Below are 230686 nucleotides of genomic sequence, written 5' to 3'. Positions count from 1 at the left end.
GCCGGCTACCTCTCTTGGTGCATGCATGAGGGAGCAACGCTGAAACAAGCGCTTGAGCGGGGGCTCAAGGACCTCGATGGCTTCTACACTTTCGTGGTGGGGACCGAAACGGGCTTTGCCGTGCTGCGCGATCCTATCGCATGCAAGCCCGCCGTGATGGCTGAAACCGGCGACTATGTGGCATTTGGCTCAGAGTATCGCGCGCTCGCTGCACTGCCGGGCATCGAAACAGCGAGAGTGTTCGAGCCGGAGCCGGCTAAAGTTTATGTCTGGGAACGCTGAGCATGCCGACGTACGATCTTTCGACGTCCGCGCTCCGCGACTTCAATGCGAAGCTTCACGCATTGCCGCGAGATACCAATGAGACGCACTGGGCAGTTTCGAACCCCGGCGGAAAGCATTCCGTCGCCTGCGGTCTGGATAAGCCTATCACGGTCCAGATCGCCGGGCACGTCGGCTACTACTGCGCCGGTATGAATGATCTCGCGACCGTCATCGTGGAGGGCAATGCAGGCGTTGGCGTCGCCGAAAACATGATGTCCGGAACCGTTCACGTAAAAGGTGATGCAAGCCAAGCTGCAGGCGCGACGGGACGAGGCGGTTTGCTCGTGATCGACGGAAACGCTTCGGCCCGCTGCGGCATTTCCATGAAGGGCATAGACATCGTCGTCAAAGGCTCGATCGGGCCGATGAGCGCTTTCATGGCACAGGCGGGAAATCTCGTGGTCCTGGGGGACGCCGGCGAGGCCTTGGGAGATTCGATCTACGAAGCCCGGCTGTTCGTGCGTGGAAAAGTCGTCAGTCTCGGAACCGATTGCATCGAGAAAGAGATGGGAGCGGACGATCGGGCGATCCTCTCCGGTGTGCTGGCCAAGGCGGATCTCGCCCTGTCGGTCGAGGATTTCAAGCTCTTCGGCTCCGCCCGGCGTCTCTATCATTTTCATGTCGATAACGTCGACTCCTACTGATCGGCCATTCATGAGCAAACCAGATAGCCAGCCCCGTCACGGAACGTTGCCCCGCTTTTCAGCCACGTTCGATCCACATTCGATCGCTGAGATCCAGCGCGCCGCATCGACCGGAATCTACGACATCCGAGGAGGAGGCGCGAAACGCAAGCTGCCGCATTTCGACGACCTTCTCTTTCTCGGGGCCTCGATATCCAGATATCCGCTGGAAGGCTATCGCGAGCGGTGCGGGACGAATGTCGTGCTCGGTGCTCGCTTTGCAAAGAAGCCGATCGAATTGAAGATCCCGGTAACCATCGCCGGTATGAGCTTCGGCGCACTCTCGGGGCGGGCAAAGGAAGCGCTCGGCCGAGGTGCTTCCGCTGTTGGCACCTCCACCACGACCGGAGACGGTGGAATGACTCCTGAGGAGAGGACCCATTCGTCCACGCTCGTGTATCAGTATCTGCCGTCACGCTACGGGATGAATCCGGAGGATCTACGCAAGGCCGACGCTATCGAGATCGTCATCGGGCAGGGTGCCAAGCCGGGCGGAGGCGGAATGCTTCTCGGCCAGAAGATCTCTCCTCGCGTTGCGAAGATGCGCAATTTGCCGGAGGGGATCGATCAGCGGTCGGCCTGTCGGCACCCTGACTGGACTGGTCCGGACGATCTTGAGATCAAGATAGAGGAACTGCGGGAAATAACGGATTGGGAGAAGCCCATCTACGTCAAGGTGGGCGCGAGCCGTCCGTACTACGACACTGCACTTGCGATAAAGTCCGGTGCAGACGTTGTCGTTCTGGATGGGATGCAGGGCGGTACGGCTGCGACCCAGGAGGTTTTCATCGAGAATGTGGGGTTGCCCATCCTTGCGGCCATCAGGCCGGCGGTTCAGGCGCTCCAGGATCTCGGTATGCACCGCAAAGTGCAGCTCATAGTATCCGGAGGCATTCGCACCGGGGCTGATGTCGCTAAGGCGCTTGCACTTGGTGCCGATGCGGTCGCGATCGGTACCGCCGCGCTAATCGCACTCGGGGACAACGATCCGCGGTTTGAGGCCGAGTACCGCAAACTCGGAACAACCGCGGGCGCCTATGACGATTGGCATGAAGGCCGCGATCCCGCCGGGATCACAACACAGGATCCCGTGCTGGCTGCGCGGCTCGATCCCGTGATCGCAGGGCGTCGCCTTTCCAACTATCTCTCGGTTCTGACGCTCGAGTGCCAGACCATAGCCCGGGCCTGTGGCAAGAGCCATGTCCACAATCTGGAGCCGGAGGACCTCGTTGCGCTGACCGTCGAGGCGGCGGCGATGGCTGGGGTGCCACTCGCCGGCACGAACTGGATACCTGGCACGTCGGGCTATTGAATTCCAATTGTGGGCGCGTAGGTGAGGAAAAAATGTTGGATCTGACGGCGATTGCCAAGGAACGCGGTATTAAGAACTTTCTAATCGCGTACACCGATCTGTTCGGAACGCTGCGGGCCAAGCTCGTGCCCTCTGCTGCAATAGCCCAAATGGTAAAGGCGGGCGCCGGGTTTGCTGGCTTTGCAACATGGATGGACATGTCGCCGGCTGATCCCGACGTGCTGGCGAAGCCAGACCCCACGAGCCTGATCCAGCTCCCCTGGAAGCCTGAGGTAGGTTGGCTGGCTGCTGACCTGTGGATGAACGGCAAGCCCGTCGAGCAGGCGCCCCGGAATACGTTGAAACGCCTGATCGCAAGAGCTGCAGCGAAAGGAATACAGCTCAAGAGCGGCGTTGAATGCGAATTCTTCCTTGTCACCCCTGACGGACGCGAAGTCGGGGACGGCGCAGATCGACAAATCAAGCCGTGCTATGATCAGTCGGCGCTAATGCGCCGTTACGACGTGATCAGTGAAATCAGCGAGTGCATGCTGACGCTCGGCTGGAAGCCTTATCAAAGTGATCACGAGGACGCCAACGGACAGTTCGAGATGAACTGGGATTTTGACGACGCGTTGATCACGGCAGACCGGCACGCCTTCTTCAAGTACATGGCCAAGTCGATTGCCGAGAAACACGGTCTTCGGGCGACCTTCATGCCGAAGCCCTTCGCGCACCTCACGGGCAACGGCTGTCACGTCCATGTGTCCCTGTGGGATGGAAAGCGGAATCTCGTCGAGGATGACGCCGGCGAACTGGGTGTGTCCGCGCTGGGTTACAATTTTATTGGCGGCATCATCAATTCCGCCGATGCGATGGCCGCAATTCTGAATCCGACCGTGAATTCCTACAAGCGCATCAATGCGCCCCGCACCATTTCGGGCGCGACATGGTCGCCCAACTCGGTCACGTATACCGGGAACAACCGCACCCACATGATCCGTATTCCCGAGTCTGGTAGGTTCGAGCTTCGGTTGCCTGACGGTGCCGCCAATCCCTACGCGATGCAGGCAGCAATCCTCGCGGCAGGGTTGGACGGCATCGAGGCAAGGCGCGACCCCGGCAAGCGCCTCGACATCAACATGTATACTGATGGGCACACCGTCAGCGACGTTAAGCGGCTTCCACTCAATCTGCTTGATGCGATTAGAGCTTTGGAACAGTCCGAGGTCATGGCTGAAGGCCTTGGTGAGTTTGTGCCGGCATACCTTAAGCTGAAGAAGATTGAGTGGAACGACTACGCCAGGCATCTTACTGAGTGGGAACGCGACACGACGATGGATTGCTAGTCATCTATCGGCCAGCGATGCCTGAAGCTTCGGTTGGCACCATATCACACCATCGTTAGCTACCCTTCTGTTCCAATACTGCGACCCTCGCGGCTTGCGTCAAGTCGCGCGGGGGTTTTCTGCGCTGTGGAAAATGTCGCGCCGTATTTCCTAAGTCGGGTCGGGAGGGCGCCGACGTCCTTGACTCATCAAACGTTCGGCGAATCTAACAGAACCCAACGAAATATCGCTTGCCCACACAAGGGTGGCCTCCGCGAGTGGAGTTAGACGCACAATCAGGTGAAGAATGCTGTTTCACCCGATCATCCTAATTCCGGTCCACGCCAGAAGGGCAATGAAAAGCGACGATGCGGCGCCAAGTGCCAGTGGCCTCATTCCCCTCTGCCGAAGTGCGCGAAGGTCTGTACACATGCCGAGTGCAGCCACAGCAGCAGCCAGCATGATTGGCGTAGCGCTTGCAGAAACTTGGACTACCCATCTCGGTATTATTCCCGTGCTCCCCACCGCGACCAAGAGCAGGAAGCCGAAGGCGAACCAAGGTGTTGGCGCTCTCACGGTCAGGCCGCCCCTTTGGGCAGCGGAATGTCGAGCCCACCAGCCGAGCCCAATCACGGCCGGCGCAAGCAACACGACGCGGGCAAGCTTCGAGACCGTGCCGGCTTCTGCTGCCGCAGGACCGGCCGAAGCGGCTGCGCCAACCGCCTGGATTACTTCATGTACCGACAAGCCGGCCCATAGCCCGAATGCGCGTGGTTCTAGATTGAGAGTCGGGGCCAGCAATGGAAATACAATCATGGAAATGGTACCGAACAACGTGACGGCTGCCAGTGAATAGGACACGTCCTCGTCCGTGCCATCAATAACCTGGTTTGCGGCAACGACCGCACTCGCCCCGCATATCGCCGTTCCAGACGCGATCAAAGCGGCAAGCCTGGGTTCGACGCCCAGCCAATGACCCGCGACCAAGGTCGCGCCCATTGTCAAGAAGACTACGGCTACCGCGAGAACGAGCGCGGCGGGCCCGATCGAACCAAGCTGACCGAGCGTAACCTGAAGGCCTAGCAGAACGATCGCGGCGCGCAGAACGGGTCGAACGGTAAATGCAATGCCGGGCTTAAGAACCTGGTGTTCTCCCATCGAGACGCGCACCGCCAAGCCGAGCGCGAGAGCGACAACTACCGGGTTCAAGGCGTCCAACCCCGACAGGTCCCGGATTTGGCGAGCGAGAAGTGCAATCGCCGTTGCGATAGCAAAGCCAGGTATCAGGCGCCTGACGCGTCCGATTCGGTTAGGCGCTTCCTGAATGTGTACGTCTTGCATGCTCGCCCCTGTCTGTGGGGCTTGACATACACTAGAAAAGTAAATTTAGTAAAGTAGCTTTTGTAAATAGCGAGGACATTATGGATCAGTACGCTCAGCGGCAAATGCACCTCTGCGGACTCTTAATTGCCGGCCCCGTGGTTCACAGCCATGCATTGTGGCGGAATCCACGGAGTGAACCGGGCTTCCTCTCGATGAAATACTATGCCGACATCGCTCGAACGTTGGAGCGAGGGAAGTTCGACCTGCTGTTCTTTGCAGATCGCCTCGGAATCGCGGATCGGTTCGGCGCTGGCCTTGAGCTGGGTATCCGTTTTGGAGATCAGGATGCGACGAGGATGGACCCCATTCCCTTGATGGGGGCCTTAGCGGCGGTCACGGACCGAATCGGACTCGGCGCAACCCGTTCGACGACATACGACATGCCTTATCATGTCGCTCGCGCCTTCAGGACGATCGACCACATTTCGGCAGGGCGGGCCGCATGGAATGTCGTCACATCAATGAACGATGGCGAGGCGATGAACTTCGGCATGGACGCTCATATGCCCCACGACAAGCGGTATGACCGTGCGGACGAATTCATGGAGGTAACGACTAAACTCTGGGACAGCTGGGAGGAGGGCGCCCTGGTTCTCGACAAGGTCGGCGGAATCTACGCGGATCCCAGCAAGGTCCACTACGTCAACCATGTAGGTGAATATTTCAAGTCCAGGGGACCTCTCAATATCCCCTCAAGTCCCCAGGGCAGACCCGTCATCATCCAAGCTGGGTCATCCGGTCGCGGCAAGATTTTTGCAGCAAAATGGGCGGACGTCATCTTCAATGTCTCGCCTAACGTGGCGGTGATGAAGCGGTTTACTTCCGATATCCGAGAAGAGCTTCAGTCAATCGGACGTTCGCCGCATTGCTGCAAAGTCCTCACGGCCGTCATGCCCTTCGTAGCCGAGACATCATCGGAAGCGTCCGAGAAGAAGGAGCAACACAATAGCCTCGTGCACCCGATGGTAGGTCTCTCCACGTTATCGGGTCATGCGAACGTTGACTTGTCGGACTACGAGCTCGATGCGCCCGTTCAGAAGATCGAGAGTACTGGTAGCAAAGGTAACATCGCGGCAGTTACCCAAATGGCCAAAGACAAGAGCCTGACACTCAAGGATATCGGGCGCATTTACGGACAAAGCGTAATGGTTCCTCAAATTTGCGGATCGGCGTCGCAGGTGACCGAAGAACTTACGGAGATGTTTCGCGAAAGTGGCGCAGACGGCTTCGTCATATCTCCCGCCTTCCTTCCGGATACTTTTAATGATTTCGTCGATTTGGTGGTGCCGGCGCTTCAGACGAGAGGACTTTTTCGTCGCGAATACAGTGGAAGCACGTTGCGGGAGCATATCAACGACGATGCCGCACTGTCGAGGTCAGTCGCCTAGGCCCGCGAAATAGAGCGATGGAGAGGGGACAGATGTCGAAGAACGTTGAAGCAGCAGCGGCGATTCCAAACGAAGAGTTCAAGCGGGCGATGCGGAAATTCGCAGCGAGCGTGAACGTGATCACGACCTTGGACGGTGATAAGAAAAACGGAATGACCGCGACCGCAGTGTGCAGCGTTTCTGCGGATCCTCCATCTCTTCTAATCATCATCAACAAGGATAATCGATCGCACCCTATCATTCAGAGAACGAAGGCATTCACGGTGAATATTCTTGCGGCAGGCCAGGAACGTCTCGCTGCCCACTTTGCGTCGCGGCCCATGGAGCCGTTCGACAACGTGCCGCATGTTCTGGGGAGCAATGGGTGCCCCTCAATCGAGGGTGCCGAAGCCCATCTCGAATGCGTCGTTTCCAATCAGTTCGACTCCGGAAGTCACACGATCTTCATCGGCAAAATCGTTGCAACAAGCCTGACGGAGGGGGCCCCATTACTCTATCACGACGGCAACTATCGAAGCCTTGAGAGCAGTCGGGCTGCGTAGACGATACTGAACGCCCACGGGGCTTGCTCCGATCGCGGTTCGTTTAGCGGCAAATGCATCAAATCAATGCGTCGCTGCCCCAAAAATCGAGCAGCAGTTACGTTGACCAAAAATATAGAACCTGCTTTCATAAAGCAACTTTTGTAAAGGCGGAAATTCGATGAGGCTCATCCAGGGATCTCGGGCGACAACGATGAAGGCGATCGCCGGCGGGCCGTCGGAGCCGGACCTCGGTGCAGCCGAGAAGCTTGTTGATTTGAGCGGAGTAGCGAAATTCTTCGGCCAAGGAGAAACAGGCCAGCTCGCAGTCGACAATATCGACTTCTCTGTGAAGAGGGGCGAGTTTCTTTCGATAATCGGACCCTCCGGTTGCGGAAAGACCACCATTCTCCAGATGATCGCAGGATTCGTCGAACCTACCAGAGGCATCGTGTCTTACAAGGGTACGCCCGTTACGGGGCCGCATCCCGAGCGAATGGTCGTATTTCAGGAATATGGCCTTTTCCCTTGGATGACTGTTCGGGACAATATCGCGTTCGGGCTGGAGGCACGGGGCCTGCCGCGACAGCAGAGAGAAAGTATCGCCGCCAAGTATATCGAGCTAGTGCAACTTAATGGCTTTGAGAAGAGGTATCCGCACGAAATCTCCGGCGGAATGAAGCAGAGGGTCGGAATAGCAAGAGCTTTGGCTCTAGGGCCAGAAATTGTCCTCATGGACGAGCCGTTCGGCGCTCTCGATAGCTTAACCCGGGATGTCCTCCAGGAAGAGATACTCAGGATTCGCGACGTAACCGGTCAAACGTTCGTTCTGATCACACACAATATCGACGAAGCCGTGCTTCTGAGCGATGTCGTGCTGGTGATGTCGTTTCGCCCCGGCCGGGTCAAGGAGATCGTGAAGATAGAGTTGCCTCGCCCGCGCACATTCGAGATGCGTCACAGTAGCGAGCAATTCGCGCACTATCGGGAACGACTTGCAACCACTCTTCGCGATGAAGCAAAGCAAGCCATTCGGAGTCAACCGTGAGCGACAATCTTGCAATCGACGACATAGGCAAGCAATCGACCTCTCAAGGTGCACTGCTTCGGAGCGTCGGATGGCTTGCTTCGAATTCTGATAGAATTCTGGTGTTTGGTGGCCTCTTGCTCGCTTGGGAGGCTGCCGTTAGGTTCGGGCTTGCAAGCGGACAGCTAACGCCGCCGCCGAGCGCGATCATACGCGCGCTTCGGGAGATGGCCGTATCCGGGCAGCTCTGGGGTGACCTTGCGGCCAGTCTCCTGCGAGTGACCGTCGGCTTCACTCTTGCTTCCGTCGTCGGTATCCTCTTGGGGATCATTTGCTCTCAATGGAGAATGGCGTCGCGCATAGTTGTGCCGGCCGTCGAGCTTCTCCGACCGATCTCTGTTATTGCGTGGATACCGCTGGCGATATTGTGGTTTGGATTGGGGGACAAACCCGCCTGGTTCTTGATTTTCCTCGGTTCATTCTTCCCGATCTTTACCAACACGTATCTCGGAGCGCAGTCGCTCGAACCGGTTTTCCGAAACGTCGCTAGATGTGTAGGCGCGAGTCGATTGCTCTTCGTCAGACGCGTTTTGCTCCCATCGCTGGTGCCGTACATCGTTGCCGGGATGCGGGTCGGACTAGGGGTCGGTTGGATGTGTGTTATCGCAGCCGAACTGATCGCAGCCCAGTCTGGCCTTGGCTACATGATTCAGATTGCGCGTACCTTGCTCGATACTGAGCGCGTAATCGCCGGGATGGTAGTCATCGGCATTGCTGGCTTCTCCATGAATGCGGTGATGATGATGGCGGAGCGGCGATACATGCGTTGGAAGCCCCGGTAAATCCCCCTTGGACCCACCCACATCAAAAGGAGCTTGCGATGAGACGTCGAGATTTCCTCAAGTCTGCGGCAACTGCGGGCATGCTATCGGGCTTCGCTCCGCTCCGCGCGATCGCGCAGGGTGAAGGAGTGATGAATATGAAGATAGGCTACCACTATTGGTCCCCTGGAGCGCTGCCCTTCGAAGTCCTCAAGAATACGAACATTCTCGACATCATGAATGTGAAGGCGGAGTTTCCCGTATTCTCGACGGGAGGTCCGCTTGCAGAAGCGGCAGTAGGCGGATCGTCAGATACCCTCGTAGGCGGCGATGTAACCGTTCTGCGCGGTACGTCACGCCGCAAGGGTTCCAAGGTCATTATGCGCGCCAACGATTGGCGATGGGCAATCGTCGCGCAGCCCGACCTGTCGGCTAAGTCGCTTGCAGATCTCAAGGGCAGAAAGCTGGGAGGATCCTTCGTTGGTGGCTCATACATTGGCGCACTGAAGAGTATCGAAGCGGCGGGGCTCAATCCAAACAAGGATGTATCACTCGTCAATCTGGATCTGCCCGAGGCGGTGGCGGCTCTCCAGCAGAAGATAATCGATGCCGCCGTCATTTGGGATCCCGCCCTCGAACGCATCCTCGCGCAGGGTGTCGGAAAGGTGCTGTACATGTCGACGCCGGCACAGGCACTTGGATGGCAGGCAGTCACCGACAGGTTCCTTGATCGCAATGGCGAAGAGGGAGCCGTACGGTACTGCAAGGCATGGATCGCAGCGACGTGGTGGGCCTCGAACAATTCGGAAAAGGCCGTCCAGTGGCTTGCCCAAGCGTCACGCGTCGATGCTTCAATCATCAAGGCTACGCAGAGCGCGGATCGTTACCTCCGTGCGCCAGTCACGAACGTGAAAACGCTGGATTTCCGGCTCGACCAGTCCGACGTCAAGTACGCACAGCTAATTATCGACTTTCTGTACGATCAGAAGCTCGCCGGAGATCGGTTGGACGTGGCGCCTCTCGTTGAGATGTCATACATGGAGAAGGCCATGCGGGACGTGCAGGCCGGCAATCATCCTTCGCTCATCGATATCAAGACAAAGGCCTGACCTAGGGGGAGGCCTGAGCTATGGCCAGGAACGCGTCTCTTTGGCGCGTTCCTGTTGCAGACAAGCGTTCCATGGGTCTGCCCCAGGGAGCCTTACGGTCATTGCCTGCCTATCGTGTTCCGGGTCATCTATTCGAGTACCGGGGCCCGGAGATCTTAGAATTTACCGAACTAAATCATCGATAAAATGCAAAACGTGCTTGGCATCGAGTTGTGCGCGATGTTAGTCCTGGAGCATGCCTACAAACATGCTGCGCGGGACCACAGTGGCCAAGAAGACATCGCCCAATTTAGGAAAATCAGATAGCGCCGCCGCTAGGAAAGTAAAGAGGCCGGCCGCGGAGAAGCTCTTGACGAATGTACCACTATCAAACTTGAAGCAAGAGCGAACGGTTAACATCCGGCAGCTTCTAATTCGAAGCCATCGAGCGCTAATCAAGAGGATTGCTGATCGTCTGAACAGTAAGGGATTCACCGACATACGGCCTATGCACCTGGCTCTTTTTTCCAACCTCGACTTCGAAGGGACCCGTATAAGCGATCTCTCTGACCGCGCCGGGATGACCATCCAGGGCATGGGCCAAATCATAACGGAGATGGAGCAGCAAGGTTACGTCACGCGCACGAATGACAAGCATGACGGACGGGTGCGTATCGTGAAATTCACCAAGCTGGGTTGGAAGATGATGCTCGACAGCATCGAAAATCTTAGGAACATAGAAGCGGAATACGAGAAGCTGCTGCATCCAGGGGCAATGGATCAATTGAAAATTGCCCTGCAAACCATCGCAGACAGCGAGTAATGACCCGGCTATTTCGCACGCGGGCCGAGCGCCTCGATAATCCTGATCTTCAGCGGCGAGTTTAGCGCTGACCTTACCAGCACCAACATATCCTGGGCGGTGGTGTCAGGCCGGGTAAGTCCCCGAATGGTTGCTATGGCACTCAGGTCGGCCTTTAACAGTTGTGTAAGGCGAGCGCATTCCGCCTCAATCGATGCGACCTCATCCTGGCGGTTCAGAAGTCCGATTGATACCGCCTCCTCCGCACCAACGACCCGGCCGCTAAAGAGAAGGTCTTGTGCAAGGTCTGAACCGATTCGTTCCGACAGCCGGCGCGTCCCCAAGACCAACCCGAATTGCGGACCAGGAAAACGAAAGCGCGCGGCGGAGCCACCAATCCTGAAATCGCATGCACAAACAAGGTCGGCCCCGGCCCCATATGCCGGGCCCTGCACGAAGCAGGCTGTAGCAAACGGGGCATGCCAGATATCTTGCAAAAGCAATTCGATCTTCAAAAACAGGACGGTAAGGTCTCCCTCGGTCGCGTTCGGAACCACGGACAGGTCGAAGCCGGAGCAAAACGCTGAACCGACTCCAGTGAAAACCAGCAGACGGCAGCTCTCGCGACGACTTCGCGCAACGGCCTCCGTGAGCAAGTCGACAAGCTGATGGTCGAGCGAATTAGCTCTTTCAGGTCGGGCTATCTCCAAGAAAACGGTTTCACCGCTTCTCTTGATATTCAGTGGCTGGTCCACATCAAGTCCAGAAATTCACGGACGGTTTGCGCCCGTCCCATATTGCGCAAGGTGTCGCATTTTATCATACCGACGGACCATTTCGTCTCGATCCTTTCTTGGTATTTTTGAAAGTGCGATATCCAAAGAACGGGTTTGACTTCACTCTCGTGGTTCGGGCAACTCCTGCTTGGTTGCTTCACTCCGGGTCAGCCATGACGCGATTGTGCGCTCCGCCGACCCCCGCAAGAGAGCGGAAAAGCCATGCCTAGGCCACTTGAGGGGATCACGGTCCTTGATTTGACCAGAGTGCTCTCAGGACCGTTCTGTACGCTTGTACTGGCACAACTCGGTGCACGCGTGATCAAGGTCGAGGCACCCGACGGCGATGAATCGCGAAGGTTTGGCCCGTTCGACGGCGATTCTTCCGGCTACTTTGCTTCGGTAAACCGTGGAAAGCAGTCCGTCGTTCTCGATCTGAAGAGGCCCCGAGACAAGCAGAAATTCCTCAAACTCTTGCAGACCACGGACATACTGGTCGAGAATTTTCGGCCAGGTGTCATGGACCGCCTGGGCCTCGCCTGGAAAACCCTCTCGCAAGCTAATCCCCGGCTTGTCTACGTTGCCATATCGGGCTTCGGGCAGACAGGGCCTCAGTCGAATGAACCTGCCTACGATCTCGTCATTCAGGCATTGGGTGGACTGATGAGCATTACCGGGGAACCCGGAACGCGCGGGACGAAGGCTGGCGTGCCGATCGGAGACATAGCGGCCGGCCTGTATGGAGCGGTGGCGGCGCTCGGCGGCCTGGCATACAGGGCGGCGCATGGCGAAGGATGCTTTGCGGATATCTCGATGCTCGATTGTCAGGTCGCGCTACTTGAGAACGCGATCATGCGGCGAGCCGTTACCGGCCGCGAGCCGAAGCCAGAGGGAAACAGACACCCCTCGATTGCGCCTTTTGGCGCCTTCTTGGCTGCGGACGGACCCGTCGTCATCTCCGCCGCGAACAATGAGACATTCCTGCGTCTCTGCACCGTGCTTCGCTCAAGCGCGCTACGGACAGATCAAGACTATTCAACACCGGAATTGCGTTTGGAGAACCGCGAGAACCTCACCGCGGAAATCGAAAGCCTACTGGCTGTCGCATCGGTATCAGAATGGATCAAAAGGCTGAACGCTGAGCGCGTGCCTTGCGGACGAATCAATGGAATATCGGATCTTCTCGATCACCCTCAGTTACAGGCCCGCCACATGTTTACCCCGACAACTATTGGCACTGGGACCTACCTACTGGCCGGCAATCCAATCAAGTTGTCTATTGCGGAAGAAGAACAGCTATCTCCGGCGCCTGATTTGGATCAACACGGTCCGTCGATCTTCGACCAAGATACGTGATCGCGGACTGCGGCCGTATCTTGGGAACAAAAGAACATCAATTTCACAACGTTTCGAGCTCTAGCCGGCGGCTTCATCTGGCCACGCATGACTTCCACCCTCTTGCAGTCCGGGCCAGAAATGGATGAGGTTTTCTCATTAGTGAGTCCGTGAAATAATCCTGACGCTGCGCTGCACGACAGCGAATGCTCAGGTTTTGTTGATCGACACGCCGCCATCGACCAACATTGCGCTGCCGGTGACGAAGGTCGCTGCATCGGACGCCAAGAACAATGCCGCGCGTGCCTGCTCCTCCGGTTCGGCAATCCGCTTCAGAGCGTGCATGTTGCGCACGAAAGCCTTCATTTCTTCGGTATTGGCCATCGCGTCAGCCGCGGCCGTCTGGGTCCCACCCGGTAGCAGAGCGTTCACGCGAATCCCATGCGGCCCGTACTCGACCGCAAGAGCCTTCATCAGGCCGATCTGGCCGGCCTTGCTGGCTGCGTACGTGGCGGCGCCCGGCATCGCGGCGGTGTAGCCGACGAACGAGCTGACGAAGATCAGCGATCCGGCGCCACGCGCGAGCATCGCGGGAATCTGATACTTGGCGCCAAGAAATGAGCTAGTCAGATTGGTCGCTATCGTCTCGTCCCAGGCTTCGCGGGTCACATCTGGCGTTGGCGCCATCGGGCCGATCGCCCCGGCATTGTTGACCGCGATGTCGAGCCCGCCGAAGCGCGATTTGGCTTCATCTACGAGACTACGCACGAAAGGTTCATTGCATACATCGCCTGCCAGCGCGCGAGCGATACCGCCGGCGGCCTCGATCTCCTGAACCAGGCCGTCGAGCAAATCCCGACGTCGCGCTGTGACCACGACGCGTGCTCCTTCGGCCGCAAAAAGCGTAGCGATAGCGCGCCCAATCCCCGAGCTCGCTCCGGTAATGATTGCGACCTTGCCATCCAGCGCCATTCTTGAGGTCTTCATTTGGATTCTCCCCTTATTCGCGAGCCACAATGTGTCGAGATCGCCGGGGCTATCCACCCGATATCCGATAAGACGCGATTGTTTTCAGAACAACGCGTGACGGGAAGCAGCGCTAAATTGAACGGCGTCGGCCGATCACCGCTGGTTTGAGAGGAGTTGATTTCGGCAGCAAGCTGCGAATTGACCAAGCCGATCACTGGAGATTGCTCAGTTCGCGAAGAGGCAGTCACGGAATATCCGCCTTTGGGAGAGCAGCCGGCGGAACATGTGTGAATGTGCCGGCCTCGGCAGTTCAACCCCGAACTGTTCAAAGGAAAGTCGAACGTTGAGCGGAGGCGGGCATGCTCCGACGAAATGCCGGCTTCCCGTTTGGAGCAGCCAGCCTAAAACACACTCGATTTGAGCCTAAGGGCAAAAAACGCGCCCTCAGAAATCAAGGCAAACGCGTTCGCTCGGCGAGCGCCGATTCCATTCTTCGCGTGCATTCGAAAACTTCGAAGAAGTCCTCCACAAAAACTAATTTGTTGAACCTATTTCGCACATGTAGGGTTTAAAAACAACCAAATTGACTTTACTATATTTTTGGGGGTCCTGGATGGACATGATTTCAAGGTTTGCTGCAGTCGCCCTTGTCGTTCTGTCTGGCGTATGGCCAGGGCAGGCCTGCGCGGAGAAGGCCACCAATTCCTTGAACGTAGCATGGGCGACCGAGCTCAATACGCTGGACCGCTACTTCAACGTTACGCCGGAAATCAACATCGTACAGAACCTCGTGTTCGACACGTTAATCTACCGCGATCCGGCCTCACTTCAGTTGCAGCCCCTTCTTGCCCTGTCCTGGACGTGGGCCGACCGAGTGACGCTGGATATGAAATTGAGGGAGGGGGTCGTTTTTCAGAACGGCGACGCCTTCAGTGCAGACGACGTCGTGTACACGCTGAAGTGGCTTGCCGACGAAGGCAACGTCATTCCGACACGGAACAACGTCAGTTGGCTCGCCGGAGCCGAGAAGACCGGGCCTTTGTCCGTTCGAATACATCTTAAGCGGCCGTTTCCTGCAGCTCTGGAGTATCTTTCGGGCCCCATTCCAATCTATCCGGCCGCGTACCACGCTAAGGTTGGCGTGAAGGTCTTCGGAGAGCAGCCGATCGGGACCGGGCCGTTCAAGGTTTCGGCGGTCAACCCGGGCCGCACCATTACGTTCGAACGAAATGATTCATACTGGTCAGGCTCTCCGAAGGGAAAACCTACAATTCAGCGTATCAATCAACGTACTATTCCCGACGTCAATACGCAGATCGCGGAGCTCCTCTCGGGACGAATTGACTGGATGTGGCGCGTTCCTGAGGACCAAGCAGCAAAGCTGGGGGCCGTTCCAAATCTTCAAGTGCAAACCAACGAAAGCCTTCGGCTCGGTTTCCTGCTGTTGGATGCGGCGTCGAGGACCCCGAATTCACCGTTCAAGAAGCGGGAAGTGCGTGAGGCGGTTGCAATGGCCATTGACCGTGCATCGATGGCCAAGAATCTTGCTGGCCCAGGCGCGCGGGTCCTGAACTCACTCTGCTATCCCCTCCAGTTCGGATGCACCGAGGACGGGGTTAAGCAAATCGCTTACGACGTGGAAGGTGCCAGGAAGTTGCTCACATCGGCGGGATACCCGGACGGCTTTGATATCGATCTCTATGCTTTCAGCTTTCGCTCGTACTCGGAAGCGGTCGTGACTTATCTGAGAGCGGTCGGCATACGCGCGAACCTACGCTTTATGCAGTTTCCCGCCTTACTGCAAAAATTGCAGGCTGGAGAAACCGTCTTCGTTCACATGAACTGGGGGTCCTACGGGGTTGCCGACGTCTCCGCGATCGTGAGCGAGTTCTTCAAGGGCGGACCGTCGGATTACGCTAGGAACGACGAGATACGCACTTATCTCGAACTTGCTGACTCTTCGATCGTTCCGGACGAACGGAAGCGGGCCTACCGGCTGGCGTTCGAGCTGATCGCGAAAGAAACGTACGTGGTGCCGATGTTCAGCTACGTCAATCTCTTCGCGCTTTCAAAGGACCTCGATCTTCCACCGCAAAAGGACGAGTACGCTCACCTTTACCGCGCAAGCTGGAAATGATGGCACCGGTGTCATTGTTTCCGATGATGGAGAAATATATTGGGCGCTTACCTAGTAAAGAGATTGGGCTTGGCGCTGCTCGTCGGACTTACCGTCTCAGCCATCGCGTTCTTTCTCCTGAATCTAGCGGGAGATCCGGTTCGGTCTCTGGCTGGCGAGGGCGCCTCCCAGGAAACAGTCGCAGCACTCAGGGCGAAGTATGGGTTGGATCGGCCCCTGGTTGTCCAATACCTGGCTTGGGTTACCCGCGCGGCACAGGGCGACTTCGGGGAGTCCATCTACTTCTCCACGTCCGTTGGGACCATCCTAGCCAAGAGGATTCCCATCACTGCCGCGCTCGGCTTCCTCTCCCTCTGCTTCGCGTTGGCTTTGGCAATCCCGCTCGGCCTCGTCGCGGCATTCAGGCCAAATTCAAAGTTGGACAAGGCGGCACTTTCCGTCGCCCTGTTCGGGCAGGCGATGCCCAATTTCTGGTTCTCACTCCTGCTCATCATCGTCTTCGGGCTCAAGTTGGGCGTCTTGCCGATCTCCGGGAGCGACACCCCCGCGCATTTCGTGCTGCCTGCGATCGCTCTCGGGTACTATTCCGCGCCGGCCTTCATGCGACTGATTAGAGCGGAAATGATCGATGTGCTCGATTCGGATTACATCAGGACTGCACGAGCAAAAGGGCTCTCGGAGGCGCGGGTCGTTTTGAGGCACGCGCTATCGAATGCGGTGATACCAGTCGTTTCCCTCGCGGCGGTGCAGTTCGGGTTTATGCTGGGTGGTTCGGTCGTAATTGAAACCATTTTCGCGATCGAGGGTCTCGGAGCGCTTGCGTGGGAATCGATCAGCCGAGGTGACTTTCCCGTCGTCCAGGCCACGGTATTCATCATATCGATCTTTTACGTGCTGCTCGCGCTGCTCGCCGACGTAATGAACGCTGCGATTGATCCCCGTCTGCGTCGTGCTTAAGCGGGTGGAGCGATAGGCATGCAAGCAAAATCCATGGCGGAACTTAACGTCTTCGTCGCAGAGACCCCTGCCGCCGCGTTGCGGCGACGGGTTCTCTCGCATTCAGGTCTCATGCTTGGCGTGGCCGTCGTGGGCATAGTCGTCATCCTCGCGCTTTTCGCACCGTTGCTCACCTCGCAAGACCCCTATGTCCAAAACCTGTCGGCCCGCCTTCTGAGTCCGGTTTGGCAGACAGACGGCAGTTGGGCACATCCCCTGGGTACCGACAAGTTCGGGCGGGACTACCTTGCGCGCATGATATATGGCGCCCGGATATCGCTCCTCATCGGCGTAGCGACCATGGTTATCTCCGGGACCATAGGCACGTCCATGGGGCTGTTGGCGGGCTTCTTCGGTGGAAGGATCGACGCCCTTGTCGTGTACCTCGTCACGGTCCGGCTCAGTATGCCTGTCGTCCTCGTCGCGCTGGCCGTCGTGTCGCTCGTCGGAAGCTCGCTCTTCGTCATCGTCACGGTGTTAGGGTTCCTGCTGTGGGATCGATTTGCGGTGGTTGTGCGTACGGTTACGCAAAGAACTTGCACGCAGGACTACATCGTCGCCGCGCGCGCAGTTGGCGCGTCAAACTTCCGAGTCATAGTTCAGGAGGTTTTGCCAAATGTCCTGAATCCGGTCGTCGTGGTTGCGACACTCGAAATGGCAAATGCCATTCTCCTCGAGGCGGCCCTGTCATTTCTCGGCCTTGGCGTTCAGCCGCCCCTTCCGTCCTGGGGGCTCATGATAGCGGAGGCGCGCGAGTTCATTTTTTTCAGCCCCTGGATGATCGCAGTGCCGGGCTCCGCTCTGTTCCTGTTCGTGCTCGGCATAAATTTGTTGGGCGACGGTCTCCGTGATGTCGTCGGACCGGAGACACGCAATTGACGATCGTTCTCGAAATCGCGGGACTTAGTGTATCGATCGCGAAGCCCGGTCATCTGTTGATGCCGGTGCGCGACGTGTCGTTGAGAGTCGAAGCTGGCAAGACAGTATGCATCGTCGGCGAATCCGGCTCGGGCAAATCGATGACTGCCTTCGCGGCGACAGCCCTCCTGCCGCGCGCGGCCAAGAGGGCTGCTCGTTCGATCCGCATCTGTGGAGAGGAAACCAAGGATTACGGCAAGGCCGGCATGTCGCACATCCTGGGTTCGAAGGTAGGCTTCATCTTTCAGGATCCGATGACTTCGCTGAATCCGGTGCTCACGATCGGTGAGCAGCTAACCGAGGTTTTCGTATCGCACGGGAAGGGCAGTGCGGAGGAGGCGCGAAGGCGGGCGCTCGGTCTGCTGGATCGAGTAGGAATTCCTTCGCCTGACCTGCGGTTCCGGCAGTATCCGCATCAGCTTTCGGGTGGCCTCCGCCAAAGGACCATAATCGCGATGGCGCTGATGTGCTCGCCCGCGTTGCTGCTGGCTGACGAGCCGACGACCGCTCTGGACGTGACGACGCAGGCGCAGATTCTTGCGCTGCTCAAGGAATTGCAAGACGAGATGGGGATGGCAATCGTCCTGATCACCCACGATCTGGGTGTGGTGTCTGCGACGGCAGACGAGGTGTACGTCATGTACGCGGGCCAGGTTGTCGAACACGGCCCCTTGGAACAACTCCTCCATCAAGCGGCCCATCCGTACTATGCGGAATTGCTTTCGTGCATCCCGGTGCCCGGAAAAACGGCGCGGGGAACAAGGCTGCCATTTATCCGTGGAGTTGTTCCTCTTGTCACATCGGACTTCGAGGGCTGTGCGTTTCGAGACAGATGCGACTACGCCCGGATGGCGTGCCGATCGAATTCTCTACCGCTCAATGAAATAGCCCCCGGTCACTACCTTCGCTGCCTTGTTCCAGTGGTTGAACGCAGCGCAAGCGACCGGAATTCCGGGCAGATGAACCGAAGGTGAGTATGTCTGACATAGCAATATCCGTGACGCATGTTTCCAAAAGCTTCAGCTCAGGAGGTGTTTTCTCTTCCGCGCGCCCCGTCGAGGTGCTCCGGGACCTCTCGCTTGACGTGATGCGAGGTGAGGTCCTTGGCGTCGTGGGAGAGTCAGGCTGCGGCAAGTCGACGTTGACGAAAATCATGTTGGGGCTCGAGGGAGTGACAAGCGGCCAAGTGCTTGTCCGAGGTGAACCGATGGGTGATTGCGAACGCCGCGATCTCGCGCGGTTTGTGCAGCCGGTCTTTCAGGATCCGTACTCGTCGCTCAACCCGCGGAACACTATCGCGCAGATCATAGGCAGACCTCTCGCTGTTCATGGCATTGGAACGCGGGCAGATCGCTTGCGTGAAGTCGAATCCATCATGGGAAAGGTCGGGCTTCCGAAGCGCTTTTCAAGCAGCTATCCGAGCCAGCTCTCAGGTGGGCAGAGACAGCGCGTTGCAATCGCACGTGCGCTAATTCTCCGTCCGGAAGTGGTCATCTGTGACGAGCCGACTTCCGCGCTCGATGTTTCCGTACAGTCGCAGATACTCAACTTGCTGATGGATCTGCGGGACGACTTCAATCTCACGCTTGTTTTCGTCAGCCATAATCTGGCTGTCGTCGAGCACCTGGCAACGCGGATTGCGGTGATGTACCTGGGTGAGGTGGTCGAAGTTGGAGAAACTGGCGAAGTCTTCGACAGGCCACAACACCCATACACCAAGCTGCTTTTGGGCTCCGTCCCTGCCGCCTCGGGACTGACCAGGATCTCCCGCGTCTTCGGTCAGGCAAGCATAAATCCAAAGGTGGGCCAGGATGGCTGTCGTTTCGCCCCTCGCTGCCCAGACCTAATGGCCGTGTGTACTCAGAAGCGCCCAGCTCTTCTTCCCGGCGGCATGTCCTGGGTCGCCTGCCATGTTGTACAAGAGCGGAGCAAAAATTGACGCCACTTTGCGATCTGTCAGCAACGCAACTTCGAAGGCTAATTGGCCGCAAGGCGATATCGCCGGTGGAAGTGTTCCATGCGTGCCGCGACAGGATAGCGGCGTCCAATCCGCGCGTTAACGCCATTCCTACCCTGATCCTCGACCAGGCCGAGACGGCGGCCCTGGAGGCGGAAGCACAGGTCATGCGCGGAGCGCCTCTTGGTCTGCTTCATGGATTGCCCGCAGCCGTCAAAGACCTCTCGGCAACGGCAGGTATTCGAACGACTTACGGGTCACGGGTGTTCTCGGATCATTTACCGGTCGTGGATGACGCGGTCGTTGCCGCGATCAAGGCCGCCGGTGCGGTAATCGTCGGGAAGAGCAACACTCCCGAATTCGGAGCGGGCGCGAACACGACGAACGTTCTGTTCGGACCGACACAGAACCCCTATGCGCCAGGAAGAATTGTTGGTGGTTCGAGCGGCGGCGCCGCCGCGGCGCTGGCGACCGGGATGGTTCCGGTAGCTAACGGATCGGACCGGGGGGGAAGTCTTCGAATTCCCGCTTCCTTCTGCGGGGTGGTCGGATTTCGTCCTTCGCCCGGCATGGTCTCGAACGAAGCCCGGGTGATGGGTTGGCTTCCTCTCTGCGTGGACGGACCCATGGGCCGCACGGTCGCGGATACCGCGTTGCTTTTCGAGGTCCTGCGCTCCGCATCGAGTTCGGACCCTCTCGCCCGTCTTTCGGCGCCGACGGTCAAGCGCGCTGGAGATATCTCAAGCCTCAAGGTGGCATTCAGCGAGGACCTCGGCTTTGCGCCGGTCGACCGCGTGGTGAGGGACCGGTTCAGGAAGTGCGTGTCTCTCTTCGGTCACGCCTTCGCGCGCTGCGAGGAAGTCACGCCCGATCTGGGTGAAGCGGATGAAGTCTTCGAGGTACTTCGTGCCCTCGATTTTGTCGCGAGCTACGAAGACCACTATCGTGAAAATAAAACTCTCTTGGAACGAAACGTCATCGTCAATGTAGAGCAAGGCCTCGAAATGAGTTTGGCGCAGGTCGCTCGCGCCACACGTCGACAGACGGACCTCTATCGCAGGATGGAAGCGTTCTTCTCCGAGTGCGACCTACTCATCTGCCCGACCGTTTCGGTGCTCCCGTTCCCGGTCGAACAGAATCATCCCGAGACTGTCGAAGGGACCGAGTTAAGCAGTTACTTCCACTGGTTCGCGCTTACCTACGGCTTGACGTTGACCGCGCTTCCTGTCGTTTCGCTTCCTTGTGGCATGATCAATGGAACGCCATTCGGCATTCAGATCGTGTCGAGGCTCGGCTCAGACCTCTCGCTGCTTGAATGGGCCGGACAACTCGAAGCCATGTTCGCGGCCACGCCCGAACTGTTGACGCCGCCGCCGCAACTCGTCGACCGTCCCGCTGCCGCGCTGGCCGACTAAGCAGACCGAATATCAAACGAGCAAGTGGGAGCAACGAAATGTATCAGAAGACGGTGATGTCAGGAGACATCGAAGCGATCGCCTTGGAAATTCCTGGCGTCAAGATTCGAACGCTTCACACTGACGAAGCTTCCGGAGCAACGACCGTGATGACCCATATCGAGGCGGGCGCGTCAATCCCGCAGCATTGGCACACCCATGCTGACGAGACCGTCTTCGTGGTTTCAGGAGATTTCGTCGAACAGGGCACCAGTTACGGGCCAGGGGCGTTTTTTGTCGGGAAAGCCGGGACCTCGCATGGCCCTCACGAATCTCGATCGGGTTGCACGGTGTTGACCACGTTCTCGGCTCCCCTCGATTTCCAGATGGGTGACCCGAATGACCAACAAGCATAACGGCGAGCGCCGCTCACGGCCGAGCATTGAAGTGAAGGACATAACAGAAGGGCTTCAACAGATGAAAACGCTTGTCACCGGGGTGATTGGAGCGGACACGCACATCGTCGGAAATCGGATAATGAGCATGGCACTCGAAGAAGCCGGGTTCAAGGTTGTAGCCCTTGGAGCACTCACACCGGCGCCGGATTTCATCAAGGCCGCGGTCGAGACGAAGGCGGATGCGATCCTGGTCTCCTCCCTGTACGGTCAGGGGGAGCTCGACTGCCGTGGTTTTCGTGATCTCTGTGTCGAAGGTGGGATAGGCGATGTCCTTCTGTATGTAGGTGGCAACATCGTCGTCGGAAAGCAGCCTTGGGCCGAGGTCGAGCAGCGCTTTGTCGATATGGGTTTTGACCGGGCCTTTCCCCCCGGCACTCGCCCCGACGCGATAGTCGAGATTCTCAATCGCGATTTTGAGGCGAGAGCCGAAGGCTTACGGATTGCCGCGGCGTGACTAAGGAGCGCATTGCGCTGTTGATAGATTTCGGCAGCACCTACACCAAACTGCGGGCGGTGGATTTGCAGTCGTCTAGAATCGTGGGCAGCAGCCAGGGTCCGTCCACGGTCGATACCGATGTAACAATCGGAATGAGAACTGCGATGCGTGACCTGGAGAGAGTCATGGGTAGGCTTCCCGAGTTCGAAGTGAGGCTCGCTTCTTCAAGTGCCGCGGGCGGCCTACGCATGGTCACGGTCGGGCTCATCCGTGAACTGACCGCAGAGGCTGCGCGGCAGGCCGCGCTTGGAGCCGGGGCAAAGCTGGTTGGCCACTTCCACGGAAAGCTCAATCGTTCGGATGTCGAGAGAATTCGGGGCATCGCGCCAGACATCGTTCTCCTGGCTGGGGGAACCGACGGGGGAAACGAGGAAGTAATCGCATTCAATGCGAGAGCGCTCGCAGCAGCAGATTTGCAATGCCCCGTTATTTCGGTCGGAAACAGATCAGCCGCAGATGACATTGAACAAGCGTTCCGATCGAGAGGAGGGCAGGTGGTGATAGCGGGAAATGTAATGCCCGAGTTCGGAGTGCTCGACGTGGAACCGGCGAGAGCCGCAATCCGATCCGTGTTCATGGACCGGATCGTTCACGCGAAGGGCATCGATCGCGCAGCGGCACATTTCGACGAGTTGCTGATGCCGACGCCGGCTGCCGTTCTCGATGGTGCACGACTAATTTCTGAGGGACCACCCGGTCGTGGCGGGCTCGGTGATCTGATGATCGTTGACCTCGGCGGCGCAACGACGGATATGCACTCCCTCTGCAGCGGTGCACCATCGAGCGGCGATGTGGTTGTTCTCGGCCTTCCGGAACCGTTCGCAAAACGGACCGTCGAAGGCGATCTCGGCATGAGGATTAACGCGCGAACGGTCGTCGAGACGGTTGGTGTCGACGAGTTTTCGAGAGCAACGGGGCTACCCGCGGATTCGGTTGGCGTCATGCTCGATGCAATCGAGCGGGACGTCGAAAGGCTGCCCTGTGATGAAGACGAGCGGATCATGGATCGGGAGTTGGCACGGGTAGCAGTCGAGATATCGGCGCGCAGGCACGCGGGCAGGCGCGATACGGTATACGGCCCACACGGGCCGATGTCCGTCCAAAAAGGGAAGGATCTGTCCGGCGTGTGTACGGTCATCGGGACTGGCGGTGCAATTGTCCATGCACCAGATCCGCTGAGGGTACTCCAGCCGATCCTCGCTAACGAAGCGGATCCGAATTCGCTTCGGCCGACTGCTCCCGCCTTTTTCCTTGATAGTTCGTACGCTCTTTACGCCGTTGGACTTCTTGCCCAGTACGACAGGTCAGCTGCTTTCGATCTGGCAGTCAATCATCTCACTCCAGTCGGCTAGGACGAACAATGCTCCAGACATCTTCGAACAAGGCTCGTCCGCTATCGCAGGACCAAATTCCGGTCGACGAATTCAAGAAAGAGAGAGCGGCAAATCTGGCGAGATGGGAGACGGGCGCCGGTGTGGACCTCGAAAAGGCCGTAGAGCGACATTCCGGACTACCCAAGCACAAGCAACTCGCCTCGGTAATGCGGAAGGCGGTCGCGGACGGCCGTTGCCTGACCCAGCCTCGAGGAGGGGTAGGGACCCTCGAAGAGCACTGTCAGCTTGTGCGCTCGCTATCTGAAGACGGCATGGCAGATATCGTCCCGACGACGACGGATAGCTACACCCGAAACGAGCACTGGCATCAGGCAGCCAAGGGCATCGAGGCATCGAAGATCGCCAACAGATCGATGCTCAATGGTTTTCCAATCGTCAACTATGGCGTCGATAGCTGCAGTGAAATAATTGATAGCATTGAGTGTCCCGCCATCGTGTTATCGGGGACGGCAATGCCCAGGCTGACTTCCGAAATCGCAATCGCCGCGGGTTTCACGGGCTATCTGGGGTCGGCGATCGCCTATACGGTCTCGTATACGAAGGAAGTCTCGATCGAGGAAGGAATCCGCAATTACCAATATCTCGATCGGCTGGTCGCGCTGTACGCCGAACGGGGTATCGAGCTTCACCGTCGTCAGCCGGGATTCTTGACGGGAACGACGGTCCCGCCGTCCATAGCAATCGCGGTGTGCGTGCTGGATGCGTTGCTGGCTGCTGGACAAGGTGTCCGCCATTACGGCTTGGAGCTTGGTCAGACGCTAAACCTGATCCAGGACGCTGCCTCGATCGACGCGTGTAAGGAAATCTGCCAACACTACCTGGCGGCGGCAGGCTACCATGACGTATTCACTCCGATGATTTCGCTCCACTGGATGGGTGCGTGGCCGGAGGACGAAGCCCAGGCGGCAGCCCTGGTCGTATATGGAGGCACGGTTGCCGCAGTAGCCGGCGCTTCCGTGGTCGTCACCAAGACGACGCATGAGGCAATCGGAATTCCGACCACCAAGGCCAATTCCGAAGGCCTGCGTATGACCAGGATGGCGATATATCTTGCTCAAAGCATCAGGCTGAAAGGCCAACCAGAGTACGAGCGCGAGAAGGACTTCATCAGGCGGGAAGTACAGGCGATTGTCGACAAGGCGCTGGAAATGGGAGACGGCGATGCCGCACTCGCCGCCGTGAGGGCGATCGAGGCCGGCGTGCTCGATATTCCTTGGTCCCCCAACCGCTTTGTGAAAAGCAGGGTTGTGCCGGCAAGAGACATAGATGGCTATTTGAGGATCGTTGATCCCGCGGGCATGCCCTATCCGAAGGACATCCTTGAGTTTCACAAGGAGAGGCTCACCATGCAAGCCGAGCGGACCGGCGAGAAATTTGGCGTGGATCTATCGATCAAGAGCGTCTTCGAGATGAGCGAAACGCTGCAGACGCTGATGCCGGCATTGCACATGCGGGACTGCTGAACGTCTGGCGCAGGAAACGCGTCGCGAAGCCCAATGAGGCGATCATGAACATTCGGGCACTAAGATCTATCGTTGCTATTGCGGACCACGGGAGTTTTGCCGCGGCTTCCGAGGTTGTTCACCTATCGCAGTCCGCACTCAGCACGCAGATGAAGCAAATGGAGGATTCGCTCGGCCGCGAACTCTTCGATAGGACCCGCCGCCCTCCCTCGCTCAACGCCTACGGATTGGCCATTGTCGAGAGAGCAAGAAAGATCCTCTTTCTCTATCGTCAGATGTTCGAGCTATTGGAAAAAGATGGTGAGCTCAGCGGCACCATGACGCTCGGCGTAATACCGACCTGGACCACCGGAATATTGCCTAGGGCATTGACAATTCTTAGGCAGCAACATCCGACGTTCGGTGTGCACATCGTACAGGCCCTCTCGGGTGAACTCTATATAAAACTGGAGCGGGGGGAAATTGACGCTGCGATCATCGCTGAGCCCTCCGACCATCGGGAAAATCTCGCGTGGCACAGGCTCGCCGAAGAACCATTCATGCTCGTCGCGCCCCTCAGGACCCCCGGCGAGGATTGTGCGGACATTCTCCGCAGGGAGCCCTACATTCGGTACACCCGCAGCGCGTGGGCCGGCCAGCGGATCGAAACAGCATTGATAACTCAAGGGATCGCGGTCAACGCCGTGATGGAGCTTGACACTCTCGAAGCCATCAACGCCATGGTCCGGGAAGGACTTGGTGTTTCCATCGTTCCGCGGAGAACAGGTGTCGACTTTGCGAATGATTTACGATGGCTTCCCTTCGGAGGGGCACCGATTTCCAGGCAAGTGGGGCTATTGGAGCGCATACCGAATCCAAGAGACCGGATGGTTGCCACTCTGATCGAGGTGCTTCAGCTTTCAATATCGGCGAGCGGTCATCGGTTTCTGGCGAAGCAAATTATCGCGGACGAGAAAATCGCTGCACCGGATCAGATCACTTCCTCGGATTTGTCGCTTATCTCCCCGTAACGCCGCAGCGTCGCCGGCCGCGTGCCAGCATAGATGCGCTCTATCCCTGGCGCGATCTTCTGGTTTTCGCGCTCGAAAAGACTGTTGCCGTCGAGGTCGCTCTCGACCAAAAATGGGCCAAACCGTTCGACGTCCAGCACCCAGACCGCCTGCGCGAGGCCGAGTTCCTCCATCCAGTGCACTCCTGCCACCCGTTTGATTCCACGACCAAGAAGCGCACCGGTTCCGTAACCTACCGTCGTCAAGTAGACCGCGTTGTTAGGGCAGAACTGCTCCTTGTAGACCTGCGACGTCATGCCTCCCTTGCCGATTATGATGTTGCATCCAGAAAGTTTGAACCAGCCGTCGAGCCATTTTGCGAAACGAAAGGATGCGGTCGCGGTTACCGCGCCGACATTGAACTTTCCGTTCTCATCGACCGATGCGGCCGGCGAACAATGAAAGTTTGCTGTTCCAAGTTCAGAGCGCGATGCGGGCATGCCGAAGCCGTCGGCAATTGCCCGCTGATAGACGCCTTCGCGGGCGGTGAAGACACGGCCCGTAAGATACACCACGGTCCCAATTTCAAGCTCCCGCAATTGTGCGGTCGTTGGGGGCAGTGTGATTAGCGCAGTCTTGAGTTGCGACATTTTGTCTACTCCGCTGCCGTTGCCATGGCGGGAGCCCATTCCACCGTCGAACGGCGCATATAATCCGTGAACCAGAGGGGATCCGTCCGATGCTCGATGCGTCCATCACTATGAATCCGAGCGCAGGCGCGGCGCGATGACAGGCAGAACATGTGGACGCTCATCGGCATTCCGCCCGTATGACAATAGCCAACCTCGATGTGGGCATCCACGACCATCGAAGAGCCGATGAAACCCATTGCTCCCATGCCAATGCTGTTTCCTATCGATTTCAGTTCGTCTTCGAGCGCCGCTATCTTTTCATCCGGATGCCGTGAATTCACTGTCCGCAAGCAAGAAGCTTGCTTGCCGAGGGTCATGCATGCATCCTTTGATCCTCCAAGGCCGATTCCTACGATCGCGGGTTGACAGGCAAGCCCGCGTTTTCCGAAACCGATTAGGGTGTCCAGATAGAAGCGCCTGATGCCTTCGATTCCGTCGCCGGGGAACAACATGCGGTAGTCAGATCCGAACAGCCCTCCCTTATGAACCGTGACGAGGTCTATCCAATCAGCGTCGGGATGGAATGCATAATCGATTTCTGGCGCGCCGATCCCGCAATTGTTGTTGTGATCGGTCCTCCACAACGGATGAACCCGATTTGGACGCAGGGGCACATCCTGGGTCGCCGCGGCGGTAGCGCGCCGCAACGCCGCTTCAAGCGCGACCGGACCGCCGTCGATGCAGGCCTCGTTGCCCATCTTGACATACCAGCGCGGCACACCCGTGTCTCCGCACATGGCCCGCCTGTCTTCCTTCGCGGCTTCGTAGTTTTCGAGCATCGCCTGGATAACGAAAGCGGAAAGCTGGCCGGTCTCGATGTCGGCACACCTGCGCAAGCCATCGAGATAGTCGTCCGGGATCTCGATCGCTGCCTTCGCCATGAGTTGACGGGCCGTGCTTTCAAGGCTCGCGATGCTTATCATTTAACTGGTTCCATGCTGGGAGTAGCGAGTTCCGATTGAAGCAAAGTGTGACCCGGCCGAACGCGGGTAAACCTGACGGGTTCGTCGGAAATGGATAGGCTTCCGTCGGTCGCACGGACTACAGTGTAGCGCGACGTATCGAGATCGCCCGGTTCGGGGTAGTCCGACCTGAAATGGGCACCGCGGGAGTTTTGGCGTTTTTGAGCCGCCATGATGATTGCACCGCTGGTCTCGCACAGCGAACGAAGATTCAGCCAATCGTGCCAGGTTAGGTTGAAGTTCCGAGCGTCTTGAGAGATTCCGGTCTCGAGAAGTTCAGACCCGATCTCGGCTACTTTCTGGGCGCCTCGCTTCAATCCTGACTCGTCGCGTATAACCCCCACGTCTTCCCACATTGCATCGAGAAGACGTTCTCTTAGAGCATTGATGTCTCCCGTCGGTTTCAGGAACGGATGGAGCGCTCTGGATACTTCGGCGCGTATGCAGTCCTCGTTGGGTGGCCGATAACTGTCAAGTCGCGAGACCATAGAATCGCCGGCAATTCCGCCGAATACTGTCGAGTTGGCCACGCCGTTTCCGCCGAGGCGATTTGCGCCATGCATTCCGCTCGCGTCCTCGCCGGCAACGAACAATCCCGGGAGTTCGGTGCTCGTGTCCGTCTTACAGATGACACCACCCATAAAGTAGTGGGCCGTCGGAACTACTTCGACGAGCCCGCCAGGGAGGTCGAAGCCGCAGTCACGACACCGGTCAACCATTCCCTTGAATTTTCTTGCGACCTCGGTCGGGCCCAGATGACTCATCTTGATAAAGACGCCTCCGGAAGGAGATGTGCGTCCGAACTTCATCTCTGAATATATGGATCTGCTGACAACGTCTCTGGTGGCGCGTTCGAGTTTTGGATCGTAACGCCCCATGAATCGCTCCATAGAGCCGTTCAGGAGGTGCCCGCCGGCGCCGCGCAACCCCTCTTCGAGCACGGTTCCGGTCATGCGTGTGTCGGGTCCGGCGAGCAGGCCTGTGGGATGGAATTGAACCATTTCCATATCGCGCAGTGGAAGGCCGGCCCGCAGGGCCATGGCAAGTCCGTCCATGCTCTTGTCACCGGAGGGGGTGTGATAGCGGTACATTGTAGGTCCGCCGCCGGTGGCGAGTAAGACAGCCCGCGCCTGGATGAAATGGAAATCCCCGTTAGCAATGTTCACGAGCAGGACGCCGGAAATTGATTGCCCGTTCGCTGCCGGAACCAGTGCAAGAGCTCGATGTTCTTCCAGCCGTTTTACTCCGGGCTTGGCCCAAACCTGCTCCATCAGACGGTTGATGATCTCGATTCCCGTCAGGTCGCCCTTGTGTACGGTCCGGTCAAAAGTTTGCCCGGCAAAAGCTTTGCCGTGCAGCGTGCCGTCTGCGTTCCGGTCGAAAAAGCAACCGATCTCATTCTCGAGTTCGCGAACCCTTTCCACTGCCTTTTCGACGAGGGTCCATGCAAGGTCCTGGTCCGGCAACCACTTGCCGCCCTCGATCGTGTCCATGAAATGCCGTTCGATCGAATCGCCGGGATTGAGGGCGACGTTGTAGCCACCCTGAACCATGCGGGTGCATCCGCACTTTCCGACAAGACCCTTAGTGACGACGGTGACGTCGAGGCGGGGACCTCCCGAATGGGCGTGCAGGGCCGCGAAAAGGCCGGCGCCGCCAGAGCCGAGGATGAGAATGTCAGTCTTGGATCGCTCCAACATACGGTTGCCCTAGATTGCTCCGATCAGGAAGATGAACGCCGCCACGGCTGATACAATGCCCGCTGCCCACGCTGCTGCCTTCTGCCCGTCTCGCCACGGCAGATTTTCGACCAACAGCAACCGCATCCCGCCAAGCAAATGAACGATTAGCAGGAAGACAAGTCCTCCTTCTGCGAGCTTCACTGTCGGTAAGTCAGTCCACCTAATGAATCCTTCGAGTCTCCGCTCGTCGTCGAGGGCCAAACCCAGCGCGAGGAAATGCAAAGGTAAGAAAAGCGAAAGCCCTACCCCGGAAAGCCGGTGGATCATTGCGGCTATCCAAAGCACTTCGCTCTGTCGGACGAAGAGATTCATCTCATGATTACCGCAGCAACCGCGCGCAAACCGGCAAACGTCAGCAGCACGACGATAATGACGGAAAGCCAATTTGCGGACGAAACCGAACTCCTAAGCCATTCTATGATGACTGTCCTCATTCCGATCCCGGCATGGACGGATGCCGCGACGACGAATGTGCCGTAGAAAATGGCCCAAGTGACGCTTCCCCGGGTGCGGGAGAGAATATCCTCGGCCGAGAGACCCTTTCGGGTTGCGTAAAATATTACGGCCAGGTGGACGACGATCAGCGGGGCCATCAGCATTGCTGTTGCGCGTTGAGCTAGATACAGCTTGACGCCCGTCATTTCAGGTCACCCTTGATGTACGCAACCGAAGACAAAAGCTTCAGACCAGCGATTGATGCGGTGGGATTGAGACCCTGCGGGCAGTGCTGCTGGCACGATTGATGTGAATGACAGGAGTGACAGCCGCCGGCTTCCGATACCGCGCGAATCCGCTCCTTATTACCGCTGTCGCGCACATCGTTTGCGAGCGTCCAGGCGCGATTGAGCGCGGCGGGACCCAAGAAATTTTCGATCCGGCCGACAGTGTCGCATGAGGCGTAGCAAACGCCGCAGTTTATGCATTCGATTCCGGCGTCTGCGGCCATGCGCTTTGCGGTATCAGGCGGCAAGGCTTGCACTGCGTCATCGCGGGTGAGGGTGGGTGCGAAGATGCCTTTTGCCTTCTGCCATTTTTCAAAGAATGGCCTCATATCGACGACCAAGTCCTTGATGACGGGCAGGTGCGTGAGGGGAGCTAGTGTCAGCCTTCCGGACTTTGCTACCTTCGAGACGTGCGTCCTGCACGTCCAGCGAGCGCGGCCGTTCACCGTCATGGCGCAGGAGCCGCACATTCCTACACGGCAAGCGAAGCGATAGGATAGCGATGGATCGGAGTAGCGCTGTATCCATGTAACGACGTCGAGGACCGTTTGATTGTCGCGCTGCGGCACCTTGTAGGTCTGAAAGGCGGACCCCGACTGTCCACGCTTGATTTCAACTGTCAGATCTTTGTCTGAACTGTTCATTTAAGTGCATCCACGCGCAGCCGATCGCTCGCCGGAACGCTACCAGCCGAAGTGCCGCGGCCATAACGAATTGAATTGAAGATTAGCTTCTGCTTTCCGGTGTGGATCTCATGTCGCCAGTTGCCACCTGAGCGTCGTTCGAGCTCGACAAAAGATCCTTTAGTTCCTGGAAAAAGAACCGCTCGGCACCCTCTCGGTAGGTTTGACATGCGTCACCGCAGGCCGAGTTGCGGTCCGCTGCGGCGCTTACGGCTGGTCACCGCTCCCGAGATGGTCAACACGCAGAATGGGCAGGCAGAGAATCCCATTAGTTCCTTTTTACTGCATATCTTCTTCAATTATTTCAAGTTTTCCGGATGGAGAGAATCGGAATACTTATGTCCGCGTACTTGCTCGGGGCCCTTCGAAGGCGAAGCAGGGGACGAAGGCTCCTGCAGCGCAGAGCGCTTCGAATCCAACTGGCGACGGATGCTGCTGGCCGAAGCTCGGAGTTCTGGCCGGACGTCGAACCCGTTCGCATCGGCCGATGGAACTTTAACCAAAACTCAAACAGGCCCGATCCGGGCTTCAGGATCAACGACTTATGCTAATTGGAAGCCAAGTTGCCAGAAAGCCTTCCAAGCGCGGGACAAGTTTTTCGAATTTTAAGCTGCGTACCAAAATTGGGTTTGGCTTTGGTGTCGTGCTTCTCATTTCGCTGCTCAGTACAGCGGGCGCTCACTTCGGTTTCGAGCGCGTATTGGATAGCTCACTGGCCTATCGCTCGGCCGTCCTTCAATCGGATACACTGCGCGATGTTGAGACGGATCTCACTTCCTTCGCCTTGCTCGTGAGGTATTTTCTAAGGACCGGTGTCCCCGAGGACGAAGCCTCGGCGGTAGCGGCCGAGCGTCAGCTAAGAAATTCGATCAAGCACGCGTCCGAAACCATGAAGAATACCGCCCGGTTTTCAGAGGTGGACACGATCTCAAAGCAGTTTGATGAATTTGAGAAGCTATTCAGACGCGCAGCTAATCTAAAGGCAGAGAATCGGAAGATTGAAAAGGAAGAATTGTCCAAGGTCACGAGTACTTTTAAGTACAAGCTGGAAGACATCGTCGATGGAGTGACACGGGAAGGGGATGCGTCGAATATCGCCTCCACAAGGGAGTATGCAGCACAGGCTGGTAGTGTGATTGAACTGGTAACCGGCTTTTTGGCGCAGCCTTCAAACGCATCATCAAATACGGCTATCGCTCGCCTCAAGCTTCTAAAGGCCGGATTCGAGTCCCTCAAGGTGAGGGATGCGAATCTTGCCCAAAATCTCACTCAGGCCGTTGAATTGTTGGGTGATTGCACGCGCATATTTGCACGTATCAAGTCCAACGTCAGCTCTTTTGATGAAGCGGTACTCCAGATGTCGGCGGCGGCCGACAAGATCGGCGAACTTGCACGCAGCGCGAAGGAAGGCGCGGTAGCGGAGCAACGAATCGTCGCATCGACGGCGGACGATGTTCTCTCGAGGTCCGGATGGCTCGTGATGGTGCTGGGAATCGTCGGACTCACCGCCGGAGCAATTGTGAGCATTCTGCTCAGTCGCAGCATCTCGGCGCCGATCACGATGATGCGTCTTGCGCTTCAGGATCTGGCTGCCGGAAAATTCGATATCCAATTGCCCCGGTCCGGCAAAAATGACGAGATCGGAGGGATGTCAGATGCCATAGAAGGCTTTAAGCGAACGGCGATAGCTAGAGCTGAACAACAGGCCCGCGAGCAACAAGAATCGCAGATTACGAACGAGAACGAGCGCAAGAAAGCGATGCTTGGCTTTGCAGGGGAGTTCGAGCTTGCGGTAGGGGGAATCGTTTCAAATGTTTCGTCCTCGGCGAAGAATCTCGAGAATTCTGCTTCGACGCTGATGCGTGTCGCGCACGCGGCCAAGGAGCGGTCAGGACAGGCTGTCAACGCTTCCGAAAAATCCGCCGTCAACATGCAGGCCGTGGCCTCCGCGACCGAACAGTTATCGAACTCGGTTCATGAAATCAGCCGTCAGGCGCGGGAATCCGGGGACATTGCTTCACATGCAGTGAGTCAGGCGCGCGCGACCGATGAGAAGATCACCGAATTGCAGAACGCGGCCGGGCAGATCGGCGACGTCATCAAGCTGATCACAGGAATTGCGGAGCAAACGGACCTCCTGGCTCTCAACGCCACCATCGAGGCGGCACGGGCAGGCGAGGCGGGCCGAGGGTTCGCCGTCGTAGCGGCAGAGGTAAAGAACCTCGCTGGCCAGACGTCCAAGGCGACGGGTGACATAACGTCTCGAATTGGACTGATACAGAGAGCAACGCGCGACTCAGTCCTATCAATTGGCGAAATAGGCGTCACGATCGATAGCATTTCGACCATTAATTCGACCATTGCCTCGTCCGTTGACCAACAGAGTTCGGCGACAAGCGAAATATCCCGCAATGTGCAGGGGGCAGCGAACGCGATTCAGCATATTGCCAATGACATGGGTGCACTCGAGAGAGATGCGACAGAAGCTAGAACTGCCTCAGAGCAGGTGCTGAAATCGGCGGCACAACTCGCGGAGGAAAGCGGCCTGCTCCGAGAAAAGCTGGAATCGTTCCTGGCGACAATTCGGGCGGCATAAGCCCGGTGCGACTGAGCGGGACACAGCAGAGGGAGCAGAGCTATCTTGTTCACTTTAACTGTACCTCTTCTACGATTATTTCCGCTGTTGCGAGCCGATAATTCGGAATAACCCCTCTTCAGCAAGTGCAAGTCACCCACTGCACCCAGATAGTTGAGGCCGAATACCAGATGCGTTCAATCGGACATTTCATCGGCGGCAAAGAGGTCAAGGGCACGTCGGGCCGCACGGCTGACGTTTTCGAGCCGATGACCGGCGACGTCCAGGCCAAGGTGGCGCTGGCCTCCAAGGCCGAGCTTCGCGCTGCGGTGGAGAACGCCAGGGACGCGCAGGTCGAGTGGGCCAACACCAACCCGCAGCGCCGCGCCCGCGTGATGATGAAATTCCTCGAACTGGCGCAGCGCGACTACGACAAGCTCGCCGATTGCATGGCGCGTGAACACGGCAAGACCGTTCCCGACGCCAAGGGCGATATCCAGCGCGGCCTCGAAGTGGTCGAGTTCGCCTGCGGCATTCCGCATTTGATGAAGGGCGAATACACCGAAGGCGCCGGCCCCGGCATCGACATCTATTCGATGCGGCAACCGCTCGGCGTGGTCGCCGGCATCACCCCGTTCAACTTCCCGGCGATGATTCCGATGTGGAAGTTTGCGCCGGCGATCGCCTGCGGCAATGCGTTCATCCTGAAGCCGTCGGAGCGCGATCCCGGCGTGCCGATGATGCTCGCTGAGCTGATGATCGAAGCGGGCCTGCCGGCCGGCATCCTCAACGTCGTCAACGGCGACAAGGAAGCGGTCGACGCCATCCTCGACGATCCCGATATCAAGGCGGTCGGTTTCGTCGGCTCCTCGCCGATCGCGCAATATATCTACGAGCGCGCAGCCGCGACCGGCAAACGCGCGCAGTGTTTCGGAGGCGCCAAGAACCATGCCGTGATTATGCCCGACGCCGACATGGACCAGACCGTCGATGCGTTGATCGGCGCCGGCTACGGCTCGGCCGGCGAGCGCTGCATGGCGATCTCGGTCGCGGTGCCCGTCGGCAAGACCACCGCCGACCGGCTGATGGAAAAGCTGATCCCGCGCGTGGAATCTCTCAAGATCGGCACCTCGATCGATCCGTCCGCCGATTACGGCCCGCTGGTGACGAAGGAGGCGCTCAACCGCGTCAGGAACTATGTCGACATCGGCATCAAGGAAGGCGCCACGCTTGCCGTCGACGGCCGCGGCTTCAAGATGCAGGGCTACGAGAACGGCTTTTATCTCGGCGGTTCGCTGTTCGACAACGTCACCAAGGACATGCGGATCTACAAGGAAGAAATCTTTGGCCCGGTGCTCTCGGTGGTGCGCGCGCATGACTACAAGGAGGCGCTGGCGCTGCCGTCCGAGCATGATTACGGCAACGGCGTTGCCATCTTCACCCGCGACGGCGACGCCGCGCGCGACTTCGCGGCCAAGGTCAATGTCGGCATGGTCGGCATCAACGTGCCGATCCCGGTGCCGATCGCCTATTACACCTTCGGCGGCTGGAAGAAGTCCGGCTTCGGCGATCTCAACCAGCACGGCCCGGATTCGGTCCGCTTCTACACCAAGACCAAGACCAAGACCAAGACCAAGACCAAGACCAAGACCAAGACCATCACCTCGCGCTGGCCGTCCGGCGTCAAGGAAGGCGCGGAGTTCTCGATCCCGACGATGAATTGAAAACGAAGCATTGGATATCTGAAGTGACCTTAAAATGCCAGTAATCGATTTCCGCATTCGTCCTCCCTTCAAGGGATTTCTCCGAACATCCATGTATGCAGGAGACGAACGACGCGATCGAATCACGCGATCCATTGGTCTTGTCCCGTCGGCGGCGGCCCAGCAGAAATCCGTCCCGCTGCTTCTTGCCGAGATGGACGAGGCGGGCGTTGACGTCGGAGTCGTCGTCGGCCGTAACTCGGGTGCGCTTGGCTTTGTCTCTAATGACGAGGTGAAGGAATTTTGTGACGCGTTTCCGGGTCGATTCATTGGAATAGCTTCGATTGATCCATCAAACCGTAGAAATGCAATTGCGGAAATGAACGCTACGCGGGCCTTAGGATTCAAAGCATTCAATCTGGAGCCTGGTGGCTCAGTCCCGCCTATGCATACAGATGACCGGCGGCTCTATCCGATCTATGCGCATTGCGAGGACTTGGGGGTGCCGTTGGTCTTGATGACTGGCGGTAACGCTGGTCCTGACTTGAGCTTTACTTCGCCGGAGCGCCTGGATCGCGTTCTCGCGGACTTCCCCGATCTGCGTATCGTTTCGGCCCATGGGAACTGGCCATGGGTGCACCAAATTCTCCACGTCGCACTTCGTCGACCCAACCTATTTCTTTCTCCCGACTACCTCCTGTCAAACATGCCGGGCATGGTCGACTATGCGACCGCTGCGGATACTTGGCTGACCGATAGGTTGATCTACGCGAGCGCGTTTCCTTTCGCTCCGGTGAAGCAATACCTTGCATGGTTTCGTACGCTACCTCTGAGACCGGCCAGCCTTGAGCGTATTTTGTACCTTAACGCGGCGGAGCTGCTTGGGATGCCCGCGATCGCGGGTAAGACGGCTTTTGCGCGGACGTCGGTAGCTACGGATGAGCGTCCCTCTCCCTCCTCCCGAGGGATCTACTGACTGGCCCGGGCGAGAAAGCCCGGGCCGTCCTTTTTGGCGGTGGCGCTCACGATGCAGTTTCCAGGAACAACGGAGTTCGATGCCCATTGAAGGCCTGATGAGCAGAGGATCAATCTTGCGCAATAGCCATAATGGTCGCGGCAGGCTTGTCGGAGCATTGCGCGGAGTTGCGATCGTCGGAAACTCCGCCACCTTCGCTGCAGCAACTGGGCCATGCCCATCGTGAATTGGGACAGTAAACCCTAGGCGGATTCCGAATTCTGAAGCCTCGTTCAGAAACAGTTGCTGCGCCAAGGCGATATGGGTCGACGAAAGATCCGAACCCCAGCTGAATGGTTCGGGGTTCTGTAAAGCTCGCATGATGATTGGATCTACGTGTTCATAGCGGTTCCGCAGATAATGCGCGACCCAATGAGTTGGATATGTCGAGATTATGAGCGGTTCTTTGCTAAGTCGGTGCGGCAACGCGAGGTATTCAAAGCAAGATAAATCGAAGCTCGCTTGCGTTGGTCGCCATCGTTTCAGCGAACGCAACAGCATCTCCAGCGGTTGAAAGTAGATCAATGAATTTCTGAAATATGTGGTGCATCGTTCCTCGCGCAAAAAGGGATGCGTTCCTTGCCAGTGTCACGCGATCCCGGATCCCGCCGCATCTCGCGTGGCGCTATTCAAATATTCCTGCTGTGCATGTTAGCCGGTGTAGGGACGGCAGTCGGTGCCGCGGCTGCCAAAAGGCGGCGATGCTCAGCAGAGATTCGGGACGCAGATAGAAGGTTGGAGTCCGCCGCGGCGGCTGCGCTCGTGCGAACTTGACTTTCCCGGCGCGCAAGCTGAGGGATCTTTGACTTGATCTTATTAGCAATGCCGAGTCAGAGAATCGAGTTCTGTTGGGTGTCGAGTTCGCGCCCAAACCACTTGATTCTTGGATCGAGCCGCTTCGATCGTAGTACGTTAAGCGCGCTGCACCACACGTCCTGCTGGATGAACGCAGGTCTCCGTTTTCACTCCGTGGAATAGGTATAGTCCGCGGATTAAGTACATCAGATCGACGTTCACAGCTATCATTCGGCGTTATACGTCAAATAGTGCAGATCGATTTTGAATCACGAGTCTTCTGTCGCAATGTCGTCGTAATCGGCATTCCGCGGCCTATCGCAAATCTGAGGAGTTTTAGATGACTGATATTATTGCGGCCGAAGTCAATCGCCCGACGCGTGACGACGCCGCGAAAATTCGTAATGAGCGTTCCAAGATTATTTTCGCAAGTGGTATCGGGACGGCGGTTGAGTTCTTTGATTTTGGGATCTACGGCTACTTAGCGAAGCCGATCGCCGACCGCTTCTTTCCAAGTTCGAGCCCGCTCGCCAGCTTGCTTGCTGCTTTCGCGGTATTCGCTATTGCGTTTTTTGCACGTCCTGCTGGCGGGATTCTCTTCGGCCACATTGGGGACCGCGCTGGTCGTAAGACCGCTATGGTGTGGTCGATAGCTTTGATGGCCGGAAGCACTTTTGCGATCGGAGTGCTGCCCGACTATCTCTCAATTGGCGTTCTCGCTCCGGCGCTTCTGGTGCTCCTAAGGCTACTTCAGGGGCTGGCCGCTGGGGGAGAGATAGGTGGTGCTGCAACGATGCTCGCAGAGTTCAGTGACGACAAGAACCGGGGCTTGTTTACCAGTGCGGCGCCCGTAGGTGGGATAGTCGGCTTGCTGCTCGCGTCGATTATTATTCTGACTATGAATGCCTTCTTTCTGCCGCCGGCAATGTCGGAGTGGGCGTGGCGCATACCGTTCATTGTAGCGCTGCCTACTGGTTTGATCGGATTCTACATTAGAACGCGGTTGCACGATACGCCGGTATTCGAATCTAAAGTGGCTCAGGTCAAGCCGAAGAAAATTCCGTTGGTAGAGGTGCTGTCAGAAAATCGTGGCACGGTGTTGAAATCAGTCGGCGTCGCCGCCATGGCGTTTGCGGTATATTATCTGGTTTTCGTTTATGTAGCGACTTACCTGCAAACCCAAGGAGCGTTCACACGGACGGAGGCAACCTATTCCACAATCGCCGCGCTGTGCACTGCGGCGGTGACGATACCACTTTTTGGATGGCTGTCGGACCGAATCGGGAGGAGGGCCGTCATAGGTATTTCCGCTTTGTGCTTCTTGCTGCTCACCATTCCACTGTTTGGATTCATGAGCGGGGCTAGCTTCAAATTAGCAATTGCAGCACACGTGCTGTTGAGTCTGTTTGTCGCGATTACAAGCGGTCCTCTGTGGACCACTCTCGCGGAAATGTATCCAGCCAGGATCCGCTATAGCGGAGTCGGCATCGCGTACAACGTCACCGTCGCGCTAACGGGAGGCACCGCCCCCTACATCGCAACGTGGTTGGTTGGAGAGACCGGCAATCCAATCTCTCCATCTTACTATATTATGGCGATGGCGGCTGTCACGCTGATAGCGGTTACGTCCTTGTCCGAAACCGCTCGAAAGCCTTTGCTTCAATAGGCGATTTCATCCCGGATGCAACTGGGACTTGAAGTCTTTCGACTTTGATGCCACCGAGTCCGCAATTGCTGCGAGCCGATCACGTAGCCACATATGAGCAGGATTTGCGTGATTCCGCGCGTGCCAAGCGAGCAGTAGCGTAAATTCCTGGGCTTCCATGGGTGGTTCGATGATATCGAGGCGATCGGAAAATTGCCGAGCAAACATTGAAGGAAGCACGCAGACATAGTCTGTTTGAGTCAGTATCAACGGCACGGCACTGTAGGTCTGTACCGACACGGCAACGTTGCGAGAACAGCCTCTTCGATTTAACTGTTCATCGATGAATCCTTCGAATGAACCTCCGGTGTTCGAGACGAGGACATGTCTTAGTTTACAATAAGAATCCAGGCTGAATGCCCCTGTGCCGCGAGGATGTCCCTTGCGTTGAACGACGACATAGCGGTCCTGAAACAACGGCTTCGCTTTCATCGACTCCGGCACAAGTCGTGCTGTGCCGATGAGCACATCGACTTCGCCGTTCTCCAATTGGTTCGCAATGAGTTCTTGTCTTGGATTGCGGAACGAGACCCGGACGCCTGGTCCGGCGCCCTGAGCCAATTCGGCAATGAGATTGAGACCAAGCATCACGAGGGCATTGTCGCTGGTCGCAACGGAAAACGTACGCTGTGCTGTCAGAGGATCAAAAGATGGGCGTTCATTGAGTATGGTTTCCATCTCTTTCAGAGCAAGAAAGAGCGGGGCCTTCAGCTCCAGCGCGCGCGTTGTGAGCGTCATTCCTCGCCCGCCTTCGGCGGGCAATAAAAGGGGATCTCCAAAGAGCTCACGTAGTCGTGCCAATTGCGCTGATACCGCCGGTTGGCTGATATTGAGCCTCGCGGCGGCGCGAGTGACATTCGCTTCCTCTAGTAGCGCATTCAGGGACACCAGAAGCGTAAGATCAGAACCGCGAATATTCAGCATGCTATGGGTTGTCGCTTCCGCTGGTTGAACGGTGGATTGTTGGCGCCCCTGCCTCTGAGCAACCAGACGGTGAACCCGGTCCTTTTCGCTCATCTCTGCTTGGCGAGCGCGACATGTACATTCCGCCATGGATTTCAGGAATCGGTATCAACACAGATTATGCGTCGCATAGTGACAACTGATTTCCATCGGGGTCCGCCTGTCGCTACACAGAATTATCAAGTCAAATCTAGCATAAAGAGATCATGACGCACATTGAAAAGCTGGCTCTCGCAAAGAGCTTTCATGCTTCGTTGGCGGGGCGCGACTGGGCCACCCTTCGATCGCTTCTTGATGATCGTGCCGAATGGAAGGTGCCGGGGGACAGTCTCGTATCCGGGCATGTTGTCGGCGCTGAGGCGATCATTACGCGGCTCCAGGAGATCGGGGCGTACGGAGTAAAATTTACCCTCGAGCATATCCTGATCAGCGCCGAAAATGTTGCGCTTGCGTTGCACAATACTGCTCGCAGGGACGCGTTGAGTTTGGATGTTCATCTGGCCACAGTCTGCTTCGTCCGGGAGCACAAAATCGCTTCTATCGAGACCTTCACGTCCGATGTCGAGCAGGTAAATGCATTCTTTGCTTGAGCGAAGCCGACCATAGTCTAGCGAGGTCAGAGATGTCCGAGAGTTCGCGGTGGATTAGTGTTGAGACTGAAGACGGCAATATGGAGGGCTACCTTGCCTTGCCCCCGGCGGGTGTTGGTCCGGGAATTGTGCTGCTCCAGGAAATATTCGGTGTGAACCGGCACATCAGAGCCATCGCAGATCAATATGCGTCGGCGGGCTTCGTGGTCTTGGCGCCCGATATTTTCTGGCGGTCGCAACGGCGACTTGATCTTGGATACTCCGCCGCGGAGTTGGAGGAGGGGCTTTCCTTTTGGCGCGTCGCGGACGTTGGCAGGGCCGTCAGTGACGTTGGTGCAGCGGCCAGAGCGCTGCGGGATATGCGCGAGACGACAGGTAAGTTGGCAGCAGTTGGCTATTGCTTTGGAGGTCGGCTCGCGTATCTGGCGTCAGCCGAGGGGCATCTTGATGCCGCAGTGTCGTACTACGGCGGGGGAATTCAGAATCAGCTGGACGTCGCGACAAATATTCATGTGCCTATTCTGTTTCATTACGCTGATCACGACGAGCAGATTCCGATGACCTCTGTCGATGAGGTCAAGAAAAGCTTCGGCGGACGCGCTCTGGCCAAGTTCTTTATCTACCCCGAGACGCACCATGGCTTCAATTGTTGGGAGCGGGAAACCTTTCAGCAAAAGGCTTCCGCGCTCGCTCTTGGGCGGACGCTCGTCTTTCTCGCAGCAGAAGTCTGAGTGATGAGTTATCGTATCTTAGTCGCTGGCTTTCAGCACGAGACCAACACGTTCGGTCCGTCAAAGGCTGACTGGTCCTATTTTGAAAACGGCGAGATGTTTCCGGCGTTCTCGCGTGGCTCGGAGATGCTCGCGCGGCATCGGGGGCGGGCTCTTCCCATTTCGGGGTTCATTGAGGCGGCGCTCGCGCGGGAGTGGAGATTGCTTCCTTCCTGCTGGGCAGGTGGAGGCGCATCCGCACAGATCCGTCAGCCCGTTTACGACAGGATTACCGGGGTGATTCTGGAGGATGTCGCCAGAGCGGTGCGCTCAGGACTCGACGGGGTTTATCTCGATCTGCACGGGGCGGCGGTCACGGAGGAGATCGACGATCCGGAGGGCGATCTACTCGATCGGATTCGTGCGCTGGTCGGCCCGAAGATTCCGATCGTGGCGAGCCTGGACTTGCATGCAAACGTCAGTGAGGAAATGCTCTGGGCCGCCGACGCGCTGGTGTGTTACCGGACGTACCCACATATCGATATGCACGAAACCGGACTGCGGGCCGCAAATCTCATGTTGCGGCTGCTGAAGATACCTGGGCGAGACCCAAAGCAAACCATCCGCGTGCCTTTTCTAATTCCGGTGAACTTGCAGGATACAACAAGCGATCCGGCTTCGTCGGTCTATAAGCTGTTGGGGCAGCTGGAACGGGAACATGACGTAACCCTGAATTTCGCCATGGGATTTCCGGCAGCGGATATCCCAGCGTGTGGCCCGCGAGTTTGGGGATACGGGGCGTCGGCAAAAGCCGCGGTTGAGCGGCTGTTCGAATATATCGAGGCCCCGCGATCGAGATGGCGTCTTGGTTTGCTTGCTCCGAACGACGCGGTCCTTGAAGCATTGCGGCTCTCTGAGTCTGCGTCGGGACCCATTGTGATCGCCGACACACAGGACAATCCCGGTGCGGGTGGCGATAGCAATACTACGGGGATGCTGAGGGCTCTGATCAGTGAGAAAGCCGGCTTGCGCTACCCTTCGGGAATTGCGTTAGGATTGCTGTACGATCCGCAGGCCGCACAAGCCGCTCATAAAGCCGGCGTCGGCGCGCAGCTCGACCTTGTTCTGGGAGCAGCCGTTCCGACCTATACGGGTGGAAAGAGCGATGCCCCTTTGCCTGTAAGATGCACCGTACGGTCACTCGGCGACGGAAAGGTCGAGCTGAAAGGACCCATGAGTATGGGGGGGCTGGTCACGCTCGGGCGTTGTGCGTGCCTGGAGGTCTCTGGTGTGCTTGTATTGGTTTCCAGTGGCAAGATGCAGTTGCTTGACAGGGAGATCTACCGTCACCTTGGTGTCAGGCCCGAGGACATGAAGATATTGGTCAACAAGAGTTCGGTGCATTTCCGAGCCGATTTTGCTCCAATCGCCAGCGCAATACTGGTCGCCCAAGCAAAGGGACCGTTCGCTGCGAATCCCGCGGATTTTGCCTGGACCAAGCTGCCGGCACAGGTCGCCAGAGAACCCTGACGGCACGCGCTCGATCCAGCCTTGCAAAGTTGCGGCATGTGCAGGGATCCACGCGTGATTCCGACACGGACTCGCAGGCTACCGGTTGAAAGTGCGGCTTCTTGATCGCGAAATTGCGCACCAGGCGTCGCCGGCACGCGGGTAGGTCACTTAATCATCATGATATGACGAACATGTCAGAGCCGGGAGGTTATCGTGGATCATCGTAATGTTGATCGATTGAAGACCGATGTGCTCGTCGTCGGCGGCGGCGCCGCAGGGGTCACAGCCGCCATCACAGCCGCACGCGAGGGCCTCGATGTTACGCTCATTGAGCGATATGGTTTCTGCGGAGGTGGTGCTGTCGCCGGCCTGTCCAGCACCGTCTGCGGGCTTTACGAAGCCACGGAAGACAGGACGCGGCCGCCCAAGCAGATCGTATTTGGCTTCGCAGACGAATTCTGCCGAATGCTCGAAGTGAAAGGCGGCCTTGCGGATCCGGTAGTCTATGGCAAGACTTGGACCCGTGTGCATGATCCCTTGATTTGGCGGGAGGTCGCCGACGGGCTGCTACGCGAGGCGGGTGTCCGTACCATCTTTCACGCCGTCGCCAACGGCGTGAACATCGACGGCGATAATGTCGAAGGCCTCAGCATTTGGACAAAACAAGGTCCGATCGATGCCCGTGCAAAGATTGTGATCGACGCTAGTGGCGATGCCGATGTCGTTGCTATGGCCGGGTTTCCAAATTTTGTGGGTGACAACGGCAGGGTGCAAAATCCAACCATGATTTTTCGATTGATGGGAGTCAACGTCGAAAGATTTGTGAACACATATGGCCCTGATACCATCATGCCTGAGCAAGTCTCGGCGATGATCAAGGCAAAACACAATACGGGCGATTACAAGCTACCCCGCAGCAAAGTGTGGCTGTTCACGACTACGCGTCCAAACGAACTTCTGTGTAATTGCACGCGAATTATTGGTTCGGATGGTCGCGAACTCAATACGCTGTCCTGGAGGGATTTCACGGAAGCAGAGATCGAGGGTCGATTGCAGACGCGTGAATACGCCCGCTTCTTTCGCGACAATCTGATCGGATGCGAAAATGCATTCATCAATGATACGGGAGTGCAAGTCGGGGTACGCCAGACCAGGCAGGTCGCCGGTGTGAAGCGGCTCATGAACGCTGATGTGGTGCGAGGCACGAAGGTTTCCGATGGAATAGCGATTTCACCTTGGCCGATCGAATTGCACGCGGGCGAAAGGCCGCGGGTCGAATGGCTGCTGAACGATTTCTATGAAATTCCTTATGGTTGCTTCGTTCCGCAGCGAGGCGAGGGTCTTCTGGTTGCGGGTCGCTGCCTATCTGCCGAGCATGAAGCCGTGGCTTCAGCGCGGGTAACGGCTCAGTGCTTTTCATATGGGCACGCGATCGGTCACGCCGCGGTCATAGCGATTAAAGAGAAAATCGCGCCACGTCGGATTGATGGGAGAGATGTGAGGGCGCTGCTCAACGCAAATGGCGCCAATCTCGGATAGAAAGCGGGAGGGATATTTAATCGCGCATCAAATGGTCGCCATCAGCGAATGTCAGTATCGGTGGTTGTGGGTCTGGGATTTGCACCTTCCTCGCGCCCGATTCGAATGTTCTGAGACCATGGGGCTCGCTATCGCCATTCTGACAAAGAGAAATTCCGTAACGATCTCAATGAGCCAAAACCGCTGAAAACGTCAGAACGGCCTTTGAAAACATTACAGCATTTCCCGACTTCCAAGCTGACGACGCGACAGGTCTCAGAACTCGAACGGGAGAGGCAAAGATATGATCGGTTTCGCTCTCTTTGATACCTGGTGGAGCGGGGAGCTTTACGCCCACAAAAAAGGTCTGGCATAAGTTCGAGGTTGGGTCGTTTCGGCTTGCCGTGCTCGATAGGATGATTACGTCCTTAGCGGACGAGTGTGGGCTGGCGTGATATGCCATTCCGGGCTGACACGGACGAAGGCGGTTTCCATCTCGGCGCCTTGCTGAGCGAGGCCTGCAGAGTTCCGCGGCACAGTAGGATTCTTGCAGCGCGGGTATACGCTTGACAGTTCCAATGTGGGGCAAGCGGTAAGCGCCGCTTGCCCCTTTACCTCGCTCGACGGCTAGGTAAAACCGTTACGGGGGGCCCTCAGAACCTCACCCGTAAGCCCGACAACGCCGTGATGTTGTTGGTGTAGCCATTGGCGCTGCCCGATGTCGAAGAATGCGCTAAGCCGCCAGCATCATCAGAGTACGCCAACGCTGCATAGACATCGAGGTGCTTGTTGAAGGCGTAATCGACGAGGCCGGTGATCATGCTGGCACTACCTGCGCAGGCAAATGCGTTCACGGAGCAGCCGCCCGTGCCGTTGGAAAGGTTTTGCTCGGTAAACGAATTCTGCGTGAGGCGGTACCAGGCCGCTGCGAAAGACCACGGCCCGGTCTCATATCTCGCGCCGAAGAAATAGGTTTGCAAGGTTCGCGTGCTCGTAAAATTGAGACCTTCGAGCGTGAGCATATAGCCGCCGATCGTCGTGCCCGAGCTCATGCCGATGCCGGGTCCAGCACCGTTCATATCGGTATGAACATAGCCGCCAGAGACTGTAAGCTTGGAACCGGTGTTATCTTTGGGGCCGTTGCCGAATTCGAAGACGTACTTACCGAGCAGACCGTAGGTTTCGTTGTTCGACAGATAGTACTCCATCTGATTGACATTGGTCGAACCGGCTAAGGGGTTGCCCCCTTGAAGGTTGACCGCACCCTTTTCGTATTCGTAATAGCCTTCAACCGAGAAGTTCTTGTAAGTCGCACCAGCGCTGCCCGCGTACCCGGTACCATGAAGGGACGTGCCATCGCCGCCGTCGGTGTACATCGCCGCGGCATGAATCGGCCCGAACTCATAGCCATACTTTATAGAGTTGTCCCAACGCGCCGTTTCGGTGCTGCCCGCACCAGCTCCCGCCGCACCCGCCCAGCCAAACATCGACAAAGCGATAGAGCTCTTTTGCGGATCGAACGCGCCGAGCGCTTCAGTGGGAAGCGTCAGCTGGCGTCCGATCTTTAGAATACCGTAAGCCGAATTGCTCAATCCTGCATAGTATTCACCGTTGATGGCTTGACCGCAACGGCTGCCATCACCCAAGGCTGCGACAGCCCCTTTGTTCAGCACGGCATTTACGCCCTGAACCAAACTCTTGCATGCGTCGGCAAGTTCGCCGGAGAGTGGGTTGTATCCGGTGTCCAGATTGGCGATGGCCGTCCAGCCCAAACCGATAGACTTCTCATACTTCAAACCAATGCTCGAGACGGACAGAGCGTTTTCGGTCAGAGCAGAGGTGGAACGCGCTCGGCTGGGCCCCGTCGCGGGAAGCGTGTTGCCAACGATGTTGTACATTTCCCCTGAATACAGCGAGCTGCTGACGCCAAGACCGTGGCTTTGGTAGCCATAGCCAACGTCAACCACTCCGTAGACAGTGAAGCCGGCGTAAGTCAGTGTGTCAGGCAAGTCAGGTAGCGGGTTTTTGAAGTAGCCGGTACCAAGATCCGCCGCTTCTGCGGACACGGCGAAGCCGCAAAGCGCGATAACAGAAATAACAGACCTCATCATTCCGATCCCCCAAGTTTACTGATTGCCAAAACAACAAGCGACGCGCCGCCTCGCGTTTGGAAGACGTTGAAATCCCGTCAACCGAACCATGCCTGGGTCAGCACGAATATCGTCACTTCAGCGCGGACTATGATGCAGATTGGCGCCGGGCTATTGGTGGAAATTGAAACCCGGCCGAATGCCGTTAAGATCGCGCCCTCGTTGAAGCCCGCTCAGGAAGGGTTTGCGGATGCTCGCGCGGACCGATGAAACGGTGCTTTGCGATTATGGAAGCACGCGGCGATCGCTTGCCTTGAGCCGGGTGCTACTCGCTCGGCTGGCAGAGGAAGATCTCGTTACAGGGGCAGACCGGACTGAGCAAACAGCTTCAAGAGCGGCAAAAAATCTGCAATTTCGGTTCCTGCTGCATCCGGGTGGCACTGTTTTCGTCGACGATCCTTGCTGCTTCATTTTTCTGGCGCTGCTGCAAGCTTATCGGGTCAAGATCGTTGGACGGGGCCTGACGTCTTCGTCTTCGAACAAGACCTCATCACCGCGCATCCTCGTTTCTAACGTCACGAACTGTGAACGGCGCAGAACCAAACTGCTTCAACGAAGGGCGCCAATCACTTGTGGCACATAAGAGGGGTCGTGTTTGGGTGAGGGCCCAATCGGCGCCGGTCGTCAGCCGGGACGAGCCGTCTTTGTCGGGCCACCTCCTGAAAATAGATGAGATCGTTCCAAGCGAAAATGATGAGCCAAGAGATCCAGGCAATCGGACTCGGCCGATGCCGGCGCGCGCCTTCTTGCCATTCTGGGGGAAGGTCGTGGCAAATGACAGCCCTCCAGTGCTTGGCTTGAACGCCCAGGTTGCGGACTCCTCACCTGATGGACAGCAGGGCCTGCAGGCCCTTCACAACGACCTGGTACAGACGCCGATGATGCCAGCGGACGACGCCCGGTCTGGGCGGTGTGCAATTATTGCCAATACGCAGCCACCGTCTGCCGCTTCTCCTGCGGAAAAAAGCCGCGCCGAAAGCCGGTAGGAGGAGGACCGACATGAAATCCTGGATCGCTGCGCTTTTGTTCCTCGTCGGCGTGCACGGTTTGGCGGCGGCCGAAAATGTCATCCGTATCGGCGTTCTCACGGATATGTCCGGCGCGTATTCCTCCTTTTCAGGGCCGGGCTCGGTGACCGCCGCCACGATGGCGGTTGCCGACTTCGGCGGCAGCGTGCTCGGCCGGCCGATCGAAGTCGTCAGTGCCGACCACCAGAACAAGCCGGATGTCGCTGCGGCGATCGCCAATCGTTGGATCGACACCGAAGGCGTGACCGCGATCGTCGATGTTCCGCTGTCCGGCGCCGCGCTCGCCGTTCAGGAAATCACGCGCAACAAGAAGCGGATCGCTATCTATTCCACCGGCATCACCTCGGATCCGACCGGTCGGCAATGCTCGCCGACCGGATTTCAGTGGACCTACGATAGCTATTCGATGGTGAAGAGCATTGCGGAAGGCGTGGTCCGTTCGGGCGGCGACAAGTGGTTCGTGCTGGTTGTTGACAACGCCGCGGGTTACGCACTCGAACGTGATGTGCGCAGGTTCGTTCCCGCCGCCGGCGGAATGGTGATTGGAAGTGTGCGTCATCCGCTCGGCTCGCCCGATCTTGCATCCTTTTTGCTGCAGGCACAGAACTCGGGTGCCAACGTCATTGCCTTCGCAAATGCCGGTCAGGATCTGCTCAACGGCATCAAACAGGCGAAGGAGTTCGGGCTCAAGGGAAAGCTCGTTCCCCTGGTGCTGTTCAATACCGAAATTCATGCGCTCGGATTGTCGAACGCACAGGGCATGAGCTTCATCCTTACCAATGATTGGAACAGGGATGAGCAGACACGGGCATGGGCGGAGCGCTTCTTTGCGGTCAGGAAGGCGATGCCGAGCATGACCCAGGCCGGTGTGTATTCCGGCGTATTGCACTATTTGAAAGCCGTCAACGAGGCCGAGACGCTTGAAGCTGACCAGGTGGCGCGCAGGATGCGCGAGCTTCCAGTCAACGATATCTTTGTGCGCGGTGGCATCGCGCGGGCCGACGGATCCATGGTCCATGACATGCTGCTGGCGCGCGTCAAGGCGCCCGCCGAGTCGAGGGGGGATTGGGACCAGTATGAGGTGATCGGCACGATCCCCGGCGAGGCGGCCTATCGCCCGCTTTCCGAGAGCGAGTGTCCGGCGACATCAGGCTCGCGATAAGGTTCGCCTCAGCTGCGCGCGGCGCGGGCGAATTGCAACGGGGTGAGGCCGTAGCTTCTTTTGAAGTGATGTGTCAGCGAGCTCTGATCGTAGAAGCCGGCGGCGACCGCGGCATCGCCAATGGGCGATCCCGTCGCGAGATAGCACCGAGCGGCGTCGAGCCGCAATTGCAGGACATAAGCATGCGGCGTCATGCCGATGGTCCGCTTGAACAGCCTGATGACCTGAAACTGCGAAAGTTCGAGTATGTCGCCCAGGTTCGCGAGAGAGATCGGCTTCGCCAGTCGAGCCCGGATGTAGTCGATCGCCCTTCCAATGCGCACGCGGTCGTGCGGTACTGTTTCGATCCGCAGCCCGCCGCTGCCGTGACGCTTGAACAGTACCCCGAAGCTTGTAACGAGGAGCTCGCGCTGCAGCAGCGGATCAGTTTGGCCGTCGAACGCGTGATGCAGCGCGTGCAGATTTGCGGCCAGTTCCGGATCTGCAATCCAGTTGCGGGTGAAATAGGGGATACGATCGGTTCCGAGCGCGTGCGCAAGCTCGTCGAGCGCACTCTGTTCAAGGTAAAGCGACCGGTAGCGCCAATGACGGCTTGCACCCATCCATCCCGCATGAGGTTCGGACGGGTTGAAGACCAATAGCGCTGATGTATCGGCATTGTCGACGACGCCGCGGCTCTGGATCACCGACCCACCGGTTTCGGTGATGGCGATCACGAGTTCTTCATGGCGGTGGGGGGCGAACTCCTGCGTCTGAAAATCAGCATGCATCAGGCTCAGGCCGGGCGAGCAGGGGTCATTCCAGAAGCGAGCCAGGTTCCTCAAATCGCGCCGCGGCATGCCGGTCTCCGTCAGTTTGCCCTTCCTACATGGAACTATCGTTTCTGCCGCGGCTCGCGCCCACGACGTTGCCCGCGCGATCCTGACGTCGCCTGCGTCGGCCGGCGCGCGAGGCCTTGCAGGACAGCGTCGATCAGGTGCTTCTTGAACTTGCGATCGAGCTGCCGCTCTCCCAGCAGAAGGCGAAACCAGACCGCGCCGGAAATCAGGTCGCTTGCAAGCTCGGAGTCGATCAAGGCATCGATTTCGCGTCTTGCGAGTGCGCGCGCAAAGATGGAGCCGATGATGGCGCGACGTGGCACGACATAGGTCTCTCGCAGCTGATCCGCCAATTCCGGCACCGTCTGCGCTTCCGCGATGAGGCCGGACAGGATATTGCCGGCAGGCGTATTGCAATAGAGCTCCGACAGCCGGGTCAGAAGCGCTTCCAGATCGTGGTCAAGGCTACCGGTGTCGTCAGCAACGAGGTCGGCGGGTACCAGCTCGCGATAAACCTCGATGAACAGTGCGGCCCTGTTTGGCCACCAGCGGTAGATGGTTTGCTTTCCGACTTTGGCTTGCTCGGCAATCCGTTCGATCGACGCATTGGCATAGCCTTGTCGTCCGGCCAAATCGGCCGCCGCCTCCAATATGGCGGCGTGCGAATGGGCGGACCGGCGCGGACTATCGGCCGCAGGGTGAGACAGCAGTGACATGGCTTCATATCTATACGAGACGATACGTCTCGTCTAGCCTGTCTCCCATGCGGCGCTTGCGACGCCCAACCGGATTGGCCGCCGGCGGGCACGCCCCTGGACCAGGGCGGTGCTCCCTATCTCCATCACACAGTGAACGAACAGAACCCGCCGTCGACCAGCAGGTTCTGGCCCGTGATGTAGGATGCGCGGCTGCTGCACACGAACGCACATGCCGCGCCGAATTCTTCGGGAAGCCCACCTCGGCCGGCCGGGACCTTTGGCGATCAGATGGTCTGCGGTCTCGCCGAGTTCCTTGATGCGCCCGGTCATGATGGTTCCTGGCAATAGATTGTTGATGGTGACGTTGCGTTTCGCGATCTGGCGGGCCACGCCTGCGACGTAGCCCGTCAACGCCGTTCGCGTTGCGGTCGACAGCTCAAGGCCCTCGACGGGCGTGCGAACCGTCAACGAGGTGATGTTGACGATCCGGCCGAACCCGTTTGTTATCATGCCATCGTCGGTTGCTGCGAGATCGCAGGTGATGAATCCCGGGCCGAACGCCGACCTCCCTTTCGATCCAGCCTGCTGCGTTCTCCAACGCGGCACGTCGCCGCGACAACAAGGTGACGTGTGCACCCTCCTGAGCGAGCGCCATCGCACATGCATAGCCGAGCCCTTGCGACGCACCGCAAATCAACGCCTTGCGGCCGGCGAGGCCCAGGTCCATCAACATTTCCCGCGTTTCCAAAGCAGGATGATCAAGAGGCCTGCGTGTGTATCGTTGGAATTTGCACGGGCCGCAGGGGAGAAGCTCTCGCTCCACGTTCAGGTTCGCGCTGAAATCGCAACTTTCCACAATATCGGGTGTCGCCCTTACGGTATGGGTCGCGTTGCCTGACGCCATGGGGCGGCATACCGACGGACGTGGAATGGTGTTTTCCTGCGATGCTTTCGACTCTCACGAGGAAGTCGTTTTCGTTTCTGATCCGGCTTGCGGACTGCGCGCGATCATCGCGCTCCATAGTACGGTCCTGGGTCCTGCGATCGGCGGCTGCCGCATACTGCCATATGCCGACGAAGGGAGCGCATTGCGCGACGTGCTGCGGCTGTCGCGTGGCATGGCGTATAAGGCGGCCGCGGCCGATGTGCCATTCGGCGGTGGCAAGGCGGTTGTTATTGCAGGCCCGACTACACAGAAGTCCCCGGAGCTGCTGCATGCGCTGGGCCGCTTCATCGACGGGCTGGGCGGCCGCTATCTGACGGGCGAGGACGTCGGCACCACCGCGGCCGATATGGTGGAGATCAGGCGCTCGACCCCTCACGTGATGGGGCTGCCGAAGGAAAGCGGAGGCAGCGGCGATCCGTCACCGCGTACGGCGTTCGGCTGCTTTGTCGGCATCGAGGCGAGCGCCAATCACGTCTGGGGCAAGAAAGACGTGCGGGGTCGGCGCGTGCTGGTGCAGGGGCTCGGCAACGTCGGCTTCAACCTGTGCGGCCTGCTCGCGGACGCCGGCGCGAGTCTGCTGGTGTCGGATATCAAGCGCGATGTTGTCGAGAAATGTGTAGCCATGTTCGACGCGACGCCGGTCGATCCCGAGGCCGTGATCGACACGCCGGCCGACATCTACGCTCCCTGCGCGCTCGGCGGGGTGATCAACGATCGGACGATCGAATGCTTGCAGGTAAAGATCGTTGCCGGCGGTGCGAACAATCAACTCGAGAGCCCGCATCACGGCGATGCGCTGCGTGCCAGAGGCATTCTCTATGCGCCGGACTATGTGATCAACGGCGGTGGCATGATCCAGCTCGCGATGGAACGCCTGCATCGCGATCACGAGGAGACCGAGCGGCGTGTCCGGAACATCGGCGATACGCTTGCGGCGATCTATCGCAAGGCGGAAGTGCAGAGTGTTGCGACCAACGTCGCCGCCGACTGGCTGGCGGAGGAGAGGCTGAAGTCGCGTCCCATCGCCATGAGGGCGAGAGCATGAGTGCGCGGTCAATTCTGAGCGATCTGGTGGCGTTTGACACGTCGACACAGAACTCGAACCTGTCGCTTGTTCACTACGTTGCGAACATGCTCGACCGGCCCGGCTGCACGATCCGCCTGTCGTACGACGACAGCGGGACCAAGGCGAACCTGATCTGTGCGATGGGGCCCGTAGCCGAAGGCGGCATTCTCCTTTCGGGTCATTCCGACGTTGTCGGCGTCGATGGGCAGGCCTGGAGCAGCGATCCGTTCGTCTTGCGCGAGGCCGAAGACCGCCTGTACGGCCGCGGCACGTGCGACATGAAGGCCTTCATTGCCTGCTGTCTGGAGCAGATGGTGGAGCTGCTGCCGGACCGCTTGCATCGCCCGCTCTATCTGGCGCTCTCGTACGACGAAGAGCTTGGCTGCGTCGGCGTTCCCCGCCTGATCGCTGACCTTCAGCAGCACTTTCCGCTGCCCTCGCTGGCGATCGTGGGAGAGCCGACGCAGATGAAAGTCGTGAGTATCCACAAAGGAGCATTCGTGATGCGTACCTCGTTCCGCGGTCGGGCCGCGCATTCGAGCAACCCGCCCGCCGGCCTCAATGCCATCGACTATGCGCATCGCTTCCTGTCGTTTCTGTTCGACATGGCCGCCGAACTGAAGGAGCTGCGCAGCAATTCGGGCGTCGAGCCGCCTTACACCACCTTGAATGTCGGGACGATTCAGGGGGGCACTTCGCTGAACACGGTCGCGCCGAATTGCACGCTGGCGTGGGAGTTCAGGCCGATTCCCGAGGTCGATGGTCATGCGGTCTGCTGTCGCGTGGCGCGGTTTGTTGACGACCTTCGTCGGGAGATGAAAGCGGCTGTCCCCGATGCCGATGTCATCAGCGAACGGCTCGGGACTGCCTTTCCGCTTCGCTGGCAGCCGAACGCTCCCGCGGAAGCTCTGATCGAAAGGCTGACGGGCGCCGCCATCGTCCCGATCTCGGTGCCATTCGGAACAGATGCCGGGCATTTTCACGCTGCCGGGATTCCGACTGTGATCATGGGCCCAGGTTCGATCGAACAGGCGCATCAGCCGGACGAGTGGATCGCCGTGCGCGAACTGCAAGCGGCGAGCCAATTTCTTGCGCGCGTCGCCAACAGCGCGGCAGAGGCAAACCGGAGTTGAAGATGAGCACGTATCAAGAGGTGATGCCTTCCACGGTTGCAGGAACCGGAGCGACCCGGCGAAAAGCCATGGTCGCTGCGGTGATCGGCAATACGCTCGAATGGTACGATTTCGTGGTCTATGCATTTCTGGCGGGCACGATCGCAAAGCTGTTCTTTCCCGCAGGCAATGACACGGCTTCGCTTTTGCTTACGCTCGCGACCTTCGGCGTCGGCTTCGTCATGCGACCGTTCGGGGCGGTGGTGCTCGGGAGCCTGGCGGACCGCGCGGGCCGCAAATCGGCTTTGCTGATCACTATCGTGCTAATGGGATTGGGCACGGCGATGATAGGTTTCGCTCCCACCTATGCGACGGCCGGCTGGGTAGCGCCGCTCGTAGTCGTCGCGGCCAGATTGATTCAGGGATTTTCCGCCGGCGGCGAATTGGGCAGCGCGACCTCGTTCATGATGGAACACTCGCCGCCCGACCGGCGCGGTCTCGGCGCCAGTTGGCAGCAGGCAAGCCAGGCGGCCACGCTGGTGGTGGGCTCGCTCGTGGGCGCGGCGGTCACTGGGTTGATGCCGGTGCAAGCTCTGGAAGCCTGGGGTTGGCGCGTGCCGTTTTTGGCCGGCCTTCTCATCGTGCCGATCGGTCTCTACATTCGCAGCCAAGTGGAGGAGAGCGCCGAATTCGTAGAGCTCGGAACCGCGCGTGAGCAAAGTCCGCTGAAACAGGTGCTTGCCAGCCAAGGCAGGCAGCTCATCGCCGGGCTGGGGCTGGTGATCGTCTGGACGGTGTGCACCTATTTCTTCTTGATCTACATGCCGACTTACGCAACGCGGCAACTGGGGTTGGCGCAGTCCGCTTCCCTCGCTGCCAACAGTGTTGGACTTCTTGTGCTGATGGTGCTCGCGCCGGTATTCGGCCATCTGTCGGACCGTGTCGGGCGCAAACCGCTGTTGCTGGGCGCCGCGGCCGCAATCTCAATCCTGGCCTATCCTTTGATCGCAGCGCTTACGTACGCACCCGGCATCGGAACGTTGGTTATCGTGCAGTCCAGCATGGCGGTACTGATTGCGGCATTCACCGGGCCCGCGCCGGCCGCGCTTGGCGAGCTGTATCCTACCCGCGTTCGCTCGACCGGAATGTCGCTGGCCTACAACGGCGCGGTCACGATCTTCGGCGGGTTTGCGCCGTTCATCGCGACATGGTTGATCGCGAAGACGGGCAACAACCTCGCGCCCGCCTTCTACGTTGTCGCCGCGGCTCTTGTGAGCTTGATTGCACTGCTCTTCATGAGGGAAACGGCTTTTGTGGCGACGACCTCGTCGAGGTCCAATTCGATCTAGCCGCTAATTGTGCGGGTTTCTCCCCAGACTGACCCGGCCTGCGCCGCCGGGTTCTCCTCTGCCTCGACTTGATCGCGCGTTGGGCGGGTGCAAGGGCGCTCTGCGTCTAGGTTCCTGGCGCCAATCCGATGAGGCCGATCTTCACGCGACGGTTATGACGTCCCTTGTTATCGATCTTGAGCACGCGCACCAGGCGCGAGCGACCGGTAGAAGCAAGGTGTATCCCGCCGCAGGCCTGGCGGTCGAGTCCTGCGATCTCGACAATGCGAATCTTTCCGTCCAAGGTCGGCGGCGGGGCGACGCTTCGGGTCCTGATCAGACCGGGCATATCGATCGCATCATCCATCGGAACGTAACTGTCGCCGACTGAAAGGTCTTGTCTGATCGCGTCGTTGATCGGCGCGTCGAGCATACGGAGCCGCTCGTTGTCGGCATCGGGTAGGTCAAAGTCCATCCGCGCCGTCCCATCCGGGTTCATCTGAACCCCCGTCACCAGCGCGCCATTGAACTGTTGGTAGACGAACGCGTTCAGGAGATGGGTGTCGGTGTGAAGTTCACGCATCATCTGGCGGAAGTGCGGATCTACGGCCGCTTCGACCGTGCCCCGAAGTTCAACGTTTTCGGCGAGGACAACCCATATCCGCCCCCCATGGGGCTCGAAGCCCGTGACGGCAACCTCGCCTCCATTCCAGAAGATCATGCCCTTGTCCGGCAGTTGTCCGCCGCCGCCCGGAAAGAACGGCGATTGAGCCAGCATCACGCGACCTGCGTCGGCGTTCACGACCTCTGTCTCGAGCGTCAGGGTTTCCGGTTGCAGGTGGTAGAAGAGCCGCGACATGCGATCAGCACCTTGAGACTGTTTCCTTGCGCCCTATCTCGGCTTCAATTTGTCCCCGGTATTGGAGAAAATTGTGGCCTGTCGTGCTCAGCCTCCGCAACTGATACTCCAGAGTCTTCCCCACTAGGACGACTCGCAATTTCTACCAATACGCGCGTGCGCTGATCCTCTAGTCGAAAGTCAACGGGGGAGGGGATCTGTCGATGCTCACGGAAGCACAACGTCAGGCGTGCGCAATAGTGCGCCAGTTCGCATAGTTCGAGGGAGTGCAATAGAGTGATCGCGCGGCTGTGGCGCGGACGCGCCGACGCAGAAAGCGCTCCAGATTACATCAGGCATGTCGCCGAAACTGTGTTTCCGTCGCTGCAGAAGATGCCGGGACATCGTGGTGCGCGACTCCTGCGCCGCCTAATCGGCGATCAGGTCGAGTTTCTCGCCGTTACCCTCTGGGATTCGCCCGATGACATCAGGCAATTCGCCGGAGCCGATATCGATGTTGCCAAGATCGAGCCTCGTGCCGTGGAACTTCTTTCGGACTACGACCGGTTCGCCCAGCATTTTGAGGTTGCGCATGTCGCGGCTGCCCCCGAGCGCTGACAGAAAGACGCATTCCACCTTTGCACATACGCGGGGGACGGATGGACAAGGAGTCAAATTATGCAGTTTCTGGTGCTGGCTTACGATGGCAGGGACGACCGGGCGAAAGCGCACCGCGCGGCGGTACGGCCAGCTCACTTCGCGACCATCAAGCCGATGGTTGAACGGGGCGAATTGCGCGCCGCTGGCGCGATTCTCGATGATGCCGGGGATATGATCGGATCGGTCGTGTTCGCCGAATTTCCAAGCCGGGCCGATCTCGACGCCTGGCTTGCGAGGGAGCCCTATGTCAAAGAGCGGGTTTGGCAACAGATCGAGATCAAGCCGTTTCGGTTGGCGGTTCTCGACGGCAATGTTACGCCTTAAGTGCACTGCGTTTGTCGCGTCGTTTTCTGGTCGGTGGTGACATCCGGCCGGTGAACTGTCGGAACGGCTTTTGAAACCATTGCGAAAAATCGAAGGCTTGCAATCTGAATACGCGTGGGTACCGCACCCGGGTTTCGGCGCACCAAGACCCGCGATCCGCACAAGTCTTCAATTGGTTAGAACCTGGCGTGCGCATGACGTGTGGACCGGGAGACCAAGAAAGATCTATTGAAGGGAGCGCCTCTACTCCCTGAGGTGAAGCTGGACGAAGGTCGCGCCGGCCGCAGCGACAAGGCCAAGCGCGGCGGCAAAAATGGTCGCGCCGGTGGCGAGCCCCGCAAAGTCGATCAGATAGCCCGTCAGCACGGGAAGCAGACCGGCGGGGATGTATCCGCCAAAGTTCATGACCGCGTTCGCCTCTGCGCGGCGCTCCGCCGGAACGTGCAGGCCGATCAACGAAAGACCGCCGAGCTGGCCAAGACCTTGGCCCGCGCCGGCGAGCAAGGCGGCGAGGATCAACAGACCCGCCAGCGACGCGTCGACCGCAACCGCGATGCTGATCATGGACATGACGGTTGCGGCCGCACCGATCAGCATGATCGTTCGAATGGGAAGCCGCCTGAGCGCGAACTGAACGCCTGTTGCCGTCAAGAACATGGCGCAGGCCGTTCCTCCCGAGATAAGAGGGCTAGTGACATGAAGCAGCTTTGAAAGCAGCGATGGTCCGAGCGACAGCACGAAGGAGGTTGCGGTGATGCCGGGGCCGAAGATCGCGACGCCGAATGCGACTTGCCGGCGATTTGCGCGCGGAACGTTCGGCATGCGCAGCCGCCAGCCATCGCCGGAGTTGCGATCGAGCCGCTTTTGCGGCAGCGCAAGCACCAGAAGGCCGGTGCACGCCAACACCATCAGCTCCGCGGTAAAGATCAATACGACAGGCTCCGCGAGCTGAACTGCAACCGAACCCGCAAACAGAGGGCCAAGGCCGGCGCCGAGCACCATCGCGACTGACGCGATCAGTGATGCCAGCCGGCGACGATTCGGGCCGCCGTGATCGACGACGGAGGCCATGCCTGCCGACACCACGACGCCGACCGCGACGCCCGACAGGAAGCGGGCGACGAGCAGGGCGCCGACTGTCGTCGCGGTCGCGAATAGCACACATGCCAGCATTGCGGCAGCCAAGCCGGGCATCAAAACCGGCTTTCGGCCATAGCGGTCGGAAAGCTGACCGGCCAGCGACAGCGTCACCAGTAGACCCAAAATGTAGGCCGCAAAGATGACCGTCAGTGTGCCTGATGAAAAGCCGATCGTCCGCTGCCAATAGATATAGAGCGGCGTCGCTGAATTCGACAGGACGAACACTGCGGTGACCACCCAGGCCGAGCTCCACATGCGCCATGGGCGCGGCTCGCTGCGTGACGTGTTTGAAGGGCGTCCAATATCGCACGTGGTCATACTAATCTCCTGTACGAGTTTTGTCGTACATATCATAGTTCGACAAGTCTCGTACAGGGGTGTAAGACACCGCTCATATCGGTTCGTCAAAACTGCATAGGATGCGCAGCCGTGGATGATCTTCCCGAGCCTCTGCCCGAACCTGTCGCCAAGGAGATGCGGCTGGAGACGATCATGGGCGCGCTCTCCGATCCGATCCGCCTGGCGATCGTACGCAAGCTTCTGCTGGAATCGGAGGCTTATGATCACACGTGCAGCTGGTTTGGCTTTGACAGGCCAAAATCTTCGTTGACGCACCATTTCAAGGCGCTGCGCGAAGCCGGTCTGATCCGGCAACGACAATACGGCCTCGAGCGGCGCAGCCGTCTACGCATGGAAGATCTGAACCGGTGCTTTCCCGGTCTTTTGGATCTGGTTCGAAACTGGAAGGCGCTGGCGCCCGACGAGGCCAATACGCGGCAGAAGGCCAGCGCGAAGAAGAGCAGTGGGGGCAGATCAGAGCGTGCGCCTTCGAATTAGCATTCAGGGCGTGAACGGGTTGCGCCGCGAAGCAAAAGATCAACCAAGCGCCTCGCGCTTTCTTCCAGATTGACGCTTTTGTCCGCCTGTAAAACCCCCATCATTGCCCAGAGAAAATCGGACGGGACGATGTCCTCTCGCAAGTCCCCGCTCTCGATCGCTCGTTCGATCAGCTGTTGCATTGTGCCGTGGATGATCACCCTTGCACTCGTATAGGCGGCTTCGTTCAATGCCGATGCGATGATCTGCTTTTCGACCACATGATCCACTAGCGCCATCATCCAGCCCCGCAGCGCTTCCATGGGGGACTTAGAGGCTGCGAGCTCTTTCCCAAGTTCACCAAGCCGTTCCACCTCGCGGCGATAGACTCCCGCAATGAGCGCTTCCCGCGTCGGATAGTGCCGATAGAGGGTCGCGGACCCTACGCCCGACTGTTTAGCGATATCGTCCAAACTCGCCCCGGCGCCATCGCGAGCAAACGCCCGGCGTGCTGCTTCAAGCAAGCGCTCGCGATTGCGCACGGCATCCGCGCGCAACTTGGGCGGGTTTCTGGAAGTCACTGACAGAATAGCCTCTTGCAAACGGGGATATCCCCGTTTAGGAAAACGGGGACATCCCCGGATACTGATCGAGTTACCTCTTGAGGTCAATTCGCGTCGCCGAGTTGGTTGATCGCGTCGTCCCGTTCTCGCAAGCGAAGGATTGATACCATGGGTGGCAAGGTTTTTACGCTGGAAGGCAAGCGTGTTGCCGTTATCGGCGGCGCAAGCGGCATAGGCTTCGCGGTTGCCACGCTGGCTCATGAGCTCGGCGCCGACGTCATTATCGGCTCACGCCGGCAGGACGGTATTGATGCGGCACTGTCGGCGCTTCCAGGCGCGACCGGGGCTGTCGTGAATCTGGCCGACGAGGCAAGCGTGGCGGCGTTCTTTGCCACACTGTCGTCGCTCGACCATCTGGCAGTCACGGCTGGGGACTGGGGTACGATGAGCCCAAGGTCGACGACCGAGATCGATCTTACGGCGGCTCGCGCCACGCTGGACGTACGGTTCTGGGGAGCATTCGCTGCCGCGAAGCACGGTAGTCCGACGATATCAGCCGGCGGTTCGATTACGCTGACATCCGGCATGTTGACCAAGCGTCCACAGAAGGGCTTCCCGCTCGCGACCGCCATGGGCGGTGCGGTGGAGGGGCTGGTCGCGGCGCTCGCTGTCGATATTGCGCCTGTCCGTGTCAACGCCGTGTCTCCCGGACTGACATTGACGAACGTCGTCAAGGACATGCCGACCGAATATGTTGAGATGGCGGTTTCGCATCTGCCCGTTCGCCGCGCCGCAGATCCCACCGAAGCTGCTCAGGCCTACATTTATTCAATGCTCAGCACCTACGTCACGGGGCAAGTCCTGCCCGTCGATGGCGGCGGCAGCGTGGTCTGATCCGGTAGTTGCAAGATAGGCCAGCGCTCGGAAGCCTGATTGGTGGTCGTATCGACGAGGCGCTCGTCGTGGCGCATTGGGATTGAAGTGCTGCGGCTCGGCACCTTGGAGCGGATCGATCTCCAGCTTCTTCTTGACCTTGGCGCCGCGCGTCTCGGCCGCCACGACAAGGAATTGAAACCGGAGACGAGGTGGTCAGGCAAACGCGATAGCCTGAACTATTGCATTGCTGAAGGAGCCTTCCGATGCCTCAATCGCTCAACAATCAGGTTGAAGGCAGAAGAGTTCTGCCGGTGATTGGGATAGTAGAGGTGGAACCCGGCGAACGGTTGACACCAGTCTTCAAGCACGCGGCACAGTGAGCCGTCAGCAAGGTGGGGCGCCGCACTGCTTTCCAGAACAAAGGCGATCCCATGTCCCTTCAACGCAGCCTTGATCAGTAAATTAGCATCATTAAACACAAGCTGGCCTTGAGGACGCGCTTTGACGCCTAGTCCATCCTTGTTGAACTCCCAAGCATAAATTGCGCCTGTTGCGGATCGGCGATAACCGATGCTGGCGTGGCGTGCCAAATCATGAGGGGTTTTCGGGACGCCGCGCTTCTCCAGGTAATCCGGTGACGCCACTGCTGCCATACACAGATCAGGACCGATCGGAACCGCGATCATATCCCTGGCAAGTTCTTCTCCGATCCTGACCCCCGCGTCGAAGCGTTCGCTGACAATGTCGGTATGACGGCCCGATATGGTCAGTTCCACGTTTATCGCGGGGTGTTGCGACACGATATCGTGGATCGCGGGCCAAAGGATCGTGTGAGCAGCCCGCTCTGGTGTGAGAATTCTAATCGTCCCGCCAATCGTGTTGCGCATCGATGTGACGGCTGCAAGCCTCTCTGACACTTCGTCCAGTGCCGGGCGCAGTGTCTCGATCAGCTGGCGGCCAGCCTCGGTGGGCGCGACGCTTCTGGTGGTTCGATCGAGAAGTCTGATATCGAGTCGGGTTTCGAGCCGACGCATAGCCTGGCTAAGGGCCGATTGGGACATGCCGAGCCTGACGGCCGCGCGGGTGAAGCTGCCTTCCTCCGCGACGACAAGTAGATTCATGATGTCTCCGAGGTCTTCCCGCTTCATCGCCCGGTCCCTGCTTATTCATAACAAATGATAATAACGGCATGCCGCATTATCCATCTAATCGCTGAGTTCTGCTGCGAATATGTTGAGGACGATCCGATTTCCAGAACGGCCATCGCGTTCAGAAGCGACGGTTGGGGAACCAGTCTTCGCCGCTTTGAAATGTGGAGTAGCGCATGAAAAGAAGAAGCCTTTTGAGCCTTGCGGCTGCCCTCTCGCTGGCTGCCGGCGTCGCGATGGCGCGCAAAGCGGCGGCGGCATCGGGACGAACCTTCGTCCTAGTCCATGGTGCATTTCACGGCGGTTGGTGCTGGAGCCCGGTCGCGGACATCATCCGAGCGCAAGGCAATCGGGTCTTTGCGCCGACATTCACTGGTGTTGGCGAACGCGCGCATCTCCTCAATCCGACGATCGATCTGAATACACTGATCGACGACGTCACCGGTGTCATCGTGGCTGAGGAGCTCCACGACATCGTTCTGGTTGGCCACAGTTTCGGTGGTTACGTGATCAGCGGTGTGGCCGACCGGATGGCCGACCGTATCAGCGCCATGGTCTACCTCGATGCCCCGATGGGATCGAACGGCGTGTCGGTCTTTGGCGAGGCGCCAGCAGACGTTCGTAAGGCTCGAATGGATGCTGCGATCGATGTGAACGGCACACGGGCTATCGCGCCGCCATCCTCCAAAAATTTCGGGCTATCCGACCCCGCTCAGATCGCCTGGGTCGACCGCCGTATGACCCCGATGCCGCTCAAGGCTTATGATACTCCGTTGGTCTTGAAGGGGCCCCCTGGTGGCAATCTTCCAAAGCAGTTTATTCGCTGCACGACGCCTGCACTTCCGAATATCGAGGCATCCGCTCGTTATGCCAAGGAACATGGCTGGAAGTATTCCGAACTCCCGACCGGCCACGACGCCATGGTCTCGATGCCCAAGGAAGTGGCGGCGAAGTTGATGGCATCGTAACCGTCGCATTTTCTCGGTCATGACCGTGTGAGCGATTTTTTTGCTGAAAGTCATCCCCCTCCAACATTCATAAGCGTGGAATGTACGACAATATGAAAACTGTACTTGCAAGACGAGATTTGCTCCGAACGGGCCTTGCCGCGTCCATGCTGGCCGTCGCACCCACGATGGTGCCGGCGCAAGGCAAAGCCAGCGGCGATAGGGTGACGGCACGTGGAGGAGCGCGGATCGACTACAACGACGTGCAGGTCCTTTTCGCAGACCTTCAAGTCTCGCTGGTTGCGGGCAGCAAGACAGTCTCTCCCGAAGTCCTGGGCCGCTCCGCTGCGGCACTTGCAAAAGTCGCAACTGTCCTCAAGCTTCCAATGCTGTTCAGTGTGGTGCCGGAGCGCAAGGGAGAGCCCATCTTGATACCGGAGCTTCTGCCTTACGCGACGCAGGCCAATACCCTGAAGCGGACATTGACAGGTCCGTTCATGGACAAGGCGACGGTTTCAGCGCTCGCATCCAATAGGCGCAAGACGCTTGTCATTGCGGGATTTGCCGCCGAGGTGGTCGTTTTGCAGACGGTGTTGGACGCTGTTGCTGCGGGTCACAAGGTCCAATACGTCGTCGATGCAATTGGAGGACTGTCTCAACGGACGGAAGCTACGGCACTGCGCCAGGCAGAGCTTGCCGGAGCGATCCCGACGTCAGTCGTCAGTCTGACAACACGAATGACGCCTGACATCTTCCACTCGCCCGGTTCCGAAGCGTTCTCTGCCATTGTGCCTTTGTTATAGCGCTGTTGTGTCGATCGCGGTCTGAACGTCATCACCGGCGGCAGCCACTCCGTGAGAGCTGGTGCAGGAAGAGATAATGGCGCGGAGCTACGGCTTCTTTTCGCGCGCTATGGCCCGCCATAAAGGGCGGCAGGAGCTCGCCACCCCCACTTGGTCGGTCGGCATCGATCTATTTGTGTGTGAAGGTGGCCGGCCTCTTCTCGAGAAAGGCGCGGATGCCCTCCAGAGCATCGGGACCGGCGGCCACCCGCGACGCAACGTCGGATTCGACCGCAAGCCCGGCAACTGTCACGGTGGGACTGGATGCATTCACACATGCCCGGATCCCATCGATGGCGGGCTGGCTATACCGGGTTATCGAGCGCAAGAAAGTCAGAGCCTGATCCGCAAGAGGTTCATCAGAATCCGCCACGCGCGTGATTAGCCCGATGGCGAGCGCCTCGGCTGCGTCGATCGATCGTCCTGTGAGCATCAGATCTAACGCGCGAGAGGGGCCAACGAGAGCTGGCAATAACTGTGTCCCACCGTAGGCTGGGAGGGCACCGAGCTTGATTTCGGGTAACGACATCCGCGCATGCCGGGCAGCCAGCCGGAACGTGCAAGACATCGCGAGTTCGAGGCCGCCACCGAAGGCAAGGCCGTTGAGCGCGGCAACGCTCAGGATCGGCGCCTTGGACAGCCGGTAGAACAATTGGGTTGTCGTGCGCCCTTTGCTCCCGATCGCTTCGGCGGACAAGCCCGCGAGTTCCGATAGATCGGTCCCGGCCGAAAAAGCCCGATCGCCTTCTCCGATGATGATCAAGAAGCGCCCGCGCTGCTTCTCGAGCCGGTCAAGGCAGTCAGCGAGGCCTTGAAGCATCTGAACCGTCAGAGCGTTCAAGCGCGCGGGTCGCAACAGTCGAAATACCGCACCGTCGTCGTACCAATCGATGGAATAGTGGCCAGGGATATTCATCTCGCTCATCAGGACTGCTGCTCGCATTCAATGGGGATAGCTTGACCTGTTGGGCTCGACAGTCGCCGGTCAAAAGCCGCGCATTGTCACGTACTCGGCAGGATCAGCGCGATCGGCCCGGAGCGAATTGATTGGATGCTCTGAGGCTTCATAGCCGAGAGCCATGCCACAGAAGATCATAAGATTGGTCGGCAGTTCGATGAATTCCGCGATGGTCTTGTGCCAGGCGGCCCAGGCTTCCTGCGGACAAGAGCTAAGCCCATTTTCCACGGCGAGAAGCATGATCGACTGCATGTACATGCCAAGGTCGGCCCACTGTCCGGGCTGCATCTGGCGATCGATGGCGAAGAAAAGGCCGACGGGAGCCCCAAAGAATTCGTAGTTCTTGGCGAGTTGTTGGAGGCGTCGGGGCTTCTCGTCGCGCGGAATGCCGAGCGTCCGGTAGAGGTCCTCCCCATTCTGGAACCGCCTGCTTCTGTAAGGTTCGGTCAATCCCGGCGGGTAGATGTTATACTCCGTCCCTTCTCCCATAGGGGTGACCTCCATGCGCGCGGCGATCAGCGCCTTGAAACGTGCCAGTTCGTCGCCTGCCAGAGCCCAGACATGCCATGGTTGTACGTTTCCACCGGACGGCGCCCGCCCCGCTGCAACCAGAATTGTCTCAAGCAAATCCCGCGCGACGGGCTTCTTCAAGAACGCCCGGACAGATCTGCGAGACTTCAACGCATCGGCAACAGTCATATAAAGATCCTGGATTGGAGCAATATTCTGCAAGAACTCAGTCGAGCTAGACCTTCCTCTTGCTCGCACCGAGTGCGTGCTTGTGACCTCGGACCTATCCGGAAGCCCGTCTCGACCGACCAGCAATCGCAACTCCGCGACGTCGGGCGTCAGCATGCGGTCGATGGAGCGCGTTCCGAAGCCCTGGATGAATTCTAAACCTAATTCGAATTAGAAATCAACCGCGCAGGCGGGTCGAGCCTCCCCGGGGCAGGCTTCCGCAGGTCCTGCGGCGCAGGAAAATACTGAGCGGCATGACAGCGGTCTTAGCGGTGAGCAACGGTGACGGCCGTGGCGAATGCTGATAGGGTCTGCTGCATCACTCTCAAAAGGGGCTCTAGAGCAGGTGGATACGCGATCCAGCATCGAATCAAGGCCGCGCAGCGAGCGGAAGCGGCGGCAAATTCTGGATGCAGCTGCGGCTGTTATCGCGGAACGCGGCTATGCCCATGCGGTTCTGAATGAAATCGCTGCGCGCGCCAAGACTCATGCCGGCAGTTTGTATTATCACTTCGACTCGAGAGAAGAACTGGTCGAAGAAGTGCTGAGGAAGGGCGTCGAGATGACGTTTGGTCGCGCGCAAGAAGTCGTCGCGGCTCTTCCTCGATCGTCGACGCCTCGACAGCGCCTTGAGGCTGCCATCCGGTCACACCTGCTCCTGATGCTGGCCGAAAGCAACTACGCTCGGGCTACCGCGAGATTGATAGGACAAGTTTCGCAAGAAACGACCGAGCGGATCAAGGTCGAATACAATCGATATGGCAAATTCCTTGATAAGCTCATCAAGGCAGCGATGAAATCCGGCGAACTAGATCCTGGAATCGACCCGGGGGCTTACCGGCTTTTGATTTATAGCGCCGTCAACGCTGCGCCCGAATGGTTTCGTCCGAACGGCCGGTTGTCCGCGGAGCAACTGGCCGACTTCTTCGTAAAGATGGTCATGGACGGTGTCAGTGCGTCGAAACGAGGTAGGGGTGCAGTCCGCGGGCGCACGAAGAATTGAGTTGATGGCGGCGCGTTTCCCTAAAGAGCAGTTGCCGCGTGTCTGAAAGTGACGGTCCGACTTGAGGAGCAGTCGATAGCAGCCCCTCGCATGCCAGCGAACGCTTTGAGTTCGACTTCAACGTCGGCGGTGTGGCTGTCAGGCTACCGGGTGACGCCGGGAAGCAAGCGCCTGCCGCTTCCGGCTGAACAAGGTGTCGGCGTTTCGGTCAGGTTCGTCCCATTTGTTTGCAGGCCTAGCGGCGGATGACCCGCCGATGTTTCCCACGTCAAACTGCGTATCACGAGGTTCATGGGACAGCAGATTCGCTGCCCGTCTTCGTGTCTCGCTTTCCATAATCTGTTGACCTGTTCGACGTCGGGACGTCCGACGCCGTTCCAAAAATCCGTTTTCTAAATTAAATTAGATTTCGAGGTGGGCTCGGATTGACATCTAAAATGAATTAGAATAATTCCCGACTTAAGAAGAGTCGCAAAAATCGTGAGGAAACCATCGACGTTTGCGCTCTCTGACGTGGCGGCTGTCGAGATGGCTAGGTGCCGGCTGTGTCGATTCGCTCTCATCACCTCAGGAGATTGCCGATGCTGTACTATCCGGAATTCGCGCCTCGATTTCCGAAAGAGCAGTGGACGGTGTCCGCTGTGTTGCAACATCAAGCGGCTCGCATCGGCGATCGTCCCTTCTTGCAATGGACAACGAACCAGCCCGCGCTGACATTTTCTGACGTCAACTCACGCGTCAACCGCCTGGCCCGCGGTCTTCAGAGACTTGGCATAGGCAAGGGCGACCGCGTCATTCTCTTCCTTCCGAACTGCCTTGAGTACGTGCTTCTGTGGTTCGCGGCCAACAAGATCGGCGCGGTCGAAGTCGCGATCAATCCGGACTATCGCGGCACTTTCTTCGAGCATCAGGTCAACGTTTGCCGCGCGGAGACGATTGTTGCTCCCGTCGATGCATTGGAATTCATTCAACGAAGCGCGCCACGGCTGTCGTATCTGAGGAGAATTGTGGCGTGGACTGATGATTCCATCATCCCAAAACCCGCAGCTAGCGGCGGTTCGCTCGAGGTTCACGACCTTTCGGAGCTCAATTCCGACCACTCCAGCGATCCTGACGTCGACGTGAGTCCCCGCGACCTCGGAGCAATTCTCTATACATCGGGAACGACCGGGCTTTCGAAGGGTGTGTTGATGCCGCATGCTCAGATGTATTTGTTTGCTGAGCTGGATGCGCAACTGGTCAAGCTCTCAAAGGATGATGTCTATTCCACGAGCTTTCCGTTCTTCCACGGCAATGCGCAGTTTCTGACGATATATCCCTGTCTGATCTATGGCGCTCGATGCGTTCTCTTCAGAAAGTTCAGTGCGACGGACTGGCTTCGGCGGGTGATCGACAGTCAGTCAACGATCGTGAACTCGGTTGGCGTCACACTGCCGTTCATCATGGCGCAGCCGCCGACAGCGAGCGATCGCAAGCACAATCTCCGTTGCATGTTCGCTGCACCGACGCCCCACGATATGATGGGGCGGTTCAAGCAAAGATTTGGCGAGATGGAGGTCGTGGAGGCGTTCGGACAAACCGAGATCTGCATGCCGATGTTGGCCCCATACGGCATCCACCGTCCAAAGGGTGCATGTGGCGTACAGGTGAAACAATGGTTCGACGTCAAGCTTGTCGATCCGGAAACGGACTTGCCGGTGAGGACCGGCGAAATCGGCGAGCTCGTGGTGAGATCAAGGGAGCCTTGGACCCTTAACCAAGGATACGTAAGCATGCCCGAGAAGACTGCCGAGGCGTTCCGAAATCAATGGTTTCATACCGGGGATGCCCTCAAACAGGACGAGCAGGGCTGGTTCTATTTCGTAGACCGCATCAAAGACGCTCTGAGGCGACGAGGCGAAAACATTTCGTCATTCGAAGTCGAGGAACAGATTCGGGAGCATCCCGCGATTGAGGATGTGGCGGTGATTGGTGTGCCTGCGGACGAGGAGGCCGGAGAAGACGAGGTCAAGGCGTGCATCATTCTGAAGCGTGATCACTGCCTGGAGCCCGAGGCGCTGATCGAGTGGTGTAACGGTCGTCTGCCAAGCTTTGCAATTCCGCGCTATCTGCAATTCTACACCGAGTTTCCCAAAACCCCGTCAGAACGCGTTCAGAAAGTCAAATTGCGCGAAGGCGTCGCAAGAGTAGGGGAGTGGGATCGGCTCAAGCAGTCGCAATATACCCAGGTTATGAGCGGCGCCAGCATCAGAGGAGGCTCGCGTTGAGCTTGGTCTGGTCAAAGACCAGCCAGCGGCAAGAGCAGAACATGAATGGACTTTCTCGACCGAATATGGGGAGCGCGCGTCGCGGTGCTGGAAAAGCGGACAGGACGGTCCTCGATGATCTGGCCGTCTCTGACCAAAGCCCGAGCGAGTAACGAGGAAGGGTTCTGAGATGTCCATCTGACGAAATGCATCATCGATCGGCTTTGGCGAAGGCTCGTGCGGGGCCCGCCGAGAGGAAACGAAGGAGGCCATAATGCGCTCTGTAAATCGGAAGACGCCGTCCCTATCGGTTGCGCTGGTTCTGCTTGCAGCAAGCGTTGGCTCCGTGTCTGCGCAAAAGAAGTATGATGTCGGAGCAAGCGACACTGAGATCAAGATCGGTCAATTGAGCCCCTATAGCGGTCCTGCTTCGGCCTACGCCGTAATCGGAAAAACGGAAGAGGCCTACTTTAAGAAGATCAATGACGATGGCGGAATTAATGGCCGCAAGATCAATTTCATCACCTACGACGATGGGTACAGCCCGCCGAAGGCTATCGAGCAGGTCCGAAAGCTTGTCGAGGCCGATGAAGTGCTCCTTACCTTTCAGCTGGTGGGGACGCCTTCCAATGCGGCCGTGCAAAAGTATCTGAATCAGAAGAAGGTACCGCATCTCTTTGTCGCCAGCGGCGCAACGCGATGGAACGATCGGCAGCACTTCCCGTGGACCATGGGCTGGCAGCCTAGCTACCAAAGCGAGGCAAGAATCTACGCAAAATACATATTGAGGACGAAGCCGGATGCGCGGATCGCGGTTCTTTATCAAAATGACGATTTTGGAAAGGACTACCTCAAAGGCTTGAAAGACGGTCTTGGGGAAAAAGTGTCGCTTATCGTTGCCGAAGCGAGCTACGAGACATCGCAGCCGACGGTCGAGTCTCAGATCGTAAAGTTCAAGTCGGAGAATGCGGACGTCTTTGTGGATGTGGCGACGCCCAAATTCGCGGCGCAGGCCATCCGTAAGGTCGCCGAGCTGGGCTGGAAGCCGCTTCATATTCTGCCGAACAATTCGACCTCGATCGGGAGCGTCATGAAGCCCGCGGGTCTCGAAAACGGTCAGGACATCATCTCGGTCGTCTACCTGAAGGACCCTGTGGATCCGCAATGGAAAGATGATGCCGGCATGAAGGCCTACCTCAACTTTCTAGCAAAGTATATGCCAGGAGCGGATAGGTCGGACAACATGCAAATCTATGCGTACAGCGCCGCGCAGACGCTCGCTTACGTCTTGACGCAGTGTGGCGACGATCTCACGCGCGAGAACGTGATGAAACAGGCAGCGAGCATCAAGGATCTTCAGCTGCAAGGATTGCTGCCGGGAATTCTCGTCAACACCAGCGCCACGGATTTCGAACCAATCGAGCAGCTGCAGCTCATGAAGTTCAAGGGGGAACGCTGGGAATTGCTCGATCAAGTCCTGAGCGGAAAGTCAGATTGAGGATATCCGCGAAATTGAGCGGTTCCCAGAGATGTCGATCTCAATCAATAGGTATCGAAATGCCCGTCGAACGGGACTGTTGAAAGAAGCAAAGATGACGAAGAAGGGACGAGCTCCGTTCGAGGTTGCCATTATTGGTGCCGGCGCCTCCGGCATTGCGATGGCGGCAAATTTGAAGCGAGCAGGGATAGCCTTCACGATCTTCGAGCGTGCCGACGATGTGGGAGGGACCTGGCGTGACAACACCTATCCTGGCCTGACTTGCGACGTTCCTTCGCACCTTTACCGGTACTCGTTTGCGCCGAACGCCGAATGGAGCCGCGAGTATTCGCCTGCTGCGGAGATTCACGCCTATTTTCGGGGGGTGGCGGAACAGCTCGGCATTATCGAACAAGTCCGGTTCTCGAGCGAAGTCACGAAGGCCGAGTTTGTCGGCGATGGAATGTGGCGGATTGCGACCGTACGAGGCGACGAAGGCCTGTTCAATGTCGTCGTCGCGGCGACCGGCGTGTTGCACAAGCCTGTGCTACCGGAAATCGAAGGGCGTGACAGCTTTGCCGGAGTAGCCTTCCATAGTTCGAAATGGGACCATACCATCCCGCTCGCCGGCAAGCGTGTCGGCATTATCGGCACGGGATCGACTGCTACACAGATTTTGCCCGCTATCGTCGGTGAAGTGGCATCAGTGTCACTGTTCCAGCGGACGCCACAGTGGATCGTCAACGTTCCGAACAACCCGTTTCCTGAAGAAAAGAAGACAGCGTTTCGGACGGAACCGCGGAAGATGGCGGAGCTTTACCAGAATCTCAACAACCTGTTCAATCAGAGGTTCGCGGCGTCTCTGGTCGGAGAGAACGATGCTGGCCTTGCCGAGATGGCGCGGCTGTGCCGGCAGAATCTTGAAGAGAATGTGCAGGATCCGGATCTTCGCCGACGATTGACGCCATCCTATCAGGCTGGATGTAAGCGTCTGATCGTTTCGGACAAGTTCTATCCGGCGATACAGCAACCGAACGCCCACTTGGTCGATACTCCGATCACGCGAATCGAGGCCGTCGGGGTTCGGACGAGCGATGGCGTCCTGCATCAGCTTGATGCGCTTGTCTACGCGACCGGTTTCGATCCGTTCGCCTTCTTCCGCCCGGCGGTGATCATCGGTCGAGATGGAATCAGCCTCAACCAGCGCTGGAAGGATTCGTGCCGGGCATATCGCTCGGTTGCCGTGTCAGGGTGCCCCAATCTGTTCTTCGTCGGCGGGCCGAACAGTCCGATCGGCAACTTCTCGTTCCTGCGCACAGCCGAGGTTCAGATCGGCTATGCGATGGAACTCATCAAGCAGTTGGCCGATGGGACTTATCGTGAGGTCGAGCCGACTGAAGAAGCGACCGACACATTCAACGCCGAGGTCGAAGAGGCAATCAAGCATACGGTTTGGGTAACCGGGGGATGCAAGAGTTGGTACTTCGACAAGCAGGGCAAGGTCGTCTCATGGCCCTGGTCATACGCGCGTTTTGAAGCCGATCTGAAGCAACCTCGTATCGAGGAGTTCAGGGTAATCTGAAGATCGAACCTCGGAGGGATCCGGTACAGCAGCGGCTGCGCCGCGTCGGGAATCATCCCGCATAATCTGCGTCGGTGACTTTTTCCATCCAGTCGACATTTTTCCCATCGAGAGCCTCAACTATTGCGATGTGGGACATTGCCGTGGTGGCGGTCGCGCCGTGCCAGTGTTTTTCGCCGGGAGCGAACCAGACCACATCGCCGGGGTGGATCTCCTCTTTCGGGTCGCCCTCGACCTGCACCCATCCGCAGCCAGACATCACAATCAGAGTCTGGCCTAGCGGATGCGTGTGCCAGGCTGTGCGAGCACCCGGCTCGAATGTGACCGTCGCGCCTACAATCCGCGCGGGAGCGGTACCTTGAAACCGCGTATCTGTCCGCACGGAGCCGGTGAAATATTCGGCGGGGCCTTTGCTGGACGGCTGTAAACCGACGCGCGAAATCTGCATAGTGACTTTCCTCTCCTGCGCCATAATCCCTCTCGTCGCAGCGACTGCGGCAAGGCCCCCGGCGGCAGCAACCATGTGTCTCCGAGTAATCATCATTCATCCATGCGTCTTGTCGCCGGCGCAACGAGTCCCGCTACTTTCAATTCGGTGCAAGTCTCTGGTTGAGTACCGCTGGCGCCAAACTTAATGCGCGGCATAACATGAAACCAGATGTTGTTATTCGCATGCGGTTGTGAAGGGCGCTCACGAATAGTGCGCAGTGGCGCACCCCAGGGGCGCGTTCCAGCGCTAGGTTAACACGAACTCAAGATCTCGCTCAGAAATTGGGGGAGGCGGTTACACGATCGCCGTCTTACCGTGCCCGGGACCGTGAGGAAGCCGCGCGGTGTTGGCTGGCTGGCTGGCTGCCGCGCCACGCTCGACGTCAACCTGAACGCGTGCGATCCACAAGCAGCGCATGACATAGCGCAATCGCTCGACCCCTGTCCATTGGTGCTGAGCGACTTGCAAGAACGCTGTCGATCCCGCCTCACAACATCATCTGGTTGGCAGCCGTTTTCGCTATGGTTTGGTTCGGTCGCGCACCGCTGTGGCCGGCGCGGCTCAAGCCGATATCGTGGACTGAACTAGACCCGAATGAGACTCGACGCTGAGCAGTGCGATCACGCAAGGAGGGTTGGATTGATGAGCCAGAGACACAACCGCATCCAGTATCGGAGGTCTAATCTCCGGGGTTTCCAGGCCATATCATTTTACGAGACGGAGGCGCATTCCTTTTGGAGCGAATAATTTGCCCGGCTAGATCGCGCTGTCTTTTGTTCTGCCATCCGCCTGCCGTCCCGCGAACGCTTAACAGGAGAACGCCCATGTCGAACACACCCACGCCGAGCCTGGAAGACGTCCGCTCGGTCTCCCCAGCTCTCGAACGTTACATGGCTGAATCGTTGCTGGGCGAGGTTTGGTCGCGTCCCGACTTGTCTCCGCGCGATCGCAGCATCGCTACCTTGGCTGTCCTGGTTGCACGCAATCAGATGGTGGAGATGCCCTCCCAACTCAACAGAGCCCTCGATAACGCGGTCACGCCGGCGGAAATCTCGGAGATCATCACGCATCTGGCGTTCTACTCCGGCTGGGGCAACGCGTTGTCGGCTGTGAGCGTCGCGAAGACCGTCTTCGCTGGTCGAGGCGTGACTGTTGAGCAACTGCCGACCGCCGCACCGAAGCTCCTACCGATCGATCAGGAGGCCGAGGCCAAGCGCGAAGCCACTGCCCAACAAATCTCCGGCGCCGTCGCCCCTGGTGTCGTGGACTATACGCGGGACCTGCTATTCAAGGATCTGTGGCTGCGTCCAGACCTGGCGCCGCGCGACCGCAGTCTCATCACTGTCAGCGGCCTGATCGCTGCGGGTCAAGTCGTTCAGATCACCTACCACCTGAACCGCGCGATGGACAACGGCTTAACCCGTGCACAGGTGTCCGAATTGCTCACTCATCTTGCTTTCTACACGGGTTGGCCCAACGTCTTCTCGGCGATCCCCGTCGTAAAGGCGGTGTTCGAGAGCCGCTAGAAGACCAACGGACATTCTTTGGTTGGGTGGCTAGGCCCTTCGTCCAGTTTTCCCGGGGCGCCGGAACTTCACCTCGGTTCGGTCCGAAACCTCCGACGCGGAGTCTTGCGGACCACCGTGTGAAGGACTTGCCGCTCGGTAACGAAGGGCCTCAGTCAGGATCTTGAACGCTGGCGTATGTTGGCGTCGGCTTGGGTAGTAAAGGTGATAGCCAGCGAAGGGCGTGCTCCAATCGGATAGGACCGGCACCAATCGCCCTTCAACGATGTCAGCCTTTGCGAATTCCTCAGAGAGGCAGGCCACGCCCAAGCCGTCGACGGCCGCTTGGCGCATCTGGATAATGCTGTTTAGGATCAACTGTCCCTCAACCCGCATCCGGAATTCGCGACCAGCCTTCTCGAATTCCCAGGCATAGAGGCCGCCTTGTGTCGGTAGCCGTATGTTGATGCAGTTGTGCGCCATCAGCTCTTGCGGGGTATTGGGCTTCGAATGCAGCGCCCAGTAGGCCGGTGAGGCCATAGCCAACATGCGCATATCAGGCGCGATCGGTACAGCAATCATGTCCTTAGCCACAACTTCGCCGATCCGTACGCCGGCATCGTACCGTTCGGCGACGATGTCGATCAGACCATTCTCGGTCACAATCTCGACGTTGATGTCAGGATAGTTCGGCAGGATCTTCTGCATTGCCGGGAGGAGTAACGTTGTGACGGCATGCTCGTCTGCGCTGATGCGAACATGGCCCGCTGGCTTCTCTCTCAGATCGCTCAGCGCGGCGATCTCAGCGTCGATTTCGTCGAACCTGGGCCCAATGCTGCGGAGGAGACGTTCGCCCGCTTCGGTTGGCGTGACGCTCCGTGTGGTTCTGGAAAGGAGCCGGACGCCCAACCGCTCTTCCAACTGACGCATGATGTGGCTTAAGGCCGATGGCGACACGCGAAGTCGGGCGGCGGCACGAGTGAAACTCCCCTCACGCGCCACTGCAAGAAAAGCCACTAGATCGTTGGCATCCGTTCGTTCCATTCCTGAGCCCTAATCACAAGTGCATGAGAATAATAGCACGCAATCGCATGGAGTTGCGAGCGCCAAAGTCACGCGAGTAGGACCCAATCCATTGGTAGAAAGCGTGAAATCTTGAACGTGTGTTCGTCGATCGCGCGGTCCCTCGGAGCCTCATTGAGCTCATCCTGTTCGGCGCATTCCAAGTTGCGCAACGCCCTATACACGCGAAATGCTTTTCCGCGATCGCGCGCGGACTTTCGGCATTTTTTGGCTCAGAACATGTAAGCCGGCAGTCGAGAAGCCTAGCGCCAGCCACTGGTGGACGCAGTTGCAGGCCATCCCGATTGCTGACCCCGCCTCACAAGTTCATGCGCATAATGCCCACTAATGGCATTTCCGAGCATCCATTAGATTATTTGGTGATCCAATCGCTCGCAGTCGAGGTCCTTCGAGCCTCGCGATCGATCAATAACTAGCCCCTGCCTGATTGGGGCGCTTAAAGGAGATTCAAGCATGCAAAAGCGCACACTCGGAAAAGGCGGCCTTGAGGTTTCGGCCCTCGGCCTAGGCTGCATGGGTCTGACCTTCGGCTATGGTCCTGCCACCGAAACCGCCGAAGCCGTCAACCTCATCCGCGCCGCCTTCGAGCGCGGCGTGACTTTCTTCGACACGGCCGAAGCCTATGGCGCCCTGAATGAAGAAATGGTCGGCGAGGCCATAGCCCCTTTCCGTGACAAGGTGGTGATCGGCACCAAGTTTGGGTTCAAGGATGGTAGCCCAGCGGCGGGTCTCGACAGCCGCCCGGAACGAATCCGTCTGGTGGCCGAGCAATCGCTGAAACGTCTCCAGACCGATGTCATCGACCTGTTCTACCAGCATCGCGTCGATCCCAACGTGCCGATCGAGGACGTCGCTGGCGCGGTCAAGGACCTGATCGCTGAAGGTAAGGTCAAGTATTTCGGCATGTCAGAAGCCGGCGTACAGATGATCCGCCGCGCTCACGCCGTGCAGCCGCTCGCCGCTTTGCAGAGCGAATATTCGATGTTCACGCGTGAGCCAGAAATAGAAATCCTTCCGATGCTGGAGGAACTGGGTATTGGCTTTGTTTGCTTCAGCCCGCTCGGCAAGGGCTTCCTAACCGGCAAGATCGACACCAGCACGACCTTCAAGGAAGGCGATATCCGCAACACGCTGCCACGCTTCCAGGATGAGGCAAAGGAAGCCAATGCGAAGCTTGTCGCTTTGATCGGTAACATCGCCTCGCGCAAGAACGCCACGCCGGCACAGGTCGCGCTGGCCTGGCTACTGACCCAGAAGCCGTGGATCGTGCCGATCCCGGGCACCACTAAACTCCACCGTCTGGAGGAGAATGTCGGCGGCGCCAAGGTCGAGCTTACCGCGGACGATCTGCGTGAGCTGGGCGACTTGCTGGCCAAGCAGCCGGTCCAAGGTGAACGGTATACCGCCCAGATGATGAAGACCATCAACCGCTGACCAAGCAGCAGATCGCCGACTACGCCGATCGAGTCTCCGGCGAGATACCAGTAGGGCGTGTCGGAACGGCGGAAAATGTCGGCGATGCCTTGGTGTTCCTGGCGTCCAACGCCAGCCGCTACGTCCGTGGGTCGACATGGTCGTCGATGGCGGCGTGACCCGCGTCTACGCCGGCAAGAACTGAGCGGAGAAATCTATCCAGCTCGGCTTCAACCCGGCGCAGCGCATGCGTCAGAAAGAGCAGATCATGGAAAGCACGAAGTCAGAAGAGCGGCACATCATCTGTGAACTGCGTTGCGAGACGCGTGATCGAGAGAAAGTTCACAGCCTCGTCCTGCAGTTTGTCGAGCCTGCCCGGCGCGAAGCGGGCTGCCTCTACTACGATATCTATCAAAAGATGGACGATCCTAACACGTTTTACATCATAGACGGTTGGGCGAACCAGGAAGCGGTCGACTCTCACGCCAACAGTCCTCACGTGGCGAAGGTGATGGAGGAACTCGGCCCACTACTCGTCTTCGGCCCGTTCATCACCCTCAACAGCCGAGTTAGTGACTGCGACCAAGCGAGATAGGTGTGACATGACCGCAAGAGAGCCTTTCCTCACCCTCAACAATGGCGTGCAGATGCCCGCCCTCGGCCTCGGCGTATTCCAATCCAAGCCGGAAGAGACGACGGCCGCCGTTGAGGCTGCCCTGAACGACGGCTATCGCCTCATTGACACGGCCGCCGCCTATTTCAACGAGCGGGAAGTGGGCGAAGGCATCCGGCGAGCCGAGATCGATCGTTCGGAAATCTTTGTCGAGACCAAGGTGTGGATTACCAACTATGGCTACGACTCAGCGCTGCGAGCCTTCGACGTCAGCCTCAGGAAGCTCGGCCTCGAACAGCTTGATCTGTGGTTGCTGCACCAACCCCTCGCCTCGGAATTCGACAAGACTATACAGGCCTACAAGGCAGCGGAGAGGCTCCTCGCGGACGGTCGTGTGCGCGCCATCGGGGTCTCGAACCTGACGCCGGCGAAACTCGATGAACTCATCTCCCGTACCGAAATCGTGCCGGCGGTGAACCAGATCCAAATTCACCCCTACTATACCCAGCCTGCCCTGCGAGCGGCGAATGCCCGACATGGCGTCCTTACGCAAAGCTGGTCGCCGATCGGCGGCGCGTACACCTACCGCGGCGCTGAGAAAAACCCCCTCCAGGACGCGGTGATCACGGCCCTGGCGCAGAAGTACGCCAAGACGTCCGCGCAGATCATCCTGCGCTGGCACCTTGATCACGGCTTCTCGGCGATTCCGAAGTCGGTGAAGCCCCACCGCATCGCCGAGAACTTCAATGTCTTCGACTTCTCCCTGACGGCTGATGAGATCGCGGCGATCGACGCCCTCGACACCGGCGTGCGCGGCGGCCCCGATCCGGACTCGCTGAATCTCGCAAGCCACGGCTTTGCCATTCCCGACTAGGGACGAAGCCAAGAGAGGTCATACGCGCCTCTCTCGCTTCGGAGATTCGCCAGCTTCAGAAAGGACGCTCCATGGGTCGCATCTTCATCACAGGCTCCACCGATGGGCTCGGCCTCGCCGCGTCACGCAATCTCATGAGCGAGGGCAATGACGTCGTTGTGCATGCGCGTTCTCGGCAGCGAGCATCCGCAGTCGCCGATCTGGGTCCCCGTTGCGCGGGAATTGTCATCGGGGATCTCAGGAGCGCCGCCGAGACCCGATCGATCGCCGACCAGGTGAACGCCATCGGACGCATGGACGCTGTCATCCACAACGCCGGCATCTACCTTGCGCCGAGCCGGGGCGAGACGCCGGAGGGCCACGCGACAACCTTGGCCGTGAACACACTCGCCCCCTACGTGCTGACCGCACTGATCGAGCGTCCGAATCGTCTAATCTATCTCAGCAGCGGCATGCATCGCAGCGGCGGGGGTTCGCTGCAGGACATCGACTGGACTACGCGACGCTGGGACGCGACTCAGGCTTATTGCGAAAGCAAACTCCAGGTCGCGGCGCTCGCCGTCGCGGTCGCCCGGCACTGGCCGGAGGTGCTGAGCAACGCCGTCGATCCCGGCTGGGTGCCCACCAAAATGGGCGGTTCCGGGGCCCCCGACGACCTGAAGATGGGACATCTCACCCAGACCTGGCTCGCCATCAGCAACGATCCCGCCGCGACAATCAGTGGTGGATACTGGCATCACCGGAAACAGCAGAAGCCTGCCGCAGAGGTGCTGGACCCCGCCTTCCAAGATCAGCTCACGGCCAAGCTCGCCGAACTGACAGGAATTTCGCTCTTCTGAGGTCGGTGTGGAGGCGCGTCGACCTTCTCGCGTCCTCCCTCAGAAGTCGCATGCAGAGATCTACTATGGAGATGATATTGAACGCCGCCCCAAGCGAGGCATTCCCCGTCGAGAACAGGCCCTGCGGCCACGGCAAGGCCGTGATCGTCGGCGCATCGCTGTCCGGTTTGATGACCGCGCTGACCCTGTCGCGCGGCGGCATGGACGTGACGCTGCTGGAGCGGTCGGAGGCTTCCGGTCGGACGGGCGCTGCCCTCCAAGTGGAGCACGGTCTCCTCGAAAGGATCACGGGGGGCCCTTCAGCACCACAGAATGCTTTGGCCCATGGCGTTCAGACATGGACGACGGTCCATGCCAGCCTCCGCGCGACCGTCGAGATGGACCCGAACATTACGCTTCATCAGCACACCACGGTTGATGGTGTCGGGCAGGACAGCGATTGTGCCTGGGCGACCACATCCGACCGCCAAACCGTCCGGGGCGATATCCTCATCGGGGCCGATGGCCACCGCAGCGTAGTGCGCCGCAGCGTCTCGCCTGGGAAATCCGACGCGACCTTCGCTGGCTACGTGATCTGGCTAGGCGTCACCCCCGAAGCCAGGATCCCGCCGCGTGGACCCTGGCCTCATGACGTCGCTTTCCTGGAGGCTACGGACGGCTGTCTCCTCGGCTACCCGCTGCCAGGCGACGACGGTTCGGCCCAGCGCGGTTCACGTCAGCTCGGCTGGGCTTGGTACGATGCGAGCCGGAACGGACTGCTCAGAGACAAGGGGTGCGTGGTCGGCTCCGTTGTTCACCATTCCCTTCGATCCATCGACATCCCTGATCAGACTTTTCGGGAACTGGCCGATGAAGCCCGCGAACGGTGGCCGACTCCCTGGCTTGACGCCATTCTAGACTGCATCGCGCGACGCGCGGTCATTGGCACCCCCATCGCCGAGTACGTTCCTGAGCGGCTGGCAAACGAGCGTATCGCTCTTGTCGGAGACGCGGCGCACGTCCCGACGCCGATGACGGGCAGCGGATTCAGCGCATCGCTGAACGACGCCGAGGCTCTTGCCCAATCCGTCATGGGTGGTGTGTGCGGGCCCAGGGCCTCGCAGGCGCTTCGAAGGTACGAAGCCATCCGGCTCAACAGCGCTCGAGGTCTGGTGCGGTCCGGACAGCAGTTCAGTCGCGCCTTTGCCGCGCGTGACGACCGGAGCATCGTGCAGGTGCTCGCCTGATGAGTACAAACGTCGATGTCGTAATCATTGGCGGCGGGGCGGCCGGAATCGGCGCCGCCCGCCGGCTGGTACAAAGCAAACTCTCGATACTCTTGCTTGAGGCGAGCCCTGGCCTAGGCGGTCGCGCCTTGACCCTCGAGCTCTCGGGGCTCGCTCTCGATCTCGGCTGCGGCTTGCTGCATTCGGCGGATCGTAACGCGTGGTCCATGATCGCCGAAGCCGCCAGGATTACCATCGACCGGCGGCCTGAGGCTTGGGGGACTCAATACCGCGATCTCGGCTTCACGCCGGCTCAGCAGGCCGCGGCCAGGCAGGCTTATGCTGCCTGGATGCAGCAGCTCGGCTCCACGCCGCCGGCGAGCGATTGCGCGGCTGACGCCCTGGCGCCGGATGGTGAGTGGAACCCCTACATCCGAGCCATCGGCGGCTTCGGTAGCGGCGCGAGCCTGGAGCGGCTCTCGGTCATCGATTATATGGCCTATGACAAGGCCTCGACGCGTCGTAACTGGCGAGTGCCGATCGGCTACGGCTCGCTGATCGCGAGCAGCTTTCCGCCGCGGGTGGCGCTCCGCCTTGCAACCCCCGTTGAATCCATCGACATCGAGCCCAAGGGGGTGAAGGTCACGACGCCCGTCGGCGTTGTTCGGGCGCGGGCCGCCATTCTCACCGTCTCAACTGCCGTATTGGCCGGCGAGGCGATCAGGCTTCCAATCGAGCTTGACCCATGGCGTCATGCCGCCAGCTTGCTGCCACTGGGACGAAACGAGAAGCTCTTCCTGAAGATCGCCGGCAGGAGTCCCTTCGCATCGGAGACCGCGGTGTACGGTAACCCACGCGAGGCCCAAACGGGCGCTTACTATATCCGTCCCTTCGGTTGGCCGGTGATCGAGAGCTTCTTTGGCGGCGACGGCGCGCGGTTGGTGGAAGAGGCCGGTCCTGCGGCGGCCTTCGATTATGCCATCGACCAGTTGAGCGCCCTGTTCGGGTCGGGCGTTCGCCGTACGCTGCGTCCGCTCGCTGCGTCGAGCTGGGGGCGGATGACTCGTGTGGGTGGTGCCTACAGCTACGCGCTGCCCGGGCACGCGGCGGCCCGCCGAGCGCTCGCGCAGCCCTTCGAGGAACGGTTGTTCTTCGCCGGTGAAGCGACCAATCCCCAGGATTTCTCGACGGCCCACGGCGCCCACGACAGTGGTGTGCGCGCAGCAGATGAGGCCATCGCAGCGCTGGCGTTCCGCCCGGTCTGACGGTCCGCAGCGGCTGGCAGTATGTCCAATTCCGGCGCACCGCGCAGCTCGGCTGGATGACGGAGGAAGGCCGGCAGCCGACATACATGTAACATTGCAGCGTTCGCTATTCTGAGGTGTACGCGGCAAGAAGACGGGCGGCTCCGCGCATATCGTGCATTGTTCGGTGGGGAGAGGCTATGACCTGTGTGAAAGCTACCGCCGGCAAGGCTTCGACACTACGGTCGAGGCATGCATTCACTATCTGACGCTGGACGAGGAGAACGATGTCTCGCGTCTGGTCGGCAAGGCCAAGATCAACCCGCCGATCCGGCCGCGTGCCGAAGTGGAGGCGTTGTGGCGGCATCTTGCCGCCGGCCACATCACCGTGGTTTCGACCGATCACGTCTCCTGGTCGGAGGATCGCAAGAACAATCCGGACATGCTGAAAAACTCGTCGGGGGCGCCCGGCCTCGAAGTTCTGTATGCCCTTCTGATGAAGGGGCTGACGGAGCGCGATCTCGATGTTAGCCACGCAGCACGGCTGCTCGCCGCGAATCCGGCGCGTCTGTTCCGCATCGGCAACCGGAAGGGTGCGATCCAGCCGGGACGCGACGCCGACCTGGTGATCATGGCGCATGATCCGCATCGCTACGATCCGTCAGCGTCCGGCAACAATTACGTGAGCTGGAGTCCCTATGAAGGACTCGAACTGCCGTATCGTCCGATCGCCACCTATCTGCGCGGCCAGCCGATCTTCGATGGCACGACGGTGAGTGCGGACGCCGGAAGCGGGACTTTCGTACGGCCGGCCGTTGTTCGGGCCTGAGGACAACTGCAAGTGTAAGTGCAAGGCGATCATTCCGATCGGAATGGTCGCTTTTGCTTCGTTGACCTAGAAGATCAAAATTCCCGAATTGCTCATGTGCCCAAAGCTGCTCTGATGAAGGCAGGAAGAGGTGCGCATGTCGGAACATCGAACCATCTACATTCTCAACGGACCCAACGCCAACCTGTATGGCCTCGATCCGAAGGGCGCCTACGGCCCGGACAGTTTCGCATCGCTCGAGCGCCGATGTGTCGACGTCGCAGGCGAACTGGGCTTGCAGCTGCGGTTTCTTCAGTCCAATCATGAAGGTCAGCTGGTCGACTGGATTCAGGAGGCGCGCGGCAACGCCGCGGGTCTGGCGATCAATGCGACGGCCCTGACCTATACGTCGATCTCGATCCTGGACGCACTTTTTGCCTTCGGCGGACCGATCGTCGAGGTGCATATGGGCAATATCTGGAAACGCGAGCCGTTCCGCCATCACTCCTATGTCTCGCGTGCCGCCACCGGCATGGTCGCGGGATTTGGCGTGTTGAGCTACGAGATGGCACTGAGGATCCTTGCGCAAACGATCGAGACGCACTGATGCCGAAGGAGATCATGCTCTTTCACAGCGCGTATCACCGATACGTCGACTGGAAGGCTGCGATCGAGGCAGAACTTCCCGACATCGAGCTCCTTCAGGCCGACGACATTCCTGACCCGAGCCGCGTGCGTTATGCACTGGTCTGGAGCACGCCGCCGGGATTGTTGAACGGGTTTCATGCGCTCACGCTCATCGTCAATCTGGGCGCCGGCGTGGATCACATCGTCGATCGCGTCGATCTGCCCGATGTGAAAATCGCACGCCTCTCCGATCCGGCGATGGTGCGGATGATGGCGAGCTACGTGACCTTTGCCGTCTTGCGCTATCTCCGGGACATTCCCGAATGCGAGGCGCAGCAGAAGGAGCATATCTGGCGATTCATTCATCAGCGCAATGCGGAGACGTTCAAAGTCGGCATGCTCGGTCTCGGCGAACTTGGAAGCCATGCCGCATCCGAGCTTGTGCGTCATGGACTGGATGTGCGGGGCTGGTCGCGCACGGCCAGGACTGTCGAGGGCGTGGCATGCTGCCATGGCCTGTCGACGCTCGACGGCTTTCTGCGGGATCTGGATGTCGTCGTGCTGCTGCTGCCGCTGACGGAGGCGACACGGAGGATCCTGGACCGCCGTCGCCTGCGGTTGTTGAAGCGCGGCGTTAGAATCGTCAATCTCGGCCGCGGTGCGCTGATCGAGGAAGATGCAATGATTGGGGAGATCCGGAGCGGTCATGTCGGCGGCGCGACGCTCGATACCGTGGAGCAGGAACCGCTTCGCGACGATAGCCCGCTGTGGGATCTTCCGAATGTGTTGATCACCCCTCATCTGGCCTCACGCCCGCATCCGGAAGCCGCGGCGCGCCAGATCGCTGACAACATACGAGCCGTCCGGAATGGACAACCGATCTCCTTCGAGGTGGACCGCAGCCGCGGCTACTAATGGGCAAGCGGCCATCCCGCCGATGCGCAGCCAATCAGTCAGGAACATCAATATGCAGCTCTACCACGCGCCAACATCTCCTTACGTTCGCAAGGTGATGGTCGCTGCCCACGAACTCGGGATGATCGATCGCATCCAGCTGATCCCGCTTCCGGCGGCGGCACCGCTGACACCGTCCATCGCCACCGCGCACAATCCGTCCGGCAAGGTGCCGACGCTCATCCTGGACTCAGGGCAGGCGATCTATGACAGCCCCGTCATTTGTGAGGTACTCGAAGCCGAGGCCGGCGCGCCGGGCGCGCTGCATCCGCTGGAGCCGCAGACCCGATGGCGGGCGCTCACCGTGCAAGCGCTGGCCGACGGCATGATCGAAGCCGCCATTCTCGCACGTCAGGAAAACACGATGCGGCCGGACTCGCTCCGTTGGGCTGAATGGTCCGAATTCCAGCTCGCCAAGGTCGGCGCAGGTCTCGCCCGGCTCGAACAGACAGCGCTGCGCAACGACGCCGCAGGCATCGCCGAGATCGCTGCGGCCTGTGCGCTTGGCTATCTCGATTTTCGGTTTGCCGCATTGGACTGGCGCCAGACGTGCCCGGCTTTGGCCGCCTGGTTCGGGGCTTTCGCGCTCCGGGCGTCGATGGTGGCAACCGAAGCGCCCAAGTAGAAACCGGCAAGACGTCAGCCGTCGTCAGCCGCGTTGCCCTAGATTTGGGCGAAAGCGGCGGCCCAATGACTACGATATCCGCAACAGATGATCTCGATACTGATTATAGTTGTCAGCATACCCGCATAAATGGCGGCATCGAGATAGGCGCTCATGGTGGTGTGCGAAGGCTGGACAGGCGGGCGGGACGACATTGCCGAGCAACGACGTCAAAACAGCTGACCGACCGATCGACAGCAGGCGGCCGTACGATTGCACGCCGGCTGAGATCCTGTTCGTGACCTTGTTGCAGGTGATCGTCACGTCGCCGCTGAATGAAGTCTGGCAGCGGTCGTCGGTGCGGCCGGCGCTTTCATTGATCGGCCTGTGCCTGGCCTTGCTGGCAATAAGCGCGGTCGCGGCCCGACGCGTCAGCCTGGCCGCCGGCCGGTTCGAGATCTTGATGGCCATCGCGATCGTCATTGCCGTGCTTCCCCATCCGCTGATCCGCGCCATGCAAACAGCTTCCACTATCGAGATGCAGTCTTTTGCGGCCGTTTCGCTGGCCGCAATGAGCGGAATTTTGTTCGGATCCATAGCGGATGACTTTCGCAGGATGGGTGTCCCGGCGGGGGACGGCCGGCGCGCGGACGGTGTCACGGCGCTGATCCCCGGCGCGATCGTTCCTGCCTTGATTATTTGTTTCTCACGCGGCGTGTGGCCCGATGCGCTCCTCTGGTATGTGACCGCTCTCGCGCTGGTGATGGCGCTGACGACGGTGGCGGCGGAGACATCGGCAACGTCGTGACGACCTGAATGGCTATGATGGCCGATCGAAGCGGCGCGCTCGATCGGATTGCGGACGAGGACGGATATGCGTTTCACATTCAGGCAGCTGGAATATTTCGTCGCAGCCGGCGAGACCGGCAGCATCACGTTGGCGTCGGAGCGGATCAACATCTCGCAACCGTCCATCTCGACAGCGATATCGCATCTGGAACAGGAACTCGGCGTGCAGCTCTTCGTGCGGCATCATGCGCTCGGCCTGTCCCTGACATCCGCCGGCCGTTCGATGCTGCGCGAAGCCAAGCAGGTGATCGAAAGAGCAGAAGGCCTGTACAACGTCGCCTCTGAGGCCGGTGAGCAGATCAGGGGACGGATCGTCGTCGGGTGCCTGACGACACTCGCCCCGATGATCATGCCGGAACTCACACATACGTTCACGACGGCCTATCCCGGTGCGGAAGTCCGTCAGATGGAGGCGAATCAGGAAAGGCTGCTCGATGGCCTCAAGCATGCTGAAATCGACGTCGCCATCACTTACGATCTTCAGCTCACGGAAGGAATCGCGTTTACCCCGCTGGCTCGCCTGCCGATGCACGTGGTGGTGGGAGAAACCCATCCGCTGGCCAAGGAGCCGGCGGTGACGCTCGGCGATCTCGCGGGACTGCCCTTCCTGTTGCTCGATATGCCGCTGAGCCGCGAATATTTCCTGGCGATGTTCATGAAGGAAGGGCTCCAGCCGACGATTGCCGCGCGGTCCGAAAATCAGGAAGTGATACGCACTATGGTTGCCAACGGTTACGGTTATACGCTGGCGAATGTCCGGCCGCGATCCGATCTTGCGCTTGACGGGCGCCGCGTCGTGCGCGTGCGCCTGGCCGGTGACCATCGACCCATGGTCGTCGGCGCCGCGACCCTTGCGCAACTATCCGGGTCTCGCCTGGTCGGCGCCTTCAAGAACTATTGCCACGCGTGTATCTCGGATTCATACATTCCCGGCATGATCGCGCCCGATTCCGAACGGTGGGTGCGACGCCTTCCGGCGGAGGCCGGGACAAATTGATATCTGCCGAGCGCGCTTCACCGGCTGCATCAGGTCGCGTAACCGGCGTCCTGCCGATCGAGCACCCGTCTCATCTCGGAGAAATGCGAAAGGCTGGAATGGGCGACATGCGCCCAGGCTTGCGCGGTCTTCTCCGCAATATCATCCGCCAACATGCGTATCGGCCGACCGGCCGCGTAAGCGAGCATCAGCGTCCGGCATGCGCGTTCGAAATGATAGATCGTATCGAATGTATCCTCGATGCTCGCCCCGATGACGATCACGCCGTGATTGCCGAGCAGCAGCGTCTTCCGGTCGCCGAGTGCGCGAACCAGCCGCAGGCCCTCCTCACGCGCGTCGGCCATGCCGCCATATTGCAGGTCGAGCGAGACGCGCCGGAAAAATCGCGCCGTCGTCTGGTCGATCGGCTTCAATTCGGGGTTTTCGAGGGTTGATAGCGCCGTCGCATAGGGGGAGTGCAGGTGCATCACGCAGCGGGCATCGGGTATCATCGCATGGATCGCTCCATGGATGTGCCACGCGGTCGGATCGGGCGCGTCTGCGCGGTTCATCGTTTCATGGTCGTCGGCGTCCAGCAGCACGAGGTCGCTCGCCTTGATCAACGAGAAATGGCGCCACTTCGGGTTCATCAAGAAGCGTTTGCCATCATTTGATGCAGCGACGCTGAAATGATTTGCAATTCCCTCGTGCCAATCGAGATGAGCTACCATCCGAAACGAAGCGGCCAGATCGACGCGCAATTTCCATTCATGATCGTTCATCTCGGTCTCCGCGTGATTCGACCGCGTCGCTCGCGCGATGCGGCTTTCGGTCGATGAGAACATGCACCCGGGGGAGACGCGGACAACGATAAAAATCAAAACTAGGCTTTGCAAAATACAGGGCGGCGAGACCTGCGAAATGCTGGCGCGCCACAAGCCGATATGTTGCGATGAGCTCGCAATCGCATGTCACAGCGATCGAAACGTGAACCTCAACGGAGATCTTCGAATGCGTCCTATCGTGAAGCGTAGCATCGCGGTTGTCTTCGCCGCAACGTTCGGCATCACAGCGAACGCGGCATTCGCCGCGGATCGCGAGGTGACGGTGCAGGCGTGGGGCACTGCATGGGAGCAGGGCCTGCAGCAGGTCGCCACCAATTTCGAGAAGAAGACCGGCATCCATGTCGTTCCGGTTACGCAATCGGGCTCGGCCGACGGCTATGCGCGGTTGCAGGGCATGCGCGATGCGCCGAAAATCGACGTCTGGTTTACGACGTCCAGCTTTGCCGCGCGGGTGGCGGGCGACGAGAAGATGTTCAGCAGGATTCCCGCTGATAAATTCACCAATCTCGGCTCGCTGGTTGCCGGCGGAAAGACCGATACCTGGGTCGGCGCCTATTACTATCCGCTCTCGATTATCTATCGTCCAAAGCTGCTGAAGACGCCCGTCAATACCTGGACCGATCTCTGGAAGCCGGAATTCAAGAGCTCGCTCGGCATTCCTGAAGTCCAGACCTATCAGGCCCGCATGTTGCTGCTTGCCGCGCTCACCCATGGCGGCGGAATCGACAATGTCGAGCCCGGCTTTGCCGCATTGAAGGCGCTGAAACCGAATATCGCAATGTTCTACGGTTCGGATTCCGATGTGCGCCGTGCGCTCGCGCAGGGCGAGATCTCGGCGATCGTGGGGCCACCGTCGCAAGCCAAGCCGCTGCGCGATGACGGCGTCGACGTCTCCGTGATGACGCCGAAGCCTGCGGTGATGATGTTCGACGTCATGACGCTGGTAAACACGCCGAGGAAGGAGATGGCGGCGCAGTTCATGGACTTCGTCATTTCCGAGGAGTCCCAGAAGATCATTTCGTCGATGTTCGACATGGGTCCTGTCAATCACAAGGTCTCGCCGTCGCCCCAGCTTGCGGCGGTGCTGCCGGCCGAAGCCGATCAGGTCACGTTCGACGAAGGCAAGATCAATGCGAATGTCGCGGCCTGGAATGAGCGTTTCAAGGCCGAGATTGCCCGATGACGGCGACCGTCGCTCTTCAGGGGCCGATGCTTGAACTCGTCGGTCTCAGAAAGTCTTTCGGCGACACCGAAGTGGTGCGGGAGATCTCTCTCGAACTGCCGCGGGGTGCCCTGCTCACCTTGCTCGGACCTTCCGGATGCGGCAAGAGCACGTTGCTGCGCATGATTGCCGGATTCGTCGAACCGAGCAGCGGGCATGTGGTCGTGAACGGGCGCAGCGTGACCAATCTGCGTCCGGAGCAGCGGCCGACCGCGATGGTGTTCCAGAGCTATGCGCTGTTTCCGCATATGACGGTGTTCGACAATGTCGCCTTCGGTCTCAAGCTGCGCAAGCGCGAGAAAGCGGAGATCAGGCGCAAGGTCATGGACGTGCTGTCGCTGGTGCGCATGGACAGTTTCGCCGCCCGCTATCCGGGCGAATTGTCGGGCGGGCAGCAGCAGCGCGTCGCATTGGCGCGCTGTCTGGTGCTGGAGCCTGAGATCCTGCTGCTGGACGAGCCGTTCGGTGCCCTCGATCGGCAGTTGCGCGACCAGATGCAGACCGAACTGCGCAAGCTCCAGAAACAGCTCGGCGTCACCATGCTGGTCGTGACCCACGACCAGAACGAGGCGCTGGTTCTGTCCGACATGATCGCCGTGATGAATGGTGGGCGGATCGAGCAGTGCGGTGCGCCGGCCGATGTCTACGACCGGCCGCAGAGCCGCTTCGTCGCCTCATTCATGGGTGTCTCGAATATCATGGCCGGCGAACAGTTTCGCGAGGGCACCGAGACCCGTTTCCGCCTTCCGAACGGCCAGTCGCTCGGCCTGCACGAGGCGGATGTCGGCAGGCCGGTGACCCATGTGGCGGTGCGGCCGGAGAATCTGAGTTTCGTCGATCCCGCCGATCCCGGCGCCGCGCTGGTCGGCGATGTCGTTTTTGCCAGCATGATCGGCAGTACCATGAGCTACGAGGTCGACGTCGGTATCTCGACAATCTCCGTGATCACGCCGCGTCTCAAGGATGGCCCTGCGGTTGGCAGCAAGGTCGGTCTGGCAATGCCGCATGACGGCGTCATCGCGTTGCACGGATGAGATCGATGCGTTTGCTTTTGCTGCCGGCCACCGTGATGGCCGCCGTTTTCTTCGGCGCCTTCACCGTCTTCGCGGGCGTCGGCTTCATGCATTCTGCAGCCGGGACGCCCGGCTATGTCGGCCCGTTGACACTCGACAACTACGTCCGGTTTTTCACCAGTCCCGGAGGGCTCGATGTCTTCGTGACGACGATCGTTTTCGCGGTTCTCCTTACGTTGGCCAGTATCGTGCTGGGCTATCCGACGGCCTATGTGATCGCGCGATCCTCGTCGCCGCTGCTGCGCAACCTGCTGCTTGGCGCACTGGTCCTGTCGTTCCTCACCGGCAGCATCAGCCGGGCCTATGGATGGCTGATCATTCTGGGGCGCCGGGGACTGGTCAATGACATCCTGCTCGCGGCGGGGGTCGTCGATCGGCCTGTCGCACTGATCTACAACAACACCGGCGTCTTCATTGCGCTGCTGCATTTCACGCTGCCGTTTTTCGTGCTGACAGTGTTCGGCTCGATCCGTTCGCTCTCGAGCAGGGTCGAGGAAGCCGCGCGGGATCTTGGCGCATCGGCATATCAGACGTTTGTGCGGATCACATTCCCGCTCACGCTTCCGGCCGTCGTCAGCGGCGCGACGCTGGTGTTCGCGATTTCCATGAGCGCCTTCGCATTCCCGCTCTTGCTCGGCGGAGGCCGCGTCCGGCTCGCATCGAACTATATCTACGACCAGCTCTATGTTTCCTTCGACCTGCCCTATGCGGCGGCGGTGGCAACCATATTCCTGATCGTCTCGCTCATCTGCCTCACTTTCATGTTTGCCCTTGAGCGCCTCACTGCGCGCGTCATCCGGCGAGGTGCTTGACCATGAACCGCTCCGTCACCAGCTGGCCCTGGATCGCCTTTTGCGGCATCATCCTGCTGTTCGTTCTATCGCCCACGGTATTTACCGCCTATTATTCGTTCGGAACGTCGAAGTATTTTCAATTCCCGATCCAGACCTATTCGACGAAGTGGTACGCGATCTTCTTCGAGTCCACCAAGTTCCAGAAGGCACTGGTCAGGACCGCGATCCTCGCAACCATCGTGACGCCGCTCTGTGTTCTCGTCGCGCTGGCGACGGCGCATGCGATGGCGCATGGCGCGAAACGCGCCAAGCAGATCCTGGACGCGATCGCCTTGTCGCCGCTCATCGTGCCGGGGGTGGTGACCGGCATCGCCTTTCTCAGCCTGTCCCGGCTGATCGGGCTGGAAATGGGGCTGGCGCGCATGGCCATCGCCATGCTCGTCGTCTGCTTTCCATTCGCGCTGCGCGCGATTGCGGCTAATTATCAGAATATCGATCCTGCGACAGAGGAGGCTGCGCGCGATCTCGGCGCCGGGCCGTTGCGGACCTATCTCAAGGTCACGCTGCCGCAATTGAAACCGGGCCTGCTGGCGGGATCGGTGTTCGTGTTCGTCGAAGTGATCGACAACTTCTCGGTTAATGCCTTTCTGACCGACCTCAGCAGCGACACGTTGTCGATCGCCGCCTATCAGCACATTCGGGACTTCGACGATCCGCTGGTGGCCGTGATGTCGACCTTGCTGTCGGTCCTGACCCTGATCGCGGTTCTGCTGGTGCAGCGCGTGGTGGGTCTGGATCGGGTCGTCAAGGCGCACTAGCGCGCCGGCGCGTCGGGGATCACGGCCATGACGTCGATTTCCACCAGCCATTCCGGGCGGGCCAGTGCCGACACGACCAGGCCTGTGGAGACCGGATACACCCCTTGCAGATGGGCGCCGACGACGCGATAGACGCTTTCGCGATAACGCGGGTCGGTGATGTAGATGGTGATCTTGCAGATGTCCTGCCGCGCGGCACCGGCCTCCGTCAGCAGCGTCGCTATATTGCGCATCGCCTGTTCCGCCTGACCGGCAGCATCGCCGATGGCCACGCTCTCGCTGCTGTCGAGATCCTGGCCGACCTGTCCGCGCAGGAACACCATGGTGCCGCGGGCGACAACCGCCTGGCAAAGATCGTTGTTCAGCGATTGGTTGGGATAGGTGTCCCTGGTGTTGAAGGGGCGAACACGTTGATTCATGTGAAGCCCGGAAGGTTGGAAGGGAGAGAAAAGTCGCTCGGACTGGTCGCCGCGCGTCAGGCGATCAGCGGCGCATGGCGCCCATATTGGCGGTTGGCATAGATCAACGGTGAACCCGGGCCGCTGCTCGCGACATCCCAGACATGGCCGAGCACCACCAGATGGTTGCCGATGGTCTGTGATGACGCGACCCTGCAACTGAAAGCGACCAGAGCGCCCTCGATCATCGGGCATCCGAACCCATCCAGTGCGAAAGCCACGTCGGAGAATTTGTCACTGCCCGGAGCGAGCGACCGGCCGGCAAACCGGTCGGACGTCGCGTGCTGGTCGTCGCGCAGTACGTTGACGCAGAAGATCCCGTTCTGCAGGATCGGACGCGCAGCGGCGCTGCGCTCGTTGACGCAGACCAGCAAGGTCGGGCGCGGCGTGTCGGCGGACACCGACGCCATCGCCGATACCGTCAAGCCGTGCCGTCCGGCAATGCCATCGGTGGTGACAATGTTGACGGTGCAGGCCGCGTTGCTCATTCCCTCCAGGAAGTTGTCACGCAAGGCCGAAGCGCTGGCGGGCATCATGCGCGCTCCCCCGGCGTCGCCTCGCGAAGCGCAGACCATTGGTCGAACGCCTTGTGGCCGAGGGGCTTCCCGCTGCTCAGCCGCTCCGACAGTCCGGCGGCCTTGTGGGTGAAATCGAGGGCGCCATCCCAGTCGAAGTTGCGGTAGACGGCCCCCAGATGCGCATAAGGCGGCGATTGCGCGAACAGCTGGAATGTCAGGCGATGGCCGGCATAGTCAGAATTGAGCAGGTCGCGCGCGAAAGCCAGCAGTTTGCGGCGATCCTCCGACTCCCAGTCCTCATTGACCGAGTAGAACTTCTTCAGCCAGGGCTGCGTCTCGGGCGCGGCGAAGGACGCGTAATCCGGCGTCACGCAGATCTGGCCCCCGCAGAGCTCACGTGCGATGTGCATCATTTCGTGAAGCTGCGAACAGGCCAGCACGCGTCCGGTATAGAGCAGCGACTGGTTCGGCATCATGAGGCCGCCGGGGCTGCGCTCCGCCAGCGCGATCGAAGCCGTCAGATGGGCGTTGATGCCTTCCCGATAGACCGCGAGCTGGGCGAGCTTTTCCTGCACGGCCTGCTGCTTGTCGAGGCCGGTCTGTTTCACATTGTAGAGCGCTGCCCCGATCATCAGGTCGGCCAGCTTGATGTTGCGCTGGATGAAAGGAAATGCGGAGTAACGGTGCAAGGTCGAGCGGATATAGGTCGCGGCCCGGGTGTGCCGGTAGAACAACACGTTCTCCCAGGGGATCAGCACATTGTCGAAAATCACCAGCGCGTCGACCTCGTCGAACCGGTTGGCGAGAGGGTAGTCCTCCGCGCTGGCGCGGCCGGCGAAGCCGGTGCGGCAGATGAATTTCAGATTGGGCGAGCTGAAATCGCAGATGAAGCCCACGGCATAATCGGACAGAGCGCTGTTGCCCCAATTGGCGATGGTCGGCTTGGTGAAGGCCTGGTTGGCATAGGCGGCCGCCGTCTCGTATTTTGCGCCACGGACGATCAGTCCGGCGTCGGTCTCCTTGACGACATGCAGCAGCATGTCGGGATCCTGTTCCTGCGGCGGTTTGGAGCGGTCTCCTTTGGGATCGGTATTGGCCGAGACGTGGAAAGGGTCGGTGCGCAGCACCTGACCGATGTGGTTGCGGATATTGACGGAGAATTGGGGATCGACCTCGTTCAGCACGTCCTGGCCGTCGAAGAGCGACCACATCTCGCCCTGGGTTTCGTCGCCGACGCGGGTGACGATACCGCCGACCTCATTGAGCAGCGTATCGGTTGCGCGGCGCTTGTCCCACCAGTCCTGCTGGGTATAGGGAAGCTTGGCGATAACGGCGTTGCGTTCGCCGTCTGCTTCATAGGTCATCACATCGCGCGTCGCGGCGACATGCTGCATGTCATAGAAGCGCGCCCGGATGTCGATCAGCGGCTTGAACGTGTGATGAAGGGTCACGTCCTTGACGCGTTCTCCGTTGACATAGACTTCTCGCCCATCGCGAAGCGAGTCCCGATACTGTGCGCCCGTGCGGATCATAATGGCTCCAATGGTTGGCTGGCTGGGCGCAATATTGGGCAGTCGGAATCTCAAAGGGAAATATGCGTTTCTGGTGCGTTGCTTTCGAAAAGCGTAGGCGCGTTCGGGGTGCGCGGGCTTCAGAAATCGTGAGGCATGGAACGGAAGAGGCTAATTTAACCGCGACTTGTTTCGGTGCAGGTTTGTTCGTAGCCAGCCGGGGGCTGTGAGGCCCGTCGAGAGCAGAGGCAGCCTCCACAACCTGACGAGCAACCTGTGCGCACCGCCAGTCTACCGATGTATAGTTTTGGCAAGCTGGAAGCCGCAAACCGCGCTTTATGGTCGTTCATCGGCGAACGGCTGCAGCGGCATGGAATCGATGTCAGTGACGTCGGCTTCGATGCGGGACGCAAGGCCGTGCCGGATGGGATCGGGCCGGACATCTTCCTGACGCAGGTCTGCGGCTATCCACTGTTCAAGAAGTTCCGCGATCAGGCCCGGATGCTCGCGGTGCCGTGCTATCGCTGGCCTGGTTGCAACGGGCCGACCCATCGCGCGTTTTTTCTAGTTCGCGCGGGTGACCCCGCAGCAGGGCTCGATGCGCTTCGCGGCCGCGTCTTCGGATGCAATAGCCGCCTGTCGAATTCCGGGATGAACCTGCCGCGGTTGACATTGGCGCGGCGCGGCGTGACCGGTGCTTTCTTCTCCTCCGTCGTCATGACCCAAGGTCACCTCGACAGCATCAAGCAGTTGCTTCGGGGCGATATCGACATGTGCTCGGTCGATTGCGTGACATGGGGGCTGCTGACCGAGCAGGAGCCCGATCTCGCGACAGGGTGCCGGGTTCTCGATGAAACCGTTGCAAGTCCGTCGCTGCCGTTCGTGACCTCGATCGACACGCCGGATGCAATTGCGGAACTGATGGCATCCGAGCTTCATGCCTGGGTGCGCGAGCCCGCCGCTGCGCCGATCAGGGACGCGCTGGGCCTGACGGGCTTCGCCGTTCCCGACGTGGATGCCTATGAGGAGCTCGCGCGCTTCGAACGGGAAGCAGCCGAGCGCGGATATCCCGAGATTAAGTGATGCCGAGGCGGAGAAGTGGCAGATGACATTCAGTATCGTGGCGCGATGTGCATCGACCGGCATGTTCGGAATGGCCGTCTCGTCGTCGTCGCCGTCGGTGGCGGCACGATGCGCCCATGTTCGCAGTGGTGTCGGTGCCTTTGCGACGCAGAATTTCACGGATCCAAGCCTTGGCAAACGGGGCCTGGATCTGATCCAGCTTGGCGCAACAGCGGCGCAGACGATCGACGTCGTATCCGGCACCGCCAATGACGTCGATTACCGGCAGCTGGCAGCGATTGGCCACAACGGCCCGCCTGCAGTTTTCACCGGCGTAAAATGCATGGAGCTGACAAGCGAGGCCATGTCGGCGGATGCCGCGGCGGTCGGCAATCTGCTGGCATCGGCATCGGTCCCTGGCGCGATGATCGAGGCTTTCGAGGCGGCGCGCGGCCATCTCGCCTTCCGCCTGATCGCTGCCATGCGCGCCGGGCGCGACGCCGGTGGTGAAATCGAGGATGTCCGCTCCGCCGGCGTCGTGGTGGTGCATGAACTGCCCTGGCCGATCGTCGATCTGCGCATCGACTGGACGTCCGGCTGTCCGATCGATGACTTGAGCGGGCTCTGGAACGTATGGGAGCCGCGCATGCGCATTTACATGGCCCGTGCGCTGCAGCCGGCCGATGCGCCTGTGACCGACACCGAAGTTGTCGCGCCGTGAATAAGCCCGACAGTCTCTCCATCCTCCGCGATCTGGTGTCGTTTCCGACGGTGAGCAGCGAATCCAATATCGCCCTGATCGACTATGTGTGGGAATTCCTTCTGGATCTCGGCATCCAGGCAAGGACCGTCCTGAGCGAAGATGGCCAAAAGGCCAATCTTTACACGACCATCGGCCCCGCCGCGCGCCCCGGCATCTTGCTGTCGGGGCATACGGATGTCGTGCCGGTGATCGGCCAGGACTGGAAGGAGGATCCGTTTGTCATGCGCGTCGAGGGCGGCCGCGCCATCGGCCGCGGAACCACCGACATGAAGGGATTTCTCGCCTGCGTGCTGCGGGCAACCACCAGTCCGGCGATCGCAAGACTGCAGCGCCCGCTCCACATAGCTTTCAGCCATGACGAGGAAATCGGCTGCGTCGGTGTGCGGCGGCTGTTGCCCGATCTCGCCCGGCTCGAATGCCCCCCGTCGCTGTGCATCATCGGCGAGCCGACAAGGATGGCCCTTGTCACCGCGCATAAGGGAAAAACGATGGGATCGATCCGGTGCCGTGGCGTCGCGGGGCATTCCAGCGATGCCGATCGCGGCGTCAACGCGATCATGATGGCGAGCGACATCATCCACGGGATCGGCAAGCTGCAACACGAATTGCGTCACGCGAAATCCTGCGATCCCGATTTTGCGGTGCCTTTCACCACCGTTCACGTGGGGCGGATCGACGGTGGCACGATCCTGAATGTCATTCCGGAACATTGCCGGTTTGACTTCGAAATCCGCAACATCCCGGGCGATGATCCGGCTGAGATCCTGCAGCGCCTGCAGGGGATCGCGAGCGCCGCGGCGGCGCGTTATGCGAACCGTGCGGCCGAGGTCGATGTCGAAATATCGAACGCCTATCCCGCGCTCGGTCCCGAGCCGATGCAGAACGTATCCAACCTTCACGATCTCGCACCGCTCGCCCAGCCGCCGAAAGTATCGTTCGGAACCGAGGCGGGCCTGTTCGCCAAGGTGCTCGGCGTCCCCGCGATCGTGTGCGGTCCCGGAAGCGTGGAGCAGGCCCACAGGCCGGAAGAATATATCGAGATCGCGCAGCTCGATGCCTGCGATGCGTTCCTGGACAAGCTTCTCGCGACGCTTGGGGAAGACGCCTGACCTGTTCAACTGACATTGGATTCTTGAGATGAATGCGAAAGCCGACCACGCCGCGTCGCTGGTGACCCGCGAGGAACTGATCCAGATCGCGACCGATCTGGTGGCGATCCCCAGCTTCAAGGGCGAGGAAACGCCGGTCGGCATGTTCATCGCCGACTGGTGCGGGCAGCGCGGTTATGCCGTGGAGATCGACGAGGTCGAGCCGGGCCGCAAGCAGGTGATCGCCACGCTGAAGGGATCCGGCGGAGGTCGCAGCCTGATGCTCAACGGCCATACCGATATCAATTCGCTCACCCGCGGCTGGGATCGCGATCCGTGGTCAGCATGGGTCGAGGGCGACAAGCTTTACGGGCATGGCGTGCAGAACATGAAGGGCGGGCTGGCGACGATCATGGTTGCGGCCGAGGCTGCCCGACGGTCCGCTGCGCCGCTTACGGGTGATCTCGTCCTCGCTTTCGTTGTCGGGGAAACGCAGGGCGGCGAGGGCATGCACCATCTGATGGAGCGTGGCTTTCGGACCGACATGGCGATCATTGCGGAGCCGTTCGGCGCGAACAATATCGCGACCATTCATAGTGGCATCGTGCATTTCGCCATTCATGTCTATGGACGTTCGGGACATCTCAGCCGGCGCGAGGATACCGTCCATGCCGTCAACAAGATGGCCGAAGTGCTGACGCGCCTCGACGACATCGGATTCTCTTGCGCGCCCTATCCGGCGCTGCCGGCGCTTCCGCGGCTCAATGTCGGCAGCATCATCGGCGGCAGAGGACCGGACTATCTGTCCGAGCCGCCCTATGTCCCCGACTACTGCACGATTGTCGTCGATGTTCATTTCGTTCCGGGGCAGACGGTGGAAGATGTCATCGCCGATGTGTCCGGGGTGCTCGACGGGATCAAGAGCGAGGATGCCAACTTCAACTACGGGATCGAGATGCCGCCTCCGGCATGGATCAAGGGGCGCCGCCGCCTCGTCATGGATCCCGTCGATGTGCCGGCCGATGCGGAAGTCGTGCGCGTAATCGCTGACGCCTATCAACGCGTCTCCGGCAAGGCGATCGACCAGATCGGCGCGATCCTGCCGACCTCATATTCCGCCTGCGATACGTCATGGCTGTGCAAGGCCGGCATTCCGTCGGTGAATTACGGCCCGCTCACCGAATTCGCATCCGCAGGTCCCGAAGGTGCCTGCGTGGTGATCAGTGAAATGGAAACTGTTGCAAAAGTGATGGCCCAGGCGGCGCTGCGTGTCTGTGCCTGATGGCCGCGCGCACTGACGGCCGCGAGGGATTCCCTCACTGCCGTCTTGCGGGACGCCTGCAATCAAGCCGGACGGAAGCGGCTGCCGAAGTGCCCGGCGGACAATGTCGGCGCCATGCCGAACAGTTTCTGTCGCAGAGTGCCGGGCTCGTAGTCGATCTTGTACGCGCCGCGGCTCTGCAATTCGGGAATGACCAACTCGACGAAGTCGGAAAAGCTCTCGGGAGTCACCGTTCTCATCAGGTTGAAGCCATCGATATCGGCCTCCGCCACCCATTGCTGAAGCGCATCGGCCACTTCGATCGGGTCACCGACAATGGCCGCCATGCGGGTGCCGAGCGCCATCTGCGCGAGAAGTTTGCGGACAGTCAGAGCGTCGCCGCTGTTTCTCTTGGTGATCGCCTCGACGGCCGAAACCATTGCATTGGTGTTCTGCGTGACGATCGGATCGTCGAGGCCGAATTGCGAATAATCGATGCCCGTGGAGCTGCAGAGGTGAACCAGGCCGGCCTGCGGGCTGGCATATCGCTTGTACTCTTCGAACTTGTCGCGCGCTTCGGCCGAGGTCTTGCCGACAATGACGATGAGCCCCAGAAACACACGGATATCGTCCGGCTTGCGCCCGGCATCGACGGCACGTTGCCTGAAACCTGCCACCACCGGCCGTGTCTCGGCCGGTGTGCGTCCGACCAGGAAGACGCATTCGGCATGGCGGCCGGCGAAGGCCTGCCCGGCGCCGGAGGATCCGGCCTGATAGATCACCGGTGTTCGCTGCGGCGACGGTTCGCACAGATGCACCGCCTTCATCTTGAGGAACTGACCCGCGAAATCGATTCGATGGATCTTACCGGGATCGGCAAATACGCCGGTCTCTCGGTCGCGCAACACGGCGCCGTCCTCCCAGCTTGCCTCCCACAGGCGGTAAACGCACCCCATATATTCTTCCGCGAGCTCGTAGCGCCGGTCATGTTCGGTCTGCCCGTCGCGACCGATGCTGCGCGCGGCGCTGTCGAGATAGCCGGTCACGACATTCCAGCCGACCCGGCCGTTGGTCAGGTGATCGAGCGTGGAGAAGCGTCGTGCCAGAAGATAGGGATATTCGTAGGACAGGTTGGCGGTGATGCCGAAGCCGAGATGCTCGGTCACGGCTGCCATCGCCGAGACCAGCAGCATGGGATCGTTGATCGGAACCTGAACGGCGCCGCGGCAGGCCTCTTCCGGCCCGCCGCCATAGACGTCGTTCACCCCGATCACATCCGCCATGAAGAGGCCATCGAATTTCCCCTTCTCGAGCAGCTTTGCGAGGGACGTCCAGTAGTCCAGTCGCGTGTAGTCGGCCGATCGGTCGCGCGGATGGCGCCACATGCCGTGCGCGATATGACCGACGGAGTTCATGTTGAATGCATTCAGCAAGATCTTCTTCATTGGTTTCTTTTGCTGGATCGATGAATGGAGCGGGGTCAGTCATACCGTTCCGGATAAGACGGCCAGAAGCTAGACCAGCACGGCATGGCCGTAACTTCTGAAATCCTGAGGTGGCGGATCGCAATATCGGAAGCATCTCGTAGCGCCGACCATATGGCGGCACCCCCGATCCGCTGTGAAAACCGATGCGCAGGCCGGCATCAACAATGTGCATGTACACTGATCAATTGCTGATCCATTGGGCGAAGGCGCCCCCCCAACTCAGATCGAGATAGTCTGTATACCCGCATTTATTGCATAAACAGATCTGGCATGAGCGTTGCAGACATTTGTCAATCGCCCTGTCGGCGGTACCGGGTTCATTGGTCATATGTCAGGAGAGTTCACGATGAAGAGACGCATGCTGCTCTCGGGTATTGCATTAGCTTTGTCGGGTGCCCTTGCTGTTCAGGCCGTGGCCGAACCAGGCGTTTCCGCGACCGAGATCAAGCTCGGGATGTGGAGTCCGCTGACCGGTCCCACTGCCTTGCTCGGAGTCTCCGAGCGCGATGCCATCGAGATCGCCATCGATGAGGTCAATGCGGCCGGCGGCATCAACGGTCGCAAGCTCAAGCTGGTGGTCTATGACGATGCCGGCTCGCCGCAGGAGGCGTTGACCTCGGTGCGGCGCCTGATCGACCAGGATGGCGTATTCGCGTTGATCGCAGGATCGACCAGCGGCAGCACTCTGCCGGTATTGCCGCTGATCAATCGCGGCAAGATTCCCTTCGTGTCCTCGATCTCGTCGAACCGGAAGCTGCTCGATCCGTTCAGCAAATATGTCTTCCGCGTCTATGCCAACGAACTCGCCCATGCGGACGAGATCGTGCGCTACGCGCTGAAACAGGGAAGCAAGCGCCCGGCCATCATCTATAACAGCAACGACTACGGCGTCGGCGGGCAGGAGGAGGTCACCTCTCTGCTGAACAAGGAGAAGGTACCGCTCGTTGCCGATGAGCGCTACAATCAGACGGATCAGGATTTCAGCGCGCAATTGCTTCGGATCAAGGAAGCAAAGGCTGACGGGCTGTTTCTATGGGCCTTCGCGGCCGAGGCCGGCATCATCGTGCGCCAGGCGCGCGAGTTGGGCCTGACCATGCCGATCTATGGCGGCGCCGGAATATCAACGCCGCTGTTCACCAAGGCGGTCGGAACCGGCGGCAAGGGCGTGGTGGCCGCCTATGTGGTCCCGCAAATTCCTGAGTCGTCAAGCAAGCCCGAGGTTGCGCGCTATCGCGACATTCTCAAGAAAAAGTACTCCGGATCGCTGCCGCCCGGACGTCCCAACGAATACGACATGGGCGGTTACGCCGCGTTGAAAATTGTCGCCGCGGCGCTTGCCGGTGCCGGCAATGATCCGACGCGCGAGTCGTTCGTCGGTGCGCTCGAAAAGCTGAAGGACTTCGATACCGGCGTGGCCTTCCCGGTGACCTACGGCACCAACAAGCATGAGGGCACGGAGCGCACGTCGCTGATCAAGGTCGGCGACGGCGGTGAATGGGAAACCATGGGCGCGCGGGAATGATCGGGCAGATCGCCATCAACAGCCTTGCGCTCGGCAGCATCTATGCACTGACGGCGCTCGGCTTCGTCATCATCTTCCGCGCATCGGACGTCGTGAACTTCGCGCAAGGCGAGATGATGATGCTGGGCGCGATGCTCGCGCTGGTTCTGCTGCGGGATGCTCACTTCGGATATTTCGAGGCCGTGATAGGGGCACTCCTGCTGTGCATGGGCGGCGGTGCGCTGGTGGAGCGCATCGCGTTCCGTCCGATTGCGGATGCGCCTCATTTCACCATTCTGATGTCGACCATCGCCGTCGGGCAGATCATCAGGAGCGGGGTGCGGATCGTATTCGGTCAGGAGACCTCCTCCTTTCCGGGTATCTGGAGTTCCGAGCCGATCGCCATTCTCGGTCTGCGGACGACATGGCTAAATCTCGGGATCACGATGATCACGATGATCATCCTCGTCGTCTTCGTGCTGATGTTCTCGTTCACCCGCATCGGATGGGCGATGAAGAGCGTGGCGCAGAACCGGCGCGGCGCGGCGCTTGTCGGCGTCAATGTGCCGGCGGTCAATGCGAGGGTGTGGGCCATGGCCGGCGCGCTGGCGGCCGTCGCAGGCGTCCTGCTGGCGCCGCTGATCATTATCACGCCGGACATGGGGGTGATCGGCAACAAGGGCTTCATCGCAGCGATTCTCGGCGGTTTCACGTCGCTGCCGGGCGCGGTGATAGGCGGTTTCATTTTGGCGCTAACAGAAAATCTGATCGGAGTCTACGTCTCGAGCGCTTTCAAGGACGTGATTGTTTTCGGTCTGCTCGTCCTCATGCTGCTGGTCCGGCCGACCGGTCTGCTCGGGCGCGCGACCGTCCAGCGGGTGTAGAATGACAGTCTCATTTCTCGCACCATCCGGCCGTTCGCGCGAGGTGCTGGCCTCCGCACTCACGCTTACCGTGGCGCTCTGCCCGTTGATGCTGAACTCGGACTATCTGCGCTTCGTGGCGGTCCTCATCCTGATCAATGCGATTGCCGCCATTGGCGTCAATATCAGCATGGGGTTCTGCGGCCTGGTCTCGGTCGGCCATGCGGGGTTCCTTGCCATCGGCGCCTATGTCGCCACCTTCATAATCAATCACGTTTCGAGCGATGCTCTTGTTGCGGTCGTGACCGGCGGGTTGGCGGCCGGGGTTGCGGGAATCGCCATCGGTCTGCCTGCGCTGCGGCTTAATCCGCTTTACATCGCCATGGTCACGTTCGGTTTCGGTCAGGCGATCAACCTCGTCGCGATCAACTGGATCAAAGTCACGGGTGGCCCGAACGGTCTTGGCGTGAATGTGTCGACATTGTTCGGCGTCGAATTGTCAAACGCCACATTGTATATCGGCATTGCGCTGACATTCGCGGGATGCCTGTGGATTGCGCGCAGCCTCAAGATATCGCGGCTCGGCCGCGCATTTCTCGCCGTCAAGGAAAGCGAGGTCGCCGCCAAATCGATGGGCGTGCGCGTCGATCGCTACAAGATCATCGCCTTCACGGTCAGCGCCATGATGGGCGGCATCGCGGGCGGCCTCTACGCGCTCGTTTCCGGCTACGTCAATCCCGATGCCTTTGTGTTCCAGGTCTCCGTGCTGCTGGTCACGATGTGCATCGTCGGCGGCCTGGGACAGCTCTACGGGCCGGTGATCGGGGCCTGCATCTTCACGATCCTTCCCGAGGTGCTGCGGCCGTTCGCCGAATACAAGGAGTTTTTCTCGGGCGTCGTGCTGCTGGCGTTTCTGGTCCTGATGCCGCGCGGGCTGGCCACGCTCGGTGAAATATGGGGCCGCCGCCTGTTGCGCGGGAGGCACGCATGAGCGCGGATGTTGCCTCGCGGGACGTGATCCTTTCGGCCATCCGGGTGTCGCTGGCTTTCGGTGGCAATCAGGTGCTGCGCGACGTCTCGCTCGATGTCGATCGCGGGCAGCTGTTCGCGATCATCGGCCCCAATGGCGCCGGGAAAACGAGTCTCTTCAACGTCCTGACGCGGATCTATCCGGCCGATTCCGGCGAGGCCGTATTCGACGACGACAACCTGTTCAACCTGCAGACGACGGAGCTTGCCGCTGCCGGCATCATGCGGACCTTCCAGAATATCCTGGTGCTCAAGGAACTGTCGGTGCTGGACAACGTGATGCTCGGGCTCCATGCGCGCTACAGGACGTCGCTGATGTCGGCGGCCTTCGGCATCGGAACCTACCGGGAAGAGGAGAAGGCGAAACGCGAACTCGCGCGCGAGGCGCTCGCGACTGTCGGATTGGCCGGAGTCGCCGATCTCGATGCCGGCTCGCTGCCGTTCGGTCATCTGCGGTTGCTCGAGCTGGCCCGAAGCATCGTGTCGCGGCCGAAGCTGATCTTCCTGGACGAGCCGTCCGCGGGAATGACCTCGGAAGAGATCGGGGGACTGATGCGCACGATCGACAAAATCCGCACATCGCTGAATCCGACGATCCTGCTGATCGCGCACACGATGAAGCTGGTGATGAACGTATCCGACCGGATCATGGTGCTGCATCACGGTGCCACGATCGCCGAAGGTCTGCCGCAAGCTATCGCACAGGATGCGGCCGTCATCGAGGCCTATCTGGGAAAGGCGGCGAGCCATGCTGACGCTTGACAACATCTCCTCCGCCTACGGTGCGGTGAGGGCGCTTACCGGTTGCTCGCTGTCCGTTCCGCAAGGCGCGATCGTCACCTTGCTCGGAGCCAACGGCGCCGGCAAGACCACTACGCTGAATTGCGTGATGGGACTGCAGCGCTGGAGCGGCGACATCCGCTACGAAGGCAACTCGATTCGCGGATGGCGAACCGATCGCATTGTCAGGTCGGGTATTGCGCTTGTGCCCGAGAGTCGCGAACTGTTCGCCGATCTGTCGGTCGAGGACAATCTGCGTATGGGTGGCTACGTCCATGGCTTGCCGCGCGCCGGCGATCGCGCGCTGCATCCCGTCTTCGAACTGTTTCCTGAACTGGCCGAGCACAAGTCCACCGCGGCTGCGATGCTGAGCGGCGGACAGCAGCAGATGCTGGCGATCGGCCGAGCATTGATGGCCAGGCCGCGGCTGCTTTTGCTCGATGAGCCGAGTACCGGCCTTGCGCCGGTGATGTTCGATCGGATCCTCAACGCGGTGGCCGAGATCAACCGGCAGGGGGTGACGATTCTTCTTGTTGAACAGAACGCATATCGCACCCTTCCGATCTCGCATTTCGTCTATGTTCTCGAAACAGGAGCGATCGTGCTCTCGGGGACCGGTGAGGAACTGGTCCGGAATGACAAGGTTCGCGCCTCCTATCTAGGCATGGTGTGACCGCGGAAACGGAAACTGATCGTGACGCAACGAGACCCGGACAACAACACGCTCGTAGATTTTGCAGGCTTCCTGGTGCGCCGGATGTGGCAGATCCACGTTGCGATGTTTCTCGAGGAAACCAAGGGCTCCGGGATGACGCCACTCCAGTTCAGCATCCTGCTGGTGTTGCAGCAAGATCCCGATCTCGAACAGGTCGAGCTTGCCTATCGGGTCGGTCTGGACCGCTCCAACCTGTCTGAAATCCTGTCGCGGATGGTTGCCGGCGGGCTTGTAAAATGCAGCCCGAGCGCCACGGACAGGCGTGCAAAGGTCGCGCGTCTTACCGCGAAAGGCCAGCAGCTGATCAAGAAGCTATCCGATCAGGTGCAGCGCTCTCACGACTCTCTGCTGGAGGACCTCACAAGGCAGGAGAAGGCGCAATTCATCAAGCTGATGAAGAAGGTCGTCAGCGCGAAGAACGATGTCGGGCGCACGCGGTTCTCGATGCGGGATTCAGGATAGGTGGGCGGCCGTGGATGAAGTTGCGCGACATAATATGCGGGTACACTGATGAATAAGGTTTCGTTTGACGTCGATCGATCGGAAGTCGAGCCGTCGGAGACGGTGGTCGATGCCGCGCATTTCAAGGCGTTGATGCGCATATTCGGATCGAGCGTCGTGGTCATCACGGCATCGCATGGCGGAATCGACCACGGAATGACAGCCACCGCGATGTGCAGCGTGAGCGCGGATCCGCCACGCATCTTGGTCGTGATCAACCGCTCGAACCGGAGTCACGCGATTGTCGCCGGCGCCGGGCGTTTCATCGTGAACGTCCTTGCGGAGCACCAATCGGAGCTTGCCCAGCGCTTTTCATCGAAACATCGCGCGCCGTTCGACGGCATCGCCCTGAGCCCGGCCGCGTGTGGCGCTCCGCGGCTCGACGGCTGTGTGGGCCATCTGGAATGTCGCACGATCACTGAATTCAATGTCGGCACCCATACAGTGTTCGTAGCCGATGTGAGTGACGGCGCGTCGGTCAGCGGCGCACCGCTGCTCTATCACGCCGGGAGCTATAAATCCCTGAAAGCGCTTCAGGAAGGCGAAGCGCCCGACGAAGTGCGGCCGATCGCCGAGCTCGTGATCGGTGCTACGTCCGTTGCACCGTCTTCCGACGACCAATCGACCGATACGTAAACGACCCTCTTCGTGGCACAAATGGAGCGCCGATATGAATAACCGCAAGATGAAGCTCATGGCCTATCTCAAGACTGGTCCGACCTCGGTCCATGTCGGCGGCTGGCGTCACCCGCTGACCGATCTCGCCGACATGTTCCAGCCCGGCCACTATGCGCATATCGCGCGTGTTCTCGAACAATCGTTCTTCGACGGGTGCTTCTACGCCGACACGCTTGGCATTCCGGATATCTATCACGGGAAATTCGACGCCTATGTCGCGCATGGCGGTCAGCTGTCCTATATGGATCCGCTCGTTGTGCTGCCGGTGATGGCGGCCGCGACCAGCCATCTCGGACTTGGGGCGACGCTGTCGACCACGTTCTTCCACCCCTACGCGCTCGCCCGTACGCTCGCCTCGCTCGACCTGCTGTCGAACGGGCGTGCGTGCTGGAATGTCGTGACGTCGTCGACCGATTTCGAGGCCCGCAATTTCGGGTTGGAAACGCTTCCGGACAAGAACGAGCGCTACGACCGCGCCGATGAAGTGCTTCAGGCCTGCGATGCCCTGTGGAATTGCTGGGACCGCGATGCCCTCATCATGGACAAGGCGAGCGGCCGTTTCGCAGACCCGGCCAAGGTCCGCTATGCGGATTTCAACGGCAAATATATCCAGACCAAAGGCCCGCTCACGATGCCGCATAGTCCGCAGGGCAGGCCCGTCATCCTGCAGGCCGGATCCTCTCCGAAAGGACGTGACTTTGCGGCGAAATGGGCCGAGGCAATCTTCTGCGCGGCCACCGGCATCGCAAGCTGCGTCGAATTCTACGCCGACCTGAAGAAGCGGGTGGTGTCGCAAGGGCGGAAGCCGGAGGAATGTGTCATCCTACCGGCTATCTCGGTTGTGTTGGGCGAGACGGAAGCGATTGCGCGAGAGAAGGCCGAGTATCTGAACAGCCTGGTCAATGGCGACATGTCGCGCGCCTATGGATCGGCCATGCTAGGCGCCGATCTTGCGAAGGTGAAGTCGGTCGATGACTTGGCCGCAGCCAAGGGCAACCAGGGCCATGGCGGCCTCGAAGACAACATGCGTCGGATCATGAAGGACAGCGGCGTTAGCCTAGAAGAGGCCAATCGGCGGTCTCACAGCTTGATCGTCGGAACACCGGTCATGATCGCTGACTATATGCAGGAGATGTTCGAAGCGCGCGGCTGCGATGGCTTCGTACTGCAAGGCAACGTAACGCCGACCATGTTCGAGGAATTCGGGAGAATGGTTGTTCCCGAGCTGCAAAGTCGGGGACTTATGCGGGCAGCATATCAAGGAAAGACTATGAGGGAAAATCTATTGAGTGCGGGTTGAGATCAATGCTGCCGGCTGGTCGCCGTGAGCTTCGATAAAGGTTCGTGCGCGAGCATCGATTCTGTAGGCGAGTTCGCTCGAATGTAACCATTTATCGGCGTGCATTTTCTAACATTGTTGCTCAATTGCGAGAAGCAGTAACATGAATCGTCTGTGGGACGGACTGATCTACTAAGCCGGCGGCGCAGACCGCCGCAGTTTCGCTTCGTCGGTCTGCAAGCTGTTGGTGACCAGGAAGTGCCTCAAAGCTGTGTAGTATTTGAGGGCAGGATTGTTGGACTGTGTTACCAGATTGCGAGATCGCAGCTTCGGCCCACGCTTTGATCTGATGACAGAAGACGAACCGTTCGCGAGACCGTAAGTATGTATGACCGGTTCTGGCGCAAAGAAGTCGTTGCAGATGTTATTCGTTGCTAGCTAACGCCTACTAGACCTAGATCAGGCATCCTCTTCTTGATGGATTGCGCGACCCGGATTGTAAGGGTCTGGTTAAACGCTTGGAATTTGTCTTCCGAACGCTTACTCGCACGATTAAATCGGAATTGAAGACCTGAACTGGATCTGACCATCGCATTGTAAAATAAAGGAAAGTGGCGCACCCGACACGATTCGAACGTGTGACCTTTGCCTTCGGAGCAATTTAACCTGCCTTACGCAAATAAGCGATAGGGCACTCAATGCTTCGCTATCCTACTAATATCATTATGGAAACTGGAATCGATTGGCCGCAGCTCCTACTCTGCTGTGCGCCCCGATTTCCCTTCAGCTGCTTACGTGGTGCTTACGCGGGAAACGGGCTTCAAGTCGGAGAGATTCGATGACAAAGCTCAGTAAGCGGATCGTCGACGCCGCGGAAGCCAGGGAAAAAGACTACGTCATTTGGGATGATGAACTGCCCGGCTTTGGTCTCCGGGTGTTCGCATCGGGCAAACGTAGCTACTTAATCCAGTATCGTTCGGCCGGCCGTTCACGTCGCTACACTATCGGGCAGCAAGGCGTCTGGACGCCGGAGCTTGCAAGGAAAGAGGCGAGGATTCAGTTGGGGCGGGTTGCGCAAGGTGACAATCCGGCCGAGGAGCGCCAGCTCGATCACAATGCGATCACAGTCAAAGAGCTATGCGACCTCTATTTCACCGACCTAAAGGCGGGTCTCATACTTGGAAAAGGTGGGCGCCCGAAAAAAGCGTCAACCATCGTAACCGACACTGGCCGCATTAACCGCCATATCGTGCCGCTGATTGGCACCAGGCGCGTAAAAGACCTTGTTAAGGCCGACATCAACAAAGTCTCAAAAGACATCATGGCGGGCAAAACCCGCGCCGCTGTGAAGACCAAGAAATTGCGCGGCAAAGCGATCGTGCGAGGAGGTGTCGGTACTGCCACGCGGACCGTCGGGCTCCTCGGAGGAATCCTCACCTATGCCGTCGACGGCGGCATCATCGAGACCAACCCAGCGCACGGAATTCGCAAACCCAAGGATAGGGTCCGTAACCGCCGTCTGACCGAAGCAGAGTATCGCATTCTTGGTGGAATTTTGCGCAACGCGGCCGAGGATGAGAGATACCAAATCACCACCGATATCATTCGCCAGATTGCTCTCACAGGATGTCGCCGTTCTGAAATGATCAAACTGCGGTGGACCGAAGCTGACATGGAGGCAAGCTGTCTGCGTCTGGCAGATAGTAAGGAGGGCGCCTCAACCCGAGCCATCGGCTTGCCCGTAGTGGAATTTCTGGAAACGCAATGGACGCGTAGAACAGGGACTTACGTATTTCCAGGTCAAGGCGATGATAACGCGTTTGGCAGCTTTCCAAATCATTGGGAAAAGATCTTTCGTGATACAGGTCTCGCCGACATTACGCCGCATGTACTGAGGCACAGCTTCGCAAGCATTGCGAACGACCTCGGGTTCACGGAGGTCACGATTGCAGCCCTTGTCGGTCACGCCAAAGGGTCGGTCACAAGCAAATACATCCACACGCTCGATACCGCCCTCATCATGGCCGCTGACACGATATCCGGCTACGTCCAAGGCCTTCTCGATGGCGTTGAATTTCAGCAAACCGCTTATGCGCTCGATCGAGATTCTCGAAAGGCGGCGCTTGCCCGCTTTCTTCGAAAGGCCACCGGCGAGGCTGGGAAGGAGAGCGAAGACGAGGCGCTTCTGGCGGCCTGACCTTCGCCGACTGCCCACTTTGTATCCCATTGATCCTTGACTGACCGGGATGCTGGTCTCAAGGGAACGTGCTACTGTCGCCGACCCCACATCCTAGCGAGCCTTCCATGAGCCGCGACCCAGATAATTGGTACGAGGAAGAATACTGGGAAGAGGTCGGTCGGCAGGAGGACATCGCCAAGGCGATCAAGAATGTATCCCATCAACCGATCCGCGACTTCTTGGGCACGTACGGTGACGCGATCGACACGCGGCTCGACGACATTATTGCGCACGCACGCTATGCCCGCCAAGGCGGACACCCTCGCTTTGCCGTCATCGGTGCGGTGACCGCAATTGAACTGATCACACGCTATTTGCTCGTTGAGCCGTTACTGCAGGGCGCGTTCCTCTCCGGGAGTTGGGCCAGAATTCTCACTCGGCAAATAATCCAGCACGGCAAACAGGCAATCCAACGCGAGCTCCTGCCAAGCGTCCTAAGCATGTACGATATCAAGCTCGTTGAGCTAAAGCTCTCAGATGGATCTCCTCTCTGGAAGACGTTCGTCACGGTCATCGTCCCCAAACGCAATGCGATCGCTCACGATGGGGAGAGTGCTTCACCTGACGAAGCAGATCTCGCACTCGAGTGTGCCAACACGTTGAGAAGAGAGGTGGTTGCGCAGGTGGCCAAAAAAATGGACTTTGATCTCGAAAACAATCGCTCCTGGCACAACCACGTCGACGCGGACGCAATGACATACGAACCGAAGACACTGTTTGAACAACCCGCACCCAACAAGCCAAAACCGCCAGCGGATCCTCAGCAGCCGAAGGGATTTATGAAATTTCTAACGCGACGCGGCAACTAACGAACGCACGGCAGTCGGGTAAAATCCTTCAAAGAAATAGAGCCAGGCCAGCGCCTCGCGGCCTAATCTCGGGCGCCTTCGACGTTCTAAGCCCGATGTAGGCCAATGGCCTAGTCGGCGATTTTGGGACGAGCGCCCGCCAATGATCTGGTAATCGAACGAAGCGTTCGACATTGGCCAGCTTCGTCGGTCAAGCTGCTGGAAATATGTCCGGGATAAGGTTCTCAGGCAGCAGGAGGCTGGCGCTGAGCCTGCGACCTTCCGAGTGCCAACTAATTGATAGGTCTGGCACATCGTTTATAGGACAAGACAGGTTCGCAAAAATCGACTATGCAACCATCGGTAGCCATGGGTTAGTACGTGCCAGTTGAACCTTCCGATTTGCCAGATGGTCTGATCATTCCGGTGGACGTACCGTCCATTGAGGATTTCAAGAGACAGTTTGAAGCTGCCGTCGCGGATGACGGCTGTCACTTCTATATAGACACCTCGATAGTCGTTTGGGCGACTCAGATCGGCAAGGCCGCTCGCGCTCAATTTACAAAATGGATCGAGGCGGTCGGTAGGGGCCGCTTTCATGTCCCGGTTTGGGCCGCGCATGAGTTCTTCAATCACCACGTTAACGATCTGATCGGACGCAAACTGACGGAAGTGGCGGACGCGATGCGAAAAACCGCCGACCAGACATATTCCGAAATCAGGCCCTTCCTCGGTGAAGCCGTGGACGAGCGATCTCCCGAGGATCTTCATCTCCAAGCCCGTGATACTCTCGTCCAGCTGAAACGGCTGGCAGCGGATGTCGGTCGCTGGAAGGAGAAGCACTACCAGCAAAACCTTCAGGAGGTCGTCGACCTGATCACGTCGTTGGGGTTGAGACATCGTCCGGGCATCTTGGATTTCATGTCCGACATCGACGTACAGGAACGCAACCGATATTCAGGAAGAATTCCCCCCGGTTTCAAAGATAGAAACAAGCGCCCGAAAAAGTTGGATGTGGACAAGAATGGCGGCTCCGCCGAGTTCTTCGGCGGCAATCGCTACGGCGATTTGATGTTCTGGCGCGAAGTGATTGAGCACGCTTCCTCGGACACGGAGATCACGGGCATCGTCATCATCTCCAACGATGCGAAAAACGATTGGCAGATGGGCGGCGGTCGGTCGCCTGACGAAGATCAAGAAATGCGCCAATTGCGGAAAGGCTGGCCCCCGATCCCGACCGTCCACCCCATGCTGCGCTACGAGGCGAACTACGCGGCTGCGGTAAACACGGTCATGCTGATCGACTGCGAATACCTAGCGCTGCTTCTGCGGAAGACCGGAGTGGAGTCTGACGAGTTCGTGGGCGCGGCGATCTCGACCCGGTTGCCGGACCCTCGTACCGATGCGAAGGAGAAGAGGAAATCAAAGGTCCGGGAGGCATTGGCCGCTTCCGGATCCGCAGCGAGCGTCGTCGAAAGCGATCAAGTCGTCACAAGTCCTTTCGCTCTCGTAAGAGCGTCTCGCCAGAGGCAGTTGACTGGCGCCACGGAAAGGTTGCTGGTGAACATGTTCGATGATTCGACGAGCGAACTGCCTTTTTCCCTTCCGGATGCCTTTCTATCGAACGCGACGACGACGGACCTCGTGCAGCTCGGTCGAACGGTGCACGCGCGCGCCGTCAATGGCGAAGCTCTGGCCGTCACAAGGTTGACCGACCTAATCGCGGCGCTTTCCGACCTTCCCGCAGGATCCTCTACCTGCCTCTACTTCGGTTTTCTAATCTCGGTCTACTTCGACGACCAGAACGGCGTTCGTCTACCTCCGGCGGCGTTAGGACTGGACAAGCTGATGAGGTTTCGGCGAGCGGATTTCGGCGCTCGCGGTCTGGAGGCTTTGGAGTTTCGCTTCAAGAACGAGGCGAAGCGATCTCCATTTGTGGTGAGCCGCTCGAAGGACCTCCTGGAGCTCACCATTCGGACCAAGGACGTAGCCTCGAGCGAACTTCATGCGATCACAAGTCTGCAGGTCGACGGAATCGAACTTCTCACTCTGGCTCAGTCCGAAGAAAGCCTCCGTCTGAGCGCGCTCTTGGAAAACAGGACGCCCGCTTCGCTTCAGGAGCTTACCGATATCATTGCACGAAGCTTCGGCATTCCGCCAAGTCTCATTGAACTGGGCGACCGGGCGGACCGCAACATAGGGTACGACGCATTGACCGGGCTTGAATCGCCCGAGAGCGTCTTTTTAACAAGGGAGAACAGCGGTGCCTGATCCACAGCGGGCGAGCCGTCGCGTCACAATAGATCCTTACTTCGGCGGCTTCATTCTCGAAACGCTAACGCTCGGCATGTACGGCGAGTCGCGGAACGCTATTAGGGAATATCTTCAGAACGCTTTCGACGCGATCATGCAGGCCGTCAAGGAGGGGCACATCAAGGTCTCCGACGGAAAAGTTCGCGTTATCATGGCCGAGGACGAATTAACGATACGCGACAACGGGACTGGTATCCTGGCCAGCGTGGCGGTCGACACGCTGACATCGATTGGCGCCTCGAAAAAGGATTACCGGCGGGAGGCCGGATTTCGCGGAATAGGACGGCTTGCCGGAATAGCGCTCTGCGATACGCTGCTCTTTCGGACCAAGGCGCGCAAGGAGACGCTTGAGTCGATCGTCGAAGTCGACGCAAAGAATCTCCGGAAGGAGATGTCTCCGGCGCGGGGAGGTCACCTCCCGTTGGAGGACTTGATGAAGAACAACTTCAAGGCCTCGCAGACCGAGAGCGAAGAGCGTGAACAGGATGGATTCTTCGAAGTGGTGCTCCGCGGGTTCGTTGACAGTGCCCCCCGAGAATGTTCCGACTCAGCACTGATGTCGGACTTCATTGGGCAGGTCGCTCCGGTCCCATACTCCAAGGAGTTTCCGTTCGGAGAGGAGATCGTGCGGCAAGGGAAGAGACGTCAGGTTCCGATCGACCAGATCAAGGTCGTCATCGAGAAGGATGATGATAAAGAGGAGATTTTTAAGCCCTTCAAAAATCGGTTCGCGGTCGTGAAAGATTCGGTTGAATTGAGCGAAATCTCCTTCATCGAGTCAAAGTCCGCGAAGTGGTGGGGATGGGTCGGGCACAAGCTTCAACCCGGAGCCTACAAGGATGACAAAACCAAGGGCATCAGGATCAGGGTCAGAAACATTCAGATCGATGGAACTGATATCATCGGCAGGATATTCGAGAACGACATCGAGGGGGCAACCAGCTATGGAAGATTCAACGATTGGTTCTTAGGCGAGATCTTCGTTGATCCCACGTACCTCGTGCCGAACGCTCGACGGGACCATTTCGAGGACGACAAGAATTGGCGCGAGATGCGCAAGGAGCTGGGCACTTTCTGCGGGATGTTGGGTAAGGAGGCCTATGACATCTCGCGAAAGAACCAGCACTCGATAAAGGTGCTCGCGACGGATACCAAGGGGCTTCAGGACGACAGCAAGAAGTTGTTCGCGTCGGAGGATCCTTCACCGGATAGCCTGATCGATGTTTCGAACCGTGCGAACAAGATACAACGACGTATCGCTCGCGCCCAGCGGAACGCAGATTTCGACGTGGCAAGTCAGCTTCGATCTCTCGAGAACAGGCTGCTCGACGTCAAGACCGCCGCCGTGCGTAGGCTCGGTCTGACGCAAATGCAGGATGTCGACGAAATCAAGCGAGAGGCCCAGGACGAACTTGCTTCTAGTCTGATTGAGACGTTCAAAGAAGTGCTAGATTCACGTTGTTACGGGAAAGCTAGGAAGGTGATGGCAGATGTACTTGGTCGATCTGATTTTTAACGGCTCGTCCCGGCGATAGAGTTCACCCTCATCAAATTCCACGGATGGCCGAATCAGAGACCTAACCCGGTGCTTCCTTTTGCACTGCAGCCAAATAGGATCGGCACTCCCGAGCTCGTTCAAAAAGGTAATCGTAGGTGACGACTTTTACGGATGGGAAACCAGGCGTTGCGGCCGTCCATTGAAACGGATTCCGCGCGCGGCCGCGTCCTATCAACAGGACTAGAGCTGGCTCGTAAGGCGCAGAGCCGAACGAGTCGTTGACACGGCCGCGATTGCTTCGCGAGGCAAAGAAGTCGCGGTATTCCAGCAATTGCGCAATTCCACGCGCGGCAAAGGCCGAAAGCCTTTCCAAGTCTCTGGTATCGCCGATAAATGCATGTTGTGGTCGCTTTAGCTCAATCACGTCCCAAATGTGCTCACTCTCAATTCTTGCCATGAAATCCGGCACCAATCGATTGCGCCGTTGGTCGAGGAGGCAAACGTGCGGCTTGATTTCGCAATATCGCTCGTCCAACGCGAACAGGAATTGCGGATAAACACGGAAAAATTCTTGAACATCCGCCTCTTTTGTAGATGGACTATTGATCAAGGTTTCGAGCTCAGCCATTCGCTCATCGAAAACTTGAAGAGAGCTCGTCGCTACAGTCGCAAGCCGTCGCTCGTTCATCCGACTAACTGTATTTGAGTCAGCTGATGCATCGAACCAGCCATGCTCAGTGGTTGGAACAATCGATATTCGACCTTCCCTCGCCATGAGGTAGTAGCTGCTGGGCATATTGAGCAAACCCACAGCGAACTCCTTGATTGCAGTCTCGTCATGATTGAATGCGGTCTGTGGTGTCCCGATTCCAAATGTCGGGTGCCTTTCGTGCGGTATGCCAAGCACGTCATAAAATATCCGATGCGCTGTCTCTGAAAAGCGAGAAAGCGCATCCTCGCCGAGATCACAGCAGGCATTCGTAAAAAGATAATATTCCAATCCTTGAGCTATCGGATATTGCAAGGGCCGATCCGAATCGTTGAATCCTGCGTGGAGAAAGTTCAGAGGATCCGCCTTCTTTTTTAAATTTCTAAACGCCGCGTTGAGACGCTTCTCGACAAAATCATCAAAAAAGTCGCCGTCGGACCAAAGAATGGGCGGCGCGTGCTCAATCTGGAATACCCAAGTTGTAGCCCAACTGCGCAGAGCGCTGACCTTCCCTATGGTTCGAGCAACCATTTCCGCGTCGGCGACGTCCAACGCGACTGGTGGCAGACACAGATTGTCGGATACCTTGTCGGTGCGCAGATTGATCAGGTGCCGAAACAGACGCAAAAATTTAGGCTCTTCCAACTGAGACAGCAAATCTACGAGCTGCATTGCATTTCCTCGTCCTTGAGCCTCTTATGTCTTGGCCGCCGTCGAACAGTTGGCTCGGATCCGGCACACGCGTCTACCGTCGGTGAAACGAAGCGGGTACCACTTGCTCGAAAACTGACGATCAAGAATCAACGACTAACCTCTGATCTGCCTTTCAGGACCTGCGCCACCATAAACTGCACGGCGCTTCCGACCCTCGCGAGTACGGTTTCGATCACTTTCTCCAATTTTTCCAGTGCTTTAGCAGCTCGCCACGTCCCTTTCTGCCTTTTCAAACTGGGGTATTGCCGATATGAAGGACCTATCCGACCGAAAAGAAGCCTGTGACTGAACAAATCGGCAACGAGGATTTTTGTCTCTGCCTGTAAATCTACCCACCATTACGGCTTAGCCAGCATACGGAAAACGCCTATCAATGCCGCAAAAGACCGTTAGCGACGTGATGCAAGACGTTTTTGAAGGGTCGAGGTTCAAATGCTTGCCTTACGAAAAGCGGAACCTCGACCAGGACCCGGATTCTGAGTACCGCGAGTACGACTCTCGCATTCGGGGACGAATGTTCGAAAATCCTGAGAGCAGCACAATCAGCACAGTCCCGACCACCGGTGTCGATGAGAAGGTTCCGACCATCCTTACCTATTTCATGGACGGATCGAGACGAGTCTTTCGCTTCAGTGATGTGATCTTACCTGATGGCCGATACTATCCGGTGTTGGCGGGCCAGGTCGGAGTGGCAGTGCTCAAACGAGCCAATGATGGTTCGGTTGGTCCAATGCACAAGCATGTCCGGTACGAGAACATGCTCGTGTTTCCCGACACCCTCGAACAGACCGATAGAAATGCGCTGAAGGCCGAACTCGCTAATCGGAAACTAGAATTCACACTTTCCTCTTACGCCACCGGGCAGAGTGGGTCTGGTCAAAACGAAGATTACATCAGCGTCGGCACCAAGAAGATTCTCGATTCGATGCACGATTTCGAATTGCGCGCGGTCCGACGGATGATGGACGACCGGGACCTTCGCGACGACGCGATGCTCGTTGTCGATGGAAGCTTGCAGTTTCGAAGAGAAGTGCTGCGGCGGAATGATTTTCCGATTACTCAGCTGGCGAACGTAATCGGCATCAGCAAGTCTTTCACGCCGAGCCAACCAGTTATCGGGGCTCGAGGCAGCAAGCACTTGGGAACGTTCCTGCAGAACCTGGAATACGGTCAGCGCACTCCGGTCTTCAAGGCTGGGCACGATGAGTTCGAAGACGTTCTTGGAGTTTGGTATCTACGGATCCGCCCTCGGCGGATGATGACCAATCCGCTCGCTGGAATCATCAAAATTGAAGTGCTCGCCAACGGTGATGAACAGGAGAACGGGCTCGACCGCGACCGCGTTGATCATCTCTCCGCACTCATTCTCTCAGAGCGCAACGTCACACCATACGGCTCGGACAGCCGTTGGGCAAACCACCTCTATCCTATCTACCTGACGGAGCTTTTCCTCAAGTCAGGCTTCCTGTCGGATGTGTATTTCAAGGGGCTTTTGTAATGGCAGGCACCATCGGGCGAGTCGTCGCCACTGAAAAAAGTCCCTCTACGACCAACAAAGTAGAGTTCTGGATCGAGAAAGACGTCGTCATTAAGCCATTTGATGTGGTCATGATACGGCACATCAAAGATAGCACGACATATGCAATCATAACCGAACTCAAGTACCTGACGGACTCCGGCGGGTACCTTTCAGATTGGGTCTCATCAGACTTCGGCGATGTCCAATCCACGCCGCGGAACGAGCGCATCGGGACAACGATCGCTGAAGCTGAAATACTATCAAACGATAAAGACCTCGAAATGCCGATCCGTAACGGCGCCCCCGTGGAATGGGCAGACGCCGAAGGTGTGCGGCGGTCGTTGGGACTATCGAGCCTCCGGCAGCCAATACCCGCTGGCTGGTTCACGATGTCTAATGGCGAGGAGATCATCGTCGATTTCGAAGCGAATTATGTAATCGGCCCGGAAGGGGCCCACCTTAATATTGCGGGCATTTCGGGTCTCGCCACCAAGACAAGCTATGCAATGTTTCTTTGCAGTGCTCTGCAGCAGCGCCGATCTGAAGACGTGTCACTTGTGATCTTCAACGTGAAGGGCTTCGATCTTCTGTCAATTGACGAGGAAGCCAAGCCAGCGGACCTGTCAGAAACCGACAAGCGAAATTGGGAAAAATGCCGACTCACCGCAACGCCGTTTAGCAACGTTACCTACTTCTATCCTTACTCAGACGTGCAATCCCAAGCATATAACCAGTCGAAACTTCCTCGGGAAGTGCATCGCCGGCAGATCGAAAGCAACAAGTGCTTTCACTATATCTATCCGATAGAGTACGGGCGAAAGCGACTATCACTGCTACTTACCGATGTCGAGGACGATACTCATACGATGGAGTCCTGTTCGGATGATATCGGCGAGGGACAAACGTTTGGCAATTGGGAGGCGCTTCGGCAAGACCTGAGAAACAGAACGCAAACTGGTGGAGGAGGCGGGCGTCAGGCATCGATCACGGTTCAGTCTTGGCGAAAGTTCTTCCGTCTCATCAAGACCCGAACAAAGAATGATATTTTCAGTGAGGAAGCCGCAAGTCGACAGACCGAACGTCGCCAGCGGCCTACATCGGATATCCTCAAGTTCATTGGACCAGGCAAGGTGGTCGTGGTTGATATCGAACCACTGCCCGATTACCTGCAAACCCTAGTTGTTGGCGACGTGGTTGAGCAAATCATCAACGCGAAGCTCGGAGGGGGCGACGACCAGCAGGAGGAACAGCCTGATCTCGGACGGGTCGTAATCTTCGCAGACGAACTTAACAAATACGCACCGAACAAGGGCGGCGGGTCACTTACGGAAAAGCTGCTGGAAATAACCGAGCGGGGCCGCTCGCTCGGCATCGTTCTCTTCGGTGCTGAACAGTTCCGATCTGGCGTTCATGACCGTGTAATCGGTAATTGCGCGACAAACATCTTCGGCAGAACATCCGCGGTGGAAATTAGGAAGGCGTCTGATTACGGCATGCTCAATGGTACACAGAAGGCGTCACTTTCGCGACTTCCACAGGGAACATTGATGGTGCAGCATCCGGTCTTCACGTCGGCGGTTGTGAAGGTTAATTTTCCGAAGCCAGCATATGCCCAGCCCAAGGGTGGGAAGTAGGCTCCCATGAGCGATATCGTTATCGGATCGAGGATTCTCGATGTCCTTACCACTGGGATGTACCCGGATGCCCTAGACGCGGTCCGCGAGTACATCCAGAACTCTTTCGATGCGATTCGACGGGCAGAGCGTGCCCAGATCCTCGAACCGAACTTCGGCGAGATCATCGTCACAATCGATCCCGAAAAGCGACAGGTCGCAATTCGTGATAATGGCATCGGGCTCCCGCTGTCCGAGGCGCGTAGCGCCCTCCTTTCAATCGGCGCTTCCAAGAAGAAGATCGGAGACGATGCCGGCTTTCGTGGCATCGGACGCTTGGCCGGGCTGGCCTACTGCGACAAGCTCGTCTTTACGACCGCATCGGAGGGCGAAGCAGCACAGACCGAACTTACCTTTGATGCCACAGCGATACGGCAGAGCATTTCCCCAACAACCAGCGAGGCAATTGAAACAGCCGCCGAACTGCTTACCCGGCTGACAAAACATCGTCAGGTCGACCGCAAGCCGGGTCAGCCATTCTTTGAGGTAAAACTCATCGGGGTCGATTCTAAGGCTTGCCCGTTTTTGAACGCTGACGAGGTGCGAACATATCTACGCCAAGTGGCTCCAGTCGAATTTCACATGCAGTCGTTCGTATACGGAAATTCGAAGATCAACGCCTTCCTGAAAGACCATCATGCACGCAAGATCGTAAACCTCACGCTGACAAACAATGGTCGGCCTGACAAAATCAACAAACCATACAAAACGTATCACGAGGCCGGAAACCGAGCGAACAAACGTGTGGAAATCACCGACATCGAAACCTATGTGGATCCATCGTTCCCACCGCTTTGGATCGCTTGGCTATCGAAAGCTCATGACCTTATCGGAACTATCAACTCAGAGGAGGTCCGAGGCATTCGTTTCCGTGCAAACAACATCCAAATCGGCGATCACCGAACGTTTGCCAGGATCTTCGACAAGATCGGCAAGACAACTTCGCGATTTAATGGCTGGTTCTCTGGTGAAGTTCATATCCTCGATCAGCGCATCATCCCAAACTCGCGGAGAGACTTCTTTGAGGACAACGAGCTCTGGCGCCAGGCAGAGCAAACTCTGGTTGAATGGGCAAAAGAACTTGCCAAGCGCGCCCACCAAAAGTCCAGCGACCGAAATCGATCAGTGGAGCTGATCGAACAGGATGCGGACGAGTTTATCGATGATGTAGAACAGGCGACACTTGAGGGCTTCGCTTCAGACTCGCAGCGTGTGAGTACGCTTCAAGATATTGATGAACGCGAAAAGCAGATCGAAAAAGCGATATCAACAAGCAGGCCCGAAACGGAGAACGAGACGCTTCGTCGAAAGAAGGAAGAAGTGTCCAATTTGCGAGCTAGAGCAGCTCGGCCAAAATCCTTGATCGACGAAAGCGAACTTAATCGTCACGAGCGAAGAATTTTACGCCTCGTTATGAACGCCGTTCATAGCGTTTGTGGCCCCGAATTGGCAAAAAAAACGGCCGAAGAGGTGAATATCATGCTTAAGGAAAAAATCCAAAAACAGCCGGTTGCATCGTCGCAACAGAAGCATCGTGACGAGAACACCGAAGAAGGCCAGCCAAGCTCCTCGTAGCGGCGCCCCGCCAGCGAGTGACGCTCCGTTCTACTGGCAAACGGCCGCCCAGTATTGGAAATCCCAGAACTGAATTACCCAGATCATCGCGGCGTCGGCGACAATCGGCGCAAGGCCAGGATCGTGGCATCGGACTTCGCTTCGGACATGGTGCGGGCTCCGTCAAGCGTACGCCTTTCACGCTGCGCGGGTCGGCCAAAACCGACGCAAGATGCTGATGGCCAAGTTGACCGTCAGATTGCGTGAAGTATTTTGTCGATCAACGTCTTGGCGGCCATCTGGTTGGACGAACATTTGTAGATGAGTTCGAAGACTTTCTCGTAAGTCTTGCGTTGAGCCCGCGGAATGGTCGCTAGCGGTGATGTCTCTGTCGCGCTTTCCTCCACTAGTCGGTCCAACTTGTTGCGAAGGCGCGTCACGGTTGCCTGGGAGTCCTTGATTCCCTCGGGGGAAAACAGACTCATGCCCGAGATCCTTTCCATCTCTTGAAGAGCCTTTTCGGCGGCCTTGGCGAACTTTGCGAGCTCCGTCTTTCCAACACTGCGTTGCCGAACGATCTTGATCGAATCTGCTGCCGCCTGGCGTTGCAGTTCGTGCTCCCTCAACCATTTGCGTCGGATCGAGTTATTTCGGCAGCGGCGTGAGATGTCGCGGCCCGTCGGCGCCAGGTGATTGAGTAGATTATGAAAATGCGCATTCTGTTCGAAATGGTCGCGGCGTCCGTTGGGCACGATACGGCGGTCGATGACGTGTATCTCTCCGACCGACCACACATTAAAGCGCGGTTCGGCGAATAATTCCTCGAGTAGCGAATGTTCGCCGACCTGGATATTGCCGGCTCTCAACCGCAATCCCTTCATCAAAGCTGCGTTCGGAAGGGCACCTTCGTATTCGTGATGGAGAATCCAGCCGATCGCGGCCGTCTCGCCGTCTACGCCCGGCACTTTAACGACGTCCAACCCGGAGAAAGAGATCGCTTTCTTATCGTCGATCGCGAAAACATCTTGGTGGGGCCGGAAAATCTGTGTCTCGACACCCTCTACGTAAAGATCAATTTCTCCGAGGTTGACGACTTCCCGGAGCGCCTGGGTGATCTCGGCGCCGAACCTGAACTCGGGTGAGAAGGGAAGAGGAGCGACTTGGCTCAAATAGTCAGCGATTGCCGCGGGGCTCATCATGCGATCGCTGCGGAGCCGGAGCACACCCTTCATTTCAACTTCGAAGAAACGCGATGGATACCCTTTTCCGTCGACGCGAGTGACGGTGACGATCCCACGAATAAGCTCGGCGACGCCATGATCTGCTTCCAACGCGCGAAGCGACGCCTTCAAGGCGCGGCAATCCCAGCGCATCTCGGAGACGTAGCTGTCATTTTCGGTCCGCGACCGGAATACGAGCTCCTGCGCGTACCCTAATCCGGCCAGACGGCCAACGCCGCGAAAGCCGCGTGCTTGAGTCCCCCGTTTTTCGCTCGCTCCGAGCGCCGTCAGCTTCCTCGCAAAGTCCCCCCATGCGATCCCGCCGCCGTTATCCCTTATGCGGACCGTTCGGGAGCTCGCGTCGATCCCGATGTCGACGCGCCCGCGTTTTCCTTTCGCGATCTCGCCGCGGCGCTTGGCATCATCAATGGCGTCGGCCGCGTTCTGCACGTATTCGCGATAGACCGTAAGCGGATCGACGTACATCGCGCTTGAAACGAGCTCGAGAACGTCCTTGCCGACAATGATTTCCTCGAGTTTGGGACGGCCTTCATCGACGAGCGCGTCCTGGCCGATCGTTTTTGCCGTACTCTGCTGTTTCACGCGGCAAGCCTTTCCTTGGACTTTCTCTTGGTTTTCGTCTTCTCCGGAAGAGGCTCCTCTTCGGCCTCAAGACCGGCATCTTCCACTCGTTCATCGTCGGCCAAACCAAGGTCAACTGGAGCGTTCTTGAGCAATTCTTTCTGCTTTGCCCAGATCTCGACCAACTTGTCTTTTGGTACCGGAATGTAGAACCGCAGGATGCGCTGCATTAGAGTCGAGCCCGCGTTCTCAGCAAGAGAGGCGAATTCGCGGGGATCGCACGAGGAAAGCATCCGCATGAGCTCGGCGCGCCCATCGGCGTCGAGCTTAGCGAACTCCTCTCGATATTCGTGAAGGGTGCCAGTCTTGTCGAAACGTTCGTACCAGTCACGATTGAAGATGAAGTCGTGCGGCAACGACAGAATGCGGTCGTAATCTTGGTACGTATCTCCGAACGCGCGTTTGAAGAAGTCGGGCTCGCCACTAACGACGCCGTGGGTCGCCTGCAACACGATCTGCATCGATCGCAATTGATATCGTGTCCATTTCGTTCCGACATGGCCTCGATCTGGACGATCCGTAGGTTGATATCGCATCGGGAAGGACCAAATCCGAACGCCGAGTTCCTCGTTGAGGGTCACGTTTAGGCGCATGCGTTCGAATAGGTCTTCCGGACCATCGTGAAAATTATAGAGCATGTAGTTCGAAAGTTCAGTGAGGCCGAATTCTGCGGCATATCGGACGGCCTGCTCGTACGGCTTCTTTAGGCCTAGATGGTCGAATGCAATCCTAAGCGGCTTGAGGCAGATAGACGACAACTCCCGTAGATACATCGGATCCTTGCAAAGAATCCTCGCATCGACGCCTTGGTTGAAATCGACACGCCGCTGGACGGGCACACGCGTTCCCGGACGAAGCAGTTTTGCGCCTGGCGTGAACCCGAGGTCGCGAATCTCCGCGATGATTTCCTTGAAACGTGGCGACGCCACCACGTTATTGTCCATGAGAATGAGGTCCTTCTTCGGACCGTAGTCCTTCTCGATCGCATTCACGAGCCCGGTAAGTGACTCGGTATCGCGCTGGCCGCCCTCGAGCTTGGGAACGCCACAGAAGTGGCATTTGCGAATGCAGCCGCGGGATGTGTAGGCGAAATAGGCGTCGCTTACAGGATATTTATAGCTATTCTCAACTTGCTTCAGGATGTTGTAGTCGGGCACCAAATCTTCGATCGGTACACCGCCCGTGTCATCAGCATAGAACTCTTCCGAAAACTCATCGAGTTGCAACGATTTCGCAGGAGCTTCAGATAGAAGGCCCTTGATGAAGCGAACGCCGTGCCATCGCCGGTCTTGCTGAAAGCGGTCGTGCATCAATGAGGCGGCGATTCCGCCTACAAAAACCTTGTCGGTCTGACCGTTCGCGACCTCGATCGCGAAACCGATGGTCTCTGCTATTTTTGGAAACTCAAACGAAAACAGGGTCGTCACGTAGATGCGGTCCCACCCTTGAGACAGAACCGAGCGATCCTCGCCCTTGATGAAGCGGACGTTGTCCCCCTTGCCACGGGGACCGTGGTATCGGGCAATTTTCATCAATCCGAGCGGGGGATACTTGTTCTTGTATCCAGGCTCAATCAGGAGGATGTTCTTATTAGCCATTTACCACCTTGTACCGCGATCGTTTGCGGACATCCCGAACCAGTTCGACCGCCGCTTTGACACCGGCCTGTCCGCCAAAGCCCTTTAGCGGACCGGTCGTGGACCAATCGATAGAGTTTGCGAAATCTGATAACGCACCGACGAAGGCGCGCTTGTCGCACGGCCGATCACCCTGTCGGCACTCGTTGTAAATATCCGCGGCGATATGCATGAGCGCGTAGACGCCAACGCCCTTCGTTAGCATGTGCCGACGTGTCTCTTTCCACTCCTGCGGAAGAACCGTGACTACGGCCTGCCAGAAATCGAGGATTACTTGGGCCGCTTCGTCTGCCGTGGCGGGAGCATTCGAACGCGTGGCTTTAAGAAAATCGGCAATGGCCTGCTGCATCATGCGCAACGAAACAATGCGCTTCAGTCCCGCCGTAGAGTGGCCGCCAAGGTTAAGCTTTCCCTTCCATGGGGAACCTTCGGCGCTATTGAGCCGCAGAGCCACAAAGAGCTCTGGACGTTCGATCGCGAGCTCTTGAGCGAGCTGTGCTTCATGGAAATCGAGCAAGCTTGCGCTTAACCCTCGCGCCTTGCTGTTGATGACATTAAACACCTCCATTTCCTCGCGCTCCGACAGTCCGATGAAGCACATGAAGGGTAGGGGTATGGGCAAGTCTCCGAGATGGCCGAGGCGATGCTGACAATCCACCTGCGCCATGATCTTGCCGGCTGTGGCCGAGATCTCGAGCCTGACCGCGCTCCCATCGGTCTCGATAAGTTTCCACTCGCCGTGCTCGCAAGGGCGCAGGTTGAGCGTCAAAGGAATGGTCGAACTAAGCGGATCCTTGATGTAGCGGCGAAAATCCTGGCTGTGCCGCTCGTTGAAGGGGCGCTGATAGCCTTTTCCTGAGGCCTCATTCAAAATGTCCGCGAAGCTCAGCCTATAAAGCAAATCGGCAGCCGCAAACCCGAGCAGAACCGGGCGATCAGCCGAGTTTCCTCGAAGACAAGATATGATTACCGATTCACTTTGCATATTGCAGCCCTAGACTGCACTTGCGCCAGCGAACGACTGCAAGTCAACGCCGTAGCTAACACTTCCGCGAAAAAATCCCGCGCGTGGGCCTTCTGCCACAGGCTCCGCTCCTTCTAGCCGGCACCGCGGCGCCTTGCGAAGGCGCCTCAAGTGACGCAAACACGGCGACGATGGTAGCGATCAAGTGTTCAGCCGTGAGCATCAGATCGGTAGACCAAGTTGCGGTTCTGCCTGGTCGCCTTGTAACGACGAAAGCGAAACTCCTAACAGCCGGACTGGCTTGGCAAAGGGCATCTCGTTCTGAAGCAATGCGATCGATAGGCGTTCAAGTTCCCCGCGACTCGAAACCGAGATGGGTACAGACCTACTGCGCGAAATGATCTCGAAATCGCTGAACTTTACCTTCAAGGTCACAGTCCGCCCCCGCGCTGCCTTGTCTTCGCAGTGTTGCCAGACCTTGTCGATCAGTGGCTGCAATTCGGTGGCCATCGCCTCGAACTCGGTCAGGTCGTTGGAGAAAGTATTCTCCGCGCCGACCGACTTCCGCATTCGGTCCGCGCGGACCTCGCGATTATCGACACCCCTCGATATCCAATAGTAGTACACACCAGCCTTGCCGAAATTGGCCTGCATGAATTCGAGCGACTGGTTGCGGATGTCGAGGCCGGTGTAGAGGCCGAGCGCGTTCATCTTGGTGCTGGTCGCCGGCCCTATACCGTGAAACTTACCGACCGGAAGGCTTTCTACAAACGCCGGCCCCATCTCCGGTGTGATGACATACTGGCCGTTCGGCTTGCGGTGGTCGGAGGCGAGTTTCGCCAGAAACTTGTTGTAAGAGATGCCCGCCGAAGCGTTGAGGCCGGTTACCTCCTTGATCTTTGCACGGATGGCCAAGGCGACGTCTCGGGCCAACGGAATGCTCTGCAGATTTTCGGTCACGTCGAGGTAAGCCTCGTCCAGAGACAGCGGTTCGATGATCGGGGTGTACTCGGCGAAGATCTCGCGGACCTGCTGGGAGACCGCCTTGTAGACCTCGAAGCGCGGTTTCACGAAAATGAGGTCCGGGCATTGCCGCTTCGCCGTTACCGACGGCATGGCCGAGCGCACTCCGAATTTCCTCGCTTCATAGCTGGCTGCCGCAACAACGCCTCGCTCGCGCGATCCGCCGACGGCAACCGGCTTGCCGCGCAGATCCGGGTTGTCCCGTTGCTCGACGGACGCGTAGAAGGCGTCCATGTCGACGTGGATGATTTTGCGCTGACGCGGCGAGGGTGCTGCCTGGTCGTCCTCGCCGGTCACGTTGTCAGTCCGGCCGGGTCTTCCTTGATGCCGCGGGCGACGATTTTGAGCGATCCGTCCGCGAGCGGCCGCTGCAGCTTCAAGGCCTCGTCCGGAGGAGCCGTCATCCAGGTCTCGACTTCTTCCTTCGTCGTCAGGATGAGGGGCATCGCCTTGGGGTGGATGGCGCCGACCTCGGCATTCGGCTCTGTCGTGAGGAACGCGTAGAGGTCGTTGGTCGTCTCACCTTCCTTGACCTTCCGGACGGAGGTCCAGTTGGTCCAGATGCCGGCGAAGCAGGCCAGGGGCCGGGTCTTGTCGAGCGCGAACCAGATATCACCACCCTCGGCCTTGTTGAACTCGCTAAACGAGTTGAACGGTACCACGCAACGGTTCTCGACGCCGAGCCAGCGGGCCCAGTGTTTGCTCTTCACATTGCGGATGTTGGTCGTCCCGCCGTCCGGCTCCATCCGCAGCAGTTCCTTGAAATCGACGGTCTTGCCCTTGGCCTGCAGCTTCTCGGCTCGTTTCTTGGTGGCGTCCATCAACGCTTTTGACGACGACGGCATTCCCCAGCGCGCCGTAGCGAGTTCGCGGCCCTCGGCCCCGTTGCGCAGGATCGGTGCCTTGTAATCGGGAAATACCCCCGGCATCGGCGCCAGATTGCCCACATATCGGTTCACCACACGAAACAGCGCGCTGATCGCGGCTTGGTTGGTCGTGATCGAGTAGAGATTGCACATCGGTCAGGCTTCGGTCCGAGGGTGGCGCGGCTGCCACGCCAATTGTAGCAGAGTCGCAGATGGACGCCGGCCCGCCTTGGCGCATTTGCGAGCGCAGCCGGCTGGCGAGGTCGTGCACGAAGGTGGTCGGCGGATGCTTCATCGCCGCGAGATCAACATCACTCGGCGTCTTGCAGCGCGCACACTGAATCTCAAGCCAAGGGAAGCCTCCATGCACCGCTTGGTCGATGGTGGGCGACGGATCAATCGGCTCTCCGTCTGACCACATGCGTTCGTTCCAACTCTCGCATAGTAGCTTGTCGGCCCGTTGGATGAGCGCTTCCCCTTTCGCCCGCGTCTCCGCCGATTGGGTAGCCAGGATGTTGGCCATTGCCCGCGCCTTGCCAAGCTCCTTCGCCAGAGCCTTGCGGTCGCCGCCCGACAGCGGCGTAGGGTGATACTTCGGGGCCATCCGGACATCCAGGCGCAAAGAGATCGGATCGGCGATCCGGAGCCGGCTACGGCGTCTCGAACGCTGGCCAGCACCCGTCTTCTTCATGCCTGCCGGTGCGCTGCTGGCAGGTGTTGTCGAGCAGCCGCTGCGCCACGTCCTTCCAGACCGCGTTGCCGCCATATAATCGGACGGCATCGGCGGTCTGGATTTCCACGGTTCGCTCGCAGCGGCGGCAGGAGACGCGCAGTACGTGCCGCTGAATTTCCGAAAGGCGTCGTTGCCGCATCTGGGCCCCGGTCGTGCCGGCGCGAGGGTCTTTGAATACCGCTTCCCAGTATTCGGCCGAGAGCGGCGCATCTGGAGCCGCAGTGGGGGAAGCCGGCCTGCGGGCGGCTTCAGTGGCCAGCTTTTCCATCTGCTTCGGGGTCGGCATGCGCCAGCTCGCGGGTCGGTCGGTCATTCCGAATTAGAACATAAAGTGAACAAAAGTCGAGTCCGATCGAGCCCGCTCCGTGAAAAAATCATCCTGTTGGAAGGGTCGCGATGTCGGAACCAAGCCGGTCCATTCGTCTTGAATCCGGCATCAGTAATGGAGTTCCCCCGTCATGGCCCCCCGCGCTAACTGGAAAGGCTTCCTGCGTCTTTCCCTCGTCACCTGTCCGGTCGCGCTCTATCCGGCCACGTCGGAATCCGAAAAGGTCTCGTTCAACCAGCTCAACCGGAAGACCGGCCACCGGATCAAGTACGCCAAGGTGGATGCTGATACCGGCGAGGAGGTCGACAACGAGGACATCGTCAAGGGGTACAAGGTCGACACCGACACCTTCATCGAGGTGACGAAGGAGGAGCTCGAGAACGTGGCGCTGGAATCGACGCGAACCATCGAGATCGACGAGTTCGTCGACCGCAGCGAGATCGATCCGAGATATCTGATCCGTCCCTACTACCTGGTGCCGGACGGCAAGGTCGGCCACGACGCCTTCGCCGTCGTCCGCGAAACGATCCGTGAGATGAACAAGGTCGCGATCGGACGGGTGGTGCTGACCAACCGTGAGCACATCATCGCCCTCGAGCCCATGGACAAGGGCTTGATGGGAACGTTGCTGCGCTATCCTTACGAGGTGCGTTCTGCGGACGAGTATTTCGATGACATCCAGGATGTCAAAGTCACCAAGGACATGCTCGATCTCGCCAGGCACATCGTCAACCAGAAGGCGGGCCACTTCGAGCCGGACAAGTTCGAAGACCAGTACGAAACCGCCCTCATCGATCTCATCAACCAGAAACGCGCCGGTAAACCTATCACCGCGAAAGCGCGTCCCCGCGGCGAGAACGTGGTGGACCTGATGGACGCGCTGCGCAAGAGCATCGGAGGAGGCGCGGCGGCAGCGACAGAGGCGCCGAAGAAGCCAGCCAAGAAGGCGCGCAAGGCGGCGGCCGGGCAGAAGGAAATGCTGATGCCGATTGCCGGAAAGAAACCGGCCAAGGAGGCCGTGGCAAGGAAGCCGTCGGCCAAACCGCAGCGGAAGTCGGCTTAAGGTATCTTTGCGGTGGGTTCACGGAAAGCTCGCTCCGACCAAGCCGGATGCGTCGAGATATTTCCCGGGCCGGCCTCGCCCGCTTTGGAAGTTCTCTGCTCGCGAGGTAGACAGCACGGCTGATCGCATCGCAGCGGTTCAGTGGGCGGTGCGGGGAAGCGTCTCATGGCGAGAAAACTGAAGACCTACCAGACTTCGCTGGGATTCTTCGATCTGGCGATCGCCGCCCCCTCCATGAAAGCGGCTCTGGAAGCGTGGGGCGCCGACAGCAATCTCTTCCATCAGGGCGCGGCGAAGGAGAGCCACGACCCGGACGTCATCGCCGCGACCATGGCAAAGCCCGGCGTCGTTCTCAGGCGCCCGGTTGGAACCGACCGGCCTTTCAGCGAACATGCCGAGCTGCCCACCGATCTTGGCGCCGGCGGACCAACGAAAGTCGCCCGAAAGTCGAAAGGCCCAAAGGCGAAGAAGCGTTCCTCTCGCCCCGTCGACAAGGCTGCCGAACGAAAGGCCGCTCTCGCCTTCGAAAAGGAGCAGAAGCGGCGCCAGTTTGAACAGGCGAAGGAAGAGGCGGCGAGGCAGAAGGACCGTGAACGCCGTCAGCAGGCGGTCGACAAGGCGCAGGCTGCGCTGGACAAAGCTGAGCGAGAGCACGCAAAGCGGGCCGCCGCCATCCAGGCCGAGGTCGAGGCTCTCGAGAAGAGATCGCAAGCCGAAAAAGCCCGCTGGGATAAGGAGAAGGAGCGATTGGAAGCTACGCTGCGGCGCGCGCGGGGTTAGTTTCTGTCATGCTCGGCGCTGGTCCTTCTAATCAGGAGGGCATTCTGGGCAGGTATCACCGATCGAGTTCAGCACGTCGCGAACCTCAGCCGCCGCTGCATCAGGGGAGACGCCCGCGGGCGGGTCTACGCGGGCGATATCGAAGGCCCGCTCCCTTGCATGCGGATCGGCGCGGTCCTGCATCCAACCGTGCTCCTCGCACTCGCGGATGGCGCCAGCTTCCTGGAGCACGTCAATCGCCCATCCGCGCATCGTCCGTATCGCCGGCCTTCGTTCACTTGTCATCAGCATAGGAATAGCTCCTGATACGGCGAATCGTTTTGTCCGTCATTCGTTCCGGCTGCTAACACATGGCTGGGATTCGCAATGGCAGGAACTCAGGGTTTGAGTGCTACCGCCCGCGAACCCGCGAGGAAATCCAAAGCCCCCAGCTAGCGCTTCATTTCCGTCTGTGCGCGTCCGGCAAGTGCCGGACCGGGCTCTCGTGAACCGAGCCGCGTAGCGTCTCGGTAGGGTAGGCGTGGGACACCTCGAAGAGGATATCCCTACGCCTCCCCCCAAACCGTGCGGGCACTTTTCAATGCACACGGCTTTCCGTATGCGCGTGTTCTCGACCGGAGACGGCTGCACGGCAGGACGGGCACAGGACAATGGTCTTGCGCCGCCAGCCGGACCGTTTCCAGACCGTCAGCGATCCGCTTCGCAGGTCACCTAGGCGGCGGAGATGATGCATCTCGAACGGTCCTGTCGTATCGCTGCACGCTTCGCATTTGCGAGCGCTAAGTCGATCGATCAGATCATTTGGGCTTTTGACCCACCACGCACCTGCCGTGACGTTGTCGATAGTCGGACTTGTCCAGTAGGCTCGGGTGAGATGCTTCAGTCTCCACAGCTTGATGCTGCGAAGCTTACCACGGACCACAGAGCTGACCTCGTAGTCCGTGCCTTTCCACAGTCGCGCCATGGTTCTTGCTCTCGTCGTCCGATGTCGCATCGCCAGCGTCTTCACAAGACTGCGGAACACGACAAGCTCCAGCAGTCCCAAGGCGCTTTTGATGTTGTCGGCAAACGAATGGTAGTTCGCAAACCCACGGAACTCTGAGTTATAGGCGAGGACGGTTGCAACGTCGCTGGTTACCAGGAACTGCTCGCGTGGACTGCCGGTCTTCTTGGCGAGATCGCCATAGCCGTGTTGCTTGCAGAACTTGGTGACTTCCTTGCGCGGCACCCGCAGGCTGACATTCCCGGTGGTCGGCCGACGCATCACGCGCCATGTCCGTCCAGCCGGGCCCTTGCGGCAGGATTTTCGTCCAGCCCCGTAGGAAGTGTATGTCGAGATGCGATAGCTCAGGAAGGTCACTCCCTTTGAAGCGGCGTGCACCCCACTTTTCTCGGGCGACACGGCGAGCTTCAAGGTCTCCGTCAGGAATCGCTCGACGCAGGCCATGATCTCACACGCTTCCCGCTTGCTCCCGATCACGCCGATGAGGAAGTCGTCGGCATAGCGGCAGTAGCGGAGCCTTTTGAAGTTGGGGTCCATCGGATCGACGGAAGGCAGCTTCCGTCTGTCCTTATTGATGGCTTTGATCTCCGCAAATGCAGCGTCGATCTCGGCCCGATCCGTGCCTTCGGCACGGAGCCGTTCAATCTTCCGGCGGAGACTGAGGACGCGCCGTTCCAGCGCCACGTAGCGCGGGAATGGACGTCGCTCACGGCCTTTGTCGAAGTCCGCCTTCATCACCTGCATGTGCTGGTCCAGCTCGTGCAGATAGATGTTGGCGAGCAAGGGCGAGACAACGCCGCCCTGTGGCGTGCCACTGTAAGTGCGTCCGTAGACCCAATCTTCCATGTAACCTGCTTTGAGCATTCCTTCGATCAGACCGATGAACCTGTCGTCATCAATCCGCTTCCTTAGAAGCCCAAGCAGGATGTCATGGTCGATGTTGTCGAAGAACCCACGCACATCCACTTCGACCAGCCACTTGCAACCCGTCCAACTTTTCTTGATGAGCTTGAGTGCGGTATGACAGGATCGCCCTGGGCGGAACCCATGTGATTCATTGAGGAACACAGGCTCATAGATCGCTTCGAGCAGAATCCTGACCGCCTCTTGAACGAGCCGGTCTTCCACCGTGGGGATACCCAGCGGTCGTGTCTTGCCGTTGTCCTTCGGGATATAAACCCGCCGGACCGGCCGGAAGCGATAAGTGCCATCTGCCACGCGCCTGGCGATGTCGGCGAGCTTCTCCAGCGACATGCCGTCGAAGGTCTTGCCATCTACACCGGGCGTCAGGGCTCCCTTGTTGCGGGAGACCTTTTCGTAGGCCCACTCGAAGAGATGCGGACATCTCATCAGGCGGTGAAGGCCATTTACGCGCTTACCCGACCGCGACAAAGTCGGCAGTGATCCAATTCTCCTCTGGATGGTGACGGCCTGCATCAGCAGAGCCTCTCCGTCGAAGAATCTTCTCTTCGCATACTGCACATGCCGTTATTCGCGGCATCGTCCTTCCCCCGATCGGAGGCGCTTTCGGTCCGGTCGCCCGGCCTTATACGCATGATCGTCCACCTCGCGGCAGCTGTCCCGGCCATTACGCCGGGCATTTGGGTACTACGACGGCTCCGTCGCCATACAGGTTCGCGAACGAACCTGTTGCAGGCGATCCCGTAGTTACGTGTGCGGGGAGTTGCGGTGTGTTTAGGTGTCCCATTCGCTTCCTTGACCCTCCGACGGAGGTCGTCCCACGCGAACTGGTGGCAGTTCGCACTGGCCGGTGCGATCTGCCCCGCGTGGCGTAGCGTGTCAGCCGCGTTCGCTACTGCCAGCCCTTTGGCGACTGGAAACTGGGATTCAGGCAATACAGCTTTCACCATGCACACCTTACTCTGTGCTCTCCACCGGGCTGCGGCGCCCGATTTCGAGACGTTTCCCGACATGCTCTGGTCCCGTTCCTCTTTCGAGGTCTCAGTCGTTTCCGACACCGGTAAGTCGGGCAAGTAAGAGCCATAACCAGCAGGCTCCATTCTTTCGAACACTCCCTTCTTCTCCACGCCTCAACGGCGCACGCCGTGCGGCTTCGATCCCTCGCGCAGAATAGAATAATGTGTCGCTCGCCGGAGGCACTCGCTCGCGGGCCCCGCCGTCATTGCATGCCGGCGTCGCTATCACTGTCCCGCGTGCGGGTGCCTTCTTAACCGGTCTCGCGACTGCACTCGGTCCCGGGTCCCGCCGCTACGCGTCGGCGCTATGCTGACCCTCCTGCGGGTGCCTTTTTCTCTTGCCTGCGCTTCGCTCCGGCGCTTTTCGCTACCTCTCTGCGAGGCCGCTTTTCATCGGAAATCGGGTGGAAGGCGGTGCGCCCGAACTTCTATCGTTCTCGGGAAACGGGAGCACGACATGCGCAAATTCCATTCTATAGCGGCCCTGTGCGGTGATGGCCTTAGGCCAGAGCTACGGGAATTGTTTGACCGGCTGGCGGTTGATCCCAATTCCGAGTTGTTCGTGAGACATGATGGTATGTTGCAATCCGGTCCTGACCCAAAGTCTATCGAAGCCCCTCCGGTCGAGCGCGCAGTACCTAAGAGAGTGGCCTAGGGCAAGATGAGTCGCGCCGCCAAATGGAGCGCGCATACGCAGTGGGCATGACCGTCTTGGCGGCGCACCAGACGTAAAGAACAGTTGACCACGCCCGCAATTAGAGACCACTCCAAGATGTCCATCCTGTCAAAAAGACAGCCGCGCGAATGCGCAGTCCGTTTCCCTGTGACCGTCGCTGAGAGTGAGAGTGCGGGCCGGGTCTGCCGCGACGGGTTGAAGATCGGAGGAGAGGCTTCCGGTGCCCGTCGCGGAGAACCGCGATGTCTGGACATACCGCCCGAGTTCGTGCCGGAAACGACCGCGCGAGCCTTTACGCCGAAATCACCGACAAGATCATCGCCGAGCTGGAGGCTGGCCGTATCCCGTGGGTGCAGCCATGGGGCACGGCGGCGATCAAGGCGCCGCTCGCGATGCCGCGCAACGCGTCGACGCAGCGCGGATATTCCGGGATTAATGTACTGATCCTATGGGGTTCCGTCATCGAGCACGGTTTTTCGGGACAGAGCTGGCTCACTTTTCGCCAGGCGCTCGGGGTTGGCGGCCATGTCAGGAAGGGCGAACGGGGAACGACCGTCGTCTATGCCGATCGCTTTACCCCGGACGACGAACGTCGGCGCGCCGCGGAGGCCGGTGAAGAGCCGGGCGTCGTCCCGTTTCTCAAGCGTTTTACCGTCTTCAACACGGACCAGTGCGCTGACTTGCCCGAGGGGTTCGCTGCCTCGGTCGTCCCGCCGCCGCCAGGCCAGATTGAGCCCCGAGCTGAGGCGTTGATTGCCGCCACTGGCGCGGATTTCCGCATCGGCGGTGCGCGCGCCTATTACAACACGACGGGCGATTTCGTGCAGGTGCCGCCACCGGCTGCTTATTTCGAGCCGATCAATTGGCACCGGACCGCATTCCATGAACTCGGTCATTGGACCGGTCAGGCGTCCCGCCTCAACCGCGACCACTCGGGTTCGTTCGGTTCAAAATCGTACGCGCGCGAAGAGCTGGTCGCCGAAATGGCGGGTGCCTTCGTCTGCGCCTCTCTCGGCATCGTTCCGACGGTGCGTCACGCCGACTACATCGGATCCTGGCTCGAGGTATTGCGTGAGGATAACCGCGCCGTCGTCCGTGCGGCAAGCGCTGCATCGAAGGCTGCCGATTTCCTGCTCGCCTTTCTGCCGCCCGCGATCGATTCCGTCGTTGAGGGCGATGAGGAGGCCGCGTGATGCATCCGCACGTCGTTTCAATGCCCGCCTTCAGTTGGTGCGGCGTCGTCAGAGAGTGAGAGGAGCGCCGGCTTGTCTGTGACGGGTAGGAGGTCGAGAGAGAGTCTTTCGGCCGCCCGTCGTGGAGAATCCGACATGGCAAGCGTTCAGAAAATCAAACTCAGTCCCTCCCGCGATATTCCCTTCAACAAACTGGTGCTCAGCCAGTCCAACGTCCGTCGCGTGAAGGCCGGCGTCTCGATCGACCAACTGGCGGAGAGCATCGCTCAGCGCACGCTGCTACAAAGCCTGAGCGTTCGTGCGGTCGTCGATGCCGGCGGCCAGGAGACCGGCATGTTCGAGGTGCCCGCCGGTGGACGCCGCTACCGTGCGCTCGAACTGCTGGTGAAGCAGAAGCGTATGGCGAAGACGCAACCTGTCCCCTGCGTCGTCCGGGATGGCGGCATCGCCGAGGACGATTCCCTCGCCGAGAACGACGAGCGGGTCGGCCTGCATCCGCTCGATCAGTTCCGCGCGTTCAAGCTGCTGCGTGACGGTGGCATGAGTGAGGAGGATATCGCCGCGCGGCACTTCGTCTCGCCGGCGATCGTCAAGCAGCGCCTGCGTCTGGCGTCCGTGTCGCCGAAGCTGCACGACGTCTATGCCGACGATGGCATGACGCTCGAACAGTTGATGGCCTTCTCGGTCACGGCTGATCAGGCGCGTCAGGAGCAGGCCTGGGACAATGTCAGCAGATCCGGTAACGACGAGCCATATCAGATCCGGAGGATGCTGACGGAGAACTCCGTGCGCGCTTCCGACCGTCGTGCCCAGTTCGTCGGACTGGATGCCTACGAGCAGGCCGGCGGCACCGTCCTACGGGATTTGTTCGCACACGACGATGGCGGCTGGTTGCAGGATGTGCCGCTGCTCGCTCGTCTCGTCACCGAGAAGCTGAAGGCCGAGGCCGAGACGATCGCCGCCGAAGGCTGGAAGTGGATCGCAGTGGCGGTCGATTTCCCCTACGGCCACACCATCGGGTTGCGCGAGATTGAGGGCGAACCGGCTGATCTGACGGAGGAGGAGCGGGCGACGCTTGACGCCCTCAATGCCGAGCACGCCAAGATCGAGGAGGATTACCAGGACGCCGACGAACTGCCGGACGAGATTGATCAGCGCCTCGGAGAAATCGAGGCGGCGCGGTCTGTCCTGGAATCTCGATCGCTTATCTACGATCCGGCCCAGATCGCCCGCGCCGGCGTCTTCGTCAGCATTGATGCCGAGGGTTTGCTGGTGATCGCCCGTGGCTACGTGCGGCCGGAGGATGAGGCACCCAGCGTCGTCGAGCCCGAAAGCGAAGTACAAGACGACGGAGAGACCAACGACGACGGGCCAACTACCAATGGTGTGGTCCAACGCGCGGTCATCACTGTCGGAGGCGCGCCAACCGAACCCTTCGCGGAGGACGACGAAGACACGGTCAAGCCGCTGCCGGATCGGCTCATCATCGAGCTGACCGCACATCGCACACTGGCGTTGCGCAACGCGCTGGCGAACGATCCGGCCGTCGCCTTCCAGGCGGTATTGCACAATTTTGTGTTGGCGACCTTCTACCGCTTCTCATCGTCGAGCGGCTGCCTGGAAATCGCCATCCGGACCCCGACATTCCCTGCTCAAGCGCCCGGCTTGAAGGAGAGTGCGTCAGCGGAAGCTATCGACGGGCGCCATGAAGGATGGAAAGCCCGCCTGCCCAAGGACGAAGCTGATCTATGGAACGTGCTCACAGCGCTCGACGGCAAAGAGCAGGCCGCGCTGTTCGCGCATTGCGCGTCATCCGCAGTCAATGCGCTTTACGAGCCCGCCAACCGCTACAATGAGGGCCGCGTCTCCGCCCACGGCGTACGCCGAAGGCTCGATCACGCCAATGTTCTTGCCCGCTCCGTCGGCCTCGATATGGCGGCAGTGGGGTGGAAACCGACCGTCGACAACTATCTCGGCCGGGTCACCAAACCTCGCATTCTTGAGGCCGTACGCGAGGTAAGGGGCGAGCAATCGGTGCAGCTCATCGACCACCTCAAGAAAGCTGACATGGCGCGGGAGGCCGAGAGACTGCTCGAGGGAACCGGATGGTTGCCTGCACCACTTCGTCTCGATGAGGTGGGCGCGGTCGGAGAGCCCGCTACAGATCCCGAGGCGTTACCGGAGTTCCTCGCGGCCGGCGAGGACGAAGGTGACACCGAGGCCGACGACGAACGGCCGCACATCATTGCAGCAGAATAATCTACCAGGTGCGGGCGCTCCGGCCAGGCCACACCTTCTCATCCTTAGTCCGTCCCAAGCCCGGCATTCAGTGCCGGGCTTTTTCTTTCGAGGACGTCCGAGATCGTCCCTGATTCAGCTCGCAGGAATCTCTTGCCATCGCTTCTCAGCGCAGTTGCGTAGCTGAACTGGGTTCGGAATTCTCTGCGGTCTCGTTGTCATCCAATTCGACGAGATAGACCAGCAACATTCCATCAGATGGTTGAGCATCTTTGGAAGCATCACTGAATGTTGCGATCTCGTCCTCGTAGCCCATGCGCGCTATCAGTTGGGTCTTGCCATCCCACAACGGCGCGCCATTGGAATGTGCTGACGCGAAATCTTCACCTAGCCACGGCGCGTTGCAAATCTCGCTTGCTTCACGGAGGCTTTTTGCTTCGAACGTCACCGTTGGGGTGCCGCCGATCTCGATCGTAAAGACCGAAGGAAATAGCGTCGGCGTCATGTTCGCTTCGCCTTTTCGGCGGCTTCACGCGCCAATCGTAATGCTTTCAAGCGTTCGCGATTTTCGTGAAACGCCTTTTGTGCCTTTTCTTGTTCGCTTACGGGTTTCTCGGTCTTGACCTGCCCGAATACTCTCAGGGCCTCTCGTTCGGCTGGCGTGATCCGTCGATTGAGCTTTTGGTCGTTCATCTTGCCACTTCGTTGCGATTCCACAGCGGGCAGAAAGATAGCGCGCCGGGTCATGAGACGAAAGAGCTGATTCCTTTGACTTCCTCGGTGAGCAACTCGGGCCGGATATTTTTCGGCGGTCAGTCACCGCCAGCGTCTGCGTAAGAGTGAGAGGTGGGCCGGGATGGGTTTGAGCCGGCGCGGTCGAGAGAGCGCCCTGCGGCTCGATCCTTCCCGGCTCTCCGAGGCTTCCTCCATGACGATCATTCCCGCATCCGTGGCCGCCGTTGCGGCCGCGCCGCTTCCCGCTACGCCCACTTCTCTGAACAAGGCCGGCGCGATCGCCGGCGCTGCCCAACAACTCCTTCTCCATCTAGAGCGCGGTCAGCGCGTCGATGCGCCGATATTGCGCACTGCGATGGAAAACGCCTTTGGCGCCTCCGATGCCGATGGTGCATGGGACTGGAAGACGGCCTATGACGCCTGTGAGGCAGCCACCGTCCTGTTCCTTCGCAAGTTCGGCCCGGCCATGCGCGCGCGTGCCGTTTCGCCCGCCGCGATGCTGCCGATGCTGGCAAAGATCGCCGGGCTTCTTCCTACCAACACTCGCCGTTCGGAAGAGAGCGAGGCGCTTCAGCAGTTTAGCACGCCCATCGCGCTTGGCTTCGTGGCGTGCAGCGCGGCGGCGATCACGCCGGCGGATGTTGTGCTGGAGCCCTCGGCTGGCACGGGCTTGCTCGCCGTCCTGGCCGAGCTGTCTGGTGCATCGCTCGTTCTCAACGAGTTCGCCGAGACCCGTGCTGCACTTCTTTCACTTCTCTTTCCCGACATCGCCGTCACCCGCCTTGACGCCGCGCATATCGACGATCATCTCGACGCCGATATTACGCCAAGCGTCGTGCTGATGAACCCGCCATTCTCAGCCGTCGCCAACGTTGATCGCCGCATCGCCGACGCTGCCTTGCGGCATATCGCGTCGGCCGTCGCGCGGCTCCCCGAAGGCGGTCGGCTGGTCGCAATCACCGGGGCGAGTTGTTCCCCGGACAATCCGGTCTGGCGCGATGCCTTCAGCCGGTTGCAGGAACGCGGGCGCGTCGTCTTCAGCGCAGCCATTGCTGGTGGGGTCTTCGCCAAGCACGGCACCACCATTGAGACGCGGCTGACCGTGATCGACCGGTTGCCTGCGGACGATGCGACGACATTCCCGACGTCTTCAGCCGTGGCGCCGGACGTTGCCACGCTGCTGGGATGGGTCACGGAATACGTTCCGGCACGACTGCCGATCGCGATGCCGGTCGCCGCTTCGCCCAACGCTCGTCCGGGCATTCGCCGAACCGTCCGCGCCTATGCGATGCGACCGTCCGGCACCGCCGTTCCCATAGCGGATCCGGCAGGGGCTGAACTTGCCTATGAGACCGTTGCTTGGACACCGGCCGAGGGCGGTCGGATCACCGAGGCGCTTTACGAAGAATATGCACTTCAATCGATCCGAATTCCCGGCTCTCAGCCACATCCCACCAAGCTGGTCCAATCAGCCGCCATGGCGTCGGTGGCGCCGCCGGTCCCGTCCTATCGGCCGCACCTTCCGGACCGCATCATTGCCAACGGTCTGCTGTCCGATGCGCAGCTTGAGTCGGTCATTTATGCGGGCGAGGCGCATTCCCAGCTCCTTGCGGGATCATGGACCGTTGACGAGACCTATGACCTGGTCCGCGCGGCCCCCGAGGATGCGGACCATGCCGTGCATTTCCGGCGTGGCTGGTTTTTGGGAGACGGCACCGGCGCGGGGAAGGGCCGTCAGGTCGCCGGCATCCTGCTAGACAACTGGCTGAAGGGCCGCCGCCGCGCGGTGTGGATCAGCAAGTCCGACAAGCTGATCGAGGACGCCCAGCGCGATTGGTCGGCGCTCGGCATGGAACGGCTGCTGCTCACGCCGTTGTCGCGCTTCCGCCAGGGCATGCTGATCCGCCTGGAGCAGGGTGTCCTTTTTACCACCTACGCCACGCTGCGATCCGACGCGCGCGACGACAAGGTTTCTCGCGTCAAACAGATCGTGGAATGGTTGGGCGCCGATTTCGACGGTGTCATCATCTTCGACGAGTCTCATGCGATGCAGAATGCCGCAGGCGGCAAGGGCGAACGCGGCGACCAGGCCGCGTCGCAGCAAGGCCGCGCGGGGCTTCGCCTTCAGCATGCCCTGCCGAGCGCGCGCATCGTCTATGTCTCGGCGACCGGCGCCACCACGGTTCATAACCTCGCCTACGCCCAGCGCCTCGGGCTGTGGGGCGGCGAGGACTTTCCGTTCGCGACGCGCAGCGAGTTCGTCGAGGCGATCGAGGCGGGCAGCGTCGCGGCGATGGAGGTACTGGCGCGTGACCTCAAGGCGCTCGGCCTATATGCGGCGCGGTCGCTATCCTACGAAGGCATCGAATATGAGCTGATTGAGCATCAGCTCACTGATGAGCAAATCCGCATCTACGACAGCTATGCCGGCGCCTTCGCGATCATTCATAACAATCTCGCCGCGGCCATGCGGGCCGCAAACATCACTGGCGCAACGGGTACGTTGAACACGCAAGCCAAATCCGCCGCCAGATCCGCGTTCGAATCGGCGAAACAGCGCTTCTTTAACCATCTCATCACGGCGATGAAGACGCCGTCGCTGATCGCGTCAGTCGAGCGCGATCTGAGGGACGGCCATGCCGCTGTGATCCAAATCGTTTCGACCGGTGAAGCGTTGATGGAACGCCGGCTTGCCGAAATCCCGACCGAGGAATGGGGCGACGTCCAGGTCGACATTACACCGCGCGAATATGTGCTGGATTATCTGGCGCACAGCTTCCCGACCCAACTGTACGAGCCGTTTACCGATAGCGAGGGTAACCTGTCGTCGCGACCGGCCTTCCGAGATGGCAAGTCGGTGCAATGCCGCGACGCCGTCGCTCGTCGTGACCGCCTGATCGAGAAGTTGGCGTCGTTGACGCCGGTTCATGGTGCGCTCGACCAAATCGTGCAGCGCTTCCGCACAGATACGGTGGCGGAAGTCACAGGACGCTCGCGGCGTATCATTCGCAAGACCGGATCTGATGGCGTCGACCGCCTCGTCGTCGAGAACCGCGCCGGCTCCGCCAACCTCGGCGAAACCCAGGCATTCATGGATGACGTCAAACGCATCCTCGTCTTCTCCGACGCCGGCGGCACGGGCCGCTCCTATCACGCCGAGCTATCTGCAAAGAACCGGCGCTTGCGCACACATTATCTGCTGGAGGCCGGATGGAAGGCAGATGCCGCCATTCAGGGATTGGGCCGCACCAACCGCACCAACCAGGCGCAGCCGCCACTATTCAGACCCATAGCGACCAACGTGAAGGCCGAGAAACGCTTTCTCTCGACTATCGCTCGCCGTCTCGACACGTTGGGCGCCATCACTAAAGGCCAGCGGCAGACCGGCGGGCAGGGCCTGTTTCGGCCCGAAGACAATCTCGAAAGTCACTACGCGCGTGACGCACTGCGCCAGCTCTATATCCTGCTGGTCACCGGCAAGCTCAGGGATTGCTCGCTTCAAACGTTCGAGGACGCGACCGGTTTGAAGCTGACCGATGACAACGGCATCAAGGACGAGTTGCCGCCGATTACCACCTTCCTCAACAGGCTGTTGGCGCTGACAATCGATCTACAGAACATCCTTTTTACCGCGTTCGAGCAGCTGTTGACCGCGCGGATCGAGGGCGCCATCGCGTCCGGCACCTATGATGTTGGACTGGAGACGTTGAAGGCCGAGAGCTTCGTCATCGCCGGCCGGCAGACGATTTACACCCATCCCGGCACGTCTGCCGAGACACGGCTACTGACCATCACCCAGCGCGAACGTAACCGTCCGGTCACGCTCGATGAGGCACTGGAGCGTCTCTCCGATCCCCGTACGGTTCTCCTGGTTAACGGCCAGTCCGGCCGTGCCGCCGTTCAGGTTCCGGCCCGTAGCCTGATGCTCGACGATGGTGAGGTCGAACGCCGGGTCCGCCTCATCCGTCCGATGGAACATCCCACCCTACCGCTGGCAATGATGCCGCAGACCAACTGGCGGGAGGTCGACCGCGACACCTTCGCCCGTACCTGGGCGGCCGAAATCGCCGAGGTTCCGGAGTTCACCGACAGTGAGATCCACATCGTCGCTGGCTTATTGTTGCCGATCTGGAAGCGCCTGCCCAACGAGTCGACCAGGGTCTATCGGCTGCAGACCGACGCCGGCGAGCGCATCATCGGCCGCAAGGTCTCACCCGCGTGGGTCGCAAGTTCACTGGAAGCCGGAACGTCGAGCCTTTCGCCAGACGCCGCCTTTACCGCGCTGATCTATAGCAAGACCATGCTCGATCTCGCGGAGGGCCTTCAGGTCAGGCGCGTCCGCGTGATGGGCGCGAACCGGATCGAATTGACTGGTTTCTCCGAGCCGATGCGAGATCGGCTGCGCGCCTACGGCCTGTTCGGTGAGATTATTTCGTGGAAGTTGCGTTTCTTTGTCCCAGTCGACGCGACTGGCCCTGCGATCCTGGCCAAGGTTTTGGAGTGCTATCCGATTGCCCGCATCGCCGATCGCGCGGCGGCGTAACATGCCGCGCAATGCGGCAGAGCTGGCACATCGCCTCGCGCGCGAGGCCGAGGCGGTGTGCCGTCACTATCTCTCCAACGGACGTCGTGTCGGTAATTACTGGCAGGTCGGCGACGTCAGAAACACGTCAGGCCGCTCGATGTTCGTCCGCCTTAAGAGCAGGGACGGCGGCCGCCGCCCGGCCGGCAAATGGACCGACGCGGCGACCGGTGAGCACGGTGACCTCCTCGACGTGATCCGCGAGAGTTGCGATCTGGTCAATTTCCACGACGTCACTCAGGAAGCACGACGCTTCCTGAGCCTGCCACGATCCGAACCGGAATCGGACTATCGACCACGTGGGTCCCCTGCGCTGACCGGCTCACCGGAGTCGGCGCGGCGTCTCTTCGCCATGTCGAAACCGATTGTCGGGACGCTCGTCGAAACCTATCTGCGGGGACGCGGCATCACTGAGCTGCATGGCATCGACAGCCTGCGGTTCCATCCACGCTGTTATTATCGTCCCGAGGCAGACGCCGCGACCGAAACCTGGCCCGCCATGATTGCGGCTGTTACCGACCTCCAGGGCCACATCACCGGCGCGCATCGCACATGGCTGGATCCGTCCGGGCGCGACAAGGCGCCGGTCGATACCCCACGCCGGGCGATGGGTCACCTTCTTGGACACGCGGTCCGTTTCGGTCCTGCTGGCGACGTGATGGCGGCGGGCGAGGGCATCGAGACCATGCTGTCGCTCCGCTGCGTTATGCCCAGCATGGCGATGGTCGCAGCGCTCTCGGCCGCGCATCTCGGAGCCATCCTGTTTCCGGCAGCGCTGCGCCGACTCTATATCGTCCGTGACGACGATCGGGCGGGCGATGGCGCGGTGGCAGGACTGGTCGACCGGGCGCAGTCGGTCGGGATCGAGGCGATGGTGCTGTCGCCCCAGTGTGGAGACTTCAACGAGGATCTGCAGAACCTCGATATCAACGCGCTGCGCGCAGCGTTACGCATTCAGCTCGCCCCTGAAGACGTGGCCCGATTCTTGAGTACCAGGGTTTCGACCGGAATAGGGTACGAAGCTCTTACTCCGCCCTGAGGGTGCGCCGTCAATCCTCAGGCTTCTCCTTGTTCGGAGAGGGCCGCGCTCACGGCCTTCTTGAGAGGGCGACCCTGCGGCAAGCGGTCCGGCCACGCAATGGCGGGAGCCGGCTATTTTCCGTCGCGCCCTAAAGGGCGCTTTACATCGCGAAGCAAAATAGCCGGCTCCCGCCATCCTTCGCTTCGCTACGGCCGCTGTCGCTGCGCTCGGCGGTGCAGGTCCGGTCCGCCCGCCGCCTTTCGTCGCCATGAAGGCCGCGATGAGCGCGACCAATCCGACCAAGGAAAGCCGCCATGACGATCGAGCGCACCGAGACCGACTACGAGCAGCTGCACACCACATCCCCGACCGATCACGTCCTTACCGAACTCCAGCTTCACGGTTACCGCCCTTTCCAGGACGAACCCGACCCGAGACCGCTACCCGAGGCCCGCATCGTCGCTGCCGCCGTCGCCGACATCTTCGACGCACTCATCGCAAGCTTGAGCGAAACCCGCCTCGAACCCGACCTCGAGGATCTCTTGTGGTCCACCGTCAACCTCTTCCACCGCGCCAACGAACGAATCGAACGCGAACTCGACGACAACGAACAGGCGCAGAAGCGCAGCCAACGCGACCAGGACGGCTCCGAAATCCGCTCGGTGGAACTGGAGCGTCTCACTGCCGAGGGCATGACGCTGATCGAGCGGCGCAACAGCATGGAATACTTCCGCGACCAGGCCGCCGACCACTTCGCACGCCACACCGGATCGCACTGGCATCCGCGCAGCGGCTCGATGGTGAACCATCGCGCCCTGACCTCAGCTGTCATCGACAGTCGCGACTTCCTCGCCGCCAAACGCCGGGCCGAGACCGAGGTGCTATTGCCCCCTGGGCCGAAGGTCGCCTTCACCGGTGGCCTCGACTGCAACGATCATCGCCTGATCTGGGAGAAACTCGATCAGGTCCACGCCAAGCATCCAGACATGGTCCTGCTGCACGGTGGTTCGCCGAAAGGTGCCGAGCGTATCGCCGCCCGCTGGGCCGACCACCGCAAAGTTCCGCAAATCGCCTTCAAACCCGATTGGACCAAACACGCCAAGGCAGCACCCTTCAAGCGTAACGATCAGATGCTCGATGTGCTGCCTATTGGCGTCATCGCCTTCCCGGGCACCGGCATTCAGGAGAACTTGGCTGACAAGGCACGGAAGCTCGGCATCCCCGTCTGGAAATTCGGCAATGGCGGCGCGTAAGCGCCGCCCTTCCTACCCCGCACATAATGTACGCACCAAACTCGCTTGCGCAGTTGTAACGGTTGTTTTTTCTCCGGTCGTAAAGGGCTGGCGCCCCTGTCGCCCTTGCCGTCTTGCGAAGCGGTCGGAAATCGGGTGGCAGGCTGCACGTCTCTGCTCCAAAGTCTATTGTATCGATCGATCCGATCGCCCGTTGAGACGACGTAGCAAAGAGGAAATAGAACATGTCGAGAGAAGATGAAAACAAGGCCATCGTTGGCCGCTGGTTCACCAAGTTCTGGGGTGACACGTGCGATCTCGGAATCGTCGACGAACTTGCAGCGCCGGATATGCTCCTTCAGTACTCACTGCACGAGCCACGTCGCGGACGGGAGGACATCAAGGCTTTCATGACCCATTTCCGAGAAGCCTTTCCAGATCTCAATTTCTGGGGTGCCGCCGATCTCATCGCGGAGGGCGACTATGTGGTCGGCCGCTGGCAAGGTGGCGGGACGCACACCGGCCCCGCGTTCGGCGATTTCCTTGCCGGCTCCTTGCCCGCGAACACCGGTCGGAAAATGCGATTTACCGGTACGACTGTTCTAAAGCTTAAAGACGGCAAGATCACCGAGGAAATCGGGCTCGACGACGGCGTCACCGCGCTGCTGCAGCTCGGGCTGATCAAGCTTGCCGCTTAGCTACGACAATCGAAAAGCCGGCCTTCCTGATTGCCGTCTCGAAGGCCGGCAACGGCGACACGTCAGCGCCATCGTTCAATGTCGGTCTCCATCGCAACAGGGATCGGGCTGCTCTCGCGCATTGCTTATTCATGCCTGAAACTTGACCGTAAGGCATTCCAAACGCGGGCGGGATCGGTTATTCCTTGGACCGCGCCGTGGTGGTGGTGGAAGGCGCGACCCTTGCAACCTTTGTCACGGGACCCATCACCATGATCATCATCGGCGTTCTTCTCAATGTTTTCGGGCTCGGTGTCTTCTGTTGGGTACTGTTCGCGCTCGCAATCCGCGCATTGCCGTTCTTCGTCGGCATGACCGTGGGGATCTATTCATTTCAAACCGGAGCAGGTCCGTTAGGGGGCATCGTCGTTGGTTTCGTTGCGGGTGGTTTCGCGCTCGTGATCGGGCGGTACGTCTTCTCCTTCGCGCGCTCGCCCATTGTCCGCCTTCTCATTCGGCTGCTGTTCGCGGTTCCGGCGGCTCGCGCTGGGTATGATGTGACGCTTGCCCTTGCACACTTCGGTATTCCCCAGGGATTGTGGCGGGAGTCGTTCGCCATGCTTGGCGCCATCGCCGTCGGGTGCATCGCCTGGGCACGCGTGTCGATCTTGACCCAGCCCGCTCTCAGACCGGGCGTTGCGTTCAGCCCAGCCCAGCCGCCGATTGGGGCTACGACCAAGGTCAGGTGACTCTACGGGTCTATCGTCTCTCGGTTGGGATCAGCGCCGATATCGGTTCGTCTTGCATGACCGCGACATCGCGGTCCTCTCCCACACTTCGACTGAGCCGGGGATCTCGTCAGCAGGCTATGATCCGGTGGCTCGGAGCGTTGTCGTTGGTCCGGTCTGCTTGCCGGCACATGGCCACCTTCTGCACGCCAGGCTTTCTTTTCCTTCGCCGGGAATGTGGGGCTTCTTGTGTGGGCCGATCGCTAGATAGCACGTCTCCGGAATGCTGTTCAGCGCACGCGAGCACCTGGCCTCTCTTTGGCTTGATCTGGCCGAAGGCCGGCTGCGCCTCGATCGCCTGAACCGCAACGGCGGCGGTGAGACTTTCTTCCCCTGGGCTTCGCCCATTCCTCGCGAGACAAGAAAATCTCACCGCCGCCATCCTTCGCTACGCTTCGGCCCGAGTGGGTGCGGCGTCGATCGCCTTCGGCTCTCAGATCGCCATCGAGGCCGCGGTGGTCGCGGGCTCGGAAACAGCAAGGAGAAGTGACATGGCTAACATCGGCTCATTCAAGAAGTCCGGCCAGGAATTCCAGGGCGAGATCGTCACCCTGAGCCTCCAGACCAAGGGCGTCCGCATCGTTCCCGAGAGCGACCGGACCAACGACAACGCTCCGAGCCATCGGGTCTACGTCGGTCGCGCCGAGATCGGGGCCGCCTGGCCGAAGCGCTCCAATGAAGGCCGCGATTATCTCTCGGTCAAGCTGGACGATCCGAGCTTCAATGCTCCGATCTACGCTAACCTCTTCGACGACGAAGACGCCGAGACTTACACCCTGATCTGGTCCCGCAGCCGCAAGCCCAACGGCGACTGAGGGCGCTCACCACAAAGCTCCGTCCGGTTTGCCGGGCGGGGCTTCTCAATAGCGCAGCGCGCACTGGCAGTGACGCATAGCAGCCAGATCGGGCCGCTCGGCCCTCGGACCTGCTATTCTACCTGCCCGCGAGTCTTTCGCTTGCCGCTAGTTGCGGGCGGGCGCGTTAAAAGGTCGGCTGCTTCGACCCCCAAACTGCGCGCCAATCGATCCACCACGTCGATGCCAGCCGCATAGACGCTCCGTTCGAGCGCGCTGATATAGGTTCGGTCAATTTCCGCTCGGTGGGCTAGTTCCTCCTGCGACAAGCCGCGGGCTTGTCGGAGCTTTCGCAAATTGATTGCAAGTATCTCGCGTATGTCCATACGCGAGAGGGCAGGCTATTGAAGAGTATTCATCCACGGAGTATTCTCGACAAACCGCGTTCAGAAGAAGCCCTGTGACGAAATTTTAACGCTTCCCCTCCCGGCCGGCGTGTTAGAAATTGTCAAATCTAAGGCGTGGAATTTCATGACGAAGCCGCCGCTTGATCCCGATGTTGCCGATGCCGCGCCCACAGGTCCGGCGCTGACAGACTATGACCAGCAGCATGTTGTGACGTACATGCGCCTTCTAGCCGCCGAGTCTGAGGGGGCCGACTGGCGAGAAGTCGCGCGCCTCGTGTTACATCTTGATCCTGACCGCGAATCAGATCGCGCGCGCAATGCTTTTGAAAGCCATCTGGCCCGCGCCAAATGGATGACGGAGCATGGTTATCGCCATTTGCTACGCGGTAGCGCGGCCAAATAGAAAAATCAGTCACGCGAACTCTCACTTGAGAAAAAGAATTCCTTCGGTGCAGTGATCACTTTGAAGCATCGCGCGCGATGCTCAATTGAGGACTTCCTGCAACCTCATGGATCAGAATTTATTGCTCCGCAATCTTCGATATGTTGCGTGGGATCAGAGCAATGCCTGAATTCGACTGGCGAGCGCCAGAGTCGTACAAGCGCGTACAAGATGCCGAAAACACCGCCATCGCCTGGGAATACCTTCGTCGTAATCCGGACTATCGGCGTGACTACGAGGAGATGGCCAAGGCCGGACGCCTCCACAATGTGACAGCCGGATTCAGGAGGAGATGGGGCCTCTGCTTTCGCTCATGACCCGCAAAGGTCCTTCCACGAACAGACAATCTTCTGGGCACCAGAGGCCCTTCCGACGGTGGTGCCGATCGGTCGGCCCGCATCGTCTTCAGATATTAACGGCGTAGACCAGTCGCTCGTCGATCTGACAGCAGGCGATCTGCGCCGGGCGTCCGACGGTTGGCATGCGGTTCTGCGCATTCGTGGAGCTGAGCATCGTCTGTGGCTGACGGAGCCACCGACGATGAGCATGTCGTATGCAGCAGTGCTGCCGCTGGACTCTGACTTCGAGGTTCGCGCGCACGCTGCCCGTCGGCTGTGGCGGGCCATCAATGGGCGTGTGCCCGGTCCCGCATTCCATGAACTGTCTGCTCAACGCCGTGAACGTTTGGTTCTGGCGGTTCGTGCGCTTGATGGGCGTATGGACGACGGTACCTATCGTGCGATCGCCGAGGTGCTGTTCAGCAAGAAGCGCGTCCCCGAGCGTGCCTGGAAAACCCACGATCTGCGCAATCGGACTATCCGTCTCGTGCAAAGCGGCCTTGCCCTGATGCGCGGCGGTTATCGCGAACTCCTGCGGCAATCACGTCGCAAGAAATAGCCGTTAATTCCGAGGGGTATCGAAAACTCTCTCCCTCATCATCGGCATCCCCCATCGCATGTCTGCTCCGCCATCGTGACCCCAGACGCGCCGCGAACCTCGCCAGCGCGCCATGAGATCACGGAGGCTTCCAGATGCCAGACACTACCGCCGCCTCTCCGCCGCGCTACCTACGGACGCCTGAAGCCGCGCGATTCCTCAGCCTCTCAGGCCGCACGCTAGAGAAGCACCGGACCTACGGGACCGGTCCCACTTATCGAAAGCTTGGCGGTCGCGTTGTCTATGCTATCGCCGATTTGGAAGCTTGGGCCAAACGCGGAATCCGGCAATCGACCTCCGATTCCGGCACCGGAACCGTACTGCCTGCCAAGCGACATGTCCCGCTCCCGTATGCCGGCCAAGTGCGCCGGTGATCGTCACGGGGGCAGTGTCGATGCGGCGAACTCGACCGTCAGAGCGCGAACAGCTCGATCTGTTCCGCGCGCTTCCCGGCGATCTCGCGCCGCGTGATGCGCAGGATCTGATGGCATATCCGTTCTTTTCGCTTGCAAAATCCAAGCGTGCCGTACCGATCGATTTTCGCGCGGGAGCCATCACCATTCGTGTCGAAGCGGTGCCAGAACACGGCATGGCGACCATCTGGGACGCGGACGTTCTGATCTGGGCTGCCTCGCAGATTGTCGAGGCGCGTGACGCCGGTTTGAAGACGTCGCGGCTGATGGCGGCAACACCATATGAAATTCTGACCTTCGTCGGCCGCGGCACCGGTGCACGCGATTACGATCGGTTGAAGGCCGGTCTCGACAGGCTGCAATCAACCACCGTGCTGACCTCGATCCGCCAGCCGACCGAGCGGCGGCGGCATCGCTTCTCCTGGATTAACGAGTGGAAGGAGACCGCCGATGCACATGGGCGACCATTTGGCCTCGAGCTAATCCTGCCGGACTGGTTCTACGCCGGCGTCTTGGACGACGCGCTCGTGCTGACGATTGATCGGGCCTATTTCGATCTGACCGGTGGACTTGAGCGCTGGCTTTATCGGCTGGTCCGCAAGCATGGCGGTCGCCAGGAGGGCGGCTGGAGCTTCGACTTTATTTACCTTCACGCCAAGTCCGGCAGCCTCTCGCCGCTCAAGCATTTTGCTTACGACCTGCGCGAGATCGTCCGTCGTCAGACGCTGCCTGGCTATCGGCTCATTATCGAGCGTGACCTCCGCGGCACCGAGCGTCTCATCTTCGCGCCTATCCCTGTCGATCCATTCGCCGAGCGGCTGCGCAAGCGCCGGCTCGTTCCTCAATCGGAGGACGGCCTGTGAATCAGCTCGTGCTATCGGGGACCGCAACCCTCGTGCCATCAGGGACCCAATCCTCGTGCTATCGGGGACCGAAATCGAGTCTAAGGCCTTGTTGCTCAACGCTTTGCAGCGCCCGTAACTTCCCTAACCCTGAATCCTTCGGATTTTTTCTAACGGACCGCCCGGTCATTGCTGCTGGGGATAACCAGCAAGGGCTGAGCGCGAGCACAGTTCTCGTTTCGCTCCCCAATCCGAACCAGAACCAACGCATTGGTAAAACGTGGCTGCGCCAACAGGCGCGCTCAGCCCAAGGCCGTATCGCGATGGCATTGCTGTCGCTGAAGCATCCACATCGATTGCCAGGTTTCACCCCACGCGATCGCCGTCGGCGATCCGAAAAGCATGGCCGACACAGATCGGCGCCGTCGACCTGCAACCGGGTTCATCTTTTCAAACATGGAGGTGGTTCATGAGCGATCTCACGCAGGTCGAGATTCTGTGGCTTGAGAAGCGTATCGAGAACCGGATTCGCTTCGGTCGCATTGTCGAAGAGAAGATTCTCGATCGCCGCCGGCGTGTTGTATCGTTCACGCCCGGCAGCATCTTCGCGTTCGTCCGCTGGACCTCGAATGACTTCGGCACGGTCATCTCGCGGATCGACATCTTGCGGGCAGTCGCGGCCGGGCAGCGTTGCGCCACGGTACCCTATGTGAAACCCGGCGGCGATATTCTGTTGCGATTGTCGAGTTGGCCCAAGGTCGAGCGGGTGTTGCAACTGATCGATGCGATCGAAGCGCTCGGCATCGATCCCGCGGACGCTGCACCTGATTATTGGCATCACGTCCATAACCGCCTGTCCGTCAACGAAGCTCCACGGACCTACACCAAGTCGCGTCACCAAGCTTGGCTTCACCCGCAGAGGATAGTGCGATGAATGGCCGGTTCTCGACGCTCGCCGCCATGCTTGGTGGGATCTCCGTTCTCGTTGCAACGGTCGTTGCGGAGCCGGTTCCCCTCTATGTGTGGAATGCTTCCGAAAGTGTACCGCTTGGCCTCTATCGCTTACGGCCCGCAGACAAGCTGTTTGTCACCGAACTCGTCGCCGTGCAGCCACCCGAGCCGCTGGCGACCTTTCTTGACCTGAACGGCTATCTACCAGTCGGCATTCCCATGTTGAAGCGCGTGCTGGCGCTTCCGGGGCAAACGGTTTGCAGAAGCGGGCGCACCATCTCGGTCGATAAGATCGACATGGGCGAGGCGCGCGAGCGAGACAGCCGCGGCCGACCGCTGCCGGTCTGGCACGGCTGTCGTGTTGTCGGCGAGGACGAACTCTTTCTCATGAACTGGCAGTCCAAGGACTCGCTGGACGGCCGGTACTTTGGGCTGATCGCGGCATCTGCCGTCATCGGTCGCGCGCTGCCGGTTTGGACTGAGGAGGAGTGATCGTGCGTGTCACCCTTGCTCGATCTGCCATTCCTCTGTTCGACCGGACGCTGCACCATTCCTCCGTCCCGGCCAAGATTCGCAATGCTGCCGCGCGCAGTGGCGGTCCAGGGCGGCCGCGAGGCCGGCGCGAAGCAGCTTTACCCTGGACGGGCGCGAGCACGGCGGCATGCTTGCGTCGTTTAGGGACGGCGGCTTGTACCGTCGTGATGGTGTTGTCGTTTGCGATCGTGCTGGGTAATGCCGCAAAAGCCGATAGCGCATCAACGAGACATCCGGCGCGCGCACGGCCTGCTGGGTCGTTTGCGAATCTGATCGAAGAGGCCTCACGCCGCTTCGCCGTACCGGCGCACTGGATACGCGCTGTGATGACCATCGAAAGTGCCGGTGACGCGCGAGCCAGATCGCCAAAGGGCGCGATGGGGTTGATGCAGATCATGCCCGAGACCTGGGCAGACCTGCGCATCCATCACCGCCTCGGCAACAATCCGTACGATCCGCGCGACAACATTCTGGCCGGCGCCGCGTACCTCCACGAACTGAACGACCGCTATGGCTCGCCCGGCTTTCTAGCCGCGTACAATGCGGGACCAAGTCGCTACGAACAATATCTCGCGGGCCGTCCATTGCCGGCCGAGACCCGCGCCTATGTGGCAATGCTTGCTCCTTTGTTCGGTGGCGGTGAATTCACCGGTCCGATCTCCGTTGCAGCCGTTCATTCGAAGTCATGGACCGAGGCGCCGCTGTTCATCGGGCGACCCGAACGCGCAACCGCTACCGATCGGGTGTCGGCTGAGCGACGATCGGACCGTGCACCGGCGAGCGATCCGATGCGCAATATCTCTGCGCTCGTGACGCAAGCGCGCAGCCTTTTTGTTGTTCGATCCAGCGCGGGAGGTCTGCAATGACCGCATGTGCAGGTTGGCGCGCCATAGCATGCTCCGGGATAGAAGCGGCGGGAAGACGAGGGCAGCGGGGAAACACGACAGCGGGACAGCGAGATAAAAGGGGCTCGCCGGTCGAACCACAAGCCATTGGAATGGCTTGGGTTCGGCCGTGCCGGTCGGTCGTGGCGCGTGCCGCGCTTGATGCTTTTGCCAATGAATTCAACGGTGTTTTCGGCACTGTCAGCGATTTCATGTCCGCGGAGCAGTTGCCGTGAGCGTGCGCGACAGCGATTTACGCATCCGGCCTGGCCGCATCCGCGGCACGCGAGCGCCTAAGGCCAAGAGCTTCATCAACCAGGTGCTGCGTGCGGCGAAGAAGTCCGGTCACGCCTCCAGTCTTTCGGCGGCGGGTAAGCGCTCCTCGAGCTACGGGCGCTCGACCTTCGGGCGTGGCCGGATCAGCTTTGGCCGCAACCGCCTGTTCAGCCCGGCGCGGCGCGTGGTGGTGAAGGCGCGCGTCGTTCGTCACCAGGGACGATCCTTCCGGTCCGCGCCGCTGACCGCGCATCTTTCCTATCTGAAGCGCGACGGCGTCACCCGTAACAGCGAGAAGGCGGTGATGTTCGATGCCGGCAGTGACCGCACTGACGACGTAGCCTTCGCGGATCGCTGCAAGGACGACCGGCATCATTTCCGCTTCATCGTCTCGCCCGAGGACGCCGCCGAGATGACCGATCTCAAAGCCTTCACGCGCGATCTCGCAAGGCAAATGGAAGTCGATCTCGGTACCCGGCTCGATTGGGTCGCCGTCGATCACTGGAACACGGACAATCCGCATGTTCATCTGCTCGTGCGCGGCGTCGATCAGACGGGCGCCGACCTCGTGATCTCGCGAGATTACATCAGCCGGGGCCTACGCTCGCGCGCCGAGGAGTTGGCGTCTATCGAGCTTGGCCCAAAACCCGAGCACGAGATTCGCAACGCCCTGGAAAAGGAGATCGCGGCCGAACGCTGGACGCGGCTCGACGTCGAGATCCGCATGGTTGCCGATGAAACCGGCGCCATCGACTTGCGCCCCGAAAATCCCGGCGCGGCCGACCCCGAAATCCGCCGCCTGATGATCGGACGGCTCCAGCACCTTGAGAAGATGGGTCTCGCCGCGCCTGCCGGACCCGGCGAATGGATGGTCGGCCTGGAGGCCGAGCGCAATCTCCGCGACCTCGGCATGCGCGGCGACATCATCAAGACCATGCACCGCGCCTTCACGGAGCGGGGAGAGGCCCGCGGCGTCGCCGACTATGTGATCGATAGTGAGAAGCCGGGGTCGCCGATCATCGGCCGGCTGGTCGACAAGGGACTTCATAACGAACTGACGGGCGAGGCCTATGCCGTAATCGATGGCACGGACGGACGTGCCCACCACGTTCGCTTCCGAGGCATCGAGGCGTTCGAGCACGCCCCGCCCATCGGAGGGATCGTCGAGGTGCGCCGCTTTGGTGGGCCGGACGATCAGCGCCCGACATTAGTGCTCGCCAACCGTTCGGATTTCGACCTCAACCAGCAGATCACCGCACCCGGCGCGACCTGGATCGACTATCGACTCGTTGAGAGTACTCCCATGCCGCTCTCCATGGGTGGGTTCGGACGCGAGGCGCGCGACGCCATTCAGGCTCGTGCCGAACATCTTGTAGGCGAAGGGCTCGCCCGGCGGCAGGGTCAGCGCGTCATCATGCAGCGCGATCTCTTGAACACCTTGCGTCGACGCGAACTGGACGCGGTGGGTGCAAAACTCTCAGCCACGACGGGATTGCCGCACATGAAGGCCGCGACCGGCGAGCATGTGAGCGGCACCTATCGTCAGCGCCTGACGCTCGCCTCCGGCCGCTTCGCCATGATCGACAATGGCCTCGGCTTCCAGCTCGTGCCCTGGTCGCGCGAGATCGAGAGGAAGCTCGGCCAGCACGTCGCCGGCGTCACCAAGGACGGTGGCGGCATCGAGTGGACCCTTGGCCGCAAACGAGACCTAGGTTTGTAGCTTCCTCTTTCACACAACGCCTAATCACAAGAAGGACGACGGCCATGTACGCGACCAAAATCCTCTGGGGCCAGATCACCGTCGTCTTCCTGATCGTGTTGCTCACGATCTGGGGCGCCACTGAATGGACGGCGTGGCGGCTCGGCTTCCAGCCTGAACTCGGCCAGCCCTGGTTCAAACTCGCCGGCATGCCGGTCTACTATCCGCCGGTTTTCTTCTGGTGGTGGTACATCTACGACGCCTATGCGCCACAGGTCTTTGTCGAGGGCGCCTACATAGCCGCGTCCGGCAGCTTCATCTCGATCGCTGCGGCGATTGGCATGTCGGTCTGGCGAGCGCGCGAGGCGAAGAACGTCGAGACCTATGGTTCAGCGCGCTGGGCGGAACCGCGTGAGGTGAGGAGAGCCGGGCTGCTTGGCGCCGATGGGGTCGTGCTCGGCCGGCTCGGCCATGACTATCTCCGTCACGACGGCCCGGAGCATGTGCTGTGCTTCGCGCCGACCCGTTCCGGCAAAGGCGTCGGCCTTGTCGTGCCGTCTCTCTTGACCTGGCCGGGCTCGGCGATCGTTCACGACATCAAGGGCGAGAACTGGCAGCTCACCGCCGGCTACCGCTCGCAGCACGGCCGCGTGCTGCTGTTCGATCCGACCAACGCCAAGTCGTCGGCGTACAATCCGCTGCTCGAGGTTCGCCGCGGCGAATGGGAGGTGCGTGACGTCCAGAACGTCGCCGACGTGCTGGTCGACCCGGAGGGATCGCTCGACAAGCGGAACCATTGGGAGAAGACCAGCCATTCATTGCTGGTCGGAGCGATCCTGCATGTCCTCTATGCCGAGGTGGACAAGACACTGGCCGGCGTCGCCGCGTTTCTCTCGGATCCCAAGCGGCCGATCGAGACGACGCTGCAAGCGATGATGACCACGCCGCACCTCGGCGGACACGGTCCGCATCCCGTCGTTGCCTCGACCGCGCGCGAGCTGCTGAACAAGTCTGACAACGAACGATCGGGCGTGCTCTCCACCGCCATGTCGTTCCTTGGCCTCTATCGCGACCCTGTCGTCGCCGAGGTCACTTGCCGCTGCGATTGGCGGATTGCCGATCTGATCGCCGATCCGCGGCCCGCGACGCTCTACCTCGTGGTGCCACCGTCCGATATCTCGCGGACCAAGCCGCTGATCCGCTTGGTGCTGAACCAGATTGGCCGCAGGCTTACCGAGGACCTGCATGCGAAGGATCGCCGTCATCGTATCCTGATGATGCTCGACGAGTTCCCGGCGCTTGGCCGGCTCGACTTCTTCGAATCCGCGCTGGCCTTCATGGCAGGTTACGGCATCAAGAGCTTTCTGATCGCGCAGTCGCTGAACCAGATCGAAAAAGCCTATGGCGCCAACAACTCGATCCTGGACAACTGCCATGTCCGCGTCAGCTTTGCCACCAACGACGAGCGCACGGCGAAGCGTGTCTCCGATGCGCTGGGTACAGCGACCGAGATGCGCGCCATGAAGAACTATGCTGGTCACAGGCTGAATCCGTGGCTTGGTCACCTCATGGTCTCGCGGCAGGAGACGGCAAGGCCGCTGCTCACGCCGGGCGAGGTGATGCAGCTCCCGCCCACTGACGAGATCGCCATGGTTGCCGGTACGCCCCCGATCCGGGCGAAGAAAGCTCGCTATTACGAGGATCACCGTTTCACCGAACGGGTGCTGACGCCGCCTGATCCCGCGAAGTCCGGCCGGTCGTCACGGACGGATGGGTGGTCAGCTTTAACACCGCAGACACCGGACGCCGTGCTGCTTGGTGAGATTGAGAAGGCGGAGAAGGATGCTGCCAATAGTGGCTTGCGCCGCGAACCCGAGCTTCCCGATCACGTCGCCATCGTCAAGGAGACGACTGATACGAGGCCGGCTGAAGAGTTCGCCATTGTGCTCGATGACGAGTCGGACGATGCCGCCAGTCGGGCCCGCCTTCTGCGTCGGCAGATGCGTGGCATCGCCCGCCAGGTCTCGCTCGACCCGAATGACGGCATGGAGTTGTGAGACCATGCGGGACCGGATGAATGTGTATTTCCCGCCGGAGCTTTTAAAGCAGATCGCCGATCTTGCCGACCGCAAGAAGCTTTCTCGATCGGCGATCGTGGAAGCCGCGGTCGCGTCATTTCTGTCCCCGGACGGAGCGGACAGGCGCGAGGCAGCGTTTACCCGTCGTCTCGATCGGTTGTCGCGGCAGATGCAGCGGCTGGAGCGTGACGTCGGTCTGACGGCTGAAACCTTGGCTCTCTTCATCCGCTTCTGGTTGACGATCACGCCACCGTTACCGAACGATGCCCAGGCTGCTGCACAAACGAAAGGCCGGGAACGCTTTGAAGGATTTGTCGAGGCGCTCGGACGCCGTCTACAAAAGGGACAGAGCTTTCTACGTGAGATTCCAGAAGATATCGTCCGTCAGGAGAAGCTCGGAGAACCCTGATCTAGTTTACGTTTCCAAGCTATCTTGCCGGTCCTTCTTTTTTGTCCAGAGCCGCTTAGGCGGCGGGCAGCTGCAGCAATAGCGCCGCCAGTGCATCACCGAGTTCGGCGACGTCGCGCATCTGTCGGACCTCGGCCAGCGTCGCGGCGCCCGCGAGGCCGAACACGGTCTTGCCGAGGCGCAGCCCGAGCGCGACCTCCGATAGTGTGCCGTGGCTGTCGCCGATCGCGATCAGGCAATGGCTGGCTTGAGCGATGATGGCGTTGCGCGCCTCCCCGAGATTGGAGGCGATCGCCACCGTGACGAAGGGATTGGCGAGATCGGGATCGGAATCGGGCAGTAGGCCGATGGCGATGCCGCCCGATGACGACGCACCCTTCGCCGCGCCTCGCATCACGCCCTGTCGCCCGCCGCAGATCACCGCAAGGCCGAGGCTGCCGAGCAGCGCGCCGACCTGTTCTGCTATAGCCTCCTGCGCCGGCGTCGCCTCGTTCGGTCCGATCACCCCGATCGGGGCGCGAAAGGGGCGGCCACCGTCGCGTTGAAGGAAGGCGATGGCCTCGCGTGCGGTGATCGGCTCGGCCGCATCCGCTGGCGCGGCTGCGACCCAGCGCCGGCTGGCCGTGTCATAGACATGGGCGCCGGCATGGAGACAGCGAAGGGAACGATCAATGACGAGCATGGCGGACCTCTGTGGACGCAGCGACGAATTCGGAGACGCCCATCACAAGCGTGCAGACGACGAGCAGGACCAGCGAAGTCGCGGCCGCCAGGGGAAAGTCGGCGCCGGCATCGGAGACCATGCCATAGAGCCGCAGCGGAAGGATGTTGATCTGGGTACCGACCAGCGCAAGTGCGGTTCCATAAGTCCCGATCGCCACAGCGCTCACCAAGCAAAAGGCGGAGAACAGCGTCGGCGCCAGTTGCGGGAGCAGGATATCGGCCAGCGCGCGGATCCGACTGGCGCCGAGGGACTCGGCGGCTTGCAACTGGCGTTGGTCGAAATTCGTGAGCACCGGCAGCAGCAGCAGGATCACCCGTGGGCTGAGATAATAGACATAGGCGAGCACCAGCCCGAATGGGCCATAAAGCAGGCTGGAGACCGTGGCCGGATCGGCGCCGAGTTCGGCCAGTAGCAGCGTGACGAAACCAGCCCGGCCGAGCACCAGGATGAAGCCGTAGGCGACGATCAGGCCGGAAAATGTCAGCGGCAATGCGATCAGTACCTGCAGCACGGCACGGGCGCGGGGCGACATGCGCGATAGATGCAGCGCCACTGGCACGCCCACGATCAATGCGACGAGGCCGGCGCTTACGCCGAGCACGACCGAGCGCCACAGCGCGTCAAGCAGATCGGGGCTGCCGAAGAAGCGCACCAGCGCGTGCTCACGGCCGGCCTCCACCAGCACGCTGCCAAGCGGCACCAGGAAGAAGGCGCCGAGCGTGAGAACGCCTGGCGCGATCATCAGCAAATGAAGAACGGTTGTCCGATCTTTCACCGTCAATTACCCAACGCTGCCTTGGCCCAGCCGGCGTCGATCGCGGCTTTCGCCTTGGCCGCGGCGCCGACGTCGAGCGGCTTCACCTGTGGCGCTGGCGGCAACTTGGTGGCAACCTCCGGCGGCAACTCGATGCCCGGCACCGAGGGACGCACGAAGCCCTCGGCAAAGATGGCCTGGCCGCGCGACGACATCACGAAATTGAGCCAGAGCTTGCCGGCATCCGGATTGGGGCCGTTCTTCACCAGGCTGATGGCATAGGGCGCGGCGACCGAGGCTTCCTTCGGAATCACGACCGCGACATCGTCGCCGAGGCCATCGACATATTTCGCCTTCAACCCGTCATTCTCGTAGGAGATCCAGATCGGGATCTCGCCCTTGACGAACTTGGCATATGGCGTCGTGCCTTCGACCCGCAGTACGCTGCCCCCCCTGTGCAGCTTGCTGAAATATTCGAAGCCCGGCGAAAGATTGCTCATGTCGCCACCGGCGGCGAAATTAGCGGCGAAGCTGATCACCTGGCCGAGACCGGTGGAGCGGGGGTCGAGGTAGACCACGCTGTTCTTGAACTCCGGTTTCAGCAAGTCAGCCCAGGACTGCGGTACTTCCTTGATCAGCTTCTTGTTGACGATAAAGGCGACCGTAAGCGAATGCACCGCAAACCAGCGCCCCTCCGGATCGCGAAACACTTCGGGCAGTTTCTCGAAATTCACTGGCTTGAATGGCGTCACGACATCCTTTGCGACGGCGTCGTAGGCCGAGGCCGCGAAATAATACGCGGTGTCGGCCTGCGGGCGGTTGCGGGCCTTGTCCAGCGCGACCACAGTCGCCGCCGAGCCGAGATCGTTATAGGTGATCTCGACCTGCGGATAGCGCTTCTTGAAGGCGGCGAATTCCGCAGCCCAGTTGGCCCAGGTCGGGCCCGTGTCGAAGCTGATCACGATGCCTTGCTTGGCGGCGGCATCATACAGTGTCTTCTCACCCGGATAGAGTTCCGGCGAATCGGCGGCGGTCTGGGCCACTGCCGGAGCTGCGAGGCCGAAGGCGAGAGGAAGGACGAGCGCGGAAATGATCAGGTGCTTCATGAATATCTCCTTTAAGGAGGGTTGGTTGCAAGAGGTCGGTAAGTGAGTCAGGAGGCGGGCAATAGCCGGACGGCCTCCGGCGGCAGCTGCAGACGGGTGACCTCGCCTCGAAACGCGGTTTCGGCGAGCAGTTCCCCGCCAGGGACAGCGAAGTCGAAACGGCGAATCGAACCGAGGAAGCGGTCGCGACGAATTTCGCCGCTGAACAAGTTGGGGCCGGTGGCGTCTGGCGCCGCGGTGCGCAACGTCTCGGGCCGGAAACAGACCGTCACCTTACTCCCGGCAGGCAGCGGCGACGGCGCGCAAGCGATCACGCCGATCGCGGTCTCCACCACGTCCGGCGCGCGTAGCACGCCTTCCACCAAATTGGCGGTGCCGACGAAGCCGGCGACGAAGCGCGAAGTCGGACGGTCGTAGAGGTCGGTCGGTGTCGCCACTTGGAGCAGCCGGCCGTCATTCAGCACGGCAACCCGGTCAGCCATCGAGAGCGCTTCTTCCTGATCGTGGGTGACATGCAGGGTTGCAATGCCATACGCGCGCTGCACGCTTCGAATCTCGTCGCGCATCGAGGCGCGATGGGCGGCATCCAGTGCCGACAGCGGTTCGTCCAGCAGCAGCGCGCGTGGGCGGAATACGAGCGCGCGAGCGAGCGCGACGCGCTGCTGCTGGCCGCCGGACAATTCGGCCGGCAGGCGATCGTCCAGTCCGGAGAGTCTGGTGCGCTCCAGCGCCTCGGCCGCTTGGTGACGGCGAGCGGCTCGGTCAATGCCGCGCAGCTTGAGCGGGTAAGCCACGTTGTCTAGCGCGCTCATATGCGGGAACAACGCGTAATTCTGGAATACGACGCCGAGCTCGCGTGCCCTTGGCGGCCGGTGCGCCATGTCGTCGCCCCCGAGCCAAATCCGGCCTCGTTGAGGCCCGAGGAAACCGGCAATCAGTTTCAGCAGCGTAGACTTGCCGCAACCGGACGGGCCGATCACCGCACAGAATTCACCAGGCGCGATACTCAGCGAAATATCTTCGACGCCGCCGGTGCCGGGACCATAGGTATAAGACAGATTTTCGACCGCGATGCTCATGCCGTCACCCGCCCAGCAAGGGCCGAACCGAAGCCGCCGAGCATCGCCAACAGCAGCAGCACCACGGTGCCGGCGCAGGCGAAGCCGGTCGCACCGTAGAAGGCTTGCAGCAACACAACCGGATAAGGCCGCCACAGGAACCCGGCGACCAAATTGGAGAACTGGAATTCGCCGATTACCCGCGTCGCCACCAGCACGAGGCCGGCGATCAGGCTTTGCCGCAGGCTGGGCAGCACGATGGAGACGAAGCGTTCGCCAAAGCCGGCGCCGAGGGATTCCGCGGCGCTCTCCAGCAGGTCGAGGTTTAGATGGCGCATGTCCGCGGCCACGGTCTGCATGATGTAGGGTAGCGTCAACACGACTTGGCCGGCGACCAGCAGCCACAGCGAGCCGAGCCACGGCACCGTTTCCGACGAAAAAATCAGGATGAAGCCGAAGCCGAGCACCAGCGGCGGCGCAGCGACAGGCAACAGCGCGAGGATTCGTATGGCGGCGCGGACCTGGCGCTGCGCGGCGCGGTGAATGGCGTAGGCGGCTGGCACCCCGATCACGGCCGTCGCCGCGCAGGTGGCCGCACAGACGATCAGGCTGGTGCTGAAGGCGCGCCGAAACGAGCTGTCGGCAAGGATCTCGGCATACCAGCGCGTGGTTACGCCGCTCGGCAGCAGGCTATTGGTCCAGTTGCCGCCGAATGATCCGACCAGCAGTAGCGCAACTGGAATCGCCAAATAGGCCAGATAGCAGGCGGTAAATAGCGGCATCAGGCGGATCCGTCCCTTTGGAAAAAAACATACATTACTAAAGATTATGTATGTTTACTTACATTATTCTTTGTATTTAGCTGGCCATTCGGCTTCTTTCCATACTAAATGTAAGATATCTTCCAAGTTATGTCCATAGACGAATCACCCGCAGATGGCTTGAACGAGCGTCAGTCTGCCTTGCTCTCGCTGGTGCGCAGCCGCGGCTATGCCACCGTCGAATGGCTCGCCGAGCAATTCGCGGTGTCGGCCCAGACCGTTCGCCGCGACATTATTCGCCTTGACGAACGCGGCATGCTCCAGCGCTTTCACGGGGGCGCCGCCGCTTCCGACACGTCCGTGGTTCGGCTCGGTTACGCAGAGAAGCAGGAGCTCGCCGTCGAGGCTAAGCTCGCCATCGGCGTCGCCGCAGCCCGGCTCGTGCCCAATGGCGCTAGTGTCTTTGTTGATGTCGGCACCACCGCCGAGGCGGTCGCCCGCGCGCTGACTGGGCACACGTCGCTGCGCGTATTTACCAACAGCCTCGCCGCCGCCCGCCAGCTCGCGGGTCGCGACGGCATCGAGGTCGTTGTCGCCGGCGGCCTTCTGCGCGGCCACGACGGCTCGCTGGTTGGTGATAGTGTCACCGCAACGCTGCGCGACCTGCGGCTGGACTTCGCCTTCATTGGTCTATCCGGCTGGGACGATGACGGCTCACCGATGGATTTTGACATCGACAAGATCGCCGTGAAGCGTATCGCCATCGCCCGCGCCCGCGAGGCCATCGCGATCTGCGATGCCGGCAAGTTTGGCCGGCAGGCCCTGGCGCGGATTGCACCGGCCGAGCAGTTCGCGCGGCTGATCTGCGATGCTCCACCGTCCGCTTCACTCGCCGGCCGGCTCGAGGCTGCGGGTCTGACAGTCATTGTGGGACACGCATTTTGAGAACGTGCCTCATTTTTCCACGCCATCCTGCGACCACAGCAAATTAGCTAAGCCGGTAAAAGCTGGACGCGCTATCGGCTCGCTCGAGCTGAGCGAGCCGAAGCCTGAATCTTCGTGGCCAATCGTCGATAGCAGAGTCTACGGTATCACCCATCTCGCCTAGCCTTTCTCTTTCTACGCCATTCTACGATCGCCTTGGGAGCGTTGTTGCGCCGGGCCAATTCCTGCCTTTTCTATTCATCCCCATCAGAGGGCGCTTTCTTAAGCGGCCTCTTTGTTGGGGGCGGCGGTGGCAATTCATTCGGCTCAAGCAGAAGCGATATCGCGCGGCGCGCGCATGCTCCGTAGCGCGCTTGGACCCGCTATTACGCGATACCTCGAGGACGCCTCGATCGTCGAGGTCATGCTCAACCCCGACGGCCGGTTGTGGATCGACCGGCTGTCGAGCGGCTTGACCGACACGGGAGAGACCCTCTCGGCCGCTGACGGAGAACGCATCGTTCGGCTGGTGGCGCATCACGTCGGTGCGGAAGTGCATGCTGGTGCGCCGCGCGTTTCCGCTGAACTGCCCGAGACCGGAGAACGCTTCGAAGGCCTGCTGCCACCGGTTGTCGCGGCTCCGGCGTTTGCTATCCGCAAGCCAGCGGTCGCCGTCTTCACGCTCGACGACTACGTCGCCGCCGGCATCATGACCTCGGAGCAGGCTGAGGCCCTGCGGAGTTCAGTTGCTGGGCGCAGAAACATTCTGGTCGCTGGCGGTACCTCCACCGGCAAGACCACGTTGACCAACGCCCTTCTTGCGGAAGTCGCCAAAACCTCTGACCGCGTCGTGCTGATCGAGGATACGCGCGAACTGCAGTGCAAGGCGCCGAACCTCGTGGCCCTGCGCACCAAGGACGGCGTGGCCTCACTGTCAGATCTCGTGCGGTCGTCACTTCGTTTGCGACCGGACCGCATCCCCATCGGCGAGGTGCGCGGCGCCGAAGCGCTCGATCTCCTCAAGGCCTGGGGCACCGGCCATCCCGGCGGCATCGGCACCATTCATGCCGGGACGGCGCTCGGCGCACTACGCCGGCTAGAGCAGCTCATCCAGGAAGCGGTCATCACTGTCCCGCGCGCCCTGATCGCAGAAACCATCAACATCGTCGCCGTGCTAGCCGGCCGCGGCGCGGATCGTCGTCTCACCGAACTCGCCCGCGTCACCGGGCTCGGACCCGCCGGCGACTACAATCTTTCACCAGCAGGAGACCAAACATGAGACCTCCATCATCTCTTTCTCTACGTGGCATGTCGCTCACCGCATCAGGCATGGTTCTATTCGCTGCGGTTCCGGCTTGGGCTGCCGGCTCCAATATGCCGTGGGAGCAGCCGCTCAATCAGATCCTGCAATCGGTCGAGGGGCCGGTCGCGAAGATCATCGCGGTGATCATTATCATCGTCACCGGTCTCACCCTCGCCTTCGGCGATTCCTCCGGTGGTTTTCGCCGGTTGATTCAGATCGTGTTCGGCCTGTCGATCGCCTTCGCCGCTTCGAGCTTCTTTTTATCGTTCTTCTCGTTCGGCGGCGGGGTCCTGGTCTGATGGACGAGCCGGTCGCTGGATTTGTCGCACCGGTGCACCGGGCGCTGACCGAACCGATCCTGATGGGTGGCGCGCCCCGGGCGGTCGCCATCGTCAACGGCACGCTCGCAGCCGCTCTTGGTCTCGGTCTGCGGCTCTGGATCGCAGGTCTCTTGCTCTGGGCGATCGGCCATGCGGCCGCGGTCTGGGCCGCCAAGCGTGATCCCGCCTTCGTCGATGTGGTGCGCCGTCATCTGCGCATTCCCGGTCATCTCAGCATTTGAGTTCACGGTCATGATCAATCTTGCCGAATACCGCCGCTCAAATACCCGCCTTGCGGATTTCCTACCCTGGGCCGCATTGGTTGGAGAGGGCGTCGTCCTCAACAAAGACGGTTCATTCCAGCGTACCGCAAGGTTCCGCGGACCGGATCTCGACAGCGCAGTGCCCGCCGAACTCGTCGCCGTCGCTGGCCGCCTCAACAGCGCCTTGCGCCGAATCGGTTCGGGCTGGGCCGTTTTTGTCGAGGCTCAACGTCATTCTGCCAGCCGCTATCCGGCGAGCACGTTTCCGGATGTGGCGTCAGCCCTGGTCGATGCCGAGCGGAAAGCCCAGTTCGAGGAGGCGGGAGCTCACTATGAGTCGAGCTATTTCCTCACCTTCCTTTATCTGCCGCCCGCCGAGGACGCCGCGCGGGCCGAACGGTTTCTGTATGAGGGCCGCGATCGGACCGAGAACGCCGACGCCCGCGAGGTGTTGCGCGGATTCGTCGACCGCACCGATCGGGTGCTCCAACTGGTCGAGGGCTTTATGCCCGAATGCGCCTGGCTCGATGACCCGGAGACACTGACCTATCTGCATTCCTGCGTGTCGACGAAGCGTCATCGGGTTCGGGTGCCCGAGACCCCGATGTATCTCGATGCGCTGCTGGCGGACCAGCCGCTGACCGGCGGCCTCGAGCCGATATTGGGGGCATCGCATCTTCGCGTTCTCACTGTCGTCGGGTTTCCGACCGCGACGACGCCCGGAATACTCGACGAGTTGAACCGCCTGGCATTCCCGTATCGCTGGTCGACGCGTGCGATCATGCTGGACAAGACGGATGCCACCAAATTGCTGACGAAGATCCGCCGGCAATGGTTCGCCAAGAGGAAGTCGATCGCCGCCATCCTCAAAGAGGTGATGACGAACGAGGCATCGACGCTGCTCGACACCGACGCCCACAACAAGGCTATGGATGCCGATGCCGCGCTCCAGGAACTGGGCTCCGACCAGATCGGCGAAGCCTATGTCACGGCGACTGTCACCGTATGGGATAACGACCCGCGCGTGGCCGATGAGAAGCTGCGTCTGGTCGAAAAGACGATCCAGGGGCGCGATTTCACCTCGATGACTGAGACGGTGAACGCTGTCGAAGCCTGGCTCGGCAGTTTGCCGGGACATGCCTATGCCAATGTCCGGCAATCACCGGTCTCGACCCTCAACCTGGCCCATATGATTCCGCTATCAGCGGTCTGGGCCGGCGAGGTGAGGGACCATCACTTCGCGGCACCGCCTCTGCTGTTCGGAAAAGCCGAGGGTTCGACCCCGTTCCGATTTTCCCTCCATGTCGGTGATGTAGGTCATACGCTGGTGGTTGGTCCGACCGGCGCCGGCAAATCGGTGCTGCTGGCGCTGATGGCGTTGCAGTTCCGCCGCTATCCGGGTTCGCAGATCTTTGCCTTCGATTTCGGCGGATCGATCCGGGCGGCTGCTCTCGCCATGGGTGGCGACTGGCATGACCTGGGTGGTGCGCTGTCGGACGATGCGTCAGAACCTGTTGCGCTGCAGCCGCTGGCCTGGATCGACGATGCCTCCGAGCGGGGCTGGGCGACCGAATGGATCGCCGCGATCCTGGCGCGGGAAAAGATCGAGATCACGCCCGAGGCAAAGGACCATCTGTGGTCCGCGTTGACGTCGCTGGCCTCGGCGCCAATCCAGGAGCGCACCCTGACAGGCTTGTCGGTGCTGCTCCAGTCGAGCGCGCTGAAGCGGGCCCTGCAACCTTATTGCCTGGGCGGCCCTTATGGCCGGTTGCTGGATGCGGAGCTCGAGCGTCTCGGCGAAGCATCGGTTCAGGCGTTCGAGACCGAAGGATTGATCGGCACCGGCGCCGCACCCGCGGTACTTGCCTATCTCTTCCATCGCATTGGAGATCGTCTCGACGGCCGCCCGACCCTTCTCATCGTTGACGAGGGTTGGCTTGCGCTCGATGACGAAGACTTTGCGGGACAATTGCGCGAATGGCTGAAGACGTTGCGCAAAAAGAACGCCTCCGTCATTTTCGCGACCCAGTCGCTCTCGGACATCGATGGCTCGGCGATCGCACCCGCCATTATCGAGAGCTGTCCGACCCGCATATTGCTGCCGAACGAACGCGCGATCGAGCCGCAGATCACGGCGATCTATCGCCGCTTTGGTCTCAACGACCGGCAAATCGAGCTGTTGAGCCGGGCAACACCGAAGCGCGACTACTACTGCCAATCCCGCCGCGGCAACCGGATGTTCGAGCTGGGTCTGGGCGAAGTCGCGCTCGCTTTTACTGCGGCTTCTTCCAAGATCGATCAGGCGGCAATCGAGCGCCTGCTCGCAGAACACGGCCGCGACGGCTTCGTGCTCGCCTGGCTCCGACATCGCGACGCTTCGTGGGCCACTGATCTGATCCCCAATCTGAGCAATCTGGAGCCATCGTTATGAGACGTCTTTGGGTTCTTGCAGCCGCGAGCGCTGTCGCATTGTCGCTTGCTGCCATGTCGCCGGCATCTGCGCAATGGATCGTCTTCGATCCCAACAACTATGCCCAGAATGTCCTAACAGCGGCGCGCGAGCTGCAGCAGATCAACAATCAGATTACGTCGCTGCAAAATCAGGCGCAGATGCTGATCAATCAGGCGAAAAACCTGGCGAGCCTGCCATACTCGTCGCTGCAGCAACTTCAATCGTCGATCCAACGTACCCAGCAACTGCTCGCTCAGGCCCAGCGCATTGCCTACGACGTTCAACAGATCGACCGCGCGTTCTCGACCAATTATGCGCCGGCGACGAGCAGCCAATCCAATCAAGCACTCATCACCAACGCGCAATCGCGTTGGCAGAACTCGGTCGCCGCGCTGCAGGACGCCTTGCGTGTGCAGGCCGGCGTTGTCGGCAACCTCGACACCAACCGCACCCAGACGTCGGCGCTGGTGACCTCAAGCCAGGGCGCAAGCGGCGCCCTACAGGCGACGCAGGCCGGCAACCAGATCCTTGCGCTTCAGACTCAGCAACTCGCCGATCTCACGGCGACCGTCGCAGCCCAGGGCAGGGCGCAGAGCCTTGAAGCGGCTCAACGCGCGGCGGCGCAGGATCAGGGCCGCGAGCAGCTGCGGCGGTTTCTGACCCCGGGCCAAGGCTATCAATCCCAAGACGTGCAGATGTTTCATTGATGAGCGCGTTCAGCAGGTTCAAACGACTGCCAATTGTCGCAGCGGCCGGATCCATGATGTTGGTGATGGCGGCATGCGCCATCCAGCTCCGCGGTGATGGCGACGAAACGGCGTCAAATTCGGCGGGTCCACAGACCACGGGCACGATTGGTTCCAGTCTCGCGCGGTGCCGAACGGTCACGCCGGAACAGACAGCAACCTACGACGACTGTCGTCAGATTTGGGCTGAGAACCGACGCCGGTTTTTCGGTCAGAAGAGAAGTCCGACGGCTCCCGCTGGCAGTGACGCGCTCTCCAGCCAACCGTCTGAGACGCCGCCAAAGGATCAGAGCCGGATGCCGCAAGGTTATCCGTCGGTGGCCCTCCCGGAAAGTGAGTAAGCCATGACCGGCACCGGCGTGATCGATCAGTTCCTCGATACCTATACCCGCTATATCGATTCTGGCTTCGGCCTTCTGGGCAGCGAGGTTGGCTTTCTTGCAACGACGTTGGCTGCCATCGACATTACCCTCGCGGCTTTATTCTGGAGCTGGGGCACGGACGACGATCTGATCGCACGGCTCGTCAAAAAGACTCTGTTCGTCGGCGTCTTCGCCTACCTGATCGGCAACTGGAATAATCTCGCTCGTATCGTGTTCGAGAGCTTTGCCGGTCTCGGGCTCAAAGCCTCCGGCACAGGCCTGTCATCCGCAGATTTTTTGCGGCCAGGGCGGATCGCCCAAGTTGGCCTCGATGCCGGCCGGCCGATCCTCGACTCGATCTCAGGTCTGATGGGATACATCAGTTTTTTCGAAAACTTCGTCCAGATCGTCGTCTTGCTGTTCGCCTGGGTCGTTGTGCTGCTCGCTTTCTTCATCTTGGCAATCCAGCTCTTCGTGACCCTCATCGAATTCAAACTCACGACGCTTGCTGGTTTCGTGCTGATACCCTTTGGGTTGTTCGGAAAGACCGCATTTGCGGCTGAGCGTGTGCTTGGCAACGTCGTCTCGTCGGGCATCAAAGTCCTGGTTCTTGCCGTCATTGTTGGCATCGGCTCGACTCTGTTCTCCCAATTCACGTCTGGGTTCAACGGCGGACAGCCGACCATCGAAGACGCAATGGCGCTGGTGCTCGCGGCACTGTCACTGCTCGGCCTCGGCATTTTTGGTCCTGGGATCGCTAACGGCCTGGTGTCTGGCGGACCTCAGCTCGGGGCGGGTGCCGCGGTCGGGACCGGACTTGCAGCGGGCGGCATTGTTGCCGCCGGCGCCGGCTTGACTGCGGGCGGTGCCGGGCTTGCCGGAGGAGCGATAGCAGGAGCCGCGCGGGGCGGCGCCGCGCTCACAAGCGGTGCGTCAGCGGCTTATCGCAGTGGCGGCCTCAGCGGTGTCGCCGATGCCGGGCTCTCGGCAGCGGCAAGCCCGTTGCGTCGGGCCGCGGCAACTCTCAGTAACAGCGCTCAATCGGCTGGGCAGGCGCCAACCACAGGGGGCTCCGTTGCCGAGACCGGGAACACCGCGCCGGATGGTCCGCCCGATTGGGCGCGGCGCATGAAGCGTGCCCAGACCGTCAGCCATGGCGCATCAGCCGTCACCCATGCCGTTCGCTCCGGCGACCATGGTGGAGGCGGCGCATCGATCGATCTCTCTGAAGGAAACCACTGATGTTTAAACGTCCTTCCGTTCACTACGGCCGCACGCCCGAGCCCGTCACGCCCTATCAAAAAGCAGCGCAAGTCTGGGACGACCGTATCGGATCAGCCCGCGTGCAGGCAAAGAACTGGCGATTGATGGCATTCGGATGCCTCGCGCTGTCGACGGGTCTCGCCGGCAGCCTTGTCTGGCAATCGACCCAAGGCACGATCACACCCTGGGTGGTTGAGGTCGATCGTCTCGGCCAGGCACAACGGGTGGCACCGGCCAATACAGACTACCAGCCGACAGACCCGCAGATCGCCTATCACCTGGCGCGATTTATCGAGGATGTCAGGGGTCTGCCGGCTGACGCCATCGTGCTGCGTCAGAATTGGCTGCGCGCCTACGACTTCACGACCGATCGCGGTGCCGCCGCTCTCAATGACTACGCCCGAACCAACGATCCCTTTGCCAGGCTCGGCAAAGTGCAGGTGTCGGTCGAGGTATCAAGTGTTATTCGCGCATCGTCGGAGAGTTTTCGGGTGGCGTGGGTTCAACGGGCCTACGACAACGGATCTCTCAGTTCAACCGAGCGCTGGACTGCCATTCTCTCCGTCGTGATCGAGACGCCGCGCGACGCCGATCGGCTGCGCAAGAATCCCCTCGGCGTCTACGTCCACGCCATCAACTGGTCGAAGGAGCTGGGGCAATGAATACGTTATTTCGTAATATGGCTTCTCCGCGCCGGACTTCATGCAGTCGCTCCGTCTCATTCAGGTCAGATGGTTCGGCGCTCCGAAGGGCGATACTTCCGGCACTGCTGCTTTGCGCTTCTGCTTTGGCTGGTTGCTCCACGTTTAGGCCGCCCGAGATCAGCTACGACAGTGACGTTCCGCCATTGCCTCCGCCGCCCGTGCCTGCCGACGACAAGTTGCGGCCGCTTCATGTCCCGCCACTCTGGAAGCCGGCCCTAGGCGGTAAGTCCGGTAGCAAGGAGGAGACTGAGCCGGTGAGCCGGGTTGAGACCGCGAACAGTGCGGCGCGTGTCGAACCACGCAAAAAGGGATATTTCAACGCCGCACAGGTCTATGCCTACAGTCCAGGTGCGCTGTACCAGATTTATGCCGCGCCCGGACAAATCACCGATATCGCGCTCGAGGAAGGCGAACAACTCACGGGATCGGGTCCGGTCGCGGCAGGCGACACCGTTCGTTGGGTGGTCGGCGATACGGAAAGTGGCAACGCAGATACCCGCCGCGTCCATATCCTGGTGAAGCCGACTCGCGCTTCGATCGAAACCAATCTTGTCGTCAACACCGATCGGCGCACCTACCTGATCGAGTTACGCGCCCGCGAAAAACCCTATATGCCTTCAGTCGCCTGGTACTATCCGGAAGAGCGGCCGGGCAGGGTGCGGCCCGTGGCTTTGACGCCTGTGTTACCCGATCCGACGCAGCGTCGTTTCCGCTATGCCATTGAGGGCGACGGTCCGCCCTGGCGGCCGCTCACCGCTTATGACGATGGACGCAAGGTCTACATCGAGTTCCCGCAGGGAATCGTTCAAGGCGAGATGCCGCCTCTCTTCGTCATTGGCCATGACGGCAAGACCGAGATCGTGAACTACCGCGCCTACGGCAACGTCCTCATTGTCGACCGGCTCTTTGCGGCTGCGGAGTTGCGGCTCGGTGGCGAGCATCAGCAGAAAGTCCGGATTGTCCGGACCGACGGGAGGCCGTCGTCATGAGCACACTTCAGAGCAATGACAGTAACGGCCAGCCCGGCGAGCCGAACAGGTCGGAAGAATTGGCGCACGGCTTCCGGTTAAGGGCAGATCATCCCCGCGTCACGCGGCTGTCCCGTAAGGTCCTGGCGGGAGGGACCGCCGTCGCATTGGTTCTTGTTGGGGGTGCCGTGATTTGGGCTCTGCAAAACAATCGCTCCCGCGGACCCGCGCCGGACGAACTCTACAGCACCGATCATCACACCGTCGCTGATGGCCTCGCCGGTTTGCCGCGGGACTATACTGGTGTTCCTCGCCAGGTGCCCTCGCTGGGCCCACCGCTTCCTGGTGATCTCGGCCGGCCAATCCTTGCCGCTCAGGGACAGCCGCCAACCACAAACACGACGGGCTTCGATCAGGAGCAGCAGCGCCGCGACCAGGAGATCGAAGCCGCGCGCATTAGCCGTTTGTTCGCCTCCACCAACGTCCGCGAGACGACGCCCGCTGCAGCCCAGGCTTCGAGCGTGGACCGAGCCGCCGCATCGTCCGTGCCGGGAACCGACGACGGCTTTGCGCAGAACGGCCAGGACCGCAAACTTGCCTTCGTCAATGCGTCGGTCGATCGCCGTACGACAAGCCCGGACCGCGTCACGAAACCCGCTTCGCCGTATGTGGTGCAGGCAGGGACGGTTATTCCTGGGGCTCTCATCACGGGCATTCGTTCAGATCTGCCCGGGCAAATCACGGCGCAGGTGACCGAGAATATTTTTGACACACCCTCCGGTCGCTTGCTGCTGATCCCGCAGGGAGCTCGCTTGATCGGAACTTATGACAGCCAGATCGCATTCGGTCAGTCACGCGTGCTGCTGGTCTGGACACGCCTGATCATGCCGAATGGTCGTTCGATCGTCCTGGAGCGACAGCCAGGTGCGGATGCGGCAGGATATTCAGGGTTGGAAGATGAAGTCGACAACCATTGGGGCGAGCTGTTCAAGGCTGCAGCCCTTTCGACGCTGCTGGCTGTCGGCAGCGAACTGGGAGCCGGCTCCGACACCGGCAACAACGGTGACATCATCCAGGCCCTTCGCCGCGGATCGAGCGATAGCCTAAATCAGACTGGCCAGAAGATTGTTCAACGCAATCTCAACATCCAGCCAACGCTAACCATCAGGCCGGGATTTCCGATTCGCGTGATCGTTAATCGCGACCTCGTACTAGAGCCTTACAGAGGGTGAGGAATGAAGATGGCCAAGCTTAAGATTGGGGCGCTTCCAAATGACAAGCCCGTCAAGGTCACCGTTGAATTGCCGGCTGCCGTGCATCGAGATCTCGTCGCCTATGCGGGAGCCCTCGCACGTGAAACCGGCCAGCCGATCAATGATCCGTCAAAGCTGATCGCGCCCATGCTTATGCGATTCATGGCAACGGATCGGGGATTTGCGAAATGGCGTCGTGCAGTTCATTCGCCAGAAACTGGAGAAGGGTAACGTTCGGCGAGCAATTTCAGAAAGCTATGAAGGGCTGGGTTTTCGTTGTCGCCGCGCCAATGTGCCGAAAAGCTCAGGTAGCTCGGTCGGATCCCGTCGCGCAATTCGCGATAAACCAAACCGGCAAAGCTGGCACCGATATCGGATTCCATTACCAGGCTGATCCCGAGCCTCATGCTGATCAGGCTTTTGATGATGCCCCGACTGACGTCGTGGCGCTCTATTTGAGGCCTGTCCCCAGGTAACGGGAGCTTGGAAATCAGGATGTCCTCAAGTTCGTGTCCGGGGTCATATTGGCTAAGCAAAACTGTTTGATTCCGAAGCTCGGTCCACAAAACGACGTCGCGCGTCGTCAAGGGATGATCCTCTGGCAAGGCGGCCAAAATGCGCTCGCTCCAGAGCGGGAGGGTCTTGTTCTCCAGGAGAGGCGTAGCACCGGTCACGACGAGGATATCGAGTGCTCCGTTTCGTAGCGCAGTCGTCAGGCGCGTTCGCGATCGTTCAACGGTAAGGAGTTCGATATGCGGAAATTTTACCTTGAAATCGAGCAGCGTCGCACGCAGGTTCCCCGTTGAAAGAGACGTGCAGAAGCCTACGGCTAATCTACCGGTTTCTCCGCGTTTGGTTGTTTTTGCGCTCGCAACGAGCGTATCAACTTGCTCCAAGATTATTCGCGCTGTCCTGAGAAACTCGCGGCCGCCGGGTGTTGGCTTCACACCACCGCTCGATCGCTCGAACACGACCACCCCAATCGAATGCTCAAGCTGGCGGACACATCGGCTCAACCGAGGTTGACTAAGCCGCAACACATCCGCGGCTTGCCGAAAGCTACCAATATCTGCCGCGGTCACTGCAAGTCGCAACTGCTGTAGATCAATGGCCAGCGGTCGGGCGTCAGGTCGCCGCTTATCGTTTGCCATGGTTCTCTCCGCCATGTTTTGATGTTCGATAACTCGTGAAGGGAAAATGCGCGACGTCTGCGTGCAGACGTCGCCAGGGAAAGCTCGCGGAGGCTCAATAAAAGTGTCTCAGGCGGCTATGAACGCGACTGGAGCCCACAGCACGGGTCCATGCAGGCCACCCGCGGTATGCACGCGCGCCAAGGCATGTGACGAAACCTCGAGATAGCCCGCAACCGCCACGGTGCTGCCGAGCGGGCGAGGCTTACCTATTCTCCGCAAAGGCCACCCGGCGCGGCGCAAAATCCGCTCCATCCGGGCGTCGGTGACGGTGACGATCTCGGTAAGCTGTCGCGACAGACCGAACTCGATCATACCCGCGAATAGTTCGTAGGTCGGCGTTGCCAGGCCGTGAGCGCCCTTTGGCGCGTCGGCCGTAACATCGAGCGCAAAGCGGCTGCTTTCCCAGATGGTCGGGCTAGCGGGAGCGCATGCTCCGTCCAAGAGAACGGGAAAAGTATCGCGAAGCATCGTGGAGCCGGTGGATGGAAGCAAGCGCACGCAGCCCTGGATGCGCCCATCACCGGCACGCTGTAGCAAGTAGCAAGGCTGAAGGGCGTCGAACGCGTCGATCTCCATATCGCCGCTGACCTGGACGTCCCAATCCAGTCGTTCCCTGAAAACGCGGTAGCGCAGACGGTGCATCTCCGCAATCTCTCCAATAAAGTTACCGAAGTAATCAGCCGTTATCAGCTGCATCATGATCGCCTCCTCGATTGCTGACCTTTCAGCATTGGAGGCGAATTGCTACGCCGACACATCCTGTACTGATGCACAGGATGCGCAGAAAGTGGGATTACTGCATCGTTGACCTTGAAGCGATTAGCCGGGCGACTGCTTGGCAGATTGAGCGCACGCCAAGCTTCGCTTTGGCGTTTTCCAAGTGGAAGGAGGCCGTGCGACGTGTAATGCCGAGGATGTGCCCGATCTCCCAGGCAGATTTGCCCTGCGCCGCCCATTCGAGGCATTCGAATTCGCGAGGTGATAACGACACGCCATCGATGACCCGATCGGGAGAGAGCTTGCGTCGAACATGCGCATGAAAATACATCGCCATGAGCTGAAGTACTTGTCTGTGCGCTTCGATGCGCCGAGAAAAGGCAGCACCGCGATGTTCGTCTGCTGCAAAAGTGACGGCAGCGATTGGACCACGACCATCGTGAATAGGAATTGTAAAGCCACACGTGATGCCAAATCTGGCGGCATCCTCGAATAACTCCCGCTGCGGTCGCGATAGCATGCTCGCTGTCGAATTGAGACCCCATTGAAAGGGCTCAGTTTCTTCGAGCGCTTGGGTGATCACGGGATCTAAACGTTCGTAGTGGTTTTTTAAATATTGCGCTGTCCAGGTGGACGGATAGGTCGATATCAGTTGCGGAGCACCACCTTTTCGGCCGGATAAGCATAGATAGGCGAAACAAGACAGTTCCAGCGCGCGAGTTGCCTCTACCATGCTTTCCCGAAACGCCGTTACATCGGCGCTTTCGGATAGACGATCGATGTAGGTCTGAAAAATGCGGTGCATATCGACGCAACACGGAAAAGGCTACACGCTCGTATTCTAAGTAGCTCCGCCCATTACAATTAGTCCTGCGAAACGCAGAAGCGGCAGTCGGCATGATCCGATCTTGCAACGACCGCCCATTCTATCGTTTCGACACATCAAACAGGATTCTACATGGAAACGGTAGGGCCAAGCGCTGAGGTGCGTTTAGAGCCAAAATGCCAAGCAACCGGCGGGAGGCCGCCTGACTCGGGAACAGTCCTGTTGCATTCACGATGTGCTGGCAAGGGCTAGTTGCCAGCGTCGAGAAACCGGTTCTTAGGGGGTGGAGGATGCTCGCGGCTTCTTGGCCAATGTCCGAACTAGAGATGAGCAAACTAACGTAGGCGCAAGGGTACGCTGAAGCGATCCACCGGCCTAGTGAACTGTAGTAAGTAGTCTGCACCTGGCGACGCACTCCAGCGCGCAATTCTGACTGCCAAAAGCGGCATCGGAAACTCTGGTTTCTTACACACCGTAAAGGGGACCACTTCAAAACATATCAGCCCGACAAACGACAGGATTTCGCCGATCTCAACGATCAAGTTCTTCAAGCAGGCAGCGCATGGGCTCGCGCAGGAAAGTGAAAGCCCGTTTGCCAGGGTCTTTAAACGGCCGGCGAATACGGAGTTCTACGGAGCAATACCGCGAGCGTGGCATATATGCGGTGACGTCGATCTCTTGCGACGCAAACGCTCGCCACTTCGCCTCACAGCAATTAGCATTTGGGGGTTGCAACCGCGCGGGTGCAAGCGCGGAGCTCTCGTGGCGAGACGCCGTAGCGCGCGCGGAAGGCGCGGCCAAAATGGGATAGGTCGTTGAAGCCCCAGCCAAAGGCCACGCTTGAAATGCTCCGCCCGTTTTGGGCCGGGTCAACCAGTGCGAGGTGGCATTTGTGCAGTCGACGCTCCAAAATATAGGCCATCACCGACACATCATTCGAGCCGAAGATGTCCGACAGATGGCGGACCGACACGCCAAGAGCCTGCGCTATGTTGGCTCTGGAGAGGTCCGGATCAGATAAGTGAGCATCGATGTAGTTGCGGATTCTGATGAACCACGCGTTGCGGGTAGCGGTCTCGTGGACATTTCGCGCGCCCAAACGCTCCCCAATCGCCACAGCAAAAAGATCAAGCAGACTCCCAGCTACCTGATGCACTCCCGAGGCCGGCAACGAATCTAGATCGCTTGAAAGCATACGGCAAAGAGCGGACGCGATCTTGCCTGCGCCGCGAGAACCGCTAAACGTTAGGCCCGTCACCGCGTCGAGCGACCCGAGCCTAGAGGCCATTTCACGCCGGGGAATTCTCAGGACGTGATGTTCGAAGCCTTCGCGAAACAGCACGGAGTACGGCCTGCTGCTGTCGACAATTGCGAAATCGCCCACATCGAGAACGCCTTCGCGTCCGTCCTGGAGCAGCGCGCTCGCCGAGCGCCCTTCAATAGCGATCAGAAAGCAATCTTCTCGGCCCTTTGCAATACGTTGACGCGAACGCACCAACTCCATTCGATCTGAGCCCATTCGGGTCAGCATCAGCGAAGAGATGGACTGTGCAAACATCGCTCCCCTGAAATTGGCCCTGTCTATCACATGGCAATCAAGGTTGACGAATGTGTCACATACCCAGTCGTGCCAGTACTCTAGCGACTGGCTGGGTGGAACGTCCTGTGTGGAATGCCTGATCGCGAACATCGGGGCCATCCAAGGTTTTCGTACGCTACGGCACGTAATCTCAAGCGGTCAAGAGACGAGTGCGATAAAGAGGCGCACTTTGCCCTCACAGTCGATTTTTCCTGCCCGCCCGTCCGAGACAGGTTCTTCCATCCCCTTCATCCTTTGAAGCAACGATCCGCAATAGGAATGGGGGAGACGAATAATGCCGTTACTTTCTGCTTTGGCGATAGCGATCGGGATCATTGCCGTGCCCGTCATCTGGGTATTCTTGGGTCCGCTCGTGCCTTTTCAATTTCAGATCTGGCAATGCTTCTTGGGATGGGGCTGCTTTTATCACTGTGGCGGAAAGGCCGCTGGCCTCAAAACAACGATTATCTGTACGGTTTTCGGCGCTTTTATAGGCGCTCTTGTAGTTATCTCTGCCGGGTATCTCGGCTTTATGGGCTCGCTTGCGGTGCCGATTGCAGGCGCCGTCGGGGCCGCAATCATCGTGCTCGCGGCATACATCCCGTTGCTGTCGGCTATTCCGGCTAGTGTCTACGGTTTCGCGGCTATCGCCGCGTTCATCCTGTTGAAGGGGGTAGCGCCCGTTGAGGCCTTACCGCCGACTGTAGGCAGCTTGGTTATCGGCGCTCTTGCTGGTTGGGTTTCCGAACTCGCGGGTGCCCGTTTGGCGAAGCCCGTCTAAGGGCTCTGCTGTCTGAGCTACCTGCGCAATGCGCAAATCTAGCTAGAGAAGAATGTTCACAGAAAAGGGGAGAGACATGAAGGTCGAGGCCGGAGGACAGATCACAACGACGGTGAGACGCTTTCCGCAAAGGATCGCAATAACCTCTCCCCAAGGCAACCGAACCTACAGCGAGCTGAATGCACGCGCCAACTGCGCAGCGTCCGGACTGCTCGCCGCTGGTGTGAAGCAAGGCGATCGCGTTGGGGTGTTGTCCTTTAACAGGATCGAAGTGGCCGAACTCTGGTTCGGCATGGAGAAGTGGAACCTAGTACGCGTCGTGCTACACAGCCACTTCGACTTCTCAGTCCATGTTCGTACTCTTAATCACATTGAAGCGACCACGCTGGTCTTCGATACCCGCTTCGCAAAGGTCGTCGACGAATTTCGTAGCTCGTTGAAAACGGTTAAGGTCTTTGTTGCCCTTGGCGCGAACGCGCCATCCTGGGCTGTCCCCTATGAGGACATTGTACGTAAGGGCAACAATGCAGATCCTGCGCTTGACGTCGATGAAAACGCGTCCTGCTTCCTTCAGCTTACGACAGGCACCACCGGCGACCCAAAGCCGTGGATCGCGACGTATCGCTCTTGGCGCGCAGTTATCGCCGGTAACGTCGAGCATCTCGACACGTTCGCGGCCGGTGCGATCGGATCGCACGAAGTATGCCTTCATTTTCACGCATTGCAGTGGGCGACCGGCTTCCAGACGCTGATGCCCTACTTTATGCGCGGAGCGAGGACCATACTCGTCGATGATGAGGTTTTTGATCCTGGGGTGATCGTCGATACGATCGTGGCCGATTCGGTGACTGGCGTGTTCGTGCCCGGTCCAATGTTGACGCCGATCCTCGACGCGATCGAGGCGCGCGGCGGTATAAAGCACAATCTCAAACGCATCATGATCTTCTTCGCCACCCCCGAGCAGTTGGACCGCGTGACCCGCGTTCTCGGTCCAGTCTGGTGTCATGGATTTGGATCAACCGAGCAGGGCGCGCCAACCACTCGTCTATTACCGGAAGATGTCGGAGCAGATCCCGAGCGTATCAACAGTGTGGGGAGAAGCATTTCGGCTTTCTTCGAAGTTGCTGTCGTGAACGAGAAGGGAGTGCGGCTTGCGCCGCGAGAAATCGGTGAAATCGTTGTCCGGAGCCCAATGTCGTTGAGCCAGTACTGGAACCTCCCGGAGAAGACGAACGAGTCCTTCTTCGAAGGCGGCTGGTTCAGGCCGCGCGACGTCGGTTATCTTGATGAGAGCGGATTCGTTTATTTTCTCGATCGCGCCAAAGATCGAATTCTGTGCGCTGCCGGGATTGTCTATCCGCACGTAGTTGAGGCGGTGCTATTGCGCCACATGGCCGTCGCCAACTGTGGCGTGGTCGGCCTGGGTGAAGACGGCGCACATCGCGTTGTGGCCGGTATCCTGCTAAAGGATGGGTACAAGCCTACGCCAGACCTCGCAGCAGACATTCTGGCCGCCGCGCGAGATCTTGGCGTGCCCGCGCGACCCGATCATTTGTTCTTCGTCGATGAACTTCCGACTGTTCTTGGCGGAGCCAAGGTTCGCCGTGAAGAGTTGCGCGACCAGCTCGCAAAGCGAAAGACCTAGCGATGCGATCGGCAGAACTGACAAGACGGGCGTTGTTGTCGCGCGGCGATCGCCCGATCGTCTACGAGCTGACTGGTCGCTCGATCAGTGGCGCCGCGTTGGTGGATCGCGTCGAGAAGTTGGCCGGCAAGCTTCTCGAAGAAACAGGGCGATCGGGAATAATCGGAATCTGGTATCGAAATAGCATTGAAGCAGTGGAGGCATTCCTCGCGGTCGAGTGGGCTGGATTAACCCGCATTACTGTCGACCCCAATGCGCAAGCCGCAGAGGCAGGAGCGACCTTCCGAGCCGGCGGGGCCGATCTGGTTCTCGCCGATAGGGAGCATGCGGCAATGCTCGACGGCATTACGACTGTGCATGATCGGGACGAACCGTTCCTGGGCGAACCCATCGGTCCGCAAGACGTCTCAGGTACCCATACGTTAAGCCTGTATCCGCGATCTGTCGCAAACGGAGAACTGTTTGCCATTCCGTTTTCCTACGGAAACTGGGATGCAATTCTCAGGACCAATGTCGACCTCTATCGTGACGGTCGATTTGGCTTGTGGCGGGAAGAAGACGAGGTCTTCCTTGCCTCTCAGCAGATCATGCACGCGACGGGCCTCGTCGGCACGTTTCCCTTTCTGATGATGGCGAAACCACAAGTCCTCGTTGATCATTTCTCGGGAGACGTGTTGGTTGATACCATCAAGGAGCACGGGGTGACAGCGACGATGCTCGTGCCTCAGATGTTGAGTCGGTTGACCGAAGCGGCGGAACGGAAAGAGGGTATGACCGGATCTCTGCGCCATATTCTTTATGGTGGAGGTCCTATTGTGGTTGACGATATTCGTCGCTCGGTCCGCTGCTTTGGTCCTGTCCTTTCGCAAATTTATGGGCGTATGGAGGGAGGGTGGCCCATCAGCGTCCTAGACACCGCCGATCACGCCGCGATCGCCAAAGGAAACGATCTTTTGGCGACAAGCTGTGGTCGGCCGATCGACGAGGTGAAGGTACAGCTGAGGTCAACCTCGACATCCAGCACGAGAGAGCTTCTTGTTGCCAGCGACATGACAGTTGCGGAGTACAAGGACGCAGAGGGTTATTGTTCTCTCGGAGATGTCATGGACATGGATGAACAGGGCTACCTGTTCTATCGCGGGCGTCTCGACCGCATGATCAACACCGGTTACCATGTATACCCAGGGGAAATTGAAGTGGTTTTGTCTGAGGTGCCGGGTGTCTCTCGCGTCTTGGTAAGAGGAGAGCCCAACCGTGAATGGGGGGAAACGGTGGTAGCCTACATGGTGACAGAACCGGCCGTTGATGCCGCGGATCTCATCCAAGCTGCGCAATCGACGGTGACTGCAAGGCTGGCGCGCTACAAGGTCCCACGCAAATTCCTTGTCGTTGACCGGTTGCCGGGTGAGTAGATGTGAAAGGTGTTTAGTGCGATCTGACTAGGCTTGCCGGCGTCAAAGTTTGGTCGGGTTTACGTATCCTGGCAGTATGTTTAGAGCGGCGATGAATAGAGAGCGCAAACCGCGGGCCACTTATCTTCGCGCGATACCAATATTCGATCGTCAGTTGGCAACGATCGAGGGGCCGCGTAGACGTTCCGTCTTTAAATGTGTGATTGTGGCGATCGTCAGATCGGCGCGAATAGTCCGATCACCAATGAAATGGCTCGACAACAACAGTCGGTCCTATCCGCGCTTCCGCTCTGGGCAGGGTAGTTGATTGCACCTCAAATGTGCCCAGATTCAGCAAATACAGTATCAGTGTAGGTTGGCACCATACAGCGGCGCGATTTTGGTCCTTTCCGGCTGGAATGAGGCCCCATTAAAAGCCACTGGCTCCGAGTGCCTGGGTGATCACAGCATCGAAACGTTCGTAGCGGTAATCGGCACGAGGCCGCCTGTCCTGTTGCGTGATATGGCGCCCCCTTTAGGGCGGAGAGGAGTCACTCAAGAGCAACGAGAAGATCCTTCGGTTGGACCTGAGCGCCTTCTTTGACCAAGACCTCGGCGATGCGCCCGTCACTACCGGCGCGAACGGCGACTTGCATCTTCATGGCTTCGATGGTCAGCAGAACGTCGCCCGCTTTCACTTCTTGTCCCACCCTCGCTACGATGCAAGCGATGGTTCCCGGCAGGGGAGCGGCGACGTGCATATCGTTCGTCGCGTCCGCCTGTCGGGCTACCTGACGAAGGTCGGCGGCGGCGAGACTCCGAACCTTAATGACGCGCGGCTGGCCGTTCAGTTCGAAGAATACGCGCAATTGCCCTTCCTCATCTGCTTCGCCGAGTGCCTGCAGACGGATGACGAGCGTCTTACCCCGCTCTATGGATACGGAGATCTCCTCACCGACCTGCATGCCGTAAAAGAAAATTGGCGTCGGCAAGGCGGAGACAGGCCCGTATTTCCGGCTTGCATCGCAGAATTCGGCGAAAACCTTAGGATACATGAGATAGGAGCACAGCTCCCGCTCGCCGAGAGCTCGGCCGCACATCTTTTCGGCATCATTCCGGACAGCTGCAATGTCGGTCGGCGCCAGCAGGGAGCCTGGTCGTGCAGTGGACGGCCGTTCGCCCTTGAGCACCTTTTGTTGCAATGCCTCCGGCCATCCGCCAGGGGGTTGTCCGAGGTCGCCGCGAAGCATTCCGGACACAGAGGCAGGAAATGCGATCTCTCGCGCTGGGTCGAGCACATCGTGCGGCGTCAGTCCTTGGGTCACCATCATAAGGGCCATGTCGCCGACGACCTTGGACGAGGGTGTGACTTTCACGATATCACCGAATAGATCGTTGGCGGCTCGATAGGCCTGCGCCACTTCGTGCCAACGCGTCCCGAGACCCATCGAGTTCGCCTGCTCCTTCAGATTCGTGAATTGCCCGCCCGGCATTTCGTGGAGATAGACTTCGGACGCTCCGGACTTAAGGCCGCTTTCGAACGCCACGTATTGCGCTCGAACCGTCTCCCAATAGTGGCTAAGCTGTCGGATCTCGTCGAGGCCAAGGCCGGTCGCCCTGGGTGTGTGGCGGAGCGCCTCCACCAGCGAGCCGAGGCTCGGCTGGGAGGTGGCGCCGGACATGGTGTCCATGGCGGCGTCGAAGGCGTCGACCCCGGCATCAACTGCGGCCAGCACCGTTGCTGCGGAAACGCCGGACGTGTCGTGGGTGTGCAGACGGAGCGGCAGGCCCACTTCTTCGCGCAGAGCGGTTACCAAAGCCTTGGCCGCTGCGGGCTTGAGTAGGCCTGCCATGTCCTTGATGGCTAGGATGTGGCAGCCTGCCTTTTCTAGATCCTTGGCGAGGTCGACGTAATAGCGCAACGAATATTTGGCCCGTTCAGGATCGAGGATATCTCCGGTATAGCAGATGGCACCTTCCGCTAATTTCCCTGTCTCGACGACGGCGTCAATGGCGACACGCATGTTCTCGACCCAATTGAGGCAGTCGAAGATGCGGAAGATGTCCATGCCCGCGTCCGCCGTCTGACGCACGAATTGGCGCACGACGTTGTCGGGATAGTTGGTATAGCCGACACCGTTCGCTCCGCGCAGTAACATCTGTAGTAGCGTGCCTGGCACTTTCTCTCTTAAAAGAGCCAGGCGTTCCCATGGATCTTCTTTGAGGAAGCGCATTGCGACGTCGAACGTCGCGCCGCCCCAACATTCGAGCGAGAGGAGCTGAGGCAGTCCGGAAGCATAGGCTTCCGCTGCGCCGATGATGTCGAAGGTACGCATACGGGTCGCGATGAGCGATTGATGCGCGTCGCGCATGGTGGTGTCTGTAACAAGGACGCGCGCCTCGTTGCGCATCCAATTGGCAAAGCCCCTCGGCCCAAGGCGCTCGAGGAGTGAGCGGGTCCCTTCTATGGGGCGTGCCATGGGGAACACCGGCGCTTGCGTCGACCGGGTTCCGGCAGAGGGGCGGGCTCGACCCTTGACCTCGGGCTGTTCGTTGACCGTGATGTCGGCGATGTAGGTCAGTAACTTCGTCGCCCGGTCGCGCCTCTTGGAAGCGTTGAGCAATTCAGGCGTCTCGTCGATGAAACGGGTCGTGTAATCGTTCGCGCCGAATTTCGGGTGTGAAAGCACTGCCTCGAGGAATAACAAGTTGGTCGAGACGCCGCGGATGCGGTATTCGCGCAAAGCTCGCTTCATCCGGGCGATCGCCTCCGCTGGCGTCGGCGCCCATGCGGTCACCTTTTCCAGCATCGCATCGTAATAGCGGGTGACTAAGGCCCCCGAATAGGCGGTGCCGCCGTCGACGCGGATGCCGAAGCCGAAGGCGCCGCGATATGCCGATATACGACCATAGTCCGGGATGAAGTGGTTATCTGGATCTTCCGTCGTGATGCGGCATTGGACAGCATGGCCGTTGAGCGTGATACCTGTCTGTCGCGGGATGCCGGTCTCTTCTGGCCGACCGAGCCGCCCGCCTTCGGCGATGCGGATCTGGGCCTTTACGATATCGAGTCCAGTGACGGCTTCTGTGACCGTGTGCTCTACCTGGATGCGGGGATTCACTTCTATGAAGTAGAAAGCGCCAGTATCGGCATCTATCAGGAATTCGACGGTGCCGGCTCCGACGTAGTCCGTCGCCCGTCCGATCTTGAGCCCTGCCTCACACAAGGAGGCGCGCATGGCATCGTCCAGAAAGGGTGCGGGAGCACGCTCGATCACTTTTTGATTCCGTCGCTGGATTGAGCAATCCCTCTCGAAGAGGTGAAGGACGTTGCCGTGTGCATCGCCCAGGAGCTGAACCTCGATGTGGCGTGCCCGCCGCACCAGCTTTTCAAGATAGACCTCGTCCTTGCCGAACGCGCTCTTCGCTTCGCGTCGTGCCGTCGTAACCGCATCGATCAATGCATTCTCATTCTCGATGGGACGCATGCCGCGGCCACCGCCGCCCCACGACGCCTTGAGCATGAGCGGATAGCCTATCTCTGCGGCAAGCCTCCTGATGGCCGCCGGATCATCCGGTAACGGATCAGTGGCCGGCATCACTGGAACGCCGATCGATATGGCGAGATTGCGTGCTGAGACCTTGTTGCCGAGCGTGCGCATCGTGTCGGGTCGGGGGCCCACGAAGATGATGCCGGCTGCAGCGCACGCGTCGGCGAATTCGGGGCTTTCCGACAAGAAGCCGTAGCCTGGATGGATGGCGTCGACCCCCACTTCCTTCGCGACGCGTATCACCTCATCGATTGAGAGGTAGGCCTCAATCGGCCCCATCCCCTTGCCGACCTGATAGGCCTCGTCAGCCTTGAAGCGATGCAGCGATAGCTTGTCCTCTTCGGCGTAGATCGCGACCGTTCGAATTCCCAGTTCCGTAGCCGCACGGAAAACCCGAATGGCGATCTCGGAGCGATTTGCGACGAGAAGCTTTCCGATGAAGCGCTTCATGGCTTCGCGTGCCCGCAGTTTCGCGAGATGTCGTGCGTGATCTCTCTGCGTCGGAGTCGACGGCATTTATAAGCGATGGCCAACATTGTCATACGCGTCCTAAATCTCAGGTTTCGGTAAAAGCACGAAGAAAAGTGACACTTGGCGATTACCTAGTGGGCCGCCGGTTCGGCTTTCCAATGCGAGCACTTGCTTGTCCTGCCAATCCCTGGATTGAACACGTTGCAGGGGTCCAGGGACCTGTAGTGGTCGATCAGCGCCGGCTTCGCGTGATAGAGGTGCCCGACGTTGTGCTCAGCCGGATATTCGGCGCCGCGGTCGTCGAGAAGACGCAACATCTCCTCCTCTATCGCTTGGCAATCATTTCCCTTCATGACGATGTAGTCCTGGTGGAATACATGGCAGAAGAAATGACCGTAGTAGAGCTTGTGCAATAGCTTGGAGTTGATGTCCGACGGAAGGTGTTCGAACCATTCCTCGTCGTTACGACGCAACGCGATGTCGAGAGCGATGATGTCCTCGACCTCGCGCGAGTGAATTGCACGATAGCGGATTGCGGCACCCGCGGCGGCGAAGCGATGGAGAAGCGCCTTCTTCCCTTCCTCCTCTGTGCACGTGAAGAAATCACCGCTTCCGGACGGAAAGATCGACCGGAGATATCGAGAGGCCTCCTCGATGCCGTCATTGCCCATCTGCAAGATCAGGTGGTGCTCGAAGCGGTGGCGGTGGTCCCTCATGCGCCTCGGAAGATGGCACGGGAAGAGTGAGCTAACCGCCTGCATGATCCGGTCACTGAGGTGGCTCGGCAGAAACGGCAGGCGCTCGCAAAAGGCGTCGATCCGTGCCTTCGTAGCGAACCACAGCGGCATAAAACCCGTTCCGAGGAAATTGATCGCGAGAAACGCGTCCTTGCCGTATTTTTCCGCGATGTCGAACGCGGTACGGTGTAGATATTCGCCGGAAATTGGAAGCGAGCCGAACCGAGACAGCATGTGACGGCGTATCATTCCGAATTCGGCCGGATCGTTTGATCCGATGTAGAACACGCTGGTCCTCTCAGTCTTGGGGAAGGTGTCGAGGCGAACCGCCATCAGCATGACCTTGCCGGCGCTACCGGACGCCTCGTACAGTCGTCGAGGATCAGCATTGAACCGTGCGGCGCCTTCGGACTCGATTTCCCGCACGTGGATCGAATAGTCGTGGTCCGAGGCGAGCTTGTTCGGGTCATTCGTGACGTCGGCTTCCGTGAACCGTCCCTTCTCCAGATTTTCCAGTATCGCTTCCGCGTCCCGGCCCAAATTGATTCCTAGATGGTTCACCAAATGGAGGGAGCCTTCTCCGTCGAGACGGGCGAACAGGGCCAACTGCGTGAAAGCTGGACCGCGATGGATCAAAGCGCCGCCCGAATTGTTGCAGATGCCTCCGAACACCGAGGCGCCGATACAAGATGAGCCGATCACCGAGTGGGGATCACGCCCGATCGGTTGCAAGGCCTTCTCGAGTTGATAGAGCGTAGCACCCGGCAAGCAGACAACCTGCTCCCCTTGGTTAATGAGATGGATGCCGGCGAGACGCATGGTGTTGATCAAGACTATGCCGCGGTCGTACCCGTCGCCGTCCGGGGTCGATCCACCCGTCAAACCCGTATTGGCCGCCTGCATGATCACGATTTTTTCGGCGGCGATGACGCTTTTCAGTACCCGCCATTGTTCGACGAGCGAGCCTGGGCGGACGACGGCGATTACAGGACCACGTCCGAAGCGAAAACCCGTAGAAAAGCTCCGGGTCGCCCCCGCGCCTGTAAGCACATTTGACCTCCCGACGATCGTCCGAAGCGCATCGACCAAGGCAGCGTCGTCAGACGGACCGGAGCAACGGTCATTTTTGCTCGTTGTCGCCGAGCTGAATTGAAATCGGGAATGCATGAGAGTCCGATCAGTCGAGCGTATGGATGACGCACGCGTCGGTCCGCCTTGACAATTCTGCTTCGGAAGAAAAACCCGTCGATCCGAGGAAGTCCCGCCCCATCATCAGCGCAATCGCGTTGAAACTCGTCTTCAAGGCATATCTCCCACTGCAGTCTACGCGTGCCGCCATCGTTAGCTCCGTGGCGTTGAATCTGACCCAGGCATCGCGGCGAGCTTGGTGGTGTCCAACTGGTCAATCAAGGCCGGCATGCTTCGTGCCCCCTTGTCGAGCGTCCGCTCAGGGTAGCGAGAAAGTCGCCAAGTCGTCTCCCGCGCGTGAAAAGAGCACCCACGATTGGCTCTGAAAAGTACCACAGATACGCCGATCGATAGTACCAAGCGGGATTTTGTGGTCACTCGCTTCCCGGTCCAGCACCCACGTACGAGGGACACGCCCGGCGTCGCCGGACCCGACCGTCAGGTTTGCGACGCGCAAGAGACCTAATCATCTGCAGATCGGAATTTGTACGCGGATCAGAAGTGCCGCGACTACGCATGAAATATCATTGCTGTGGCACCATTGAGTCAGCGTGCCTTGGTCCTTTTCGAATCGAAAACTAAGCCACGATCTATAGCTCGTTGCCTGCGGCCGCGTACGAGGCGAGGACCGCTAGCAGATCGCCGCGACGAGTCGGACTGAGAGTCGGCGTGGCACCAGCATTAGGGGGACGAATGAACGGGTCGATGGGTCTCAGGAAGCAGACGAGGGGACTTTGGTACGTTCTGAGATTTCGCGCGAAAATCATACTGGGCTTTGCCATCGTGCTCAGCATCTCCGCCATCAGCATGGGGATTGCGTCTTTCGGGTTCGAGCGAGTCTCGAGCGGCATGGCCTCCTATCAGGGCATCGTCGCCGAGACCGATGCCGCACGGGATATCGATCGGGAACTAGCCGTGTATCAGAATCTCGTGCGCTACTATGCGATGAGTGGAAATGCTGCCGACGAGGCCGCGGCCCACGCGGCCGAAGCCGATTTGGGTAACGCGATCAAGCGTGCCGAGAGCGTCACAAGCGCGGCACGTCGGCAACAGGTCTCAGACCTGTCGAGGATGTTCGATGAATTCACCGAACTGTTCGGTCAAATCGTCGCGCTGAAGGCTGAGAACACAATCATTGCGTCCAAGCAGCTCTCGCCGACGGCTGACGTGTTCCGCAATCGGCTTGCGGGTCTCGCAGATTCCGCAGAATCGACCGAGGCGAACTCGGTTCAATCGACCGTCAATGAATTGGAGACGCAGTTCGCCCTGGTTGCCGCGAATGTGGGCAACTTCGTCACCAAGACGGACCCACTCATTGCTAAAGATGAGGCCCGCCTGATGCTCGCTCTACAGATCAGCGTCGCGGAGCTCAAATCCTCGAGCGAAACCCTGATGCAGGGAACGAAGGAACTGTCCCGTCTCCTGGGAGCCTACCAGGAGGCCTTCTCAGGATTCGTCGAGAAGTCGCTCAAGGTCGAAGGTTTGACGGGCAAGATGGGAGTGGCGGCGGCCGCGATCGTCAAGGACGCAAAGGTCAACAAGGACGATCTGAAAGCGCAACAGCAATCCATTTCGAAGCAGTTCAGTAAAGTTGCTCAAGACACGGCGCGTTTCGTGACGATGCTTGGTGTTGGCGGCGTGGTGTTCGGCGCAATTCTTGCGTGGTTTCTCGGGCGAGGCATTTCCAGGCCTATGACGGCAATGTGTGCCGCGATGAGAGAGCTCGCTAGTGGCAATTTCGCGGTCGTGCTTCCCGGACTCGGTCGCAAGGATGAGATCGGCGAGATGGCCAGCGCCGTGGAGGAGTTCAAGGTGCAGGCCGTGGCGAAAGCAGAGCGTGAAGCGTCTCAGCGAGAGCACCAGAATCAGGCGAGCGAGGCTGCGCGTCGTGCCGATCTAAACCGATTTGCAGACGATTTTGAATTGGCTGTGGGAGGCATCGTCTCGAATGTATCTTCGTCGGCGAGACAGCTCGAAAGTTCTGCGTTTTCGTTGACGCGGACGGTCGAGATGACGCAGGAGTTGTCGGGACGGGTTGCCGACGCGTCGGGTCAGGCATCGGCCAATGTGCAGTCAGTCGCCTCCGCGACAGAACAGCTTTCGGCGTCCGTCGGCGAAATAGGACGGCAGGCTCAGGAATCGAGCCGTATAGCGGAATCGGCCGTGAGACAGGCCGAACGGACCGACGGACGGATCGCAAAACTATCGCACGCGGCGCTGCAGATCGGGAGCGTTGTGAAGATTATCACGGCGATTGCCGAACAAACCGATCTGCTTGCGCTGAATGCGACCATCGAAGCCGCCCGTGCCGGCGAAGCGGGACGCGGATTCGCGGTCGTTGCATCGGAGGTGAAATCTCTTGCGAGCCAGACAGCCAAGGCGACCGATGAGATCTCTTCGCACATCGTGGGTATGCAGGAGGCTACGGAGATGTCGGTCGCGGCTATCAAAGAGATCAGCGAGATTATCAGTCAAATTTCGCGGATTTCGGGAACGATCGCGACATCCGTCGAACAGCAGAGCGCGGCGACCCAGGAAATCGCCCGAAATGTTCAGAACGTCGCTCACGGCACTCAAGAGGTTGCGGGCAGCATTACAGACGTGAATCGTGGTGCCAACGAAACCGGTATGGCCTCTGGTGAAGTGTCGAACTCAGCGCGGATGCTTTCTATCGAAAGTACCAGGCTTCGCGAAGAACTGGATCGTTTCATGGCCTCGGTTCGGGCTGCCTGATGTTTGACCGCCTTGCACGCCATAAACAGGTCGAGCCGCTGTGCTTTTACGTATTTAGTCGTGGCCGCCGACTGTAGCGCAAGCCACTTCGCCATGATCAGGCATTCCAATCTCCCCACTTCGGGTCGTGTGGTTGTCACCCAGTTATCGCAATTTGATTTAAGCGGCGACACGGTCGTTCCTCGCTTCGTCACCGTCCGACGAGAAGGCCGAGCCTGGTGCCATGGCATCTGTCGAGCTTGTCCACACTCGTCGATTTCAGTGGTTATCGTGCTCTGGTACTACGAGGGAGTGCCTTGTTGGTCCTTTCCACAGGCCAGCATCAACGATTACTCGTGACGGCTTCGGCATCGGATCCAACACGAAGCAATCTATTATGCTCCGATACCTCGCCGCTTCGTTCTCCCAAACTGCGGGACGCGCGCCGTCCTGCTTTTTTGGCGAGCGGGTGGTTACGCCCGGGGGCGGGACAGTCCGGCGCCATTCGCACGCGAAATCGAAGCGTCCGTATTTGCACTCGAGCATGCGATGTCCCGTTGTGGCATCCACGCAGAGGAACTCGACGCGACGACGACCACAGTTAATTCGAGGCGGCCCAAGCAGCAGGCTCTGAAGGGCGCTATCGACACTCTGTCGTCGTGGTTTGGTAACCGGTTTGCTAGGTTAGCGCCTGCTATTTAAATTCCAGGCTGGCGCTGCCGGAGACGCTGCTGCTGGTGGAATTCCATGGCAGCGAAACCGAGGTCGTGGAGCAGTCCAAGACTTTCCCCGGCATCGCGCGCGATTGCGGCGGCGGCGATTTCTCTTGGACCATCAAGCCGGAGGAGCGCACCAAGCGATGGCATGCCCGACATGACTTCTATCGGTCGGCGAAGACGTTGCGGGAAGGCGACAACGTGAATGTGGTTCGGACCGACGTGTGCGTGCCGGTTTCGCGCCTCGCGGATTGCGTCAGCGAAACCGAAGAGGATTTGAAGTCGCTCGGTCTTACGTCGCCGATCGTCGGCCATGTCGGCGACGGCACTTTCCATTACTTCCTCGCCAGCAATGTGAACGACCTGGACGAAATGGCGCGCGGCGAAGAGTTCGTGCATCGCCTAACCGCTCGCGCGCAATCGATGGACGGTAGCTGCACCGGAAAGCATGGCGTCGGACAGGGCAAGCAGATGTATCTGAACACCGAGTTGGGCCTGGAGGCTTTCGGCGTCATGCGGGCAATGAAGAAGGCGCTCGATCCGCAGAACATTTTCAATCTTGGCAAGATTCTGTCGGTGACGCAGCATTGGTGACCGATGGCCGTCGCGCGCAGCACTCGCTCACCGGCGTCGATCCTTGTTGCGCACTTGTTAGGCCCGCAGGGCCGTGAAAGCTCAAATTATCGGCGGTTTGGCACTACCGAGCCTGCATGTCTTGGTCCTTTCCGGGACCAATCGGCGATGCTTTGCTTCCGAAGCACTCTTTTCGAAAATCGTGAGGATGGATGCTTCACGCAGGCAAGGATTCAAATTGCGGTTATTCACTGAAACCAAGAATTGTCGAGTGGCGATGCGCTCCCATTCAATTGAAAAATGCCGTTCGTCACTGCGTGTATCTCGGGCCGTTACGTGAACTACGAAGCACCTCCCGCGCTCGGCAGCGAGCGCCCGCGAGGGCCGACGACGGCGCGACCCGCACGGAGGGTTGGCGTTGGGCCGCTCGTTGGTAGGCAATGTTGCATCGAACATCGGTGGCTTGATCGTGGAATTTGTTTGATGCCACTTGTCTGGTCGATCCAGCGTTGACCGGACCAAGGATGATGTTCCATGCCGCACGGTCAGAATAGGCTTCCTAGGAACTCCATTCTGCACAATCTGCCTCGAGCAGACCTATCGATCATTCAGCCGTTTCTTCGGCCGGTCGTATTGAAGGCCCGTACGATCCTGCACGAGCCGAGGGGGCGTGTGGAGTATGTGCACTTCATCGAGACCGGCATCGTATCGCTTCGGACGCTTGCTGTCGGCTGCACGCTCGAAACGGCCATGGTGGGATCGCAAGGCGCTGTCGGCGTATCGGTTGCGCTGGGCACCGACACGCCGGTTCATCAATCGATCGTGCTGGTTCCTGGTACCGCATTGAGAATCCATGTCGAAGACTTGAAAGGCGTCATGAAAGAGCGCCCGTTGGTTCGAGAACATATCCTGCGGTATGTCCAAGCACTCCTGATCCATTCCTCGCAGACCGCGCTGTGCTGCGTCAGGCACAATATCGAGGAGCGCCTTTCCAGCTGGCTTTGCCTGGCTTGCGATGCATTCGAAGGCGATGTTCTGCCGATAACCCACGATCATATCGCGGTCATGCTGGGATTGCGCCGCGCCGGAGTCACGGAAGCGCTGCTGCGCTTCGAGAGCTCGGGATTGGTGCGGAAGATGCGGGGAGTACTCGAGATTCGCGACCGTGAGCTACTGAAGCGACGGGCCTGCAGTTGCTACGTGAGCATCGCGAAGGGCTATCTATCGGTGCAATCCATTCAGAGCGCTTTAGGGCTTGTCTCGTAGCGATGGCAACCGCAGTTCTCTGCGTCGAATCGATCGATAGTAGTCATTCTTCTTGGATAACGCGGGCGACGTGATCGCGCGAATCGCAGGCGCGTGCGGCGATGCGAGCCCTGCGTGCGAGAAGTAGTCCCGTCGTCGCAGTCCCGCGAACCTGCGGTCTGAACGCCATTCGCCGAAGGGTTCTGTCGAAGGTCTGTACGCTGCGTACCGATGTGGCACAAAAAAGCTACAGATGAACGGGCTCATAGAGTGTTCGTCCGCTGCGTACCAAGTTTGCTCTCCCGATTATCGCTCCATAGGTGACAGTGCCGTGACGCTAAACCTAAGCATCGGGGGAGTTTCAATGAAGTCGATTGGTAAAGTTATGTGGGCGGCGGCAGGCATTGCCGCGTTGGTGGCTTCGCCGGCGGCTGCGAACGAGGGAGGGTTCGGAGCCGTGGGCAAACCCGGCGCCTACATCGGTTCAAGCGCCTCGGTTCCGGATCCCGGCGTATACATGTTCAATCAGGTGTTTTCGTATCAGTCGAACTTCACCGGTCCGGGCGTGAATAGCGCGCTCGGAGGAAATACGAAGGTAGGCGCCCAGGCTGCGGTCGACGTCCAAGGCTTTCTTTGGGTGCCTGGCTGGACTTTTCTCGGCGCCACTTACAATGCCGTTCTAGCTCAGCCATTCATCATGGCGAGCGTCGGCAGTCCCATCAATTTCCAGGCGAGCGGTGTTCACAACACCTTCTTCGTTCCGGCGGAATTGAGTTGGAAGCTTGGCGATAGCGGATTCGGGGTCAAGACCGGGTTGGGCTTCTGGGCTCCGACTGGAACAATCCAGGGAGCAAACGGCCTTGGCAACATCGGAAATCCTTGGTGGACCTACGTGCCGGAACTGATCGTTTCATATCAGAAGGAAGGTTGGAATCTCAGCGCCGCCTTGACCGCCGAGATCAACACCAAGAACTCCATCACGAACTATACGTCCGGCAGCGTCTTCAAAGCGGACTTCACCGCCACCAAAACGATCGGAAATTGGACGTTCGGACCTGTCGCGTACTACTACGGCCAGGTCTCCGACGACTCTTGTCCGGTCGGCTGTACCGTGGTTGGCGGAACCTCGAGAAACTCCCAGCGATACAATGTCTGGGCGGCGGGCGGCCTGGTTGCATACAACTTCGGCAAGGCATCGCTCCAAGTGTGGGCGACCCAGGAAGTTTCGGCCAAGGCGTCGAACCCTGCGGCGTTCGTATCGACCGGTTCGGACTTCTCTTTAATCCCGCAGGGCAGCACGGTATTCGCGACGCTCAGCTATCGCATCTGGGCGCCGGACGAAGCGCCGGCGGCTAAGCTGTACCGAAAATAGGCCAACCGAGACGACCTCCAAGCGCCTCCGCGGTCGGATAGATATCTCAGTGGCGCCCGTCTGCATCCAAATGGCCATCGCGGATCATCTATCCGCGGTGGCTTATTCGTCTCTGCGCCCTGCGGTGACTGCTCAGGCGCGTGCAAACGGGGCGCAGGTTTGACGCTCCCTACAGGACAGTTCGTCCGCCCGGATCCACTTCTTACCGAAACAACCAAAATATTGATTGGCACCATGCGGTGCCACGAGGTTGGTCCTTTTCAGAACCAATCACCGATGGTCTCTCGAAGCAGTCAATCGGCCATCGATGCAAACACAACGCGATCGAACCGTTGGCACGCAGACGTGAAGAATAAGTCGCGACATCTCGCGAAGCACGACAGTCGCAAGCCGACTGACGTCCGGAGATGTATGTCATCGCGTTCAAAATGGAGGACGGCCATGAATAAGATCGATTCGAAAGCTTTCGCAATCGGTGAATTCCTTTCGCAACCAATCAAAATGCACATCGGCGGCGAGCAGGTTGCCGCATCGAGCGGAAAGACCTTCGAGACGCTCGATCCCGGCACCGGAAAGCTCCTTGCGCGGGTGCCGGCAGCGGAGGCAGCGGACGTCGACGCCGCAGTGGATGCGGCGCGTCAAGCGTTCAACAAGACGGCCTGGAGAAGCATGCCGCCGAAGGATCGGGCTGTCCTTCTTCATAGACTTGCGGACCTGATCGACAAGCACACTCCGTTGCTGGCTGAGATCGAGTCGCGGGACGTCGGCAAGCCCCGTGCGCAGGCGACCGCATTCGACATCCCGCATGCGGCGCAGACCTTCCGATACTACGCTGATCTCAGCGTGAACACGCGACATCGCGAGCCGTTTCCGGTATCCGGAAACGATGCATGGTCGGTCAGGCAGCCGCATGGCGTGTGTGGCTTCATCTTTCCCTGGAACTTTCCTTTCTTGTTGCTCGGATGGGGCGTTGCCCCGGCGATGGCTGCAGGCAACACGATCGTCATCAAGCCGGCGGAAGATACTCCGCTGTCCGCGCTCGTCTTCGCGAGACTTGTGGAAGAGGCAGGCATTCCGAAAGGTGTAGTGAACGTCATCACGGGACTGGGTTCGACCACGGGCTCCGCTCTCTCATCCCATCCTGGTATCAACCGGATGTCCTTCACCGGCTCACCAGAGATCGGCAAGCTCGTGGCCGAGGCCTGTGCCCGCAATCTTGTTCCCACCAAGCTCGAACTCGGCGGAAAGGGAGCCGCAATCCTTTTCGACGATATCGCAGTTGAAAGCGCCGCAGAGGCTCTGGCGGCCGCGGTCACGTTGAACGCCGGGCAGGTCTGCTGCACGGCGACCCGTTGGATCGTGCACGAGAAGGTCGCCGACGCGTTCATCGCCAAGGCCGTTTCGACGATGAAGGGAATGAAGGTCGGCTACGGCGGAGATGAGGCGTCGCAGATCGGTCCCCTCGTGAGCGACAAGCAGCGCCGCCGCGTGCTGGGCTACGTGGAGCGTTCGACGAAGGAAGGCGCGGAAGCCTATCTTCCCGGCGGTGTCGCCGATGTTTCCGGCTACGAGGAAGGCTTCTACGTCAAGCCGGCGCTTCTCGGTGGAGCACCCGACAACATCTGCGCACGCGAAGAGGTCTTCGGCCCCGTCGCCTACGTGATGAAGTTCAAGGACGAAGAAGAAGCGGTAGCGTTGGTCAACAGCAGCCCGTACGGTCTCGCGAACAGCGTGTGGACGAGCGACCTCGACCGAGCGACGCGAGTGGCCGAGCGTCTGGTCGCCGGAAATTCGTGGATCAACGCACACAATCTCTTCCCGCACGGAGTGTCGTATGGTGGCTGCAATCTGAGCGGCTGCGGTGGCGGCGTGCTTGGTCCCGATACGCTCGAAGACTACTACCGCAAGCAGTCGATCGTACGCCCGCTCTAGAACCCTCGCGAGCTGCTCCAATACTTGGTTCGCGTCGCCCGTTAGCGGCGCGAACCGGAAATGGCGCTCGACCCGGAGATCGCTCTCCGGGTCGGGTGTACGAGACAAGTCGTCGTCGGATCGAGGCCCTTCGCTATGTCGGCAATAGGCCGATCGACGCATGTTTCGCGCTTGATACAGCAGGGGAGGAGGATTAGGTGAGCCGGCTTCGTCACCTTCGGCCCCGAGCAAACCCTATGCCGTCATCCCAACAGGATTTGCATTGGCAATCCGCGTGCGCGCTGAATGGGCTCTCGGAGGTCGCAGCCGTCCATCGACAATGCTTCGGTTCGACGCGGAAATGCGGATCGTCGAACACGGAGGCCGGCCACTCGACAAAGACGCGGAAATCTTGCTTTCATAGCGACGAAAGGTAGATGCCCGGCTGAATCGTTGGTACGTTCGGAAAGGTTGCGTCTGCCAACTCTGGAAAGCCGAAAGGGTTGACCTGTGGAATTGGCGCTCACGCTCGATGCAAAGTCGGACAAATCGCTTCAGGCGCAGATCTTCGATCAAGTTCGATTGCTGATCCTGGACGGTCGCCTGCAGGCCGGAATGTCGCTGCCACCAACCAGGTTGTTGGCCGAGCGGTACCAGGTGTCCCGGAACACCGTTATCATCGCCTTCGATCGTCTGGCAGCAGAAGGGTACGTAGAACCCCGAGGTACGTCCGGATTGTTCGTAACGACGATCCCTCCGGACGACCTTCTGCTCGTCAGCAGCCCGCGTGCACCGTTGCGGACCAACGGTCCAGTACCCCCAGAGGCCGGCGAGCCTCTCCTCTGCTTTGCAGGTTCTCCCGGTGGTGGAGAAGATCGTCCAACCATCGATTTCTGGGTCGGTCGGTCAGCAGCGAGCGGCTTTCCCCTCCGTGTCTGGCGCCGTATCGTCACGAAACTTCTTTCTGGGGAATCCCAGTATCTCGCGGACTACTGCGATCCGGCCGGACTACCGCAATTGCGGAAAGCCATCGCCGATCACCTCGGAAGAACCCGCGGCATGCACGTGACGACCGACCAGATCATCGTGACTGCAGGCGGTCAGGATGCGCTCAATCTCGTCATGAATCTTCTGCGCGGCCACACGGAAAACCTATGCATCGAAAATCCGTGCTACGCGGGCGCTTCGATGATCTTTCAAAGCGAGAAACTTCCGATCGAGCCCGTGCCGGTCGATTCGGAGGGCATCAGGACGGACTGTCTACCAAACAAGCCACGCAGTCTGATCTACGTCACGCCTTCGCATCAGTATCCTACGGGCGTCGTCATGACTTTGAGCCGCCGCCTCGCGCTGCTCAGGTGGGCGGACGATACGGATAGCTACATCATGGAGGACGACTACGACAGCGATTTTCGGTACGATGGACCTCCACTTACGGCGCTATCTGGATTGGATAGGGGCCGACGCGTCTTCTACGTCGGCACCTTCTCCAAGTCGGTCGGCGCAGGTCTGCGGCTCGGCTTCGCGGTGGTGCCGCAGATATTCTCCGAGGATGCCCGCATGCTCAAGGCCAAGATGAGCAACGGTCAGTCGTGGCTCGAGCAATGTGCGCTCGCCGAGTTCGTCAGCGACGGGCATTTCGACCGGCATGTGCGCAAGCTGCGTCAGCTCTACAAGAGCCGTCGAGACGCTCTCATATCCGCGCTGCGCAAGAAGTTTCGCGAGCCGGTCATCACGGGGCAGGATAGCGGTCTGCATCTCGTCTGGCGTCTGCCGAAGGGCATGCCGAGCGCGCTCGCCATTCAGATGAAGGCCCGGGCCGCCGGTGTCGGCGTGTATGCCCTGTCCAGCGGAAGTGCCTTCGACTTCGATGGTACGGCGCCCGACGACACGTTGATGTTCGGCTATGCCTCGCTACCGGAGAACAAGATCCTGGAAGCTGTCGAAAAGCTAAACGGCATCATGCGCGAGATGAGTTCGAAAGCACCTGCTCCTAGGTCGCACGAGTCCGCGCTAGAGAACGGAAGTCGTTAGAGGTAGCGTCGCTAAGCAATGCGCTCAATATTCGACGACTAGTAGGGCCGTAGTTCGGCTCTTTTCAAATGGGACGAGAGGCACTTAACCGCGTTCCGGCCAGACCACCGCTCCTGTTGCGATGCAGCAAATTGTTTCACGCTCAGGCGGTTTGTGACCATTTTTGTGGCGTTGGTTGCTGCACCTGCACAAACAATTGCCTTCTTGGACCCATTGGTTTCAGCCCTTTTGGCACTTTTCAGAACCAAGCCTTCAGCCTCTTCTAAACCTACGCGGTGGGAGGGGCCAATTTGGTGCCCGACGCGATGTTTCAAGAGCGTTGGGCATTTGATTGATGACTTTCAATATTGCCATAGTTGGAAGTGGGCCCGCCGGGTTCTTTGCTGCCGATGCCGTGCTACGCTCCGGCATTCCGGTCCAGGTCGACATGTTCGATCGCCTGCCAGTCCCCTTCGGCCTGGTCCGCCACGGCGTGGCGCCTGACCATCAGAAGCTGAAGGCCGTAACCGCCGTATTCGAGCAGATCGCGGACCATCCCAACTTCCGTTTCGTCGGCAATCTGGAAGTGGGACGCGACGTCCAGATATCGCAGCTTCAGGCCGCCTACCATGGCGTTGTCCTCGCCACCGGCGCGATGAGTGACCGCCCGCTTGGCATTCTCGGCGAGGGCCTGCCGGGAAGCGTCTCCGCCACCGAACTGGTCGGCTGGTACAACGGCCACCCGGATTTCCGCGACAAGAGCTTCGACTTCTCCCATCCGTCCGCGATCGTGATCGGCAACGGAAACGTCGCCTTGGATGTGTGCCGGATCCTCGCGAAGAGCGTCGAGGAACTGCGGCGTAGCGACATCTGCGAGCATGCATTGGAGGCGCTTTCGGAAAGCAAGATCACGGACATCTACGTGGTAGGCCGCCGAGGACCGGCGCAGGCGAAATTCACGGGCAAGGAGTTGCGCGAGTTCGGCGACCTCGAAGAAGCGCGGCCGACCGTCGATCCGGCCGAACTCCGTCTCGACGAAGCGTCGACCGCCGAGATCGCAAGCTCGCCATCCGCGTCGAAGAATCTGGAGATTCTCCGCGGGTTCGCGCAGATGCAGGAAGCATCGGCGAAACGGAAGCGCATTCATTTTCGCTTCCTGCTCGCACCCGCCTCGATACAGGGAAGGACGCAGGTGGAGCGGGTCGAGTTCGAAAGACTGCGGCTTTCCGGACAGGCTGGCAGCCAGACCGCCTCGACGACTGGCGAGCGGATATCGATCCCTTCGCATCTCGTCGTCCGGAGCGTGGGGTATCGCGGTACGTCGGTCTCGGGCGTTCCCTTCGATGAGCGCTCCGCGACCATCCGTCAGCGGGATGGACGTGTCGTCGGCAACGACGGCGTCGCCGTTCCGGGCATGTACGTCGCGGGTTGGATCAAGCGTGGTCCGAGCGGGATCATCGGCACCAACCGTGCGTGTGCAATCGACACGGTCGACGCGCTTCTGGCCGACCTGAAGACAGCCGAGGGCGATCCGAAGGACGTTTCGCGCGACCTGCTCTTCGCGTCGCTTCGCGGTCGGTCTCTCAAACTCATCGACTTCCAAGGCTGGCGCAGGATCGACGCGCTTGAACGGGCGGACGGAGCGGCGAAAGCCAAGCCGCGCGAGAAACTGACGAGGGTCGCTGCGATGCTGAAGGCATCGCAGCAGTCGCTGGCCTGACATCAGAAGTGGGGTTTCGCGACATCGAACAACGGCAGCGTGGCACAGCCACAGATATGGGGAACTGAAGCATGTCTTACGATAAGTCGAATTCGTCACGACGGGATTTCCTTAAGACCACGACCGGACTGGTCGCCGCTGCGGCCTTGGGCGGCGGTGGCTCGTTCGTCTCCTCTCCGCTTAGCGCGGCCGAGTATGCTCCTGGCATGACAGGTGGCCCTACCGGCTTCGAGGGCGCCGAGCGGCTTCAGTACAACGCCAGCATGTCGGAAGGCCGGGCCATCGAAGGCATCAAGGCCCTCAAGGCGGCTGGAAAGGCTCCAAAGAAACTGACGGTCCTGCTGCTCGACGGTTCGATCGATCAGATCCGCAAGCCGTTCCGTGACGGCGCCATGTCGCCGCTCGACGTGTGGATGAAGGAGACGGGCATCGAAGTCGAGATGATCGGCGCGACGCCGGACGACATCTTCAAGAAGGTGATGCAGGACGTCACGACCGGTGACGGCGCATTCGACATCTATACCGGCCCCTGGAATTCCACCGGCGACCTGGTGTCCTCGGGCGGTGCGACCGACGTGACCGAGTTCGTCAACAAGTACAAGCCGGATTGGAACGATCCGGAGCGCGGTGTCGCCACCGAGGCGTTCGGCAAGCAGCTCTACACCTACAACAATAAGAACTACATGGTCGGCCTCGATGGCGACACGCTCGTCTGGTACTACCTGAAGAGCCTCTACGAAAAGCCCGAGGTGAAGGATGCCTTCCTGAAGGAAGTCGGTCGTCCGCTCGTCGTGCCGAACACGTGGGAAGAGGTCGACGCGATCTCGAAATTCTTCACCGGCAAGGACTTCGGCAACGGCAAGATGTACGGCAACGGCTGTCTGATGAGCCGCTTCTGGGGGCTTCCGACCTTCTACACGCGCCTCGCATCGATGGCCTTTCCGAACAACTACTTCTTTAACGACGAAGGGATGCCCAACCTCAATACCGAACTGGGTATCAAGTGCGCCGAGGAGCACGTCCGTTCGTTCGAATGGTCGCCCCCCGATGCGCTCAACTTCACCTTCCTCGAAGGTTGGAACTCGCTCTGGAATCTGCAGGTCCCCCAGATCTGCACGTACACCGCGATCGCGAAATACGGAGACGGCAAGAAGCCGGACGGCACTCCCAAGTCGAAGGCCACGGGAATGATAGGCGCCCACGATCCGGTCGGCCGCAAGTTCGGCGACAAGATCAACCGTCGCGCGGTCATGTACTACAGCGTCACGGCGTGGATCTCGCCGAAGTCCAACAACGCCGAAGCCGCCTACCTCTTCCTGCAATGGCTCAGCTCGACCCGGACCTTCACGCTGCTGATGGCGAGCCCGACCGGATTCTTCGATCCCTTCCAAAAGGCGAACTTCAATGAGCCGCTGGTTGCCTCGAACTATCAACCTTACGCGATGAAGACTATCCCCTATTCCATGGCTCGGTCCGTGCCGACGCTCAATTTCGGCGGTCAGACGGCGCTCGACAACGCGCTGGACGAAGAACTCCAGGCGGCGTTGACGAAGCAGAAGACTCCGCGTCAGGCGATGGACGCCGCACAGGGCAAGTGGGAGCAGATCATCCGCCGTCAACGCGGCAAGGGGATCATCGAGGCGATCAAGGCCAGCCGCGCATCCTGGCCGATGGGTGCCGACAGCATCTGACCTGAATGAAACGGTGCCGGGCCCGCAGCCAATGCGGGTCCGGCGGATAGGAGCAGGAACGTGCGGACGCCGATACGAAGCCAAATAGTCAGATATGCCCTGGTCATCGCCGGGTGCGTGGTGGTGATCTATCCGTTGCTATGGATGGTCACCATGGCGTTCAAGCCGTTCGCGGAATGGACGACTGGAAGCGGCATGACGTGGTTTCCACGCAATCCGACGCTGCAGAACTTCGAATTCGTCATCTTCGGGCACGCGGAAGGGCTTGTCGTCAGCCTCGACCGCAGCATCGCTGGGCCGTTGATGGCGAGCCTGATCACCTCGATCTGCGGCACGTCCCTGGCGGTCGTGACGGGAACGCTGTCATCCTACGCAGTGGTCCGGTTCGGGCTCATGTCCGGATTGCCGTTGCAGGTCCTTCAACTGCGGCTGTTTCCGCCGCTCGCCGTTATGATCCCCGTGATGGTCATGTGGGCGTTCATCGGCGCCGTCGATACCTGGTGGGGCCTGTCGCTGATCTACGGCATCGTTACGTTGCCGTTCTCGTTCTGGCTGATGAAGACCTTCTTCGACGAGGTCCCCGTCGAGATCGAGGACGCGGCGCGGGTCTCGGGCTGTTCGTACTGGCGCGTCTTCTATCGCATTACCCTGCCGATCGTCGCGCCGGGGCTCGCGACCTGCGCGCTGTTCGTCTTTATTTTGAATTGGTCGGACTATCTGCTCGCACTGCTGCTGACCCAGAAGAACTGGATCACCTTGCCCATCTACATGTCCACGCTGACTTCGCCGATGGGCGGCCAGATGTACGGAATGAAGGCGGCGTTGGGAATGATCGCGGCGATTCCTCCGGTGATCTTCGGATTGCTCATCCAGAAACACCTCGTGAGAGGCCTCACCTTCGGAGCGCTCAAGCAATGACCGAGACGGCAGCCGAGCCCGTTCGCTCCGAAATGAAGCAGCCCAGCCGCGGGTACTGGTCCAGCGTCGCACACGACGGCCGTATGCTCGGCTTCTGGTTCGTCGCCCCCGCGGTGCTGCTCCTGCTGTTCATCGTCGTCTTTCCGTTGGCGATGCAACTGTACCTCAGCTTCACCTGGTGGACCCCGCTGGATGGTGTCCGCTGGTACCGCGCTTACGAAAGCTTCAACAGCGGCGACAACTACCTGAGGCTGGTCTCCGACGGCGCGATGTGGGCCGCGTTGGGTCGGACCGTACTCCTGATGGTCATCGCCGTTCCGGCGCAGTTCCTGCTTGGTCTCGGTCTGGCCTATCTTTTCATGGAGCGGTTCGTCGGCCGCAAGCTGTTCTACTCGATCATCCTGACCCCCATGATGATCGTTCCCGCAGTCGTCGGCCTGATCTTCTTCCTGCTCTTCCAGGGCACGGGACCGGTGAACGACACGTTCGGTCTTCCGATCAGTTTCTCCTGGCTGACCGACGTGCATCGGGCCATGCTCGCAGTCATCATCGCCGATACGTGGCAGTGGACGCCGCTGATGTTCCTGATCCTGCTGGCGGGAATGCTCGGAGTGCCCTCCGATCAGTTGACGGCCGGGCGCCTGCTCGGTGCGTCCAATTGGCAGAACTTCATCAAGATCATCCTGCCGCGGATGAAGCCGGTCATCGGCATCGCTCTCGTCCTCCGGGCGGTCGAATGCTTCAAGATCTTCGACATCATCTTCGTGATGACGAAGGGAGGCCCCGGCGTGGAGACCGAGACGATCTCGCTCTATCTCTACAAGAAGACCTTCGCGGATCTCGATTGGTCGTACGTCGCCGCGATCGGCCTGACGATCCTGTTCTCGCTGAGTTTCCTCGCTGCGCGCGGCATCTCCTACGCGGCGAAGAAGAAAGGCTGATCCCATGACGTCCGTCCAGATAAGAAACGTGACCAAGCGGTTCGACGAATTCGTGGCCGTGAGCGGATTGAACCTCGACATCGCTCAGGGCGAGTTCATCGCACTGCTGGGCCCGTCCGGCTGCGGCAAGACGACGACGATGAACATGATCGCCGGACTGGAAGACCCCAGTGAGGGATCGATCGCGTTCAACGGAAGCGATCTTTCGGGAATGCGCCTGCAGGACCGCAACATCGGATTCGTCTTCCAGAACTACGCGATCTTCACGCATCTGACCGTCTACAAGAATCTTTCCTACGGTCTGGAGGTGCGTCGCATCGCCAAGCATGAGATAGACCGCAAGGTGCGGGCGATGGCCGAGCGCATGGGGCTCGTCCACCGTCTGCATCGGTCCGCCAACAGTCTGTCCGTCAACGAGATGCAGAAGCTTGCGATCGGCCGTTCGGCGATCGTCGAACCTCGCGTCTTCCTGCTCGACGAACCGCTGTCGAACCTGGATGCCAGCTTCCGCGCCTACATGCGGGCGGAACTCAAGGTGCTTCAGCGCGAATTCGGCCAGACGATGATCTACGTGACCCACGATCAGATCGAAGCCATGAGCCTCGCCGACAAGATCGCGATCATCGACAAAGGTCGTCTGATGCAGTACGGAGCGCCGCTCGATGTCTATAACGATCCGCACAACCGCTTCGTCGCGAACTTCGTCGGCAGCCCGCGCATGAACCTGCTCGACGGAAGGCTCGAAGAGCAATCGGGTCGGCTCAAATTGCTGCTCGACGGCGGCGCCGAAATCGCGTTGTCCGGCCGCGCTGCTGTCGATTTCGCCCGCGCCCGGTCGGCCCAGGGAGGCTCGCTCGGGATCCGTCCGCAGCACATCTACGTCGGAGACCGTCGATCGGCCGACGACATGGAGCTGAGAGGGCACGTCGAGGAGATCGAGCGCGTCGGGCCGACGCGGCTCGCCTATCTGCAGGTCGGGGATACCCGCTTTTTGTCCGTCGACGAGCAGGCCCGTTTGAGCACGGGCGAGGAGATCGCGTTCTACCTGAGTGCGGAAAAGAGCCTGGCATTCGATCTGGCCACCGGCGATCGCCTCGACGGGAGGCTGCAGTGAACGCCATCACCATTCGCGGAGTCGTCAAGAGCTACCCGAACTTCACGTTGGGGCCGATCGATCTGGCCGTGCAGCGCGGAGAGCTGTTCGGTATCCTCGGTCCGCCGTCCGCCGGCAAGACCAGTATACTGAAGCTGATACTCGGCCTCGTGAAGCCGGACAGTGGCCAGATCCTGGTCGGTGGAACGGACGCGAAGGAGATGGAAGTCGCGGAGCGGCAGATCTCGATGGTCTTCCAGAATCTCGCACTCTTTCCGCACATGAGCGGCCTCGAGAACATCACGTTCGCGCTGTCCGAACGGGGGCTTTCGAAGAAGGAGATCGCCAGACGTCTGGATGCGGTCTCGGACGTGCTCCATGTCGGCCATATCCTGCACAAGAATCCCGCGCAGATGTCGGGCGGCGAGCGACAGCGCATCGCGTTGGGCCGTGCTTTGGCGCCTGACACCCGTGCTATACTTCTGGACGAGCCCATTGCGGCGCTGGACGCTCGCCTGCGCGAGGAGATGAGGGTCGAGCTCAAGCGTCTGCAGCGGACCAACAACCAGACCTTCGTCTACGTTTCGCATGACGAAGAAGAGGTGATGGCGATAGCGGATCGTGTCGCGGTCGTCATCGATGGCCGCGTGGCCCAGATCGGCGCTCCGGACGACGTTTACAACAGGCCGATCACGGTCGCAGTAGCGACGCTCGTCGGCTCGCCACCGATGAACCTGTTCCACGGCAGGTTCTCCGACGACGGGCACCGTTTCGAGTGCGGCAAAATGGTTGTCGAGATCCCGATCGGAAACGCCGTGCCGGCTGGAGCCAAAGGAATTCTCGGCGTCCGCCCGGAGGACATCCACCGGTCCACGGACGGCTCGGGTACGGAGATCGGCGTGAGCTCGATCGAGCCGCTCGGCGGATACACGATCGTCAACGCATTGTTGGGCGACCAACTCATCAAGATCAGGGTGACTGGCCAGCTCGAGAGCCCTGATGACTACACGCGGTCGGTCGTATTCGACGCGAGGCGACTGCATCTGTTCGACAGTGAAGGAGACCGCCTCGGCACAAAGTGACTTAAAGAGTCCAGCGATCTAGCACCCAACGACACTTCAAAAACCGAAAGGACTACTCATGCGACAGTCAGTAGCCGCGACCACGCCGAGCGACGAAAAGCTCGTTCTCGAGACGATCTCGACCTATCTCCAGGCCCTCTACAAGAACGACAAGGGCTTGTTCATGGATGCGTTCGCAGAGACCGCGAACGTCTCCCACTGCTCGATCGCCGACGAGAAGATGACTGTCTGGTCGCTTCCGGACTTCATCGACGTGGTGGACGGCCTGCATAAGGCGAATGGCACCGTCGAAGAGTTTCACACCGATCCGGACGTCGCCGTAACGGGGCCTGTGGCGAGCGTGCATGTACCGTTTCTTCTGAAGCTCGGCTCTCAGGAAGTCACCGGAACGGACGTTTTTGCGTTGGCTCGCGCCGGCGGAAAGTGGAAGATCACGAGTAAGCTGTACTCGGCGTAACGATACCGACAAGGAAGCCAGTCTCTCGAATCGATGGAGCGAAAAGATGAGTTCCGAAAAGACGACGGTAAAAGGTGCTTGCCCGCAGGATTGCCCTGACACATGTGCTTTTATCTATACTGTTGAAAACGGACGCTTGATCGATGTGAAGGGAGACCCCGAGCATCCCGTGACGCAGGGGCGCCTCTGCACCAAGCTGAACGACTTCGCCAAGCACCATTACAACCCGAATCGCATCCTCTATCCGATGAAGCGCGTCGGGCCGAAGGGTGCCGGCGAATTCGAACGGATCAGCTGGGCGGAGGCGCTCGGCGAGATCAAGAGCCGCTGGACCAAGATCATCGACGAATTCGGGTCCCAGGCGATCATGCCCTGCAGCTATCTGGGCCAACAGGGCGTCCTGAACGGCCTGACCGTCGGCGACGCGTTCTTCAACCGGCTCGGCTCGACCGTGGCGGAGAAGACGTTCTGCGGCGTCGGCCGAGACGTGGGAGCCCACCTCACCATCGGTGGCTCGACCGGCGTGGATCCGGAGAGCCTGGTCCACTCCAAATACATCATCCTCTGGGCTGTCAACACGCTCAGTACCGGCAATCACCAGTGGCCCTTCATCGCCGAAGCGAAGCGCAGGGGCGCCAAGATCGTCGCGATCGATCCCCTCCGCAGCAAGACCGCGGCGCAGGCTGATTGGCACATACCGATCAAACCGGGCACCGACGCAGCACTCGCTCTGGGCATGATGAACGTCATCATCTCGGAAGGGCTGTATGACCGCGACTACGTCGAGAAATACACGGCGGGATTCGACGAACTCGTTGCGCGGGCGGCCGAATACCCTGTGGAACGCGTCTCGTCGATCACTGGCATCCCCGTGCAGGACATCCTCACGCTCTCGCGGGAATACGCCACGCAGGCTCCAGCTGTCATTCGGCTTGGTGTCGCGATCGAACGCAACCGCAACGGCGGCCAGGCTGCCCGCGCCATCATCTGTCTGCCGGCCCTGGTGGGAGCCTGGAGGCACGTGGGCGGCGGCTACATCGGCATCACGATGGGAGCATTCGCGTTGAACTGGGATGCCATGTGCCGTCCCGACTGGATCAAGGAAGGCTCGCGCGTCTTCAACCTCAACAATCTCGGCAAGGTTCTGCTCGAGACCTCCGAGCCGCCCATCAAGTCGATGATGGTCTACAACGTCAATCCGGTCGTCCAGGCGCCCGATCAGGAGCGGATCAAGAAAGGTCTGATGCGGGAAGACCTGTTCCTGGTCGTGAGCGAACTGTTTATGACAGATACGGCCAGATACGCCGATATCCTGCTGCCTTCCACGATGCAGGCCGAGCAGACGGATCTGATGTTCTCGTGGGGACACTTCTACTGGACGTACAATCACAAGGCGATCGAGTCTCCCGGCGAGACCATCCCGAATTCGCAGCTGTTCCGGCTTCTGGCGGAGACGATGGGCTTCGACGAGCCCGAATGGGCGCGAACCGACGAGGAGATGATCCGGGACTTCATCGATTGGAATTCCCCTTTCATGGAAGGCCTCACCCTCGAAGGTCTGAAAGAAAAGGGCTACATGAAGGTTACGGCGGGAGACAAGGATCTCCGTGCTCCCCATGCCGAAGGTAATTTCCCGACTCCGTCGGGCAAATGCGAGTTCAAGTCCAGCGAAGCCCTGCAGGGAAACTTCGTTCCGCCGCCATTCAGGTCGGGATACGTGGCTTTCCAGGACGGAAGCTACATCGATCCGCTGCCGGACTACAATTCACCCTTCGAGTCCGAGGGTAGCTCGCCCGACATCGCCTCGAAATATCCGCTCAACATCATCAGCCCCAAGGCCCACGGCTTCCTGAACTCGCAATACGCGAACGAGGTCAAGCAGCAGAAAAGGGAAGGCGTTCCGGTGCTCATCATGCATCCGGACGATGCCCAGTCTCGCGGCATCGTCAACGGTGACACCGTCAAGGTGTCCAACGACCGGGGCGCGTTCGTGGGATCCGCGGTCGTGTCCGCCGACACGATGAAGGGCGTCGTCGCGAGCTTTCTGGGGCATTGGTCCGCGGATTCAAAATCCAAGAGCGCGGTGAACTCGATCAGCTCTGATCGCGTCGCGAATATGGGTCGCGCTCCGACCTTCAACGACAACCTCGTCGAAGTCGCTAAGATCGACAACGATGCGATCGTCGCTCTAGCCGCGAATTCGCGACAACCTGCGCTTTTGGAGCACGCTTGATGACGCACGTCGTAACTGAAAACTGCACTGGATGTCGTTTCACGGACTGCGTCTCGGTGTGTCCAGTCTCCTGCTTCCACGGCGACGACGAACGGCTTTACATCGATCCAATCGCATGCATCGATTGCGGAGCCTGCAAGCCGCTATGTCCCGTTTCGGCGATCGTCGAGGACATAGATCTCGACGACGATCAGTGGTTGGACGTCAACGCAGAAAAGGCCCCGGCTCTTCCCGTCGTGAGAACAAAGCAGACGCCTCTGCCGGGTGCCGAGGCGCGGCGGGACGTCAGTGTTGGAAATGCCTGACGGGTCTTCGAACGGCGCAGATCGCAGACGACAGCCGCGCCGTCGGACCGGAAAACGACCTTTGAGAGGTGGTCCCGGTGATGTCACTCGACGACATAGCGTTAATGCAGGAGACGCTGCAACGATACCTTCGCATAGTCGCTCGGACGGGCAAGGATCCGGTCCTGCAGCACCTCCTGCGAATGACTATCCTCGAAGCGTAGAAAATCCGAATGAGGCGCTGGAACTCGGTCAGACAGAAGAGGTAATTCCATGTCGCGGCCATTCCCCGCCGACGCATTTAGCCGATCAGCGCTGCAGCTGCCATCTCGCGAAGCGGTAGCTTCAGACTCGGCTAGAACCCGGACGTGTGATCGCGATGAAGCATCGGAAGACGGGACATTGAGCAAGGCAGCCCTCATCCAGCTCGAAGAAGCCATCCGCATCGCAACGTCTTTCGCCCAATTCATCGAGCGTTCGGAGTTCGTGCCGCTGGCTTTTTCGATCGACCGTAGGCTTCGGCGCGATCTCGCTGCGCGGCTCGAGATGCCGCCGTTCGACCAGTCGGCAATGGACGGGTACGCATTGTCTGGACCGGGACGGAGCGAAACGTATGCGATGCGCGCAGCGGGTAGCGTGAGGCCAGGCCAAGTTCCGGGATCGATCGCGCCAGGACAGGCGACGAGGATTTCGACCGGCGCGCGGGTGCCCGCCGGTGCCGACCGCGTGGTACTCCAAGAGCATGCGGAAAGGCAGGATGACCGGGTAGTTTTGACAAAGCCGGTTGAGGCAGGCGCAAACATTCGGCTCCGGGGGGAAGACGTCCGCCACGGCGAACATCTTCTGCCAAAGAGAACGAAGCTCGATGCACGCAAAGTGGCGCTGCTCGCATCGCAGGGTATCGCGGCAATTGAGGTGCAGACACGACCTCGCGTCGCCGTCGTCTCTACCGGGAGCGAACTTCGGCAACCTGGCGAGCCGCTGAACATATCCAGCGTCTACGATTGCAACAGGCCGATGCTCATGGCGATGGCCGCCCAGGCCGGAGCGCAAGTCGTGGATGGCGGGCGTTGCGTGGAGGACGAGGCGGAGCTCGCGCGATTGGTCTCCGACCTGTCGAAGGATGCCGATTTCGTGCTCTTGAGCGGCGGATCGTCGATCGGCGAAGGAGACGTGACCTCAGCAGGATTGGCTCTCGCAGGGGCGACGCTGCGCAAACTCAACATCGCCATGAAGCCCGGAAAGCCGGCCGTGGTCGGCAAGCTCGGGACCACCTCGATACTGGCACTGCCGGGAAATCCCCTTGCTGCGTTCGTCTCGTGGTTCATTCTCGGCAGGTCGATGATGTCGACCATGCATGGATCGACGTCGGCCGTGCTCGAAGGACGCAATCTCACCGCTTTCAACGGACTACGCAGACCGATTGGCAGAACCGAGTTCGTGCCGGCGAGGCTTATCCGTGGCGAGCAACAAGAGCTAGTTGAGTTCCTCGGTGGAGGTTCAGGTCGCCTGCTTCCGTTGTCCCATGCCGACGGGCTGGCTTGCATCGAGGCGGTACGCGGAAGCGTACTTGTCGGCGAGCACGTGTCGTTTCTCGAATTCGAAGGAGCGAACGACCGACAACCCACTCGGCGCGGATCAATAGATGACTAGCCGTGTCGGAGTCGAGGTAGGGAGTCGTTGATACTCGTCAGTGAGCACGTTATTCTTGTTCCATTTCAAGTTGGTGAGCCGCTGTAATTCGATGACTTCACGGAATAGGAGAGGTTCGAGACGGGATGGCGTAAATCGCGGTGCAGAAGTACTGGGGTACGACGGACTTCCTACTTCTCTTGATTTCATTGCCAATCTACTGATCGCGCAATGTCGGGCCGTCATTAACAACTTCCATTCGCGACATGGTTTTCGTTCGTTACCCGACATTCTGTGGAAGTCCGGATTTCAATCTATCATTCAAAGTGACAGGGATCTGCGAAGGGTCCTTCGATCAGCAGCAACCACGCGAAAAGCTCACGAGTCAAGGCAAGGCTTCGTTTATATCGCGGCTAACATGCTTGCGTTGGAAGTACTCGCAGCCGACTTGGGTGGCTGGGCGTCTTCAACACTCGGGTCCGCTCAAGAAGCCCGTGAACTCGTGAACAGGGCGCGGCTTGTCTCGCCGGTAACGTTGTTGGGGTACTATATCTTTCCGTCGAGAGATCAAGACAAGGCAGCAATCAATTTATTAATTGCGCCGAACGATGAGCATGGACTCCGTCTACAACCCCGGCGTTTATCTGCTCAGGATAGGTAATGCCGTTCGCATTCAACCTTGCATAAGCGGCTTGTTCATTGTCTTCGGCAGCCTACGACGTTGACCGCGGGCAACACAATGGCTTAGCGCGTCTCGCGGTTGCCGTTATTGGCAAGCTCACTTGCCCCTATTCATCACGACGCCCTCGCCGGTTTAGCTCGGATACTCGTTTCAACGAGGGACTGGTTGGGGCCATCGAGAGCGCCACGAAGTCCTTGGGCTACGCCTTCCGCCGCATCACTTCTGGCGCCGGGCACGATGCATGCAACCTGAGCACGGTCATGCCGGCGGCGATGGTATTCGTGCCATGCAAGGATGGCATCAGCCACGATGAGCTCGAAGAGGCCATCCAGACGGACTGCGCCGCCGGCGCTAATGTGCTCTTGCACACCGTCTTGGCGCTCGCAGGCGTCGCGTCCTGAACCTAGCAGGATCTGAGTAGGCTGCCGACCGAGAGGTGCGCTCCAAAGGCTCACTATACCGAAGCGACCTAATCCTCCAACCTCCGAACCTTTTGTGCGATCCCGTTACAAATGCCGGTCGCGGTAGGCTGCGCATCGTGCATCCCCTGTGGCCTGGTGCTACCGGGAGTTCCGCCGAAGCGGACCGAGCTCTATCAGTAGCGCACGTTGACCATCACCCGCGTTTAAGCTTGGGTTTCGGCGTGTAGCGGGGCCGACGCCAGCAAGTTCGAAAGGGCGGCCCTCGAATGGACACCGACCTTAGCGAGGATGTCTTGTGTGCGATTGCGAACGGTCGCCGGCGAAAGCGAAAGGCGGGCTGCAATCTCCTTGTGCGTTCGACCGGCGGCAATTTCCGTAGCGATCTGGCGTTCACGTTCGGTCAGCTGATCGCATGGGCCCGCAGGACGCAGATTCAGCAATCTCAGCGGCCGCCCGGAAATATGCGCGGTCTGCTGCCAACCAACGGCGATTCCGGACTTGGCAAGGTGGAGTTTCCGGGCTGGCGAGAGAGGGTATCGGAACTCAGTGGGCAAATATCCGCGTCGACATCGCGGAAAATGACGCTCAAGCATACGAATGGCACTCTCCGATCCGATCAGTATCCTGTCCTCGTGACTAGTCAGCAGCATGCCGTTCTGATCGTTCTTCACTCCGCATCGCGACATCGCAACGCGCACATGGTCGAGTGCGCAGCGAAGAAACTCGATCGCGTCGGTATTGAGCGGAAGCGAACGTCGACCGCTTCGGTAGGCCGAGATGAACATCGAAATAGGACTGCTGCTCGGCTTGGATACCACCACGGCCGCCTTGTCGATCGCGAACCGATCACAGAATGCAACCATTCCGTCGGAGTTTCTTGTTCCGTGGCGATCGTAAACGGCACTCGAACAGCGGTTCAGCAAATCCTGAGCAAGAATGTCTTCTTTTCGAATCGTCCACCAGAACTGCTCGAAGTTCTGTGGCAGATTGCTCGTGATGCTGCTGCAGCAGTGAGCCGTGTCGCCCGTCAGATCGAGCCAGCCAGCCCAGCTGGAATCGACGCCTACAACCTCCGTCAGTTGCGGCACGCTCCACTGAAACAACTCGAGCGAATTCAAATTCTTCTCTTGTTCGCCGAGAGACAGAACGAACTGGCTCAAAGCTTGAACGTAGCTTGGCCGCTCCATGGCGATCTCCACTCAGGGTAGTCTACACATATTCCCCAATTGCGCTTAGCTGCCGTTACGGCACGGCTTCTCATACTATGCGCAGGTAGGCCCTAACGCCACTGGTCGAGAGGCCAAGCAAGGAGTGTGCCAAGGTGTGTGTTAGCGCGCGCAGCAAGACGCTTGGCTTGAGCTAGCCTGGCTCCGTCGGCATCGCGAGAGCCGGTCCGAGAAAAGGTGCGATGTCGCTTCGGGTTTTGCGCGAAGGGATGCATTTGCATCCTGTGCAGACTTTTCCGATCCCATAAGCTCTGACGTCGCCTTGTTAAGGGCAGGCTCGTTCTCGAGTCACCACGGTCGGAACAATCGAAATTGGGGGAATGACATTGATGGTGCGCGCGCCAGACAATTGTAACGGGTCTTCACGCCGGTCGTTTCTGACAAGTGCTGGTCTTGGCGTGGGGGCTGCACTTGCAACCCTGAACCAGGGTGCTCAAGCGCAGAAGGCCGAACCGGTGATCGTCGGCTGTCCCTTGCCGATGACGGGCATCGTGGCTGCGGACGGAATTGAGTTTCAGCGCGGTGTGCAGATGGCCGCCGATGAGATCAATGCGCTCGGAGGCATTCTTGGTCGCCCGATCAAACTCGCATTCGCGGACACGGCGTCCGGTGGCGACGACGTCATTACCAGCGCCGCCCAGCGTCTCATCGACAAGGACGGGGCGAGCGTCTTGATCTCGGGGTACAATCTGGGATCGCAAACTGCTATTCAGGGCGTCGTCGCGGAAGCTTCTATCGTGTATTTGCATGCCGACACCGCGAGGGCTCACACCGACCTGATCAGCAAAGATCCCAAGAAGTACTGGGGGTCGTTCATGTATTGCCCCTCGGAGCTGCACTACGGCTACGCTTATCTGAATTTCATTCAGAGCCTGGAAGCTACTGGACAGTTCAAGCCGTCCAACAGGAAGATCGCGCTGATTACCGGCCCGATCACCTATTCGATCAACATTGCCGAGGCGATCAAGAGCAAGGCCGTCGAGGCCGGCTATGAAGTATCTCTTTTCGAGCCTGTGCAGGCTCCGACCACCGAATGGGGGCCGACGCTCGCGAAGATTCGTAAGGATCCCCCCGGGTTCGTTGTGGTCACGCACTTCTTCCCGCAGGATCAGGCGCAGTTCATGATCCAGTTCCTCACAAACCCGACCGATAGTCTCGTTTATTTGCAGTATGGCGCGTCCCTCGCTGCATTTCGTGACATCGCCGGAGACGCCTCAAAGGGCGTTCTTTATGCGACCAACATCGGTTGCCTGCAGGGCGACGTCAGCAACCAGTTTTCCGAGGCGTATATCAAGCGTTTCGGCGACAAGGCTTCCCCCAACTCGGGCGGGCAGACGTACTCTGCGCTGCATAAATACGCTGTCTCTGCCGCAGTAGCGGGAGGAGCAGGCAAGCCTTACGAGGAGGAACAGAACCGTAAGATCGCCGACCGCATCCGCACGATCATCTACCGCAGTCCCATGGGCGCACTGCGACTGGATCCCGCGACGCAATCGGCCTTCAGCTACCCGGTACAGACAAACGATCCGTCGCTCGGAATGCCGCTCATCTACAGCCAGATCAAGGACAAGACGAAGAGCGGAGTTCTGATCGCGCCATCTCCCTATGACCGGGAAAAATTCGAACTGCCGCCCTGGATGAAGAAGAGGCAAGGATAGCGACGAGAGCGTCAGCCTGTGACGAAGATCGGCAAGCCGCTTCTCGAATGTCGTGATGTTGAAAAGCACTATGGAGCGCTCGCTGCCGTGGCGGGCGTGAGTCTTGCTGTGCAGCCCGGAGAGACGATTGGAATCGGGGGGCCAAATGGTGCAGGCAAGACGACGTTCTTCGACACGATCTCCGGGCTGACCTCGGTTTCTCATGGGCAAGTGATTTTTGACGGACATGCCATAACGGGTGTGCCGCCGCATCGCCTGTTCCATCGTGGTCTGGCCCGGACGTTTCAGGTCCTGTCGGGCTTTGGCAGCCTCACGGTCTTCCATAACATGCTGGCTTCGGTGGTGTTCGGCTCGCCCAAAGCCGGAACGGCTTTGTTGTTCAACCGCTCTCAACGCGATCAAGCGATGTGCGCGCTCGAAGAATACGGATTGAGCGACTTGGCAAGCTACCCCGTTGCTAATATTCCTGCCCTGGCGCGCAAAAAACTCATGGTGGCTACTGCGGTCGTGCATCGCCCGAAGCTCCTGCTTCTCGACGAACCCGTAGGCGGGCTGCTTCCACCCGAGGTGGATGAATTCGCCGAGGTGATAAAGTCGCTGCGGCAAACCGGAATTTGCATCGTCTTCATCGAGCACGTGATGCGTTTTCTCACCTCGGTTGCGGATCGGGTGCTCATCATGCACCAAGGCAAGCTGATCTTCGACGGACCACCGGAAGGCTTCGCCAAGGACGGGCTTGTCAGGTCTGTATATCTCGGCTCGGAAAGCGTGGACGGTCAAGGCCAGTCATGAATCCACTGCTTTCTATAACGGAACTGGTCGCAGGCTACGGCCAGTTGCGGGTGCTTCAGGGCGTAAGCATGGACGTCTTCCCAGGAGGCATCACGGCGATCATCGGCCCCAATGGGCACGGTAAATCCACCCTTTTGCGGACGATCGCGGGTCTCACGCCGGCCTGGTCCGGCGTCGTGCGATTTCAGGGGAAGGAGTTGCCGAAGGGCGCGCCTAACCGAGCGCGCGAGGGGCTCGTGCTCGTGCCGCAGGGCGACCAGCTGTTCATGGGCATGACCGTGGAAGAGAACCTTCTGATGGGCGCTTATGTCCGCAAGGATGGGTCTGCCATCAAGCGTACACTTGCCGAAGTCTACGCGCTGTTTCCTCGGCTTCTCGAACGCCGGAACCAGCGTACGAACAGTCTTTCCGGGGGCGAGCGCCGCATGGTCGGCATCGGCCGCGGAATCATGGCCGAAGCGAGATTCATGATGATCGACGAGCCGTCTCTCGGCTTAGCGCCATTGATCATCGAACAAATCTACGACGCGCTCAGGATTCTCACAAAGGGCGGACGATCCATCATGGTCGTGGAAGAGAATCCGAGCCGAGTCGCGCTCGTTGCTTCAAAGTTCTACCTGATCGACGGCGGCCAAATCGCGTGGCATGGAAACGCGGACGATCTAGCTGCCTCGGGCAGCCTGCTGAAGACCTATCTTGGAGGATGAACGTTGGATGCGATCCTTCAAATCGTCATCACGGGTCTCACGCTAGGGGCGATGTACGCCCTGGCGTCCGTGGGTCTCGCCCTCACGTACGGTACGATGGGGATGTTCAACATGGCCCACGGCGTCTTCATGACCGTCGGAGCCTATGCGGCATATGCTGCCGTCGCATATTTCGGCTTTCCGTTTCTGGTCGCTCTTGCGATGGGACTTGCGTCCGGCGCTGCGATCAGTGTGGCCATGCACCTTCTGATCGTGCGCCATATGCTCAAATCTGATGGTTTCGAGATCAACATCATCGTCGCGACGGCAGGTGTTGCCATTCTGTCCGAAGACCTCGTTCTCAAGACCTTCGGAGCCTATCCGTTCAGGCAGCCTCTCCAGATCGACGGTACTTTCCGCGTCGCGGGACTCGCGGTCACCTATCAGTCGATTGGAATACTTGCCGTTGGAACTGCGCTCATCGGGTTGATGGCATGGACGCTGACCAAAACGCGATTTGGCCGGGCCATTCGCGCGACAGCGATGAATCGCGAGGCCGCGATGCTGATGGGCGTGAAATCTGATCTGGTCTATCTCCAGGTTCTGCTGATCGCCGGCCTGCTGGCCGCGGCCGCCGGCATCATGATTTCTTCGCTCGCATCACTCTCGCCCCAAATGGGTGCGAACCCGCTCTTGAGGGCGTTCGTGATCTGTGTCGTCGCCGGCCTCGGCAGCACCACGGGCGCTGGCGTGGCAGCTGTCGGCCTCGGCCTTCTCGAGGCGGCGATCCAATATTTTTATGGCGTGCGCTACGGCTTTCCGCTCATGCTCGCGCTTGTGATCGTCGTTCTCATCTGGAGGCCGGCCGGGCTGTTCGGGCAACAAGAAGTGGTCCGGTCATGAACCGTTTCGGCGAGATCCAAAGACATCTTTTGCGTGCCCTGCTACTGGTTCTACTGATTGCAGGCTTGCCGCTCGTCACAACGCAGCGCTATTTCCTAGGCGAAGTCGTCGCCTTCATGCTGTGGACCGCGGTCGCGATCCAGTGGAACGTGCTGATGGGACACGCCGGCGTGTCGTCGCTTGGTCAGATGGTTTTCTTCGTGTGCGGATCGTACACCGTCGCGATGCTCGGTTCATATCTCGGCGTGTCGCCCTGGCTCTCCATACCGCTCGGCGCGCTAGTAGCGGCGGTGGCCGCGCTCGTGATCGGCATCGCCTGCCTGCGGCTCGCACCCGCTTATGTTGCGCTGCTGACATTTGCCGCCGGCTTCATGATTTATACTCTGATCAGTTCCGCGTCGGATTGCTACATCACGACCGGCGGCAACTGTCTTTCCTTCTGGGGCGGCACGAACGGCTTCTCCCAGTTTCCGGATTTCGGATTCAGGCAATGGTTGAAGGGCAACTGGCTACTGGGAAACTATTACACCGTTCTGGCCGCGTTCACAGTCTCTCTGGTCGCCTCGATTGTGGTTATTCATGGTCGGTTCGGTCTGGCATTCCAGGCGATGAGCGATAGTGCAATCTATGCAGCAAGCCGCGGCATCAACCGCACGCGATTTCAAATCTTGGCCTTTGTCGTTACGGCATTCTTCACGGGCATGATCGGCGGTGTTCATGCCGCGCATTTTCGCTATACCGGCACGAGCCTGCTCGAATTGTCGGCGACAGTATTCATCCTCGCGATGGTCATCGTCGGCGGGCTGAAGTCCACATGGGGGCCGGTGCTCGGCGGCGCCTTCATGATGACATTGCTAGAAGTGGCGAAGAGCCTCGGCGGAGTGCGCAACACCGTGATGGGTTTCGTCCTTGTCTGCTCGATTCTGCTCCTGCCTAAAGGACTGGCGAGCGCCGGCGCGATGACGCGCGCCGCGTTGGGCGGCAGAAAGACTAACGCGCACAGCGTCATTGGAGGCAAGAATGACAGACAAGCAAAGAGCGCTTGAACCGAACATCCCGGAGCATCTGCGCGTGCCACGAACCCGTGCGCTCGGGGCGCCGCTCGATTTTGTTCCGCACAGTCCGAACTATTCGGCGCGCTTTGCCACGTCGGTCAGGTCCATCCCCATGGCCTTCCTCGGCGTCCAGAGCAAAAATAGATGTGCCGAGAGTGAGCGGGCCGTCGCTGCGATCACAAAGCAGTTGTCCGGAGAGGACGCTCCGAAGTTCTGGGATCAAGCGAACTACCAGGATGAGGCAGGCTATTTCACGACTATTCTCGTCGGCTACTGGGACGACCATCAGGCTTATCAGCGTTGGCAGGAGGCGAAACCTGAAGACTGGTGGCGTCCTGACGCCAGTCTGAATGGTGCGCTCGGCTTCTTTCGCGAGTGTTATACGCCTCGCGTCGAAGACTCGGAAACCACGTTTTCGCATCCTCACCCGGAGGGGTATGCGAAGATCGCCGACCACATGAGCGGCGACACTGATACCCATGGATATTGGGGCAGCGCGCGCGACCGGATCCCTAGGGCGCAGATTGACGCGCTCGAAGCCGGAGGCAGCCCAAAGGCCGTGTCCACCGTACACAACGCGACATTGGGGTTTCATATGGTGATCGTGCCCCATGACAACCTGTGCTTGCTGCGATCGGGGCAGGACTGGTCCGAATGCGGCGACGAAGAGCGGAAATTCTATCTGGAGCAGGTCAAGCCATTCCTTGACGCAGGCATGACGCAACTCGGCGACAAAGGGATGGGTTTCGGCTGCTACTTCAACCGCTACATGAACGTGGTTGACGGTAATGTGAGCCCCGAGAAGACCTACAGCCTCAGTGCTTGGCGCTCGCTGGCGGAACTCGAATCCTGGTGCAAGGGCGGTGACCATCTCAGCATCTTCGCTGCCGGCATGAAGCACTACCACACGGCCGGGCATGCAGCGAGGCTGCGCCTCTATCACGAAATGACCGTCATCAGAGCTAGAGACCAGGCGTATGAGTATTTCAACTGTCATCCTCGAACAGGAATGCTGAACGCAATTCAACCGCTGCCCTAGCTTCCCCCGTTTCAACGGCGACCTCGTCGCGAGGCGTGGAGTCCACGGCTTCTCGTCAACAATTAAGAACTCGTCGTCGCCGGTCGTAGCCGCGATGATGAACGCTCAAGAACACGTTAGTCTTCGCCAAAAAGGAGAAGGAAATGCCAGCCGCAAGAAAGATCGTCGGAGCCGTAGCTCAGATCGCTCAGGTGTTTTTCGACACCCAGACAAATCTTCGCAAGGCGATCACTGCAATCCACAATGCGGCAAAGCAAGGCGCGGATATCGTCGTCTTCGCCGAATGTTATCTAGGCCAATATCCGTACTGGGCCCAGTTTTACAACAACTCGGCCAAGAACTTTTCGAAGGTGTGGACGGCGCTGTATGACGGAGCGATCACCGTCGGCGGTGACGAATGCCGTGCCATCGCGGCGGCGGCGAAAGAGGCCAAAATCCATGTCGTCATGGGTTGCAATGAGTTGTCGGATCGGGCCGGAAGCGCAACTCTGTACAACAGCTTGCTGTTTTTTAACCGAAAGGGCGAGTTGATCGGACGGCACCGCAAACTGATGCCGACGCTGCACGAGCGGCTGATTCACGGCTCTGGCGACGGAAGAGATTTGAACATATACGATACCGATATCGGCATGTTGGGCGGACTGATTTGTTGGGAGCATCATATGTCGCTCTCGAAATATGCCATGGCAACCATGGGCGAAGAGATCCATGTGGCAAATTGGCCGGGCATGTGGCGCTCTGGAGATGCGGAAATGGGCGAGAGAACCATCGAAGCTGATCTGGGGGCGCCGTTCGTTTGTGATGCCGAGTTTGCGGTACGTGAATATGCGGCGGAAACCGGAAGCTTCGTTCTCAGTGCATCCGCATATTTTCCGAAGGAGAATATAAGCGATGAGTGGCGCGAAGCGATTCCTAATCTTCAGGCGCATTGGGCTGTGGGTGGAGGCTCCATCGTGGCACCGGGGGGATCGTATCTCGTCCGGCCCGTCCTCAACGAGGAGAAGATCATCTACGCCGAGCTCGACTTCAATCTCAGGCGCCTCTGGAAGGCGTGGATCGATCCGCTCGGCCACTATTCGCGTCCGGATGTCTACAGCCTGCAGCTGCACGATATTGCCGGGCGTGAACATTCGTATCCGGAGTCTGGACTGAAGCGCGCTCCGACGAATCAGCCACTGTGGGTGTATGTGTCCGATGAGGATGCGTCGAAAGTCGGCCGAGCGGCCAACTGAACAATGCCGGCTGACAGTTGACGCTGCAATTGCTTGCACAGCAGCCGGGGTTGTGTCTCGTGGACGAATCTTCAGCGAGAAGTCAGCTTTCTTGGCCGCCAGGTCAGTGAAGCTGAATGGTTTGATGATCAACTCCACGCCCCCCTGCCGAGGCGCGCCATGACGGATTATGGTATTGCGGGCAACCTACGGAACCTTTTGGCGCTCCGCATTAGGCTAGGAAAGCGAGCGCGATTGATTCTACTGGACCATGAAACGGGAGTGGTACGGTAGGCTGGCGGCACCCACGGCTTTTGGAGCAATCGAGTTGGAGCCGAACAGAAAATCCACGTCAGGCAGTTCTTCGTGGAGATGCGAGCAGAGGTCTTGCCCGAGACGAGTTGGCGCGTAGCTTGACACAACGACGGACTTGAAGCTTACAAAGCGTAGAAGCGATCGAACCGATCCGATGATCATATGGCTGCATGTGCGTCGCCACCGGTTATAGAGGTCATCGGCTGCCGGTGGCAATGTGCCGGATCCGATTGTATCCAGCGCAAGGCCGTGTTCCTCCAAACTTTTCCGCAGCCGCAACAGCCCGATATCATGACTTAGGTCGGTCCTGCCGCTGTTAATCTGGTAGTTCAGGATCAAACGGCTATGCAGGCGAGATCCCAGGTAGAAGAAGAGAAAGTCCGAGAGTGATCGCGCAGCCCCAAAAAGGCTCTCGCCACCCGCCGCTGCCGTTATGTCGTTCTGGATGTAAGCGGAAAGTTTCAGCTTGCCTTCGATGCTGGCCTGTAGCTCTGCTAGATCGCGGCCCAATAGTGCTTTAAGGTGCTGGCTGGTGCTCGCTTCATCCGGCACCGCCAGTCCAATGCCAGCGACCCGCGCTCGGCTGGCCGGAGGAAGTGTCAGGAGTCCTTGCTCGATCTTTGCAGCAAGCCCAGCTGGGGACATCTGAAGGGTAGGATAGGGGTGTGCCGCGTGATATTGAACCTGTCCGACAAAATCGATGAGCGCAACGTCGGCGGCGCTCTCCCCAAAGCTCACGCCGACCGAAAACGCTCCCTTTGGATTGAGCGACAGCGGGATGGCGGGTGGACCGACACGACCGCGCTGCGCCTCGCCTCTCGAAACGAGACCCTCCTGCTCGAGTGACCGGACAATGACGGAAATGGTCTGTGCGGACAGGCCCGTCGTCTCACCGATTGCTAGTCGTGAAATACCGGTGTTCTGCAACAACAACGAGAGCACCAGGCGCTCATTATAGCTTCGTACTGTCGGCGCATTCAGGCCGCTCGCCCGATCTGCGATCCGCAGCGGGTTGGGGGGCGCAAATCGCATGTCAGGCAAGGGAAGTGCTCCTCATATCAGAAGAACTGTCGAGCGCGGTTGCCATCAACGCGTGCGCTCAACAGCAGGCCAGCCGATTGCCTCAACTTCCTGCGCCAACGCGGCTCCAAGCGCCCGATGCGCGTCCGCGTTCAGATGAAATCCATCGGCTTCATCGCACTGACATACAGAGCCGGCGTTGAAGAAGTGTACTCCGAGGGAGTCCGCCATGATTTCGAATTCGAGGGCCAATTGCCGAGATTTCTCCGGCGCACCAGCGAAGATCGATTTCCACTCCTTGATGTCGTCAAGAATTGGGGGAGGAGCGACGATCATGATTTCAGGCACGCCCCCTCCAGGCCCCGGTGACAGTTCTCTCAGATCGTAAATGAGGCAGCCGATACCCATGGCAACCTCCGATGCCGGCTTGTTGAACCTCACCTTGAGATCGTTCGTCCCGAGCATGATGATCACGAGATCAAGGACGGTATGACTTTGCGCGCATGGGCGCAGATAAGTCCGCCCGTTTTTATGTGCTCCTTCGATGGGGTCATCGTGGACGGTCGTTCGTCCGCTCAGTCCTTCTTCGATGACATACCAGGACGGTCCGAGGTCAGACTGCAGCACGCCCGGCCACCGCGTATGGCGATCGTAGCGCTCCAATGGTCCCTGTCCCGGGATTTGGCCATGGGTATTAGAGTCGCCGAAACATAGTATCGAGCGGATCGCCATGGTTCTGAATCCTCACGCTTTTTGCGCTGCGCATCATTGTTCGCCCATGACCCAAACTGCAACGCCTGAATTAGTCACTCATTATGAATAACTATTGACGGCCGCAAAAGAGCATGTTTTTGTTGGGCTCGCTGGCAATGCCGAGAGAGCTTGTCAGTCTTTGGGAGGTTAGGCGCGCCAAGGGCGGGGAGTCTTCGTCAAGAAGAGCTGACCCACCATTTGAAATCGCGCCAAGCTACGAACGTCGCAGGCCTGCGACGGGCGTGCGGCGACTTGCGCCCTTCTCCTCCCAAGGCAAATGAATCAGCACATACGTGCGGTGGAGGAGGGAAGTTTGATGCGCCAAGGGATGAGAACACTCGGTCTCGGGTTTATGGCCGCGGTCTGGCTAAACGTGGGTGCGGCTAAAGCACAGGAGGTTAACCTCATGCAGGGCGTCGCACCGCGCCCGGGCGATGAGCGGATGACGGCCCCGAACCAATTCAAGAAGAATGGTCCGTGGAAGATCGGCATGAGCCACTTTGGCGTGAACGCCAACACTTGGACCGTCCAGATGGCTCACGACGCGGAAGCCGCGGTGCAGTTGAACAAGACAATTGGTCAATTCATTCTGCTGGACGCCAACCTCAGCCAGGCAAAGCAGGTTGCAGACATTGAAGACCTGATCGCGCAGAAAGTCGACGCAATCATCGTGACGCCCGTCACGCCCACGTCTGCCGACGCTGGCATCGAAAAAGCTGTTGCGGCGGGCATTCCCGTCATCGTGCATACCGGTCTAACGGAAACCGGCAAATACACGGTCGATATCCAGGGCGGTGGTGTTCATTTCGGAAAGGTGATGGGAGACTTTCTCGTCAAGCAGCTCGGCGGAAAAGGTAATATCTGGGTTCTGAGAGGATTTCCCGCGCACCCGGAAGACATCAACCGCTACAAAGGACTCTTGGAAGCGATCAAGAGCACTGACGTCAAGATCATCGCAGAAGACGCCGGCAAGTGGCAATACGATGTTGGCAAGCAGGTCTGTGAGACCTTCTATCTCAATAATCCGAAGGTCGATGGCATCTGGTCATCGGGTGCCGATATGACCCGCGCCTGCGTTGACGTCTTTCAGCAGTACGGCGCGAAGATTCCGCCGATCACGGGCGAAGGCAACAATGGCTTCTTCGCCAGGTGGATCGAACTCGGATTTCCCTCGATCTCGCCGGAGTACGGTCCTGAGCAGGGGGCTGCCGGTGTACGCGCCGCCGTCGCCCTTCTGGAGGGCAAGCAGCTCCATAAGCGCTACATCTACGAGCCTGAAGGTTGGGATATCGAGAAGGCCAAAAAGAACTACCGCAAAGATCTCAGCGCAAACGTCTGGTTTCCAACCAGCCTGACCGAGCAGGATCTGCAGAAATACTACGGCAAGAAGTGATCCTGACGCAGCGCCGGGCTACGGCAATGCAGCTTCGGCGCTGCGCTCCCCTCCTCCAATTTGCGTTCGGGCCCAGGCAATGACGGTACAGCCGCTTGTCCAGATGACATCGATCTCGAAATCCTTTGGGGGCATCGCCGCGCTCAGGAGCGTCGATTTTCAACTGCTGCCTGGATCGGTTCATGCCCTCATGGGCGAGAACGGCGCCGGTAAGTCTACCCTAATGAAGATCCTGGCAGGCGTCGTTCAGGGCGACAGTGGTCTGATCCGTAAGAACGACCAGATCGTCCGCTTCCAATCGCCCCGCGAAGCGCTCGACGCGGGCATCTCAACCGTTTTTCAGGAGCACTCGCTGCTTTCCAATCTCTCCATTGCCGAGAACATGTATCTCGGCAAGGAGCCGCTCACGAGGCTCCGCAATGTCGACACGGCGCTGATGGAGCGAAACGCGCGGGATACGTTATGCGGCCTCGGCCTGAACTTCGATCCCGCAACGCTTGTCGGAAACCTTTCCATCGCCGAACGGCAGTTTGTCGAGATCGCACGTGGGATCTCCGCGCGCGCGGATATCGTCATTCTCGACGAGCCGACGGCGGCGCTCAATGCGGCCGACGTCGAGGTCCTCAACTCACATATCCTCGCGCTCAAGAAGCAACAGAAGGCGGTCGTCTACATCTCTCATCGCATGGAGGAGATATTCAAGATTTGCGATACGATCACCGTGCTGAAGGATGGACAGAACGTCGATACCGTTCCGGTCTCGGCGATCACCCCCAAGCAATTGATTGCGATGATGGTCGGGCGGGAGCTGACCGAGCTGTTTCCGCCGAAGCCGGAACGAGCGGAGGGTGAGGTTGTCCTTTCGGTCGAGGGCCTTCGGCTGACACCGGACGCCACGCCCTGTTCGATTTTCCTACGTCGCAGAGAGATCATCGCGCTTGCAGGTCTTGAGGGCCAGGGCCAGCGCGAACTTGTCCGGTCCATCGTCGGGCAATACGCCGCGTACGAAGGCAAAGTCCGCGTCAAGGGAAATGAGCTGCCACTGCCGCTTGCAAAAGACGTTGGGATCCGCCTGTTGCAGGCCCTTGGCGTGAGTTTTGTGCCGGAAGACAGGAAGCTCGAAGGTCTCTTTCTCGACCTCTCTTTGGCGCACAACCTCACGATTGGTCTGCATAGCCAGCACTTCGAACTGGCGCCGGCGGGCAGTCATCGCGACGTCATCGCAAATTCGATCAAGAGCCTGTCTATCAGGGCCGCAAAGCCTTCGACGCCGGTCGGGAATCTTTCGGGTGGCAACCAGCAAAAGGTTCTACTTGGACGCTATCTAACCCTTGGCGCCGACATCCTCCTCATTGAGGAGCCGACGCGTGGTGTCGATGTAGGCGCAAAGGCCGAGATCTACAAGCTGCTTCGGAACTACGTAAATGCTGGCGGGGCGGTTATCGTCCTGTCACGAGAGACGCTGGAGCTGATCGGTTTGTGCGATCGCCTCTATGTGATTCACGACATGCATGTCGTTGCGGAGATGCCTGCGGCGGCGGCCACCGAGCACGCCATTCTCGAAGCTGCGCTGCATCGTTGAACGGGGAATGGCAGAAATGACGAAGCTTGGTCACATCATTCTCAGATCCAATTCGCGCCATGGGCTTTGGACGATCCCGCTGCTGATCGCAGTTTCCGGCTGTGCGGGTTTGACAGCCTTGACGGCCGACTTCGCGAGCTGGCAAAATATTCTCAACCTCGTTGCGCAGGCAGCACCCCTCATTCTCGTTAGCATTGGCCAGATGATCGTGATCCTGGTCAGGGGGCTGGATCTCTCAGTCGGGGCCGTCGTCAGCCTGACAACCGGAATTCTGTCGCTGAATGCTCCCGTTTACTTCACGCTGCCCGGCGCGATTGCGATGGCCGTTGTCGTTGGTCTTCTTAATGGTTTCTCCGTAACACGGCTCAGGGTGCATCCCATCATCGCAACCCTGTCGATCATGGGGATCACGCAAGGGGTGGCCATGCTCATGCGTCCAACCGCCGGTGGCACGGTTGCGCCCGAGATCGTATCCCTTGTGAATGGGCACGTGTTGGGCATCTACATGCCGGTACTCTGGACCATCGTTGCGGTCCTGGTCGCTTGGAAAATCGTGCACGGGTCTCGCTTGGGATTGCACCTCTTCGCGATCGGCGGGGGTGAAACCGCTGGCACCTTCGGCATCGCAGAGCAGCGCAACATCATCACAGCCTATGTTTTGAGCTCCTGCTTCGCCGCGATCGCCGGAATCTTCCTCGCCGGCCGCATCGCATCAGGCGACCCCAACATTGGCGCGCAATACGCGATCGACTCGATCACGGCCGTGGCGCTCGGCGGAACGCAGCTCGCTGGCGGCATTGGCAGCGTCCACGGCACAATCATCGGCTGCACGCTACTCGCCCTGATTGCCAACGGCATGAATCTTCTCAACGTCTCCGCGTTCGTTCAGACGGTTGTGAAGGGCCTGATCCTTCTTGTCGTCATCTCGCTTCAGCCCCGCAAGAACATCGGCCTGTAGACCCATGACCTCGCGCTCGCCTCTGTTCCGTATCGTTCTGCGTATACCTCCCTCCTATGTTGTCTTTGTCGTGCTGCTCGTCACCCTCTGGGTACTGCGACCGAACATGATGAATGTCTCGATCCTCGGGACTTTCGCCCGACAGGTCGTGCCGCTCGGAATCGTCGTTCTCGGTCAGATCCTCGTGATCTCCTCGCGGTCAATCGATCTGTCGGCCGGCGGAATCATTCTGCTCGTCAATTACATGATTTCGTCGGGGTTACTCTACGGCTGGCCGTTCTTACCTGTCGTTCTGCTCTGTCTTGGTTTTGGACTGATCGTTGGCCTCTTGAACGGTCTTCTTATCGGCAAGCGGCGGGCATCGGCCGTTATCGTCACGTTGGCCGTGAACATAGTCCTGGTCGGATTGGTCGAATATCTCGCGAACGGCAAGCCGCCCGGCGACGTTCCGACTTACTTCCGCGATCTCTACAACACCCGTTTCTGGACAGTGCCAGCACCGGTGATCTTCTGGGTCATGCTGGCCGGCGTCACGAGCGCATTCCTCGGCACGTCCGTGTTCGGCCGCTTCGTTTGGTCGATCGGCAGCAATCCGACCTCCGCCCATTTCTCGGGTGTGCCGGTGGAACGAACAGTCGTCGTTGCGCACACGATATCCGGGCTGATGTTTGCCGTGGCCGCACTCGTTCAGACATCTTCGATCGCCGTTGGAAGCGTGCGGTTCGGACCTGAACTCGTCATGAATTCGATTGCCGCAACGATCCTGGGCGGCGTGGTGTTCGGTCGGCCTGCCGAGGTGTGGGGCCCCTTCTTCGGCGTCCTCTGTTTTGGGCTGCTGTTCGTGGTCATGACGACGATGGGCGTGCAGGAGCCAGGTAAGCTCATCGTCCAGGGGCTGATCATCCTGCTCGCCGCGATCTTCTACGGCGTACGTTCCAAATCCAACTAAAAGAGGTGCCGATGACGAAACGTATCTTGTGTTTTGGAGATTCGCTTACCTGGGGCTGGGTTGCGGTCCCGGAGGGATCGCCAACGACCCGGTTTCCCTATGCGGAGCGATGGACGGGCGCCATGGCAGCGAAGCTAGGACCAGGCTACGAGATTATCGAGGAGGGGCTGAGCGCACGTACGACATCGATCGACGATCCGGCTGATCCGCGACTGAATGGATCCGCCTATCTTCCATCAGCTCTTGCAAGTCATCTTCCGCTGGATCTCGTCATCATCATGCTCGGGACCAACGATACCAAGAGCTATTTCCGCCGCACGCCCTACGAGATCGCGGTCGGTATGTCGAAGCTTGTGGGACAGGTGCTCACTTCGGGCGGCGGAGTAGGAACCGTGTATCCCGCGCCCAAAGTGCTCGTCGTTTCGCCGCCTCCACTCGCAGCATTGCCGGACCCGTGGTTTCAGGGAATGTTTGAGGGGGGGCACGAGAAGACCATCGAGCTCGCCGGCCAGTATAGAGCGCTCGCCGCTTTCATGAAGGTCGAGTTCTTCGATGCTGGAAGCGTGATCTCAACCGATGGGGTGGATGGAATTCATTTCTCCGCGAAAAACAACGCTGACCTTGGAATGGCGCTTGCTAGGAAGGTAGCGGATTTGTTTGCCGCCACCACCAAACGCGAGAGGGCGTTAACGTAGTCTGCATCTACACCAGACATGGCGCCTTCGCCTGAAAGGGCCGGTTGTTATCAGCCGCATTTGCGAATTGCGTCGCGGCGTCGCCGCGTGCGCTCCGTGGTCCCGCAAGGGACGTTCCTCCCGAACTGGTCATGGACTTCCATGACCCGAGCCCGCACCTCTTGTGAGGTGCGGGCTTTTTTTGGCGCGGGGAGTGCCATGGAAAGCGGACCGGCTGGGCCATCGATACCGTCAGAATTCAAGTCGCATACGAATGGCCAGTAGTGCTGTAGGCTGTAAGCGGATGCTCAGCCTACGTGCCGCGCTTGATCGGCCTTACCTTCTTGGGATCGAGCCAGTGATCGATCCGATCAGCCCAATGCTGCATCAGCTTCGTGCGCGAGCCAATCCGCGCGAGCGGTCCGTGCTTCTTGTAGAGCCCTTCCACAGTCGAATTATCGAGATGCGCGAGCTGCAGCTCGACGACATCGCCATCCCATGCCTTGGCGTCCTTGATCTCTTCGTGGTGAGACAGGGTCGAGAAGGTGGTCCGGAATCCGTGGGCACAATGATCAGTCTTGGTGTCAATGCCAAGCAGCCGCAAGCGCTTGTTGAGCGTGTTGTTTGATAGCGGCGCGTCCTTCGAGCAGGAAAAAGCGTACCGGCGATGGCCGGTCAGCTTCTGGACGCTGCGCAGGATTGCGAGTGCCTGCCGTGACAAAGGCACGACATGGTCCCAACCGGTCTTCATTTTGGCGGCTGGAATAGTCCAGCGTTCGGCATCCCAATCGACCTCGCTCCATTCCATTTCATTGACCATGCCGGGGCGGGGAATGGTCAGCGCATCGAAGCGCAAACCAAGGCCAACAACGTCACTAAACCTCGCTCTTGTCCACGGTGCGCTGATGAGCTTGAAGACGCGCGTCACCTCGCGTGGTTCGGTAACGCCGGGACGCGGCGTCGAAATGTTGGCAATCATCTGCCCATTCAGGTTGCGGAATGGATTGTAGCCGTCGCCTTCGACATCGGCATAGTTGCAGATTTGCTCACCGATGCTGCGCACGCGGTCGCGGGTTTCCAGCTTTCCCTTGGCTTCGTATGAACGCAGGAAAGCGAGCACGTCTGGACGCTTGATGTCCTGCCTACACAGCTTGCCGAAGCGATCCTTGACGTAGCCGACACGCAGCTCAAGGACTTCGATGGTCTTGGGGTCGCGCACCGCGACGATCCTGCCGCGTTTGACTTTCTCCACCTTCTTCTTTGCGAGCCACTCGTCGGCCCATTGCTCGAAAGGCCGGGCGGCCGCCTGCCTGGGCTTGACGAGCTGCTTCTCGGTGCTCGGGTCTTTGCTTTCCTGGAGCAGGTCCTTGGCCTTGTCGCGCTCGCGCCGCGGTCGGCGAGCGAGAACGTGCCATCCTTGCCGTTGCCGTAAGGGCCGATGGAGTAGGTTTTCTGACGGCTGTGGAAGCGGTAGCCCATCCGCCAGAGCTTGGAGGCAGCGTTGCCAGGCCTGCTCTTGTCCGGCGTGACGAAGAGATAAAGGCCGCCGCCGGTCACGTCGGAAATCTTGGCGGGACTCCACGCGCCTTTGTCGAATTTGGGTCGGGCGGTGCGGCAATCAACGTCGGTCTTGATCTGCTTGGGGTTGGCGCACGCACCATCGTTCTTGCGGGCCATCTGCTCAATTCCCTTCGTTCGGAATAGCGAAAGTCGCCGCGAACGTTTGTTCTTCCGATACCAACAAAAATACCAACAAATCGGACGGCTGGGATCGGATGAGAACAAACGGTGACGAACACCGATGTACGCGGAAGGGCCTATTTTTCATGGGTTTCCGAGCACGGCGCGGACGGTTGCGAACGCTTTGGAACGGGCTTGAACAGCCTAGTTGGTGCCCCTGGCCGGAAAACGTGTTTTCGGAGACGTTGATCTCGCGACGATGAAATCCCGCGACTTGGCCAAGAGCGCAAAAGCCGCCCGGCAACCGTCGGCGACTCTGTTGCAACCCGCGTCCAGGCCGCGGCATTTCCGCCTCGGATTTCAGTGAGAAGTGATGGCAATTTGAGACAACTTCAGGTACTCCCATCGGTGACCGGGGCGTCATATACCCTCGGAGCCGCGGCCAGGACAAAAGCCGCACCGCTCGTTAGCCGGACAACGCGTCGTACCGGACGACTTGGGACCGAAAGCCTCACGACTTGTGACCGATAGCCACAAAGAATGCAGGCATCGCGCGGTGCCGAAAACACTGAAACCGCTTGGTCCAAGCCCTCCAACCAGAAGGAGAAAGCTTGTGAAGATAAGCCTTTCAATAGATCCGGGCGTGGCCATGGCCATCCTGTATCTCCTAGCAACCACCCTCTAAACGAGGGGAGCCCGCACACCGGCCGATGTGCGGGCTCAATCATTTGCGCCGCAGATTTCTCAGATCCTCTTTTTGCGAATGATACGCTTTCTTCTTCGGCGGTCCCCGACGCTCGTCGCCAGCGCGGACGGCTTCGACAATTTCTGTGCGTAGCTTGACGATCGCGTCCGAATGCTCGTCCAGGTCGCCCTCGTACTCGAACATCTTCTGCTGCTTCATCGAGGGCAACGCGACGGATCTCGCGACCCCTGCCAGCGCTCGAACGACTGGCTTGGCCGAACCGAAATTTCTGGGTGATCACACGACGATGGTCGGAGGACGCGCCAGCTCAGCATTTTTTTGAACTTGATGTGCCCCTGTTGTGCCCTAGCTTTTTCGGGGCACATGGTGGGGGAGCTAAGCCACTAAATAATTGAATACAAAGAGCGAATGGTGGGCGCACAAGGGATCGAACCTTGGACCTCTCCCGTGTGAAGGGAACGCTCTCCCGCTGAGCTATGCGCCCGGGACCATCATGCAGGCGGCCGACTTTCGGCCGGCCGGTGCATTGGAGCCCGCGATTTAGAAGTGCGGGCCGAAGGTGTCAAGTTTCGAGGCGCCTTAAGAAGCTGAAAACCTTCCATGGGCCACGCAACCCGGCTGCGGGCCCGCGTTTTGGGCGGCCTACGCGCCCTGCTGGCGGGCGCGGGAGGCGTGGGCCTGGAGCGCACGGATGCGCTCGGCCAGCGTCCCGCCGCCCTCGGGCAGGCTGGCCGCGCCATTGGTCGCGGCGTCCTTGGCCGGGCGCGGCGCCGGCTTCGGCGGCTGGCCGGCCTCGGCCGCAAGCAGCGCCTCGATCGGCGAGTTCGGGCCTTCGAGCTGCATCGCGAGCTTGGCCACCTCGGCGGCGATGTCGTTGATGCGCTCGCGCAGCAGCGCATTCTCCATGCGCTCGGTCGCCCAGGAGCTTTCCGCCTGCTGCTGGATCGCATTGATGTCGCGCTGAAGCTTGGCGCGCTCGTCGCGGGCCGTGCCGAGCTGCTCCTCCAGCGCGGTCTTTTCCGCGCGGAGCGTTTCGAACGCGGCCGAGGACTTGCCGCCGCTCAAGCCGGCGATCTCGACGCGCAGCTCCTTGATGATCCGCTCGGAGCCCTCATTGGCCTGGCGAAGCTGGTTGTTCTCGTAGTCGCGCTCGGCGAGCAGCTTGCCTTGCGTGGCGAGGCGTCCCTCTAGGTCGGAGACGCGGCCCGACAGCATCTCGGCCTCCTTGACCTGCACGATGAGCTGGCGGTCGAGGTCGGTGACGCGCTGGCTCAGGTTCTCGACCCGGCCGCGGGCATCGCCGAGCTCGCGCGAGGCGGTCTCGGATTCGGTACGCTCCTGCGCCAGCCGCGCCTGCGTTGCGGCGAACTCCTTCTCGGCATCGCCGACGCGATTCTTCAATTCCTCGATCTGCGCGCGGACCGCGACCAGCTCGACCTGGCGGCTCTCCGCCATCATCGAGCGGTCGGACAGCTCGGAATTGATTTTTGCGAGCTCGCCCTGCTTGTCGCTCAGCGCAATCTCGGCCTCGCGCAAGGATGCGGTCTTGGTGTTGAATTCCTCTTCGGTAGCGCGGAGCTGCTCCTTCACCGCCTTTTCGCGCGCCTCGAGCGCGAAGATCGTGGCGTTTTTCTCGCCGAGCTCGATCTTCATGCGGTTGATGGCGTCGCTCTTCTTGCCGAGCTCGGCGAGCTGGCTCGTGGTCTTGTTCTTGAGCTGGTCGACGCTCATTTCCAGCCGGCGCGCCGACATGGCGAATTCGGCGCGGAGCTGGTCCTTGTCGGCCTGGATCTCGGCCATCGACAGCGGCGTCGCGGCCTCGAGCCGGCGCGTGGTCAGCCGCACCGCGCGGTTATGCACCAGCGGCACGATGGCAAGCCCGCACAGCATCGAGAGCAGGAAACCGATCGCCAGGTACATGATCGGCTCGACCATCGTCCAGAACTCCAGGAAACAAGGAAAAATTTACCAAAGAACAATGCATGGCGGGCCGGCAAAAAGCCAGCCCCGCCCTGTTGTTAACGTGAATCCGGAACTGGACCGGAGGAGGGGACCCTAGAGCATGATCCGGAAAAGTGCGCAGCGGTTTTCCGGAAAGATCATGCTCAAACAACAATCTAAAGCGCGATCGCGCTTTAGAACGGGTTCCAGGTCGCGCGCGGCGTGAATTTCAAATAGCCGATATTGGCTCCGAGCCGCAGGCCGAGGCCCGAGCGGATCGGCACCAGCACGATGTTGTTGGCGGTGAGCGCCGTCATGCCGAAGCCGCCGATGATATAGGCCGAGCCGTCGAGGCCGGCGAAGCGCTGGTAGATCGCGTTGGTGGCGGGCAGGTTGTAGACCAGCGTCATGGTGCGTGCGCCGTCGCCGCCCCAGTCGAAGCCGAGCGAGGGGCCCTGCCAGTAGACGCGCAGGTCGCCGGCGTTCTTGGTGTAGAGCGTGCCTTCGCCATAGCGCAGGCCGGCGACGAAGGCGCCGGAGCCTTCCTCACCCAGGATATAGCCGTTCGGCAGGCCCCATTGGCTGACCGCCTTCTCGATGATCGAGGCGAGCCCGCGCGAGACGTTGCCGAAGAAGCGGTGGCCGGCGGTGACGAGTTCGTCCGGCCCGTAGGTGTTGGGCGTCGGGGTCCGCTGCGGCGGCGGCAGATTGGGCGGCGGCGCCTGCTGGGCGGATGCCGGCACGATCCAGCCGACCATCGCGGCAAGCGCGAGCGCAGCAAGGCGTGATGCGAAAGTCATAAAAGAACCCCTGGTATCGAATCCGGTCGCTTCCTTAACCTGACGCCAACAGGCACGGCTCTAGGTTGCGCCGGATGTCCCCTCGACTCGGATGTTATCCGCAGCAACTATGACGGCACAACGGCAGGAAGATAGCCCTTTGCGCCCCGGAATTGCCTTGATCGGCCTCCTGGTCAGCCTGCTGGCGGGCATATGGATGGCCTGCTCTTGGTTGCCGGCACAGGCTGCCACCACCGAGCGGATCGTCGTCAACCGTTTCAGCGGCGTCGCCATCGAGGGCTTCGACCCCGTGGCTTATTTCGTCGACGGAACGGCCGCGCAGGGTACGGCCGAGTTCGAGGCCAACCTCTGGGGCGCGGTCTGGCGCTTCCGCAACGAGGGCAACCGGGCCTCGTTCCTGGCCCATCCCGAGATCTACGGACCGCAGTTTGGCGGTTATGACCCCGCCGACATCGCCCGCGGCGTCGTCATCGCCGGTAATCCCCGCTTCTTCGCCATCGTGGCGCAGCGGCTCTATTTGTTCAGCCGCGAAGCCAATCGTGACGCCTTCGCCGCCAACCCGGACCGCTTCCTCTACGAGGTCGGCAAGCGCTGGCCGGCGCTTCAAGAGCAGCTCAGTCAGTAGCAGCCTACCGCCTGCGCGTCGCCCCAGGCGATGAAGTCCGGGATGATGAAGCCGGTGTCGCCGCGCTGGCCAAACAGAAGCTCACCGCCGTTGCCGTCGGTGACCTTGCCGCCGGCCGCGGTCACCACCGCGCAACCTGCGCCCACGTCCCATTCGCAGGTCGGCCCAAAGCGCGGATAGATGTCGGCGCTGCCTTCGGCGATCCGGCCGAACTTGACCGCCGAGCCGCAGGTCTTTCGCTCGGCATTGGGCCTGTTGTCGATGAACGCTTCGCTTCTGGGATCGCCGTGCGAGCGGCTCACCGCGGCGATCCAGGGTGCGCCCGGCGTCGGCAGCCTGCGGGTGTGGATCGGCTCGGCGGCACCGATGGTCGCGCCGTCAAACGTCACGCGCTCGGCGCCGCGGCCGACGATGCCACGCCAGAGCAGCCCGAGCGCGGGCGCGCTGACGATGCCGAGCAGGGGCACGCCCTGGGTGATGAGGGCGAGGTTGACAGTGAACTCGTCGCGGCCCGCGACGAATTCCTTGGTGCCGTCGAGCGGATCGATCAGGAAGAAACTGTCACGGAACGGCGGCGCGGCGAGCTGGGTCCGCTCTTCCGAGAGCGTCGGGATGTCGCCCGCCAACTGAGCCAGGCCATCCGCGATGATGCGGTCGGCGGCAAGGTCGGCCTCGGTCACCGGCGAGCCGTCCTGCTTGCCGTCGACCCGCATCGCCCCGCGATTCACCGCGAGGATCGCTTCGCCCGCCTTCAGCACCAGCGCGGTGAGGGGTTCCATCAAGCTGGATGCGGCCTCGGCTTCGATGATCCTCACCTGCATGCCTCATTCATCGGCAAGTCTTCCATCGGCAAGTCTTCCATTGGCAAGTCTTCTCCGCTCAAAGTCTCGCCCCTCTCGGTTGCTTCGCCCCGACTGATTCGACTGGGCCTTTATGGCCGCTTCGAACCTATCGCAAGCTAGCTGCCACAGGCTGGCGAATGTTAGAACCTGCAGCATCCGTCAAGCATGCGTGATTCGCGGCGTCCAGCGCCGTGCAATTCCAGGAACCCCCCAGGACCCCTTTATATGTCTGACGCCTCGTCGCCCGCGACCGCCAATGCCCCCGATATGCTCGAACTCGCCGCGCTGCTGTGCTCGCGGGTCTGCCACGATCTGATCAGCCCCGTCGGCGCCATCGTCAACGGGCTCGAAGTGCTCGACGACGATCCCAAGCCCGAAGACCGGGAGTTCGCGCTCGACCTGATTCGCAAGAGCGCCAAGACGGCCTCCGCCCGCCTCCAGTTCTGCCGTCTCGCCTTCGGCGCGGCGGGCTCGTCCGGCGCGCAGATCGACCTTGGCGATGCCCAGACCATGGCGCGCGGCCAGATCGAGGACGGCAAGTGCTCGATCACGTGGAATCTGCCGCGGCTGTTGCTGCCGAAGAATCGCGTCAAGCTGCTGCTCAACATGCTGGTCGTTTCCCAGCACACGATCCCGCGCGGCGGCATGCTGACGATCGATCCGATCGGCGAGGGAGAGACGATGAGCTTCCGCATCACCGCGACCGGACATAATGCGCGCCTGCCGCAGAACATCTCCGAGCTGCTGAGCGGCGAACGCGGACCTGCCGCGGATGCGCACGCGATCCAGCCTTATTATACGCGGCTGCTCGCGCAGGCCTGCGGGCTCACCGTGACGCTCAAGCTGGAGGGCGAAGCCGTCATCGTTACCGCTTCGTAAACGCCCGCATCGCGCTTCAGACGTTAATCTATTCTTTACGAGGCGCTTCGGCTTGTCCGGAGCGCCTTATCTCTTTGTTGGTTCCGTTCTTTTCCACATACTCAACCATTATTAAACGCTTTGCGGTGAAGCTGGCCCCATTCCGAAATGGCGCATCACACCTTGTGCGCGCCCTCCCTGTATGAAGGCCTGTTTTCATGGATGATCTGTTGCGGGAGTTTCTGACGGAGACCAGCGAGAGCCTGGACACCGTCGACAATCAGCTGGTGAAGTTCGAGCAGGAGCCGAACAACGCCAAGATCCTGGATAACATCTTCCGCCTGGTCCACACCATCAAGGGTACTTGCGGCTTCCTCGGCCTGCCGCGGCTTGAAGCGCTGGCACATGCCGGCGAGACCCTGATGAGCAAGTTCCGCGACGGCATGCCGGTGACGGCTGGCGCGGTGACGGTGATCCTGGCCTCGATCGACCGCATCAAGGAGATCTTGGCCGGCTTAGAGGCGACCGAAGCCGAGCCTGAAGGCACCGACCGCGATCTCATCGACAAGCTGGAGGCGATGGTCGAGCAGGGCATGGCGGCGATGTCAGGCTCGGCGCAGCCGATGCCGGCCGCCGAAGCGCCGCCGCTGGT

Annotated in this window: 204 protein-coding genes, 1 tRNA gene and 6 pseudogenes (1 of these 211 cut by a window edge); 149 read left to right on the top strand and 62 right to left on the bottom strand. The window is 59.6% G+C overall.

The annotated features are described in order from the left end of the window. The 4 genes in view from AC1RR3_RS01055 to glnT are tightly spaced (at most 32 nt apart) and all read left to right on the top strand, a layout consistent with a single transcriptional unit that may run on beyond the window. A protein-coding gene (locus AC1RR3_RS01055) for a class II glutamine amidotransferase (RefSeq protein ID WP_492818477.1) crosses the window boundary here: on the top strand, positions 1-282 show its 3' end. 609 nt of this gene lie to the left of the window's left edge; the window shows 282 of its 891 coding nt (coding positions 610-891); its start codon lies beyond the left edge, outside the window; its stop codon occupies positions 280-282. 2 nt (positions 283-284) lie between these two features. Beyond that, positions 285-968, top strand: coding sequence for a protein glxC (locus AC1RR3_RS01050; protein WP_492818475.1), 684 nt, complete (start codon positions 285-287; stop codon positions 966-968). A gap of 10 nt (positions 969-978) precedes the next feature. After that, positions 979-2319 carry an FMN-binding glutamate synthase family protein gene (locus tag AC1RR3_RS01045; protein ID WP_492818473.1) on the top strand — a complete coding sequence of 447 codons (1341 nt, stop codon included), beginning with the start codon at positions 979-981 and terminating at the stop codon, positions 2317-2319. A 32-nt stretch (positions 2320-2351) separates the two neighbouring features. After that, positions 2352-3647, top strand: a complete 1296-nt coding sequence (gene glnT / locus AC1RR3_RS01040) for a type III glutamate--ammonia ligase (RefSeq protein ID WP_492818471.1) — start codon at positions 2352-2354, stop codon at positions 3645-3647. Between the two features lie 294 nt (positions 3648-3941). Here glnT and AC1RR3_RS01035 read toward each other — a convergent pair whose 3' ends face one another. Next, complete coding sequence (locus AC1RR3_RS01035) at positions 3942-4967, bottom strand: YeiH family protein (RefSeq protein WP_492818469.1); 1026 nt, start codon at positions 4965-4967, stop codon at positions 3942-3944. Positions 4968-5047: 80 nt separating this feature from the next. Between AC1RR3_RS01035 and AC1RR3_RS01030 the strand changes: the two genes are divergently transcribed. From AC1RR3_RS01030 to AC1RR3_RS01005, 6 genes are all read left to right on the top strand, one after another. Continuing rightward, positions 5048-6397, top strand: coding sequence for an LLM class flavin-dependent oxidoreductase (locus tag AC1RR3_RS01030; RefSeq protein ID WP_492818467.1), 1350 nt, complete (start codon positions 5048-5050; stop codon positions 6395-6397). A 32-nt stretch (positions 6398-6429) separates the two neighbouring features. After that, a complete protein-coding gene (locus AC1RR3_RS01025; protein ID WP_492818465.1) occupies positions 6430-6939 on the top strand; it encodes a flavin reductase family protein in 510 nt (169 codons plus the stop codon). Positions 6940-7132: 193 nt separating this feature from the next. Continuing rightward, positions 7133-7966, top strand: a complete 834-nt coding sequence (locus AC1RR3_RS01020; protein WP_492818463.1) for an ABC transporter ATP-binding protein — start codon at positions 7133-7135, stop codon at positions 7964-7966. Further along, positions 7963-8787 (top strand): ABC transporter permease, encoded by an 825-nt coding sequence (locus tag AC1RR3_RS01015; protein WP_492818461.1) that lies wholly within the window; start codon positions 7963-7965, stop codon positions 8785-8787. Before AC1RR3_RS01020 ends, AC1RR3_RS01015 begins: the two co-directional genes overlap by 4 nt. A 38-nt stretch (positions 8788-8825) precedes the next feature. Next, entirely contained in the window at positions 8826-9875 is a 1050-nt protein-coding gene (locus tag AC1RR3_RS01010) for an ABC transporter substrate-binding protein (RefSeq protein ID WP_492818459.1), read from the top strand. 265 nt (positions 9876-10140) lie between these two features. After that, positions 10141-10677, top strand: coding sequence for a MarR family winged helix-turn-helix transcriptional regulator (locus tag AC1RR3_RS01005; RefSeq protein WP_492818457.1), 537 nt, complete (start codon positions 10141-10143; stop codon positions 10675-10677). Between the two features lie 8 nt (positions 10678-10685). On the opposite strand, the gene AC1RR3_RS01000 is transcribed toward AC1RR3_RS01005, so the two are convergent. Then, a complete protein-coding gene (locus tag AC1RR3_RS01000; protein ID WP_492818455.1) occupies positions 10686-11411 on the bottom strand; it encodes an enoyl-CoA hydratase/isomerase family protein in 726 nt (241 codons plus the stop codon). Between the two features lie 243 nt (positions 11412-11654). On the opposite strand from AC1RR3_RS01000, the gene AC1RR3_RS00995 reads away from it, so the two are divergent. Next, positions 11655-12788: a CaiB/BaiF CoA transferase family protein gene (locus AC1RR3_RS00995; RefSeq protein WP_492818453.1), complete on the top strand. Its 1134-nt coding sequence runs from the start codon at positions 11655-11657 to the stop codon at positions 12786-12788. 189 nt (positions 12789-12977) lie between these two features. Here AC1RR3_RS00995 and AC1RR3_RS00990 read toward each other — a convergent pair whose 3' ends face one another. After that, positions 12978-13754 (bottom strand): SDR family oxidoreductase, encoded by a 777-nt coding sequence (locus AC1RR3_RS00990; protein WP_492818451.1) that lies wholly within the window; start codon positions 13752-13754, stop codon positions 12978-12980. Positions 13755-14349: 595 nt separating this feature from the next. On the opposite strand from AC1RR3_RS00990, the gene AC1RR3_RS00985 reads away from it, so the two are divergent. From AC1RR3_RS00985 to AC1RR3_RS00935, 11 genes are read left to right on the top strand one after another with little or no spacing between them, the layout of a single operon-like run. Beyond that, positions 14350-15873, top strand: a complete 1524-nt coding sequence (locus tag AC1RR3_RS00985) for an ABC transporter substrate-binding protein (RefSeq protein WP_492818449.1) — start codon at positions 14350-14352, stop codon at positions 15871-15873. A gap of 39 nt (positions 15874-15912) precedes the next feature. Further along, positions 15913-16830, top strand: coding sequence for an ABC transporter permease (locus tag AC1RR3_RS00980; RefSeq protein WP_492818447.1), 918 nt, complete (start codon positions 15913-15915; stop codon positions 16828-16830). Positions 16831-16848: 18 nt separating this feature from the next. After that, positions 16849-17748 carry an ABC transporter permease gene (locus tag AC1RR3_RS00975; RefSeq protein ID WP_492818445.1) on the top strand — a complete coding sequence of 300 codons (900 nt, stop codon included), beginning with the start codon at positions 16849-16851 and terminating at the stop codon, positions 17746-17748. After that, positions 17745-18761, top strand: a complete 1017-nt coding sequence (locus AC1RR3_RS00970) for an ABC transporter ATP-binding protein (RefSeq protein ID WP_492818443.1) — start codon at positions 17745-17747, stop codon at positions 18759-18761. Before AC1RR3_RS00975 ends, AC1RR3_RS00970 begins: the two co-directional genes overlap by 4 nt. A gap of 2 nt (positions 18762-18763) precedes the next feature. Further along, on the top strand, positions 18764-19726 hold the full coding sequence (locus tag AC1RR3_RS00965; protein ID WP_492818441.1) for an oligopeptide/dipeptide ABC transporter ATP-binding protein: 963 nt from the start codon (positions 18764-18766) through the stop codon (positions 19724-19726). Then, on the top strand, positions 19723-21159 hold the full coding sequence (locus AC1RR3_RS00960) for an amidase (RefSeq protein ID WP_492818439.1): 1437 nt from the start codon (positions 19723-19725) through the stop codon (positions 21157-21159). Before AC1RR3_RS00965 ends, AC1RR3_RS00960 begins: the two co-directional genes overlap by 4 nt. A gap of 38 nt (positions 21160-21197) precedes the next feature. Then, positions 21198-21554, top strand: a complete 357-nt coding sequence (locus AC1RR3_RS00955) for a cupin domain-containing protein (RefSeq protein ID WP_492818437.1) — start codon at positions 21198-21200, stop codon at positions 21552-21554. Continuing rightward, entirely contained in the window at positions 21538-22050 is a 513-nt protein-coding gene (glmS, locus tag AC1RR3_RS00950; RefSeq protein ID WP_492818435.1) for a methylaspartate mutase subunit S, read from the top strand. Before AC1RR3_RS00955 ends, glmS begins: the two co-directional genes overlap by 17 nt. Beyond that, positions 22047-23444, top strand: coding sequence for a methylaspartate mutase accessory protein GlmL (gene glmL / locus AC1RR3_RS00945; RefSeq protein ID WP_492818433.1), 1398 nt, complete (start codon positions 22047-22049; stop codon positions 23442-23444). Before glmS ends, glmL begins: the two co-directional genes overlap by 4 nt. 8 nt (positions 23445-23452) lie before the next feature. Beyond that, positions 23453-24949, top strand: a complete 1497-nt coding sequence (locus AC1RR3_RS00940; protein WP_492818431.1) for a methylaspartate mutase subunit E — start codon at positions 23453-23455, stop codon at positions 24947-24949. A 44-nt stretch (positions 24950-24993) separates the two neighbouring features. Further along, entirely contained in the window at positions 24994-25959 is a 966-nt protein-coding gene (locus AC1RR3_RS00935) for a LysR substrate-binding domain-containing protein (protein WP_492818429.1), read from the top strand. Here AC1RR3_RS00935 and AC1RR3_RS00930 read toward each other — a convergent pair. From AC1RR3_RS00930 to AC1RR3_RS00905, 6 genes are read right to left on the bottom strand one after another with little or no spacing between them, the layout of a single operon-like run. Continuing rightward, a complete protein-coding gene (locus tag AC1RR3_RS00930; RefSeq protein WP_492818427.1) occupies positions 25920-26588 on the bottom strand; it encodes a fumarate hydratase C-terminal domain-containing protein in 669 nt (222 codons plus the stop codon). The genes AC1RR3_RS00935 and AC1RR3_RS00930 overlap by 40 nt on opposite strands. Positions 26589-26593: 5 nt before the next feature. Beyond that, positions 26594-27553 (bottom strand): fumarate hydratase, encoded by a 960-nt coding sequence (locus AC1RR3_RS00925; RefSeq protein WP_492818425.1) that lies wholly within the window; start codon positions 27551-27553, stop codon positions 26594-26596. Further along, entirely contained in the window at positions 27550-29292 is a 1743-nt protein-coding gene (locus AC1RR3_RS00920; RefSeq protein WP_492818423.1) for an L-aspartate oxidase, read from the bottom strand. The genes AC1RR3_RS00925 and AC1RR3_RS00920 overlap by 4 nt, the downstream gene beginning before the upstream one ends. Before the next feature lie 9 nt (positions 29293-29301). Further along, entirely contained in the window at positions 29302-29601 is a 300-nt protein-coding gene (locus AC1RR3_RS00915) for a succinate dehydrogenase, cytochrome b556 subunit (RefSeq protein ID WP_492818421.1), read from the bottom strand. Between the two features lie 41 nt (positions 29602-29642). Then, positions 29643-29975: a succinate dehydrogenase gene (locus tag AC1RR3_RS00910; protein ID WP_492818419.1), complete on the bottom strand. Its 333-nt coding sequence runs from the start codon at positions 29973-29975 to the stop codon at positions 29643-29645. Continuing rightward, the gene (locus tag AC1RR3_RS00905) at positions 29972-30700 is read right to left on the bottom strand and encodes a succinate dehydrogenase/fumarate reductase iron-sulfur subunit (protein ID WP_492818417.1); all 729 of its coding nucleotides are present in this window, start codon (positions 30698-30700) and stop codon (positions 29972-29974) included. Before AC1RR3_RS00905 ends, AC1RR3_RS00910 begins: the two co-directional genes overlap by 4 nt. Before the next feature lie 583 nt (positions 30701-31283). On the opposite strand from AC1RR3_RS00905, the gene AC1RR3_RS00900 reads away from it, so the two are divergent. The 3 genes from AC1RR3_RS00900 to AC1RR3_RS00890 all read left to right on the top strand — a co-directional run bounded on the left by AC1RR3_RS00900 (position 31284) and on the right by AC1RR3_RS00890 (position 35993). Further along, positions 31284-33335 (top strand): methyl-accepting chemotaxis protein, encoded by a 2052-nt coding sequence (locus AC1RR3_RS00900; protein ID WP_492818415.1) that lies wholly within the window; start codon positions 31284-31286, stop codon positions 33333-33335. Between the two features lie 170 nt (positions 33336-33505). Next, entirely contained in the window at positions 33506-35038 is a 1533-nt protein-coding gene (locus tag AC1RR3_RS00895; protein ID WP_492818413.1) for a CoA-acylating methylmalonate-semialdehyde dehydrogenase, read from the top strand. Positions 35039-35072: 34 nt separating this feature from the next. After that, on the top strand, positions 35073-35993 hold the full coding sequence (locus tag AC1RR3_RS00890) for an amidohydrolase family protein (protein ID WP_492818411.1): 921 nt from the start codon (positions 35073-35075) through the stop codon (positions 35991-35993). 204 nt (positions 35994-36197) lie between these two features. Here AC1RR3_RS00890 and AC1RR3_RS00885 read toward each other — a convergent pair. Next, positions 36198-36533, bottom strand: a pseudogene (locus AC1RR3_RS00885) (autoinducer binding domain-containing protein); the annotation flags it as partial. Positions 36534-37167: 634 nt separating this feature from the next. On the opposite strand from AC1RR3_RS00885, the gene AC1RR3_RS00880 reads away from it, so the two are divergent. Next, positions 37168-38493, top strand: a complete 1326-nt coding sequence (locus tag AC1RR3_RS00880) for an MFS transporter (RefSeq protein WP_492818409.1) — start codon at positions 37168-37170, stop codon at positions 38491-38493. Positions 38494-38499: 6 nt separating this feature from the next. Here AC1RR3_RS00880 and AC1RR3_RS00875 read toward each other — a convergent pair whose 3' ends face one another. Further along, positions 38500-39549: a LysR family transcriptional regulator gene (locus AC1RR3_RS00875; protein WP_492818407.1), complete on the bottom strand. Its 1050-nt coding sequence runs from the start codon at positions 39547-39549 to the stop codon at positions 38500-38502. 152 nt (positions 39550-39701) lie between these two features. Here AC1RR3_RS00875 and AC1RR3_RS00870 point away from each other — a divergent pair, with 152 nt between their 5' ends. The 4 genes from AC1RR3_RS00870 (at position 39702) to AC1RR3_RS00855 (ending at position 43846) form a co-directional block, all read left to right on the top strand. Next, the gene (locus tag AC1RR3_RS00870) at positions 39702-40085 is read left to right on the top strand and encodes a nuclear transport factor 2 family protein (RefSeq protein WP_492818405.1); all 384 of its coding nucleotides are present in this window, start codon (positions 39702-39704) and stop codon (positions 40083-40085) included. Between the two features lie 32 nt (positions 40086-40117). After that, positions 40118-40816, top strand: a complete 699-nt coding sequence (locus AC1RR3_RS00865; RefSeq protein WP_492818403.1) for a dienelactone hydrolase family protein — start codon at positions 40118-40120, stop codon at positions 40814-40816. A 3-nt stretch (positions 40817-40819) separates the two neighbouring features. Continuing rightward, complete coding sequence (locus AC1RR3_RS00860) at positions 40820-42325, top strand: M81 family metallopeptidase (protein WP_492818401.1); 1506 nt, start codon at positions 40820-40822, stop codon at positions 42323-42325. Between the two features lie 195 nt (positions 42326-42520). Then, complete coding sequence (locus AC1RR3_RS00855) at positions 42521-43846, top strand: FAD-dependent oxidoreductase (protein ID WP_492818399.1); 1326 nt, start codon at positions 42521-42523, stop codon at positions 43844-43846. A 632-nt stretch (positions 43847-44478) separates the two neighbouring features. On the opposite strand, the gene AC1RR3_RS00850 is transcribed toward AC1RR3_RS00855, so the two are convergent. Next, positions 44479-45936, bottom strand: a complete 1458-nt coding sequence (locus tag AC1RR3_RS00850) for a porin (protein ID WP_492818397.1) — start codon at positions 45934-45936, stop codon at positions 44479-44481. Between the two features lie 1062 nt (positions 45937-46998). Between AC1RR3_RS00850 and AC1RR3_RS00845 the strand changes: the two genes are divergently transcribed. Further along, a complete protein-coding gene (locus AC1RR3_RS00845; RefSeq protein WP_492818395.1) occupies positions 46999-48165 on the top strand; it encodes an ABC transporter substrate-binding protein in 1167 nt (388 codons plus the stop codon). Between the two features lie 8 nt (positions 48166-48173). Here AC1RR3_RS00845 and AC1RR3_RS00840 read toward each other — a convergent pair whose 3' ends face one another. The 3 genes and pseudogenes from AC1RR3_RS00840 to AC1RR3_RS00830 form a co-directional block, all read right to left on the bottom strand. Then, positions 48174-49004, bottom strand: a complete 831-nt coding sequence (locus tag AC1RR3_RS00840; protein WP_492818393.1) for an AraC family ligand binding domain-containing protein — start codon at positions 49002-49004, stop codon at positions 48174-48176. A gap of 35 nt (positions 49005-49039) precedes the next feature. After that, on the bottom strand, positions 49040-49699 hold the full coding sequence (locus AC1RR3_RS00835; RefSeq protein WP_492818391.1) for a TetR/AcrR family transcriptional regulator: 660 nt from the start codon (positions 49697-49699) through the stop codon (positions 49040-49042). Positions 49700-49824: 125 nt separating this feature from the next. Beyond that, a pseudogene (locus tag AC1RR3_RS00830) lies at positions 49825-50408 on the bottom strand (SDR family oxidoreductase). A 163-nt stretch (positions 50409-50571) separates the two neighbouring features. Here AC1RR3_RS00830 and AC1RR3_RS00825 point away from each other — a divergent pair. From AC1RR3_RS00825 to AC1RR3_RS00815, 3 genes are read left to right on the top strand one after another with little or no spacing between them, the layout of a single operon-like run. Then, positions 50572-51672 (top strand): Glu/Leu/Phe/Val family dehydrogenase, encoded by a 1101-nt coding sequence (locus AC1RR3_RS00825; RefSeq protein WP_492818389.1) that lies wholly within the window; start codon positions 50572-50574, stop codon positions 51670-51672. Next, positions 51669-52826, top strand: a complete 1158-nt coding sequence (gene argE, locus AC1RR3_RS00820) for an acetylornithine deacetylase (protein ID WP_492818387.1) — start codon at positions 51669-51671, stop codon at positions 52824-52826. Before AC1RR3_RS00825 ends, argE (AC1RR3_RS00820) begins: the two co-directional genes overlap by 4 nt. A gap of 2 nt (positions 52827-52828) precedes the next feature. After that, a complete protein-coding gene (locus AC1RR3_RS00815; protein ID WP_492818385.1) occupies positions 52829-54154 on the top strand; it encodes an MFS transporter in 1326 nt (441 codons plus the stop codon). A 106-nt stretch (positions 54155-54260) separates the two neighbouring features. Here the strand turns inward: AC1RR3_RS00815 and AC1RR3_RS00810 are convergent, their stop codons facing one another. Beyond that, positions 54261-54992: an alanyl-tRNA editing protein gene (locus AC1RR3_RS00810; protein WP_492818383.1), complete on the bottom strand. Its 732-nt coding sequence runs from the start codon at positions 54990-54992 to the stop codon at positions 54261-54263. A 276-nt stretch (positions 54993-55268) separates the two neighbouring features. On the opposite strand from AC1RR3_RS00810, the gene AC1RR3_RS00805 reads away from it, so the two are divergent. Both AC1RR3_RS00805 and AC1RR3_RS00800 read left to right on the top strand, forming a co-directional pair. Further along, positions 55269-55589, top strand: coding sequence for an antibiotic biosynthesis monooxygenase family protein (locus tag AC1RR3_RS00805; RefSeq protein ID WP_492818381.1), 321 nt, complete (start codon positions 55269-55271; stop codon positions 55587-55589). A gap of 60 nt (positions 55590-55649) precedes the next feature. Then, positions 55650-55955 (top strand): YciI family protein, encoded by a 306-nt coding sequence (locus tag AC1RR3_RS00800; protein WP_492818379.1) that lies wholly within the window; start codon positions 55650-55652, stop codon positions 55953-55955. A 243-nt stretch (positions 55956-56198) separates the two neighbouring features. Here the strand turns inward: AC1RR3_RS00800 and AC1RR3_RS00795 are convergent, their stop codons facing one another. After that, positions 56199-57413: an MFS transporter gene (locus tag AC1RR3_RS00795; RefSeq protein WP_492818377.1), complete on the bottom strand. Its 1215-nt coding sequence runs from the start codon at positions 57411-57413 to the stop codon at positions 56199-56201. A gap of 111 nt (positions 57414-57524) precedes the next feature. On the opposite strand from AC1RR3_RS00795, the gene AC1RR3_RS00790 reads away from it, so the two are divergent. Next, positions 57525-57932: an ArsR/SmtB family transcription factor gene (locus tag AC1RR3_RS00790; protein ID WP_492818375.1), complete on the top strand. Its 408-nt coding sequence runs from the start codon at positions 57525-57527 to the stop codon at positions 57930-57932. Here the strand turns inward: AC1RR3_RS00790 and AC1RR3_RS00785 are convergent. Continuing rightward, the gene (locus tag AC1RR3_RS00785) at positions 57929-58513 is read right to left on the bottom strand and encodes a TetR/AcrR family transcriptional regulator (protein WP_492818373.1); all 585 of its coding nucleotides are present in this window, start codon (positions 58511-58513) and stop codon (positions 57929-57931) included. The genes AC1RR3_RS00790 and AC1RR3_RS00785 overlap by 4 nt on opposite strands. A gap of 129 nt (positions 58514-58642) precedes the next feature. Between AC1RR3_RS00785 and AC1RR3_RS00780 the strand changes: the two genes are divergently transcribed. Then, positions 58643-59368: an SDR family oxidoreductase gene (locus AC1RR3_RS00780; RefSeq protein WP_492818371.1), complete on the top strand. Its 726-nt coding sequence runs from the start codon at positions 58643-58645 to the stop codon at positions 59366-59368. Between the two features lie 218 nt (positions 59369-59586). Here AC1RR3_RS00780 and AC1RR3_RS00775 read toward each other — a convergent pair whose 3' ends face one another. After that, positions 59587-60498 (bottom strand): LysR family transcriptional regulator, encoded by a 912-nt coding sequence (locus tag AC1RR3_RS00775; protein WP_492818369.1) that lies wholly within the window; start codon positions 60496-60498, stop codon positions 59587-59589. Positions 60499-60674: 176 nt separating this feature from the next. On the opposite strand from AC1RR3_RS00775, the gene AC1RR3_RS00770 reads away from it, so the two are divergent. Both AC1RR3_RS00770 and AC1RR3_RS00765 read left to right on the top strand, forming a co-directional pair. Next, entirely contained in the window at positions 60675-61466 is a 792-nt protein-coding gene (locus AC1RR3_RS00770) for an alpha/beta fold hydrolase (protein WP_492818367.1), read from the top strand. Between the two features lie 80 nt (positions 61467-61546). Beyond that, the gene (locus AC1RR3_RS00765; protein WP_492818365.1) at positions 61547-62248 is read left to right on the top strand and encodes an isochorismatase family protein; all 702 of its coding nucleotides are present in this window, start codon (positions 61547-61549) and stop codon (positions 62246-62248) included. 169 nt (positions 62249-62417) lie between these two features. Here the strand turns inward: AC1RR3_RS00765 and AC1RR3_RS00760 are convergent, their stop codons facing one another. Then, complete coding sequence (locus tag AC1RR3_RS00760; protein ID WP_492818363.1) at positions 62418-63212, bottom strand: enoyl-CoA hydratase/isomerase family protein; 795 nt, start codon at positions 63210-63212, stop codon at positions 62418-62420. Between the two features lie 60 nt (positions 63213-63272). After that, a complete protein-coding gene (locus tag AC1RR3_RS00755) occupies positions 63273-63944 on the bottom strand; it encodes a nitroreductase (protein WP_492818361.1) in 672 nt (223 codons plus the stop codon). A 385-nt stretch (positions 63945-64329) separates the two neighbouring features. Between AC1RR3_RS00755 and AC1RR3_RS00750 the strand changes: the two genes are divergently transcribed. The 4 genes from AC1RR3_RS00750 (at position 64330) to AC1RR3_RS00735 (ending at position 70291) form a co-directional block, all read left to right on the top strand. After that, the gene (locus AC1RR3_RS00750; RefSeq protein ID WP_492818359.1) at positions 64330-64986 is read left to right on the top strand and encodes a TetR/AcrR family transcriptional regulator; all 657 of its coding nucleotides are present in this window, start codon (positions 64330-64332) and stop codon (positions 64984-64986) included. A 581-nt stretch (positions 64987-65567) separates the two neighbouring features. After that, the gene (locus AC1RR3_RS00745) at positions 65568-67253 is read left to right on the top strand and encodes an AMP-binding protein (protein WP_492818357.1); all 1686 of its coding nucleotides are present in this window, start codon (positions 65568-65570) and stop codon (positions 67251-67253) included. A 253-nt stretch (positions 67254-67506) separates the two neighbouring features. After that, entirely contained in the window at positions 67507-68730 is a 1224-nt protein-coding gene (locus AC1RR3_RS00740; RefSeq protein WP_492818354.1) for an ABC transporter substrate-binding protein, read from the top strand. A gap of 94 nt (positions 68731-68824) precedes the next feature. Then, positions 68825-70291 (top strand): flavin-containing monooxygenase, encoded by a 1467-nt coding sequence (locus AC1RR3_RS00735; protein ID WP_492818352.1) that lies wholly within the window; start codon positions 68825-68827, stop codon positions 70289-70291. A gap of 52 nt (positions 70292-70343) precedes the next feature. On the opposite strand, the gene AC1RR3_RS00730 is transcribed toward AC1RR3_RS00735, so the two are convergent. Continuing rightward, a complete protein-coding gene (locus AC1RR3_RS00730) occupies positions 70344-70739 on the bottom strand; it encodes a (R)-mandelonitrile lyase (protein WP_492818350.1) in 396 nt (131 codons plus the stop codon). An 866-nt stretch (positions 70740-71605) separates the two neighbouring features. On the opposite strand from AC1RR3_RS00730, the gene AC1RR3_RS00725 reads away from it, so the two are divergent. Beyond that, positions 71606-72307 carry a carboxymuconolactone decarboxylase family protein gene (locus AC1RR3_RS00725; RefSeq protein WP_492818348.1) on the top strand — a complete coding sequence of 234 codons (702 nt, stop codon included), beginning with the start codon at positions 71606-71608 and terminating at the stop codon, positions 72305-72307. 30 nt (positions 72308-72337) lie between these two features. Here the strand turns inward: AC1RR3_RS00725 and AC1RR3_RS00720 are convergent, their stop codons facing one another. Further along, a complete protein-coding gene (locus AC1RR3_RS00720; RefSeq protein ID WP_492818346.1) occupies positions 72338-73330 on the bottom strand; it encodes a LysR family transcriptional regulator in 993 nt (330 codons plus the stop codon). 492 nt (positions 73331-73822) lie between these two features. Between AC1RR3_RS00720 and AC1RR3_RS00715 the strand changes: the two genes are divergently transcribed. From AC1RR3_RS00715 to AC1RR3_RS00655, 13 genes and pseudogenes are all read left to right on the top strand, one after another. Continuing rightward, positions 73823-74803: an aldo/keto reductase gene (locus AC1RR3_RS00715; RefSeq protein ID WP_492818344.1), complete on the top strand. Its 981-nt coding sequence runs from the start codon at positions 73823-73825 to the stop codon at positions 74801-74803. Further along, complete coding sequence (locus AC1RR3_RS00710) at positions 74800-74961, top strand: SDR family oxidoreductase (RefSeq protein WP_492819760.1); 162 nt, start codon at positions 74800-74802, stop codon at positions 74959-74961. Before AC1RR3_RS00715 ends, AC1RR3_RS00710 begins: the two co-directional genes overlap by 4 nt. Positions 74962-75029: 68 nt before the next feature. Beyond that, entirely contained in the window at positions 75030-75377 is a 348-nt protein-coding gene (locus AC1RR3_RS00705; RefSeq protein WP_492818342.1) for a putative quinol monooxygenase, read from the top strand. Between the two features lie 7 nt (positions 75378-75384). Then, the gene (locus AC1RR3_RS00700) at positions 75385-76269 is read left to right on the top strand and encodes an aldo/keto reductase (RefSeq protein WP_492818340.1); all 885 of its coding nucleotides are present in this window, start codon (positions 75385-75387) and stop codon (positions 76267-76269) included. A gap of 71 nt (positions 76270-76340) precedes the next feature. After that, positions 76341-77108, top strand: coding sequence for an SDR family NAD(P)-dependent oxidoreductase (locus AC1RR3_RS00695; RefSeq protein ID WP_492818338.1), 768 nt, complete (start codon positions 76341-76343; stop codon positions 77106-77108). Between the two features lie 65 nt (positions 77109-77173). Further along, positions 77174-78334, top strand: coding sequence for an FAD-dependent monooxygenase (locus tag AC1RR3_RS00690; RefSeq protein ID WP_492818336.1), 1161 nt, complete (start codon positions 77174-77176; stop codon positions 78332-78334). Further along, a complete protein-coding gene (locus AC1RR3_RS00685) occupies positions 78334-79578 on the top strand; it encodes a flavin monoamine oxidase family protein (RefSeq protein ID WP_492818334.1) in 1245 nt (414 codons plus the stop codon). Before AC1RR3_RS00690 ends, AC1RR3_RS00685 begins: the two co-directional genes overlap by 1 nt. 124 nt (positions 79579-79702) lie before the next feature. Beyond that, positions 79703-80386, top strand: a pseudogene (locus tag AC1RR3_RS00680) (dihydroorotase); the annotation flags it as partial. Between the two features lie 136 nt (positions 80387-80522). Beyond that, entirely contained in the window at positions 80523-80972 is a 450-nt protein-coding gene (locus AC1RR3_RS00675; RefSeq protein ID WP_492818332.1) for a type II 3-dehydroquinate dehydratase, read from the top strand. Continuing rightward, positions 80972-81907 (top strand): NAD(P)-dependent oxidoreductase, encoded by a 936-nt coding sequence (locus tag AC1RR3_RS00670; protein WP_492818330.1) that lies wholly within the window; start codon positions 80972-80974, stop codon positions 81905-81907. Before AC1RR3_RS00675 ends, AC1RR3_RS00670 begins: the two co-directional genes overlap by 1 nt. Then, the gene (locus tag AC1RR3_RS00665; RefSeq protein ID WP_492818328.1) at positions 81861-82571 is read left to right on the top strand and encodes a glutathione S-transferase; all 711 of its coding nucleotides are present in this window, start codon (positions 81861-81863) and stop codon (positions 82569-82571) included. Before AC1RR3_RS00670 ends, AC1RR3_RS00665 begins: the two co-directional genes overlap by 47 nt. 193 nt (positions 82572-82764) lie before the next feature. Then, positions 82765-83358, top strand: a complete 594-nt coding sequence (locus AC1RR3_RS00660) for a hypothetical protein (RefSeq protein ID WP_492818326.1) — start codon at positions 82765-82767, stop codon at positions 83356-83358. Between the two features lie 66 nt (positions 83359-83424). Continuing rightward, positions 83425-84396: a LysR family transcriptional regulator gene (locus AC1RR3_RS00655; protein ID WP_492818324.1), complete on the top strand. Its 972-nt coding sequence runs from the start codon at positions 83425-83427 to the stop codon at positions 84394-84396. Between the two features lie 29 nt (positions 84397-84425). Here AC1RR3_RS00655 and AC1RR3_RS00650 read toward each other — a convergent pair whose 3' ends face one another. After that, positions 84426-85313, bottom strand: a complete 888-nt coding sequence (locus tag AC1RR3_RS00650; RefSeq protein ID WP_492818322.1) for a class II aldolase/adducin family protein — start codon at positions 85311-85313, stop codon at positions 84426-84428. A gap of 73 nt (positions 85314-85386) precedes the next feature. On the opposite strand from AC1RR3_RS00650, the gene AC1RR3_RS00645 reads away from it, so the two are divergent. From AC1RR3_RS00645 to AC1RR3_RS00630, 4 genes are read left to right on the top strand one after another with little or no spacing between them, the layout of a single operon-like run. Continuing rightward, on the top strand, positions 85387-86403 hold the full coding sequence (locus AC1RR3_RS00645) for an extracellular solute-binding protein (RefSeq protein WP_492818320.1): 1017 nt from the start codon (positions 85387-85389) through the stop codon (positions 86401-86403). After that, complete coding sequence (locus AC1RR3_RS00640; protein WP_492818318.1) at positions 86400-87476, top strand: ABC transporter ATP-binding protein; 1077 nt, start codon at positions 86400-86402, stop codon at positions 87474-87476. Before AC1RR3_RS00645 ends, AC1RR3_RS00640 begins: the two co-directional genes overlap by 4 nt. Before the next feature lie 5 nt (positions 87477-87481). After that, positions 87482-88327, top strand: a complete 846-nt coding sequence (locus AC1RR3_RS00635; protein ID WP_492818316.1) for an ABC transporter permease — start codon at positions 87482-87484, stop codon at positions 88325-88327. Between the two features lie 2 nt (positions 88328-88329). Beyond that, entirely contained in the window at positions 88330-89127 is a 798-nt protein-coding gene (locus tag AC1RR3_RS00630; protein WP_492818314.1) for an ABC transporter permease, read from the top strand. Here AC1RR3_RS00630 and AC1RR3_RS00625 read toward each other — a convergent pair. The 3 genes from AC1RR3_RS00625 to AC1RR3_RS00615 are packed head-to-tail and all read right to left on the bottom strand — an operon-like array spanning position 89124 to position 91635. Beyond that, positions 89124-89546 (bottom strand): RidA family protein, encoded by a 423-nt coding sequence (locus AC1RR3_RS00625; RefSeq protein WP_492818312.1) that lies wholly within the window; start codon positions 89544-89546, stop codon positions 89124-89126. The two genes, AC1RR3_RS00630 and AC1RR3_RS00625, sit on opposite strands and share 4 nt — an antisense overlap. 56 nt (positions 89547-89602) lie before the next feature. Then, positions 89603-90121, bottom strand: a complete 519-nt coding sequence (locus AC1RR3_RS00620) for a flavin reductase family protein (RefSeq protein WP_492818310.1) — start codon at positions 90119-90121, stop codon at positions 89603-89605. After that, complete coding sequence (locus AC1RR3_RS00615) at positions 90118-91635, bottom strand: 4-hydroxyphenylacetate 3-hydroxylase family protein (RefSeq protein WP_492818308.1); 1518 nt, start codon at positions 91633-91635, stop codon at positions 90118-90120. The genes AC1RR3_RS00620 and AC1RR3_RS00615 overlap by 4 nt, the downstream gene beginning before the upstream one ends. 255 nt (positions 91636-91890) lie before the next feature. On the opposite strand from AC1RR3_RS00615, the gene AC1RR3_RS00610 reads away from it, so the two are divergent. Genes AC1RR3_RS00610 through AC1RR3_RS00595 form a run of 4 tightly spaced genes read left to right on the top strand, consistent with a single transcriptional unit; the run spans position 91891 to position 95809 of the window. Continuing rightward, positions 91891-92697, top strand: coding sequence for a phosphate/phosphite/phosphonate ABC transporter substrate-binding protein (locus tag AC1RR3_RS00610; RefSeq protein WP_492818306.1), 807 nt, complete (start codon positions 91891-91893; stop codon positions 92695-92697). Positions 92698-92719: 22 nt separating this feature from the next. Continuing rightward, on the top strand, positions 92720-93397 hold the full coding sequence (locus tag AC1RR3_RS00605; RefSeq protein WP_492818304.1) for a DUF1028 domain-containing protein: 678 nt from the start codon (positions 92720-92722) through the stop codon (positions 93395-93397). Further along, positions 93310-94548 (top strand): acetylornithine deacetylase, encoded by a 1239-nt coding sequence (gene argE, locus AC1RR3_RS00600; RefSeq protein ID WP_492818302.1) that lies wholly within the window; start codon positions 93310-93312, stop codon positions 94546-94548. Before AC1RR3_RS00605 ends, argE (AC1RR3_RS00600) begins: the two co-directional genes overlap by 88 nt. Before the next feature lie 28 nt (positions 94549-94576). Next, complete coding sequence (locus AC1RR3_RS00595) at positions 94577-95809, top strand: M20 family metallopeptidase (protein WP_492818300.1); 1233 nt, start codon at positions 94577-94579, stop codon at positions 95807-95809. Positions 95810-95871: 62 nt separating this feature from the next. On the opposite strand, the gene AC1RR3_RS00590 is transcribed toward AC1RR3_RS00595, so the two are convergent. Continuing rightward, on the bottom strand, positions 95872-97233 hold the full coding sequence (locus tag AC1RR3_RS00590; protein WP_492818298.1) for an LLM class flavin-dependent oxidoreductase: 1362 nt from the start codon (positions 97231-97233) through the stop codon (positions 95872-95874). Positions 97234-97621: 388 nt separating this feature from the next. Between AC1RR3_RS00590 and AC1RR3_RS00585 the strand changes: the two genes are divergently transcribed. The 12 genes from AC1RR3_RS00585 (at position 97622) to AC1RR3_RS00530 (ending at position 111477) form a co-directional block, all read left to right on the top strand. Then, complete coding sequence (locus AC1RR3_RS00585; protein WP_492818296.1) at positions 97622-98797, top strand: ABC transporter substrate-binding protein; 1176 nt, start codon at positions 97622-97624, stop codon at positions 98795-98797. Continuing rightward, positions 98794-99660: a branched-chain amino acid ABC transporter permease gene (locus tag AC1RR3_RS00580; protein WP_492818294.1), complete on the top strand. Its 867-nt coding sequence runs from the start codon at positions 98794-98796 to the stop codon at positions 99658-99660. Before AC1RR3_RS00585 ends, AC1RR3_RS00580 begins: the two co-directional genes overlap by 4 nt. A 1-nt stretch (position 99661) precedes the next feature. Next, the gene (locus AC1RR3_RS00575; RefSeq protein WP_492818292.1) at positions 99662-100630 is read left to right on the top strand and encodes a branched-chain amino acid ABC transporter permease; all 969 of its coding nucleotides are present in this window, start codon (positions 99662-99664) and stop codon (positions 100628-100630) included. Beyond that, positions 100627-101430 (top strand): ABC transporter ATP-binding protein, encoded by an 804-nt coding sequence (locus tag AC1RR3_RS00570; RefSeq protein ID WP_492818290.1) that lies wholly within the window; start codon positions 100627-100629, stop codon positions 101428-101430. Before AC1RR3_RS00575 ends, AC1RR3_RS00570 begins: the two co-directional genes overlap by 4 nt. Next, positions 101417-102121, top strand: a complete 705-nt coding sequence (locus AC1RR3_RS00565) for an ABC transporter ATP-binding protein (RefSeq protein ID WP_492818288.1) — start codon at positions 101417-101419, stop codon at positions 102119-102121. The genes AC1RR3_RS00570 and AC1RR3_RS00565 overlap by 14 nt, the downstream gene beginning before the upstream one ends. A 21-nt stretch (positions 102122-102142) precedes the next feature. Continuing rightward, positions 102143-102625, top strand: a complete 483-nt coding sequence (locus tag AC1RR3_RS00560) for a MarR family winged helix-turn-helix transcriptional regulator (RefSeq protein ID WP_492818286.1) — start codon at positions 102143-102145, stop codon at positions 102623-102625. 102 nt (positions 102626-102727) lie between these two features. Then, positions 102728-103300 (top strand): flavin reductase family protein, encoded by a 573-nt coding sequence (locus AC1RR3_RS00555; RefSeq protein ID WP_492818284.1) that lies wholly within the window; start codon positions 102728-102730, stop codon positions 103298-103300. Continuing rightward, the gene (locus AC1RR3_RS00550; RefSeq protein WP_492818282.1) at positions 103263-104642 is read left to right on the top strand and encodes an NtaA/DmoA family FMN-dependent monooxygenase; all 1380 of its coding nucleotides are present in this window, start codon (positions 103263-103265) and stop codon (positions 104640-104642) included. Before AC1RR3_RS00555 ends, AC1RR3_RS00550 begins: the two co-directional genes overlap by 38 nt. 817 nt (positions 104643-105459) lie before the next feature. Beyond that, entirely contained in the window at positions 105460-106818 is a 1359-nt protein-coding gene (locus AC1RR3_RS00545; protein ID WP_492818280.1) for a tyrosine-type recombinase/integrase, read from the top strand. Between the two features lie 107 nt (positions 106819-106925). Continuing rightward, on the top strand, positions 106926-107669 hold the full coding sequence (locus tag AC1RR3_RS00540; protein WP_492818278.1) for a hypothetical protein: 744 nt from the start codon (positions 106926-106928) through the stop codon (positions 107667-107669). Positions 107670-108029: 360 nt separating this feature from the next. Then, positions 108030-109919, top strand: a complete 1890-nt coding sequence (locus AC1RR3_RS00535) for a PIN-like domain-containing protein (protein ID WP_492818276.1) — start codon at positions 108030-108032, stop codon at positions 109917-109919. Next, positions 109912-111477, top strand: a complete 1566-nt coding sequence (locus AC1RR3_RS00530) for an ATP-binding protein (RefSeq protein ID WP_492818274.1) — start codon at positions 109912-109914, stop codon at positions 111475-111477. Before AC1RR3_RS00535 ends, AC1RR3_RS00530 begins: the two co-directional genes overlap by 8 nt. Positions 111478-111538: 61 nt before the next feature. On the opposite strand, the gene AC1RR3_RS00525 is transcribed toward AC1RR3_RS00530, so the two are convergent. Next, positions 111539-112840 (bottom strand): Shedu anti-phage system protein SduA domain-containing protein, encoded by a 1302-nt coding sequence (locus tag AC1RR3_RS00525; protein WP_492818272.1) that lies wholly within the window; start codon positions 112838-112840, stop codon positions 111539-111541. A gap of 415 nt (positions 112841-113255) precedes the next feature. Between AC1RR3_RS00525 and AC1RR3_RS00520 the strand changes: the two genes are divergently transcribed. From AC1RR3_RS00520 to AC1RR3_RS00510, 3 genes are read left to right on the top strand one after another with little or no spacing between them, the layout of a single operon-like run. Then, positions 113256-114380, top strand: a complete 1125-nt coding sequence (locus AC1RR3_RS00520) for a hypothetical protein (RefSeq protein ID WP_492818270.1) — start codon at positions 113256-113258, stop codon at positions 114378-114380. Continuing rightward, positions 114380-116035, top strand: coding sequence for an ATP-binding protein (locus AC1RR3_RS00515; RefSeq protein WP_492818268.1), 1656 nt, complete (start codon positions 114380-114382; stop codon positions 116033-116035). The genes AC1RR3_RS00520 and AC1RR3_RS00515 overlap by 1 nt, the downstream gene beginning before the upstream one ends. Positions 116036-116041: 6 nt before the next feature. Next, the gene (locus AC1RR3_RS00510; RefSeq protein WP_492818266.1) at positions 116042-117649 is read left to right on the top strand and encodes an ATP-binding protein; all 1608 of its coding nucleotides are present in this window, start codon (positions 116042-116044) and stop codon (positions 117647-117649) included. Positions 117650-117882: 233 nt separating this feature from the next. Here the strand turns inward: AC1RR3_RS00510 and AC1RR3_RS00505 are convergent, their stop codons facing one another. The 7 genes and pseudogenes from AC1RR3_RS00505 to AC1RR3_RS00475 form a co-directional block, all read right to left on the bottom strand. Next, on the bottom strand, positions 117883-119451 hold the full coding sequence (locus AC1RR3_RS00505) for an ATP-binding protein (RefSeq protein WP_492818264.1): 1569 nt from the start codon (positions 119449-119451) through the stop codon (positions 117883-117885). Next, complete coding sequence (locus AC1RR3_RS00500) at positions 119448-121088, bottom strand: radical SAM protein (protein WP_492818262.1); 1641 nt, start codon at positions 121086-121088, stop codon at positions 119448-119450. The genes AC1RR3_RS00505 and AC1RR3_RS00500 overlap by 4 nt, the downstream gene beginning before the upstream one ends. After that, a complete protein-coding gene (locus AC1RR3_RS00495; protein ID WP_492818260.1) occupies positions 121081-122112 on the bottom strand; it encodes a DGQHR domain-containing protein in 1032 nt (343 codons plus the stop codon). The genes AC1RR3_RS00500 and AC1RR3_RS00495 overlap by 8 nt, the downstream gene beginning before the upstream one ends. A gap of 201 nt (positions 122113-122313) precedes the next feature. After that, positions 122314-123411: a DNA polymerase IV gene (gene dinB, locus AC1RR3_RS00490; protein ID WP_492818258.1), complete on the bottom strand. Its 1098-nt coding sequence runs from the start codon at positions 123409-123411 to the stop codon at positions 122314-122316. After that, positions 123408-124133: an SOS response-associated peptidase gene (locus tag AC1RR3_RS00485; protein WP_492818256.1), complete on the bottom strand. Its 726-nt coding sequence runs from the start codon at positions 124131-124133 to the stop codon at positions 123408-123410. The genes dinB and AC1RR3_RS00485 overlap by 4 nt, the downstream gene beginning before the upstream one ends. A 3-nt stretch (positions 124134-124136) precedes the next feature. Then, positions 124137-124584 (bottom strand): annotated as a pseudogene (locus tag AC1RR3_RS00480) (hypothetical protein). A gap of 46 nt (positions 124585-124630) precedes the next feature. Then, entirely contained in the window at positions 124631-125026 is a 396-nt protein-coding gene (locus AC1RR3_RS00475) for a hypothetical protein (protein ID WP_492818254.1), read from the bottom strand. 145 nt (positions 125027-125171) lie between these two features. Between AC1RR3_RS00475 and ku the strand changes: the two genes are divergently transcribed. Both ku and AC1RR3_RS00465 read left to right on the top strand, forming a co-directional pair. Beyond that, positions 125172-126104 (top strand): non-homologous end joining protein Ku, encoded by a 933-nt coding sequence (gene ku / locus AC1RR3_RS00470; protein ID WP_492818252.1) that lies wholly within the window; start codon positions 125172-125174, stop codon positions 126102-126104. 165 nt (positions 126105-126269) lie between these two features. Continuing rightward, positions 126270-126884: a cell envelope biogenesis protein TolA gene (locus AC1RR3_RS00465; protein ID WP_492818250.1), complete on the top strand. Its 615-nt coding sequence runs from the start codon at positions 126270-126272 to the stop codon at positions 126882-126884. Positions 126885-126911: 27 nt separating this feature from the next. On the opposite strand, the gene AC1RR3_RS00460 is transcribed toward AC1RR3_RS00465, so the two are convergent. Both AC1RR3_RS00460 and AC1RR3_RS00455 read right to left on the bottom strand, forming a co-directional pair. Continuing rightward, complete coding sequence (locus AC1RR3_RS00460; protein ID WP_082081432.1) at positions 126912-127175, bottom strand: hypothetical protein; 264 nt, start codon at positions 127173-127175, stop codon at positions 126912-126914. A 286-nt stretch (positions 127176-127461) separates the two neighbouring features. Then, a complete protein-coding gene (locus AC1RR3_RS00455; RefSeq protein ID WP_492818249.1) occupies positions 127462-129324 on the bottom strand; it encodes a reverse transcriptase domain-containing protein in 1863 nt (620 codons plus the stop codon). A gap of 1418 nt (positions 129325-130742) precedes the next feature. Between AC1RR3_RS00455 and AC1RR3_RS00450 the strand changes: the two genes are divergently transcribed. Together AC1RR3_RS00450 and AC1RR3_RS00445 are read left to right on the top strand one after the other, a co-directional pair. Continuing rightward, on the top strand, positions 130743-131693 hold the full coding sequence (locus AC1RR3_RS00450; RefSeq protein WP_492818247.1) for an ArdC family protein: 951 nt from the start codon (positions 130743-130745) through the stop codon (positions 131691-131693). A 135-nt stretch (positions 131694-131828) separates the two neighbouring features. Beyond that, positions 131829-133952: a ParB/RepB/Spo0J family partition protein gene (locus AC1RR3_RS00445; RefSeq protein WP_492818245.1), complete on the top strand. Its 2124-nt coding sequence runs from the start codon at positions 131829-131831 to the stop codon at positions 133950-133952. 145 nt (positions 133953-134097) lie between these two features. Here the strand turns inward: AC1RR3_RS00445 and AC1RR3_RS00440 are convergent, their stop codons facing one another. Together AC1RR3_RS00440 and AC1RR3_RS00435 are read right to left on the bottom strand one after the other, a co-directional pair. Further along, positions 134098-134436, bottom strand: coding sequence for a hypothetical protein (locus AC1RR3_RS00440; protein ID WP_492818243.1), 339 nt, complete (start codon positions 134434-134436; stop codon positions 134098-134100). Next, positions 134433-134624: a hypothetical protein gene (locus tag AC1RR3_RS00435; RefSeq protein ID WP_492818241.1), complete on the bottom strand. Its 192-nt coding sequence runs from the start codon at positions 134622-134624 to the stop codon at positions 134433-134435. Before AC1RR3_RS00435 ends, AC1RR3_RS00440 begins: the two co-directional genes overlap by 4 nt. Positions 134625-134859: 235 nt before the next feature. Here AC1RR3_RS00435 and AC1RR3_RS00430 point away from each other — a divergent pair, with 235 nt between their 5' ends. From AC1RR3_RS00430 to AC1RR3_RS00405, 6 genes are all read left to right on the top strand, one after another. Beyond that, positions 134860-139209: a strawberry notch-like NTP hydrolase domain-containing protein gene (locus AC1RR3_RS00430; RefSeq protein ID WP_492818239.1), complete on the top strand. Its 4350-nt coding sequence runs from the start codon at positions 134860-134862 to the stop codon at positions 139207-139209. Between the two features lies 1 nt (position 139210). Then, positions 139211-140287, top strand: coding sequence for a DUF7146 domain-containing protein (locus AC1RR3_RS00425; RefSeq protein ID WP_492818237.1), 1077 nt, complete (start codon positions 139211-139213; stop codon positions 140285-140287). 296 nt (positions 140288-140583) lie between these two features. After that, on the top strand, positions 140584-141522 hold the full coding sequence (locus tag AC1RR3_RS00420) for a DUF2493 domain-containing protein (RefSeq protein ID WP_492818235.1): 939 nt from the start codon (positions 140584-140586) through the stop codon (positions 141520-141522). Positions 141523-141746: 224 nt separating this feature from the next. Further along, positions 141747-142199 carry an ester cyclase gene (locus AC1RR3_RS00415; RefSeq protein WP_492818233.1) on the top strand — a complete coding sequence of 151 codons (453 nt, stop codon included), beginning with the start codon at positions 141747-141749 and terminating at the stop codon, positions 142197-142199. Positions 142200-142384: 185 nt separating this feature from the next. After that, positions 142385-142927, top strand: a complete 543-nt coding sequence (locus AC1RR3_RS00410; protein WP_492818231.1) for a hypothetical protein — start codon at positions 142385-142387, stop codon at positions 142925-142927. Between the two features lie 530 nt (positions 142928-143457). After that, a complete protein-coding gene (locus AC1RR3_RS00405; protein WP_492818229.1) occupies positions 143458-143781 on the top strand; it encodes a DUF736 domain-containing protein in 324 nt (107 codons plus the stop codon). A gap of 113 nt (positions 143782-143894) precedes the next feature. Here AC1RR3_RS00405 and AC1RR3_RS00400 read toward each other — a convergent pair whose 3' ends face one another. Then, positions 143895-144146 (bottom strand): helix-turn-helix domain-containing protein, encoded by a 252-nt coding sequence (locus AC1RR3_RS00400; RefSeq protein ID WP_492818227.1) that lies wholly within the window; start codon positions 144144-144146, stop codon positions 143895-143897. Between the two features lie 145 nt (positions 144147-144291). On the opposite strand from AC1RR3_RS00400, the gene AC1RR3_RS00395 reads away from it, so the two are divergent. The 11 genes from AC1RR3_RS00395 (at position 144292) to AC1RR3_RS00345 (ending at position 153631) form a co-directional block, all read left to right on the top strand. Then, the gene (locus tag AC1RR3_RS00395; protein WP_492818225.1) at positions 144292-144570 is read left to right on the top strand and encodes a DNA -binding domain-containing protein; all 279 of its coding nucleotides are present in this window, start codon (positions 144292-144294) and stop codon (positions 144568-144570) included. Between the two features lie 161 nt (positions 144571-144731). Next, positions 144732-144926 carry a transcriptional regulator domain-containing protein gene (locus tag AC1RR3_RS00390; RefSeq protein WP_492818223.1) on the top strand — a complete coding sequence of 65 codons (195 nt, stop codon included), beginning with the start codon at positions 144732-144734 and terminating at the stop codon, positions 144924-144926. Positions 144927-144984: 58 nt separating this feature from the next. Then, positions 144985-145506, top strand: coding sequence for a DUF2285 domain-containing protein (locus AC1RR3_RS00385; protein ID WP_492818221.1), 522 nt, complete (start codon positions 144985-144987; stop codon positions 145504-145506). A gap of 134 nt (positions 145507-145640) precedes the next feature. Beyond that, positions 145641-145919, top strand: a complete 279-nt coding sequence (locus AC1RR3_RS00380; RefSeq protein WP_492818219.1) for a helix-turn-helix transcriptional regulator — start codon at positions 145641-145643, stop codon at positions 145917-145919. Between the two features lie 20 nt (positions 145920-145939). Then, complete coding sequence (locus tag AC1RR3_RS00375) at positions 145940-146821, top strand: replication initiator protein A (RefSeq protein ID WP_492819758.1); 882 nt, start codon at positions 145940-145942, stop codon at positions 146819-146821. Positions 146822-147269: 448 nt separating this feature from the next. Further along, positions 147270-147734 (top strand): DUF2840 domain-containing protein, encoded by a 465-nt coding sequence (locus AC1RR3_RS00370; protein WP_492818217.1) that lies wholly within the window; start codon positions 147270-147272, stop codon positions 147732-147734. Then, positions 147731-148243, top strand: coding sequence for a S26 family signal peptidase (locus tag AC1RR3_RS00365; RefSeq protein WP_492818215.1), 513 nt, complete (start codon positions 147731-147733; stop codon positions 148241-148243). Before AC1RR3_RS00370 ends, AC1RR3_RS00365 begins: the two co-directional genes overlap by 4 nt. 2 nt (positions 148244-148245) lie before the next feature. Then, positions 148246-149151, top strand: coding sequence for a lytic transglycosylase domain-containing protein (locus AC1RR3_RS00360; protein ID WP_492818213.1), 906 nt, complete (start codon positions 148246-148248; stop codon positions 149149-149151). Positions 149152-149401: 250 nt separating this feature from the next. Beyond that, positions 149402-151165, top strand: coding sequence for a relaxase/mobilization nuclease domain-containing protein (locus AC1RR3_RS00355; protein WP_492818211.1), 1764 nt, complete (start codon positions 149402-149404; stop codon positions 151163-151165). Positions 151166-151209: 44 nt separating this feature from the next. Beyond that, on the top strand, positions 151210-153201 hold the full coding sequence (locus AC1RR3_RS00350; protein WP_492818209.1) for a conjugal transfer protein TraG: 1992 nt from the start codon (positions 151210-151212) through the stop codon (positions 153199-153201). A 4-nt stretch (positions 153202-153205) separates the two neighbouring features. Next, entirely contained in the window at positions 153206-153631 is a 426-nt protein-coding gene (locus AC1RR3_RS00345) for a CopG family transcriptional regulator (RefSeq protein WP_492818207.1), read from the top strand. 55 nt (positions 153632-153686) lie between these two features. On the opposite strand, the gene AC1RR3_RS00340 is transcribed toward AC1RR3_RS00345, so the two are convergent. From AC1RR3_RS00340 to AC1RR3_RS00320, 5 genes are read right to left on the bottom strand one after another with little or no spacing between them, the layout of a single operon-like run. Further along, positions 153687-154313: an SLOG cluster 4 domain-containing protein gene (locus AC1RR3_RS00340; RefSeq protein WP_492818205.1), complete on the bottom strand. Its 627-nt coding sequence runs from the start codon at positions 154311-154313 to the stop codon at positions 153687-153689. Continuing rightward, positions 154300-155130: an ABC transporter permease gene (locus tag AC1RR3_RS00335; protein ID WP_492819756.1), complete on the bottom strand. Its 831-nt coding sequence runs from the start codon at positions 155128-155130 to the stop codon at positions 154300-154302. The genes AC1RR3_RS00340 and AC1RR3_RS00335 overlap by 14 nt, the downstream gene beginning before the upstream one ends. A 2-nt stretch (positions 155131-155132) precedes the next feature. Beyond that, on the bottom strand, positions 155133-156215 hold the full coding sequence (locus AC1RR3_RS00330) for an extracellular solute-binding protein (RefSeq protein WP_492818203.1): 1083 nt from the start codon (positions 156213-156215) through the stop codon (positions 155133-155135). A gap of 47 nt (positions 156216-156262) precedes the next feature. Beyond that, entirely contained in the window at positions 156263-157294 is a 1032-nt protein-coding gene (locus tag AC1RR3_RS00325; protein WP_492818201.1) for an ABC transporter ATP-binding protein, read from the bottom strand. Beyond that, entirely contained in the window at positions 157291-158055 is a 765-nt protein-coding gene (locus AC1RR3_RS00320; protein ID WP_492818199.1) for an ABC transporter permease, read from the bottom strand. The genes AC1RR3_RS00325 and AC1RR3_RS00320 overlap by 4 nt, the downstream gene beginning before the upstream one ends. A gap of 159 nt (positions 158056-158214) precedes the next feature. Between AC1RR3_RS00320 and AC1RR3_RS00315 the strand changes: the two genes are divergently transcribed. From AC1RR3_RS00315 to AC1RR3_RS00260, 12 genes are all read left to right on the top strand, one after another. After that, entirely contained in the window at positions 158215-158979 is a 765-nt protein-coding gene (locus AC1RR3_RS00315) for a DeoR/GlpR family DNA-binding transcription regulator (RefSeq protein ID WP_492818197.1), read from the top strand. A 337-nt stretch (positions 158980-159316) separates the two neighbouring features. After that, on the top strand, positions 159317-160237 hold the full coding sequence (gene trbB, locus AC1RR3_RS00310; RefSeq protein ID WP_492819754.1) for a P-type conjugative transfer ATPase TrbB: 921 nt from the start codon (positions 159317-159319) through the stop codon (positions 160235-160237). A gap of 29 nt (positions 160238-160266) precedes the next feature. Next, on the top strand, positions 160267-160560 hold the full coding sequence (locus tag AC1RR3_RS00305) for a TrbC/VirB2 family type IV secretion system protein (protein ID WP_492819752.1): 294 nt from the start codon (positions 160267-160269) through the stop codon (positions 160558-160560). After that, positions 160560-160823: a VirB3 family type IV secretion system protein gene (locus AC1RR3_RS00300; RefSeq protein ID WP_044587821.1), complete on the top strand. Its 264-nt coding sequence runs from the start codon at positions 160560-160562 to the stop codon at positions 160821-160823. Before AC1RR3_RS00305 ends, AC1RR3_RS00300 begins: the two co-directional genes overlap by 1 nt. 10 nt (positions 160824-160833) lie before the next feature. Beyond that, the gene (gene trbE / locus AC1RR3_RS00295) at positions 160834-163275 is read left to right on the top strand and encodes a conjugal transfer protein TrbE (protein WP_492819750.1); all 2442 of its coding nucleotides are present in this window, start codon (positions 160834-160836) and stop codon (positions 163273-163275) included. Next, complete coding sequence (gene trbJ, locus AC1RR3_RS00290; RefSeq protein ID WP_492818194.1) at positions 163272-164003, top strand: P-type conjugative transfer protein TrbJ; 732 nt, start codon at positions 163272-163274, stop codon at positions 164001-164003. Before trbE ends, trbJ begins: the two co-directional genes overlap by 4 nt. After that, complete coding sequence (gene trbK-alt / locus AC1RR3_RS00285; RefSeq protein ID WP_492818192.1) at positions 164003-164383, top strand: putative entry exclusion protein TrbK-alt; 381 nt, start codon at positions 164003-164005, stop codon at positions 164381-164383. The genes trbJ and trbK-alt overlap by 1 nt, the downstream gene beginning before the upstream one ends. Before the next feature lie 3 nt (positions 164384-164386). Next, on the top strand, positions 164387-165646 hold the full coding sequence (gene trbL / locus AC1RR3_RS00280; RefSeq protein WP_492818190.1) for a P-type conjugative transfer protein TrbL: 1260 nt from the start codon (positions 164387-164389) through the stop codon (positions 165644-165646). Further along, positions 165646-166329, top strand: coding sequence for a conjugal transfer protein TrbF (trbF, locus tag AC1RR3_RS00275; RefSeq protein ID WP_492818188.1), 684 nt, complete (start codon positions 165646-165648; stop codon positions 166327-166329). The genes trbL and trbF overlap by 1 nt, the downstream gene beginning before the upstream one ends. After that, positions 166326-167360 (top strand): P-type conjugative transfer protein TrbG, encoded by a 1035-nt coding sequence (gene trbG, locus AC1RR3_RS00270; protein WP_492818186.1) that lies wholly within the window; start codon positions 166326-166328, stop codon positions 167358-167360. The genes trbF and trbG overlap by 4 nt, the downstream gene beginning before the upstream one ends. Continuing rightward, a complete protein-coding gene (locus AC1RR3_RS00265; protein ID WP_492818184.1) occupies positions 167357-168571 on the top strand; it encodes a TraB/TrbI/VirB10 family type IV secretion system protein in 1215 nt (404 codons plus the stop codon). Before trbG ends, AC1RR3_RS00265 begins: the two co-directional genes overlap by 4 nt. Before the next feature lie 9 nt (positions 168572-168580). Further along, a complete protein-coding gene (locus AC1RR3_RS00260) occupies positions 168581-168823 on the top strand; it encodes a DUF2274 domain-containing protein (RefSeq protein ID WP_492819748.1) in 243 nt (80 codons plus the stop codon). Here the strand turns inward: AC1RR3_RS00260 and AC1RR3_RS00255 are convergent. The 4 genes from AC1RR3_RS00255 to AC1RR3_RS00240 form a co-directional block, all read right to left on the bottom strand. Next, positions 168796-169743, bottom strand: a complete 948-nt coding sequence (locus AC1RR3_RS00255; RefSeq protein WP_492818182.1) for a LysR family transcriptional regulator — start codon at positions 169741-169743, stop codon at positions 168796-168798. The genes AC1RR3_RS00260 and AC1RR3_RS00255 overlap by 28 nt on opposite strands. Positions 169744-169851: 108 nt before the next feature. Next, positions 169852-170484: an acyl-homoserine-lactone synthase gene (locus tag AC1RR3_RS00250; RefSeq protein ID WP_492818180.1), complete on the bottom strand. Its 633-nt coding sequence runs from the start codon at positions 170482-170484 to the stop codon at positions 169852-169854. A 94-nt stretch (positions 170485-170578) separates the two neighbouring features. Continuing rightward, positions 170579-171307 (bottom strand): helix-turn-helix transcriptional regulator, encoded by a 729-nt coding sequence (locus tag AC1RR3_RS00245; protein WP_492818178.1) that lies wholly within the window; start codon positions 171305-171307, stop codon positions 170579-170581. Between the two features lie 736 nt (positions 171308-172043). Continuing rightward, positions 172044-173018, bottom strand: coding sequence for an AraC-like ligand-binding domain-containing protein (locus AC1RR3_RS00240; RefSeq protein ID WP_492818176.1), 975 nt, complete (start codon positions 173016-173018; stop codon positions 172044-172046). 184 nt (positions 173019-173202) lie between these two features. Between AC1RR3_RS00240 and AC1RR3_RS00235 the strand changes: the two genes are divergently transcribed. From AC1RR3_RS00235 to AC1RR3_RS00225, 3 genes are all read left to right on the top strand, one after another. Further along, on the top strand, positions 173203-173688 hold the full coding sequence (locus tag AC1RR3_RS00235) for a DUF1097 domain-containing protein (RefSeq protein WP_492818174.1): 486 nt from the start codon (positions 173203-173205) through the stop codon (positions 173686-173688). 76 nt (positions 173689-173764) lie between these two features. Continuing rightward, positions 173765-175333 (top strand): class I adenylate-forming enzyme family protein, encoded by a 1569-nt coding sequence (locus AC1RR3_RS00230; protein ID WP_492818172.1) that lies wholly within the window; start codon positions 173765-173767, stop codon positions 175331-175333. A gap of 2 nt (positions 175334-175335) precedes the next feature. Beyond that, positions 175336-176745 carry a class I adenylate-forming enzyme family protein gene (locus tag AC1RR3_RS00225; RefSeq protein WP_492818170.1) on the top strand — a complete coding sequence of 470 codons (1410 nt, stop codon included), beginning with the start codon at positions 175336-175338 and terminating at the stop codon, positions 176743-176745. A 530-nt stretch (positions 176746-177275) separates the two neighbouring features. On the opposite strand, the gene pyc is transcribed toward AC1RR3_RS00225, so the two are convergent. The 3 genes from pyc to AC1RR3_RS00210 form a co-directional block, all read right to left on the bottom strand. Further along, a complete protein-coding gene (pyc, locus tag AC1RR3_RS00220) occupies positions 177276-180725 on the bottom strand; it encodes a pyruvate carboxylase (protein WP_492818168.1) in 3450 nt (1149 codons plus the stop codon). A gap of 152 nt (positions 180726-180877) precedes the next feature. Continuing rightward, positions 180878-182650 carry a D-lactate dehydrogenase gene (dld, locus tag AC1RR3_RS00215; protein ID WP_492818166.1) on the bottom strand — a complete coding sequence of 591 codons (1773 nt, stop codon included), beginning with the start codon at positions 182648-182650 and terminating at the stop codon, positions 180878-180880. Between the two features lie 10 nt (positions 182651-182660). Then, positions 182661-182786, bottom strand: coding sequence for a hypothetical protein (locus AC1RR3_RS00210; protein WP_492818164.1), 126 nt, complete (start codon positions 182784-182786; stop codon positions 182661-182663). Between the two features lie 590 nt (positions 182787-183376). Between AC1RR3_RS00210 and AC1RR3_RS00205 the strand changes: the two genes are divergently transcribed. From AC1RR3_RS00205 to AC1RR3_RS00125, 17 genes and pseudogenes are all read left to right on the top strand, one after another. Next, complete coding sequence (locus AC1RR3_RS00205; protein ID WP_492819746.1) at positions 183377-185404, top strand: methyl-accepting chemotaxis protein; 2028 nt, start codon at positions 183377-183379, stop codon at positions 185402-185404. 662 nt (positions 185405-186066) lie between these two features. After that, positions 186067-186693, top strand: a pseudogene (locus AC1RR3_RS00200) (FAD-binding oxidoreductase); the annotation flags it as partial. A 513-nt stretch (positions 186694-187206) separates the two neighbouring features. Beyond that, positions 187207-187938: a Crp/Fnr family transcriptional regulator gene (locus tag AC1RR3_RS00195; RefSeq protein WP_492818162.1), complete on the top strand. Its 732-nt coding sequence runs from the start codon at positions 187207-187209 to the stop codon at positions 187936-187938. Between the two features lie 343 nt (positions 187939-188281). Further along, positions 188282-189289 carry a SphA family protein gene (locus AC1RR3_RS00190; protein WP_492818160.1) on the top strand — a complete coding sequence of 336 codons (1008 nt, stop codon included), beginning with the start codon at positions 188282-188284 and terminating at the stop codon, positions 189287-189289. A 441-nt stretch (positions 189290-189730) separates the two neighbouring features. Continuing rightward, on the top strand, positions 189731-191221 hold the full coding sequence (locus tag AC1RR3_RS00185; RefSeq protein WP_492818158.1) for an aldehyde dehydrogenase family protein: 1491 nt from the start codon (positions 189731-189733) through the stop codon (positions 191219-191221). Between the two features lie 489 nt (positions 191222-191710). After that, on the top strand, positions 191711-193234 hold the full coding sequence (pdxR, locus tag AC1RR3_RS00180; RefSeq protein WP_492818156.1) for a MocR-like pyridoxine biosynthesis transcription factor PdxR: 1524 nt from the start codon (positions 191711-191713) through the stop codon (positions 193232-193234). 334 nt (positions 193235-193568) lie between these two features. Next, positions 193569-194933, top strand: coding sequence for an FAD-dependent oxidoreductase (locus AC1RR3_RS00175; protein ID WP_492819744.1), 1365 nt, complete (start codon positions 193569-193571; stop codon positions 194931-194933). 71 nt (positions 194934-195004) lie between these two features. Then, positions 195005-196624, top strand: coding sequence for an ABC transporter substrate-binding protein (locus tag AC1RR3_RS00170; RefSeq protein WP_492818154.1), 1620 nt, complete (start codon positions 195005-195007; stop codon positions 196622-196624). Between the two features lie 123 nt (positions 196625-196747). Then, a complete protein-coding gene (locus AC1RR3_RS00165) occupies positions 196748-197542 on the top strand; it encodes a carbohydrate ABC transporter permease (protein ID WP_492818152.1) in 795 nt (264 codons plus the stop codon). Further along, positions 197539-198483, top strand: a complete 945-nt coding sequence (locus tag AC1RR3_RS00160) for a carbohydrate ABC transporter permease (protein ID WP_492818150.1) — start codon at positions 197539-197541, stop codon at positions 198481-198483. The genes AC1RR3_RS00165 and AC1RR3_RS00160 overlap by 4 nt, the downstream gene beginning before the upstream one ends. A 28-nt stretch (positions 198484-198511) precedes the next feature. Beyond that, positions 198512-199597 carry an ABC transporter ATP-binding protein gene (locus tag AC1RR3_RS00155; RefSeq protein ID WP_492818148.1) on the top strand — a complete coding sequence of 362 codons (1086 nt, stop codon included), beginning with the start codon at positions 198512-198514 and terminating at the stop codon, positions 199595-199597. Then, on the top strand, positions 199594-200658 hold the full coding sequence (locus tag AC1RR3_RS00150) for an ABC transporter ATP-binding protein (RefSeq protein ID WP_492818146.1): 1065 nt from the start codon (positions 199594-199596) through the stop codon (positions 200656-200658). Before AC1RR3_RS00155 ends, AC1RR3_RS00150 begins: the two co-directional genes overlap by 4 nt. A gap of 58 nt (positions 200659-200716) precedes the next feature. Then, on the top strand, positions 200717-201115 hold the full coding sequence (locus tag AC1RR3_RS00145) for a nuclear transport factor 2 family protein (protein WP_492818144.1): 399 nt from the start codon (positions 200717-200719) through the stop codon (positions 201113-201115). A gap of 46 nt (positions 201116-201161) precedes the next feature. Next, positions 201162-203348, top strand: coding sequence for a molybdopterin-containing oxidoreductase family protein (locus AC1RR3_RS00140; protein WP_492818142.1), 2187 nt, complete (start codon positions 201162-201164; stop codon positions 203346-203348). After that, on the top strand, positions 203348-203653 hold the full coding sequence (locus AC1RR3_RS00135; RefSeq protein WP_492818140.1) for a ferredoxin family protein: 306 nt from the start codon (positions 203348-203350) through the stop codon (positions 203651-203653). Before AC1RR3_RS00140 ends, AC1RR3_RS00135 begins: the two co-directional genes overlap by 1 nt. Before the next feature lie 381 nt (positions 203654-204034). Further along, complete coding sequence (locus AC1RR3_RS00130) at positions 204035-205285, top strand: molybdopterin molybdotransferase MoeA (protein ID WP_492818138.1); 1251 nt, start codon at positions 204035-204037, stop codon at positions 205283-205285. A gap of 804 nt (positions 205286-206089) precedes the next feature. After that, a pseudogene (locus tag AC1RR3_RS00125) lies at positions 206090-206347 on the top strand (M20/M25/M40 family metallo-hydrolase); the annotation flags it as partial. Between the two features lie 224 nt (positions 206348-206571). On the opposite strand, the gene AC1RR3_RS00120 reads toward AC1RR3_RS00125, so the two are convergent. After that, a complete protein-coding gene (locus tag AC1RR3_RS00120) occupies positions 206572-207555 on the bottom strand; it encodes a helix-turn-helix transcriptional regulator (protein ID WP_492818136.1) in 984 nt (327 codons plus the stop codon). A 359-nt stretch (positions 207556-207914) separates the two neighbouring features. Between AC1RR3_RS00120 and AC1RR3_RS00115 the strand changes: the two genes are divergently transcribed. From AC1RR3_RS00115 to AC1RR3_RS00085, 7 genes are all read left to right on the top strand, one after another. After that, positions 207915-209252 carry an ABC transporter substrate-binding protein gene (locus AC1RR3_RS00115; RefSeq protein ID WP_492818134.1) on the top strand — a complete coding sequence of 446 codons (1338 nt, stop codon included), beginning with the start codon at positions 207915-207917 and terminating at the stop codon, positions 209250-209252. Positions 209253-209270: 18 nt separating this feature from the next. Beyond that, positions 209271-210044: an ABC transporter ATP-binding protein gene (locus AC1RR3_RS00110; RefSeq protein ID WP_492818132.1), complete on the top strand. Its 774-nt coding sequence runs from the start codon at positions 209271-209273 to the stop codon at positions 210042-210044. Continuing rightward, entirely contained in the window at positions 210041-210751 is a 711-nt protein-coding gene (locus AC1RR3_RS00105) for an ABC transporter ATP-binding protein (protein WP_492818130.1), read from the top strand. The genes AC1RR3_RS00110 and AC1RR3_RS00105 overlap by 4 nt, the downstream gene beginning before the upstream one ends. Positions 210752-210754: 3 nt before the next feature. Continuing rightward, positions 210755-211633, top strand: coding sequence for a branched-chain amino acid ABC transporter permease (locus AC1RR3_RS00100; protein WP_492818128.1), 879 nt, complete (start codon positions 210755-210757; stop codon positions 211631-211633). After that, positions 211630-212679, top strand: coding sequence for a branched-chain amino acid ABC transporter permease (locus tag AC1RR3_RS00095; RefSeq protein WP_492818126.1), 1050 nt, complete (start codon positions 211630-211632; stop codon positions 212677-212679). The genes AC1RR3_RS00100 and AC1RR3_RS00095 overlap by 4 nt, the downstream gene beginning before the upstream one ends. Further along, positions 212654-213727, top strand: coding sequence for a phenylacetaldoxime dehydratase family protein (locus AC1RR3_RS00090; RefSeq protein WP_492818124.1), 1074 nt, complete (start codon positions 212654-212656; stop codon positions 213725-213727). The genes AC1RR3_RS00095 and AC1RR3_RS00090 overlap by 26 nt, the downstream gene beginning before the upstream one ends. 143 nt (positions 213728-213870) lie before the next feature. After that, positions 213871-214959, top strand: a complete 1089-nt coding sequence (locus tag AC1RR3_RS00085) for a carbon-nitrogen hydrolase family protein (protein WP_492818122.1) — start codon at positions 213871-213873, stop codon at positions 214957-214959. 240 nt (positions 214960-215199) lie between these two features. Here the strand turns inward: AC1RR3_RS00085 and AC1RR3_RS00080 are convergent, their stop codons facing one another. Next, a complete protein-coding gene (locus AC1RR3_RS00080) occupies positions 215200-216285 on the bottom strand; it encodes an ROK family transcriptional regulator (RefSeq protein ID WP_492819742.1) in 1086 nt (361 codons plus the stop codon). Positions 216286-216339: 54 nt separating this feature from the next. Then, positions 216340-217005: an SGNH/GDSL hydrolase family protein gene (locus AC1RR3_RS00075; protein WP_492818120.1), complete on the bottom strand. Its 666-nt coding sequence runs from the start codon at positions 217003-217005 to the stop codon at positions 216340-216342. 427 nt (positions 217006-217432) lie between these two features. On the opposite strand from AC1RR3_RS00075, the gene AC1RR3_RS00070 reads away from it, so the two are divergent. The 5 genes from AC1RR3_RS00070 to AC1RR3_RS00050 all read left to right on the top strand — a co-directional run bounded on the left by AC1RR3_RS00070 (position 217433) and on the right by AC1RR3_RS00050 (position 222603). Continuing rightward, positions 217433-218419 (top strand): substrate-binding domain-containing protein, encoded by a 987-nt coding sequence (locus tag AC1RR3_RS00070; RefSeq protein ID WP_492818118.1) that lies wholly within the window; start codon positions 217433-217435, stop codon positions 218417-218419. A 79-nt stretch (positions 218420-218498) separates the two neighbouring features. Continuing rightward, entirely contained in the window at positions 218499-220001 is a 1503-nt protein-coding gene (locus AC1RR3_RS00065; protein ID WP_492818116.1) for a sugar ABC transporter ATP-binding protein, read from the top strand. 16 nt (positions 220002-220017) lie between these two features. Further along, complete coding sequence (locus tag AC1RR3_RS00060) at positions 220018-220959, top strand: ABC transporter permease (protein WP_492818114.1); 942 nt, start codon at positions 220018-220020, stop codon at positions 220957-220959. A gap of 4 nt (positions 220960-220963) precedes the next feature. Beyond that, positions 220964-221908, top strand: coding sequence for an ABC transporter permease (locus AC1RR3_RS00055; protein ID WP_492818112.1), 945 nt, complete (start codon positions 220964-220966; stop codon positions 221906-221908). A gap of 11 nt (positions 221909-221919) precedes the next feature. Further along, complete coding sequence (locus AC1RR3_RS00050; RefSeq protein ID WP_492818110.1) at positions 221920-222603, top strand: SGNH/GDSL hydrolase family protein; 684 nt, start codon at positions 221920-221922, stop codon at positions 222601-222603. Between the two features lie 292 nt (positions 222604-222895). Here AC1RR3_RS00050 and AC1RR3_RS00045 read toward each other — a convergent pair whose 3' ends face one another. The 5 genes from AC1RR3_RS00045 to AC1RR3_RS00025 all read right to left on the bottom strand — a co-directional run bounded on the left by AC1RR3_RS00045 (position 222896) and on the right by AC1RR3_RS00025 (position 227709). Continuing rightward, entirely contained in the window at positions 222896-224164 is a 1269-nt protein-coding gene (locus AC1RR3_RS00045) for a tyrosine-type recombinase/integrase (protein ID WP_492818108.1), read from the bottom strand. A gap of 822 nt (positions 224165-224986) precedes the next feature. Then, a complete protein-coding gene (locus AC1RR3_RS00040) occupies positions 224987-225166 on the bottom strand; it encodes a hypothetical protein (RefSeq protein WP_492818106.1) in 180 nt (59 codons plus the stop codon). Positions 225167-225377: 211 nt separating this feature from the next. Next, positions 225378-225452, bottom strand: a tRNA-Val gene (locus AC1RR3_RS00035). 158 nt (positions 225453-225610) lie between these two features. Continuing rightward, positions 225611-226903, bottom strand: coding sequence for a hypothetical protein (locus tag AC1RR3_RS00030; protein WP_492818104.1), 1293 nt, complete (start codon positions 226901-226903; stop codon positions 225611-225613). Between the two features lie 200 nt (positions 226904-227103). After that, entirely contained in the window at positions 227104-227709 is a 606-nt protein-coding gene (locus AC1RR3_RS00025; protein ID WP_492818102.1) for a DUF1134 domain-containing protein, read from the bottom strand. Between the two features lie 139 nt (positions 227710-227848). Here AC1RR3_RS00025 and AC1RR3_RS00020 point away from each other — a divergent pair, with 139 nt between their 5' ends. Then, positions 227849-228334 carry a YHS domain-containing (seleno)protein gene (locus tag AC1RR3_RS00020; protein WP_492818100.1) on the top strand — a complete coding sequence of 162 codons (486 nt, stop codon included), beginning with the start codon at positions 227849-227851 and terminating at the stop codon, positions 228332-228334. Here AC1RR3_RS00020 and AC1RR3_RS00015 read toward each other — a convergent pair. Beyond that, complete coding sequence (locus AC1RR3_RS00015) at positions 228328-229155, bottom strand: 3'(2'),5'-bisphosphate nucleotidase CysQ family protein (protein WP_492818098.1); 828 nt, start codon at positions 229153-229155, stop codon at positions 228328-228330. The genes AC1RR3_RS00020 and AC1RR3_RS00015 overlap by 7 nt on opposite strands. Positions 229156-229401: 246 nt before the next feature. Between AC1RR3_RS00015 and chpT the strand changes: the two genes are divergently transcribed. Together chpT and AC1RR3_RS00005 are read left to right on the top strand one after the other, a co-directional pair. Continuing rightward, on the top strand, positions 229402-230055 hold the full coding sequence (gene chpT, locus AC1RR3_RS00010) for a histidine phosphotransferase ChpT (RefSeq protein WP_492818096.1): 654 nt from the start codon (positions 229402-229404) through the stop codon (positions 230053-230055). 197 nt (positions 230056-230252) lie between these two features. Continuing rightward, positions 230253-230686 (top strand): Hpt domain-containing protein (locus AC1RR3_RS00005; protein WP_492818094.1); only part of this gene is annotated, 434 nt, incomplete at its 3' end.

The organism is Bradyrhizobium sp. GW821-FHT13H05 (assembly GCF_058804065.1).
This window is presented reverse-complemented; position numbering and strand designations above follow the sequence as displayed.

What these genes read in the sequence shown, in the direction of transcription:
- AC1RR3_RS00630 (WP_492818314.1), top strand. Translation starts at nt 88,330, where the DNA reads ATGAACCGCTCCGTCACCAGCTGGCCCTGGATCGCCTTTTGCGGCATC.
- AC1RR3_RS00815 (WP_492818385.1), top strand. Translation starts at nt 52,829, where the DNA reads ATGAGCACGTATCAAGAGGTGATGCCTTCCACGGTTGCAGGAACCGGA.
- AC1RR3_RS00865 (WP_492818403.1), top strand. Translation starts at nt 40,118, where the DNA reads ATGTCCGAGAGTTCGCGGTGGATTAGTGTTGAGACTGAAGACGGCAAT.
- AC1RR3_RS00940 (WP_492818431.1), top strand. Translation starts at nt 23,453, where the DNA reads ATGCTCCAGACATCTTCGAACAAGGCTCGTCCGCTATCGCAGGACCAA.
- AC1RR3_RS00495 (WP_492818260.1), bottom strand. Translation starts at nt 122,112, where the DNA reads ATGCAAAGTGAATCGGTAATCATATCTTGTCTTCGAGGAAACTCGGCT.
- AC1RR3_RS00485 (WP_492818256.1), bottom strand. Translation starts at nt 124,133, where the DNA reads ATGTGCAATCTCTACTCGATCACGACCAACCAAGCCGCGATCAGCGCG.
- AC1RR3_RS00565 (WP_492818288.1), top strand. Translation starts at nt 101,417, where the DNA reads ATGCTGACGCTTGACAACATCTCCTCCGCCTACGGTGCGGTGAGGGCG.
- AC1RR3_RS00745 (WP_492818357.1), top strand. Translation starts at nt 65,568, where the DNA reads ATGCTGTACTATCCGGAATTCGCGCCTCGATTTCCGAAAGAGCAGTGG.
- AC1RR3_RS00265 (WP_492818184.1), top strand. Translation starts at nt 167,357, where the DNA reads ATGAGCACACTTCAGAGCAATGACAGTAACGGCCAGCCCGGCGAGCCG.
- AC1RR3_RS00985 (WP_492818449.1), top strand. Translation starts at nt 14,350, where the DNA reads ATGGACATGATTTCAAGGTTTGCTGCAGTCGCCCTTGTCGTTCTGTCT.
- AC1RR3_RS00105 (WP_492818130.1), top strand. Translation starts at nt 210,041, where the DNA reads ATGAATCCACTGCTTTCTATAACGGAACTGGTCGCAGGCTACGGCCAG.
- AC1RR3_RS00910 (WP_492818419.1), bottom strand. Translation starts at nt 29,975, where the DNA reads ATGACGGGCGTCAAGCTGTATCTAGCTCAACGCGCAACAGCAATGCTG.
- AC1RR3_RS00905 (WP_492818417.1), bottom strand. Translation starts at nt 30,700, where the DNA reads ATGAACAGTTCAGACAAAGATCTGACAGTTGAAATCAAGCGTGGACAG.
- AC1RR3_RS00145 (WP_492818144.1), top strand. Translation starts at nt 200,717, where the DNA reads ATGCGACAGTCAGTAGCCGCGACCACGCCGAGCGACGAAAAGCTCGTT.
- AC1RR3_RS00840 (WP_492818393.1), bottom strand. Translation starts at nt 49,004, where the DNA reads ATGCCGCGGCGCGATTTGAGGAACCTGGCTCGCTTCTGGAATGACCCC.
- AC1RR3_RS00510 (WP_492818266.1), top strand. Translation starts at nt 116,042, where the DNA reads ATGAGCGATATCGTTATCGGATCGAGGATTCTCGATGTCCTTACCACT.
- AC1RR3_RS00795 (WP_492818377.1), bottom strand. Translation starts at nt 57,413, where the DNA reads ATGACCACGTGCGATATTGGACGCCCTTCAAACACGTCACGCAGCGAG.
- AC1RR3_RS00455 (WP_492818249.1), bottom strand. Translation starts at nt 129,324, where the DNA reads ATGCAGGCCGTCACCATCCAGAGGAGAATTGGATCACTGCCGACTTTG.
- AC1RR3_RS01035 (WP_492818469.1), bottom strand. Translation starts at nt 4,967, where the DNA reads ATGCAAGACGTACACATTCAGGAAGCGCCTAACCGAATCGGACGCGTC.
- AC1RR3_RS00120 (WP_492818136.1), bottom strand. Translation starts at nt 207,555, where the DNA reads ATGGAGCGGCCAAGCTACGTTCAAGCTTTGAGCCAGTTCGTTCTGTCT.
- AC1RR3_RS00030 (WP_492818104.1), bottom strand. Translation starts at nt 226,903, where the DNA reads ATGGTCGAGCCGATCATGTACCTGGCGATCGGTTTCCTGCTCTCGATG.
- AC1RR3_RS00780 (WP_492818371.1), top strand. Translation starts at nt 58,643, where the DNA reads ATGGGTGGCAAGGTTTTTACGCTGGAAGGCAAGCGTGTTGCCGTTATC.
- AC1RR3_RS00195 (WP_492818162.1), top strand. Translation starts at nt 187,207, where the DNA reads ATGCCGCACGGTCAGAATAGGCTTCCTAGGAACTCCATTCTGCACAAT.
- AC1RR3_RS00325 (WP_492818201.1), bottom strand. Translation starts at nt 157,294, where the DNA reads ATGAGCATCGCGGTCGAAAATCTGTCTTATACCTATGGTCCCGGCACC.
- AC1RR3_RS00420 (WP_492818235.1), top strand. Translation starts at nt 140,584, where the DNA reads ATGACGATCGAGCGCACCGAGACCGACTACGAGCAGCTGCACACCACA.
- AC1RR3_RS00415 (WP_492818233.1), top strand. Translation starts at nt 141,747, where the DNA reads ATGTCGAGAGAAGATGAAAACAAGGCCATCGTTGGCCGCTGGTTCACC.
- AC1RR3_RS00245 (WP_492818178.1), bottom strand. Translation starts at nt 171,307, where the DNA reads ATGCACCGCATTTTTCAGACCTACATCGATCGTCTATCCGAAAGCGCC.
- AC1RR3_RS00300 (WP_044587821.1), top strand. Translation starts at nt 160,560, where the DNA reads ATGGACGAGCCGGTCGCTGGATTTGTCGCACCGGTGCACCGGGCGCTG.
- AC1RR3_RS00585 (WP_492818296.1), top strand. Translation starts at nt 97,622, where the DNA reads ATGAAGAGACGCATGCTGCTCTCGGGTATTGCATTAGCTTTGTCGGGT.
- AC1RR3_RS00395 (WP_492818225.1), top strand. Translation starts at nt 144,292, where the DNA reads ATGACGAAGCCGCCGCTTGATCCCGATGTTGCCGATGCCGCGCCCACA.
- AC1RR3_RS00570 (WP_492818290.1), top strand. Translation starts at nt 100,627, where the DNA reads ATGAGCGCGGATGTTGCCTCGCGGGACGTGATCCTTTCGGCCATCCGG.
- AC1RR3_RS00835 (WP_492818391.1), bottom strand. Translation starts at nt 49,699, where the DNA reads ATGTCACTGCTGTCTCACCCTGCGGCCGATAGTCCGCGCCGGTCCGCC.
- AC1RR3_RS00520 (WP_492818270.1), top strand. Translation starts at nt 113,256, where the DNA reads ATGCCGCAAAAGACCGTTAGCGACGTGATGCAAGACGTTTTTGAAGGG.
- AC1RR3_RS00590 (WP_492818298.1), bottom strand. Translation starts at nt 97,233, where the DNA reads ATGAAGAAGATCTTGCTGAATGCATTCAACATGAACTCCGTCGGTCAT.
- AC1RR3_RS00580 (WP_492818294.1), top strand. Translation starts at nt 98,794, where the DNA reads ATGATCGGGCAGATCGCCATCAACAGCCTTGCGCTCGGCAGCATCTAT.
- AC1RR3_RS00890 (WP_492818411.1), top strand. Translation starts at nt 35,073, where the DNA reads ATGCCAGTAATCGATTTCCGCATTCGTCCTCCCTTCAAGGGATTTCTC.
- AC1RR3_RS01010 (WP_492818459.1), top strand. Translation starts at nt 8,826, where the DNA reads ATGAGACGTCGAGATTTCCTCAAGTCTGCGGCAACTGCGGGCATGCTA.
- AC1RR3_RS00375 (WP_492819758.1), top strand. Translation starts at nt 145,940, where the DNA reads ATGCGGCGAACTCGACCGTCAGAGCGCGAACAGCTCGATCTGTTCCGC.
- AC1RR3_RS00915 (WP_492818421.1), bottom strand. Translation starts at nt 29,601, where the DNA reads ATGATCCACCGGCTTTCCGGGGTAGGGCTTTCGCTTTTCTTACCTTTG.
- AC1RR3_RS00695 (WP_492818338.1), top strand. Translation starts at nt 76,341, where the DNA reads ATGGGTCGCATCTTCATCACAGGCTCCACCGATGGGCTCGGCCTCGCC.
- AC1RR3_RS00755 (WP_492818361.1), bottom strand. Translation starts at nt 63,944, where the DNA reads ATGACTGTTGCCGATGCGTTGAAGTCTCGCAGATCTGTCCGGGCGTTC.
- argE (WP_492818387.1), top strand. Translation starts at nt 51,669, where the DNA reads ATGAGTGCGCGGTCAATTCTGAGCGATCTGGTGGCGTTTGACACGTCG.
- AC1RR3_RS00575 (WP_492818292.1), top strand. Translation starts at nt 99,662, where the DNA reads ATGACAGTCTCATTTCTCGCACCATCCGGCCGTTCGCGCGAGGTGCTG.
- AC1RR3_RS00025 (WP_492818102.1), bottom strand. Translation starts at nt 227,709, where the DNA reads ATGACTTTCGCATCACGCCTTGCTGCGCTCGCGCTTGCCGCGATGGTC.
- AC1RR3_RS01045 (WP_492818473.1), top strand. Translation starts at nt 979, where the DNA reads ATGAGCAAACCAGATAGCCAGCCCCGTCACGGAACGTTGCCCCGCTTT.
- argE (WP_492818302.1), top strand. Translation starts at nt 93,310, where the DNA reads ATGGGAGCCGCGCATGCGCATTTACATGGCCCGTGCGCTGCAGCCGGC.
- AC1RR3_RS00060 (WP_492818114.1), top strand. Translation starts at nt 220,018, where the DNA reads ATGACGAAGCTTGGTCACATCATTCTCAGATCCAATTCGCGCCATGGG.
- AC1RR3_RS00460 (WP_082081432.1), bottom strand. Translation starts at nt 127,175, where the DNA reads ATGCTGATGACAAGTGAACGAAGGCCGGCGATACGGACGATGCGCGGA.
- chpT (WP_492818096.1), top strand. Translation starts at nt 229,402, where the DNA reads ATGTCTGACGCCTCGTCGCCCGCGACCGCCAATGCCCCCGATATGCTC.
- trbB (WP_492819754.1), top strand. Translation starts at nt 159,317, where the DNA reads ATGCTCCGTAGCGCGCTTGGACCCGCTATTACGCGATACCTCGAGGAC.
- trbF (WP_492818188.1), top strand. Translation starts at nt 165,646, where the DNA reads ATGTTTAAACGTCCTTCCGTTCACTACGGCCGCACGCCCGAGCCCGTC.
- AC1RR3_RS00625 (WP_492818312.1), bottom strand. Translation starts at nt 89,546, where the DNA reads ATGAATCAACGTGTTCGCCCCTTCAACACCAGGGACACCTATCCCAAC.
- AC1RR3_RS00800 (WP_492818379.1), top strand. Translation starts at nt 55,650, where the DNA reads ATGCAGTTTCTGGTGCTGGCTTACGATGGCAGGGACGACCGGGCGAAA.
- AC1RR3_RS00995 (WP_492818453.1), top strand. Translation starts at nt 11,655, where the DNA reads ATGCCTAGGCCACTTGAGGGGATCACGGTCCTTGATTTGACCAGAGTG.
- AC1RR3_RS00670 (WP_492818330.1), top strand. Translation starts at nt 80,972, where the DNA reads ATGCCGAAGGAGATCATGCTCTTTCACAGCGCGTATCACCGATACGTC.
- AC1RR3_RS00770 (WP_492818367.1), top strand. Translation starts at nt 60,675, where the DNA reads ATGAAAAGAAGAAGCCTTTTGAGCCTTGCGGCTGCCCTCTCGCTGGCT.
- AC1RR3_RS00545 (WP_492818280.1), top strand. Translation starts at nt 105,460, where the DNA reads ATGACAAAGCTCAGTAAGCGGATCGTCGACGCCGCGGAAGCCAGGGAA.
- AC1RR3_RS00525 (WP_492818272.1), bottom strand. Translation starts at nt 112,840, where the DNA reads ATGCAGCTCGTAGATTTGCTGTCTCAGTTGGAAGAGCCTAAATTTTTG.
- trbJ (WP_492818194.1), top strand. Translation starts at nt 163,272, where the DNA reads ATGAGACGTCTTTGGGTTCTTGCAGCCGCGAGCGCTGTCGCATTGTCG.
- AC1RR3_RS00450 (WP_492818247.1), top strand. Translation starts at nt 130,743, where the DNA reads ATGTCTGGACATACCGCCCGAGTTCGTGCCGGAAACGACCGCGCGAGC.
- AC1RR3_RS00920 (WP_492818423.1), bottom strand. Translation starts at nt 29,292, where the DNA reads ATGTTGGAGCGATCCAAGACTGACATTCTCATCCTCGGCTCTGGCGGC.
- AC1RR3_RS00400 (WP_492818227.1), bottom strand. Translation starts at nt 144,146, where the DNA reads ATGGACATACGCGAGATACTTGCAATCAATTTGCGAAAGCTCCGACAA.
- trbL (WP_492818190.1), top strand. Translation starts at nt 164,387, where the DNA reads ATGACCGGCACCGGCGTGATCGATCAGTTCCTCGATACCTATACCCGC.
- AC1RR3_RS00250 (WP_492818180.1), bottom strand. Translation starts at nt 170,484, where the DNA reads ATGATGCAGCTGATAACGGCTGATTACTTCGGTAACTTTATTGGAGAG.
- AC1RR3_RS00050 (WP_492818110.1), top strand. Translation starts at nt 221,920, where the DNA reads ATGACGAAACGTATCTTGTGTTTTGGAGATTCGCTTACCTGGGGCTGG.
- AC1RR3_RS00935 (WP_492818429.1), top strand. Translation starts at nt 24,994, where the DNA reads ATGAACATTCGGGCACTAAGATCTATCGTTGCTATTGCGGACCACGGG.
- AC1RR3_RS00085 (WP_492818122.1), top strand. Translation starts at nt 213,871, where the DNA reads ATGCCAGCCGCAAGAAAGATCGTCGGAGCCGTAGCTCAGATCGCTCAG.
- AC1RR3_RS00095 (WP_492818126.1), top strand. Translation starts at nt 211,630, where the DNA reads ATGAACCGTTTCGGCGAGATCCAAAGACATCTTTTGCGTGCCCTGCTA.
- AC1RR3_RS00140 (WP_492818142.1), top strand. Translation starts at nt 201,162, where the DNA reads ATGAGTTCCGAAAAGACGACGGTAAAAGGTGCTTGCCCGCAGGATTGC.
- glmS (WP_492818435.1), top strand. Translation starts at nt 21,538, where the DNA reads ATGACCAACAAGCATAACGGCGAGCGCCGCTCACGGCCGAGCATTGAA.
- AC1RR3_RS00185 (WP_492818158.1), top strand. Translation starts at nt 189,731, where the DNA reads ATGAATAAGATCGATTCGAAAGCTTTCGCAATCGGTGAATTCCTTTCG.
- AC1RR3_RS00990 (WP_492818451.1), bottom strand. Translation starts at nt 13,754, where the DNA reads ATGAAGACCTCAAGAATGGCGCTGGATGGCAAGGTCGCAATCATTACC.
- trbK-alt (WP_492818192.1), top strand. Translation starts at nt 164,003, where the DNA reads ATGAGCGCGTTCAGCAGGTTCAAACGACTGCCAATTGTCGCAGCGGCC.
- AC1RR3_RS00725 (WP_492818348.1), top strand. Translation starts at nt 71,606, where the DNA reads ATGTCGAACACACCCACGCCGAGCCTGGAAGACGTCCGCTCGGTCTCC.
- AC1RR3_RS00895 (WP_492818413.1), top strand. Translation starts at nt 33,506, where the DNA reads ATGCGTTCAATCGGACATTTCATCGGCGGCAAAGAGGTCAAGGGCACG.
- AC1RR3_RS00305 (WP_492819752.1), top strand. Translation starts at nt 160,267, where the DNA reads ATGTCGCTCACCGCATCAGGCATGGTTCTATTCGCTGCGGTTCCGGCT.
- AC1RR3_RS00175 (WP_492819744.1), top strand. Translation starts at nt 193,569, where the DNA reads ATGACTTTCAATATTGCCATAGTTGGAAGTGGGCCCGCCGGGTTCTTT.
- AC1RR3_RS00235 (WP_492818174.1), top strand. Translation starts at nt 173,203, where the DNA reads ATGCCGTTACTTTCTGCTTTGGCGATAGCGATCGGGATCATTGCCGTG.
- AC1RR3_RS00685 (WP_492818334.1), top strand. Translation starts at nt 78,334, where the DNA reads ATGAGTACAAACGTCGATGTCGTAATCATTGGCGGCGGGGCGGCCGGA.
- trbE (WP_492819750.1), top strand. Translation starts at nt 160,834, where the DNA reads ATGATCAATCTTGCCGAATACCGCCGCTCAAATACCCGCCTTGCGGAT.
- AC1RR3_RS00860 (WP_492818401.1), top strand. Translation starts at nt 40,820, where the DNA reads ATGAGTTATCGTATCTTAGTCGCTGGCTTTCAGCACGAGACCAACACG.
- pyc (WP_492818168.1), bottom strand. Translation starts at nt 180,725, where the DNA reads ATGAAGCGCTTCATCGGAAAGCTTCTCGTCGCAAATCGCTCCGAGATC.
- AC1RR3_RS00715 (WP_492818344.1), top strand. Translation starts at nt 73,823, where the DNA reads ATGCAAAAGCGCACACTCGGAAAAGGCGGCCTTGAGGTTTCGGCCCTC.
- AC1RR3_RS00875 (WP_492818407.1), bottom strand. Translation starts at nt 39,549, where the DNA reads ATGAGCGAAAAGGACCGGGTTCACCGTCTGGTTGCTCAGAGGCAGGGG.
- AC1RR3_RS00240 (WP_492818176.1), bottom strand. Translation starts at nt 173,018, where the DNA reads ATGTTCGCGATCAGGCATTCCACACAGGACGTTCCACCCAGCCAGTCG.
- AC1RR3_RS00475 (WP_492818254.1), bottom strand. Translation starts at nt 125,026, where the DNA reads ATGACCGACCGACCCGCGAGCTGGCGCATGCCGACCCCGAAGCAGATG.
- AC1RR3_RS00645 (WP_492818320.1), top strand. Translation starts at nt 85,387, where the DNA reads ATGCGTCCTATCGTGAAGCGTAGCATCGCGGTTGTCTTCGCCGCAACG.
- AC1RR3_RS00320 (WP_492818199.1), bottom strand. Translation starts at nt 158,055, where the DNA reads ATGCCGCTATTTACCGCCTGCTATCTGGCCTATTTGGCGATTCCAGTT.
- AC1RR3_RS00515 (WP_492818268.1), top strand. Translation starts at nt 114,380, where the DNA reads ATGGCAGGCACCATCGGGCGAGTCGTCGCCACTGAAAAAAGTCCCTCT.
- AC1RR3_RS00080 (WP_492819742.1), bottom strand. Translation starts at nt 216,285, where the DNA reads ATGCGATTTGCGCCCCCCAACCCGCTGCGGATCGCAGATCGGGCGAGC.
- AC1RR3_RS00435 (WP_492818241.1), bottom strand. Translation starts at nt 134,624, where the DNA reads ATGAACGACCAAAAGCTCAATCGACGGATCACGCCAGCCGAACGAGAG.
- AC1RR3_RS00655 (WP_492818324.1), top strand. Translation starts at nt 83,425, where the DNA reads ATGCGTTTCACATTCAGGCAGCTGGAATATTTCGTCGCAGCCGGCGAG.
- AC1RR3_RS00390 (WP_492818223.1), top strand. Translation starts at nt 144,732, where the DNA reads ATGCCTGAATTCGACTGGCGAGCGCCAGAGTCGTACAAGCGCGTACAA.
- AC1RR3_RS00740 (WP_492818354.1), top strand. Translation starts at nt 67,507, where the DNA reads ATGCGCTCTGTAAATCGGAAGACGCCGTCCCTATCGGTTGCGCTGGTT.
- trbG (WP_492818186.1), top strand. Translation starts at nt 166,326, where the DNA reads ATGAATACGTTATTTCGTAATATGGCTTCTCCGCGCCGGACTTCATGC.
- AC1RR3_RS00955 (WP_492818437.1), top strand. Translation starts at nt 21,198, where the DNA reads ATGTATCAGAAGACGGTGATGTCAGGAGACATCGAAGCGATCGCCTTG.
- AC1RR3_RS00595 (WP_492818300.1), top strand. Translation starts at nt 94,577, where the DNA reads ATGAATGCGAAAGCCGACCACGCCGCGTCGCTGGTGACCCGCGAGGAA.
- AC1RR3_RS00900 (WP_492818415.1), top strand. Translation starts at nt 31,284, where the DNA reads ATGCTAATTGGAAGCCAAGTTGCCAGAAAGCCTTCCAAGCGCGGGACA.
- AC1RR3_RS00870 (WP_492818405.1), top strand. Translation starts at nt 39,702, where the DNA reads ATGACGCACATTGAAAAGCTGGCTCTCGCAAAGAGCTTTCATGCTTCG.
- AC1RR3_RS00720 (WP_492818346.1), bottom strand. Translation starts at nt 73,330, where the DNA reads ATGGAACGAACGGATGCCAACGATCTAGTGGCTTTTCTTGCAGTGGCG.
- AC1RR3_RS00255 (WP_492818182.1), bottom strand. Translation starts at nt 169,743, where the DNA reads ATGGCAAACGATAAGCGGCGACCTGACGCCCGACCGCTGGCCATTGAT.
- AC1RR3_RS00230 (WP_492818172.1), top strand. Translation starts at nt 173,765, where the DNA reads ATGAAGGTCGAGGCCGGAGGACAGATCACAACGACGGTGAGACGCTTT.
- AC1RR3_RS00690 (WP_492818336.1), top strand. Translation starts at nt 77,174, where the DNA reads ATGGAGATGATATTGAACGCCGCCCCAAGCGAGGCATTCCCCGTCGAG.
- AC1RR3_RS00135 (WP_492818140.1), top strand. Translation starts at nt 203,348, where the DNA reads ATGACGCACGTCGTAACTGAAAACTGCACTGGATGTCGTTTCACGGAC.
- AC1RR3_RS00065 (WP_492818116.1), top strand. Translation starts at nt 218,499, where the DNA reads ATGACGGTACAGCCGCTTGTCCAGATGACATCGATCTCGAAATCCTTT.
- AC1RR3_RS00090 (WP_492818124.1), top strand. Translation starts at nt 212,654, where the DNA reads ATGACAGACAAGCAAAGAGCGCTTGAACCGAACATCCCGGAGCATCTG.
- AC1RR3_RS00775 (WP_492818369.1), bottom strand. Translation starts at nt 60,498, where the DNA reads ATGAAGCGGGAAGACCTCGGAGACATCATGAATCTACTTGTCGTCGCG.
- AC1RR3_RS00330 (WP_492818203.1), bottom strand. Translation starts at nt 156,215, where the DNA reads ATGAAGCACCTGATCATTTCCGCGCTCGTCCTTCCTCTCGCCTTCGGC.
- AC1RR3_RS00765 (WP_492818365.1), top strand. Translation starts at nt 61,547, where the DNA reads ATGTACGACAATATGAAAACTGTACTTGCAAGACGAGATTTGCTCCGA.
- AC1RR3_RS00965 (WP_492818441.1), top strand. Translation starts at nt 18,764, where the DNA reads ATGTCTGACATAGCAATATCCGTGACGCATGTTTCCAAAAGCTTCAGC.
- dld (WP_492818166.1), bottom strand. Translation starts at nt 182,650, where the DNA reads ATGCATTCCCGATTTCAATTCAGCTCGGCGACAACGAGCAAAAATGAC.
- AC1RR3_RS01020 (WP_492818463.1), top strand. Translation starts at nt 7,133, where the DNA reads ATGAAGGCGATCGCCGGCGGGCCGTCGGAGCCGGACCTCGGTGCAGCC.
- AC1RR3_RS00115 (WP_492818134.1), top strand. Translation starts at nt 207,915, where the DNA reads ATGACATTGATGGTGCGCGCGCCAGACAATTGTAACGGGTCTTCACGC.
- AC1RR3_RS00015 (WP_492818098.1), bottom strand. Translation starts at nt 229,155, where the DNA reads ATGCAGGTGAGGATCATCGAAGCCGAGGCCGCATCCAGCTTGATGGAA.
- AC1RR3_RS01050 (WP_492818475.1), top strand. Translation starts at nt 285, where the DNA reads ATGCCGACGTACGATCTTTCGACGTCCGCGCTCCGCGACTTCAATGCG.
- AC1RR3_RS00345 (WP_492818207.1), top strand. Translation starts at nt 153,206, where the DNA reads ATGCGGGACCGGATGAATGTGTATTTCCCGCCGGAGCTTTTAAAGCAG.
- ku (WP_492818252.1), top strand. Translation starts at nt 125,172, where the DNA reads ATGGCCCCCCGCGCTAACTGGAAAGGCTTCCTGCGTCTTTCCCTCGTC.
- AC1RR3_RS00540 (WP_492818278.1), top strand. Translation starts at nt 106,926, where the DNA reads ATGAGCCGCGACCCAGATAATTGGTACGAGGAAGAATACTGGGAAGAG.
- AC1RR3_RS01025 (WP_492818465.1), top strand. Translation starts at nt 6,430, where the DNA reads ATGTCGAAGAACGTTGAAGCAGCAGCGGCGATTCCAAACGAAGAGTTC.
- AC1RR3_RS00705 (WP_492818342.1), top strand. Translation starts at nt 75,030, where the DNA reads ATGCGTCAGAAAGAGCAGATCATGGAAAGCACGAAGTCAGAAGAGCGG.
- AC1RR3_RS00975 (WP_492818445.1), top strand. Translation starts at nt 16,849, where the DNA reads ATGCAAGCAAAATCCATGGCGGAACTTAACGTCTTCGTCGCAGAGACC.
- AC1RR3_RS00605 (WP_492818304.1), top strand. Translation starts at nt 92,720, where the DNA reads ATGACATTCAGTATCGTGGCGCGATGTGCATCGACCGGCATGTTCGGA.
- AC1RR3_RS00445 (WP_492818245.1), top strand. Translation starts at nt 131,829, where the DNA reads ATGGCAAGCGTTCAGAAAATCAAACTCAGTCCCTCCCGCGATATTCCC.
- AC1RR3_RS00055 (WP_492818112.1), top strand. Translation starts at nt 220,964, where the DNA reads ATGACCTCGCGCTCGCCTCTGTTCCGTATCGTTCTGCGTATACCTCCC.
- AC1RR3_RS00170 (WP_492818154.1), top strand. Translation starts at nt 195,005, where the DNA reads ATGTCTTACGATAAGTCGAATTCGTCACGACGGGATTTCCTTAAGACC.
- AC1RR3_RS00425 (WP_492818237.1), top strand. Translation starts at nt 139,211, where the DNA reads ATGCCGCGCAATGCGGCAGAGCTGGCACATCGCCTCGCGCGCGAGGCC.
- AC1RR3_RS00205 (WP_492819746.1), top strand. Translation starts at nt 183,377, where the DNA reads ATGGGTCTCAGGAAGCAGACGAGGGGACTTTGGTACGTTCTGAGATTT.
- AC1RR3_RS00665 (WP_492818328.1), top strand. Translation starts at nt 81,861, where the DNA reads ATGGACAACCGATCTCCTTCGAGGTGGACCGCAGCCGCGGCTACTAAT.
- AC1RR3_RS00340 (WP_492818205.1), bottom strand. Translation starts at nt 154,313, where the DNA reads ATGCTCGTCATTGATCGTTCCCTTCGCTGTCTCCATGCCGGCGCCCAT.
- AC1RR3_RS00850 (WP_492818397.1), bottom strand. Translation starts at nt 45,936, where the DNA reads ATGATGAGGTCTGTTATTTCTGTTATCGCGCTTTGCGGCTTCGCCGTG.
- AC1RR3_RS00160 (WP_492818150.1), top strand. Translation starts at nt 197,539, where the DNA reads ATGACCGAGACGGCAGCCGAGCCCGTTCGCTCCGAAATGAAGCAGCCC.
- AC1RR3_RS00430 (WP_492818239.1), top strand. Translation starts at nt 134,860, where the DNA reads ATGACGATCATTCCCGCATCCGTGGCCGCCGTTGCGGCCGCGCCGCTT.
- AC1RR3_RS00880 (WP_492818409.1), top strand. Translation starts at nt 37,168, where the DNA reads ATGACTGATATTATTGCGGCCGAAGTCAATCGCCCGACGCGTGACGAC.
- AC1RR3_RS00500 (WP_492818262.1), bottom strand. Translation starts at nt 121,088, where the DNA reads ATGGCTAATAAGAACATCCTCCTGATTGAGCCTGGATACAAGAACAAG.
- AC1RR3_RS00930 (WP_492818427.1), bottom strand. Translation starts at nt 26,588, where the DNA reads ATGTCGCAACTCAAGACTGCGCTAATCACACTGCCCCCAACGACCGCA.
- AC1RR3_RS00735 (WP_492818352.1), top strand. Translation starts at nt 68,825, where the DNA reads ATGACGAAGAAGGGACGAGCTCCGTTCGAGGTTGCCATTATTGGTGCC.
- AC1RR3_RS00070 (WP_492818118.1), top strand. Translation starts at nt 217,433, where the DNA reads ATGCAGGGCGTCGCACCGCGCCCGGGCGATGAGCGGATGACGGCCCCG.
- AC1RR3_RS00615 (WP_492818308.1), bottom strand. Translation starts at nt 91,635, where the DNA reads ATGATCCGCACGGGCGCACAGTATCGGGACTCGCTTCGCGATGGGCGA.
- AC1RR3_RS00675 (WP_492818332.1), top strand. Translation starts at nt 80,523, where the DNA reads ATGTCGGAACATCGAACCATCTACATTCTCAACGGACCCAACGCCAAC.
- AC1RR3_RS00635 (WP_492818316.1), top strand. Translation starts at nt 87,482, where the DNA reads ATGCGTTTGCTTTTGCTGCCGGCCACCGTGATGGCCGCCGTTTTCTTC.
- AC1RR3_RS00810 (WP_492818383.1), bottom strand. Translation starts at nt 54,992, where the DNA reads ATGTCGCGGCTCTTCTACCACCTGCAACCGGAAACCCTGACGCTCGAG.
- AC1RR3_RS00640 (WP_492818318.1), top strand. Translation starts at nt 86,400, where the DNA reads ATGACGGCGACCGTCGCTCTTCAGGGGCCGATGCTTGAACTCGTCGGT.
- AC1RR3_RS00440 (WP_492818243.1), bottom strand. Translation starts at nt 134,436, where the DNA reads ATGACGCCGACGCTATTTCCTTCGGTCTTTACGATCGAGATCGGCGGC.
- AC1RR3_RS00370 (WP_492818217.1), top strand. Translation starts at nt 147,270, where the DNA reads ATGAGCGATCTCACGCAGGTCGAGATTCTGTGGCTTGAGAAGCGTATC.
- AC1RR3_RS00260 (WP_492819748.1), top strand. Translation starts at nt 168,581, where the DNA reads ATGGCCAAGCTTAAGATTGGGGCGCTTCCAAATGACAAGCCCGTCAAG.
- AC1RR3_RS00405 (WP_492818229.1), top strand. Translation starts at nt 143,458, where the DNA reads ATGGCTAACATCGGCTCATTCAAGAAGTCCGGCCAGGAATTCCAGGGC.
- AC1RR3_RS00730 (WP_492818350.1), bottom strand. Translation starts at nt 70,739, where the DNA reads ATGCAGATTTCGCGCGTCGGTTTACAGCCGTCCAGCAAAGGCCCCGCC.
- AC1RR3_RS00925 (WP_492818425.1), bottom strand. Translation starts at nt 27,553, where the DNA reads ATGATAAGCATCGCGAGCCTTGAAAGCACGGCCCGTCAACTCATGGCG.
- AC1RR3_RS00075 (WP_492818120.1), bottom strand. Translation starts at nt 217,005, where the DNA reads ATGGCGATCCGCTCGATACTATGTTTCGGCGACTCTAATACCCATGGC.
- AC1RR3_RS00225 (WP_492818170.1), top strand. Translation starts at nt 175,336, where the DNA reads ATGCGATCGGCAGAACTGACAAGACGGGCGTTGTTGTCGCGCGGCGAT.
- AC1RR3_RS01030 (WP_492818467.1), top strand. Translation starts at nt 5,048, where the DNA reads ATGGATCAGTACGCTCAGCGGCAAATGCACCTCTGCGGACTCTTAATT.
- AC1RR3_RS00465 (WP_492818250.1), top strand. Translation starts at nt 126,270, where the DNA reads ATGGCGAGAAAACTGAAGACCTACCAGACTTCGCTGGGATTCTTCGAT.
- AC1RR3_RS00380 (WP_492818219.1), top strand. Translation starts at nt 145,641, where the DNA reads ATGCCAGACACTACCGCCGCCTCTCCGCCGCGCTACCTACGGACGCCT.
- AC1RR3_RS00700 (WP_492818340.1), top strand. Translation starts at nt 75,385, where the DNA reads ATGACCGCAAGAGAGCCTTTCCTCACCCTCAACAATGGCGTGCAGATG.
- AC1RR3_RS00190 (WP_492818160.1), top strand. Translation starts at nt 188,282, where the DNA reads ATGAAGTCGATTGGTAAAGTTATGTGGGCGGCGGCAGGCATTGCCGCG.
- AC1RR3_RS00365 (WP_492818215.1), top strand. Translation starts at nt 147,731, where the DNA reads ATGAATGGCCGGTTCTCGACGCTCGCCGCCATGCTTGGTGGGATCTCC.
- AC1RR3_RS00040 (WP_492818106.1), bottom strand. Translation starts at nt 225,166, where the DNA reads ATGAAGCAGCAGAAGATGTTCGAGTACGAGGGCGACCTGGACGAGCAT.
- AC1RR3_RS00620 (WP_492818310.1), bottom strand. Translation starts at nt 90,121, where the DNA reads ATGATGCCCGCCAGCGCTTCGGCCTTGCGTGACAACTTCCTGGAGGGA.
- AC1RR3_RS00760 (WP_492818363.1), bottom strand. Translation starts at nt 63,212, where the DNA reads ATGAGCGAGATGAATATCCCTGGCCACTATTCCATCGATTGGTACGAC.
- AC1RR3_RS00350 (WP_492818209.1), top strand. Translation starts at nt 151,210, where the DNA reads ATGTACGCGACCAAAATCCTCTGGGGCCAGATCACCGTCGTCTTCCTG.
- glnT (WP_492818471.1), top strand. Translation starts at nt 2,352, where the DNA reads ATGTTGGATCTGACGGCGATTGCCAAGGAACGCGGTATTAAGAACTTT.